Raw genomic sequence first — 230,686 nt, forward strand, 5'->3', positions numbered from 1 at the left:
GTGGCGTGTGCCATACAGATTTACATGCTTGTCATGGAGATTGGCCAGTCAAACCTAAAATGCCATTAGTACCGGGCCATGAAGGGGTAGGTACTATCGAAAAAGTAGGCGCAAACATTAAACACTTATCTGTGGGAGATCGTGTTGGTGTTCCTTGGTTATACAGCGCCTGTGGTCATTGTGAGTTTTGTTTAGAAGGTAAAGAAACCTTATGCCTTGAGCAACACAACACCGGTTATTCAGTCGATGGTGGTTACGCTGAGTACTGTGTAGCCCATGGCGATTACGTGGTTAAAATTCCTGAAGGATTAGGTTTCGCAGAAGCCGCACCACTATTTTGTGCGGGGGTTACAACCTATAAAGCGCTTAAAGTGACCGATGCCAAAGCGGGTGATTGGGTTGCAATTGTTGGTGTTGGCGGCCTAGGCCATTTAGCAGTGCAGTACGCAAAAGCGATGGGTTTTAATGTAATTGCCGTTGATACCGGCGAGAGCAAATTGGCACTGGCCAAAGAGCTTGGCGCAGACATCACCATAGATTTTATGAAGCAAGTGCCTTCAGAAACCATTTTTGAACAAGTGGGCGGGGCACATGGCGTTGTGTGTACTGCCGTATCAAAACCCGGTTTTGAGCAAGCTTATAAAAGCGTGCGCCGTGGCGGTAAATGTGTGCTTGTAGGTTTACCACCTGAAGATATGCCATTGCCAATTTTCGATACTGTATTAAATGGTGTGTCTGTTGTAGGCTCTATCGTTGGTACGCGTAAAGATTTACAAGAATGCCTCGACTTTGCTGCTAAAGGGAAAGTTAAAGCCATTATTGAAGAAAAACGCTTAGAAGATATCAACGATATTTTTGACGATATGCTAAAAGGCGATATCACAGGCCGAATCGTGATGACGCTTTAAGCTAAGTCAGTTAACGCTGTCAGGTTTGGTTGAGTGATTCAATTGAATCTGACAGTTTTCATATCTGTGGGATCAATAAGCTAACTTATTTCCCTACTACATTTTCCTTGGCAAAAATATAATTGCATATCTAGCCAAAGTTAGGTGTAATGATAACCGAACATATGCCGAGCAATGCAGGGAATGCTGAAATAATAGCTAAGCTAAAGACAACTAAATCATATCCCTACAGAATAAACAACACCAACCTTACACATCAAGTAGGTAGCAGCTAAGTCTATCAAGCGATTATGCAATACAAAATGCGTATCGCATTAATACCAAGATGTTATCTTAAAATAGGAAAAAGACATGACATTAAACAACATTACAACATTGGAAGACTTAAGAGAGTACTTGAGCAAACAGTACGAAGAGGAATGGCAGAATCTTCCTGTTGAAAATATATTAAATTTACAAAACGATATTTTGAGTGCGTTTGAATTGAGCTCAGAAGAATATTTTTATGCGGCTCCGTTGACTCCAGCAATGGAAGATCAGTCGGTGGACAAAACCATAATAAACACAAGCAAAGCGAAAGCGATTCTCGTGAAAAGGAAGCAATAAATGACGTTCAATATGGATATGGGTACTTTTGTGGTAGCTGCGATTGGGGCTTGGATTGCATTTAGTCAATTGAGAAAAATCAATGACCAGATTGGAATAGCAGTTAAAAATCAGAAAATGGATTCATTGAAAATTGTTCTCGAGATAGAAACTCAAATGAATTCAAGGAAGCTGGAATTTAACAAGGCTGCAAAATCGGTCAGGGAAGCAGACAATAAGGGCACTTTAGATGAGGGGGCTTTAGAAATCTTTCGGGATTATTTTAATACTACTAAAGAAAGCTACTTGAATTCACTAGATAGACTTTGTTATTGCATCGAGAAAGATTATATAAGTGATAAAGATTGGAGGACTGAATATAGAAATCTAGTGCGTGACATAATATCTGAATTTGAAGAAGATTTTGGTGAGGCATCACCATACAATAATATTAAAAAAATAAATAAAAAATGGCAGCAGTCATAGGTACGTCATTAAAAGATAACAAAGTCATTAAATTCGCTCTCACTGTTGCCGGACGCTCGTTTTTCGTGCCGTTTATGGCGGCGTTAGAACTACATAAACTATATCGGCATGGAATTATGAATGAGTAGTCGAATCGAGAATCAACAAATAATTGAAACGATACCTGTTCATGGATTGATATCCGGGGCTAGTATAGGTACTTGGCAGGCTGACTATCCATTGACTGCTTTGGACTTCGAGCATATCAAAAATGGTAAACCTGTAACATTTAATTGGGCTAATAGTATTTTGTTGGCTACTGTGGGTTTTGGTTTTAATATTTTGGCTAAAGGTGCAACAACTTTAGCAGGAGTAGAACAACAGGTTTACATTGGAGAGTGGATTGCATTAGGTGCAGGTGTCGCTATTTCCATCGTTCTATATTTAGTAGGTTTAGCTCTGCCCAACGACAGAAAACGAGTAATGAAAGATATAAAAGAACACTTTAATTCTGCTCCAAAACAAAGGCAAGTTGTGCCGGGAGAAAACGAATGATTTATACAAGAAATAATCTCCCATCTTCGTATCAGCCATACGACAAGCTAACTATCTGTAGTAATTCATTAATTGGAGGTGGTCATTTGGTTGAATTGGCAGGAGCATTACCTTTAATTATTGGTTATGGAGAGAAACCACAAGTTTGGCTACAAGCGGTCAGTAATCCTGAAAAAATGGAGTTCGTATCAGTCGTTGAGAATTCAGTTTCAAAGTTCCCTGCTGTTGAGGTTAAAGAAATTGATGGCTCAATAATTATTACTATTCAAGGTAAGCAAGTCTTGAAAGTTCGGAATGTATCAAAAAGTGAAGCTGTTGTGGAAAATATGGATCTTAGACCAATTGGTTTAAATCTCTATGGTGATGCTAATAACATGAATATGCCAAACGGTTCCTTTTCAGGAAATTCTATGTCAGGTGGAGGCATTTTATTAGGATTAGGTGGTTAGTAGTTCTAACAAGAAGTCGCTAAAGCAAGAATCGTAACTGTTGGCTCGGTGCCGCTTCGCTTCACATTTTAGCCAACAATTACCCGTCTCGTTGTGAGGCGCTTGCCCATAGAAATTAGTCAAATATAGCGACGACCTAAACGTTTCTGTCCAATAACAAGCCACTACTCAAACTCACTCTCCTTGCTCTCACTAAACAAAAAAGCGCGAGCCAACTAAGCCGCGCTTTTTGCTATCAATTCACAATTAAAGTGTGTAGCTAAAGGTTAATTTAGCATTACGCTCTTCACCTGGCATGCCGCCTAAGAACATTACTTAACTAGAAAAAATATTATTAAGCTCCTCGTCAATAAAGACACCAGTCAAATTGTTAGCTTCTACAGCAGATTTAAACTCATCTGTACAATATAAACGAGAACCACCGGTAAACTTGCTTTTAAAGACAGGCTTATTTTTTACATCGTCATTGATAAAAGCAATTTTAATATAATCTAGCGGGTAACCATCTAAATATTCACGCTCGCATTTAGCTTCATCTTCTTGTCCAAATGTACGCAAGTTAAAAATTACAATTGGTTCGCCATCAGCCTTTGTTTCAATGAACTCCCCTAAAGGAGTTAACAAGTCTTTTAAAACTTCATAGGCATTCATTCGAAGAGCAATAAATCCATCCATGATGCTGATATCATGGTTATCTTCTAAGTACTCAGGTAAAAAAGATAGCTCATACCCTTCAGGCCAATACTCCAATAAAGAGTCATTATTCATATGTATATCAAGTAGGAACATGCAAGCATCTTGATTGGATGGCAACTTAGGTTGTATTTTATCTGCGAATGAAAGTATATCCCACTCAACCATGTCGTAAGAATTAGTTACAGGCTTTAATGAAAACAGCTTCATGATTTGCCATCCCACTTAACATTTTTGGGTAACATAACGTTGGCTGGCATCATATGATTTTTAATTTTTATTTTTACGCTACGTAATGCATTTATAAAATCAAGTTTATTTACTTTGGTTCTTAAACTGGTAGACACCCACACTTCATAATTATGGCGGTGTAACCTTCTGTGCGAAACAGTATCAGGTGTAGCCCAATCATCTGATTTGTTTTTTTCAAAGTTTCTGAGCCATACCCCATTCGTCGGATCATTAATACCAATACCGAATGAGTGCATTCTTAAACGAGCGGCATAGGTAAGGCGCTGCAAATAGCGGCCCTTACCACATACAATATGATGAGCTTCATGATTTGAAGTTGGTTTCGGCTCACCTGCTGCTCGCAGAAACTTTGCAAGTTTTTCAGTTGGGTGATGATCTTCTTCTGCTAACTCCTTAACAGAAGAACTTTCACTTTTAGCTCGGTAAGACTCTAAACTTTGTTGTGCGATAAGCAAATACTCTAAACGTTTGCGTTCTTTTTGTAAGTGTTCGTAATCTCTTTGAAGCTTTTCTTTAGACGTAGCAGATTTTCGGCGTTTATCGTCATAGTGTTTTTTGGCTAGTAATTCATAATTATAAATAGCCATTTCTAAAGGGGTTGGGTTACTTGGTCGATCTGGCATAGGGTATTGCTGTAGTGGGTTCATCCTTAAATCCTTAAATTATCCATTTATGAGCGTGTAAAATAGCAAATAGAATTTTGCGGTGCAATTTTAAACGTGGCATATCTAATTCGCGAAACCAGTTAGTAGAAGAAACGCATTCATTTTTAACTGGGGCGTTGCACTAAAACAAAAAAAGCGCGGCTTAACTAAGCCGCGCTTTTTGCTATTAATTCACAATTAAAGTGTGTAGCTAAAGGTTAATTTAGCATTACGCTCTTCTCCTGGCATACCGCCTAAGAACATTGCTTTTGAGTAATAGGTTTTGTTAAACAAGTTATTTAGGTTTAACTGTAGTTTCCAATCATCTGTTTGGTATTGAATGGCGGCGTCGTAAACCGTGTAGCTAGGTACGTAGCCATCAGGTATACCAAACGAGGTTGAGTTTGTGCTGCGGTCATCAACATATTGTACGCCTGCGCTAATTGTCAGTGGCTCGGCTAAATCAAACCATTTAGCGTCATAGCTTAACCAGCTGCTTGCTGTTACATAAGGCACACCTTTTTGGCGAGTATCGAAAGATGATGAGTTAGGGTTTTTCTTATCGCGAGCGTCTTGATACACCGCGTTTACGTTAAGTTTCCACTGCTCGTTTAAATCGGCATTTAAATCAAGCTCAACACCTTTGGTTTGCTCTTCACCATCGTAAAAGCTTTTTGGTACTGAGGCATCAGATACACCGGCTTCGTACTCTGGGTTGGCATACTCAAGGTTGGTACGGGCACTATCAAATACCACAAGTGATGCCAGTAGTTGATCGTCAAAGGCTTTTACACGCATACCAATGTCGTTACTGACTGACTCGGCGTCATCGCGGTCTGCTTCGTTACCCGATACACTACCAAGTACGCTGTAGGCTGTGCGGCCTTTAGAGTGGTTTACAAAGAACGAAATATCATCGCTAAGTTTATAAGTTGCACCTAGGTTATAGGTCATACCGCTGTCTGATGTGTCTGCTTCTGGCGTTGGCTCGGCGGCACTAGCGCGGTAGCGCGCATCAACACCAAAGTGTTCGTAGCTTTGTTTAATACGGTTAAACGCAACACCTACACGGGTTGTGAAAGTGTCGTGAATATAGGCAACATGTTGAATACCCACACCCCAAGCTTGAACCTTTTTGTTGTAATCGCTGGTTTTTAGCGGGTCGTAGTCGTAAAAGCTGCCTTCGCCCCAGTTCGGGTTACGAATATCAAAAATGTAAGGTAATTGACCTTGGTAAATAACCTCTCCATCTTTGTTTTTAATGACCTTGTCGGCATCGTAAATTGAGTATTGTTTAAAACGAATATCGCGGTCTTCGTAGTTGGCGTTTACAAGTAGTTCGTTATCGATTCCGGCAAAGCTAAAGTCATAACGCAAGTCTGCAAAGTATTGCCATGATTTTTCGTCAGCTTCTACTTGGCGGTACTCTTGGCGACGCGCTGCAAATGGGTAAAGTACGTCATCAACCACTAAAGGAGCGCGCGGGTCGGCATTGATCACGCCATTACGGTTCCAATAAACATAGTTATAAGCACCCGTTTGGCGGGCAAAGCTCGATTCGTAATTACGATATTGTAATTGCTGATTTAAAAATAAATTATCAGTAATAAAGTAGTTATGAGTTAACTTAAAGCGCAGCTCTTCGCCTTCGTTATCATTTGCCATCGGCGAGATAATACCGTTATGACCAAAGGTGTAAGGAGTTAAGCCATCATTTGCTGCCAGTGAGCCAGCTAATTGTTGGCGTTGCTGTTCGGTTAGTTGCAGGCCTTGTGCAGTTGCGTCGTTAATTAAATCGGCGGCGGTTACTTCACCTGCGGTTTTGCCATTCACTGAGTCGCTGTTAAAAATACGAATAGGGTGGCCAATTGAGTCAACGGCAATGGCATCTTTAATATAAGCGGCAGAAATCATGATGTCTTGTTTGTCGCTTAATACGTATTTTAACGCGCCATAAATTTCATCACGGTCGTCTTTTAAGTCGCGGTAGCCATCGCTGCGAGCGGTTTTTGCGTTAACGCGATAAGCAAGGTTGTCGGTTAATGCTGCTGTGCTATCAAAGCCTAATGAGTAGCTATCCCATTGACCAAGCTCAGCATTTACCGTGTGTTTTTCAGTAAATTGCGGTTTCTTCTCGATTAGGTTGATAACACCACCTGCGCTACCCATACCATATAAACCTGTTGCAGGGCCTTTAAGTACTTCTACAGATTCAACATTGGTCATTGAGCGTGTAGGGTTAAAGGTGTTACCTAGGCCTGCACCGCCATACATGCCATCGTAAGTATAGTTAGCGCCTAAACCGCGGATCACTAAGTTATCACCAATACCGTAGTTGTTACCGGCTTGGGTTACACCACTGATGTTACGCACTAAGTCTTGTAAGTTAGTTGCGCCTTGCGAGTTGATAAGCTCTTGATCAACAACTACAACAGGTGCAGGTGTTTCCATTAGGGTCATATTTGACTTTGTGGCAAGGCCAGATTCAAGTACCACACGGTTTTGTTTGTCGTAAACGGTAATACGTTCAACTGAGTCTAAATCGTTGGCGTTTGCATTGAATGCGCTTAAGCAGGCTAGGGCTAAAATTGAATATTTATATGTCATGATTATAGGTAATTGTCGAAATTTTTCGGCAATGATAATGCGAGACATTTTCATTTCAAGTTTTATTTAACCATTATGAGTATTTTTTTAACCTAGATACATTTTTTTAACGGGTGTGTTTTTTGTTGGTAAATTTGTTTTCAAAATGGTTACATGAGGTGTGGTTGGCTTTGCAAGTGCAAAGCCAACATTGTCGCTTATTTAAAAACTTTACCGTCTTTCATTACAAATTGTACATCTTCAAGTACTGCAATGTTTTCAAGCGGGTTGCCTTTAACGGCAATAATATCGGCTAAGAAACCGCTTTTGATTTGCCCAAGTTGATTATCAGCTTTAAGTAGTTTGGCACTATTGATGGTGGCAGACTGCAATGCTTGCAGCGGTGTCATACCAAATTCAACCATACGCGAAAACTGCTTTGCGTTATCGCCATGAGGGTAAATCGCTGCATCGGTACCAAATACCATGTTTACACCTGCTTTTACTGCACGGCTAAAGCTATCGCGTTGCTTTTTAGATACTTGGCGTTCTTTATTGAGGTTTTCTTCTGCAACCCCGTTTTGTTCGCCAAAGGCAAGGGTGTACTCAGTGTTGTAAATATCCATTGAGAACCAAGTGCCGTGTTTTTTCGCAAGTTTAATGGCTTCGTCATCAACAAAGCTAACGTGCTCAACACTGTCTACACCGGCAACAATGGCCGCTTTAATACCACTGGTACCGTGCGCATGGGCTGCAACGGTTAGGCCACGTAAATGAGCTTCGTCAACAATGGCGCTCATTTCATCTTGGCTATATTGTTGAATACCGACTTTTGTGCCTTTTGAAAATACCCCGCCTGTAGCGCAAAACTTAATAGCATTAGCACCGTACTTAATGTTTTCCCGTACTTTAGCGCGCACTGCCCATGGGCCATCAGCAACACCTTCGGCGGTGTATTTCATTTCTGGTGGTAAACGGTTGTTATCACAGTGACCGCCAGTAACACCTAAAGACGGGCCAGCCGCCCAAATACGCGGGCCAATAATATCGCCTGCATTAATGCCATCGCGTACTGCAATCACGCTGTAGCCTTCTGCGCCTAAGTTACGCAGCGTTGTAAAACCTGCATACAGTGTTTTTTCGGCAAAGTGTGCCGCTTTAATTGCTTTACGCGGAATCGATTGACCAATTCGCTCACTACGCGGCACGGTAGGATCGCTCGTTAAATGCACATGCATATCCATTAAACCCGGCAGCAAAGTCAGTTCTGGTAATTGAATGTGCTTATCGCCGTCTTTTAAGTTTGGCTGTTTATTGCTTTGTACAGCTGTAATTTGACCATTATCTATACTGATAAGTGGTGATTTAATCAATTTACCTGAATTTACATCTACCATGGCTTTTGCCGATAAGTAGGTAGTTGCGTAGGTATTTAAAGAGGTTAGGCAAGCTAGGCCTAGGCTAATAGCAAGAGCTGTCTTTTTCATTTTTATTCAAAATTGGTAAGTCGAGCCGCCACTCTAGCAATCAGCTTACAAAGTGTAAATAAACTGCGATAAGTTGCAGCGATACTTGCTAAATAGGGAACTAAACCCTCATAATTTACGCGTACTTAATATAAGGGCAGGGAAAGAATGAAAAACGTAAAACTAGCACTACTTAGTTCGGCAGTGATGTTTGCATTACTTGGTTGTAATGAATCAACGCCAAGCAACGAAAAAACAACGCAGGCAGTAAGCAAACAAGCACCAAGCGCAACGTCAGCCACAGAGCAACTTGATTTATTACTAGCAGATTACTTTGAAGCAGGTTTAAAATTTAGCCCTGTTAGCGGCACTTACATTGGCCGTAGCGAATTTAACGATCAATTTATTGCACCCATTAGTAAAGCCAACCGCGACGAGCGGCTTAATTTTGTTAAAGAATACCAAAATAAATTAGCAAATATCGACAAAGCGCAATTAAAGGGTCAGTCATTATTGAGCTACGAAATTCTAGCGCGCGATTTAGACCTTGCGATTGAAGGTGCTCAATTTCCAAGTTACTTAATGCCAATTAACCAAATGGGCGGGGCACATAATACCTTTGCTGCGTTAGGCTCTGGGCAAAGTGCACAACCTTTTAACACGGTGGAAGATTATCAAGCATTTGAAAAACGTGCTGATGGTTTCATCGCGTGGTTAGACAGTGTTGAGCAATCAATGCGTCAAGGCATGAAAGACAAAGTGGTTCTTCCTAAACCGCTTGCTGAAAAACTATTACCGCAATTTCAAACTCATATTGTAGAAAAACCAGAAGAGTCATTATTCTGGGGGCCAATTGCTCAGTTACCTGAATCTTTCAGCGACGAGCAAAAAGCACAGCTAACAAGCGCGTACACGGCGATGATCAGCGAACGTTTAGTGCCTGCGTATCAAAAAATGGCTGACTTTTTAGCGAATGAATACATTCCAAATGCCCGTGAAAGCATTGGTTACAGCGACCTACCAAATGGTAAAGCATGGTATGAGTATCAAATTAAACAGCATACAACGCTTAGCCTAAACGCCGATGAAATTCATGACATTGGTTTAAACGAAGTATCGCGCATTTTATCTGAGATGAAAAAAGTCAAAGAGACTGTTGGTTTTGAAGGCGATTTAAAAGCGTTTTTTGAACACCTTAGAACCTCAGATGAGTTTTACTACGATACGCCAGAAGAGCTAATTGCTGCGTACGAAGCAGTAAAAGAAAAGATTGATGCTAAGCTGCCGCAAATGTTCGATATTGCGCCAAAAGCGCCATACGTTGTAAAAGCAGTTGAAGATTTCCGCGCTGAATCAGCTGCGGGTGCATCTTACCAGTCGCCAGCGCCAGATGGCTCACGCCCAGGTATTTTTTATATCAATACCTTTAATCTAAAAGCACAGCCTAAGTTTTTACTTGAAACCTTGTCTATTCACGAAGCCGCGCCGGGTCACCACTTTCAAATTGCCTTGCAACAAGAAATTGAAGGACTACCGCTGTTTCGTAAATTCGGTGGCTACACGGTATTTGCAGAAGGTTGGGCATTGTATGCAGAAAGTTTAGGTAAAGAGCTTGGCTTATTTACCGACCCTTACATGTGGTACGGCCGTTTATCAGATGAGCAATTACGTGCAATGCGCTTAGTGCTTGATACTGGTTTTCATGCAAAGGGTTGGACACGTCAACAAGGTATTGATTACATGTTGGCTAACTCATCAATGGCCGAAAGCGACATTATCGCCGAAGTTGAGCGTTACATTGCATGGCCGGGCCAAGCGCTGTCGTACAAGTTAGGTCAGTTCAAAATTCAAGAACTACGTGACTACGCGAGCAAAGAGCTAGGCGATAAGTTCGACATTAAAGCTTTCCATACGCAAGTTCTGATTGATGGCGCATTACCGATGCCAATTCTTGAAGAGAAAATTAAGCGTTGGGTTAACGAGCAAAAATAGCACCTTTGCGCGCATGCTGGCTTTACGCTAGAATGCGCGCTGTTTAGGGGCTTTGAGTAATACCATGTTAGAAGATCAATTTTGGCTTAAGCGCTCGCTTGAGCAAATGTCACAACCCGAATGGGAAGCCATTTGTGACGGCTGTGGTAAATGTTGTTTAAACACATTTATCGACAGCGAAGACGAAGATGAATTTACCGCAACGGATCAACTTCGCGAGGGTGAAGAACTGATCTTCACTAATATCGTTTGCCAATACCTAGACAACGACACTTGTGGGTGTAGCGAATATGCGAACCGCCAAACTTTAGTTCCTTCATGTGTAAAGCTCACTAAAGAAAACCTCAAAGATATCTTTTTTATGCCGCAAAGCTGTAGCTACCGTCGCCTTTACGAAGGCCGTGGCCTTGCGTCTTGGCACCCGCTACTGAACGGTGGCAGTAAAGATTTAATGCATGAGTTAGGTATTTCTGTGCGTGACAAAACAGTGAAAGACTGTGATGTAGACCTAGATGACTTTGACCTTTACGTGGCCGAGTGGCCAACCAGAGACATTGATTAATGAGCGCCCTTAAAGCAAGCATTGGCTTGTTAAACCCAAAAAGCCCAACCAATGTGGGTGGCGTATTACGTGCCGCGGGTTGTTACAACGCCAAGCAGGTGTTTTTTACTGGTAGCCGCTATTTACGCGCTAATAAGTACCATACTGATACCAAAAATGTGCTTGAGCATATCCCACTTACGCAAGTCGAAAGCCTAGAGCAAGCAAAGCCTGAAGGTGCCACAACGGTGGTGATTGAGCTTGTTGAAGGTGCAACGCCACTGCCTGAATTTAAGCACCCTGAAAACGCATTTTATGTGTTTGGCCCTGAAGATGGCTCGGTTAGTAAAGACGTGCTGAAATGGTGTGATGAAGTAGTGTATGTGCCAACCATAGGCTGTATGAACCTAGCTGCAACTTGCAATGTTGTGCTGTACGACCGACTTGCAAAGCTCGGTGGTATTGAGAGTTCAAACGACACCATTTGCAATAGTCGAGACACCAACAACTCACTTAAATGGCAACAAAAAAAGAGCGCTAAATAGCGCTCTTTTTAGATTCAAACTCAAAATTACTTTTTAGTAATTTGTACGTTACTTTCAAGGCCAATGCCGTTGTCGGTAATGTCTGTGGCAAAATAAACACCGACAGGTTGGTCGCGTAGCGAATCAAGCTCAGCCATTTCTTCATCACTTAATTGACCCGTTGCAGCAATCGTATCAAGCAAAGGTAATAAGATTTTTTGTACGTCGAATGCCATGTTCACAAAGCCATTTTTAGTGACACTTTGCGACTCTAAGGTCTCGGCAATTTGTGCAGATTTATCACCCGTAAAAATCACAATATGATTGCCTTTAAGCGCCATTTTTATATCAAAGTTAAGTGGCACAGGCGATGGAATGTATTCATTGATCAGTACTGCATCACCATTGGCTGGTAGTTTTATGTTAGCAAGCGGCGGTACAAAACCTTGCGCAATTGAATACAAACCATGGGCATCAGTCGCCGATAGGGTAACGATGGCATCAAGCTTGTCTATTTGTGGGCCATTGTAGTCATCGATAGTAAATGCAGCATCTTGAACGCTCACACTCATGCCTTGTACGCCGTTCGCAAAGCCCGACATCATAGCAAGGCCAGCGGTGCTCACTTCTTGCATTTCATTTTGTAGTGCGACAATTGGCCCACAGTTAAACTCAGCTGATTTAATTGCACCGGTTAGTGTATTAGCCAGTGGCAGTACTTTTGCTACATCAATACCATAAGCAACACTCATCATTTGCCCGTCAAGTCCGGTGGTATGTTTTGGCACAAAACCACGGACAGCTTGTAGCGTATTTAGTAAGTCTTGATCTGTGCTTTGCAATACTGCTTTTACGTCAAAGTCAGCGTAGTCAGCGGTAATACGGGTTTTTGTTGTGCCAGATACTGTTGCAGGCCATTTAGCGGCAATGGCAGCAATATCATCTTGACACTCAGGTGTTGAAATCATTGCTAACGCATTCGCTTGTTGGGCTTTATCAAGTAATTCTTTGAGCATTTGGTGTAAGCGAGAGTCTTCTTTGCCAGTTACAGCATTTGCTATACGTTGATGATCAACAAAGCCAACCGAATTACCATCAAGTGAGAAAGTTTTAATAAGCTCAGGTAGTTTTTTAGTTTCAGCCAGTGATTGAGCCGGTTTTTCTACGCCAAGGGCTATACGTAAGTCTTGGTCATTAGAAAGAGCAGTGGTCAGCGTTAAGGTAGCCCAATTATTGTGAGTTGATGCAATTAGGTTGAAGTTATCTAAGCCTTCAAGCTCAATCGCAAAGCGCGTGTAACTTACACCTTCAAGGTTTTCTGTAGTATAAGCAATACCGGCTTCATCAGCAGATTGTTTAATGCTTTTGATAATGCTGCTTTGATCAGCGACCTGAAAACGCACAATCGGCATTAAACCTTGCGCGTACATCATGCCTTTGTAGTCATCACCAAAGCCCCATATCGATTTGAAGGCATCGTAAGAGCTCAATGATTGCTGGTATTTTTCCATCAGTGATGCAAGGAATAGGGCATTCTTATCATCAACTGTTTTAAGCTCAGCAATGATGGGCGTTAAATCGCTCGTGCCTTTCATTGCATCTGGCATAAGCGCAAAGTATTTACTGTACGGAAACGGTTTAAGTTGACCATAAAAAACTGCCGTATCGGCAGGAACGTATGCAAGCTCAGGTAAATCTACATCAACACTGGCTTTATTTTGTGAGTACAACAACGCACCTGCAACAATGGCAATCGCGCCCCCAGCAAGAAGCTTATTATTCATAGGATGAATTCCTTTTTCTAAAATTAGGAGAAAACATACCATGAAAGCCGTTTTCTGACCAATGTTGCTGTTTTAAACGGATTGAATTTTTGTAACAAGTTATTCACCGCAAAGCACAGTTTAAACTTTTAACCTATGTCATATTTTAATAATACAAATAACAACATGGAGTAGATGTTTTGCAGGTAACTCAATTATTTAAAAGCGTGTCAGCCGTTGCTATGACCGCCATTCTAGCGAGCTGTAGTGTTAAACCTTTGCCACTTGATCCAAGCGTTGGTGATACTGGTCAGCCATTATCGGCAGTTGCACTAAAAAGCGATGTGCAATTTTACGACTTATCACTTGAAGTGTTTCCTGATGATAAACGCATTAAAGGGGTGTCGAAAACGCAGTTTAAAATGCTATCTGCAAGCCAATTTGTTGAACTAAAACTTGATAGCCGATTTTTAATCACTGCAATTACCTCAGACGATAAAACACTTAACTATACCCGCAATGCAGGTGTGCTAAACATTGATTTAGGTAAGCAATACCCTGCGGGCAGCACAGTAAATGTTGCTGTGGCCTATGAGGGCAACCCCCATATTGCTAAAAACGCGCCTTGGGATGGCGGGTTTGTATTTGCTGAAACAGAAAGCGGCGAGCCGTGGATAGCTACCGCAGTGCAGGGCGAAGGCTGTGATTTATTCTGGCCTTGTAAAGATCATTTTGCTGACAAAGCCGATAGCATGCGCATAAGGCTCATGGTACCAAATGGCTTAAGTGCAGTAACCAACGGGGTATTGCAAAGCGTAAAACCAGTCGGAGCAAACAAACAACAATTTGATTGGCTGCTATCTGTGCCTGCAAGCGACTATAACATTGCCCTGAACATAGGCCCGTATCAACGTATTGAGCGTAGTTATACTAGTATTAATGGCACTGAGGTTCCGATTGAATTTTGGGCACTTGCTAAACACACACAGCAAGCGTCGATGCTAATAGAGCAGGATTTGCGTTCTCAAGTCGCGTTTTTTGAGCGCTTTTTAGGGCCTTACCCATGGGGGAATGACAAACTGGGCTTTGTTGAAACACCGCATTTAGGTATGGAACATCAAACGATCAATGCTTATGGTAAAAAATATAAGCGTGATGCTGGCGGTTATGATTGGTTATTACAGCATGAGTTAGCTCATGAGTGGTTTGGTAATTTAATGACCCATGAAAAACTCAACGATGCATGGCTACACGAAGGCTTTGGCAGTTACATGCAGCCAAGTTATAGCTTGTATAAATTCGGTGAAGCGGCCTATAACCACAGCATGTATAAGTCGTATTTAGGGCTTAAAAACTGTAAAGCCATTGTTCTTGATGGCGATATAACCTCAGATCAAGCATTCAACCCAGATATTTATGGCAAAGGCAGTTGGACTTTACATACCTTACGCTGGTTAATTGGTGATGAGTTATTTTGGCAAGCCACCCGTGAGCTGCTTTATGGGGTGAACGACACCAAGCAATTGGCTTATCCAATTTCACCACGGTATCGGAATACCGATGAGTTTATTGCTATTGTTAACCGCTTAACGGCGAAAGATTATAGCTGGCTGTTTGATGTGTATTTAAAGCAGGCTCAATTACCGGAACTTGATGTTATTCAATCAGCTAACAGCTTGACGCTGAAATGGAACAAAGACTCTTTGCAAGGTAAGCCATTTCCTATGCCAGTTCCGGTGCAAATAAACGGCTCGTTGCAAACTTATTCTGTTGAAAATGGCGAGATTAGCATTGCTTTAAAAGCGGGGGATCATGTGGTGATCGATCCAAACATGAAGGTGTTTAGGTATTTACCAATTATCGATAAATGTAAAACTGAGCAATAGCGAAGAAGCCCGGCATAAACTACTTTATACCGGGCTTATTACTCAACCTAAACAAAGTTCTAGGCTAAATCGGCAGCGCTAGGTAAAGACGCAAATGCACCATAACGGCTTACTGCAAAAGCGCCAGCTTTAGCTGCATAAGCAATGGTTTGTTCGATATTCTCTGGCGTTTGGCAAAACGCTTTAAAGCTTTGTTTGTTTTCACAGTGCTGACCAATCTTTGACAGCATGCCGCCAATAAACGCATCGCCTGCGGCTGTGGTATCAACTACTTTTGTCGCTGGTGGGCTAACTTGACCTTTAAAGTCTGCGTGATAAAAACTGATTGCTTCGCCGCCATTGGTAACTAGCAAACAGGTTACACCGGCCTTTAAAATGGCATCAATAGTGTGCTGAAGTGGCATTTCTTGATGGCTTTTTTGATTTAAAAACTCAAGCTCTTCAAATGAGAGTTTAACGATATCTGCCAGAGATATAACGTGCCACATTCTGTCAAGCGTATGGCGCATACTTGGCCACAGGTTTTCGCGCAGATTCATATCAAAGCTACAAATTGCGCCAGCTTTTTTCGCCTGCGTTAAACCATAAATTGTTGTTTGATAGATATTGTGCTCAGTCAAACTGTTGCTGCATACGTGCATGATGGCGTGATTTGCAAACATTGCATGCTCAAAGTCGTCCACTCGATACAGTAAATCGGCAGCTGGTGGGCGATAAAAACTAAACGAGCGTTCGCCATTTTCATCGAGTGATACAAACGCCAGCGCAGTTTTCGCGGCATCGGTGAATGTACAGTAATCAGTGTTTACCGCATGCTGCTCAAGCTCTTGTTTAATAAAGTGACCGAACATATCATCGCCTAGCATACCGCAAAAGCTGGTGTTTAGGCCTAGTTTTGCTGCTGCAACAGCCACATTGGCAGGTGCGCCACCTGCGTATTTGGTAAATGACTCTGGTTGTTTACCATCTGATAAAAAGTCGATTAATGCTTCGCCAAAACACACTAAACTCATTATGCATTCCTCAAGGTTAAGGTTCTTAATACTTCGTAGCAGGCACCCATAGTATGGTAGTCGGTTTTGCCTGCTGGCGATTTTTCGTCACTGTAGGGTTGGTTTTGTGCTGATAAAATGCGATACCACGCACCATATTGGTGATCTACCATATGTTGCCAACTGTATTGCCAAATTTTTTCGTACCATTGCCAATAGCTTTCGTCATTTGTGGCATCAGCGAGTAGGGCTGCTGCGGCTAATGATTCGGCCTGCACCCAAAAGTATTTATCGCTATCACAAATTTGTTTATCTGGTGCAAAGCCATAGAAAATGCCCCCATGTTGCTGATCCCATGCAATCCTAAGGGTTTCATCAAACAGGCTTTTAGCGCGCGTTACCAGCCAAGGTTCATCAATATGGCGGTTTAAAATAAGTAACAGTTTTGCCCACTCAGTTTGATGACCTGGTTGAAATCCCCAAGGTCTAAATAAATGCTGCGGGTCATCTTTGTTGTAATCTAAATCGAGTTGCCAATTTTTAGAATAGTGTTCCCAGACAAACTGTTGGCTCTGTGCAGCCAGTTTTACTGTGAAAGTTTCGGCAAGTTGTTTAGCACGTTTTAAATAACGGGTCTCGTTGGTTGCTTCAAAACACATCAGTAAGGCTTCGCATAAATGCATATTGGCATTTTGGCCGCGATAGTCATCTGCACAGCTAAAATCGGCATTTTGCTCATCTAAATAGGCATTATGCTGGGGTTCAAAGTAGTGCTGCTCTAATAAATCCCAAACTTGCGAAAGGGTATTTTTGCAGTCGTTTACCCCTGCTTTTAAGGCTACTGCGTTTGCAAGCATAACAAAGGCAAGCCCGTAGCAATGATTGGTGTCGTCTAACACGGTTACTTTGCCGTTATCATCTTGCTCAATAAGCCAAGCATAACCACCAGATGCTTGTTTATGCGCATGTTCAAGGTGAGCTAAACCATGTTTAGTGAGGCTTAAATATTCTGGCTCTTTAAACTCTATGTACGCCATTGCATAGTTAAAAACAAAGCGGGTGCTCGAGACTAAATGGCGAGTGTGTTTATCGTAGATCGCGCCATTATTTTTAAAGAACTGATAAAAGCCAGCTAAGCCATGGGCTGAATGATCAACACAATGGGGGTGATAAAAAGCAAGGGTATCTTGAATATGCTGCTTAAGAAAATCAGGGCTTTTAAAATTAACTTTGGCCATGGGTTACTAATAAATCTGTGTACATCTTGCAACTATAGCAGGAAATAAAAATATTGGAACGTTCCTAGTAAATCTTTGTGCTATTTTTACTTCAATGTGTAGAATCAAAGGTAACTTGTTAACGGAGTGAAAACCACGTGAGTGAAATAAATACAAACCAATCGTTTGTCGCCGATGGTTCGCAGCAAAATAAAAACTACCTGCTACCACTGACAGCAATGACAACCCTGTTCTTTTTATGGGGTTTTATTACAGTTTTAAATGACGTGTTGATCCCGCGCTTAAAAGGGGTATTCGATTTAACCTACACAGAAGCAATGCTGGTTCAGTTTTGTTTCTTTGGTGCTTACTTTATTGTGTCGCTACCAGCGGGTATGTTGGTTAAAAAAATGGGCTACAAAAATGGTGTACTAACTGGCTTAGTCGTAGCATCAATTGGCTGTATGTTATTTTACCCAGCGGTTGTAGTACATGAGTACTGGTTATTTTTAGGTGCGTTATTTGTATTAGCGGCAGGTATTACCGTATTACAGGTATCTGCTAACCCGTATGTTGTGGCGTTAGGTCCTGAAAAAACGGCGTCGTCACGTTTAAATTTAGCTCAAGCACTTAACTCACTCGGTACCACAGTTGGTCCATATGTGGGTGGTATTTTATTCTTTGGTACAGCAGGCACACTAGCTGCAAACGCGGCCACCGCTGAATCTGTCAAAGTGCCTTACCTCATGCTTGCAGCTGCACTACTGACCATTGCTGTGGTTTTTGCCTTCTTTAAATTACCTGTGATTGCAGAGCACACAGAAGAGCAAGACTGCAAAGCGAAAGGTCACAGCCTAGCTGAGGCACCTCATTTAATGATGGGTGTTGTAGGTATCTTCTGTTACGTCGGTGCTGAGGTTTCAATTGGTAGCTTCTTAGTAAACTACTTTGGCGAAGCGCACATTGCTGGCCTTGAAGAGCATGCGGCGGCAAGCCTAATTGCTTATTATTGGGGCGGTGCAATGGTGGGTCGTTTCATTGGCTCTGCAGCATTGCAAAAGATTGCGCCTTCAAAAGCGTTATTCTTTAATGCCATGATGGTTATTGTATTGCTGTTAGTGACTATATTCACTGAAGGTGATGTGGCGCTTTATTCAGTACTTGCGATTGGTTTATTCAATTCAATCATGTTCCCGACTATTTTCTCTGTTGCTATTGAAGGCCTAGGTTCACTCACAAGTAAAGGTTCGGGTTGGTTATGTTTAGCAATCGTTGGTGGCGCCTTAGTACCATTAGTACAAGGTGTGGTAGCTGACACAGTAAACATTCAACAAAGCTTCTTTGTACCTGTGATTTGTTATGCTTTTATCGCTTGGTATGGCTTAAACGTTGTACGTTTAGCAGATAGCTGGAAAAAACGCATCAACTAAAAATAACTATTAATAAAAACCCCGCACAGAGTTGCGGGGTTTTTTTGTGCCATTTTTTTCTTTAGCCAACAAAATTAGATGACAGAATGATTTAATGAATACGTATTCAGGGGTGATTAAAGCGGTAATTTATAGGAACGTTCCAAGGGGTGTTTTGCTGCTTTTTATTAATGTGGCTTTAGAAGTTGAATGTGCTGCCGTTAATAAAGTAATTGATTTATAAAGAAAGCGTACTTTAATTATAAGTAACGATTTCCTAGTTTTAGCTTAATTTTATAAGACAAATGGCTTTAAATTTGTTAAATATAAAAGTGCTAACAACGAAAAAAATAACAAATAGGTTTGTCATGCAAAGCTCCAAAAGCACTTTGAAATTTACCACCAAGGTAACTGCGGCTGCATCACTGGTTTTAGTGATTGTGCTCGGATTATTTACCGTCAATAACTTCGTCTCTATGCGCAGTCAAACGCAGGAGCAGCTTTCGCTTGTTCTGCAAGAGATTTCTCAATCAGTATCGCAAAATATAGCTAACTGGTTAAACGCTAAATTAGCGATTGTTTCGTCTGTCGCAGACACCTATCAGCTAGGTGATAGTAAAGAGTTAACGCTTAAACAACTAAACACAGCCGACAAAGCAGGTGATTTTAAAAATACTTATATTGGTATCACAGATGGCACTTTTGTATTAAACGACCAATCTGTTGTTTTACCACCCGATTACGATGCTACCAAACGTCCATGGTACAAACTTGTTGAAAATAAAAGCAGTACTGCGTTTACAGCCCCTTATATTGATGTAACTACCAATGAACTAACTATTTCTGCTGTAGCGCCAATGCAAGCAAACGGTGTGTTTAGTGGTGTTGCGGGTGCCGACATCGACATGAAAACGATTACCAAAATCGTCAACGAAATTGACTTTTTAGGGTTTGGTTATGGCTTTTTACTTGATAGCGAAGGGCATATTTTAAGCCACCCAGAAACGAAGTTTATCGATAAAAACATGCGTGACTTATTTGGCAAAGACTTATCGCTTCAATCTGAGTTTGTTGAAGTTCAAATTGATGACTCAGACAAATTAGTATCGTTTACCAAGGTTAAAGGTATTCAAAACGTTGATTGGTATTTAGGTGTAGTTATTAACGAGGAAATAGCTTATTCATCGGTTGCCTCATTTAGAAATATGGCAGCTATTTATATGCTGTTAGGTATTGTCGCGATTGTACTGATGATGCAGTTTTTACTTCGCTACTTAATGCGCCCAATGCAGCGCTTGAACGATGCAATTAAGGATATTGCACAAGGCGAGGGGGATTTAACCCGTCGTCTTGAAGTTGAAAATAATGACGAGTTTGGTGAGTTGAGCCATTACTTTAATGCGTTCATCGAGAAGATTCATACATCAATCGAGCAAGTTAAAAATACCACCGTTGAGCTTGAGCGCTTAGTTGAGAGTTTAGTTAATCAAACGCAAGGCACGCTCGACATGTATGCTGACCAAACAAAGCGTACAGATAACGTAGCAACTGCAATCAATGAACTGACATCGAGTGCGGTAGAAATCTCAAATAGTGCAAGTAATGCGTCAACCTTAGCAACCAGTGCTAATAGCCAATCATTACAAAGCCAATCTGCATTAGCTGATAATTTAACGGCAATTAATGCCTTGTCTCGTAATATGGAGCAGGCGCAAAAAACCATTAATAGTTTAGATGCACACACCGTAAGCATCGGCCAAGTGCTTGAAGTGATCAAAGGGGTTAGTGAGCAAACTAATTTACTAGCCCTTAATGCCGCAATTGAAGCTGCCCGTGCGGGTGAAGCGGGTCGAGGCTTTGCGGTTGTCGCCGACGAAGTACGCCAACTTGCGCATCGTACACAGCAATCAACGCAAGAAATCGAAGACACAATTTCTCAGTTACAACAAGGCTCTGCGTCTGCGGTTGAAGTAATGACTGCAAGTATTCGTGATAGCGAAAAGAGTGTTGAACAAGCACATGTAGCAGGCGATAAAATGGCAGAGGTAACTCGTGCCATTGAGTCAATTGATGAGGTGAACCACAGTGTTGCAAATGCCACGACTGAGCAAAACCAAGTCATTCAAAGTTTAGACAGTGACATACACTCAATTAGCGAGCTTTCTAATCAAGGCCAGAGCAATCTGAATAACACCTTAAACGAGTGTACAAAATTAAAAGCACAGTTTTATGAGCTCGAAAAATTAGTGCTCAAATTTAAAGTTTAGTTGTTAAGAGACTGCAATTTTGGATCAAAACTGGCTTAATGCCATTACTTTAAACAGTGTCGACACGGCGGATAAACAGCGCCGTGCCTTCACCTTATTTACCATGGCTTTTTTTGCCATTGTTTTAATCACTTCGTTGGTGTTATCTAACTATCAAATTTACGCTTTACCATTAACTATTATGTTGGTTGTGAGTGACGTAACCATCGTGCTGTGCATGCTGTATTACTTTCGCACAGGTGCTCTGGTGCCTGTTAGCTGCATTATTTTATCTATTATCTTATTGCTTTGTATGGCCTTAGTGTACACCGGCGGTAAAGAGAATACTGCTTTATATTGGCTAATGTTTTACCCCATTGTGGCTTATGTCACCTTAGGGTTAAAAGTGGGCAGTGTATTGGTTGGGATTATGTATGCTAGTGCAGTTGCACTGCTGTTTAGCCCTAATTTTGGTCAAGCACACTATGGGCAAGTTGAAACTTCACGCTTTTTAGCGTCCTTTAGTTTAGTAATTTTGTTCGCTGCGATTAGCGAATACTTTAGACAAAAAAGCCATCAAAAAATTGCTGGTATTACCTTAATAGAAAAACGCGATGCATTAACCGACCCACTTACTGGCCTTGCCAATCGTCGTTATATTTATGAACATATTCAACCCCGCCTTGAAGCTGAAGCGGCAAACTACTTACCTATGTCGGTATTATTGATTGATTTAGATAATTTTAAGTCACTCAACGATAGTTATGGCCATGATTTTGGTGATCAAGTACTTATTGCATTTACTTCTATGTTGCACGATAAACTGCGAGGAACCGATATAAAAGCACGCTATGGCGGCGAAGAGTTTATTATTTTGCTACCTAAAACAGGGCTAACAATTGCACACTCTGTAGCTGAAAAGTTGCGCGCTTTTGTTGCTCAAAAACAGATCCCCTATGATGTTGGGCAATCTATATCTATAACTTGCAGTATTGGTATTGCCAGCCTTGAAAGGGGAAGCCAATTTAGTAAAGCAATTAAGCATGCTGATGAAAACTTGTATAAGGCCAAAGCAAAAGGGCGCAATCTAGTTGTATCAGGTTTAAGTGAGGTTAATTAAATGGCAAAGCTAATTTATGTTTATGACCCAATGTGTAGTTGGTGCTGGGGCTTCAGAGAAACTTGGTTAAAGCTTCAAGCAGCCATTGGCGACAAACTTGCTATTGAATATAAAGTGGGTGGCCTTGCGCCTGATTCAGATGAGCCAATGCGAAAAGAAATGCAGCAGTTTTTACAGCAAACATGGCAGCGCATTGAGCAGCAACTTGGCACACCATTTAATCATGAGTTTTGGCATACCGCGCAACCGCGCCGTTCTACTTACCCAGCATGCCGTGCAGTGCTTGTCGCAAGGCAGCAAAATAAAGAGCAAGAGATGCTTTATGCCATTCAAAAAGCCTACTACCTAGATGCACAAAATCCATCTGACATCAGCACCCTTGCAAGCCTTGCTGAGCAAATAGGGTTAGAAAAAAACGCATTCCTTAAAGAAATAGAAAGTGAAAAAATAAATTCATTACTTATGGACGAAATAAACCAAGCGAGAAGCTTACCAATTCAAGGCTTTCCGTCTTTAGTACTTGAAAATAAAGGGCTATTTACTGCTGTTCCTGTTAATTATCAAGACTGGCAAAGTACTTATCAGCAAATAACATCTCATATTTAGTTCCCGAAACCCTGCAACTTTTGCCTTATCTTTGCGCAATATAAACTAATTGTTACAGCTGTCATATTTTTGTATTTTTTGCGCAACATGCTTGTCATTTTTCATCGTTATCCTTTCGCACAATAAAACAACCCAACTAGCAAATTAAGCTAACTTAACGAGTAAAGGTGTATGCGATGAAAGGCGTTAAACCACTGATTTTAGCAGGTATTGTAGCGGCATCTGCAGCAGTACATGCAAACGATCTAGATAAAGTAATTGATAAAAGCAGCGAGATAAACAAATCTGCGGCGCAATCACAAACTAAAATCGACAAGATTGCAGATTCAATGCAAGGTCGTTTACAACAATTCAAAGCCCTTAATAAAGAAATTGACGGCTTAACTGTTTATAACGCGCAACTTACTAAGCAATTAAATAACCAAATTGCAGAAATGGACGCGTTAAACGAGTCAATGGATCAGGTATCAGTTATTGAGCGTCAAATTACGCCATTAATGATGCGTATGATCACAGGTCTTGAGCAATTCGTTGCACTAGACGTGCCTTTCTTAACTGAAGAACGTAGCAAGCGTATTGCATCATTAAAAGAAATGATGGACCGCGCAGACATTACTTCAAGTGAAAAATTCCGCCGCTTACTTGAAGCTTACCAAGTAGAAGTAGATTACGGTCGCACTATCGAAGCGTACACATCATTACTGAATGTAGATGGCCAAGAGCGCGAAGTGGATTTCTTACGCATCGGTCGTTTAGAACTTATTTATTTAACACGCGACGGCAAAAAAGCAGGTAGCTGGGATAAAGAAACAAAATCGTTTGTTGAATTACCAGATTCTGCAATCAGCCAAATCAACAAAGGTTTACGCATTGCACGTAAGCAACTTGCCCCAGATATGTTAACACTGCCAGTCCACGCTGCTGAATAAGAGGTTTGAGATGAAATTATTAACGAAAATGACAAAAATGGCCGTGTTTGCAGCTGGCCTTGGTTTTGCCGGTAGCAGCATAGCAGCTGAGCCAATGGATTTAGACTCATTACTAAAAACATTAGAGCAAGGTAAAGCACAGCAAAGCGCTGAAAATAAACAACGTGAACAAGAGTTCATGGCGCGTCAAAACGAACAAGTACAAATGCTCAAAGATACACAAGCAAAACGTACTGCAATGCTTAACGAGTCGGAGCGCTTAGAAACTCAGTTTGAAGAAAACGAAGTAAAGCTAGCTAACTTAACAGACACGCTTTCAAACCGCATGGGTTCACTTAAAGAGCTATTCGGTGTGTTACAACAAGTAGCGGGTGATTCAAGTAATAAATTCATGACGTCAGTTGTTTCTGCAGAGCTTCCTGGTCGTAGTAACTTCATGGATGAGCTGGCACAAAAAATGGGTTCAACGTCAAAGCTTGCTTCTATCGATGATATCGAAAAAGTATGGTTTGAATTACAGCGCGAAATGACTGAGCAAGGTAAAGTATCTCGCTTTACAACAGATGTTATCGTCGAAGGTGGCAGCAAAGCACAAAAAGAAGTGGTGCGCGTTGGTGCATTTAACTTAATCGCAGATGGTAAATACCTAGAGTACACACCAGCTACAAATACAATCAGCCAGCTTACGCGTCAGCCTAGCAGCCGTTACACAGCAACGGCTGCTGATTTACAACAAGCAAACTCAGGTGTTGTACCGTTTGCACTTGACCCAACTGGCGGTTCAATCTTAGGTCTTTTAGTACAAGCACCAGATACTGAAGAGCAAGTTCACCAAGGTGGTACGGTTGGTTACATCATCTTAGGTGTTGGCTTAATCGCTTTACTAATCGCACTTGAGCGTTTTGTATCTCTAATGATTATGGGTAGCAAAATCCGTCGTCAACTTAAAGACACAGTGGCACGTGATGACAACCCACTTGGTCGCGTAATGAAAGTGAAAGATCAGTACCCAGATGTAGCGTACGACACGCTTGAGCTTAAATTAAGCGAAGCAATCATTCGTGAAATGCCAAAAATTACTCGTAACCTGACGCTAATTAAGATTATCTCTGTGGTAGCACCACTACTTGGTCTACTAGGTACGGTAACCGGTATGATTAACACCTTCCAAGCAATTACCTTGTTTGGTACAGGTGACCCTAAACTAATGGCGGGTGGTATTTCTCAGGCACTTGTAACAACGGTACTTGGTCTGGTTGTGGCTATCCCTACAGTATTCTTATACACACTTCTTAACACGCGCTCTAAAAACATGCTGTTGATTTTACAAGAGCAAAGCGCAGGTATCATCGCAGAGCGAAGCGAGAAAGGAGCATAAATCATGGTGCTATTGATTGATGCAATCAATGCTCTACGTGATTTCCTCGACACAGGTGGCCAAGTTCTCTTGGTCATCGGGGTCCTCATCTTCGCGATGTGGTTATTGATACTTGAGCGTTTTATGTATTTTTTTGGTGGCTTTAAACGCTACAAGAAAGACGTAAAAAGCACTTGGAGCAATAGAGCAGAGCGTAACAGCTGGAACGCAGAGCAAATTCGCCAAGCGATGATTTCACGCGCTGGCATGCAACTAAATAATAACCTTGCGCTAATCAACGTAATGGTTGCGTTATGTCCACTTTTAGGTCTGTTAGGTACCGTAACCGGCATGATCGAAGTATTTGATGTAATGGCAATCACAGGCACAGGCAGTGCACGTTCTATGGCATCAGGGGTGTCTAAAGCCACTATCCCAACAATGGCAGGTATGGTGGGTGCACTTTCAGGAGTTTTCGCCTCAACGTTCTTACAACGTCGTGCAAAACGCGAAGTGCAATTACTTGAAGACAACATGGTCTTAGACCACTAAACGAATTTTAGGGTGATGTGAGCATCACCCATTAGGAGACTAATAATGAGAGCGCCACTAGGTAACCTATTTCAAGAAGACGACGCTGAAGAAATCAACATGACGCCAATGCTAGACGTTGTTTTCATCATGCTTATCTTCTTTATCGTAACAGCATCATTCGTAAAAGAAGCCGGTATTGATGTAAACCGCCCTGAAGCAGCAACAGCAGTGAAAAAAGAGCGTGCCAACATCTTAGTTGCTATTTCTGACAAAGGTGAAATTTGGATCAACAAACGCCAAGTAGATGTTCGTGCAGTTCAAGCAAATATCGAGCGCTTAAAAGCTGAAAACCCACAAGGTAGCGTGGTTATTCAAGCTGATAAGAAAGCCACAACCGATGTACTTATTAAAGTAATGGATGCATCGCGTGCTGCAGGCGCATTTGATGTGTCGATTGCTGCGCAAGAAGCATCATAAGGAATGTGAGCAATGCGTTATATAGTTGCATTAATCATCGCTGGTATCGTGACTGTTATGCTGTTTTTAGGCATGCAGGCACTGATCACCGGTGGTGAAGGGGCCATGTCTGAGCCCGTAAAAGGAAACGTACTTGATTTTGTTCGTCTGAAAAAAGAAGAGACAGTGCAAAAGAAAGAACGTAAACCGCAAAAGCCACCAACGCCAAAAGAGCCACCTCCACCAATGGAATCACCGCAAATGCAAAACAGTGATCCTAACGCGAGTAATGCCAACTTTGACTTTGGTGCCAGTGTTGAAGCTGACGTTAACTTAGCTGGCGGCTTAGCCCTTGAATCAAGCGATGGTGAATACCTACCGATTGTAAAAGTAGCGCCTGTTTACCCGCGCCGAGCTTTATCGCGTGGTATCGAAGGCTATGTGATTGTTGAGTTTACAGTAACCAAGCAAGGCACAGTTCGTGACCCGAAAGTGATTAAAGCTGAACCAGAATCACTGTTTGACCGCGCTGCGATGGATGCAGCACTTAAATTTAAATATAAACCGCGCGTTGTTAACGGTGAAGCTGTTGAAGTAGCGGGCGTACAGAACAAAATTTCTTTCCAAATTAACGGTTAGAAAAGAGGAATGCGATTATGAAACCTTTAAAAGTTGCCGTGATTTGCGCGGCTGCTTTCACAAGCAGCCTTGTAGTCCCAAGCGTTGTTAGCATGTTACCAGGTGTGACACTTGCAACAGCTTACGCTGAGGAGCAAAAAACCAAACGAGTACCTGCACTGCGTGAAAAAGTGTATAGCCAATTAGCACGAGCACAAAAGCTGGCTGATGATGGTGATGCAAAAGCAGGGCTAGAAGCACTTGATAGTATTCAAGAGCGCTCTTCAAGCATGAACTCGTATGAAATTGCCATGATGCATAATTTCTACGGTTTTATTTACTACAACGAAAACGACTTAGATAAAGCAATTGCCTCGTTTGAAAAAGTAGTAAACGAAGATGCGATTCCAGAAACATTACGTGTAAGCACCACCTTTAGCTTAGCGCAACTTGCCATGGCTAATAGCGATTACGAAAAGGTAATCAAATATTTAGCACAGTGGGATGTGATTAACGACAAGCCGAAAACAGATGCTTATTACGTATTAAAATCTCAAGCGTATTATCAGCTTAAAGATTACCAAAAAGGCATTGAGAACATTAACCTTGCTATCGCAGAAGCCGACAGCAAAGGTGAAATGCCAAAAGAAAACTGGTTAATCTTACAGCGTGCTATGTACTACTCACTTAATCAGTCTGACAAGGTGGTCGAGGTACTTGAGCGTTTAGTTAAGCTTTACAACAAGCCAGAGTACTGGGTTCAGTTAGGTGGCATGTACGGTGAAACGGGCGCAGAGAAAAAACAATTAGCGATTTTAGAAGCGGCATATCAACAAGGTTTCATGAAATCTAAATCAGATTTACGTCAATTATCGCAAGTTTATTTATACAACGGCCTGGCTTTTAAAGCGGCGAACGTGATGAGTAAAGCTATGCAAGACGGTGTCGCTGAAAAATCAGCGAAAAACTATGCCTTTGTTGCAGAAGCAATGGTACAAGCAAAAGAGGGTGAAAAGTCACTTGCTTATTTTGCAAAAGCCGCTGGTTTAGTGTCGCATGGTCAGTACGAACAACGTATTGCAGAGGTAAGCATTAATCTTGAAAAATATGAAGAAGCAGCGGATGCAGCACGTAAAGCCCTAGATAAAGGTGGCTTAGAGTTTGAATCAAATGTGTATGTTGCCTTAGGTATGGCGCAGTACAATTTACAAAACTTTGATGCCTCGATTTTAGCGTTTGAGCAAGCGGAAAAACACAAAAAGTCGCAGCGTTTAGCTGAGCAATGGATCAAGTATGTGAAGCGTGAAAAAGTGCACGCCGAAACATTACGTACCGCTTTACTCTAAATCGTATTCAACAGGTAAGCGTACAAAAGAACTAATTTATAATCGCAACACCAAAGCTGCCTTCGGGCGGCTTTTTTCCGTTCCTAAAATTTACTAACTTACTCTTTTTTAAATAATTAATATTGTCATTTTATGTTTATTAAAGTGTAACTAGTTTGTCATACAGCTCCCGTAAGGTAGTCGCAGTTTAAAACTCAAGTGACCCAAAAGCATTAAGTTTTAGTGCTTTTTCGGTGACTTGAGTTTATGCGCTAACACAATAATTAAATATCTATCTTAACGGAGTGAACAATGAAATTATCTGGCTTATTCAAGGTTAGTCTTGTAGCTACAGCAATCTCTTTAGCAGGTTGTGGCGGTGGTGACATCAACATCAACGTGGACGAAACAGTTGAGCAACCAACTACACCTACTAACCCAACTACACCACCAACAACTGAAGAGTTACCAGGTGTATACAGCCAAAGCCTTTCGAATGAAGTATCTGCTGCATTAGGTCGTGATGTAACAGTTCAAGTTCTTTCAGGCGTAATTACAGAAGATACAACATTATCAACAGACGCATTCTGGGCACTTGATGGTGCAGTATTTGTTGGTAACGATAAAGCAGACAGTGCAACATTAACAATTGAAGCAGGTGCGGTCGTATTCGGTAACAGCGGCTCTGATTACCTAGTTGTTAGCCGTGACTCTAAAATTGAAGCTACAGGTACTAAAAACGACCCTATCATCTTTACTTCTAAGCAAGATGTAGTGGGTGATGAAACATCTGCAGGCCAATGGGGCGGTATGGTGCTTCTTGGTAATGGTATTTCTAATAAGTGTCCTGCTGAAGGCGATTGTGCTCTTCAAGTTGAAGGTGTTGAATCAGGTGCTGTATTTGGCGGTACGGATAACACAGATAATTCAGGTACATTAAAATATGTTGTTGTTAAAAACGCTGGTTATGAAATTGCACCAGACAACGAACTAAATGGTATTACGTTTGGTGCTGTAGGTTCTGGTACTACAGTTGAATACTTACAAGTTCACAATAATTCAGATGATGGTGTTGAATTCTTTGGTGGTGCAGTAAACCTTAAGCACGTTGTATTAACAAGTATCGATGACGATAGCATCGACTGGGACAATGGTTACCAAGGTAAAATGCAATTCGTTTATGTTGAACAAGATCCTGATTCAACAGATGCAAACCGTGGTATTGAAGCAGATAACGACGGTAGCACACCTTCTAAAGAACCAAAATCATTACCAATCATCTCTAACTTAACAATCATCGGTAACAACTTTGATGGTGAAGATGATGCTGAAGGTATCTACCTCCGTGAAGGTACAGGTTTACACCTTTATAACTCAGTGATCACTGGCTCTGATGAAATGGGTGAGTGTTTAGAGATTGAAGGTGCAGAAGACGGTGCTAGCGAAACAGTAAATAACGCTAACGATGGCACTATCTTAATGCAAAACACGTTTATGTCGTGTACTAATGGCGAAAACTTCAAAAATCCAGTTGATGGTAGCGGCAACACGTTACTTGAGCTTGAAACATGGTTTACAGCACAATCTGGTAACGTAATCAATGACAAGCCAATGCTTGGTGCAAACGGTCAACCAATTGCAGGTTCTCCATTACTAGGCGCGGGCCAAGATGTAGCAAATACTGTTGATGCGTTCTTCGATACAGTTGACTTTGTTGGTGCATTAAATGACTCAGATGACTGGCGTGAAGGTTGGGCATTTGGTTACGGTGGCGGTGAAGTAACTGCACCACCAGCAGTAGCAGGTTGTCCATCAGGTACAACGTCAATTTCTCCAGTTGATGGCAGCACAACAACATGTGAAGTGTCTGGTCGTATTACTGCAGATTTAACACTTACTGCGGGTAACTACTACGCATTAAGCGGTGCAGTATTTGTAGGTGATGATAATGCAGATTCAGCTACTTTAACAATCGAGCCAGGCGTAACAGTATATGGCCGTACAGGTGATGATTACTTAGTAATTAGCCGTGGTTCAAAAATTAATGCTAACGGTACTAAAGATGAGCCAATCTCGTTCACTTCAAGCCAAGATGTTATGGGCGGTACTACAGCTGCGGGCCAATGGGGTGGTTTAGTTCTTCTTGGTAATGCGCCATCGAACAAGTGTCCAGCAGAAGGTGATTGTGCACTTCAAGTTGAAGGTGTTGAGTCAGGTGCCGTGTTCGGTGGTACTGATACAACGGACAACTCAGGTACGCTGCGTTATGTTCGTGTGATGAATGGTGGTTACGAAATCGCACCAGATAACGAATTAAACGGTATTACGTTCGGTGGTGTTGGTTCTGGTACTACTGTTGAGTATGTGCAAGTTCACCAAAACGCGGATGACGGTGTTGAATTCTTCGGTGGTAACGTACAAGCGAAGTACTTAGTACTAACAAGCATTCAAGATGACAGCATCGACTGGGACAATGGTTTCCAAGGTAAAATGCAGCATATTCTTGTTAAGCAAGCAGCTGATAACTCAGACGCGAACCGTGGTATTGAAGCAGACAACGATGGTACTACACCGTCTAAAACGCCTAAGTCAAACCCAACAATTGCTAACTTAACAATCATTGGTAATACCTTTGACGGTGAAGATGATTCAGAAGGTATGTACTTCCGTGAAGGTACGGGTGCGCAAATCTATAACACAATAGTAACGGGCCCTGAAGGCATGGGCGAATGTCTTGAGATTGAAGGTGCAGCTTCTGGTGAAAGTGAAACAGTGAACAATGCTCAAGATGGCACCTTAATGATTAAATCATCAGTGATTGCATGTTCTGAAAACTTCAAAGACCCAAGTGGTGTAGATTTCAGCGTTGAGAACTGGTGGACAAACACATTAGGTAACTTAGTTGCTACAGGTCAAACGCAAGTTGTAAATGGTATCTTTACTATCGATACAACAACAGCGACAGACGTGAAAGCAATCGACGGTTTCTTCGATACAACAACGCACATTGGTGCAGTATCTGCTGATAACAACTGGACTGAAGGTTGGACGGTAGGTCTGGAATAACACAGTAAGCGAGGTGCTAAACAACGTGTTTAGCACCTTTAAACAACTTTCTGTAACTTATTTCAGATAGAGGTAAACATGAAACAATATTCAAAACAGTTCAGCTTAACAGCACTAAGCGCAGCTATCTTATGCGGCTTGAGTGTCTCAGCACACGCAGCTGAAGCAGACGAAGAAGCTGTTCTTGAAGAAGTTGTTGTTAGTGCAAGTCGTTTAAAAGGCACTGCAACAGCTGTTCTAGAAGAGCGTAAACAGCAAGCATTCGTTGCTGATATTATGGGTGCAGAGCAAATTTCACGAAGTGGTGATAGTGACGCTGCTGCAGCGCTACGCCGTGTAACAGGCTTAACACTTGTTGATGGTAAATTTATTTATGTACGTGGTCTAGGTGAACGATATTCAAGTACACAGTTAAATAATTCTGCTGTACCAAGCCCAGATCCAACGCGTTCTGTATTACCACTGGATTTATTTCCATCAGGTATTATCGAAAGCTTATCAGTACAAAAATCATATTCACCGTCAATGCCAGCATCTTTTGGTGGTGGTAACGTTGATATTCGCTTGAAATCAATTCCTGATCAGTTTGTATTTGATGTGACGGGTCAGCTTGGTTACAACACTAATAACTTTGATGATGGCCTTGAATACAACGGTGGTTCGGATGATTGGTACGGTGTTGATGATGGCACACGCGAAATTCCGCGTGCTATTCTTGATGTGTACCAAAGTGGTCAATCGCTTGATGATTTAACGCCAGAGCAAAGCCGTGCTTTAGCCCTATCGTTAAATCGTGATTATGATCCAAAATCAGCAAAGGTTGACCCGAATACGAAGTTTACTACCACGCTAGGTAACAGCTTCGAATCAGATAAATGGCGCTACGGTTTCTTATCGTCGCTTAGCTACGATAATAAGCACGTTGTTGCAGATGAGTATCAAGGTCAAGGCTTCTTGATTGGTGAAAATTCAACAACCATGATCCGTGGTTATGACCAAGTACTAAGTACTGAACACACGGTTAAAACATCAGGTATGGTTACGGTTGGTGTTGAGTATGACAAAGCGCATAAAGTTGACTACACAGCATTAATCCTACGTGATACTGAAGATAAAATTTCAGATCGTTTAGGTATTGACCAAAACAACAATACCTCTGATAACAAGCGTGTACGTTCGTATGATGTTCGTTATGAAGAGCGTGAGCTGATCGTTAATCAATTAAAAGGTATGCATACTTTTGATTGGTTGAATTACGCGGGTTTTGACTGGAAGTATTCAATTGGTCGCTCAAACCGTTACGCACCAGGTAACATGGAAACTCGTTTCATTGTTACTGATGCTAACGAAGATGGGTTTTACGATACAGTAAACGAAAGTGCACTAACCAATGCAACAACAGCTGCACGTTACACTTTCCAAGATTTGGATGATGAAGTAGAGAACTACGGTTTTAACTTTACGTTGCCTATTATGCTAGATGGCGTGGATGTTGAGCTTAAATCAGGTGCTGACTTTATCTCTAAAGAGCGTTCAGCAACTAACCGTCGTTTTGATATCAATACACGTGCATTCTCAGATGTTGACTTAAACGGAAATGAGTTAAACACTATTTTGTCTGATGATGTACTCTCGAACGCGACACTAACGCAACCAATCTTAAACGACACAACGGTTTCAGGCGATGACTATAAGTCAGCGCAGAAAGTGGATGCCTATTACTTCGAAGCAGATTTCTTCTTCAATAATACATGGCGTATTACCGGTGGTTTACGTTGGGAAGATTTCCGTCAAGTATCTGTTCCTCTTGACCCATTTACTGGTGGCCTTGCATCTTCAATTGATTATGATGAGTTAGATCAGCTCGCATTCCGTGAAGACGACGTTTATAGTGCACTTGCTTTAACTTATGTGCAAAACGACGAAACGCAATGGCGTTTAAGCTATGGTGAAACAGTTGTTCGTCCAGATTTACGTGAGATTTCTGACGCAACTTACATCGATCCGCTTACTGAATACCCTGTAGGTGGTACGCCTGGTTTACGTACAACCCAAATCAAAAACTATGATTTCCGCTGGGAAAACTATTTTGATACGGGCGAGAACTTCTCTGTTGGTGTGTTCTATAAAGACATGGTTGACCCAATTGAGTCCGTTCAATCACCTGCACAAGATGGTCCACCATTGGTACGTATTGCTAATGCAGAAGATGGTTATGTTGCGGGTGTTGAATTTGAATACCTGAAAGATTTTGCTTTCTTAGGTGGATTCTGGCAAGACGTGTTCATGACAGGTAACGTGACGTTAAGTGACTCAGAAATCAACATGGACCGTCAGGCAATTGTTGAACAAACAGGAGTTTCTGCAGCGGTTACAAATACAACACGTCGCATGACGGGCCATTCAAAATATGTTGTGAATATGCAGTTAGGCTATGACGCACCTAGTGGGCAGCATGCTTCAACGCTAATCTATAACGTATTTGGTGAGCGAATTATTATTCCTGGCATTGAAGGTCAAGAAGATTGGATGGAGCAACCTTTCCACTCTCTAGACTTTAACTACACCTATTTCCCTGATTTCAACTCAAGCTTGAAGTTCAAAGTGGCGAATATCTTGGGCGCAAAATCTGAAATAGAGTCAGCGGGAACTTTAACTCGCTCTAAAGAGAAAGGCACTGAGTTCTCAATTGAGTACAAATACCAGTTCTAATACTCTGACCAAGGAAGGATACAATAATAAATCCTAACGTTGATTTAGCCCTGCACTAGCAGGGCTTTTTTCTATACCCAAACCACCTCAAGATGCAGAATTCAGCGTTTCACAGGTGCTTAATATCAAGGCGTTACTTTGCAAGAATGGCAGTCCCTTTTAAGAAGTAACAACGATGAGAGTAAGTGCCTGTGAAGCGCCCAAAGGGTTGGTTTAAAAGCGATTTATACTGCGTTATTGATTTTAACAATAGAACCACTATTACTTGCAATCAATGCCTTGCCTAAATCGCTTTTAATTCCAACTGAAACTCGCATCTTGAGGTAGTTTGGGTATATTAAACCATTGCGTGTTATGGTAGTTCTAAGTGTTAAAACAGGGATTAAAAATGGACTTACGGTTAATTATAAATGGCAAAAAAGCGGCTGATGAGCAGCTTCGTGACGCCATCGGTCAATTTCGAACTCGTCAGCCACTTGCGGTGCGTGTTACCTATGAAGGCGGTGACATTGAGCGTTTTATTAATGAAGCCGTCGCAGAGGGTGTAAAACGTATTGTCGTAGCTGGTGGTGATGGCACCGTTAATGAAGCCGTTAATGCATTAATGAAACTGGAAAAGTCACAACGTTTAGAGCTTGCAATTTTACCTATGGGCACAGCAAATGACTTTGCTATAGCCGCTAATATTCCTCACGGGTACTTGCCAGCACTGAAGCTTGCCGCACAAGGTCAGTCGCATGCAATTGATACGGTAGAGGTTGATAAGCGTTATTTCGTAAATGTAGCCAGTGCTGGCTTTGGGGCAAAAATTACCGCAACCACACCGCCTGCACTGAAAAACTTACTCGGTGGTGGCGCGTATACCTTGGCTGGTCTTGTACAAGCGCTGAGTTTTGTACCTTACAGTGGCGAGTTAACGCTGCCTGATGGTGAACGTACTTCGGGCGATATTATTGCCGCTGCCGTATGTAATGGCCGCCAAGCGGGCGGTGGCCAATTACTTGCGCCACATGCGTACATAAATGATGGCTTGGTTGATTTAGTGGCGTTTACATCATTTGCAATCTCAGATGTACCAGCGGTTATTGAAGAGCTCAGTAATTACCCTAACTCTTCACAACAGTGGGTAAAACGCTTTCAAGTGCCTTGGCTTGAATGGCAAACACAAACAGAAATGCCAATAAACTTAGATGGCGAGCCAATCAGCTCAAAGCAACAGCATTTTAAAGTGCATGCTGGCGCGCTAAACATGGTACTACCAGACGCTTGTCCGATGCTAAGATGAAAAATTTTGATGTTACTCGGTTTACGCTGGTTTTGCTAAGACCGCAATGCTAGATTACTTCTGTAAAAATTAAATTCTCACGCAATGGACTTTAATTTTTAACAGTTTAGGTAATTTGAATGAATCAAACAGTGGAACAAACAATGAAAAAAGTAGGATTAGTCGGTTGGCGGGGCATGGTTGGCTCTGTGTTATTAGAACGTATGCAGCAAGAAAATGATTTTTCTAATATCGACACGACTTTTTTCACCACCTCACAAACCGGTCAATTAGGCCCTGATCTTGCGGGTCCTGCTAAACCGCTTTTAGATGCCAATGATATCGCTGAGCTTGCGAAGATGGATATTATTGTCACTTGCCAAGGCGGTGACTATACCAAAGCCGTTTACCCGCAATTACGTGAATCAGGTTGGCAAGGTTATTGGATTGATGCGGCATCGGCATTGCGTATGAGTGACGACAGTATTATTGTGCTAGACCCAGTAAACAAAGACGTTATCAGTGCAGGCTTAGAGCAAGGTGTTAAAACCTATGTGGGCGGAAACTGTACCGTATCACTTATGCTATTAGCCCTAGGCGGTTTATTTGAGCAAGACTTGATTGAATGGGTCAGCCCAATGACATATCAAGCCGCTTCTGGCGCAGGCGCACGCAACATGAAAGAGCTAATTGCGCAAATGGGTGCAATTCACGAAACAGTGGCAGACAAACTGGCAGATCCTAATGCTGCGATTCTTGAAATTGATAAGTTAGTCACCGAAAAAATTGCCTCAAGCGATTTACCACAAGATCAGTTTGGAGTACCTCTAGCCGGTAGCCTTATCCCTTGGATTGATGTACCAATGCCAAGCGGTCAAAGTAAAGAAGAGTGGAAAGCGCAAGTTGAAGCGAACAAGATTTTAGGCAGCAGTGAACAACCTATCCCTGTTGATGGCTTATGTGTTCGCATTGGTGCAATGCGTTGTCACTCACAAGCAATGACAATTAAGCTGCGCAAAGACATTAGCGTTGAGCAAATTGAAGAAATTCTTGCTTCTCACAATGAGTGGGTCAAAGTGATCCCGAATGATCGTGACATTACCGCTACAGACTTAACGCCTGTAAAAGTAACTGGCACGCTGTCTATTCCGGTAGGTCGTATTCGTAAATTAGCGATGGGCCCAGAGTATATCAGTGCGTTTACGGTTGGTGACCAACTGTTATGGGGTGCTGCTGAGCCACTGCGTCGCATGTTACGTATTATTGTCGATGGCTAGAACTGGTTTTACTTGGGTATAAAACCTTATTCTACTAACTCAGAGCTTCTGTTGAAAACTCAGCTGATTTTTACTCTGTTTCTAAATTCGCCTCGTATATAGAGGCGAATTTAGTAATTACTCGTGTATGTTATTAAAAACGATATTGAGCAGTGATACTAAAGTTTCTCGGTGCGCCATATTGATACTGGTTATAAAACCCAATTTGGCTGTAATAACGTTTATCAAATGCGTTCTCTAAATTAGCGCGCAATGTAAGTTGTTCGTTTACGTTGTATCTTGCCATTAGTCGAAAAAGCGCATAACTTTGCTGACTAACCTCAACTGAACTTCTATCAGGCTTAGTGACATTTCTATTGATTTCACTTTGCCAATTAAAACCAGCTCCCAGTTGTAGACCACTTAGTATATTATTTAATTCATAAGTACTGAAAAGCTTTACTTGGTGTTTTGGGCTAGTGGTCGTTATCTTTTCTCCATCAGGGTCTTTTGTTTCAAATTGGCTATATCCAAAATAAACATTCCAATGCTCATTAATTGAACCATTTGCTTCAAATTCGAATCCTTGCGTTTTGGTGCCATCAATACCACGGTAAATAGGCACAGTAGTACCAGGTAATGTTTCTCCTGTTGCTTCGCCAACATTATCTTGACGGATCTCAAACACTGAAAATGAGGTGTCTAGCGCTTCTTCAAATAGGCTTGCTTTAACACCTGCTTCGTAGTTTTTTCCCTTAACAGGATCTAGGTACCTGCCATCGGATTGAACTCTACTTTGTGGTGTGAAAATATCGGTGTAGTTAGCATACAAAGATACATTTTGCCCAACAGTATAGGTAGCGCCAATGTAACTGGTAAATTCATTATCAACTTCGTAATTATGAACGGTTCCGAAATTGTCTTGCTCAGTTTCCCAATTATCAATCCGTCCTCCTATAACCATTGAAAGCGCGTCAGTTACTTCAATATCAGAAGCAAGATATATTGCTTGTTGCTTTGTTTCTCCCCATGAGCCATACAAGATTTCATCACTCCATTGAGGGGTGGGATAAGTAAAGTTTTTATCTCTAAAATCACCCAAAGGCGGTGCTTCATTTAAAGAGCCATAATATGGGTTGGCAAACTCTTGTTTCTGCTGATTTACACCAATTAGAACTTGTTGAGAACGATCGAGTAACATAAAACGGCCCGATAATTTTAAGTCGTATGTATGTTGAGTGCGATTGCCATCAATAAATGAAAGTGAGCCAGGTATCATTCCTTCATTGGTTATTGGGTCTGGGTTACCCGTTGGCCATAACACATCATATTCTAAATCGTTATCGCCATAGATGTAGCTGGCTTTAACTTGCCAGTCATCACTAAAGTTATGTTCAATCGTGGCAAAGCTGTTCAACGCTTTGGTTTTAGATGATGCCCAGCGAGGAGCAGTTGATGTGTGGTGACTGTAATTAGTTCTATTACCTTGGTTGTCAAATAGCGGTAATCCACCAGACATTGAGCCTTCAGGCTTGGTATCTTGATAATCAGTTCCTAAGGTTAGTAATGTGTCACGACCTAAATCTGCTTCAATAATACCGTAAAGGGTTTGTCTTTGTTGCTCGTAACGATGCTGATAACTTTCGCGATCTTGATATGCTATGACGACTCGACCTCGAACGCTTGCGTCTTGATTCAAACCTCCCGATAAGTCAACAATACCGCGTAACTGTTGCCATGAACCAATACTTAGGCTTACGTTTGCTTGAAATTGTTCTGTCGGACGCTTACGCACTAAATTGATAGCTGCCGATGGACTGCCCGCACCTAACATCAAACCAGTTGCTCCGCGAACAACTTCTATGCGCTGATAAATTGCGCTATCCATTAAGTTGTCACCATAGTTAAAGCGTGTATCGTAGGTTGTCGCCACACCGTCATACAAAATACTACTTACGCCAATACCGCGGGCACTGATTGAGTATCGGTCGTTGTCAGAAGGGCGGGTATTAATCCCCGCTACGCTGTTCATCACTTCAATAACAGAGTTTAGTTGTTGATCTTTTATCGCTTGCTCATTCACGACTGTGGTTGATTGTGGTGTTTCAAGAAATGATAACTCTAAACCCGTTGCGGTACTCATTTGCTCAACTTTATAGCTTTGAGCATTGTTTTGTTCACCCACGACTGTGAGTACTTCCATATCGTGATGCTTTTTTTGCTCAGCCTGTAAAGATTGACTAAATATCGCTAAACAAGAAAGTGCGACAGGCGTGAGTTTAAAGTAGTTAGTCTTTGTCATTTTTTATCCGTAGTCCTATTACGTCTTTAAATAGTGAGGCCTATGCTTAGGCTATTGTTGTGTCATGTTGAAAGTCATGACGAGTGGAAAATCATGGAGTGGGCTTATGATATCCCCAGCAAAACGGAGATTTTTCTTTTTAGATAGTTGGAATCATTAATCCATAGATATTGCGGTAGTTTAAAAATTTCCATTGTGTATATCCTTTAACATTGATTTAGTAACCAAGAGACAAGAAGAGTTTTTCTTCAGTCTCCAATTAATTAAAATCCGCAACACCCTGTACCGATTAATGGGAATATACCACTTAATAAATGGTAATGTAAATTATTATCATTTATTAAGTGTGCAGTTAAAAGGCCTTTTGATTTGTTAGTTTTTTCGAATTGGTTAAAGGACATAACATTATTTGTGATTTAAGTCGTGGCTAAAGGCTAGTAGAAAACTCTTGATCAATTACAATGTTAGATTCAAGCAATCGGAGCAATTTTTAATAAATTGAGAAAAGCATGCACACACCCAACAAGTGGAAAATGACACCAGAGCGAGTATCGCAGTTTATCAAAACCTACAGCTTTGCATTAATGGTTGATAGTGAGTTTGAGGCAACCCATCTACCATTAGTGTATAAACCCGATGAGGGCGAGTTTGGTACCTTATATGGTCATGTGTCACGGGCTAATAGTCACGGCAAAAGCTTGCAAGGTACCCGCGTATTAGTGGTTTTTAATGGCCCACATAGTTATATTTCACCCACTTGGTATAGTGAGAAGCCAGCTGTATCGACCTGGAACTACGCTGCGGTGCATGCCCAAGGCATAGTAGAATACCTTGATGATGACAACACCTTAGCCTGCCTAAATGAGTTAATTAGCCAATACGAGCCAAGTATTTTAAACGACACCAGTTTGTTACCAGCTGATTATCAAGCCAAATTACTGCGTGGCATAGTGGGTATTAAAATCGAACTTGACTCAATTCAGGCAAAAGAGAAGTTAGGCCAGCATAAGTCGGCGGCGGATCAACAAGGTGTTTTAACAGGGTTAAAAGCAGATAAACACCCTGATGCCCAAGCTTTACTTTGCTATATGCTTAAACATGAAGTAGGAATAGGCAGCTAATTTGCATACAGCAAATGCTGCCAATTGGTTGGAAAGTATCTAGCAATACTTTGTTAAAAGCATGTTAATTACTAAAACTAAAGTTAGTACATTCCACGTGTCTGTCAACTAAATGTCATATTTTTAACAGGTAAGTTTTGAGTAAAAGCAAGCATAAGGGGTATAAATTTCACGTTAACTTTATGTGGTCAAGCTTGCTTTGCCCCATAAAAATAAACACTTAATTATTTGCTGAACTTCCGAGGTCTCACTATATTTTCTTAAGTGCTTAGTTGGAAGTTGGCTATGAACATTTCAAAAAAATTAAAACTCGCCTTTGCGTCAGCAATTGCGCTGCCGTTGATCATTATTGCTGTGCTTGTAATTACACAAACAAGACAACAAGCCCTCGATAGTTTCGCTGAGCTTAGTCAAAGAGAAGCGAAACAAGTTGATAACGGTATCAGTATGTTTTTTGCTGAAATAGAGAAAAACGTCAATTATCTTGCATCCCATTCCGCTATCTTAGACGCCAAGCAAGGTGTTAAAACCCATATGCAATCACCTAGTGCAGAAAAGCTTGATCATCTAAGTGGTAGTGACATCGAAAAAAACGCCTTTCGTTTATTTGATCACTTTGGTGCCACCCACCCGGGACTTGCTTATATCTATATGGGGAATGAGCAAGGTGGTTATATTCAATGGCCAGAGGGTGAAGTTACAGCGAATTATGACCCAAGAGTAAGGCCTTGGTACGAAACTGGCAAAGCAGCAAATGGTAAAACGGTAAGAACCAATGCCTATTATTGGGCAGCAGATGACATGGTAATTGTTTCTACTGTTAAAGCGATTAAGGAAGCGGGGGAGCTTATTGGTGTACAGGGCATGGATGTATCCTTGCAGGGCCTTACCGATATTATTGCGAACATTAAACTTGGTGAAACTGGCTATTTAATGTTGATTGAAGATAGTGGCAATGTACTCGTTGACGTTAAAAATGCTGATTACAGGTTTAAGCAGCTAGCACAAGTCAATAACGGAAAATACAAACAGCTCGCTGAAAATAATCAGGGTCAATTTGAAATTGACATTAATGGCAAAGATTACTTAGCGAATATTTACACCTCGCAAAAACTAGGCTGGAAATTTATAGGCTTAGTAGAAAAATCTGAAGTAATGAGTGGCGCAAATGCAATGACGATTACTATTTTAGTCATCAGTGCAATCTTGATTGCTGTATTCATTCTTGTAGCTAGCTATATTTCTAAATTAATTTCTGCACCTATTGTTGAAGTGAGTGATGGTCTAACTGAAATATCGCAAGGTGGTGGTGACTTAACAAAGCGGTTAGTGATTAAAACACGCGATGAAACGGCCAAACTGGCTAACAGCTTTAATTTATTTTTGAATTTGATTTCTGATTTAGTCACGCAAATTAATGAGTGTGCGCAAAATGTGAGTGATACCTCGGCGCAAACGTCATCACAAGCAGCGCAATTATCTGGCTCAACATCTCAGCAACAACAAGCCCTCGAAATGGCGGCCACAGCGATTAATGAAATGGCAGCGACAGCCAATGAAGTCTCTGCCAGTTGTGCCAATGCAGCCGAACTTGCATCGCAAACACAACAGGCCTCTGAGCTTGGACAAAGTGTTATATCTAAAACGGTTGATAGCGTTGTATCTCTATCTAAGGTGATCACCAAAGCAACTAAAGATATAAACCAACTCGATGCTGAAAGTGAAAATATCATGTCGATTTTAAGCGTGATAAGAGGCATCGCAGAGCAAACCAATTTGTTAGCTTTAAATGCAGCAATTGAAGCGGCGAGGGCGGGTGAGCATGGTCGAGGCTTTGCAGTTGTCGCAGATGAGGTGCGTGCGTTATCACAAAGAACCTCAGAATCGACAGAAGAAATAGCAAGTCAGTTAGATACGTTGCGCAAGATGTCTGATCAAGTGTCAAAAGAGATGACAACCAGCTTAGACCGCACAAACAAAACAGTGGAGTTAGCCCATTCAGCACAGCAACAATTTAGCGAAATAACTGCGTCTATCGTCAATATCAGCGATTTAAATACACAGATTGCCACTGCAGCTGAAGAGCAACAGCATGTAGCAGAAGACATTAACCGCAATGTTGTTGAAATAAAAAATGCGGCTGATGATGTAAGCGAAATTGCCCATAGTGCCAGAGGCAATGGTGACAAACTAAACCTGTTATCGAAAACTCTAAATGATTTAGTGGGTAAGTTTAAAGTGTAAAATACTCTTTGTTTCATATACTTTGCATGCTTTAATGGAATAAATAACTAAAGCGTGTAACGAATCATTTTGTTATTTGATTAGAGAACACAAGGCACAAAACTCCTATAAAATGGCAAATAATGAAAATAGATAGTGTGAACGCTGAAGATTACCCAGAGCTACTTGCTGTATGGGAAAACTCAGTTCGAGCAACCCATGATTTTATAACAGAAGACGACATCGCTTTTTTTAAGCCAATTATTATCGAGCAAGCGTTTCCGAATGTGACTTTAAAGTGCATTAAGGATGAGCATCAGGCAATTTTAGGCTTTATAGGCGTACATGAATGCAAAATAGAAATGTTGTTCATTTTAGATGCCGCAAGAGGTAAGGGCATAGGTAAAGCACTACTCAACTATGCAGTTGAGCAATTAGCTGCCAACAAAGTGGATGTTAATGAGCAAAACCCACTTGCGGTTGGATTTTATCAACATAGGGGCTTTAAAATTGCCTCACGCTCGCCTTTAGATGATATGGGCAAACCATTTCCAATATTGCACATGGAGCTCGTGTAGGAACGGCTTCAGCCGTGAAAGTCGAAATTTATAGCGACAAAACTTTAAACATTTTTCTAATTACGCGCTAAAGCACGACTTACAAACGCGCGAAACAAGTTTCACGCCTACGATGAATCTCGTAGGAACGGCTTCAGCCGTGAATTTAGATGTTCGGCGTTGAAACGCCTCCTACAAACTCTTACTAACTTTACTGTCGTCACTTATCTTTTGCTTAATTTAATGAACACGATATGCTGAAGCAGCGAATAAAACATTACATAGGAGTAGTAAATGAATCTCAATCAGGTGACGTTACCTGTAAAGGATATGAATGAAGCGGTGTCTTTTTACTTAACATTGGGAATGATTCAGATAGTAGATACTCCGCATTACGCACGCTTTCAATGCCCTGATGGTGATGCCACATTTTCGCTGTCATTAGAAACCGGTAATTATAATAATAGTGCGGTAATTTATTTTGAACATGAGCAGCTCGATGAGCTCTATGCAAGCCTTGTTGAAAAAGGCATTCGCTTTGAACAGCCGCCTACTGCACAGCGTTATTTATGGACGGAAGCAATTCTAAAAGACCCATCAGGGAATAAAATCAAATTATATTGGGCCGGAGAAAACCGCTTAGACCCACCATGGAAGGTAGAAAAAGAGGGTAAAAAAAGGCGCTAAGGTCTAGCGCCTAATAGCTAAAAACAATTATTTAAAAACCTTACTGCTTTTCTTTCAGTAGTTGTTTTAGTTCAGCCATTTCAGCTTGCAGCTGAGCTATTTGCCCTTTGGTTGCGGGCATGTCGGCATCAGATGTTTGCTCTTCACGGGCGTTACGATGCTCTTCAGACATAACTTCTAAAATCGCACCAACCATCATGTTTAAAAATACAAAGGCTGTTAAAAAGATGAAGGTTAGATAAAAAATCCAGCTGAGCTCATACACAGCCATCGTTTCATACATAACATCGGTCCAATCCTCAAACGTGGCAATCCTGAATAGGGTGAGCATCGAAATAGACACATCGCCCCACAGTACTGGGTTGATGTCAGCAAACAGCATGCTACCCATGGCGGCATATATATAGAAGATCACGAACATAAGCAGGGCGATATAGCCCATTTGCGGAATAGCTTTTAGAAGCGAGTTAACCAGCAGTCTAAGCTCTGGGATCATAGATACAAGTCGCAATACGCGGAAAATACGCAGTAATCGAGCGATAAAAATTGTTGAGCCTGCTGCAGGGTAAAGGCTACCCACCACGATTATAAAATCGAAAATGTTCCAACCTTTGCTGAAAAAGTCTTTAAAGCCTCGGCTTGCGATAAAGCGGATCACCAGTTCAACTAAAAAGAATACCGTGATACCTAAGTCCATCCAATGTAAGGCAAGCTCAACTGTTGGATGTAACGAATAGGTGTGTGCCCCCACAGTTAGTGCTGAAATAACAATGACAGCAATAACAAATGATTGAAAAATTTTACTTTTATCGATACGCTGAAACAGCTGTTGTAACTGCGACAACATCATATAGAACCCTTTGGTTGTAATATTTAAACCCACGCAATATACAGGAAATTGCAGCACCAATGTATAACTACATGAAGGAAATTTAATGTTTTTTAACGCTTTAAAATTAGCCGTGATTGCAACGCTTGCTGTGGTTGTATCAGCGTGTAGCTCTGATGCCCGTTATCATGAAATTCAATCAGCACGTTTAAGTGAATGCAATTATTTGGCAGATAAAGAATACCATGAGTGTGTTAAACGCCAGCAAGACAGTTACGAAGAATTTAAAAAACAACAAGCAGAACATGACTAAAACAGAAAAGCGTCTAGATAAGGTTATTCGAGTTGCTTTAACGCAAGCGTGCGAACTAGCAAAAGAGCACGTACACGAATTTTCATGGTTAACGCATACTGCTGATCTAAAAAAGCTACCGCAATCACTAAAAGTCAGTTGTTATTGTAAAGAGCTGCCGATAACCGCTGAGCAAACCCAGTTAATTAGCAGTCTAATTATCAAAGAATTGAGTGCAAAAGATTTAGCTATCAATGTAAAAGCAATTTCATTTTTAAAGGAATAATAATGTACTTAAATTTAGACCCTAAACAGATGGTTAGATTAAACCTAGCTCTTGCTGTGTTATTTATTTGTGTAGGTGTGTACAGCTTGCAATCAGACTCATTACCTATTTCAAGTTTTACCGGTTTTATATTTGCAATTGCTTTTATGGTGCAAGCCTATCGCTCAACAGAAAAATTTGCAGCCAAAACAGCCCTTAGTAAAACACTCATGACAACAGACACGAGCTTAACGGTTAAGCAGGTTTATTATGGCGAGCAAGAAAAGACTCTTGAATTAAGCCGTATAACGCAACTGAAAGTTGCTGATAACTATTTAGCCGTCATATTAGATAACAACGGCCAAGGTTATGACTTTCAAATAAAAGGTAAAGCTGAAGCCATCACTGAACGTTTAAATGAGATTTTGCCAAAGGCGCTGCTTAAAAACAGCCCAATCAAACAGGTTTAATTTGGTAAGCCAGCTGCAAATGGCTATAATCGGCAAAAATTATTGAAAGAGATATAGCAATGGCAGTGCCTACGCGTTCACAAATTTCAATTGGCTGCGAAGTCAACATTGTATTAAAACAAGATCAACGAACAGGTCAGTTAACTCAAGGTGTGGTATCACGTATTTTAACTAAATCACCAAATCACCCGCATGGTATTAAAGTACAGCTTGATGATGGTCAAGTAGGGCGCGTGAAAGAGATTTTATCATGAGTGTTTTAAGCGAAAGTGAATTTTGGCAACTCGTGACCGCCGAATATAAAACTGCTGAGCCTGAGTCTGTTTGTAATGCATTAAAAGCAAAGCTGACTGATTTATCTGACCAACAGCTGATGGAGTTCGATAAGCAGTTTAACCTACGTATGCGTAAAGCTTATACCTGGGATTTATTTGGCGCTGCATATGTGATGGCCGGATGTAACGACGATTATGGTTTTTCTGAGTTTTTATGTTGGCTTATTTCACGTGGTGAACAGGCTTTTTTGAAAGCGCTTGAAAACCCAGACTCAATTGCTGAGTGTACGCCTGTTTATCATTTAAACGAACAGCCTTACCCGTATTTAGATGAGTACGATTTAATTGCCGGTATGCTTTACGAAGAGCGTAATGATGACGAATTACCCTTTGTACCATCTGGCCTTGAGCAACCAAAAGGTAAACGCTTTAAAGATAAGGCCAAGTTTTTAAAGCAAACCTATCCAAATTTATACGCCAAATATTGGCAACAACCGAACTAATTAAAAGCACCTAAGGGTGCTTTTTTATGCGCTAATACTTACTTTTCTATAGCTTTCAGAAATTTTTAGTACCTATATTTAATCATTTTGTGGTATCTTATTCACGCTATATTCAGCTAATTTAACAATATAAATCAGCAAGCTAAGTTTAATTAGTTTGCTTAACACATATCAAAGGAAATGACAGTGTCAGAAAACGTATATCAAGCACCAGAAGCAAACCTTGCTACAGCGTCAACAGAAACAACTACCTTAAGCATGAAAGAAATCTTATTTTCTTTTAAAGGACGTATTCCTCGTAAGACTTATTGGTATTCTTTCTTAGGTATTATTGTAGCTTCATTTGTTTTTATGTTCGTAGTTGCATTATTAACAGGTGGTAATGAAACAGCAATCTCTGTAATCACACTCATCTTTTATATCCCGCTTATGTGGGTTTCGCTTGCGGTTCAAGTTAAACGCTGGCACGACCGTAATAAATCAGGTTGGTGGGTACTGATTGGCTTAGTTCCACTGATTGGTGGTATTTGGGCGTTAATCGAAAATGGCTTTTTAGCAGGTGATGAAGCTGAGAACCGTTTCGGTAAACCTACTAGCTTATAAGCTTTACTGTGTGCTCTGAATATCAGAGCACACAAAACAAACGTGTCTAATGAAGCATTTAACAACGATTCAAATAGCTAGATTTATTATCAGCTTTAGTTGGCTTTATCATGGGCTGATGCCAAAACTAATTCATATTGCTCCTCTTGAATTAAAAATGACGGCCAGTTTTGGCTTCAATGCTGAAATCTCAACGCTCATCACCCGAGCAGCTGGCATAGGTGAAATTATATTTGCCGTGCTGTTCTTTATTTTTTATCGTTCAATCTTTATCAATATTCTCAATATCGCCGCTTTAGTTGGGCTAGCGCTGTTTGTTGCCGTTTTACAACCCGCACTTTTAATCGAAGCGTTTAATCCTGTGACCACAAACCTTGCCATGATCGCCTTTAGTCTTGTGCTCATTACAGAGCAAAAAGCTTTAAACAAAAACACTAGACCGAGTAACAACGCTTAATTTCGTCAATCATGGCATTTGCTAAAGGCGAGCTGGCATTTGTTTTTGAGGTGATCAATACCACAGGAATATCGTAGTGATATTTACTCGGTTGAATAGCTCTAAAAATACCTTTATCGACCCAGAACTGTGCGTAGTGATCGGGTAAATAACCAATAAACTCACCCGATAAAATTAAATGTGCAATACCTTCATCATGATAAGCAACAGCACTATTTTGATAGTTTAAACCGTCGTTTCGGCTTTCTTTATCACGCATGTAGTTACTGGTAATCACTTCGGCTTCTTTAATGAGCTCATCTATTTGTTTATCTTCACACTCAAATAATGGGTGACCGACTGCGCAATACAAAAAGTTAGTTTCATTGTGTAGGGCGGTGTAATCTAACCCGCGAATATGATGGCGGCTAACACCAATTCCTACTAATGAACGGCCATTGGCTACTGCGGTTTCTACCTCTCGTGCCTCGCACACATTAATATCGAACTGAATGTTTTTACCTTTGCCCTTTAACTTTGCGATTACGCGGGGAATGGCACAACGTGGGTCGCTGACCATGGTATCTATCATGGCAATACTTAAACGCCCCGATAACTCGTTTTTAGAGCTTGCTACGGTATTAGCAAAGGCTTCGCATTGCTGAAGCAGTTCAATTGATGCCTGATAAGTGATGGCGCCAGCGTCTGTTATTTCAAAACCACTGCGGCCACGTTTACATAATTTAATACCAAGCCTTACTTCTAAATCTGATAAATGCGCACTGATGGTGGAGCGGCCAATATTCAAACGTGACTCTGCGGCTGAAAGCCCGCCACACTCAACAATTGCTACAAAAACGCGCAATAAGCGCAGGTCTACGTCATGAACTTGCATAGCTCTTCTTTAAGTTCGATAAATCTGGAATGAATAACGATAATTATGCATTTGTAAAACAACTAGAGCAAGCTAGACTCCACCTAAATAAAACTTAATCCTGTTCTTTAGGAGTTATAAATGACATTTAAGTATGGTGTTGACCAATTAACGTTAGATAGCGTTAATGCTATTGCAGCCGGTACGTTACAGGCAGAGCTTTGCCAAGAAGCAATTGATAAAATTAATAAAAGCCGCCAAAACGTAGACAAAATGGCTGCCTCAGATAAAGCCATTTATGGTATCAATACGGGCTTTGGCCCATTGTGTGATACACAAATTTCTCCAGAAGAAACTAACCTTTTACAAAAGAACTTATTGATCACACACGCTGTTGGTGTGGGTGAGCCAATCGCTAAACCGATTTCAAAGCTGATGCTAATCACCAAAGTACACGCATTAAGCCAAGGTTTTTCAGGTATTCGTTTAACCGTTGTTGAGCGTATGCTTAAGTTTATTGAACTTGATATTATCCCTGTTGTACCAGAGCAAGGCTCAGTTGGCGCGTCAGGCGATTTAGCACCGTTATCACACTTATTCTTACCTCTTTTAGGTGAAGGTGAGTTTTGGGTAAACGACACAATCAAGCCAGCAGCAGAGGTATTAAAAGAGCATGGTTTAGCGCCTTTAGATTTACATGCTAAAGAAGGCCTAGCATTAATTAACGGTACTCAGTTTATTTTATCGCATGCCATTACTGCGCTTACTAAAATGCGTTACTTATTAGACCTTGCAGATATCGCAGGTGCTATGAGCATTGAAGGTATGCAAGGTAGCGAATCACCGTTCCGTGAAGAGTTACACGCAATTCGTGCTTTTAAAGGTAATGTTGAAGTTGCAGCACGTATGCGTAGCTTTTTTGCAGGCTCTGAAAACATGGCTTCACACACTGATTGTGACCGTGTTCAAGACCCTTACTCATTACGTTGTATTCCACAAGTTCATGGTGCATCGCGTAACGCGTACTACCATTTAAAAGAGCTTGCTGAAACAGAAATGAACTCTGTAACAGATAACCCAATTGTGATCAGCGAAGAAGAAGCCATTTCGGGTGGTGGTTTCCACGGTCAACCACTTGCTATGGTATTAGATTACGCATCAATCGCAGCGGCAGAGCTTGGTAACATTGCTGATCGTCGTTGTTACTTACTGCTTGAGGGCTTACACGGCTTACCACGTTTGTTAACGACATCGGGTGGCTTAAACTCTGGCATGATGATCCCGCAATATGTGACTGCGGCATTGGTAACAGAAAATAAATCATTGTGTTTCCCACCATCAGCAGACAGCGTACCAACATCAATGGGCCAAGAAGATCACGTATCTATGGGTAGTATCTCTGGTCGTAAGTTAAACCAGATTTTAGGTAACCTTGATAAAATCTTTGCTATTGAGCTGATGTATGCAGCGCAAGCAATCGAATTTAGACGTCCTAACAAGTGTTCAGACATCATTGAAGAAAACTTTGCGCTCATTCGCAGCAAAGTTGCCAAATTAGAAGAAGACCGCTTACTTAAGCCAGACATTGATGCCATGGTAGAACTTGTTAAATCGCAAGCGTTTAAAGTTAACTAAGGGAGCAAATAATGACTTTTCAAGAACAAATTAAGCAAGGTATCCCGAGTGTATTGCCAGAGCCAAAACCGTATCCAAGTGATGCAAACCGTGCTCCAAAACGTAAAGACATTTTATCGGCTGACGAAAAGCAATTAGCGATTCGTAACGCATTGCGTTATTTCCCTAAAGAATGGCACAAAGAATTAGCCGCTGAATTTGCCGCTGAGCTTAAGCAATTTGGCCGTATTTACATGTATCGCTTTAAGCCTAACTATGAGCTTAAAGCGCGCTCAATCAGTGATTACCCGGCTAAATGCGAACAAGCTGCCGCTATCATGTTAATGATCGACAATAACCTTGATCCTGCAGTAGCACAGCATCCTGAAGAGCTAATCACTTACGGTGGTAACGGTGCGGTATTCCAAAACTGGGCGCAGTACTTATTAACCATGAAGTACTTAAGCGAAATGGAAGAAGACCAAACGCTACACATGTATTCGGGTCACCCTATGGGATTATTTCCATCATCAGTTGAAGCACCGCGTGTGGTTGTAACGAACGGTATGATGATCCCGAACTATTCGAAGCCGGATGACTGGGAAAAATTCAATGCACTGGGTGTAACTCAATACGGTCAAATGACTGCGGGTTCATTTATGTACATTGGCCCACAAGGTATTGTTCACGGTACAACCATTACGGTAATGAATGCATTCCGTAAAGTACTGGAAAAAGGCGAATCACCAAAAGGTAAGATCTTCTTAACTGCTGGTTTAGGCGGTATGAGTGGTGCGCAGCCTAAAGCGGGTAACATTGCTAACTGTATTACCGTGTGTGCTGAGGTTAACCCTAAAGCAGCTATTAAGCGTCATCAACAAGGTTGGGTTGATGAGCTAATTGATAACATGCCAGAGCTTGTTGAGCGTGTACGTACGGCTCAGCAAAATGAAGAAGTGGTTTCAATTGCCTTTATCGGTAACGTGGTTGATGTATGGGAAAGCTTCTTAGCTGAAGATATTTTCATTCACTTAGGTTCAGACCAAACTTCACTTCATAACCCATGGTCAGGCGGTTACTACCCGGTTGATATCAGCTATGAAGAGTCAAATCGTTTAATTCGTGAAGAGCCAGAAGTATTTAAAGAAAAAGTACAAGCGACGCTTAAACGCCACGCCGATGCTGTTAACAAGCACACGGCAAAAGGAACTTACTTCTTTGATTACGGTAATGCGTTCTTGCTAGAGGCATCACGCGCTGGTGGCGATGTAATGGCTGAAAACGGTATTGATTTTAAATACCCATCATATGTACAAGATATTCTTGGCCCAATGTGTTTTGACTACGGTTTTGGCCCATTCCGCTGGGTATGTACGTCAGGTAAACCTGAAGATCTTGATAAAACAGATGCGATTGCTGCAGACGTTTTAAATAAAATCATGGCAGACTCGCCTGAAGAGATCCAACAGCAAATGCAAGACAACATCACATGGATCAAAGATGCGAAGCAAAACAAACTGGTTGTTGGTTCGCAAGCTCGTATTTTATATGCCGATGCACAAGGCCGCGCTGAAATCGCTAAAGCCTTTAATGATGCTATTAATCGTGGCGAAATTGGTCCGGTTGTTCTTGGGCGTGACCACCATGATGTAAGTGGTACTGATTCACCTTTCCGTGAAACATCAAACATTTATGATGGTAGCCGCTTCACAGCAGATATGGCGATTCACAATGTAATTGGTGACGGTTTCCGCGGTGCTACTTGGGTATCTATCCACAACGGTGGCGGTGTTGGCTGGGGCGAAGTGATCAACGGCGGTTTTGGTATGCTACTCGATGGTAGTGAAGCTGCCGAGCGTCGTTTGAAATCTATGCTCTTATTTGATGTAAACAACGGTATTGCTCGTCGTAGTTGGGCGCGTAACGAAGAAGCTAATTTTGCGATTAAACGTGAAATGGCGCGTACCCCTAAACTTAAAGTGACCTTGTCTAATAACGTTGATGATGATGTTTTATCAAACTTAGATTTCTAAGTTGTGTCAATGCAAAAAGGCCATGTTGTAAGCGCAACATGGCCTTTTTTATTGCCAAAAAATATTAAATAGCGCATCGTTTGGGAGGCATTTTTACGCCGAACATTAAAGGTTCACGGCTGAAGCCGTTCCTACGTGAAAATTTCCACGGTTTTTGTCGCCATAAATGAGGACCTACATGGGCACTCGTAGGCGTGAAACGTGTTTCTCGCGTTTGTATTTAAAAGTAGCAGTATAAAGCTGCTGCTACTTAAGGTGCATGGTCTCAAAGATCATTGACTCGCAACTTTAATCATCTTTCTTAGCTTTTTTCGCGAGAATTTCGACTTCGGCTTTTTCGGTTACACCTGCCATACTCAGGGCTGTGCTGCCTACCGATTCATATTCAAGTTTGATTTTATCGAGTTTGGCGTCGTTTTTGTCAGGTAAACTTAAGCTACGTGATGACATTCCTTTGGTTAAAACACCAAGGTTATCAAACACCTTTTCTTCACCGGTATTCATAATAACTTTAATTTTCTTAAGATTCACTGTGCCATGAGTACATTTAATTTTAATATGGCTGTAACGACTGCTAGTGATTGGGTTAACAGTATCGGTTTCGCTTTTGTAGCTTACCTTTTTCTCGGCAATCGATTTCCATTCGTCATCACTCGCCAGGCTTTGCATGCTTGTTAAAGCAAGAAATGTCGTTAAGGTAATTAGTTTGATTAATTTCATAAGATTCCCTCCAAAGATGTCACTTTAAAATTTATAGCATATAAACAGCTTTGTTTCCTATGAGAAGTTAAATCACAGAACTAATTTCATGTTTTAGTCGTATTAACTAGTAGGTAATTAATTCACCAACCATAATCAGCATGCTATGCTAGTTAAGTGTCTATAAGTTTATGGATTTTCAATGAGATATTACTTTTGTTTAGTGTTTTTTTTGTTTTCAACATCGTCTTATGCAAGTGCTTTGCTTGATGTAAAGCCAAGCAATAAAACGCAGTTTTTGGCTTTGATAAAAGATAAACAAGGCAATTATAAAGTAAAAGAGGGTAGCGATGCGGTTTGCCAAAACGCATCCTTTGCATTGATAAAAGAACCTACGCAAGGCTTTAGGTTAGGAACGTTAATCGACTTTAGTGACTTACATAACGGAACCCAGGTGAAGAAGATCCCTAACTACTGTGTTGTCAGTTCGAAGTTAAAATACTTTGTAAATGGCATTGTTAGAACTAAGCGCTATTTTCGCTGTGATAATGAAGGCGACAACGGTTCAACAACAGAAGATCTGCGTTTTAAAGATAATGCCGATATTACTTACACGCTGAGTAAACCTGACGTGTCTTGTGTGTTTGAAAAGCAATAATAGTTTCCCTCACACAATTTTAAGCCTATGATGGCTTTATTTTTTAACTGATAATTCTATGACTAGCCAATTTATTCAAGCATTTTTAGTGCTTGCTGCTTTTTATATAGCAAGCCTTATTATTGACCGCGCTATTAAACAGTTTCAACGTCGCTTTGATTCAACCGCTCTTGAAACTTTTCGGCTGATTTCTAACTCGCAGCGCGCTATTTTATTATTCATTGGTATTGTGCTGGCGTTATCGAAACTGGGTTTTGACGTAGCCGCGTTAGTTGCTGGCTTAGGCCTAACAGGCTTTGCTTTGGGTTTTGCGTTGAAGGATGCTATTTCAAACCTAGTCGCAGGTGTCATGATTGTGCTTTATAAACCCATTAAGCTTGGTAATTACATTGAAGTGAGTAACTCAAAGGGCACTGTGATTGATCTTAATTTGCGCTATATCACAATTAAAGGCGAGGGAGCGGTGCATTTAATTCCTAATTCTTTAATTTTAAGTAATAAAGTGTCAATCATTGATCGCGAAGACGATTAATCACAAATTTTAGCCATAAAAAAAGCAGCCTAGGCTGCTTTTTTAAGTTTTAGCAAATTACATTTGAGATTGCAGGTAATTCTCAAGCCCTGCGGTTTTGATTAACTGCTGCTGTGTTTCAAGCCAATCAATCTGTTCTTCTTGCTCATTTAAGATGTTATCTAGCGCTTCACGGCTGATGTAATCTTTTTTCTCTTCAGCAAGTTTAATTGCCGCTTTAAGATCAGGTAATGAATCAAGTTCAAAGCTCATATTCGCTTCGATCATTTCTTCAGAGTTTTCACCTATACGTAGGCGGCCTAAATCTTGTAAATTTGGTAAACCTTCTAAAAACAAAATACGCTCAATTAAACGGTCGGCGTTTTTCATTTTTTGAATAGATACTTTGTAATCAGCTTTGTCTAATTTTGAAAAACCAAAATCTTTAAACATACGAGCGTGTAAAAAGTATTGGTTAATACCTACTAATTCATTCGCTAATACTTTATTAAGTGCAGCAATGACGCTTTTATCACCTTTCATACAATTAGCCTCTATTCGCCCATTTGAGATTGATGGTAGTTTTGGCTACCAATTTTGTCGATTAGACCAAGCTGTTGTTCTAACCAGTAAACATGATCTTCTTCTGTATCAAACAATAGCTTCTCAAGCACTTCACGTGATTGATAGTCTTTTTCTTGTTCACAGATGGCAATGGCTTCTTTAACACAGTCAACCACTTCTAGCTCAAGTGTAAGGTCATTTTGCATCATGCTCTTTACGTCTGAGCCAATTAATAGGTCACGACGCTTAGTCATGTTTGGTACGCCTTCTAAAAACAGAATACGTTTGATCAACCAATCAGCGTGATCTTTTTCTTCTTCCATTTCGTGGTTAAGGCGCTCATACAGCTTATTTAGGCCCCAATCGTCATACATACGAGAATGAATAAAGTATTGATCTATAGCAGCTAATTCGTTTGCGAGTAGTTTGTTAAAACTATCTATGACTTTTTGGTTACCTTTCATAATGCTGTCCTCAAATTCCAAGTTGCGGTAATTGTAGTATATAAAAACAAGATTGCAAACTTTTTCCTTTGTAAATCAGTTGTTTACTATTGATTGTGATTCTCGTTTAAGTTTGCGTTAATGGTTGATAAATGAACAGTTTATCGTTTCTATTTTTAAATGAAAAAAGCCCTTACTAAGAAGGGCTTGTTGTTCTAAACAAAGTTTAATTTAGAAACTATAGGTTGCACCAAGTGTCACAGTGGTACCTAAACCTTTAATGTTATAGCCACCGTAGGTGTATGACTGGGCACGGGCAGGGTAGTAATCATTGTTAAATAGATTTTCTACACCCATAAACGCTTGCCAGTTATCGCTAAAGTTATAACGGCCGCTTAGGTTGAACAGGTTGTAACTGCTAATTGGCCCTTGGTCGCCAACATAATCGCCGTCTGTATTTGGTTCAAAGCGTTTGCGTGAACCCACATATAAATAACTCACCGTCAGTGATAATTCATCATTAGGCTGCCAGTTTAAGTTAGCAGTGCCTTTTGGTGGGCTTATTTGGCGCGAACCTAAGTAAATGTCGTCTTCGGTGTTTTTACCTTCAACATAGCTGTAAGTTGCAACCAGTTTTAGAGTTGGATTAATTTTATAATCAACTAATGTTTCGTAACCCCAAATCTCTTGCGGTGCACGTACCGGCTCATACACACCAGTTACTTCATTAAAGCTATTCGTGGTGCCAAATTCTGATGTACTGCGATAGGCTGCAAATTCAAAACGTAAGTCATCAAACTGTGAGGTAAAACCAATTTCATAGTTATCGATGATTGATGCTTCTGTTTGAATTAAGCCAATATCATTTACCGTTGCTGCACGTAATAGGCGGCCAATATCTGAGATATCAGAGCCTTGTGAATAATTGGCAAACGGGCTGAAGGCCTCAAGTAAATTGTATTTCACACCTACATTATAAGTGGTTGCATCATAATCTATGGTGTCACCCTTTACACTAAGCGGCACTGAGCACTGTGTTTCTGAGCGGCAAAGCTTTAAGGTTTCATAGTCATCAACGGTTAAATCAATGCTCTCTTGGCGCACACCCGCTTTAATAACTAAATCATTATTGATAACCCATTTTGTTTGTAAAAAGCCAGCAAGGCTTTCCATATCCATTTCTGGTACCCAAACACGGCCATCTACAAGTGGCTGAGACGTCACATCATTCAGTGCATCTAGGCCATAAATGAAGGTAGCTTCAACATTGTCAAAATCAACAAGGGTATTAAAGGTAGCGCGCGCCCCTTTCTTTTCAGAGCGAATAATTGATTGGCCGCCTTCGTAGCCTTCGTCTGGGTTAGCTAGGTTGGTAGAAAAGAAAAACACGTTCTCGATGTCTTGCATGTAAAGATCGAGCGTCATTTGGGTATTAGTAAACAGGGCATAGTCTGTGTATTTTAAGGTAATGTTTTCGTTACCATCTGGGCCTTGTGGTTTACCTTTCTTTTGCAGCTCTTTAGGTACATGAATGGCATAGGTTTTTTCGCCATCGTTTAGGTTACCAACTACGTCACCTAAATCGGTTTTTTGTTGAGAGCTAAAGTAGTTATAGCTAAATTGCAGTTGCTTCTCATCGTCAAAATCATAACCTAGTTTGGTGAAGTAGTTTTCGGTTACTGCATCAGATAAACCATATTGTAAGCCAAGAATATCGCCTTCTGCGTCACGTTGAACACCATTTTCTTCGTAACTTGCGGTAAATAAGTAGCTAACTTTATCAGCTCTGCCGTTAATCGCTGCAGAGACACGGGCACCAGCGCTTTCTTCAAGTTTTACTGCACTAAAGCGTGAAGATAGGCTAATTTCACCTTCAGGCTGACCATCACTTGTTGCTTGTTTTGTGATGTAGTTAATAATACCGCCCGATGCACCATTACCATAAACAGAGGTAGCCCCTTTGATCACTTCAATACGTGCAATGGCACTTGGGTCGAGTGTTTTGACCCCTAACGAACCGTTTCTGAGTGGTGTAGATTGTGGCACACCATCAATCATCACAAGTGGTGCACGGCCACGTAAACTCTGACCTGTATTACTCGAACTACCTGTATCAGGTGCAAGACCAGGTACCATTTGCGCAAGTAAGCTTTGTAGTTCTGGATTAACTTTTAAATGCTCTTCAATTTGCTTTTGGCTAATAATCGTGACAGAAGCGGGTACTTCATCAATGCTTTCAAATACACGGCTGCCCGATACAACAACGTGTTCCATTTCTTCTGCGGTAAGTTTTTTATTGATGGCATTATCAGCAAATGATTGGCCGCTAATTGCAAGAGCGACCAGAGTAAGTGAGGTTTTTAACATGCTTGTCCTTGTTAAATCGGTATTTATTATGTGATTGTGCGGCAGTCTAAATGTAAAGAAGTGTAAAGGCAAGGCTAATGATAATTGTTTGCAATAATTAACTGTGTTGTTTTGTACCTACTTTTTAAATTAGTTATTAAGCAAATAGCTATTAGGTTTAGCAAGAAGAAAGATGTATTTTTAGTTTAAAAAGCGTTTTAAGTCGTCAGGTATAGGCATTGGTTTGAAAGGGCTAACATTAGTGCCTCCGGTATTACCGAGTGGTACCCAAATACGCGAAAATACAATTGAAGCAGCCATACGAACAAACTGACCAATTATTTCCTTGGTATTATGGGTTTTAAAACCAATTTTACACATCCACCAATGTGAGTAAGTGTGCGGAATAATATAGCTTTGACCGAGAATATGAGCCCGCTCTAAGTGATAAAAAGCGGTTGTGTAATCTGCTTTCTCATAACTCGTTTTAGCCAATATCATTTCGGTGTTAAAGGCATTTTTGAGCTCATTATTCATGGCGAATGGTATGTTTAGTAATGGTTGTTTATTTGTAATGCCGTTTGTACCAAAAGTAAACACCTGAAATCGTGAAAAACAACGGTGATAAAGCAAATAGTAACCACAGTAATTGCACGATAGAGCCTGCAAAATCACCAATATGAAACTTATATTTAAAGTTCCATGTTTGCGTGGTCCATGAGCTTTGGCTGGCATCATAGCTTGCAACAATATCTGCTGAATATGGGTTCGCCCATACCCAACTATAAGCATGGCTTTCACCCGGGTTCTCTATTCTAAAACCTATGTTATCAGTTGGTTTTTTCGGTAAATAAATTCTAAATAACTTACCCTCAGGAAATACAGTTTGTGCGTTATCAAACGCTTTTTGCACTTGAAATGGCGTAGCATCTAAAGGGGGAATAACGGCTGGTGGTTTTGGTCTATCTTCAACTGTACCTTGCATCACAAATTCTAATACGGCTTTGGTTTGTGGCTTCCAGTTAAACGCCATACCTGTGTAAGCAATTAAAATGAGTGGAATTAAAAAATACACACCCAGAACGGTATGTAGCTGATACATCAGCACTCTGAATTTTGCTTTACGCTTAATAGCCAAACGTTTAATACGATTTTTTGGCTTAACCCAAATATAAAAACCGAGCAGAATCTCAAAAATGAGTATTAGAGCACATACCGAAACCCAATTTCTTAGCGGGCGGTTCTTATCGGCATCTTCATAAAGCAACCAGCGGTGCAAAGCCATGGTAAAACCATAAATCGTGCTGTAGTAATCGTACTCATGTAGAACTTGACCATTGTATGGGTTAACACTGACATAGCGGTTATTAGCTAACTGTAATTGCCAGGCAAGATCACTGCGCTGCTCAGGCATTAACAGGGTAACCGGTTGTTTAGTTGAAGCTGAAACATGTTTTATGAGGCTATCAAAATCAAGTGCTGAAGCCGCTGGTGTTACAGTCCATTTATCGCTTTGAGTAAGGTATTGAATGTCTTTTGCGTAAATAAGCAACGCACCGGTCAAACTTAAACAAATCAAAAATAAACCGCTTACTAAGGCAAGCAATAAATGCGTACGACGTAACCACAACTTCAACAAGGTTTGTTCCTTCAGTTTGCTGTTAAAACAAAACTGAATAGTAAATGATAACGCGTAACATTTACACTAAAACTTGTTCAATGGTGCAGCTTTCAATTGCAAAGTTATCATGCAAAAAGTGACGTATTTCATCGTTATTGATGTTGTGCTTGGCACTAAACTTTAGCTCGCAATGAACGTGATGATCGTCTATTTGCCACGTTTTGAGATAATCAATATCAGTAATTGCAAATTGGGTTTTGAGCTCAGTAATAGCTGCTGCTAAAGCAAAATTATCAGGGGCTGCCTGCATCAATATTTTACTGCTCGCTATTAACAGCAAAACACCATGGTAAATGACATACAAAGAAATCAGCATAGTGGCAATTAAATCAACAATATACCATTGATAAAGAATAATTAAGGTACCTGCTATGATCACCACCACTGAAGCTAATGCATCAGACACATTATGTATAAACGCAGCACGAATATTCATGCTGTCTTTAGCACCTGCTTTGTAAGTTAAAAGAGCGGTGACAAGATCAACAACTAGCGCAAAACCCGCAACCCAAATGATGATCCAACCATCAATGGGCTCAGGGTTTAAATAGTTGGAGATAGCTTCAATAATTAGGTAACCACCAATCACAATTAAACTTAAACTATTAAATAAGGTTGCTAAAATTTCAGCGCGTTTATAACCGTATTGATAACGATCATTGGCAGGTTTGGCACCAATTTTTCGGGCGATTAGGGCAATGAATAACGACGAGGCATCACTTAAATTATGCAGTGCATCAGCAATTAACGATAAACTGCCAGAAACAAGGCCGCCAATCACCTGAGCGACAGTTAATAACACATTGATTGCAACTGCCAGCATGAGTTGGCGGGTGCTTTGGTTATTTGTATCGTGATGATGGTGGTGGTGTCCGTGTCCCATAAAAATACCGAGTTATTGATTTGCTTTATTTTTATACCATGCGTGCCGTGGTATTGAAATGTTTGTAATGCATTGTTCGTGTACAGATTATAATTTACTGTTCAAATGCCGGTGGATTTGTTAATTTAGCGCCGTTGTACCAATTTTTAGTTCTAATTTTTAGGCTCAATGTGAAAGCTGCATTTATTATTTTGATTAGCGTATTATTGCTCCAGCCACTGCTGGATAGCTTTGATGTGGCCGATCATAATGCTGCGTTTAATCACACCTCGGTACTGTTATCAGAAGAAATTGACCTTGAAGCCCATTGCGCAGCCAATGGCGATCACCAGTTACATCAATCAGAGCATGCCGAGCTTAGCAAACAGTTGTCTGACTCAGCCGAAAAAGGCCATTGTCATGTTTGTCACAGCCCTGCGTTTGTCGATTCGCTGCAATTGTCTGAACCTACTGATGTTTATTTCGCTAAAATTGAATCACTTGATTTCAACTTCAAATCGGCTGACTTAGCACCGCTACATCGCCCACCTATTTTAGCTCTTACTTAATCAAAAACCCTTTTTTAGATTTTTTGGGCTTAGCCCATTTTAAGTAAGAGACACTCTATGTATTTAAGAAATTTTATGCGTTACGCATTGCTGTGCGTATGCTATATGACTGTGACAAATATTTATGCGACAGAACAAGCGCATAACCACCAAGAAAATGAGCAAGCTGAGCATGCTAATGAAGTCAGTTTAACTGAGCAGCAACAGCAACTCGCTAATATCAAGGTTGAGCGCCTTGTGCTGAAAAAACACAAGCAAACCTTGTATGCACCGGGCGAAATTAAAGCCAATGGCTATGCCAGTTATGTGGTGTCACCGCGTGTTGATTCTATCGTTGTAAAACGCCATGCCTTATTAGGGCAGCATGTAAATAAAGGAGACTCTTTAGTCACTTTATTTAGTGGCGAAGTGGCTAGCCAGCAAACAGAATTTAGATTAGCAGAAGCCGAGTGGCAACGCGTTACTAAAATGACCGCAGGCACAGTCAGCGAAAAACAAATCTTAACTGCCAAAGCCGAGTATGAAGTGGCTTATAGCCGGTTAGTTGCCTTTGGTTTATCAAAACAAGCTATTGCACAAACACTCACCATAAGCCCAGAAAAACTCGGTGAATACACCTTGTTTGCACAAACATCTGGGGCTGTTTTAACCGATAACTTTGCCCAAGGTCAGCGAGTAGATTCGGGGATTGAGCTGATGCTAATAGCCGATGAATCTGCGCTTTGGGTTGCTGCTCAGCTTTCAGCTAATCAAGACCGTACTATCAGTAATGGCTCTACGGCGCTGTTAGAAGTTAACGGCAATCGCTATCAAGCAAGGGTTATTCAAGAAGCACATACCATTGATGAACAAACACGTTCACGAACTGTTAGGCTCGAGGTAAAAAACACCCAGCATAGTTTGCACCCAGGCATGTTTGCGGATGTGTATTTTCATTTTGAAACAGACCAAGAGGTACTTGCCGTACCTGAAAACGCATTAACACGCAGTGCAGATGGTGACTGGCAGTTATTTGTCGTTGATGACGATGGTGGCTTTGCTGCCCATGAAGTAACCCTTGGCAGACGTTTTGGTGATTATCGCGAAGTGTTAGGTATCAAAGCCGGGCTTGAAGTTGTCACCCAAGGTGCTTTTTTTATTGCATCACAGCTAGCTAAAGGCGGATTTGATCCGCATAACCACTAGAGGTGATATATGTTTAATTTATTAATAGAGGCGGTGATAAAGAACCGTTTACTGGTTGTATTGGCCTTGCTTGCAGCGATTGCAGTGAGTGCATTTATGATCCCAAAACTTAATTTAGACGCCTTTCCTGATGTGACGAATGTGCAAGTTGCAGTGAATACCGAAGCGCCAGGGCTTGCGGCTGAAGAAGTTGAGCAGCTGATCACATACCCGATAGAAGCGGTTATGTATGCGCTGCCCGATGTAGAGCAGGTACGCTCTATTTCTAAAACAGGGTTATCGGGCGTCACTGTGGTGTTTAAAGAAGGCGTCGATATTTACTTTGCTAGGCAACTGGTTTTTGAACGTTTGCAGTCTGCTAAAGAGTTGATCCCAGATGGTGTGGGTATGCCAACCATGGGCCCTAATACATCAGGGCTTGGACAAGTCTATCAGTATTTACTTGAAGCAAAGCCAGATGCCAACATAGATAGCATGGCATTGCGTAGTTTGAATGATTGGGTGGTTAAATTACTTATATTACCTATTGATGGTGTGACCGATATTCTGTCATTTGGCGGTGAGGTAAAGCAGTATCAAGTGAACATAAACCCCAATAAGCTCCTTGCTTATGACTTAACACAGCAAGATGTTAGTAACGCACTAGATGCTAACAACAGTAATGTGGGTGGCTGGTATATGAACCGTGGTCAAGAGCAGCTTGTTATTCGTGGTACTGGTTGGTTTACCCCAGGCGAAAAAGGGCTTGCTGAGATTGCACAAACACCTATCAAAACCATTGATGGGACGGTTGTTCAAGTGGCTAATGTTGCGAATGTTGAGCTTGGCAGTGAAATCCGCCAAGGCGCTGTCACCTTATCTAAACGCAATGAACAAGGCGAAATAGTCAATCGTGGTGAAGTGGTGACTGGTATCGTGCTCAAGCGAATGGGCGCTAATACCAAGCAAACGATTGATGGCATTAACGCGCGTATCGAGATGATAAATCAAGCGCTGCCAAAAGGGGTTGAATTTAAAGCCATTTACGACCAAGCAGAGCTTATAAGCCAAGCGGTACAAACGGTTATTGACGCACTGCTTTTAGCTTTTGTATTTATTATCATTGTATTAGCGCTATTTTTGTTGGATTTAAGGGCAACATTTTTGGTGTTGTTGTCGATCCCTATCTCGATAGGCTTAGCACTGAGTGTAATGGCATGGCTTGGCTTGTCGGCAAACTTAATGTCGTTAGGTGGGATTGCTGTTGCAATCGGTATGCTGGTAGATGGCTCTGTTGTGATGGTTGAGAATGTATTTAGGCACTTAGGGCTTAAACATAATCAACATAAGCCTTCTTCGCAGCTGGTGGCTATTGCTGCAAAAGAAGTCGCACGGCCTATCTTTTTTGCCTCTTTGATCATACTAACGGTATTTTTACCGCTGTTTAGCTTTGAAGGCGTTGAGGCGAAGTTATTTCAGCCAATGGCTGTAAGTATTATGCTTGCGATTATTAGTGCTGTGATCGTTGCCTTGGTTGTGGTGCCAGCTCTGTGTGTGTACTTATTTGCTAAGGGCGTGACAGTAAAGCAAAGTATTCTGTTAAAACCTATCGATATGCTTTATCAACGGGCTTTACAAAAAGCATTGCAGGCTAAACGCAGCGTTTTAGCGATAGCAGGGTTATTACTCATTATAGCGGCTGTTATGATACCTAGGCTGGGTACTGAATTTGTGCCAGAGCTTGAAGAAGGCACTATTAACCTACGTGTGACACTTGCTCCATCAGCAAGTCTCGATACGGCAATCTCAGTGGCGCCTAAGCTTGAAGCCATGTTGCTTGAATTTAGTGAGGTGGAATATGCGCTGAGCCGGATCGGTCGGGCAGAAGTAGGGGGCGATCCTGAACCAGTCAATAACATTGAAATCTATTTAGGCTTAAAACCTCATGAGCAATGGGTAAACGCGAAAACGCGGGTCGAATTACAGCAACTAATGGAAGCCAAGCTTGAGCAGTTCCCAGGGCTTTTGTTTAACTTTTCGCAGCCCATAGCAACCCGAGTCGATGAGCTTTTATCCGGTGTTAAAGCGCAATTGGCCATTAAATTATTCGGCAGTGACCTAGGCGTTTTAACTGAAAAAGGCCAACAAATTGAGCAGCTAGTTCAGCAAATACCTGGTGCTAAAGATGTTGCTATGGAGCAAATAGGCGGTGAAGCACAGCTGATAGTTAAACCTAACCGTTTAGCATTATCGCGCTTTGGTTTATCGGTGACTGATTTGATGGATGTGGTTCAGCACGGTATTGGCGGGCAATCTGCAGGGCAAATCATCAATGCCAATGAGCGCTATGATATTTATGTGCGTATAGCAAAAAGCTTTCGGCAAAACCCGAATGTGATTGCTGATCTTCGACTGCAAACCCCCACGGGTGCCATTGTAAGGGTGGGTGATGTAGCCGATGTACAAATAGAGTCTGGCGCTCCACAAGTTCGTCGCGATGATGTTCAAAGGCGGGTGGTTATTCAAACGAATGTGCAGGGGCGAGATATGGGCTCTGTAGTTGCCGATATACGCGCTGCCATAGCCGATAAAATACAGCTACCAAGTGGTTACAGTGTAGCCATTGGTGGGCAGTTCGAAAACCAGCAACGGGCACAGCAGCGGCTGATGATAGTAGTGCCAGTAGCCTTATTACTCATTGCGTTATTGCTGTATTTTGCTTTTAGTAACCTATCGCAAGTGGTGCTTATCCTTGTCAATGTTCCTTTGGCTGTGATTGGGGGAGTGATTGCATTGTATGTCTCTGGGCAATACTTATCTGTACCTAGTTCAGTAGGGTTTATTACACTATTTGGTGTTGCGGTATTGAATGGTGTGGTGATGGTCGAAAGCATTAATCAAAGGATTAGTGCGGGAGATAGCAAAGACAAAGCAGTATTTGAAGGCGCAGTTTCACGGCTAAGACCCGTACTTATGACTGCGCTTACTTCAATGCTTGGGCTAATTCCAATGCTCCTTAGCACAGGCATAGGGGCTGAAATACAAAAGCCCCTTGCCACGGTTATTGTTGGCGGCTTGGTTAGTGCTACCTTTTTAACTTTATTTGTACTTCCGGTACTGTATAAGTCGATGAGTAAATAAAGCATATGGGGCTAACTTTTAGTAGCCCCTTTTTAATGCCGTGTATTTCTGTAAAGGGCGTTTACACCATGCTAAAGCCCTTATAAACTGGGCGTTACAATAATGATGTAAAAAAGGAATACAGAGTGAGTAACGCAATTACAATTCGTCCGGCAGTCGCAAGTGATGCTGCAACAATCCTACATTTTATTACCGAACTTGCTATCTACGAAAAAGAACCTGACGCAGTTAAAACAGACGAGCAAGCTATTTTAAAAACGTTATTCAGTGAAGGTGCTACAGCTCACAGTGTTATTTGTTTAGAGGGCGACACACCAATTGGTTTTGCTGTGTATTTTTATAATTACTCAACCTGGCTTGGTAAAAATGGTTTGTATTTAGAAGATCTTTACGTCAGTGCAGATAGCCGTGGTAAAGGTGCTGGTAAGCAAATTATGCAATATCTAGCTAAGCAAGCACTCGAAAAAGACTGTGGTCGTTTTGAGTGGGTGGTACTTGATTGGAATAAACCAGCCATTGATTTTTACGACAGCATTGGTGCTAAACCGCAAAACGAATGGATTATTTACCGCCTAACAGGCCAAGAGCTTATCGACTTTGCGCATCAATAAGTAATGTTGTTATAGCTTAAAATTAACAAATAACAATATAAATAAAAATCATTTGCATTTGATCTTTTCTGTGTGTAGTTTAAATACACATAGAATGATTGGTATAAGTGCAGGTGATTTTTATGACTCAAACAACACGCCACACACCGTTAACCTCGAACGCCATTGATGACGCGCTTGCCCCTTGGCAAAGTGCAATTTATCAAGGCAACTTAGCATTTGAATCTGGCGAGCTTATTACTGCGCGTGATCATTACACGGTTGCCAGCAGCTGCGCTGAAACACTACTCGCACAGTTTTCTAATTTTCCAATCAACCATTCGGTAACTCGCTCGTTAGAGCATTGTATTGCAGCATTTGTTGTTGCCACTTTGAATCTTGCCGACACATTTAAAGTCATGCAAAAACCAGATAAAGCCTGCACCTGGCTTTGCCATGCTCATCAACGATTAAGCGCGCTGTTAAATCACCCAGAGCAGCAGGTTCGCATCTTGGTGCTGCACCATCATCACAAAACCTATTATGAGCTGGTTAAATTTGCGAGCATGGCATCGGCATTTCCGACACTCATTAACCGAATCAACCAGCTATTAGCTGACCATCCCCATAAAACGCAGTTATTACATTAACGATAAGGAATCAGTATGCCTTTTACATTACCCGATTTAGCTTATGACTATGATGCACTTGAACCGCACATTGATGCGAAAACCATGGAAATACATCACACCTTGCATCATCAAACCTATATCAATAAAGCGAATGCTGCACTCGAGGGCAGCCATTACTCTGAGCAAGATGCTGAAACATTACTACGCACTATTTCATCAATGCCTGAGTCTTTACAAAAAGCAGTACAAGAGCATGTGGGTGGTCACCATAATCATTCATTATTTTGGCAAATAATGACACCAAACGGCGGTGGTCAGCCAAGTGGTGAATTAAATACAGCAATTGTTGATACATTTGGCAGCTTTGACGCATTTAAAGAGCAATTTACGAATGCAGCGGTAAGTCGCTTTGGCAGTGGCTGGGCGTGGTTATGTGTTGATGAAAATAACCAATTGATTGTTGAAAGTAGCCTCAATCAAGATAGTCCACTTATGCAAAATCACATACCTATTTTAGGGCTAGATGTGTGGGAGCATGCATATTACTTGAAGTATCAAAATCGTCGCCCTGAATATATTGCGGCATTTTACGAAGTGATCAATTGGCCGGAAGTTGAGCGCCGATATTTAGCTGCAATTAAATAGCTGTTTAATTAGTTAAGGTCCGAAACTGGCTAGTCAAAAAATAATATTCAGTTAAGCTAACGGTATTAGCGTGTAACGAGAATAATTATGACTAGCCAACAATGGCAAACAGCAAGGCAAAGCCGCGACCCACGCTTTGATGGGGTGTTTTTTGTGGCGGTAAAAAGTACTGGCATTTATTGCAGACCCATTTGCCCCGCACCAACAGCACAAGAAAAGAACGTTGAATATTACCAATACGCGCACTTGGCTGCGCAGGATGGTTTTCGACCCTGCATTCGCTGTCGCCCAGATAGTGCACCGAATAGCCCAGCTTGGCTAGGTACTAAAACCACCGCATTACGCGCAAAACAACTGATTGATAAAGGTGAGGCCTACGATTGTGAGGTTTTAGCAGACAGGCTAGGGGTGTCGAGCCGTTATTTACGCCGTTTGTTTAACCAACACTTTGGACTCTCGATCACCCAATATCGATTATTTAACCAATGCAATTTTGCAAAGCAGTTATTACAAGAAACAGATTTATCGGTGGCAGATATCGCATTTGCTTCTGGCTTTAATAGTATTCGTCGTTTTAATGATGCTTTTTTGAAGCAGTTAAATATCGCTCCTTCAAAGTTACGCAAGTCAGATAAAAAACCAAGCGCCACGCTAACCTTAACACTGGCATTTAGGCCGCCTTATAACTGGCAAGCACTGCATGATTTTTTGCAGCGCCGTTTAATTAGTGGCCTAGAATGGCTGAGTGCAACGAGCTATGGTCGTACTTTTAAAGACAAATATTGCCAAGGGCAATTCACTGCGCATTTTGTTGAGCATAAAAACCATTTTAAAGTGGCGATTGATATCGATAACACCCGTTATTTACAGCAAGTGATCCATAACATTCGTCGTGTGCTTGATTTAGACGCCGACACGCAAACTATTGAACAGCATTTAGATGCAGAGCTTAAAGGCGCAATGCCGCTTTGTGTTGGGTTGCGTTTGCCGGGAATTTGGTCAGACTATGAAGCGGGCATACGTGCGGTTCTTGGTCAGCAAGTGAGTGTTACTGCGGCTCACAATCTCGTAACTCAGCTTGTGAATGAATTTAATCAGCAAAGTACTAACCACTATTTTCCAAGCCCTGATTGGGTTGCCAATTCTGAACTCGATTTTTTTAAAATGCCACAATCACGCAAAGATGCGCTAAGGCGTTTAAGTGCTTATTGTCAGCAAAACCCAGAGAATCAAGAGCTTGATAATTGGCTTGAGCTCAAAGGCATTGGTCCGTGGACAGTTAATTACGCCAAGTTACGCGGTCAAAGCCACCCCGACATTTTACTAGCGGGCGACTTAGGGGTTAAAAAAGCCCTCGCTGGAATAAGCGAATTTAACAGTGAGCACTGTGCACCATTTCGTTCATATTTAACTTTTCAACTATGGCAACAATTATGAGTATGCAACAAGTTATAATGCCAAGCCCCATTGGCGATATTACCATTCAAAGTACAGCAAAAGGTGTCAGTTACGTTGGCTTCTACCCAGTGGTTACGATGCAAACAGAGGCTGTTGATGAGCACACCCTTACACCTATTTTAATATGTATAAGTGAGCTTAATGAGTACTTTAATGGTGAGCGTAGGCGTTTTACTGTTCCACTCGATACCCAAGGTACCCACTTTCAAAGGAAAGTATGGCATGCACTGATGGATGTTGAATTTGGACAAACTAAAAGTTACCAAGAGATAGCACTTGCCATTAATAACCCAAAAGCGGTGCGTGCAGTGGGCGCTGCAAATGGTAAAAACCCGATTAGCATTATTGTACCGTGCCATCGGATTATTGGCGCAAACGGTAAACTCACAGGCTATGCGGGTGGCCTTGAAAGAAAAGAGTGGTTACTGAAACACGAAGGAATTTTGTAAAAAGTTAAATTGCCTTCTACACTATTTAAAGCTTAACTAAATTAGTAACTTATTATGACAGTGATGTTGTTTTTTACTAGAGTATTTTTGTGTACAGGGTTGTTTTTTACTTTTACTTGTTATGCGAAAGAGGCGTCTCCCTTACTAATTAAAATTTGTGTGGCGGATCATAATAAAGCGCCGATGTTTATCGATGCTAAAAACGAAATCCCCATTATTAATAGCCAAGCACAAATTAATACTCTAAATGAATTAGATCTCGCAATAGATGAAGTTCAATTTCAATACCAACAAATGCCTTGGCAAGAATGTATATCATCAATAAAGCACGGCACTGTTGATGCATTTATTTCTGGTTTTAACGCGCTTAAAAGTGACTATGCTGTTTTCCCTGTTAATAAACAGGGCAAACCTCTCGATAAATATTCATTCGCATCTTTGAGCCAATGTTTAATCGGTAAACGACGTTTTCATTCAAAGTGGAATTCACGTGAGGTATTTCAATCAAAAGCATTCTCGTTAGCTGTTGCTAATGGCCATTTTGTTGGTGATGCTGCAAGTGAAGATGCGTTTTTTATTGAGCACACATTTACGCTACAAACTGCGATTGAACGAGTTGCTCAGGGAAATGCTGATGCAGCACTTGTGATTTGTGAGATTTCTAAGAATAAAGTCGATCTTAGTCAGTACTACCAATTTAAACTTGCTCCACTGTTCCCACCGATCAATACCTCAATAGCATATTTGGCTTTTTCAAATGAGTTTTTCTATAAGCATAAACTAGATGCAAACCTAGTTTGGGAGCAGCTCGCCAATAAACAATTGGCAGGGATTTATGCAAGAATGTTGCAAAATACGAGCTCAGTACAAAACACCCATTATGGGACAAAAGAATAAGGTAAAGGATGATGTTGACGTTCGATTAGGGTAGCATATTGCGACTTTAAAATTTGGGCAACATCATGGCACAGCTGTACTTTTATTATTCTGCAATGAATGCAGGCAAATCTACCACACTTTTACAATCTGCATTTAACTACCGCGAACGTGGTATGGAACCGGTTATTTTAACAGCGGCTATTGATGATAGAGCAGGTGTTGGCAAGGTGTCTTCACGTATTGGCTTACAGGCTGATGCGCATATTTTTGATGCAGAGAAAGATGTATTTGAATTGATCAAATCTTTAAATGCAGAGCAAAAGCGCCATTGTATTTTAGTTGATGAGTGTCAGTTTTTATCAAAAGACCAAGTAATGCAATTAACGGATGTGGTTGATGAGCTTGGTATTCCAGTGCTGTGTTATGGCTTACGTAACGATTTTAGAGGTGAGTTATTTAGTGGCTCACAATACTTACTTGCATGGGCTGACAAACTAATTGAGTTGAAAACAGTGTGTCATTGTGGTCGTAAAGCTAATCATGTACTGCGTACCGATGAGCATGGCAATGCGATTGCAGACGGTAATCAGGTAGAAATTGGCGGCAATGACCGGTATGTATCAGTGTGCCGCAAACATTATAAAGAAGCGTTAAATCTCGGCCGCTAATGCTGAGATAAAGTTATCAATATCTTGCTTAGTGACGCCTAAATGGGTCACTAATCGCAGTGGTTTTCCTGGCGAAAATAACATATTTTGTTCTTTTAGCGCATGTGCCACTGCTTTTAAGTCGATATGTTCGGCAACGTTTGCGTAAACAATGTTGGTATCGATTTGAAAAGGTGATGTATCAAAAGCAGCTAACGTGTTTAATTGCTCTGCTAAATACGCCGCGTTATCGTGATCTTCATCAAGTCTTGTTACGTGATGCTCAAGTGCATACTGACCAGCGGCTGCAAGCATACCCGCTTGGCGCATACCACCACCAAGTACTTTACGCCAGCGGCGCGCTTTATCAATCAGTACTTTGCTACCTAGTAATAGGGAGCCAACCGGCGCACCGAGTCCTTTTGATAAGCAAATAGATACAGAATCAAAATACTGGGTGATCTCAGTAATATCAACACCTAACTTAACCGCCGCGTTATACACGCGGGCACCGTCTAAGTGCAGAGCAAGGTTATGTTTATCAACACACTCTCTGGCTTGTTTAAGATAACTTAGCGGGAGAACTTTGCCACCAATGGTGTTTTCTAAGCTAAGTAGTTTGGTTTTAGCAAAGTGAAAGTCATCAGCTTTAATTGCAGCCACAACTTTGTTTAAATCTATGCTGCCATCGGCATTATTTTCAATTGGTTGCGGCTGAATAGAACCTAATACAGCGGCACCGCCACCCTCAAATTTGTAGTTATGCGCTTGTTGACCACAAATGTATTCGTCGCCACGTTCACAATGTGCCATCAATGCTAGTAAGTTTGCTTGCGTGCCTGAGCTACAATAAAGGGCGCTTTCGAAGCCATGACGCTCAACAGCAAATTGTTCAAGCTGATTAACGCTTGGGTCGTCACCATAAACGTCGTCGCCTACTGGTGCGTCATTCATGACCGCGCGCATGGCTGCTGTTGGTTTTGTAACTGTGTCTGAACGAAAGTCGATCATCTTATTATCCTTATACTAGTTCGTTAAGAATGGCTTCGCGGTCGGCTTGGTCAAAATAGCTCCAAGCAATAAAACGACTATTTTTTTGGCCTTGTGCCATTTTTATAACTTTTACTTCTTTCACATCAAGTGTGCTGAGTAACTTTTTTATATGCGGTAAAGTGTCAGACTTTGAAACAAGTGATGTAAACCAAATACATTGCTCTGCAAACTCTTGGCTCTCAATACACATTTTACTGATAAATTCTCGTTCACCGCCTTCACACCAAAGCTCATTTTGGCGGCCACCAAAATTAAGCGCTTTTTGTGGTGTTTTGTTTAAGTTTTTCCATTTACGTTCAGTACCTGCATTTGCCTGTTGCTCGCTGGCATGAAACGGTGGGTTGCATAAAGTTAGGTGAAAGACATCTTTATTCGATATTACGCCCGTAAACATTTTATTGGCGTTACTTTGCTGCTTAACATTTATTTTGAGGCGGTTAAATTGCACAATTTGCTTAGCAATTTTAACAGACAATACATCAATATCTGAGCCTGTGAAGTGCCAGCCATATTCGTGATTACCCGTAAGCGGGTAGATCACATTTGCACCCGTGCCTACATCAAGCACTTTTACTTGCTTACCCGTAGGAATACGACCTTGGTTATCGCTTGCTAATAAATCAGCCAAATGATGAATGTAATCCACTCTGCCAGGAACTGGCGGGCAAAGGTAGTTGTCGGGTAAATCCCAAAAATCGATTTTATAATGGCTTTTTAATAACGCTTGGTTGAGGGTTTTAACCGCTAACGGATTGGTGAAATCAATGCTATCAGTGCCCGCTGGCGTTTGCGTTATATAAGGTGTTAGGGCAGGAGTATCTTTGCATAGCAAAGTAAAGTCGTAGCCATTTAAGTGGCGATTTCGCGGATGCATTAAGGAAAACCTATCTGTTAGCCATATCAAAGGCTGATTGTATCAAATAAATTTTAAATTTTGGCATCATTTGTGCCTTCTCTTATGTACAGTCCATTTCAAAGCGCTCAATTGCAGAGAGAAGTTAGTTTTTTATCAATTAACTTTTTCTACTCATAAGTAGTTTAATGATTGAGGTGGTTTGTTTTTTCACAATGCAGTGAATACAACTAATCTGGGGAATTATTATATGAAGTTATCTATTTTAGCAATGTCTTCGCTTTTTGCTTCGCAAATTGCAATTGCAGACAATTTAATTGTAAACGGCTCATTTGAACTGGATGTCGTAAATTCAACATGGACATTGTTAGATGAAGTTAACGGATGGCAAAGTGAAGGTGCAAGATTTGAAATTCAAACATCGCGTCTAGGTCTTATTACTGCTCAGCAAGGTAATCAATATGTCGAGCTAGACTCTACTTCCAATTACAGCATCTTTCAAACAGTCGCAACTGAGGCTGGAAAAACTTATGAAGTTTCATTTTACTACTCGCCTCGTATTAATGGTAACAATGATACAAATAAAGTTGATGTGAAGTGGAATGGAACAACAGTACTAAACGTAAATGCGACGCAAAGAGGCTGGCAATCATTTACATTATCTGTAGAAGCAGATTCAAACTCTTCAGAAATTCGTTTTAGCGGCGCAGGTGCGAGTGATAGTCTAGGCGGTTTTATTGATAACGTTGTTGTCACTCAAAAGCAGGCTTGTCATTCTGGTATATTTGGTATTAACAATTTTGGTTCTTCTGAAACGGGTTATGTTTATAAATTTGACCTAGAGACAAATACTTACAGTGTGGTCGCAGGAGCGCAAAATACGGCTTCAAACATTGCAAGTTATGATGGCAAACTTTATTTTATGGAACAACTTGAGTCGGGCACGAAAGCGTCAAAACTTTGGTCGTTAGATTTAGAAACGGGCGCTCAAGTTGCTGAGGCTGATGCTACATCTTGGCCAATTTATCGTTCAGCAGTCACGGCAGACGGACAATCTTTACGTGCGACAAGTAAAACTTATATGTATGACTACAACTTGCAAACTGGAGAAAAAACAGTACTAGGCAAGATGCGCTATTCGGGAGATTCTTTCTCACATGGTGATGTAGCATATTCTGCTGATAATAATGTACTTTACGTATTAACAGGTCAATCACTCTATACCATTGATGATGGTTCGATGGAGTTAACCTTAATTGGTGAACACGGCATTAATTGGGCATCAGGATTAGCGATTGCTGATGATGGAACATTGTATGTTTCAGGAAGAAAAGCAGGCGAAAATGCGAAGATTTACAGTGTTAATCCTCAAACGGCTGACTCTAGTTACGTTATGGATGCACCAGAGCACATTAATGATTTAACTTTCGTAGATAACTACTGCGAATAGGCGGTGTTTATAAAAATAGCCAGTGGTTCTGGCTATTTTTATTTAGTCTATTAAACATGGTAAGCAAAATTATTTGATAACTGATAGGTTGCTTTGCTTAAAGTATGGGCTACTTGAGGTTAAGAGCGAAAGATCGGGTATATTGGCCATGATACAAGCTACTAAAATTAGTGTTTAAAAATTTCTACTCAAATTGGGTCACATTGGGTACTACCATAAAACACCTAAAGCTGATAAATTCGTAAGTGATTCAATCAAGGAAAAATAATAAAAATCATGGTCAAAAAGATACTTAAAGGAATTGGTATAACATTTTTAGTGTTAGTTAGCTTATTTGTACTTTTAGCAATTTGGACTGCGAATAAATCCTCTGCTTACAAAGAAACTGCTATTCCTTACCTAAATTCAGCAATTACAGATATCTCTAAATGGGACCCTCAAATTCTCAAAAACTATATGACCCCATCATCAATTGAAAATGCCACAGATGAAGATATTTCTAAAATCATGCGTGCATTCTCAAAGTTGGGCGAATTAAAAGAACTAGGTGAATTTGAATTTATAAATGTTAGCTCTAAAGCTGTTACCGGAGGTGGTTCTGGTACTTATGTTACTTATTTAATTCCAGCTTCATACACGAATGGAGACGCACAAATAACCGTCACGTTAAAAGAAGAAGGTGAGTCATTCTCTATTTATAACTTCAATTTAAATTCGATGGCGCTTATTGATTAAGTTTTATCAAAAATAGCAAGCGCAACTGTTTGTATTTAAATAGTTTATTTTCAAAGGAATGTTTATGTCTAAAATTAAAAAAATAGTGATAGCTGTTGTAATTGTGCTAAGCCTTGGCGCAATTGCTAAACAATACAATGAGCACAATCACACAGAGATGGCAATTAAAGAGTGTGGCAATAAAGACAACATTGCCAAAGTCGACTCTAAAGGTTTTGAGTGTAAAGACTAATCGAGATTAGTAAAACATATACTTCACCTGAAATTATCATACTTGGTTTAAACAGCAACCTAACCACTCAACAGTAAAATAATCATGCAAGGCTTTTTATAACTTAAAGGGAAAGAATTGAAAAAAGAACAAAGCAAGGAAAGTGGAATCTTATATGCTGTATTTACAACCGTTTTATTGTACTTCCTTTTTAAAATTACGTTAATTTTTTCTATGCAGTTAAATTGGCATTCAACCTGTCTTAGCTCACTTTGGGATAATGCCGACTCTGTATTGACACCTTTTTTAGGGTTTTCCATTGTTGCTGTACTAAGTTGTATCTGGTTTTTTTATTGCGCCATAAAATACAAACAAAAAGCAGGTAAAACGGTATATCTTTTATTAGGCGTAGGAGCTGTGTTCTATTATTTTTGGTTTAGAGGCTTTTACGGTTTTTGGCAGTTATTGAACTACGAGCAAAAAGAAATCACAGTACAAGAGTTTTATGAAAAAACAGGTGGTACAGATAGACTCACTTCGTTGTTTGGTAACCGCCTCAGGCATCATGAACTGTGTAAGTCACCACATGACAAGATTAATTAAACTCAGATGAGATGTTTTGTGTGATACCAATATCGGTTGCTGTAAAAATACACAGCATAGTTATTTCGTTCTTATATTCAAGATAATTAGCGACGAGCGCATTTTCTTTTTCTGAATACCTTTAGGACTAATTAAAAATACGAGTTGCCGATGCCTTAAGTTATTTGTTACTAATAGATTTATTAAATACATGAGCGTGACATTGGTGGAAAGGTGCGCGACGCGCGCACTATGAAATTGTTAGTTTTTTAGAGGATTCTATTAGTACGTTTTTCAAATTGAGCATGTTAGGTGTTGTATTTTTTGTATCAGGTTGTGCTAACTTGATTGGATTTACTGGCGCAGATACAGGTAAGCGAGTTGGTGATTGGGTGGAATATAATGTCAATCACCCAGGGCTAACCATCAAAATTATAGAACCCTATAGTGAGGAACTTATGCCTATTTCGACTGAAGGCAAAACGTCACCTTCACCTTTACGGCATACCGTAATATTTGGCACACAATCGAGTCAGCATAAATTGGAAATTGTTGGTCGGTACAGTAAAGAACTTTATTTGGACAATAAATTTTACGGTTCAGTGTGGCTTGGAGATGTCTTAATTCGCGATGGCAGTCTTTCAATTGACGGTAAATTGGTAGCGGCAGTTGAAAACTAACAAGTTAAATCACCGGAAAACCACTCTCTACGCTCGCGTTTTCCGCTGTTTAAAGCGTTATAGCGCAATGGAGAAAAGGAGTGTGCGTTGATTATTGATTTTCCAACAAAAGACGATTTTTTCAATGCAGCTACGGATTATTTAAATTCCTCTTGGGATTCAGTTGTCGAACTCATTAGTGAGTTTGAAAAAATAGTCGACCTAATTGATGATTCAAAACATTCAGTTGAGAGTGAGAGATATTGGGGATCAGCCAAACAAACACTAATTAGTGCTACAGCTCTCGTGCAACAGGCTGTGGAATTCTATATAAAAGGCAGAATTGCTAATGTTTCTCCTTATTTGCTAATTTCTGGTAGCCCTCAATCTTGGCCAAAAGGTTGTAGTAAAAAGGATGTTGAGTTTTCACTGTTTAGAACTCTTGATGCACAAGACTTGCTAAAAGTACATGATACCGTCTGTGGAACAAGATTTACTGATCAATTTGTACAGTGGTATGAAAAACTTCGAGTTATTAGAAATAAGGTCATGCATACGGTAGACAAATCGTTAACTGTAAAGCCTGTGGAAGTTATTGAATTTATATTATTTGCTTATCATTATTTTTCTGATACAGGTAGTTGGTTTGAATCTAGAAAGCAGTATCTCGACAAAACTCCTGTAAATTCAGTCCAAATGTTTGAAGAAGATAATACTGAATCATATACCTTAAACGCATTACTAAACGAATTTAGAACTGTTATGGAAGTATTAACACCAGCAAAAGTTAAGCTTTACTTTAACTACAATAAAACGAAAAGATCACTTCATTGCCCAAGTTGCTACCAAGTCGTTTCGCAAATGGATTTCTGGGATCACGAGTTTATTCATGATTGTGCAAAGACATATCAATTAACCGAATCCGAGGGCTCGTATGAATGCTGCATTTGCAATTACAATGGAACTCTTTTAAGCAAAATGTGTGAAGAAGAGTGTTGTGAAGAAAGGCTGATTGATAGTAAATCAGGTCTTTGCCTATCATGCTTTTGTGAAAACGCGCTATAAGAAGAGACTTCAAAGGACTCAAAACGTTTGGCTTGCGCTACCCCGACCTCATTTGAGCCAGATATTTTATTGCCGCTTAGCAAAGCGTTACTAAATAAATACACCAACACGCTTTTGTCCAGATATTTATCATGCTCAACGTCTGTTCACACTTAATGATAAACTTAAGACCACGAATGGCAAAAGGCTGTCTCCTCCGTATATTTTAATTCCGTTACATAGAAATTATCAAAATTTAGCCAGATGCTTCTGTAACTAGAATTTCTAACATCGATAAATAATGGCTCTGCATTGGTGTTACTATTTAATCAAAATCTCATTGTGCCTGAGATTCTCATTTTGAATGGCAATCGCCAAAATCACTCTTGCTTTGCTGAATAGACTGGCGTAACTTAACACTGGTACGATGAGTCTATAAAAATAAAAAGGTCAAACGTGACGATTAAACAAGAATCGGTGTTTATTAAACTCGCCGAAAGCCAAACCTTACATTTACGCCGTATCAGTAAGACTGATGCGAAAGGCCCAGCGGTGTTTTTTATGCATGGTGCCGTTGAAAATGGCAAAATCTTTTACACCCACAGCAATAAAGGTTTAGCGCCATTTTTAGCTGAGCATGGCTATGTTTGCTATGTGGCTGATTTGCGTGGTCGTGGTGAGAGTAAACCTGCGATTTCAAAGCATGCAAAGTATGGCCAAACCGAGGCTATTTTAGAAGATATCCCCGCATTTTTAGATAAAATTAAACAGCTTGAAGGTGAGCCTGCTCGTTATTGGGTGGCACACTCATGGGGCGGGGTGCTAATGAACAGTGTGTTTGCCCGTTTTCCCGAGTTGATTGATGATGTGAAAGCCTGCGGCTATTTTGGTTCTAAACGGTCTTTGTATAACCATCATCCAAGCAAGTATATTCAAGGTAATTTAATTTGGTATGGTTTGGCGCCATTAGTTGCCCGTAAGCATGGTTTTGTGCCGGCTAAAAAACTGAAATGGGGCAGTGATGATGAAACCCGTAAGTCACATTATCAAAGTATGCAGTGGGCTAAGCGTAAACCTTGGGTCGATACTGACGATGGCTTTGATTACGCCAACGCATTAGCTGATAAGGCACTGCCGCCCATTATGCATGTGGCGGGTGTTAAAGATAAAGCTCTATGCCAGCCGATTGATATTGAAAAATTTATGGAAGAGTCGGGCATCGGCAAGCAAAGGATGACCATTTATGGCCGTAAGTTTGGCCATAAGGTCGATTATGATCACATTAATATGCTCACTCACCCACAGGCGCGTTTTGATCAGTTTGTTGACTTGTTGAACTGGTTTGAGACTCACGCATAAGCGTGTCCATTGCGCTCTCGTAGCGTTTGTATTTTTCTAATGCTTTATCAGTTAACGGCTGTCTTACAGCCGTTTTGCTGAGTGTTGCCACCGGTTTTTTTGACTTATAAAAATCTAAAAACTGTGTGTTGTACTCGATGTTTAAGAACTTACACAGGGCTGTTAGTGTTTGTTCGCTGTCACTGATAAGTGCTTCATAGCTTAAATCAAAAACCGCTTCTGGCATCACGTTTTGCCAATGCTCCATTAACTGCTGATACAAATCAAAGTACTGTTTAAACTCTGGGAGTGAACAAAAATAAGGTTCGTTTTCAGCAAAATAGTTGCTAAACACCGACCACGCAATTGCATCATATTCGCGCTGCATATTAATAAACTTGGCGTTAGGAAAGAGTAAGTAAATCAATCCAAGTGACTGATAGTTAGCAGGTAGCTTGTTGATCATAAAAGGGCGCACAACTGGCGCTTGTTTTATTCGTTCAATATAAATATTGCGGGCATTGTTAATTAGCCCTTGGTTTAGCTCTGCTAGGCAATCTGGGTAGGGGAGTTGCGTTTGTTGTTCAAGGTATGCAACAACCTGATTACTGATACTGGCATCTTCGCCAAGGCTGGCAAAGTCATTGTGGCTTGCCAGCATTTGCTCTACCAGCGTTGAGCCACTTCTTGGCATGCCAATTATAAAAATGGGGGTAATTGTGCCTGTAAATGTTTTGTCTCTGGCATCAATTAGCTCAGCTGTATTTTGCTCTATGATGCGCTGATAAAAAGGCACTAAGTCAAGGGTTTTAAACTGCGTGAGTTTTGTTTGTAGCTTATTAGCTAGGCTGAAGTAGTTAAAAGCTTGTTCTGTATCATTTAACTGATCATAGCTTTTACCAAGGGCATAATAACACACCATTTTTAAACGCAGATTATTGGTTAAAGTTAAAAACTGGTGTAGCTCATTTATGTAATTTTGTTCGTTGTTAAAGCGCCCAAACTGTACTAGTTCAAATAAAATGTACGCCGTCACTGGGTAATTTCCCATACCGAGTGCATGCTTTAAAATACTGTACGCTTTGTCTAACTCACCATAAGTTAAATAATGCTGGGCAAGGTAGTAATGTGGCTCAGGGTTATGGCTGGCAATTGATTTAGCATATTCGAGTACAGTTAAGGCATCTTGCGGTGAATGCACGCCATTAAAAGCATCGGCAAGGGCATGGAGTGGTTCAAGCATGTGCGGTAGTCGTTCACAGGCTCTTTGTAAAAGGTAAACAGCGGCATCATAACGTTCTAAACGCAGTGCAATGCGGCCCAATCCAAATAACGCTTCGCCATTTTCAGGATCTGAATCGAGAAGGGTTTTAAAATGAAATTCGGCCTCTTTAAGCTTGTTTTCATTCAGTAGTTGATTCGCTTTTTCTAACAGCATAGGAATGGCGGGTTATTTGTTATTTTTATTTACTATAAAACGAAAAAGGCGAAATGTCTTTCGCCTTGGTTAACTATAAATATCCAGAAAAAATCCGGGGTATCGACTTTCTAGGTTGATTGCTCAACCTAGAAATTTAGAAAGTATAGGTAGCTTTCACGTAATAGAAGCCGCCGTTGATACCATATGGCGACGTTTCGTAGTATTTACCACCCCAGTTATTGTTAGGGATGCCAGTACTATCGAAGAAATCAAGTTTCTCTGCTTCTTGGTCGAATAAGTTTGTAGCACCAACAGAGAAGCTAAGCTCTTCAGTTAGGAAGTAAGTCACTTCTGCATCAATGGTTACTGCAGCATCAGCTGTTTTCGCTGTTGCATCGTAATCTACGTGAACACCTTGGTATTCGCCATAGTAGTTAACACGTGTAAATGCAGAGAAGCTCTCCCATTGTTGTGCCCAGCTAAGTGTTGCACGGTGGTTTGGTAAGTCATTTTCTAAACGGCTTACTTTAAATTCACCAGTAATGTCTGTTGACTTAGTTACTTCAGTGTCGTTCCAGTTGTACGCTAAGCTGAATGTTGAGCTACCGCCTAACAAATCAGTTGAGTAGTTAGCTACTGCATCAATACCTTGCGTTGTTGTATCAAAGTCATTGGTGAAGAAGCTTACTTGCGCTAAGTTTTGTACGTTTGGCACGCCTGCTGCTTCAAGTGTGTCTTTATCTGCTTGACTTAATTCAATTTTATCTGATTGACTGATACGGTCATCTACTTGGATGTTGTAGTAGTCAACTGTGAAGAATAAGTCGCCAAGTGTCCATACTGCACCAAACGTGTAGCTTTGAGACTCTTCAGGTTGTAGCTCTGTACCACCTAATTGCACTGCAATTGGGTTTGTTGGTGGTAAAAGTGCCGAGTCAACAAGTACACCGCTGCTTAGGTTAGTTTGAACGTTACTTACGTTTGCTTGACCAACAGTTGGTGCACGGAAACCAGTACTGATTGAACCACGAATGTTCAAGTCTTCAGTTACGTGGTATTGACCCGTTATCTTGTAGTTAGTTGTTGAACCAAACGTGTCGTAGTCTTCATAGCGTAGCGCTAAGCCCATTGAGAAGTCTTCTGTGAATGGTGCTTCAACATCAACGTATGCAGCATAGTTACGACGAGTGTATTCGCCAGCATCAGATGGTTTGAAACCAGGGAAACCGTTCGAGCCGATACCAAAACCTTGTTCAGTTAGTGGGCCAGCTGTGAAAGACGCTACATCACCAGAAACAACTGTGAATGTTTCTTCGTGCCATTCAAGGCCACCGGCAACGTTTACATCGTAAGCTAAACCAAAGTCAAAACCTTTTGATAAATCTGCGTTAAAGTTTTTCTCTAACTGTGAGTATTTACCTGGGCTGAAATCGCGCGGGCTTTCTGGGCCTAATGACGCATTGATTGTGTCATAGATGAAGTAACGCGATTCGTTGTAACCAACTGTACCGCTTAAGTCATAGTATGCACCTTCAAGGAAACCAGATGTGATTTCACCTTTAGTACCAATTGTTAATGCAGTATCAGTGATGTTACCACCGAAGTTAGGTGTAAAACCGCCCGGAAGCATTTCGTTAAACGCAAAACAGTCTGGGTTGTTAGCAACTTCATCGATGTATCTTTGGTTATCTAAAACGTTATCATCAATCATGATATCGGTAGGACAGTTACCGCTCATATCGCCAGTTAAATCACCAACAAGCAGTGTTTCACCGCCGTCATTTGAGTAAACACCTGGGCGAGTGTGTGGGTTACGATAGTAGAAACCACCACGTACATCACGCTCAGAGTAGTTACCAAACATGTAGAATTCAGATGAATTACTTAACTCAAGACCGATGTTACCAAAGATAGTAATATCATCATCAACTTCTGGTGCACCCCAAACTTGTGCTAACGAAGATACTTCAGGCACACCTGCGGCATCTAGTGCGGCTGCATCAGGGCGTTGTACTGAGCGGCTAGTCGCATCAGCTGTTTTATATTGGAAGCTTAAGTTAGCAAAACCACTATCGGTAAATGGTAGACCCACGTTACCAGAAATTTGCGTTGTATCTCCATCGCCTTCGTAGTATTCACCTTGACGTATTTCGAATGAGCCGCCTTCAGAGGCATCTTTTAATACAAAGTTCATTACACCCGCGATTGCATCAGAACCATACTGTGCAGCAGCACCATCACGAAGTACTTCTACTTGCTTTAAGGCAATACTTGGAATAACAGAGATATCGGCACCTTGAGCACCATCATTAATACCACCGCCTAAGAAAGCGATAACAGATGCACGGTGACGGCGTTTACCATTAACAAGTACTAAAGTACTGTCAGAAGGAAGGCCACGTAAGTTAGCTGGGCGAACAAGTGACGCAGCATCACTAATTGGGTTTTGGTGAACGTTAAAAGAAGGAACGGAGCCTTTTAAAAGCTCAAGCATATCGGTGTTACCACCTTTATCTAGCTCTTCACCACCAATGATATCAATGGGTACTGGTGAATCACCGATTGAACGTGGTGCTGAACGAGTACCCACCACGGCAATTTTCTCTACATTTTTGTTAACTTTCGTCTCTTCAGCTGCTTGCTCTGCAGCAACAACCGAACCCGACACAAACAGGCCTGCTGTTGTTGTCGCTAAAGCAAATTTAATTGCTTGTTGTAGCGCATTATTTTTGAATTTCATTCCGACTTCCCCAGTTAGAATAGTTATGATTATGTCACCAAATAAAGTATTAGAACTTGGTGTAAATCTCTTATACATCCTGTAAATAATTTTTGCAAATTGTTAATTTTATGTTGTTTTGTGGGTGTTTCTTTGTTTTTTGTCGTTCTTTTGTGGATTATCCTATTGAAAGTAAAGAGGATAATTTATTCTCGATATTGAATTTTAGCGTAAGAAAATATATAAATTATGCAAAAATAATTAGATAGAAGGCTTTTTTGGATGGTTTTTGAACGGTTTTTGATTTGGAACGGTCTTTTAAGCTTGTTGCAAATTATTGCTTAACCGCCATTGTTGCAGTTTTTCTCGGTATTCATCCCATACACATGGGCAACAGCTACCACCTCCACAACACTCATCTGAAGCTGGTTTTTTGGGTTTTGGCTCAGCTTGTTGTTTAGGTTGGTTCATTTTTAATACTGAAAAATAGTTACGAATAGAGTATTAAGGATAAAGTAAAATCTAATATAAGTAAATTATGCTTTGTGAACGTCGCATGCTGTGTGAAAATAACTAAATGCGATTATATAAAGTTATTCATCGAGCCCCATTTCGAGTGGCTAAAATTACCAAAAAGCGTCAAACATTACGTTTTAAGCGCGCTATGGTAGCACTCAAAATCGCACTTGCCCAAGAAAAGCAAGAAACAAAAGAAATGCTTCATATTTATAGGCGATACACCCAAGGCCAAGCTACTAAAGAAGAGTTACATACTGCTAATGAGCAGTTTTTAGATATCTTAAAAGGGCTTGGTTTAGGTGTGTTTGCAGTTTTACCCTTTGCGCCTATTACCATTCCTTTGGTTGTAAAGCTGGGGCAATGGGTTGGTGTCGATGTGCTACCTAGTTCATTCAATATAAATAAGTCAATTAAAGAGCTGGATCAACAAGTAGCAAAAGAAGAAAAAGAGAAACAAAACAAAGACTGATTAGGTTTTTTATCTGATTTTGCCTATACCTTTTGTATCAAGATATTGGTATGCTTAAATACCTTTTCTTTATATCGAGTCGTTTAATGAGTTCATTAATTCGCCATTCTTCTTCGGGAATTCCCCTGTCATTTATTGCTAAAGCTGACCTATCAACGTGGTTAACCGAGCAGCCGCAAGCCTTACAAAATTGGCTAACAAATTGTGATTTTAAAAACAAAGGCATGGCCTTAGTTGCTAATAATGAAACCGGCTCACTTGAGCATGTTTATTGTCTGGTAAATGATTTACAAGACTTTTGGTTAGCAGGTGACTTATCAACAAAATTGCCTGCAGGTTGTTACCAAATACAAGGTGATGAAAAGTTTGTAGAGCAAGTAACACTGGGCTTTGTGTTAGGTGGTTACGAGTTTAGTGAATATAAAGAAAAACCTTCGCCACGCGCTACCCTTGCCATTAAAGACGAATCGTTAGTAAAGCGTTTATCTCAGTATGCAAGTGCAATTAATTTAGTGCGTGATTTAGTGAATACGCCTGCTGCGGATATGATGCCGCAGCATTTATCACAAGTAATGGCTGATTTAGCTGATACCTTTGATGGTGAGTTTAGCGAGTGGGTGGGTGATGAATTATTAGAGCAAAACTACCCAACGATTCATATGGTTGGTCGTGCGTCTGAGAATAAACCTCGCTTACTTGATCTACGTTGGGGCGCAAAAGATGCACCGCAAATTACCTTAGTCGGTAAAGGCGTGTGTTTTGATTCTGGCGGTTTAGATTTGAAACCAAGCTCAGGTATGCGCAACATGAAAAAAGACATGGGCGGTGCGGCGCATGTTATTGGCCTTGCGCAGTTAATTATGGCTGCCAACTTACCAATTCGCTTACGTGTTCTGGTACCTGCGGTTGAAAATGCGGTTTCTCGAAATGCATTTAGACCGGGTGATGTGATCAAAACTCGTAAAGGGATCACAGTAGAAATTGATAACACGGACGCTGAGGGCCGTTTAGTGCTGTGTGATGCACTTGCTGAAGCACAAAATGATAACCCCGATCTTATCGTTGACTTTGCAACCTTAACTGGTGCTTGTCGTGTAGCCCTAGGTACAGAATTACCTGGCTTTTTCGCAAATAACCGTGAAGTGGCTAATAAACTGATGGATGCAGGTGAAAGCTGTCATGATCCTGTATGGCAACTGCCGTTATTTGATCAATACAAAGCATTATTAAAAAGTGACGTAGCAGATATTGCTAATTGTGCTTCCACTCCATTTGGTGGTGCGATCACCGCGGCACTTTACTTAAAAGAGTTTATTGAACCAAGTACGCCATGGGTTCACTTTGATGTGATGGCCTGGAACTTACGTGCATTACCGGGTCGTCCTGCAGGCGGTGAGGCACTGGGTATTCGTGCTGTGTTCAACTACCTACAAGATCGCTTCCAATAAGTTAAAGCTGGTAAAGCTCTAACGGTAAATCATCGGGATCGGCAAAAAACGTAAATTGCTTCCCGGTGATTTCATCCACTCTTATTTCTTCAACCGAAATGCCTTGTTGTTCTAAATAATGCTTAGATTTTGCAATATCGGCGACTTTAAACGCCAAATGGCGTAGCCCTTGTGCTTCTGGATAGCTTGGTCTCGGTGGCGCTCCAGGAAACGAAAAAAGCTCTATTTGGCTGCCATCAGGAAGTGCTAAATCTAATTTATACGAGTCACGTTCAGCGCGGTATTGTTCGTGAATGATTGGTAGCTTTAATATTTCATTATAAAAATGCTTTGATTTTTCATAGTTGCTACAGATGATTGCAGTATGATGTATGCCTAATAGTTCCATTAATTAATCCTTTTATGCCCATAAAAAAACGCGGACTCAGCCGCGCTTCTCTATAAATGATAGGAGTATTACTGTGCCGCTTTACATGCTGCAACAGCCGGTGCAACCAGTTCAAGACCTGTTTTATCACACTCAGGTAGAGCTGCATCAGAAACCGAGATAGGTGTTACACGCTCGCCCCATTTAATGTAACTCGCCGCCCAAGTTAAACCAGCACCAAAGGCTGCTGACATAATGTTTGAGTTAGGTTTGATAAGCCCTTGCTCAACCGCTTCACAAATGGCAATCGCAATTGTTGCAGCAGAGGTATTACCGTAATCGGCAATGTTCACCATTACTTTTTCGTCAGCTACTTTCAAACGTTGCTGAATAGCTTGGATAATACGTAAATTGGCTTGGTGAGGAACTAATACGTCAATGTCATCAAGCTCTAACTGCGCCTGGTTCAGCACGTCGTCACAAGCTTCGCTCATCCCTTTAACAGCACGTTTGAAGATTTCGCGACCTTCGAATAATAAGTTAGAAGGGCCAATTGGCTCGTACTTATTTAAATCGCTACCGAAGTTTTCGATATGCAAAATGTCGCGATCTTCACTGTCGCAACCTGTTTTAGTGGCAAGTAAACCTGATGGTGTGTCTGAGGCTTCTAATACCACGGCACCAGCACCATCACCGAATAATACAGCACTGTCGCGACGAGCCCAGTTGATGTACCACGTCATACGTTCAGCGGCAATAACGACTGCTTTTTTGATCATACCTGCACGAATTTGTGCCGTTGCTGCTTGTAATGCATATAAAAAGCCTGAACATGCAGCGTTTGTGTCCATTGCTGCAGCGCCAATCGCGCCAATGTTTTTTTGCACTAAAGAGGCCGTATTTGCCACCATGGTTGATGGTGTACAAGTCGCAAGAAGTACAAGATCAATGTCTTTACCATCAACACCAGCACAAGCAAGCGCTTGCTTTGCGGCAACGGTCGCTAAATCGGCAGTAGAAACATGGCTGACACGGCGAGATTTGATGCCTGTACGTGTTGTGATCCATTCGTCATTGGTATCAACAATATTGCTAATTTCATCATTGCTGATGCTTGCTGGTGGTATACATTTACCCCAGCCAGTAATTTGGGCATAAGACATAATGTGTTCTCTTTATGTGGTCAGACTTGTTAAATTTTCCCGAAGTTATATCAAAATTCACTTGTTAACACTAGTTCATTGCCGCGCTATGTCGTAAATAATGGCATTTACTCAGTATTTAAGTTAAACCTAGTATAAAAAAGAGGCGATTATGAAAAAAATAAATCTAAAAATAAGCACATTATCGGTACTATCTTTGTTATCTACGTTTGTGGTTAATGCACAAACCACCCTTATTCATGCAGGAAAGGTACTTGTTGGCACTGAACAGAGTGTTAAAGAGCAGCAAACGCTGGTTATTGAAGGTAATAAAATTGCTGCAATAAAAGCAGGCTACTTAACAACACAGCAGTTAGGCCTCAGTGATGCAGATGTTTTTGATTTAAAAAATCAGATGGTCTTGCCGGGTCTAATTGATATGCACGTTCATGTTACCTTTGAGCGAGATTCAACGCGTAACCCACATCAATGGGTCACTGAATACGAAGCAGATTATGCACTACGTTCTTTAAAATACTTAAAACGCACGGTTAATGCGGGTTTTACCTCTGTGCGCGACCTAGGTAGCAGCTATCAAGTTATCTTCCCATTAAAACGAGCGGTTGAGCGTGGCGACATTGTTGGCCCGCGCATTTTTGCAGCAGGTGATATGATCACACCGACCGGCGGCCACGCTGACATGCATGGCTATCGCCGTGATATTACCAAAGCGACAGAGGGTGGGGGCTTAGGTGTGTGTGATGGTGCTGACGATTGTACTCGTGCGGTACGCGATGTAATTAAAAGTGGTGCCGATGTGATCAAAATTACGGCAACAGGGGGTGTTTTAAGTAATACAGCGGCCGGGGTTAATCAGCAATTTACTGATGAAGAGCTCAGTGCCATTGTTAACACTGCTCATCATTTAGGCCGAAAAGTCACCGCTCATGCTCATGGCACAGAAGGTATAAAAGCAGCTCTCAGAGCGGGTGTTGATTCAATCGAACATGGTTCTTTTTTAGATAAAGACACAGTTAAATTATTTAAAAAGCAAGACGCGTATTTAGTTCCAACCTTACTCGCTGGCGCGACAGTAAAAGAAGAAGTGCTAAATAACCCTAATATGCCAAAAGCTATTGCTGAGAAGGTTGAATTTGTGGCGCCAAAAATGGAAGAGTCGTTTAAATTAGCATTAAAAAACAAGGTTAAAATAGCCTTTGGTACAGATTCAGGCGTATCTAAGCATGGTGATAATGCTAAAGAGTTCGAGTTATTAGTTAAATATGGCATGACACCAAAACAAGCAATTAAATCAGCCACCGTTGAAGCTGCTAAACTATTAGGTCAAAGTGATAACCTCGGTGACTTGAGTGTTGGTAAACAAGCAGATATTATCAGCGTTAATATGAATGTGCTTGATAACATTAATGAACTTAGTCAGGTTCAGTTTGTTATGAAGGGCGGTAAAGTGCTCAAACAGTAAGGGTTACTATGGGCGGTAAAATTAAAGAGACGTTATTTAATCATTTAATTGATGCTGAGCGGCAGCTACTTGAGCCAGAAGTTCGGCAATCTGCTGAAGCGCTTGATGCATTACTTGATGATGATTTTATTGAAATAGCTGCTGATGGTACGTCTTTTAATAAGTTCCAAGTGTTAACCCGTCTGCCAACTGAGGTAGTACCGCAGTTTTATAATCAACACTTTAAAGGTCGAATGCTCAGTGATGATATTGCACAGCTGAGCTATCAAGCAGCCTTTAGACGTTCTGCGCGGTCAGAGTTTAATTACTCCATTCGTATGTCACTGTGGCGTTTTAATGGTAAACAATGGCAAATGGTGTTTCATCAAGGAACGCCTTGTGCTGTTTTTACAATTTCAATGGACGATGATTAAGTTTTAAAGAGTCCGTTATGCAAACCGATCCGGCGATTAGTCGCCTACTAATTTTAAGAAGCGCCGCAATCGCCGTACAATTTGTTGCTGTTATTGCGGTGTACTTTCTATTTGAATACCAAATCCCCTTACTGCCTTTACTTGCTGTTATTTGTGTTGAAGCAATCTTTCAGCTGCTAAGTATATTCGCTTATAGAAAAGTAACCAAAGCCAGACCAGCCGCTGTACTGATGCAGCTGACAGCCGATTTACTGTTTTTAACGATTTTGCTGTCATTAAGTGGCGGGGCTACCAATGCATTTGTGTCGTTATTACTGTTACCGATAATGATCGCTGCGGTCTCTGTTAATGCGAAAGGGCTTGCTTATACCGCAGTGCTGGCAATCGCCGCTTATAGCTTTTTACTGATAAATATGCCTGAGCACACCATGCACCAAATGCAGATGACGCATCATTTTATTGGTATGTGGATTAACTTTGTTATTAGCGCCATTGTTATTGCTTTTGTTATTGGTACATTAAACAGTACATTGAGAGCAAGAGAAGCCACCATTGCACGAACTCGTGAGCAACAATTAAGGCATGAGCAATTATTAACGCTTGATGGCGCTGCTGCACAAGTAACGCACCAACTTGCAACGCCTATCGCAAACTTACAGCTGTTATTTGAAGAACTGAAAGAACAACAAGCTGATGACCCCATTGTACAAGAAATGGCTAAGCCATTAGCCCAGTGTAAAGAACAGCTTGCTCATTTTAGGTCGCTTTCAAATGCCTTAAGGACCGGTCAAACACGGCAAGTGATCAGCGCTGAAACACTACAAAGCACCATTCAAGATGCGATGACACTGCATTTTCCAGAGCAAAACTTACAGTGGCTAAATAACGCCCCTGATTGTTCGATTTTAAGTGATGCCATGCTGTTACCGGCTATTTTAAACTTGCTGCAAAACGCCGTATCGGCGAATAACCATAATCAGCAATACTGCGTAGAAGCTAAGTGGCACATAGATCAGCAAACAGTTTCATTGTCGTTACGTGATTTCGGTCAAGGTTTTAGCGAACAACAAATGGCATCATTAGGTGGCCAACTCATGCCAAGTAACAATGGTATGGGGATGGCAGTTATGCTTTCGAATGTGACTTTAGAGCGCTTAAATGGCTCATTAACACTAAGCAATCACCCACAGCAAGGTGCAATTGCGATGGTTAGTTTAAAAATTGTATGAAACTTTTAATTATTGAAGACGATGAAAATCTTGCCAGCACACTGGCAAGGCGTTTTACAAAACAAGGCTTCACATGTTCACTTGCTCATAACGCTGAGCAAGCTTTACAGCATATAACCACTTTTGAGGCGAGCCATTTTCTGGTGGATTTAAAACTCGGGGATGATAACGGCCTTGCGCTAATTAAACCCTTAAGAGAACAATTTCCTTCAGCTCGTATTGTGTTACTCACTGGGTTTGCCAGTATTGCCAGTGCAGTCGAAGCCATACGATTAGGTGCTGACGACTATTTACCAAAACCTGTCGATTTTAATTCACTTTTAAAAACAATCTTGGGAGACGCCGAGGTAAACCTATCACTTGAAGAATCAAAGCCAAACAAAATTATGTCGCCAGAGCGCCTTGAGTGGGAGCATATCCAACATGTTTTGCACAGTAACGATGGTAATATTTCCGAAACTGCGCGCCAACTGAATATGCACAGAAGAACATTACAGCGTAAATTACAGAAAAAACCAGTTAAGCAGTAAAGTGATTATTAACGTAAGTAAAATAATTAGAAGGCGTAAATCAGTACAGGATTGAATTCTAAATAGGTACAAAATTACGTGTTTTAAATTTGCTGCATCGCTGATCCTTAACTAAAGTCATGTTAAACCTAATCGTTGTATGAGTCTGGTGTATGCATTTTTATCAACTTAACTTTTTCGCAATTTTTTTTGCAGGTCTTGCTTCATTCTTATTGGGAATTGTCTGGTATTCACCTTGGTTATTTAAGCGTATTTGGATGGAGAGCTGTGGTCTAACTGAGTTAGATTTGCAACAAATTAATCCATTTAAAGTTTTTGGTAGCAGTTTAATATTATGCTGTTTGATCTCATTTAGCTTTTCATTATTTGTTGGGCCCAATGTTGCTGTTGGGGTGGCTGTTGGTACAGGTTTTATAATTGGTTTATGTTGGGTAAGCCTTGCTATAGGCATAGGCTACATATTCGAGCAGCGGCCGTTAAAACTGTTTTTGGTAAATTCAGGTTATGCTATTTTACAATTTTCATTAATTGGCTTGGTTTTGGGTCTCTGGTCATAGCGTGATAGCATGCACTTTTTGAAATAATAAATGGATTAATGGCAAAACCAAATAAAAAAGGGCCAACTAAAACGGTCGATATTTTTTGTTCACAATGTAAAACGCAGTTATTTAAATACCGTAAAGGTGGAAAAGGCGCGTTGGTTAAATGTTTTGTTGAACGGATTAGCCAAGATTTTACCAATGACACCGGTATTTGCCCTGACTGCCAACGCCCATTTGCCCGCCAGACCATGATCCGTGGTACTCCAGCTTTAAAAATAATCGGTGGTAAGGTGACACATAAATAGAATTAAAATACGGACATTTATCCTCGTTTCTTACTCATGCTCTGATACTATTGACCGGTTTGCTGTTTCAATGAATGAAAACAACCCTCCCCATGGATTGGGCCAGTTGTATGGGTATAAACATATGAACAAAATGGACTCACGCACGTGATAGCACTTTTATTTGATATTATTGGCATGACAGGCACATTCTTAGTGGTTGGTGCTTTCTTTTTACTACAACTGAATAAAGCATCGCCAACCGGCCTTGTGTATAACATGATGAACTTAACGGGCGCAATTCTGTTACTGATCAGTCTTTGTTATAACTTTAACCTTGCTAGTTTTGTTATTGAGATTTTCTGGATAGCGGCGTCACTTATTGGATTATATAAGTACATCAAAGCAAAGCGTACTGGAAATGTTGAAACAGCTTAATTAAGCTCGGCTCATTAAAACAGACGTTTTTAGAAACCCATTTACAGTTGAAAATGGGTTTTTTTGTCGCTATTTAAGAAAACTTTATAAACTAAAATTATAAAAACATTGCAAGCTTACCAATCTTTTGTATTAATAGTGTAAACATGGTGTTGCTTTTGCAACACAGGCTATAAGTACAGGTATCGCTTACCGTGGATCTTTTCAGATGTTCAGCACTTTTTACTATTGCAGTTGCCTCAACCTCGCCAGTGGTTGCAAACGCGGCTGAAGAGCAAGACTTATTCTCTTTAAGTTTTGAAGACTTACTTAATGTTCAAGTCGATATAGCAAGTAAAACCAACGAAACTTTGTCATCAGTCCCTTCTACAATAAGTGTTTTTAGTCGTAAGCAAATTCAAGCATTAGGAGTTGATAACGCCTACGAAGTGATGAATTTTGTGCCTGGTATGCAATCAACTCGAGGTGATTGGGTAGGGGCGGTGCCTAAAGATCATGCTCGGGGCGTTTATCTAGATAGCGGTAATGTTTTAGTGATGATAAATGGTGAGCGAATAAATGAATCATCATTTGGTAAGGCTTCTGTTTATTTGCCTTACATACCTGTGGAAGTTATCGAAAAAATAGAGTTTATTCGCGGCCCTGGGTCAGCACTTTATGGCAGTAATGCATTTTTAGGTGTTATGAACATTGTTACGTCTAAAGAGCGAAATGCACTGCAATTTGTAGTTGGTAACAATGGCCGATACGGCGCAACAGGTCAGATCAACAGGATATTTAGTGACAATACACGTATTTTTGCAAATTTCGCTTATGAACAAAAGGACGGTGAAAGTTATCCGCAGGGGGTCAAAGATCCACTTGAGGCAATTTATCTAGACGCAGGTATTGATTATAAAAAACTGCAATTACGTGCCCGTTACAATGAAACATCCCTTGATGAATTTTTAAACCTCGCTGGATATTCTAAGCAAAACCAACATAACAGTGATAACACCTTTGTGGGAATTAAATACAACTGGATCAATAACGATAAGTTAAAGCTAGATTCTAGTTACTCATTCACAAAGCATAATATTTCAAGTGCAGGGTTAATCGCTACATTTGACGATATTCCAGACTTTCTCGTTGGCCCTGCGTGGCAAACAACTGACAGTAAATTCGAAACTGAGCTAAGTTATCAATTCGATAACCAATGGCAGCTTGCTGCGGGAATTGAATACTCAGAGGCTAAGCAAACTAAAGCAGGAGTTCGCACGTCTTATTATGATTTCGATTCAGAGCAAATAATTATCGACCCTGCCTTTGAACAGCAAGGGATCGTGTCTGTGATGGACTTTCCTGAGTTTTCGTCACTTAAGTTTACATTCGAAACCTTGAGTGCTTATGGGCAGCTAAAAATACCATACTCAGATGCACTTACTTTATTTATTGGCGCACGCTATGACGATGTGAAGGACATCGACAGTAAACTTTCTCCACGTCTTGCGGGTGTCTATAAAATAAATTCAGAGCATACTGTTAAGCTGCAATATGGTGAATCGTTTAGAACACCGGTTACCAATGAGCTGTTTTCAAATGATGATGTGACAATAGGTAACCCATCGCTTCGCTCTGAGTCGATAAAAACAACTGAACTTGTTTGGCATTATAAAACCTCAGAGTTACAAGCTAATGCAGTGCTTTTTTATAATGAACTTAATGATTTTATAAATATTGAGCCAACATTATCAGATGATTCATTGTTTACCTTTACAAACTCATTCAACACTCAAAACAGTGGTATCGAGCTTGATAGCACTTGGCAATCAAGTAAAGACTTTTCGATTACAGGCACTTATACGCAATACTTTGAAGATCCAATCAATGCGAGCTTTAAGCGCTTTGCAAGCATAATCAGTAGTTATAACTTATCTGATTCATGGCAGGTGAGCTTAAACTTATTGTGGCGCGATACAGTTGAAGTAAGCTCAGAGACAGGTGCTCACTTTAAACAATCTGCTTACAGCTTATTGGGTGGCAGTTTAAAATGGCAGTTAAACAACAACAGCCAACTAATGCTAAAAGCAGAAAATTTGTTAGGAAAAAAATACAACGCATTTGATCCTCGCATTGACAATGGCGCAGTCGCTGGTACAACTGAGGAATTATCGTTACACTACCAATTCAATTTCTAGTAGTCCTGTTCGTAAGGTTTGAATGTCGTCATTAAGTAAAAAATTTATTGCAGCAGGTGTATTGCTAATAATGCTGTTAATATTAGTTTTTTATCTCGGTAGAAGCCATGATTACGAACAAGCTCAGCATCAAAGTCAAACACAAGCTACTCAGCTAAGCCATTATATCGCAAGTGAATTAGCACGATTTAAAACCATACCTAGCTTAGTAAGTGCCAATGATTTGGTAAAATCATTTATTGTCGAAAAAGGTGCTGGTGGAGATGCGGTCAATGATTATCTTGAAGATATTCAACGAGCGAGTGGGGCTTCAGATGTTTACGTAATGGATTTGTCAGGCACTGTTTTAGCAAGTAGTAACTGGCAAGTTGACTATACTTTCTTAGGAAGTAATTTTGCTTTTCGGCCGTATTTTTATTTAGCCAAACAAGGTGAAAAAGTTGCTTATTTTGCTTTGGGTATGCGCTCTAGTGAGCGAGGCTTTTATTTTTCTGAGCCGTTATTTTATCAAGGCGAGGTGGTTGCGGTAGTGGCACTAAAAGTTAATGCCAAAAAATTTGAACAAGACCGCCAGCTACTCAATGCATCAGACACTTCACATTTCTACATTGCTCTTGAAGACAACGTTATTGTTATGTCTGATGTAGCTGATTGGCGTTTGAAGTCACTTATGCCTCTTGATAATAAACAAATGGCAGCATTAGTTAAATCGCGCCGATATCTGTCACATAAACCCACTTTACTGCCCTATACCCATAAACCTCTAAATGAACAAACCATACTGCAAAAAGTTTTATTAAACGGTAAGCAATCGCGCTTTATTAGTGCTGTTGAAAGCATTGATATCATTAACGCCAAAGCGAGTGTGTTGGTGGATGTGACGAATGTCGAGCTTGCACAAATCCCTAGGCTTCTTTGGTTTAGTGTGTTTTATGCTATTGCGGTAGTACTTATTCATACGGCAATGGTACGTTTTGCTGGTTATAAAAAGCTATTGTTTTCTAGGCACAGTCTTGAGCAAGAGGTTATAGAACGTACTCAGGCTCTCGAAAAGGCTCAAAAAGCGCTGATCCAAACAGCTAAACTTGCAACTATTGGTCAGTTAAGTGCAGGCATTAACCATGAAATCAATCAGCCATTAAGTGCCATGAATACCTACTTAGTGAGTGCAAAAAGGTTGCTTATCAAAGGAAATATTGAGCAAGCCAGCGAAAATTTAGTCCTGGTGCAGTCGTTAATAGAGCGTGTACACAAAATTGTTGCACAGCTAAAGCATTTTAGTAAACCGGCACAAACTCAACTGAGACAGCAAAGCTTAGCGAGTATGTTAAAAAATGCCTTAATGATTGCAAGCGCACAGTTAAAACAAGATGATATCGAAGTTAAAGCCGCAGATATTGATGCAAACATAACAGTATGGGTCGACAGCGTTAAGTTTGAGCAAGTCTTGGTTAACGTGATCACTAATGCCAGCCAAGCAATGAGTGAATCTGACAAACGCGAACTGAGCTTTGAACTTGAACTGTTTGACGACCGAGTAAAGCTATCAATTCTCGATACTGGCCCGGGTATTGATCAACATGCATTAGGTAATATCTTTGAGCCATTTTATAGCACTAAAACCAGCAATGGTTTAGGCCTTGGCTTGTCTATTTCAAGGCAAATAATCGACTCATTTAATGGCCGCCTAACAGCCCATAACCGCCCTAAGGGCGGAGCACAATTTATTATAACTTTACAAACTAACAAGGAAACATCATGAGTGAAGTTGCAGCGACCTGTGATCAGGTAATCGTTATCGATGACGAAGCGGTGATCCGTGATTCATTGAAGCAGCTCCTTGAGATTGAAGGTTATCAAGTTCAGTGTTTTAGTGAGCCTACAGCGGCACTTTCAAAATTAAGTCGTCGCTTCGAAGGTATTGTACTAAGCGACATAAACATGCCAAAAATGGATGGCTTGGCATTTTTAGAGCAAGTTAAAGCCTTTGATAGCGAGCTACCGGTTATTTTTCTTACCGGCTTTGCTGATGTATCTGTGGCCGTTAAAGCCATGCAGCTTGGTGCTTATGATCTATTTGAAAAGCCGCTAACTGAGCAGTTATTAGATTGTATTGCTCGTGCTTCAGAAAAACGTGCTTTAGTGATGGAAAACCGCGCCTTAAAAATTGCTGTTGAAAAAACCTCTGCGCCCGGTGTGCGTATTTTGGGTGAAACCGAACAAATGCAACAAATGATGCATTTACTTAATGCGGTAATCGATACGCCAGCAGATGTGCTAATAGAAGGTGAAACAGGCACGGGTAAAGAGTTAGTTGCTCGCTATTTACACGATCAAAGTAATCGTTCAGCGGCTAATTTTGTTGCTATAAACTGCGGCGCAATACCTGAGCAACTTATTGAAAGTGAGCTTTTTGGTGCAGCCAGTGGTGCATACACAGGGGCGACACAATCTCGCCAAGGTAAGTTTGAATTTGCCAAAGGCGGCACTGTCTTTTTAGATGAAATAGAGTCTACGCCTGCGAGTTTACAAGTAAAGTTGTTGAGGGTGCTTGAAGAGCGCAAAGTAACCCCTGTAGGTGACAACCACGCCATTGATTTAGATGTACGTATAGTTGCTGCTACCAAAGTAGACTTAATGACACTAGTCGAAGCAGGGGAGTTTAGAGCCGATTTATATTACCGCCTAAATTTAGTAAAAGTGAGTATTCCGGCATTACGTGATAGAAAAGCTGATATTCCACTGCTTTTTAAACACTTCAGCTCGATAGCGGCGACACGTTTTCATAAGCCGCCTGCGCCATTGAGTAGTGAAGCTAAACAACGACTCCTTGCGTATGATTGGCCGGGAAATGTCCGAGAGCTTAGAAATCAGGCTGAACGTGCCGTACTACTGGGCTCTGATCTTGCGTTTGCTTCTTACAGCGACACAAATAATCAAAATGAACTTGCTCAGGATTTAAGTCTTGCCGAAAAGATTAGCTTTTATGAGCAGTCACTCATCGAAGAAGCGCTAGAACGAAACAACGGCAGCATAAAAGACACCATGGTCACATTACAAATTGCCCGTAAAACCCTTTACGACAAGATGACCAAATACGGTATTAATCGCGAAATGTTCAAAGACTAAGCAACTCTCTCACATTAAACTCTTCACAATGGGTGGAACTGGTGACAGCACACTTTTAAAAATGTGTGGATATCCACCCATAAAAAACAGTCTCTTTTACGTCAGCAAAGTTAATTTACTGTTATTTAACAACTTTTTTAAAATTATCTAAGTTGGCAGCCAACTTGCCTTACTAGTTAGGAACAACAATTTGAACCTAATAAGGGGCGCATAATGACAACAATATTCACTCATACAAAAACACGCGTAGTAGCGGCCGTAATTTTAGCGAGCACAGCGGGCTCAGCAATGGCAGCAGACTACGCGGTGTACGGTAAAGCAGAAGTTCAAATAGCAAACACAGATACAGGCGTTATGCGCTATGCAGATGAAGGTACGCAAATCGAAGCACCTTTTTCGCGCATTGGTATTAAAGGTAGCCACAAACTAACTGAGTCGCTTAAAGCGGTATTTAAATACGAAGTGCAAGTAAAAGGCTTTGAACATGATGATACCAGTGAGCCATTTTCAGCTCGTAATACTTACTTAGGACTTGCAGGTGATTTTGGTGAAGTGGTTGTCGGTCGTAACGACACGCGTTTTAAATACTCAGAAGGTAAAGTAGACGGTTTTAACGAAACCCAAGCAGATATTGCACAGCTGATCCCTGGTCAAGACCGTATCGGCGATACCATTACCTACAGCTCAAAAACATACGGTGGCGCATCACTTGCGCTAACTTATGCTCCAAAAGATGACAGCAGCAACGATGAAGATGGTTTTGCGGCAACGGTTATTTATGGCGACCGTGCATTAAAATCTAAAGACTACTATGTCGCTATCAGCCATGTTGATGCGCTGAACAAGTTAACAGCAAGTCGTGTGGTTGCCGCATGGAAACATGAAAACCTACAGTTAGCGGGTTTATTCCAGCGCAGTGAATCTACCGACGGTACGAAAGAAGGCAATGGCTATGCACTTAGCGCAAGCTATGCAATCGATAAATGGGTACCTAAGCTGCAATATGTTAAAGACGACTCAAAGATTCGCCATGCTGAAGAAGGTAAACAATGGACAGCAGGTGTTGACTATGTGTTCGATAAACAAACCACTGCTTACTTATTCTATACTGATTTAGATTTAGAACTTGAATCAGATAACAGCGTTGCACTTGGCCTTAAATACAAGTTCTAAGGAGTCGGTATGTCATTAGTAAATCAAACAAAAGATGGCTCACAGCCACGCCCATTAATGAGCACAGTGATGTTACTGCTAGGCCCATTAGTGATGTTATTAACTTGCTTAATTGATCCACCAGCGGGTATGAGTGTATCTGCATTACGTACTGCAGGCCTTGCATTTTGGATGGCTTCTTGGTGGGTAAGCGAAGTTGTGCCAATTCCTGCTACGTCTTTATTGCCACTGGTTATATCACCTCTTGCTGGCATTGCAGCAATCAAAGGGGTCGCGTCACCTTATGCACACCCTTTGATCTTTTTATTCTTAGGCGGCTTTTTGATCTCAATCGCGATGGAGCGTTGGGGTTTACACAAGCGTATTGCACTTAATACCATGCTTCGTGCTGGTACTAAGCCAAGCCTACAAATTTTAGCCATGATGTTAGTAACGGCATTTTTATCAATGTGGATGTCAAATACAGCGACTGCTGTGATGATGTTACCGATTGCAATGTCGATTACTATGTTAGTTAAACAGTCTAACCCAGATAATGACCAATTTGGTAAAGCATTGTTATTATCAATTGCCTATGGTGCTAGCATCGGTGGTATCGCAACCTTAATCGGTACGCCACCAAACGCATTAATGGCTGCATACCTATCAGATAGCTACAAGATTGATATTGGCTTTGCTGAGTGGATGAAAGTAGGTGTACCACTTGCGACAGTTATGCTTATTTTATGCTGGGTGTGGTTAACTAAGTTTGCTTATAAAGTTGATACACAATGTGCAAAAAGTGCAAGCAAAGACACTAAATCTTTATTCTTGTCACAGTTACAAGAGTTAGGAGCTATGCAGCGCGCTGAAAAAGGCGTAGCTGTTGTATTTGCTTTAGCTGCAGTATGCTGGATTTTTAGACCTATGATTGCTGATTTCTCTGGCCTTAAAATTTCTGATACCGGCATAGCGATTGCTGCAGCATTGATGTTATTTGTGTTACCAGCAAATAAAGGCGATGGTGAGCGAATCCTTGATTGGGAAAGTGCAGCTAAAGTGCCGTGGGGCGTGTTGCTACTATTCGGTGGCGGTTTAACACTAGCTGCACAAATCAAGTCGTCTGGCCTTGCTGAATATATTGCCCATATGATCGAGGGCGCAAGTGCTATTCCGTTAGTTTTAAGTGTTTTAGCGGTAACGGCTCTTATTACATTCTTAACAGAAATAACCAGTAACACAGCCACAGCTGCAGGTTTCTTACCACTATTAGGCCCGGTTGCTGAGTCAGTATTTGGTACACCGCTTGTGTGGGTCATTCCTGCTGCAATTGCATGTAGCTGTGCGTTTATGATGCCAGTCGCGACACCACCAAACGCGATTGTGTTTGGATCAGGGCAAATTCAAATGCGCGATATGATCCGTTCTGGGTTCGCACTTAACTTAATAGCTATTGCCATGATCACCTTAGTTACAATGACTGTAGCAGCGAGTGTATTTGCTTTTTAAATGTAAAAATTAATGAATACAGAACAATAGTTTCAACTCTTACCAACCACTCACAGCGCTCTTTATGGGCGCTGTTTTTATTTGCTCTCGATTTTATTCATCGTTATAGTTGTTTAAACCTTTTTGATGAGTACTCGTTTTGGTCGATCTAGATTCACAATTACAAGAACAATATTATCAGCTGAACGATGCATTTTTAGCTGAACCTTACTTACCAATAGATATTAGAATAAAGCTTCTAAAACGCGTCAAAGCTGCGCTTATTGAGAACGAGCAGGCTTTAGTGAATGCTTCAAGTAAAGACTTTGGATACCGTACAGCTTTCGATACTGTACTAGGCGATATTTTCCCAACAGTTAAAACAATCAGTGATGTGATTAAGCGTTTGCCAAAGTGGGCAAAAAATGAATCTCGTGGTGTTGGACTTAGTTTATGGCCTTCGTCTGCACATATCAGTTATCAGCCGAAAGGGGTTGTAGGCATCATTGCCCCATGGAATTATCCAATTCAACTTGCGTTAGTTCCTGCCATAACCGCATTAGCCGCAGGCAATCGCGTAATGCTAAAGTTAAGCGAATATACACCTCACACTAACGCAGTTATAAAAACGATTTTGGCTGATGAATTGAAAGAGCATTGTATCGTGATTGAAGGCGAAGCAGAACTTGCTGCAAAATTCTGCCAACTTCCCTTTGCTCATATGCTGTTTACTGGTTCAACCGCTGTCGGCCGTAAAGTAATGCAAAGTGCTAGTAAAAACCTTACCCCAGTGACGTTAGAGCTAGGTGGTAAATCGCCAGTAATTGTTCTTGATGATGCAAATATCAAAGAAGCAGCGAAAACAATTTTATTTGGTAAATTGAACAATGCAGGGCAAATTTGTGTTGCTCCTGATTACGTATTTGTTCCAAAGCGGCTTGAACATCAGTTGGTAATGCAGCTTTGTGATATTTACCGAAAACATTTTAAACAAGGTGTTGAAGGTAAAAATCTGACTTCAATTATCTCCGAGAGTCAATACCAGCGATTAGCTGCTTATTTAGTTGACGCAAAAGACAAAGGCGCGCAAGTATTTGAGCCGATAGAAGCTCATCAAGTTGATGAACTAAAACACCGTATGGGCTTGCACATTTTAACGCAAGTGAATGATGATATGCGCGTCATGCAAGACGAGATCTTTGGCCCCTTACTGCCCATTATCGGTTATGAGTCATTGCAGCAGGTGATTGATACGATCAATGGTGACTCATTACCTCTTGCTTTGTATATTTTGGGGCATGATAAAGAGAAAATCAGTAAATTAAGCACATCAATCAGAAGCGGTACATTAGCAATTAATGATGTATTGATGCAGGTAACAGCAGATCAGCTACCGTTTGGTGGTATCGGTGAGTCAGGGATGGGGCACTATCATGGCATTGAAGGTTTTAAAACCTTTAGCCATGCACGAAATACCTTGGTATCCGGTAAGTTTAACCCTCGCACTAGTTTATTGCTAAAACAAAATAAGTTGCTGATCAAACTATTAAAATGGCTGTACTTGCGCCCTTAAGCGCAAGTACGAAGTTTATTTATAGACGCCCGTCAGGTGCGTATAAACCAGCCTGTATTTTTGCATAAATGGCATCTGCTTTTTCTTTAGCAGCTTCAATTTCTGCAGGCATCATACTTCGCTCATCAAGTTTACGGCTATGACTTGCATCCATGTTGCCGTTGTATTCAGCAATGGTATTCCAAATGTATGATTTTTCGAGATTCTTAGGAACTCCTAACCCTTCGTAATACATTAAAGCCATGTTGAATTGCGCAAGAGTAAAGTTATTTGCAGCCGCCTTTTGGTACCAACTAAGCGCGGTACGGTAATCTTGAATTACCCCTTCGCCATTAGCATACATAACCCCTAAATTAAACTGTGCCGCTGGATGGTTTTTTTGTGACGCCATTTCATACAATGAAATGGCTTTTTCTTTATCAAGTTTGACACCTTTACCTTCTTGATAAAGTACACCCAATGCGAACATTGAATCAGCATGCACTTTTTTTACTGCTTTTTCGTATAACTCTGCTGCTTTACGATAGTCTCGTTGCACACCAAAGCCACCTTCGTACATTTTAGCAAGCTCATACATTGCAGGGGCATAACCTCTGTCTGCAAGGTAATTAAATTCATGAAGCGCTTCTTCAAAACGACCTTCATTCGCCGCTAATTGGGCATCTTCAAGACTGGCATTTGCTAAAGGTGACAAGATTAACGTGCTAGCGAGCAATAGTGATTTAAAATTAGGCTTGATCATAGTCTGCCTCCAAATGTGTGTTAGGTATCAATAACAAAGCATTCAGCTATTGATAAAATGCCTTGCCAAACAGCCTCAGAGCAAAACATCACTTTTAGTTTAGCCCCAACAGCTGCAAATGCCCAATTTATAGACAGCGGCAAGCTTTGCAATTAACAAGTAGGCTTAAGATACAGATTTTCCAGAAAAATTAAAGAAATAAAAAAAGCCCTTAGCGGGCTTTTTCGTGTCATATCTACCGTCACCGATATGAGCAATGTAGCAAGTAAAGTGTAACGTTTTATGTCTATGTTTGGGTCGAGGAAACAGATGACAATCAAGAGTTACATCTTGAACTAACTTGGTAAAACAGCATCAAAACCTTTAACAGTATGATGTTGCTGTGAGAATAGTCTAGCGAACCAAGTTGTTGATAACGATTATTACTTAGGTTTAACCGTTCGTCAATACTCAAATGATAATTAATTTCATTTAATTTGGTTGCTGAATTTTTGTTCTTAGTGGTAAGTTTACTTTGTTTTGAAATAGGATTTGAAAAAACTACAATGAAAAAGCTATCAAAGTATCTAATAGTATTTAGTTTATTGTTTACAGCAGCAGGGTGTTCTCCGAGCTTTACTTACAATAATTTAGGTTGGTTATCAGGGTTTTGGATTGATGATTATGTTGACCTTAACAGTGACCAGGCTGATAAATTTGAGCATATTGTCAAAACCAGCCGAGATTGGCATCGAGAAACACAACTCCCCTTATATAAACGCGACCTTGAAAATTTAAAGACCATGTTAGATAAGCAAGTTGACCATAACGAGCTTAAAGCACACTTTGTACAAGCGAAGCAGCACTGGCAAACATTGATTAATAAAATTGAGCCTGAACTTATCGCTTTAGCGAATTCACTTTCTTATAAGCAGCGCGTAGAGTTTGTTGCTGCACTGCAAGAAAACATTAATGATGAGTACAAAGAACACGAAGAAAGATCGCCTGAGCAACATAAAAAAGAACGTTTAGAAGAAAACCTTGAAAACTATAAAGAGTGGTTCGGTAGCAAACTCACTGCGCAGCAAAAAACACTCATAGAGAGTTCATCAAATTCTCGAGTCAGTACATTTTTAATGTGGATGCAGTACAAACAAAGGCGTTTAGATGCATTAAAAACGTTATTTATGCAAAAGCAAAAACCAACAGACTTTGATAGCCAGTTGGCAGTCATCATTAATAATCGCTTAGCTTTTATGAGCGACAAGTTAATTGCAGCCGATGATAAAAATCTCGATAACTACGTTAATTTGTTAGTGGAACTAAAACCTACATTAACCGATAAACAGCGTCGTAACGTTCGCGATGAGTTTGATGAGTTAATCGAAGAGGTAAGTGACTTGATTGATGATTAATGGGCTAGGTGTGTTTGCACGTAATATGAAATTGATGGCAGCTAGCAGCTTATGTTTTTAAAATAAAAGTTAGAAAGTATCAGTTTTTCAAGATTTTATGTTAATAAACGTAGTTTAATGAGGGTTCGCTTAATAATTTGTTCCTAATTTTTTAATTTGGAGTTAAAATCTAGTCACTAGAATAATAACGAGAAACTGAATGGATATTGGTGCGCTAAGAGGCACTCAAGCTTTACGTAATAACGTTCTTAAATGGATGGGCTTTTGTCTAGGTGTTTTAGCGGGCGTGTTCGCGGTTTTTAATCTATTTATAAATGACTTTGTTGTTCTAGGTGCGTTAGAAGTCGTTTTTGCTTCGTTTTGTTTTTATATCTTTTTCTATACCCGAAAACGTAATGCTCAGCTCTGGCAATCACTTACTCTGTGTTTGTTTTTAAGTTTACTCATTACATTAGGTACTTACTTAAGCAGTATTAAGAGTTTACTTTTTATCTGGACATGTTCATTGCCTGTATTGTTCTATCTATTACTTGGTAAGCAATATGGGCAAGTGTTGTCTTTGATGGTTGCACTATTACAAGCACTGATTTTATTTAGTAAATCAAGTCTTGAACCTCTCAATAGTGTTAATTTTTTACTCAATTTTTCATTTACATATATCTGTATTTGGGCAGTATCTCACACCTTTGAAAATAGTCGTGCTGAATATGGACAGCGACTTGAAAACTTAGCCTTGCTCGACCCTTTGACTGGCGCGGGGAACCGCTTGGCAATGACCCATTATTTTGAAGTTGAATTAAAAAACAAAAATGGCTTGTTTATCTTAATGCTCGACCTTGATTATTTTAAGAATATTAATGATCAGTATGGCCATGATGTTGGCGATCGCATTTTGATTGAAGTAACCAGTTTCTTTAGGCAACGCATTAGTAAAGGCTATGTATTTCGTATTGGCGGTGAGGAGTTTGCTATCTTCTTACCCAGTAGTGACCCAAGAAGTGCTTATGAATTCGCAGATATGCTGCGCGAGCACTTATCAACCACTATCCACAATATTGATGAGCAAGTAATTAATCTGACCATTAGTATTGGTGTTGCTTGCTACATGCCAAATCAAACCCTGAAAAACTTTATTAAACGTGCTGACGATGCGCTATACCAAGCAAAGCAGCAAGGACGAAATAAAGTTGTAACAGCTTATGAGTTGAGCCAAGAGTCAATTGAGCATAATAAAGCGAGTTAGCGTTTATAAATTTAGCTTTTGTACATGGTGTCGAAATCAGGGATGTTTGCCTCCCAAATAGGAATATCTTTGCCTATGTATTCACGCATAGCATCAAAGAATAAACGCGTTCTTACTGGTAAGTCTCTGTGTGGGTAAACAGCATACACCGCGCTGTAATCGAGTAATTCCATATCGGTTAAAATGGGTACGAGATCGCCTCGCTTAACTTCATCGTCAAGAATAAATGCCGGCGCCAAAACATACGCATTGCCTGAAATAGCTTTCATTAAAAGTACTTCTGCATCGTTCGCACGAAAGACGCTTTTAATATTTTGCTCAATAATATCGCCATCGGCATTACGATAACGAATTCCGCTGATGCGTTTACTTGGGCTTGAATAGCTAGCAGCGGGTAGCTCTTTTAAATCTTCAACCTGTTTTGGCATACCGTAAGTTTCAATAAATTCCGGTGAAGCCAACAGCAACATACGGTTGCGGGCAATTTTACGGGCAATAAATGACGAGTCTTTTGGTTCGCCAACACGAAAAGCTAAATCATAGCCTTCTGATACTAAATCAATCAGCCTGTCGTCTAAACGAAGTTCCACCTCAACTTGCGGAAAGCGTTTTTGAAAGTCGTTAATGACTGGTTGAATATAGCGTTTACCAATAATACTTGATGAGGTAATTTTTAACGTACCACGGGGTTCTTGGTGGTAATTTTCAGCAAGTCTGACGGTATCTGATAACAAATCTCTCAGTTCAGCTGCTTTTTTTACCATTTCAGCACCAGCGGCAGTCAACGAAAAAGAACGTGTAGTACGATTTAGTAAACGAACACCTAATTCATCTTCGAGGCGGCTAATTTGTTTTGAAATAACTGAGCGATCTATATTTCTAGATTCGGCGGCTTTGGCAAATGAGCCTCGTTCAATTACTTCAAGCAACATTAATAAGCGGCTGGTGGTATCCATAGCAGTTCCTTAAATTCTATTGGTGCAATTCTGGCATTAATGAATTTAAAAATCTATCATTTTTATCCACTAATTAGTTGCGTAACATTGTCTCCTATCTAAATACAGGAGAGTCGTTATGAACAAATCTATTCTTGCAGTGGCAGTGACCATTGCGAGCTTAACGTTGGCAGGATGTGGTAGCGAAGCTAGCCAATCAGCGCAACAGCAACAATTACAACCTATCGATGTAGCGCAAGTACTTGTAAAGCCAGTACAAAATTGGCACACCTACACAACGCGTTTAGAGGCACCGCAAGAGGTTGCACTTATGCCGCGTGTTTCAGGTGTGATCGATAAAATTAACTTTAAAGAAGGTGACAGTGTTAAAGAAGGTGATTTGCTTTTCACCCTTGATGCACGCCCTTTTGCAGCAGTAGTAGATAGCTTAAAAGCGCAGATAGAGAGCGCCAAGGCCGCATTAGAGCAGGCTAAAAGTGAAGCAAAACGTGCAGAGCGCTTAACTGAGCGTAAAGCAATTTCAACGGAGCAAGCGGAGTCTCGTAAATCAACGCTAAGACAACGCGAAGCGCAATTGCTAGCGCTACAGGCTGAACTTACGGCCGCAGAGCTTGATTTAGAATTTACTCAAGTGCGTTCACCCATTGATGGCGTTGTATCGCGTGCGAATATTACCAAAGGTAATAACGTGCTTGCTGGTCAAAGCGTGTTAACAAGCATTGTTTCAAACCAGCAAATGTATGCTTATTTTGATATTGATGAGCGTACATGGAATCAATCTTTTACTGATGTGACAGCGCAAAGTGAACAAGCGGTTGTGATGCAAAAAGTGGGTCAAACCAGCTTTAACTACAATGGCAAAATCAACTTCATTGATAACCAAATTAATGAAACTACCGGCACTCTTCGTGTGCGTGCGGTGTTCGAAAACGATGAACAACAATTACGTGCGGGCTCATTTGCACGTATTAAGCTTGCTGCCAATAAAGTAAGTGAAAAAGTCATTGTGCCTGAGCGTGCAATTGGGACTGATTTAAAGAATCGCTTTGTACTCACTGTGGGTGAAGGCAATGTTCTTGAATACAAATTAGTAACGGTGGGTGAGCGTTACGGCAGTTTACGTGCGATTACATCAGGACTAAACGAAAACGATGTGATTGCTGTGAATGGCCCGGCGCGTGTTGGCCCTGGTATGCCAATTTCACCAAACACAGTCACAATCAATAGTGACGGAATTGCATTTACTCTTTCAAATAATCACTCAGATTTGGTTGCTAAACAGTAGGTCAAAATGAAATTTTCACACTTTTTTATCCAGCGACCCATCTTCGCAGCGATGCTGTCGCTTATATTTCTCATTGCAGGGGCAATTTCGCTATTTCAATTGCCAGTGAGTGAGTACCCTGAGGTTGTACCGCCAACGGTTGTAGTTACAGCAAATTACCCGGGTGCTAACCCAACGGTGATTGCCGAAACAGTGGCAACGCCACTTGAGCAAGAAATCAATGGTACAGAAAACATGTTGTATATGTTTTCACAAGCAACCAGTGATGGCCGCATGACTTTAACAGTTACTTTTGCATTAGGTACTGATTTAGACCGTGCACAAGTTCAAGTGCAAAATCGTGTTAACAGTGCGCTTCCACGCTTACCGCAAGAAGTTCAGCGTTTAGGTGTTGTAGCCGAAAAATCATCACCTGATTTAACCATGGTGGTGCATTTGTATTCGCCTGAAAAAACGCATGATACGACTTACTTAGCGAACTATGCTGATTTGTATATCAAAGACCAAATTGCGCGCTTAGGCGGTGTGGGTGATGTGCAAATGTTTGGTGGTGGTCAATATTCAATGCGTGTTTGGCTTAACCCTGATGCACTCTCTGCTCGCGATTTAACAGCAATGGACGTAGTAAATGCATTACGCGCTCAGAACCAACAGGTTGCTGCGGGTAGTTTAGGTGCGCAACCTACCTCGAAAAGTAATCAATTTCAAATTCTGATGAATGTAAAAGGACGCTTAAGCTCACAAGAAGAATTTGAAAATGTGATCATCAAAGTAGGTGAGCAAGGTCAGCTTACACGCCTAAGTGATGTAGCACGCCTTGAATTAGGCCAAAACACCTATGCATTAAGAGCGATGTTAGATGGTCAACCTGCGCTTGCAATGCCGATTTTCCAGCGCCCAGGTTCAAATGCGATTGAGCTTTCTGATCAAGTGCGTGAAACCATGAAAGTATTATCAAAAGACTTTCCGGCTGGTGTTGAATACGACATTGTTTATGACCCAACTGTATTCGTACGCGGTTCAATTGATGCTGTTATTAAAACGCTACTAGAAGCAATTGCATTAGTTGTAATCGTTGTTGTGGTGTTCTTACAAACTTGGCGTGCATCAGTAATCCCACTGATTGCAGTACCAGTGTCTTTAATTGGTACGTTTGCGGTTATGCAATGGTTGGGTGTATCGATTAATACCTTATCGCTATTCGGTTTGGTACTTGCCATTGGTATTGTTGTTGATGATGCCATCGTTGTGGTTGAAAACGTTGAGCGTAATATCGAGCAGGGTTTATCACCACTTGAAGCAACCCGTGTTGCAATGACAGAAGTAACAGGGCCAATTATCGCCATTGCACTTGTATTGTGTGCGGTATTTATTCCTACGGCATTTATTACGGGTTTATCTGGTCAATTTTATAAACAATTTGCTTTAACCATTACTATTTCGACGGTTATCTCAGCGTTTAACTCGTTAACACTATCGCCTGCGTTATCGGCGTTACTATTAAAAGGTCATGATGCAAAACCAGATCGTTTAACTAAGCTATTAAACCGTGTATTTGGTAACTGGTTATTTAAACCTTTTAACCGCTTATTTGATAAAGGCGCCAATGGCTACGAAAAGCTGGTACAAAAGCTAATTCGTATGAGTGTGATTGTATTAGTTGCTTATGTTGCACTTGTTGGTGGCACAGTAAAATTGTTTGACGCAGTACCAGGTGGTTTTATCCCACAGCAAGATAAGCAATATTTAGTGGCTGTTGCACAGTTGCCTGATGCGGCAAGCTTAGACAGAACTCAAGAAGTCGTGCAAGAAATGGAAAAAATTGCATTACAAGTACCGGGTGTTGCTAACACAGTATCGTTTCCTGGTTTATCGGTGAATGGTTTCACAAATAGCCCTAATAGCGGCATTGTATTTACACCGCTTGCCCCTTTTGGAGAGCGTCAAGATCCGAGTATGTCGGCAATGGCGATTGCGGCTCAGTTAAATCAAAAGTTTGCCAGTATTGATGAAGCATTTGTTGCGGTATTCCCGCCACCGCCAATTCAAGGTTTAGGTACAACGGGTGGCTTTAAACTGCAAATTGAAGACCGTGCAAACAAAGGCTTTGAAGCACTCTTTAACAGCTTACAAGCAACCATTGCGAAAGCGCAGCAAGACCCAGCGTTAATGGGGCTTTATTCAAGCTTTAGAATTCAAGTACCGCAAATGGATATCGACATTGACCGTGAGCAAGCGCTTATCCAAGGTATTCCACTTGATGAAGTATTCAATGCCCTACAAGTGTACTTAGGTTCCGTGTACGTGAATGACTTTAACTTGTTTGGTCGTACTTATCAGGTTAATGCGCAAGCTGATGCTGATTACCGCCAAGATCCTGAGCAAATCTTGAATCTTAAAGTACGTAACCGCATGGGTGAAATGGTGCCATTAGGCTCTGTATTAACTGTCACACCAACAACAGGCCCTGATCGTGTAATGCACTACAATGGTTACCCTACAGCTGAATTAAATGGTAGCCCAGCACCAGGTTATAGCTCTGATCAAGCGCAACATGCGATTGAAGCAATCCTTGCCGATACATTACCAAATGGTATTGAGTTTGAGTGGACAGAAGTAACTTATCAGCAAATATTAGCGGGTAATACCATGGTGTATGTTTTCCCACTTGTTGTATTGCTTGTTTTTATGGTACTTGCAGCGCAATACGAGAGCTTAAGATTACCACTGGCTATTATTCTGATTGTACCTATGACGATTTTCTCGGCACTGTTAGGTGTGTGGTTTGTCGGTGATGACAACAACATCTTTACGCAAATTGCATTAATCGTACTGGTTGCACTGGCAAGTAAAAATGCCATCTTGATGGTAGAGTTTGCACGAGATCAGCATAAAACGGGGTTGTCTCACCTTGAAGCCATTATTAAAGCGTGTCGCTTACGACTTCGCCCAATTTTAATGACATCAATTGCCTTTACGGCAGGCGTTGTACCTCTTGTTTTAGCCACAGGTGCAGGTGCAGAGATGCGTCATGCCATGGGTAACGCAGTGTTCTCAGGCATGATTGGTGTAACTGTGTTTGGCTTATTGTTTACCCCGGTGTTTTATATGTTAGTCACTAAAAAATCGCAGAAGGAGCAACACGATGCATAAGCCTCTTCATGGAATCTTTAAACACGGCAAACTAGTCAGTGCGATACTGTTAGCTGGAGCACTGGCTGGCTGCGCACAAAGCGTAGATATGCAAGAGCAGCAAGTGAGCTTGACACAATTTGTAAGCGATACACAAATTGGTGAACAAAACGAAGGTGCGAGCGAAAATAACTGGTGGCGTCGTTTAGATTCAGCGCAGTTAAACAATTTAGTGACTGATGCATTAGCAATGAATCACGACCTAAAAACCAGTCAACTTCAGCTTGATGCAGCCATTGCCCGTTTAGGTGCAGCCCGCGCGGATTATTATCCGCAGGGCAGCCTAAGTGTGGGCGCAGAACGCAGCAGCTTAGATGGGGCAATTACGCGCCAATCAAACGCTGGTGTTAATGTTAATTGGCAACTTGATTTGTTTGGTCGTATTACCGCACTGGTTGATGCAGCTAATGCGGGTGCATTAAACCAAGCGGAGCAGCTAAGAGCATTACAGGTTGAAGTGGTTTCTGCCGTGGTGCAAGGCTATGTCAGCTATCAAGGTAATGTACAAAAGCAAGCGATTATTGAAATGCAAATCGAGGCGCTCGAGCAAAGTATTGATGTGCTCAAAGCACGAGTAGAAGAGGGGGTTGCGAATGAACTTGATCTTAACCGTACTCTAGCGCAGTTAAAGCAGCAACAAGCGCTTATTCCTGAGCTTAGTTACTTGCAGTATCGCGACCTCGCAACCCTTGCGGTGCTAACAGGGCGACTTGCCAGTGACATAACTTTGATAGAAGAGCCAGAGTTACTCAGTCACGAATTTAGTGTGTCGTTTAATAAAGCCAGTGAAGCAATGGCACTGAGACCAGATATCACCAGTGCTTTATATCAGTTTAGTCAGGCTTATTCGCTAAGTGTTGCCGCCTCAAAAGCACTACTGCCAGATATTAGTTTGGCCGGGTTTGCAGGTGTGGTGAGCTTAACCAGCAATGGCTTAGAAGATACCGTGCAACAATGGCAAGTCACACCAAAAGTTGAATGGTCATTACTCAGCTATCCTGCATTATTAGCGCAGCGTGATGCACAGCAATTTTTAAGTGAAGCCGCTTACAGTGACTATCAAAGTAAAGTACTAAAAGCCATTAGCGATAGTGAACTTACTTTACAAAGGCTAGTCAAACAGCAGCAACAGTTAAGTTATGCTGATCAGCGTTTTAATTATGCCAATAAAGCATTTGGTCAAGCTCAAGCAATGTATCAAGAAGGACAAATTCCTTACTTAGAGTTGTTAGATGCGAGACAGGATGTTTTAATAGCGCAAGAGAACGCTGTTGATTCAACAATTGCTTCATTACAGGCCAAAGTAAGTGCTTATCAAGCATTTAATGGTCGTTGGAGCTTTGAACTAAACAACCTTTAACCCAGAGTATTCAATGTCACATATTCAACAAACTACAGAACTTCCGTCAACAATGCGCGCGCTTGCACTGATTGAGCCGAATGACGCCATCGCGTTATCTGAGCTTTCTGTGCCAGTACCGAGCCCTGAAGGCAATGAGCTTTTGGTTAAAGTTGAATATGTGGGCTTAAATCATGGTGATGCCAACTTTGCAAAACAAGGTTTTTGTAAATGGCATTACCCTCATGTACTAGGTCATGATGCTGTTGGCGTGGTTGTTCTGGCAAATAAAGGTGTATTCCCAGGAGTGGGTGCACGTGTTGTATGGCACGCCAGTCTTGGTGACCAAGGTGTGCTATCTGAATACACAACGGTGCCAAACTATGCGGTTTCGGTTGTGCCAGATAACGTATCACCGGCAGATGCTGCAACCTTACCTTGTTCAGGTATGACGGCATTAATTGCTCTTGATAAGTTGCAGCTAAGCGAAGGGGATTCACTGTTTATTGATGCAGGTGCAGGCGGCGTTGGTCAATTTGCTATTCAATTTGCTAAGCAACGTGGTGCCACCGTGTTTACCACTGCCAGCAAACACAATCATAAGTTACTTAAGCAATTAGGTGCTGATGTGGTGTTTGATTACAAAGACCCTAAACTTGAAGATAAAATTCGCCGTGAATTAGGCCCGCAAGGCTTTGACGCGGTGCTTGATTGTATTGGTGGCGATACCACCATTCGTAACGTTGAGCTAATGCGCTTTTGTGGCCGTATTGCCTGTTTAAATGAATTACCTAAGTTTGAACAAGAACTTATGTTTAGGCGCGCACCAAATATTGGCATTGTATCCTTAGGCGGAGCGTGGCTTGCAAATAGCTTATGTGCGCAGCAAAAGCTGAGCTTTATGGGTAACTTATTACTCGATAATGCAGCCCGTGGCGAGATCAAATTGCCGCAAATTCATGCTGTTGATTTTACCGCCGAGGCTGTTTCAGCTGCTTTAAATAAACAACTTGCTGGTGGCTTTACCGGTAAACAAGTCGTACAAGTAAGCGGTTAATTTTGCAAACTCACTGCCCAGTCATCTTGTTTGATGGTCAGTGCAACCTGTGCGATTTTTGTGTGCGGTTCATACTTCGCTTTGATAAGCAAATAACCTTTAAGTTATGCCCCATGCAAAGCGATAAAGGTGAGCGTTTACTAAAGGCGCATCAAGTTGACGATCCACTCTCTTCAATGTTAGTGATTAATAGTAACCAGCTATATAAACAAAGTGACGCTGTGTTATTTATCGCAACACAATTAGGTTTTCCATTCTCTGTGGCTAAGGTGTTCAAGCTGCTGCCAAAAGGCTTTCGCGATCGTATGTATGATTGGCTTGGCCACCATCGTTATCGTTTTTTTGGCAAACGGACACAGTGCAAGTTACTGACCGAAGAACAAAAGCAGCATTTTTTATAAACATTTAGAGTAAAGCTTGTTATTCTCGTTATTGGGAACAAATAACAATAATAAGAATATGAACATTCTCTTTCTAATCTTTAGTTCGGTCTACATTGCTTTACTGCTCTTTATACCATCATTAACTCAGCCTATTATGGCGCTATTTAAAACACTACCAATCGGCCTGTTGATTGTGATGGTGTTAAAAGCACGTAGGCAGTTACAAAATCGCACTTTTATTACTTTATTATTCGCTCTTAGTTTTTCAGCACTAGGTGATGTGTTGTTAGCCATTGATACAGGGAAACTGTTTATAGGTGGTTTAGCGGCGTTTTTTGTAAGTCATGCTTTTTATATCATTACCATGTTGCCAATTAAAAACTGGCGACTAGACGTTGTGCTTCTTTATCTCTTTTTGGCCATCATCGTTTTTTGCTTATTCTATCCAAACTTAAATGACCTGCTCATTCCGGTACTTTTCTACATGCTGGTGCTTACTATAATGGCAAGCCTTACTTGGATGACAGATAAATCGAACGGTTTTTTAGTGTTAGGTGGGGCCGTGTTTGTTATATCAGACTCTATTCTTGGCCTTAATCGTTTTTATTTAGAAATAGCACATGCAGATATCGCAATAATGATAACGTATTACATTGCGCAATTTTTCTTAATTAATGGTTTTATAAATCATCATTCAAATAAATAACGGCAGGATTTAACTAGCTATATAGCAAGGTGCTTGATGACAAAATGAGCAAAATCCATCTTTTTGTATTATTGCTATTAGAGGTTTTTAGTAAGCTTCGCTTGTTAAATTGTTGTGTTTAAATGAAAAAAGTTGTTTGTGATTGTTGCATTGTGGTTCTTTTGTATTAAACTTTCCCACCTAGAGCGCACTGACAAGATGTTAGCGTGCTTATGTTTTGGATATATAGCCCATTGTTATATTTCCTAGCATTTCTAGTTAATAAACCATGGAAAGGCTTATATCTCCAAAGTGTTCTTTTATTCGTAATAACGATTAAATTATTTAAGGATTAAATAATGAAACACCCTCGCAATATTGCGCTTACCTTAATTGCTACTTCATTGTTAGCAGCATGTGGTAGCGATAATGACAGTAATGATAAAAAACAAAATATTGCACCTGTTATAAGCGCAGAGAGTCAAGTTAGCTTCGATGAACTTACAACTTTAACTCTTGAACCTGAAGTAACGGACTCCGATGGCACTATCAGTAGTTATCAATGGGCACAACTCTCAGGCCCAGAAATAGATTTATCTAATACGACTGACGCTACTTTTTCAATTACCGCCCCCGAGGTTGATGAAGATACGACTGTTGAAATTGAATTAACAGCAGCAGATAACCAAGGTGCTTTGGCTAAACACACAACAACATTGACTATTAAAAATGTATTAATTGCTCCTGTAATTGATGCTAAAGATCCCCAAGAAATTAATGAAAATACATCGGCGACCTTAAACCTTGAGGCATCTGATCCAAATGGTGAAGTTATCTCTTATACATGGTCGCAAGTAAGTGGCGTTGAGGTAGAAATAGCTGATAATTCAAACACTAACCTTGAGTTCACAGCCCCAGATGTAGACTTTGATGAAGAGCTTCAATTTGAGCTTCTTGTTACTGATAACGATGGTCAAACATTTACTCAGACGCTTGATGTAATTGTTGTCAATGTACCTACAGACGCGCTTGGTTCACCTAAAGGCTTAGAAACCATTGAGGTTAACGGAAGAAGCGTTGAAGCAGCTCAAAATGAACTGTTAGTGCATTTAAAAGAAGATATTACCCTTGAAGAGCAGCAGGCAGTACTCGATAAAATTGATTCATTGGGTGGTTCACTAAACAGCTACGACAAAAAATTAAAATTAATGCAAGTAAGGGTTAGAGATACAGCTGAAGAGTCTGTGTTGATTAATGATCTAGCAAACCTTGAAGGGGTACGTCACTCTGGATTAAATGAAATTGTAGCGCCAGATAGCCTACGAGAAAATCCGATCAAATTTAAAAAGCCAAAATCGAATAAATCGATGCAGCTGGCAATGGCTAAGAAGGTTGCAAGTGTTGAAGATGAATCGACTTACACAGGTGATTATTGGCACAGTATCATTTCTGCAGATAAAGCATGGCAAGCTATTGAAGAAGACAGTTTAGAATCAGTAAAAGTGGGAATTGTAGATACAGGTATCTCAGATTCACAAACTAGTTTAGATGAGTCACGACTATCTCGATTACAGATATTAGCAGACGGAGGTTATGTAACCACAGATACTGACGATACTGATTCAGAGCATGGCTTGTGGGTTACTAGCTTTGTTGCAGCGTACAATATGGCAGAAGGTAAAAGTTATTCGGGGGTTAACCCGTATGCAAATGTTATTCATGCCGATGTGTATTTTAGACGTTGTGATGGAATTTTAAGTGCGGCTGATTGCCCATTTGGCATTGGCGAGAAAACATTTGTAACTGACTTAATTGCTGGTGCTAAAGCAACAATAGATAATGGCGCAAGTATTGTTAACTTATCTTGGGGTGATACAAGTAAGTGCTCAGATCCAACTGAAGTAAGGTTACAAAGCCGTCGTAGCTGGCGATTAAATCAAACCAACCTTGTTGAATATGCAAAATCAAAAGATGCGTTACTTGTGTATTCTGCAGGTAACAACTGCGAAAAAGCTGATCACCAGCTATTACTATCTGAAGATGATATTGGCGCTGATGCGTGGAAAACAAACGCGCTAATTGTTGCTGCGACTGATAGTAGCAATATGGATGCTACTTTTTCACGTATGGGAGAAGTGGTAAATATAGCTGCGCCCGGTGTCGATTTAGGTTGGGGTAATGGCGAAGTTGGAAGCGGGACATCATATGCTGCGCCTTTAGTCACAGGTTCTGCTGGTTTGATCAAAGGTATCAACTCATCGTTAAAAGCCGCTGAAGTTCGTGATATTTTACTTTCAACTGCAAGTAATACAGTTGTTTTATCTGATGAGTCTAAAGATGTAGGCACTACATCACCTACAAAATTACTAAACCTTAATTCGGCAGTTAAAACAGCACAATTAACAGTGGACTCTGATCTTGAGGTTATGGCAGCTACTTCATTGAGCAAAGGCACTGAAATTAATAAAACCATCGAGTTTTCTTTACCAGAAACAACAGTAAATGCATTAGATATTATGTTTTTAATTGATGTTAGCGGTAGCTATGACGATGACATTAGTAATTTAAAGACACAAGCTGATGCAATCCTTGATAACTTAACTGGTCGGGGTATTAACGTAGCCTTTGGTGTATCGGCATTTTCTGATTTTCCAATTGATGGGTATGGTAGTGCAGGAAGTGGTGATGAAGCGTTTTATTTACTTCAAGAAGTTACCACTAATGTTGATGATGTGAAGTCAGGTATTACTAGTTTAGAGACCTTTTATGGCGGTGATTATCAAGAGTCACAACTTGAAGGCCTTTATCAAGTAGCAACAGGTGCAGGACGCGATATCAACGACGACGGTCAATACACAGACGCGGGTGAAGTATCGCCTTATAGTATAGGTTGGCGTGAAGGGGCATTAAAGGTTGTGCTACTTGCGACCGATGCCGCTTTCCATGATTCTGATCTCGAAACTGACTATCCAGGTGCAGGTTTCACACAAGTTATTAGTGAGCTGCAAGATAACGGCATCACAGTGTTTGGACTTCAAAGTGGTAGTAATAGTGATACAACGGAAGATATCAACCGTGTTGTAAGCGCAACGGGCGGTGTATCATTTATGCTATCAACAGACAGTAATGAAATCGCAGATAGAATCTCTGAAGCATTAGATGAAGCGCTGAAAGAGATTGATATTTCGATTGAACATATCTCTGGAGAAGAGTGGGTAGCTAATATCACACCAGAAGTCATCCAGGCGGCTAAACCAGGTGACACAGTAACTTTTGATGTAACATTGCAAGGCGTTAAAAGTGCATCAATAGAACCACTAAACTATGAAGTTATTTTATGGGTTAGAGGTGATGAAAGTGCTGTTCTAAGAAGGGTTGTTCTACCAATTACAGTTCCTGTAGCAGAGTAAAATAATAGCGGGTATTTTTAATAAATACCCGCTTTTTAGGGGCAATAATGTTTAAGCGTATTTTTATTTTCAACATCCTTTTGTTTACGAGCTTTATAAGTGCTTGTAAGCAAAATCAAAATGAGTGCGTTTACGAAGGTTTAAAGTATGAATGTGGTGTACTGGTTTTGTCTGTAGCAAAAGAATATGTTGAGTCTACTGAGTTAGCTGATTTTTCAAAAGTGAATAGTGGCTATTTAAGAGCTGTAGACCCAGAGCTCGGGCGTGTAATCATTGAGTTCGATAAAAAGATAGAGCCAAGCTTATTAAAGTCCCACATTCAAACACTTAACAGTCTCAAAGGAGTGAAAAGAGTTCATTACTTACCTGTAAGCCAGCCTGATTAACTAGATAACATATCAGTGATTATGCGTTTTTATGTTATTATACGCGCGTTTTAATTTACGAGATTTTCCATGGCAAATACAGCGCACGCACTGCACATCCTTGTTAAGCATAAAGAACAAGCTGAAGACATCATCAAGCAACTTAAAAAAGGTGCGAAGTTTCAGACGTTAGCTAAAAAATATTCAACCTGTCCGTCGGGTAAAAAAGGCGGCGATTTGGGTGAATTCAGACGCGGTCAAATGGTGCCACAGTTTGACAAAGTAGCTTTCAGCGGCGAAATCTTAGAGCCACATTTAGTGAAAACGCGCTTTGGTTGGCATGTAATTAAAGTGCTATACAGAACGTAAAGCCAAAACCTGCCTAAATAGTGTAAGACATGTTGTTAGTCTTATACTTTTCATCTCAGTGAGTTAAAGCGCTAGGTTTAACTCACTTTGCCCAAAATCAGACCTTTATAGTTTGTAATTCAAAGGGCTATTTTAAGTCTTTAGTTTAATTAACTTGTTATATTTCTTTAAATTCAGGTTTTATTAAACCAAAACACTTTAAATCATGGAATTCGTTTTTCCAGAAACCACTTGAACGCCTAATTCCTTCCTCTTTGAAACCTAGCTTTTTTAACACTGATTCAGAAGCAGTATTGCCAATCATAATGTCACCTTGGATCCGGTAGAGTTCACCTAAAGGTTGGTCATTAGAGAATGCAAATTGGAGAATCGTGTTAACAGCTTCGCAAGCATAGCCAAGCCCCCAATACTTTGAGGATAACTCATAGCCAATACCTGCATTTTTCATCTTCAAGTTTATTGAGTTAAATCCACACGTACCAATTAGTTTTCCCGAACTCTTAACTCGAATAGCCCAACGAACACCTACTTTGTCAGCAAAGCGTTGATTAAAAAAATCAATTAACTCCAATGATTGTTTTTCTGAGTTAAAAACATCGATATCGTAATATCTAACAACGTTTTCATCAGTGAAAATATCAAGTAAAGCCTGTCCGTCACTTTTTGATAACTTATTAAGAATTAAACGAGATGTTTCTAGCTCTGGAAATTGCACTTAGTCTTCCTTGAAATAAAACGCCGTTTTAAGCGGCAAAAATAGTTGGCTATAATTTGTGACGAATGAGCACAAGCCAGTTTTTTTAATCAGCCCTTGATTGCTTCGTTATGCTACTAAAACGCTTTAAACTGTATATCACTAAAAAACTCTTCTGCATTTTGAGCTAATTCTGGAAATTCTTTACCCTTATAGTGACGCAGAGAGTATTCCGTATGCACACCAATAGATTTTTTAAATGGGTGTATGCAATTATATCCAAGATACTCTATCTGCATTACGGTTGTTTTATTGCCACCGACTTTAGCACTGTTATCTTGAGAAATAGTTTTGTGCTTGACGCACGTTGCACCATTAAGTTGTACCAACTCTTCTGAGTTTTCCACAAGATCAAACCTGCCAATATCCGGTGAGTTTGCTCGATGTTTGACTACATGCGACAGAAATTCTTCATCGGAGGCAAACTCGGGAATTTGATAGAGTGACAAATTTATAATGCCACTACTGTCATCATTCAGCTTAGTTCCGAGAGCAAGCTGATACCCCGTAGACGTAATGACAGACCAACTACCATTTTTAGGTGATAACGAAGAAACACCATAAATATTAACAGGAGTACCTGAATTAAGCTGTGGGGAAGTTGATGCGCACGACGTCACAAACAACAACGATATTAAAATAGTGGTAAATTTATACATTTAACTCTCCTTGTAGCACAACCTGTTTATAGCGAGCGAATCAGGCGTTTTTCTAGCATAGCGTCGGCGGAAAAACCAGAGCGAAGCGGTGGTTTTGATGTCCCAGCCCCCGCGTTTCTGGGGGCGACTTGATGCGTTTGTTAGCACTACTTAGTTGAAATGATGCTCAAACTTTATATCTGTGGCCATCAATACAACCCGATCCAAAGCAACACATAGCTCATGGCCAAGTTGAACAGTGACTAACGTGACCTGATTAAGGTAGCGATTTTCATCTACCGCTTTGAGGTAGGACAATGCGCCAGCAATATTAACCCAAATGACCATTGCTTCTCCTCTTGCTGAAAGACCTAGCTTAAGCTCATCAACATTACGTTTATTGATAGAGTATGACTCGTCGCGACAAATGAGGATTACTAATTCAGCCAGAGGGCCTTTTAATATCGGATCTACTTCTGACAATTTAGGTATCAGAATTCTCAAGTTAGTTGATATATAGCTTTCTCTGTTGTTAATTTCTGATTGTAACCTTGAAGCCTGACTCTCTTTCCATTGCATCTCGACTTGAAATGCTAAATACAGCAATGAGGTAAAGGCTAGTATTGGCCCAAGTACTCCTCCAAAAAAACTTCCAAGTTCCGCCCACTTGGAATGCTCATTCCACAACCCAAAGCCAAATTTACTCACATATACAGCGATTACTAAGGATAGGCCTAGGATCGCAATAACAAGAATTACTTTTATATTCTTCAAACGACATTCTCTGTGATGCTAACGCCTCGCTTAACCGGCGAAAAATAGCAGGCTAAAATTAGCGACGAAGGAGCGCAAGCCTGCTGTTTTGCGTCCTTTGTGGTTAAAGCGTTTGTTAGTTTACAATTACACCAGCACTATTGAAAAGGTACTTAGCCACATTAGCTGGATACCATAAGAAATACGTTGATGTATGCTTGGGTTGCTTTGTGTTTTGACGGCTTTAGCCATAGTAAAGAGATAATAAATAGCAGCGACAACAGATATAACTGAAAATACACGAAAATATAGAGGGATAATATCAGTTGTTGGGCTTATAGCTATTAATATTGGTGCCGCAACGAGAGAAAGCAACATGATAAAACCAGCCCAAGAATGTACTTTACAATTAAAAGTAGGATTTTTAGTAAATGGATCGGCGTCCATTGGGAAGTAACCTGCGACCCATGTACCAACACCATGAGCTATAACTAACCAACCCGAAACATTCACTAAAGTTGAAACATTTGATAGTTGAGCCAGGTACCAGCCGAAAAAGCAAAATAGAAAACCAAGAGGATAATTATTAATTAAAGGAGATAGTTTTTCAGTTGGGCTACCAGTCGCACCTAACTCACTACAAAATTGCTTAGAATGGCTGTAACCATCATAAAACCTACTTGCTACATAAACACCAATGAAAATCCAGATTGTTGCAATTAATCCTGAATAAACCGCAATACTCTCAAACACCACCAAACTCCTTTTGTAAACTAACGCCTTAATAAACGGCGGAAGATAGCAGGCTAAACTAAGCGAAGAATGAGCGCAAGCCTGCTGTTTTACGTCCACTGTTTAATTAATTTGTTAGGTTTATTTTTGCATACTAATTTTTTATAACATACCAATTATCAAACAAGTGCTCTAAACATTGTACTTTTGGTAAACACACATCTTTGGGGTTAATATTCTTACCTAAAGCGTAAGCACCTTCACCAATTCCGTACTCACTTTTAAAGGAAAAAGCTTTTCTTAATATCCAAGCCTCACCCTCTTTTTGAAGCCAAAGTGAATTAAAGCCATTTTCTTTATATGGAACTACAATTCTGCTTAAATCTGGGTTGGAGACTTTTTTATATTTGGCACCTGCAGCAACCCAAGCTAGTGAAACTTCGGTTTCTGCAGAGGTTTGTACCCACTGTATTGAAACATAACCTTCTTGCTCGGTTGCCCTTATAGCTTTTACAAAACTTTTTGAATTCAAAAACACATAAACTACATGCTGCAATTTGCTTTCAGGCCAGTATGGGACTGTTTTCAGTATTACAAAGCAAATTATTAAAGAGAAACTTAAATATAAAATCGGCTTCTTCATAAACCTAACGCCCGCCTAACAGGCGTAAAAAGGCTTGGCTATAATTAGCGCAAGCCAAGCTTTTTACGTCCTTTGTTGAGGCGATTGTTATGTGACCATTACTCACATTTACTGCCTTTATCTTTAATAACATAAGCTGCAAATTTATCGTCTTCATTTCCACTAATGCGAACATGTTCAAAACGATTATTTAAAACATCAAACCAAAAGCACCTGATATGTTTGTTTGCATGATTCTGAGATATTTCCTGAATCTTTTTATTAATATCTGGATCATCTAACAAAAGTTCTGCAAACAAGAATGACGCTCGGGCTTTATAAGTATTTGGATTATCAGCGTTGAGTAAATCTAATACCACTGGCTTGTAGCGATGCTTGTTTTGAGTAAACAACTCTGTAGCACCATCATCCATGCCTGAACCAAGAGAATACATTTTGTAAAGTAAAAACACTTGCACTCTGTTGCTAAAAGTAACCAGCAAAACAAAAGTAACGACTAGAATTAAAAATGTTATAAATATTTTCACTGAACCTTCCTAGTCACATAACGCCCGCATAATGGGTGGATTAAGCTTGGCTAAAACTAGCGAGGAACGAGCGCCAGCCAAGCTTTAGACGTCCATTCATTAATGCGCTTGTTATGTAACACTACCACGAGACATGAGCGATTGCTTCTTTGTACGATGCCAATGCTTTGTACAATGCCAATTTTACTCGTAACTTTTTGAAGAACACTTGATAACAAAAAACTGGGAGTAGCCAAAATATTAATAAAGCTGACTGAATGAATAAGAGGACAAATACAAATTCGTTGAATATTCCATCAACTAAGAAAAAGAACAATACGACAACATTTAAGACAGCAAACAGCCAAATAGCTTTGCGAGCATCTTTAACTAATTTCCTTAATTCTGACGATTGACTATCAGTTTGCATTCTTTTCCCTAGTTACATAACGCCCGCATAATGGGCGGATAAGCTTGGCTACAATTAGCGAGGAACGAGCGTCAGCCAAGCTTTAGACGTCCATTCATTCATGCGCTTGTTATATGTACAGTAACTCTAAATCAGCATCATTGGGTTCAAATAACTCGAGCCAAATAGTAACGCCATTTACGTCGCTACACTCAATGTCAAAAGCCCCTTCATAAACATCAACGATTGTTCCTACATCGCCTACCTGAGGAGCTCGTGAGCCAAAGCTTTGCTCTGAATGTCTAAATTCTTTATTTAGAGACTTAATTTTTACAACGGAGAATTGTCTCATTCGGTTCTCAAGTACACATAACATGTTTATAGCGAGCTAATCGCGCGTTTTTCTACCACAGCGTAGCTCGTTTTTCTTATTAGATTATTTCTAACAAACTTGTTAACTAATTACCAGTGTCATTAAAATTTAGGAGTTCTCGCTTTTACCTCAGGATAAAAACGAGCGATTGGGTCGTTTTCTTGACTATACGAGCAACTGAGCTAAAACTGTATATATATACAGCTTCTTTTCAAAGGAATGAAAATGAAAACTCGCTCTCCTTATTTAAACTACATTGCAGACTATATGCTCACTCGTCAGTATTCATTAAGAACAAATAATGCTTATTTAGGTTGGATCGCAAAATTTATTCACTTTCACAACAAACGTCACCCAAGCTCAATGGGAGATGCAGAAGTCAAAGCGTTTTTAGACCATATTGTATTAAAACGTAATATGTCACCGAGAACACAAAGTGCAGCTTTAAATGCGCTCGCTTTTTTATATAAACATATTGTCAAAAATGAGCTTTCTTTAAACTTGAATTTTGCACGAAGTAATCGACAACCCAAGCTGCCTGTAGTGATGACGCCTGATGAAGTAAAGCAATTGATGAGTCATCTTTCCAAGCGATATTACTTAATCACGGGGTTAATGTATGGAAGTGGTTTGCGTGTGATGGAAGCGGTGCAATTGCGAGTAAAGGACATTGATTTTGATTACAAAGGTTATTACGCCTCATACCTTGCGCCATTCATTTGCAACGCACCTATTGCAAAGTAGCGCCGATATTCGCACCGTTCAAGCTCAATTGGGCCATTCTGATGTAAAAACCACACAGATTTACACCCATGTTTTACAACAAGGAGCAAACGGTGTTGTAAGCCCATTAAGCAAAATTTTCTAGCTATTATTAAAGATGCGTTAACTTATCATTCAATGTGTAGGGCTTGGACCGTTTCTTGATTGCTCAAAGCAGCAGTTAGAGCATTTAACCTAACTTACTTTGGGGCAGAAGCGAGTTACGCTTGAAGTTATGATTTTGTACAAAACTGACTTTCACTTAAAACTCATTTTGCCAAATATGTATTGCTAAAAAGAGCTCAAAACACAACAAAAAAGCGCCTTAGGCGCTTTTTAAAATCAACTAACTTAATTAAGTGTGGGCTGTACATCTAAGCCATAGCCAAACATTACAGCTAATACTAATACAACCGATGCTGCGACCATTAGTTTAATTAGTAGTGGTAAACAGAATCTAAACCAATGGCCGTAAGGCACACCAGCCATGCCTAAAATGCCCATAAGTACAGCATTGGTCGGAATGATCATATTTGAAAAGCCATCACCAAATTGATAAGCAAGTACGGCAACTTGTCTTGGTACACCAACTAAATCACCGAGTGGGGCCATCAGTGGCATGGTGACATAAGCTTGCCCTGAACCAGAAGGAATAAAGGTATTAAGCAGGGTTTGAATAACCAGCATGCCAATTGCTGATATTTCAGCAGATACATAAGAAAGCGGTAACGACATGCCATGTACAAGGCTATGCAGGATTTGGCCGTCTTCTAAAATAAGTGCGATACCACGTGCAACACCAATTAACACTGCGGTAGTAACAAGATCAGACACACCTTCTATAAATTTGTTTGCTGCTTCATCAGCAGATAGTTTGCCTAAAATTGCTACAACTACACCCCATGCAATAAAAACACCGCCTAGCTCGTATAAATACCAGCCCTTCGTTGCGATGCCCCACACTGCAATTGCTAGGGTAATAATAAAGCTGCCTAAAACTAGTTTATGGCGCAGGGCAAGTGCTGGGTAACTTGTTGCTGTTTGATTTTCGAGTGGGCAAGGCACGCCAATCATCATCGATTTAGACGGATCGTTCGCTACTTTTTTGGTGTATTGCCAAACATGATGAAAACCAATGAGCACAAATGGAATAAATATAGCTAAACGTAACCACAGACCAGAGTAAACAGGAATACCGGCAATTTGCTGTGCGATTAATACCGTAAATGGGTTAAATGCCGAAACACCATAACCAATACCATAACCTGCGACTATCATCCCTACGGCAGTCATTGCATCAAGGCGCATTGCTTTGCAAAGCGCGACGAGAATAATAACAAAAGGAATATATTCGCCGGCGGTACCAATACTGCTTGATGCTAAGGCAAAGCAAAACACCACCATAAAGATTAATCGTTGCGGTTTTTTACCGTGTCGCTCTAAAAGCCTACCAATGAGCGCATCAACAGTGCCTGTGGCACGTGCAACAGCTAATACACCGCCAACAATTAACACAAAGAAAATAACATCTTGAGCAGCAGCAAAAGCGCGAGGTATGGCTTGTAATAAATCCCATGGAGTTAAGTAATGGCGCTCAGCAACCGTTTGATAGGTGCCCGCAACAACCATTTCTCGGCCTGATTCACTTAATGTAGTAGTGAAAAAACCTTGTGGTACTAACCAGGTAGCAATAAGCGCAACAACCATCATGCCCAGCAGCAGTATCAGGGTATGTGGAACTTTAAAACGTAAACCCATTTATTCTCCGTAATTATGTTAGGTTAAATTCTTGAAATCATAACATGATAAAAGCGGATAGGTTGTCTCTAAAATGTCCACACTGTTAATGATTGTAATAATTCAGATACAAAAAAGGCCAGAAAACTGGCCTTATAAAGTTTATTTGAATTTTATTTAGCTAACCCAAATGGGTCATCGATGCTATGAGCAGGCTCGGTAAACCAACGCGGACCTTCGTCTGTCATATAAAAGTGATCTTCTAAGCGAATACCAAACTCATCAGGTACGACAATCATAGGTTCATTGCTAAAACACATACCTGTTGCGAGTGGAGTAGGGTTACCACCCACAAGGTATGGCCATTCATGAATATCTAAACCAATGCCATGGCCGGTTCTATGTGGGCAGCCTGGTGTTTGATACTCTGGTCCCATGCCATTTTCGGCAAGGTACTGTCTTGCAGCATCGTCTACTTTGCCACATGCCACACCATTTTTTGCGGCAGCAAAAGCAGCAAGTTGGGCATTTTTCTCGTGTTGCCAAAACATACGTTGACGATCAGTTGCTTCACCAAATACATAAGTACGGGTAATATCAGAGAGGTAATCATGTACTTTACAGCCAGTATCAATCAGTACCACGTCACCTTTTTTAAGGGTTTGCGGGTTTTTAACGCCATGCGGGAAAGACGACGCAACACCAAATAACACAATACAAAAATAGTTACCCGGTGCGCCGACTTTTTGGTGCGCTTTTTTAATAAAGGCTTCAACCTCAGTGGTGGTGATGCCTTCATAAAGCATACTTGCCGTTGCTTTGTGTACTTCTAAAGTCATGTCCATTGCACGTTGCATTAAGGTAAGTTCACTGGCTGATTTATGCATGCGGCAGTGCGCTGTTACGCACTGTGCGTTAACAATATTGTAATTGCCGTTCGCTTTATTAATGCCGTCGTAGATAAAAAATTGTGCGCTTTCATCAATACCAAGGGTGCCATTTTTGCTAATGCCCATTTCTGTAAGGACATCTACACACAATTGATAAGGGTTTTCGTGTTCTTGCCAACCACGAATTGGGCCATCAATCACCATAAAATCGTTTAAGCTGCCGATTTCAAAAAAAGGCGCTATGTATTGCACATCACCTTTTGCGGGTAAAATAGCGCCAACTAAACGCTCGCTTGCGTACCAACGCATACCCGTAAAGTAGGCTAGGTTAGTGCCTGCATTTAAGTAAATTGCATCAATATTGTTTGCTTGCATATACGCTTGTGCTTTTGCTATACGCGCATGAAATTCGTCATTTTGAATAGGGGTTAAATCTGTTGTCATATCTGACAAAGAGTCAAGCGCCTGCTCTGGCGTTTGTGTGCCAATACCATATGTTGTCATTGTGTACTCCTTGGTTTTTTCTGCATTGTGGCGTGAGTAAACAGTTGATGCAAACTTACTGCGACTAATCGCATAATATTCGTATTTATGGACATAACTGTTAGCATGCGCAAAAAATAAGGAGCGACAATGCAAGTTAATTACTTAAAAAGACAAGCTGAATTTAAAGCCTTGCTAGAACAACAAGGTTACAGCGCCATGTTAGTACTTGGTCATGAAAATATTCGTTACTTAAGTGGTTTTAGCGGTAATGCTGCTTATGCATTAATTACTCAAAATGCGTGTGTGTTGATCACTGATTACCGATACCACCAACGTGCAATTGCTGAAACAACAGGGTTTGAAGTTGTTTGTCGAGACAGAGACAACGAAACTCTTGGCCATTGTATAAATAGGCACCTTAACCCAAACAGCCATGTCGCATTTGATGCAAGTTATGTCACGGTAGCCATTTGGCAAGGTGTGGCAGATGAGCTAAGCGGCCACACATTAACAGCGGTAAACGGCTTAATTGAAAAACTAAGGCGCGTTAAAGACAACTGGGAAGTTGCACAAATTAAAGCTGCTGCGGCCATCGCTGATGAAGCATTAGCACAAACGCTGCCTTATTTTAAACCAGGTGTGACTGAGCGTGACCTTGCCTTAGAGCTTGAATTTAGAATGCAAAAGCTAGGTTCAGAAGGTATGTCGTTTGCCACCATCATGCTATTTGCAGAGCGCTCAGCCTTGCCGCATGGTAACCCGTCAGATCAGGTTTTAAAGCAAGGTGACTTTGTAACCCTTGATTTTGGTGCGGTTGTAAATGGCTATCGCTCTGATATGACTCGTAGTTACATTATTGGCGAAGCATCAGAAAAACAAACCCGTATTTATAATACTGTACTCGATGCACAAAATGCGGCACTTGAAATGGTTAAACCGGGTGTTAATTGTTTAAATTTAAATGCCATCTCAAACAAGGTGATTGCTGATGCAGGTTTTGGCGAGTACGCAGGTAAAGGCCTTGGCCATGGTTTAGGGCTGTTTTTACATGAAGTGCCATTTATCAACACTCTGACAGACTACAACCTTGAAGTTGGTAATGTGATCACCATTGAGCCCGGCATTTATATACCAGGCTATGGTGGTGTGCGCTTAGAAGATGACATAGTTATCACTGAATCTGGTTTTGAGGTGTTAACCCATGCGCCTAAGCCATTTATAATCTAGTGCTTAAATTAAAGGTTACTTTTTAGCATACGCTAAGCGGGCTAAACGTTCAGTTACATGGTAACTATCAAGCCCGCTCACTGCGACTGTGTCAATGGCTTCAATATCGACAAAGCCATCTTCTTGCAAGCAAGCCTCATCTAAGTAAATATCGGTTATTTCACCTATGATCAGCTCAGTGCCATTGATGGCAAGGTGATGGTGTTCTTTCAGCTCAAGCGCATATTTAAGTTTACTTTCTTTAACAAAAGGCGCTGTAAAGTCATTTAGGTATTCAGTACTGAGCCCTGTTGCATCAAATTCAGACTCGTCTTTGTCGTAGCGTGCCGATGTTTGATGTGCTTTGTTATAAATGTCTTTGTTCACGTGGTTAATCGTGTACTGCTTAGTGGCTAATAAGTTTTCTAGGGTATGGCGAGGCACTGAATGGGGCCTAATGATCATACCCACTAAAGGGGGATGTGCCCCAAGATGAAATACTGAACTGACAATCGCTAAATTAGTTTGGCCGTTGCTATCTTGAGTGCCGATTAAGTTGGCACTTTTAAACCCCGACAAACTATTAATTAAATGAGCGCGGTAGCGGTTTTCTAAATCAGCAATGGCTTGTTTTGTAAAATGCATAAATTTCCTGTTACCAGTCTATGGGTTTTCCTTGCCAGTCAAAGTAGGCAGGGTTGTGTGATTGTTGTAAATAGTCAGCATCACTTATCAATGAATACAGCTGCTCGGCTACAAACTCAGGGGGAAATAACTTTCCTTTGGGTACATTTGCCTGAAAGGGTTTTGATAAAGGCGTATCAGTGGTACCTGGGTGAAATAACACGCAGTGGCACTTTTTATAGCGTCTGCTAAGTTCAATCGCTGCAGATTTAAATAACATATTTAATGCCGCCTTCGATGCCCGATAGCTATACCAACCGCCTAACTTGTTATCACTGATGCTACCAACACGTGCACTAAGGGCACACACCACAGTTGAAACTTGTGGCTTTAAAAGTACTGAGAATAAAGTCACACAGCGAATTGGTAGTAGAGCATTCGTCATCATGCTATTTATAAAGTGCTGCTCAGATATTTGTTCAAGTTTACGTTCAGGCGCATTATTTGGATCATGTAATAGGCCGTTAAATATCATCAACTGGGCTAAATCATAGTGGCCATCGGCAAGTTCTTTAGCAATGCCACTTAAGCTTTGCTCTGAATAATCAGTAATAAAATGCTGGTGACTTATCTCATTGCTTGATGACTCATTGAAACTTGCCTTAAATTCATCTCGACTGATGGTGACGATATGACCCGTGTTGATTTGTTTATGAAGAGTAGTGAAATAGGCATTTGCAATTTCACTGCGTGCACCACACAAAATATAGAGTTGCATTTTTGACCTGTTATAAAAATATTTGAAAAAAATTTCGCTCAAACTATCACCAACTAATAAAATGATAGTAGCTCTGTTTGTCTTGAGCTAACCCTACAAACATATAAAAAAAGGCGGGTAAAGATTTGACCATGCAAACATTAAGGATGCCTTAATTTACGGGGATTTTACCTTTTAAATTGGTAAGTCCATTTTACCAATTGAGTTAGCTTTAACGCTTTGTGGCTGACTAAGCTGCGTATTTATTACACTTTTATGTTTATAGATTGGTTATTCTTTTTTACGAGTATGTTAGAAAATTCGATCTATTAAATTAACGCTGACAATGATATTAATAAAAGGGATCAGTATTTAGCTGCGCTCGTGCTTGGCTAAATACTGTGCAGTAAGTACTTTCAACTTAGTTAAAGAAAGGAGTATGAGAATGAGTGAACAATACGCTGCACTTCGCGGTAATGTTAGTATGCTTGGACAAATGCTGGGTCAAACCATTAAAGATGCACAAGGACAAGCCATTTTAGATAAGGTAGAAGAGATTCGCGCTTTATCTAAATCGTCACGTAGTGGTAACGAAGCCGACAGACAGGCGCTTATCGAAGTACTACACGCTCTCACAGATGAAGAACTATTACCGGTTGCACGCTCATTTAATCATTTTTTGAATCTTGCTAATGTTGCTGAACAATTTCATACCGTATCGCGCTTTAATGATGTTGGCTTTTGCCAACTAAACCCTCTCACTCAAACATTAAAAGCGTTAGCAACAGCTTCAAAGCAAGGTCAAGTTGATCCGAATCACTTGGCACAAACACTCTCAAAACTCCACATCAATTTAGTACTGACGGCTCACCCAACTGAGGTGACACGCCGTACAATGATCAATAAACACGTTGAATTAAGTGATTGCCTTGCCTCTTTAGAGCGTAAAGACAACTTACCAAGTGAACGTGCAGATTTATTAAACCGCATTGCCCAACTTATTAGCCAAGCGTGGCATACCGACGACATTCGTCGCTCACGCCCAACGCCAATTGACGAAGCTAAATGGGGTTTTGCGGTTATTGAAAATAGCTTATGGCACGCTGTTCCGCGTTTCTTACGGGAGTTTGGCGAGGACGTAAAATCAGAGCTTGATCTTGAGCTGCCTATTGATTTCAGCCCAATAGAATTTACTTCTTGGATGGGCGGTGACCGTGATGGTAACCCGTTCGTCACCGCTGAAGTCACACAGCAAGTACTTGATCATGGCCGCTGGATGGCACTCGATTTGTATTCGCGTGATATCGAAACGCTAAGCAATGAGCTATCAATGTCGGATGCAAGCGATGAGCTTATTGAGCTTGCAGGTCAAGACTTTGAACCTTATCGTGCGGTGCTTAAAAAATTAAAGAATCAAATTGCCGAAACTGTGACCCATTTGGGCGCTAAAATTAAGAATAAGCGCACTGATTCTGAAGATTTAATTACCGATATCGCGCAAATTAAACACCCAATCGAAGTGTGCTATCGCTCGCTTATTAAGACCAACATGAAAGTAGTTGCCGATGGCTTGCTGCTTGATGTTCTGCGCCGCATTAATAGCTTTGGTCTACGCCTTGCAAAACTTGATGTCCGTCAGGATTCATCGCGTCATGGTGATGTTTTCTCTGAGTTAACACGTTATTTAGGTTTAGGTGATTACCATCAATGGCAAGAGGAAGACAAACAAGCGTTTTTACTTGCTGAGCTAAACTCTCGACGTCCGCTTATTCCAAAACATTGGCAACCAAGTCCAGAAGTACAAGAGGTGCTAGATACATTTGATGTAATTGCAGCGCAAGATGCTCAAACATTTGGTTTGTATATTATTTCGATGGCACGCACTGCATCTGATGTACTGGCAGTACAGTTACTGCTTAAAGAAAGTGGTTGTAAGTTTAACTTACCTGTTGCGCCATTATTTGAAACGTTAGACGACTTAAATAATGGTAAAGAGGTTATCGAATGTTTACTTGATAACACTTGGTACCGTGGTCATATTCAAAACCAACAAAATGTCATGATCGGCTACTCAGACTCAGCAAAAGATGCAGGTATGATGGCTGCTGGTTGGGCACAATATGAAGCTATGGATAAACTTGTTCAATTAGCCGAAAATCGCGGTATTGAACTTATTTTATTCCACGGCCGTGGTGGTACGGTTGGTCGCGGTGGCGCGCCAGCTGCGCAAGCACTTCGTTCACAGCCTCCTGGTTCATTAAAAGGTGGCTTGCGAGTAACAGAGCAAGGTGAAATGATCCGCTTTAAGTTTGGTTTGCCTGCTGTTGCCCTGCAAAGCTTAAATATTTACGCTGGTGCAGTACTCGAGAGTAACTTGCTACCACCGCCAGAGCCGAAGAGCGAATGGCGAGATGTTATGGAACTGATCAGTGCTGATTCGTGTGAGCATTACCGCCAAGTTGTGCGCCATGATGAAAATTTTGTACCTTACTTTAGAATGGCAACGCCAGAGCAAGAGCTTTCTAAACTACCACTTGGCTCTCGTCCTGCGAAGCGCAACCCGAACGGTGGGGTAGAAAGTCTTCGTGCTATTCCATGGATCTTTGCATGGAGCCAAAACCGTTTAATGCTGCCAGCTTGGTTAGGTGCATTAACAGGTCTTAAAGCTGCTTTAGATAAGTATGGAATCGAGACACTTCACGAAATGAGCTTAAAATGGCCATTCTTCCGTGCTCGTTTAGAGATGCTAGAAATGGTATTTAGTAAAGCCGATTCATGGTTAAGTGCGCATTACGATGATGCATTAGTAACTGAGCAATATAAGCCATTAGGCGTAAAACTTCGTCAGGAGTTGAGTGAGGCTATTGAGCTTGTGCAATCGCTTAGCCCACAAAAGAGCCTGCTTGCAGACCAACCTTGGATCAAAGAGTCAATAGCGCTTCGCAACCCGTACACAGATCCACTTAACTTATTACAAGTTGAGTTACTGCGTCGTTCACGCGAAGCTGACGTGGGCTCTGAAGGCGATATTGATAATGCCTTGATGATCACTATGACAGGTATCGCTGCTGGTATGCGTAATACCGGTTAATAGCTAGTATCATCAACCAATCGAGCATCGATTGGTAGGCTAATAACAAATCGTGCGCCGTGTTCATAAGGCTCGGCGCATATTTCTCCTTTCAAATTAAATTTAACTGCATTAAAAACAACATTTAACCCAAGTCCTAGGTGTTTATCGCCCATATTAGTGGTATAGAAAGGAGTAAAGATATCATGCAAGATAGTTTCCTTAATACCGACCCCGTTGTCTTGATAAATAATTTCGACATGCTTAGGAAAAGCTTTAATCTCGATCTCAATTAAACCGTGTAGCTTTATTGCAAAACCATGTTCGCAGGAATTAATGATTAAGGTTTTTAATATGTCACCAATAATTGCAGGGTAAGAAGTTATTACAACATTATCACCCTGAATATCGAATTTAATACACTTTCCTAAATAACTTGAGAAAGGCAGAACTCTGCGTGATATTTCTTCTTTTAGGTTAAACTGGACTAGCGGTTTATCTAAATCAATAGACACATTGAGTGCCTTAAATTCTTCGACAATGCTGGCAAGTCGAGCGATGCTAGCCTGTATTAAATCTTTTGCATCGTTTGTATCGTTTAAAAAGCTATGAAGGTGCTTGCTAGATAGCTCTTGAGATTTAAACTTTTGGCAAATAAGTGTAAGTTGATCATCAATTAAAGAGCTAGCGGTTACAATGGTGCCAATGGGCGTATTTAATTGATGCGCCATACCAGATACTAATGCGGTTAACGATGCTATTTTTTCGATTTCAATAAGTTGTGCTTGTGTGTTATGAAGTTTTGTTAATGTTTTAGACAGGGCATTCTTTTGTTGCTTCGTCCTCACTGTCATCAACGTTAATACGATTAAAATTGAGCATAAGGCAATAGCAATCGCCATAAAGATCACTTTATTTGCTTTATTTTTTGAAGCCTGAACTTGATTTGATTTAGTTAAAAGTTCTATTTCTGCTTCTTTAGTCGTTATATCTAATTCTGCTAACGCTTTGGCAAGATTAGTACTGGTTTGTCTTCTTAGAATTTTTTCTTGAGTTTCATAGAGCTGTTTGTATGCATCAATTGCTGCATGGTAGTTTTTTTGTTGTAAATGCAAAGAGGCTGATAGCTCTTGTGTAGCTAGCAATAATTGATAGTCAGAGATTTTTTTATTTTTTAAATCAATTGACTGAATTTGTGCTAGAGCCAATGCAGGTTTATTTTGGGCTTTGTATGTTTTAGCAAGTTCTAATACTACAGCAAGCTTATCGCTTTGAAGGTTATTCTCATTTAGTAAATTGAGTGCTTTTTTCAATATTATTTCTGCTTTTTTATATTGTGCTTGAGAGTTATAAATTTTTCCCTGAGTGGTTAGATTAACTATTTGGTGTGAAAGAAAGTCGTTGCTTTTCTGAAAGTTATATATGTTACTAAGTAGTTCTAATGCTTGGTCATATTTTTTTAAACCAAGCAAAGCCTTAGCAAGAAGATTACTCGTAAATGACTCATTAAAGGTATGGTTATTTGTTTTGCTGTACTCTCTAAATTTTTTAAATATTTCTGCTGCATTGTTATATAGGTGTAATTTTAAGTAGATAACAGCGATGTTGTTTTCAGTTTGCATTACAAGGTTATTATTCCTCATCTTTGCAAAAGGGAGCGCTTGTTTGTAATGATTAAGTGCTTCTTGATATAACCCTAAATGGGAATAGATATTTCCCGAAATATTATAGTAGCCATACATCAGGCTCTTATCTTTCGATTTGGCAACCATACTCTCGAACTCTACGAGCGTAATCATCGCTTCATCTAGTTTATTATTACCAGATAAAACCCACGCTTTATAGTTAGTCATAATGATCTTCTGTTCAAGATTTAACTCAGAATTGGCTAGTATTTTATTTACTTCTTCTAAACCTAGCTGTCTTGAGTTTGCGTAAGTGTTTCTGACTTGGTTGCGTAGTTTTTCAAATTCTGTTGCTGTAATTGCGGTTGCTTGCAAAGGAACTGACAAAAACATGCCTGCGATAATTGGAACCATGAATTTCATGATTTATTCCTATCCAAGCAAACATGTATCATCTGACAATACGTGTTTACTCTACTGCTTTAAGATGATGTTCATTGTAAGTTTTCACTCATTTTAAGGGCATCTGAAAAGGCTTAAATTAAAGGCAGAATTCTCGTGCATGTTTAAAAAAAGCATTAAAGGTTAATTTAAGGTAACACCAAAAATGTATTTTTCTAGTTATAAATTCTTATATTTAATGCTGGTCATACCTATTTAATTGCTAGCTATTGACTAGGTTAGGGTTATAAATAAAATATGCTGGCTTTCAACTCTGAGAACTAGAGTTAACCCCTAACCACTCACGCAGTTTAAGAGTATTTTTATGTCAAACGTGTCTACTTGCATTACCTATGATGCATCTACGTCGTTAGTTATGATGACGTTAAGAGGGACGGCAAGCGCACAGGATGTGATTAACTTTTACCAAATCGCCCAACAATACTCAGTATTATATGGGTCAGATAAAATACTCGTTGACGTGTCTGAGTTGACGCACAATTTCGCACCTGCTGATTTATTCACAATTATGCCGGCAGTGGCAAACTCTTTGAAAGAAGCTGTTGTAGCAATTGTCGTAAGTTTTGATGGTTTTATGCACGACTTATTTATGCAAAAAGCAAAGCGCTATAACTTACAAGCTGAAAACTTTGAATGTTTTAACAAAGCAAAAAATTGGCTGGTTCGTCAATAATTGGTCGAGCTAGTCATCGCTATTTTGTTGTGTATATCTGGGCTTACAAATACCGCTAATTTTTAGCTTTTATTGTGCGATTTACCTTGATGTTTAACGCCAAAACCTAGCAATTCATTACGTAACCTTTTAAACTGTTTAGCCAATTAATAATTATAATTTGTTATGACAGCAACTAGGATAGATGCAAGCAAACTAGCTCAAAATTCAGAGCCGTTTAGCTTCAATGATCAACAAAAAAATTCTCTTTTTGCCCAGCTAAAACAGCAACGTGGCATCTTATCTCAAACAGATATTTCTTCTCTTTGTCAGCAGTTTCAAGTTAGCCAACTTGAGTTACTAAAAGCTTGTGTACCCGTCGCAAGTTTATTTTCTGTGGCGCCTATTTCTAAATTCTACGTGGGCGCTATTGCAGTTGGGTTAAATGAGCAAGGCGAAACAAATTTCTATTTTGGCGCTAATGTTGAGTTTTCTCATCAAGCCTTGAGTTTAGTCGTTCATGCTGAGCAATCAGCGATTAATAATGCTTGGCTTAATGGCGCGCAAGCAGTACAAAGAATTGCAATCAGTGACGCTCCTTGTGGCTATTGCCGTCAATTTATGAATGAATTGAGTACTGCAGACTCACTTGAGATTTTATTACCAGAGCGTGACTTTAACCTTCATGAGTTATTACCTTATTCATTTGGCCCGAAAGATTTAGGTAATGATGCGTGTTTATTTTCGCATAAGCAAAGTGATAAACAATTTGCCGACCTTACCATTGATGACGCAAAACTTATTCAATTAGCACTCAATGCATATGTGCCATACACAGGTAATTTTAGTGCTGTTAAATTAAGTACATTTACCGAAGGGGATTTTTACGGAAGCTATGCCGAAAATGCTGCCTATAGTCCAAGCCTTTCGCCATTACAAAGTGCATTGAGTCAGTTTTATCTTGCGGGTTTAAGCTTTGATGATAAAACAGTTAAGTCGATAACCTTGTTAGAAACACAAGGGGCAGAAAATCAATATGAGGTGGCTAAATCTGTGCTGGCAAGCTTTGCAAACCCACCAGCATTTGAGCACTATATTGCGAAATTAAGTAACGCTTAATTAAGCAATAGTTTTGCAGCTTCAATGACGACGGCGACTGATTTTTTCTCAATCTCGCCGTGGTCAACATTCGGAATCTCTTGTTTAGTACGATTTACTAAAACACCTGCAACACATGCTGCGCGTAAGCCAAGGGCAGCACACATAGTAAATAGTGTTGCTGATTCCATCTCGTAGTTCATCACACCTAGTTTTTGCCACTCTTCACAGCTGCCTTGGAATGAGCGCGGAACATAACCTGAATAAGTATCGTAACGCTCTTGACCTGGGTAGAATGTGTCACTTGATGCAGTAATACCAATGTGGAAATTAATTCCTAATTTATCACATGCATTGACCATTGCTTGTGTAGCAAAAAAGTCAGACACAGCAGGGTAGCTTAGTGGTGCAAAATGCTGGCTTGCGCCATCTAATCGAACAGATGCTTGGCTAATTAAAATGTCGCCTTCATTGATGTGCGGCTGAATAGCACCGGTCGTGCCAATTCGCAAAAAGGTATCAATACCAAGTTGGGCAAGCTCTTCAACAGCAATTGAAGTAGATGGGCCGCCAATACCGGTTGAACAAACGACAACACTGTGGCCGTTTAGCTCACCACGGTAAACATGAAATTCACGAGTCTTCGCTAAGCATTCAGGGTTATCAAGAAGCGTAGAAATGCGTGCTGAGCGGTCAGGATCGCCAGGTACGATAGCAAGAGTTGCCCCTTTTAAGTCGTCACGTGTGATCCCTAAGTGAAATACCTTTTCCATTATTAAACCTTATTTTTGTCTAAAGCGTAATACTTTAATCATATGTGTTTAAAGTACAGGACAGATGTCCGATTAACTTAACAATGTTGCAAGAATTGCACAGTTAACCTAAACCTAAAGATGTCACCTTTAATGAGGATACATTATGCCAGCATCATCTTCTATGAACAAAAACCACGAATTTGCTCGTTGTTTAGAGAGCTCTCAAATATCTGCATCTGCACCGTTTCATTGGTTAGCACTTGCATTTAAGGACATCGCTAATGCGCCAATACTGAGTCTTGTCTACGGATTAGTATTTACCTTGATACCAGCGACAATTATGTATTTTGTATATCAGTTTGATACGCACTTAGTTATTTTGCCTGCTGTGGTTGGCTTTGCATTAATAGGCCCTGCCTTTGCTGCTGGCCTTTATGATGTAGCGTGGGAGCTTGAAAAAGGCCATAAACCTACTCTAATGCATAGCCTGAAATCGATGTTTAGAAACCCAGCAGGTGAATGGGGCTTTGCTGTGTTATTAATGGTGATTATGATTGTTTGGATGCGTTTAGCTGCGCTCATCCACGCCCTATATCCGAATGTTGTTAACCCGAGTTTTGAGCAGTTATCTGCGTTTTTAACGCTCGGTAGTATTGTCGGTGGTATCTTACTGGTCACTGTATTTGCTATCTCAGCGTTTACCCCGCAAATTATGATGGAACGCAGAGTTGATATTATGACTGCGGTAATTTCTTCAATGAATGCGGTTAAAACCAATTTTGCTGCCATGGTTGTTTGGGCTGGGATAATACTCTGTTTAGTGTTTGTTGGTTTTATTACAGGCACTGCTGGGTTTATTGTGATTATGCCTTTATTAAGCTACGCCAGTTGGCATGCATACATTGCTGTTATCAAAACCAAGAAACCAAGAGGCTACGAATAATGAGTATTCACTTCGTTTGAATATAAATCTATAGCGGCAATCGCCTAGGTTGCCGCAAAATTTGACTTTCTTTTCGCGCATGTTATACCTGCCAAAATACAGCGCTCTTATTTGACTAGAGCAGTTTAAATTCATCTGCATTAAAAATATAACCTTTCAATATCAGTGAGTTATAGATTCGGTTGAGCAAGTGATTCTTGAGTCTTAAAAATCTTAACTATACACAAAACTGATTGCGTAAGTTTTTTGTTTACGCATGAATATGCAGACAATGATCAGCGGAGTAGAGATGAGTAACACACAAAAAGCATTCCACGAAAAACTAAGTCAGTGTCTTTGTCCTCCTGGCGATGGTGTATTTACAGTAAATACAGCAAAAGAGCGTAAAGATGCGCTGCGTACTAAATTATACGGTCAAACAGACAATGTTGATGTGCTTTGGAAAGAGTCACTTGAAACATTGGCAGAGTCTGAGCACAAAGCCGTTATTTTAGGTATTAGCTCTGACTGCGGCGGTGGTATATTACGTGGTGCTAACTGGGGACCTCTTTTTTTACGTTCTACCTTGATTGATCAACAACCGCAAGCACGCGCTTTTGATTTAGGTGATGTGCGTGTGATCCCACATTTACTGCATGATAAATACCTAAACGATGCGACCATCACAAACTGCCAAAAAGCGTTATATGCTGATGAAAACAGTGAATACCATGTATCACCTTTGTCTATCACAGAAGATGTCTGTGACGGCTTTTATGCGAACTACCCTGATAAGGGTATTTTTGGTATCGGTGGCGACCACTCAATTAGCTACCCGCTAGCTAAAGCTTACTTAAAAGCAAAACGTGATGCTGGCAAACGCACTGCAATCATTCACTTTGATGCTCATACAGATTTATTAGTAGAGCGTCTTGGTATTGATTTATGCTTTGGTTCTTGGTGTACACATATTCTTGAGTACTTACCAGCGCCACGTAACCTAATTCAATTTGGTATCCGCTCTAGTGGTAAGCCTAAGCAACATTGGGAAGACACGTTTGGTGTTAAACAACATTGGGCCCACGAAATTATCGAACGTGGCTCTAAAGCAGTTGCTGATGAAGTGATTGCACAGCTCAAAGCAGATAATGTTGATGAGCTTTATGTGAGCTTTGATATTGATGCGCTTGATGAAAGCTTTGCTTCAGCGACAGGAACACCAGAAGCCGGTGGCTTAACACCTCAGCATGCATTAGACATTCTTGTTGCATTGGCTGACGAGTTCCCAATTACAGGTGCTGATATGATGGAAATCGCGCCATTCACCGACAGCTCACTAATCGGCCAAACAAGTTCTGAAACGACACTCAGAGAAGGTGCTAAAATCTCTGCATTTTTGATTGGTGCAATGAATAAGTAATTCATTTTGCAATATTAGCGGAAACTTAGTTTCCGCTAATTGTTTATTTCTGTTTTACATTTCAAATTTCATCACCTCGCGCTATATTTGTATAAAAAATAATTATAATTTCCGGTATAGCGACTATGCATAAGCTCTTTATCTTACTTTATTTACTAGTGTCTCTACCTGTATTCTCTGCAATTACAGTGGTCACTGAAAATTTACCGCAGTTACAGTATCAAGATGAGAATGGTGAGTTAGTGGGGACTGTAGTTGATAAAGTACTAACATCGCTCAAGCAAAGTAACATCAACTATGAAATTTCTGTGAACCCTTGGTCTGTTTCTTACAATGCGGCTCTTAGAGATGAAAATACATGTATATTCTCAATAGCTAGATTACCTGCTAGGGAGCGTGATTTTATCTGGTTGTCAAAACTTGGACGTTTCTCTGCTTCATTTTATTCGTTTAATTTTCAGCAAATTTCAATTAGTAATTTACAACAAGCTAAGCAATACCGTATTGCGGTGCTAAAAGATAATTACTCTCATATTTTCTTAAAAGAACATGGCTTTGATGAAACAAATCAGCTGATATTACTTGATAGTTTTGACAATATTTATGATGTGTTAAAAAGTCGTCGAACGAGCATAGATTTAGTCGTTTTAAGTGATCAACAATTTGATTTTGAATTACAAAAAGACTCTACACTCAACTCACTAAAACCAGTGTTTAGTATTCCTGTTGTTAATCCTGACTTATATTTTGCTTGTAATAAAAATATGAACACTGCATGGCTTGAGAAGTTAAGTAAAGCCTTTGCTGATTACGATTAAAAATAGCACTTGTTGATTGTAATAAAGCGGCTATAATCAGCTGCTTTTTGTCCATTCTCGCCAAACTCTAGCTAGCAAAACGAGCAAAAAGTTGTTTGCATTCAACACTCTGAATGCGTTTAAATGTTAGGAGTTACAATGAGTGACTTACTCATTATTATTATTTTAATTCTGATCAGTGCGTTGTTTGCTATGAGCGAAATTGCAATAGCAGCATCACGCAAGATTAAATTACGAGTAATGGTGGACGAGGGGAGTTCTAAAGCCCAAGCGGTGCTGGCGTTGCAAGAGCAACCTGGTGCTTTCTTTGCCATGATACAAATTGCCCTGAATGCAATTGCCATTTTGGGTGGTATTGTTGGTGAGCAAGCATTATCGCCTTATATCGAACAAATCTTAGGTATGATTTACCAAGGACCTTTACTAAGCCAAATCAGCTTTTTGATTTCGTTTTTGAGTATTACCTCTTTGTTTATTCTATTTGCTGACTTATTACCTAAACGGTTAGCGATGATTATGCCGGAAGCCGTTGCAGTTAATGTGGTTTCTATAATGCGCTGGGTAACTTTTGCGCTAACACCCTTTGTCGTTTTCTTTAATGGAATTACCAACCTGATTTTGCGCGCGTTTAAAGTACCCGCTGAACGAGAAGACATTGTTACGACAGAAGACATTGTGGCGATGATGGATGCAGGGGCAGAGTACGGTAGCTTACAGCAACAAGAATATGAGTTAATTGGCAATGTATTCGATTTAGAAGCGCGTTTTTTATCGAGTGTAATGACCCCACGTGATCAAATTGTCTATTTTGATGTTAAAGCAGATGCTCAAGAAGTGGCGACCAAAATTATCGAACACCCACATAACCACTTTTTAGTCTGTGATGGTAATTTAGATAAATTAATAGGTTCAGTTGAATCAAAAGATATTTTGCGCAAAGTACTTAAAGGGCAAAGCGCCGAAATTGATAATGAATTGATAAGCCAAGATATTTTTTATCTTCCAGAAACATTGAGTTTGTCTGAAGCTTTAAACACATTCAAAAAAGCGGCTGAACCATTTGCCGTTGTGGTTAACGAGTATGCACTCATGGTAGGTATTGTCACTGTCAAAGATTTAATGAAAGGCTTTATGGGGGATTTAATTAGCCATCAAGGCGAAGAGTTAATTATTCAACGTGATAATTCATCTTGGCTGGTCGATGGTTTAACACCTGTGGTTGAGCTTGCTAAGGTACTTGAAATTGAAGAGTTTCCTGAGCAATCTCATTACGAAACAGTCGCAGGGTTTTTGATCTACACCATGAAACGCCTGCCTAAACGCGCTGAGTTTATCAATTTTGGTGGCTATAAGTTTGAAGTTGTCGATGTTGAAGGAGTGAAAGTCGAGCAACTACTCGTTACTCGCATTTCGGATACTGTTTAGGCCGCCGATGCGGCCTTACTCAAAGGCGCCTTTCACAAGGGCGTTACCTTTGCTTACCATATGAACACCCTTTGACCAGCATTCTGTTGGCGCAAGCGTTGTTTTATTAAGTAGCACAAGATCGGCATCTGCATTTTGTTTAATGACACCTTTATTGATACCCAGTATCTGTGCAGGGTTTGATGTAATCGCCATTAAAGCGTGTTCAATCGAAACATTATATTTTTGCACTGCTTCCACAAACGAACCATGCAATGTAGACTCTTTACCGACTTCAAGGCCAAGCAGATTATAGCTTTTGTCAAAAATAGGGAGACTTGCATGGCCATCAGAGCTCATAGTGAGCTTTGTTGGGTCGACCTTATTTTCTAGGCAATAAGCGAGTGCGTGTGCGGCAGAGTATTCACCATGAGCAAGGTCATACTCGGTTGTACTTGTTGTAAAATCGATAGTGCCACCGGCTTTACAAAACTCTACCCCAGCATTAAGTAAGTCGATATTTCGATTCATGTGAGTTGGGTAAAATTGTGCCAGTGAAATATCGGTTAGCTTATCAACCTCATGTAATAACGATAAATGTGTATCAACAGGGCCAACATGAATGCTGACTGTGCCTTTTTTACCACTTAACATGCCTGCCACTTTTGCCTCAGCGGCAAGCTCTGCCAGCTGTTGTACCGTGGGTTGGCTACTACGATGATCAGATATAGCAACTTCACCCACACCAATAAACTCATCAATGTACATTAAATCGCTGGTGACTGAGCCAGTCAGTGTTTTCGCAGGTAAATGATATGAGCCCGAATGACAAAACACGTTGAGCCCAAGCTCTTTCAGCTCTTTTGCTTTAGCAATCAGGTTACTATGCGTTCGGCTACTTGAGTCAGTGCCAAGGGCTGCAATAACGGTTGTTGTGCCATGCAATGTTGCATCAGTCAGGTTCATTTCTGGTGTTCTGCTTGCAAAGCCAGCTTCGCCGCCTCCGCCAGTTATATGAACGAGTGAATCTACAAACCCTGGGGCTAAAATACAATGAGTGCCATCGACTGTGGTAATCCTCTGATAAGTATCGATGGTGATTTCAGGCTGTATATCAACTATTTTTCCGCCAGCAATAAGTACATCTTGAGTGCCTAAAGGTGAGGGGGCGAAAACGTCTGCGCCTTTTATAAGTGTTAACATAATTAAATCTTTTACTGATAGTTAATAAAGTGTGCGAGAAAAATAAAGCAGCTAGCAAGGCCAAACAAAGCTAAAGTGAAGCGCCAAATAAAACGTGCCCATTCACTCCAATCTAATTTAACAATACCTAAACAGCCAATGAGACTAGCAGAAGTCGGAATAAAAATATTGGTTAAACCATCACCCAACTGAAATGCTAACACCACAATTTGACGTGAGATATTTAACAAATCACCGAGCGGTGACATTAGCGGCATCGTTATGGCTGCTTGTCCAGAGCCTGACGAAACAAAGAAGTTAAATACACTTTGAAATAATAGCATGCCCCAAGCCGCAATATAGTCGGGTACAACTGAAATGCTGGTGGCACTGTAGTACAGCAAGGTATTTAGAGTTGAAGGCGAGGTTAAGTCACTACCGCCAAGTATTAAAATAACGCCTTTTGCCAGAGCAACTAAAAGCGCTGCAGGTAGGAGCTCTTGAGCACCTTCTTTAAATGCGTTTGCGCTTTCATTGGCAGTTTGTTTTTTAAATAGGCTGGCGATTACAGCACAAGCAATCCCTAGGCAAAAGAATTGCGCTGCTAATTCAGGAATATAATACTGCCTAGCCATCACGCCCCAAATAACCCAAACAATGCCAGCAATAAAAGTAAGTAAGATTAGTTTATCTGCGTTATCTAAATTTATTGCACTGTCTTGGTGTTGGTTAGATTGTTGTTTAGTGGCTCTGATAGAGTTGGCATAGCGAATAGTGAATACAAGGCCAAATGAAGTAAAAACAAGCCAAGCAACGATTCTGAACCCTGCGCCAGAAAAAACGGGAATTTCAGCTATAGACTGAGCTATGGCAATGCTAAACGGGTTCATCCATGAGGTGGCAAAGCCAATTTGTGTAGCAACATAGGTTGTTAATACCGTTACTTTTGCGTCATAGCCAAGTTGTTTCATAATCGGGAATAACACAATACAAAAGGCAATGGCTTCCTCACCCATGCCGAAAACCGCACCACCTAAAGAGAAAAGCACGAACAAGAGAGGAATGAATACCCACTCAATATGTTGTGTTTTATTGATCAGTGCCATGATGCCGTTATTTACCGCACCGGTTTTTAAGATAATCCCAAACGCACCGCCAGTGATTAAAATAAACGCCATCACACCAATCGCTGCGCCATACTTATCACCTGACACTAATCCTTCAAATAAGACATTAGCGAGGCCAATTTCACCACCTTCTGCAAATAATGCTGGCGGGGTATGATCTGAGGCTGTTTGATATTGTGATAATTCAACACTATGGCTATCTTTTTCGGCATTAAATACACCGGGGGTTATAAATAGGCTGGCAAAATAGGCGATAACTGCGACGCACAACAAAATGATGCTCGCATCTGGCATCGCAAACTGTTTGTTTTTCATAAAGTCACTTAAATGTCATTCGACGTTTATAAGATAAGCAAGGTATTGTAGCCCTTGCTAAGAAAGATTAATACTGAGAGTCGTCAGTTTAAGATAACGTAAGCTCAAAAGTGTGGGCGACTATTAAGCCGCCCATACCTTGCTAAAAGCGATAGCTCAAACTTAACGTATAGCGACTGCCATAAGCATTATGGTTTATAGAATCAAAACCTCGACTTGAACCATATAGTTTAGGCGGTTCTTTATTAAAGATATTATCGATACGAGCACGGATTGATAATGCATCATTGATAAAATATCCGGCTGATAAATCCCATACTAGCCAGTCATCAACATCACGCTTTAACTCATCATTAAGCTCGCCAAGTTCTTCTAGCTCGTCTATTTCACGGCCACGAAGCCCTTCAATATCATCCTCATAGCTACTGGTATAATTGGCACCTAGATTTATGTAATAACTCTCGGCATCCCAATCGATAGAGAATCTGCCAACATTTTCAGGGTAGCGATAAGTGCCGATTAGCTGTTCGATTGCATCTGAACCGGGTTTATTTCTCTCAAACTCTAAATAGTGTGTACCATCAAGGGCAAACGTTAAATCACCTTCAGCTAAGCGAAAACGATGATCAAATTTAAAGTCGATACCCGCTAAGGTTTGCGTGCCGGTATTTTCAAGAGGAATAACATGATCTCTAAATAGTGGCAGGAATAGCTCATCTTCTCGCGGGTTAAACTCACTTATATAGTTTGCTAGGATCTCTGAAAGATTAGCGCCATCACTTTCGATATTAAGGCCTTCATTATCGGTTATTTCACACAGCTGCTGCTCGTACGAAATACCTTGTTGTCCTTGTGGTACTAAGCCACAGTGACGAAGAGACGCGTCCGTAATTGCTCTATCAAGCACGGCAGTCATATTGGTATCGATGACTTGTTCATGATCAAAATGCCAATAATCGACGGTTAGATTGGTATTTACAGATGGACTCCATGCAAAGCCAATGCTGAGCGCTTCAGACTCCTCGGCTTTGAGTGCTTGATTACCAAGTTCTAGGCTGTTAACACTGACTTCAGTACCATCACCCATACAGTATAAATCTGCAACAGCCTGATTTGCGCCGCAATCAAAGCTTGATTGTGTGGTCCGTAATTTTACGCCAGCTTGAGTTAATGAAGGTGCTCTAAACGACGTTGACCAAGAGCTCCTAATAATTAGAGAATCTGAAGGGCGGTAGCTTAAACCCACTTTAGGGTTAAACGTTCCACCAAAGTCATCGTAATGATCGTAACGACCAGCAACTTGCAGTTCTAGCTGCTCAGTAACTGGCATATTCAACTCTACAAATGCAGCGTACTGCGTACGGTCTGCTTCTGATAAGCTCGAGCCAAAACCAAAAACATCAACTAAATAACCATTTTCAGCACGCGCTTGTGAGTCTAATGACGGAATATCTTTTAACTCTTCTCGGCGAGCTTCAATACCAAATGCAGCATATATGGGTAACTCATTAAATGTAAATAAATCGCCATTAAAGTTTAAATCCCATCCGTAGACTGTACTTTCACCACTTCTACTTGGGTTTGCTTTTGCAAGCTCAAGCACCGCATCGTTATTTTCATCACCTTGTAAAAATGGGTTGTAGAACGGCATTAACTGACCTTGCGCACAATTGAGCTGAGTTCCATCAAATGTAGCTAATGCACCGTCAGAGCATAATTCACCAGTGATTGCAGCATGAAATTGGTAGCGGTTGTAAATACCATCAATCGCTTCTTGCTCTGACTTAGAACGAGAAAATGTTACACCTGACTCCCAACTCCAGTCCCCAATGTAACCGGCTAGGCTACTTACTAAACGAAAGTTTTTAGTTTCAACTTCAACAGTTCGTGGTGAATTAAAGCGTGCATCAAATGCAAAGCCATACACTTCTCGACCCGCTTGAGTGGTAAATGGATCAATATAAAGCTGGTCCATTAAGTCGTTACTGCCATCAGCGTTATCATAAATGAATAGCGCATCTTCTATGATAAACGGACCATCATCGTCGTTTATTTGATTGATTGGTGCAGGTGATGAATAGGCTTTTGATTTAGTTTGGCTATAGAAGAAATCGGTATGCCAATCTAAATCACCTAAGGTGCTGTTGAACATAAAGCCAGTTGATAGGCTTTCAAATGGGGTTTCTAGGTAATCATCTTGGTTTGCATAGTAAGCACAAATTTGCTCACCATACTCAGTCGTGACAAGCTCTGTTTTACAGTTTGGGGCTGGTAGTTCATTGCCATCTCGGCTGCTGAAGTAATAAATGTTTGGTGAGTTCTCAAGTTTCGGTAAATATGAGTAACCATTTACTAGATTAGGCGTTGCGGTATAACTTCTGTCGGTCGCTTTAAAGGCATTGCGGTCGTAAATATCAGCAAATACCGTTAAGTTACTTTCACCGATATTGGTTCCGTAGACTAAGTTAAGTTGCTTCTTAGCTTCGTCATGACTGTCAAAGCTATTGGTGTAAGAAGTGTTTACTTCAGCTCCTTGATAGTCATCTTTGAGAATATAGTTAATAACACCGGCTACCGCATCAGCTCCATAAATTGCTGATGCGCCAGTGGCTAAAATATCAATGCGCTCGATTGCAGCAAGCGGAATTGAATTTACATCAACAAAGTTTTCAGTGCCTGCTGCAAACGAGCTTGGTGCAACACGGCGGCCATTAATGAGTGTTAATGTGGCTGAGGGACCCATACCTCTTAAGCTTGCAGCGGATTGACCCGCTGGCGTTGAGGTTGATGTACCACCACTTTCAGATGTTGAAAAGGTACCGGAACCGCCTTTAAAAACCGATAAATCTTTCAATAATTCATGAATAGTGTTCGCTCCTGAGCGCTTGATTGCATCTTGGTCAAGCACGGTAAGCGGGATGGTTCCTTCTAAATCAACCCCTTTAATTCGTGATCCTGTTACTTCTACTCGTTCAATTTTTTCTGATTGTTGGTCGTTTTGAGCATACACAGCGTGTACTGGGCACAGCACAGCACTGATTGCTACAGCAATTGATAACTGACGAAACATATTGATTTACCTTTGCCTTAAAAAACACACGGCAAAACCGTGACGTTTTGAATAATTGTTATAATTTTTTAGACAGGGCAGTGGGTTATAGACACAACTAGCCCCTCACAGGAAGTGAGGTGTGGCTACTCGTCAAACCACTCCGAAAGGTAGTGTGGAGAGTAGAAATATGTGCAAAGCGATAATGCGTTTTTCAACATAATTCCAATCCGTAAGGTCTTTTGACAAAGCTAGCGATACAGTGCTAGCTTACTCGCGTTTTTAAATGTTCCTTTTTTTTATAGCAAGCAACAAAAAGCTGCGCAAGCAATTTTCTAATATTTTTTTACAAGAGTGTAACAATATGAACATCCTTAAGGAGCAAAAGACTAAATATCAAACTTCAGCTTTTTCTTTGGTATTTAGTTTGTTTTTCGCATCATTTGGCAGCAAAGTCTATGCAAATGATCAACAGCAAACGATGGTTTTAATTGGCGGATCTTTGACCACCTGCTCAAGTATGAGCCCTAAAAATTGTCTTTCGAATAAACAGATTAGTGGTAAACAGACTAATCAATATCGATTAAATAATGATGCTTTATCTGCAATAAAGACAAATTGGCCAACCAAGAACAAAAAAAATCGTCAGCAAACGCTTAAGGTATTAGCACAGATTGCACGTCAAAAGTCAGGTGTGATCACCAAAAGTGATATTTTATGGGCTTGGCGCGATTTAGATAACAAGTTACTAAACGAGCTTACTGATTCAGAATACAACTTTGTCATAGACTCACTTGAAGTGGCTGTATCAAATACAGATTCGACCCGCCAAAAAGAGTTGGTAAGTACAAGCGATAATAACGAACGTGCAGCCAATGATGTTTTAGACTTTGTTGCTGCTTCATTAAAAACAACCACCGAATCACCAACAATTTTAGCGGTTACTGCATCAAGCAGAGATCCATATGAATCAGCTGACTTTTATGAAGGGTTATTAAACTTTACTGGTGTTGAATCAAGCTGGTTACCTCTAACACCCGCCTTAGCAATTGCGATTACTAGTAAGCAATGTGAGAGTTTGGAATCTTTACGTACAGAGTCTATGGGCGTTTTTAATCGTGAGACTATTTACCCTGATCGAATCAAGGCCGAAAAAGCGCTTTGTGATAAAGGGGTCGATCATTTAGTTAAGCTGATTAAAAACGCGACGGGTATTATGTTTAACGGTGGCGATCAGAGTTTAACCAGAAAAGTACTGTTTGATGATAACGGTAAGCAATATCCTTGGACTCAGGCAATTTTACAAAGACCATTACTTGTTGGCACAAGCGCAGGTACAGCGGTGCAAAGTGGTGGTAAAAATGCCTATGGCACAGTGCCGATGATTTCAAATGGTACAAGTTTAGCGGCAATGAGAGAAGGCTCGTTTGCAGTATCACCGCCAAGTGAGCGCTGTGAAAATGAATGCGGTGATAAGCTTTCGGCTGATAGTCTTACCTATGAAAAACAAGGTGGGCTTGGCAGCTTTACTTATGGTGTTCTTGATACACACTTTAGCGAGCGCAACAGAACAATGCGTTTGGCAAGATTACTGGCAGATACCGGGCAACAGCATGGTTTTGGCATTGATGAGACCACCGCCCTTGTATCAATTCGAGCTGGTGAAACCGCACTAATGACGGTGATTGGTAAAAGCGGTGTCGTGCATGTTAAATCTAACGCTAAAAATAACGGAGCAATCAGTTATTGGCCTGCTGGTGCAGTTATTGATGTAACAAAGGATGGTTTTACTCTAGCTAAACGAACTGTTGATAATGCACTCCCTAGTATTAAAATTCCGCCACTGCCGGTGCAGCGTTTTGGCACTATATTTTCAGATGCTAAATTACGTTCGCTTGTACAAGCTATGTGCTTAACACAAGAGCAACAAGCAGTCGCTCAGCATGATGAGTTTTTATTGGATTTAAATGCCACTGACAATACTCATTATTACCGTGTAAACACCAGTAGTACAGGCTGTGCGGTAGAAAACCTAGCCTTTAAAGTTAAGACATTTTAACGATGTAAGGTACTGAAAAAGTAGTGGATTATTTGTTCATTATTAGTTAGCGTAAGGCTAATAATGAACAAACCATGGAATGGGGTTATGAAATATAACGTACTACTTTTATTTATTTTTGGCTGTTTATTTGCCTATTTATCTATACCAGTCATAGGTTATGGTTCAGCTATTGCGATTCCAACCGAAGTACTTTCAGCCCTTTATGACTTGTCACCTAACTTTGCTTTATCAATGGTTGATATCGTTACTTTAGGCCTTCCTTTGTTAGCGTTACTTTTAGTATTTTTACTCATTAGTAAGTCTCTTTACCTTAAAGATAAAGCGTATTCATACTTTATATTGCTGACACCATTTTTAGCGCTGCATTTATATTTTGCTGTTAACAGCTTTTCTGCAAATATTGATAACACCACTTTACTGACTAGTCTGCCTAAGTATCTATTACTAGTGCTTTTTGTTGCGCTTTTTTCTACTCATAAGAAACCGAACTTTAGTTGATGTAAGTCATACGCGAAAGTTCAACATATAAGCTAATCTGTAATTAATCAGTGAACGAAGTTGATAACACAATGAAAAAATTACTGCTATTAACAAGTGGGGGTGATTGCCCTGGGCTTAATGGGGTGATCAGAGCGGTGGTTAAAGCAGCCGAGCATGATGGCAATTGGCAGGTGTATGGTAGCCGAAGAGCTTACTTTGGTGTGCTTGAAAAACCAAATGATATTATACACTTAACTAGTGAAGTGGTGGCGGGTATTCATGTTCGTGGTGGAACAATTCTCGAAACTGTTAATAAAGGGAATCCAACCGCTTTTCCTGCTGAAATAGCAGGCGAACAAGTGTTTATTGACCGCTCTGATGAGTTAATCAGTATTATTAAGCAACTTGGGTTTGATGCCGTTATAAATATTGGTGGTGATGGTTCGCATAGGGTATCTCAGCATTTATTTGAGCATGGCTTAAATATCGTAGGCGTACCAAAAACCATTGATAATGATTTATATGGCACTGATTACACAATTGGTTTTCAGACTGCTGTCGACACCGCCACCGAAGCAATTGATCGATTAATACCAACAGCGCAAAGTCATAACCGAGTGATTGTGACTGAGGTAATGGGACGCGATGCCGGTTGGATTTGTTTGCACTCTGCTATTGCAGCTGGCGCAGAAGTCGCGCTTATTCCAGAAATTCCTTACGATATTGAAGCGATTAAAGCCAAACTAACATCACGTTTTGATAAAGGCCACGGATTTGCCAATATTGTCATTTCAGAAGGAGCTAAACCTGTTGCTGGTGGTGTTGTTAGTAAACAATCAAATGAACTCGGTTACGAAAACCCTGTACTAGGTGGTATTGCTGAGCAGCTTGCTTCACAAATACGTGTAGCGCTTGACCTTGATGTAAGAGTAACCGTATTAGGACATATTCAACGTGGTGGCACACCTAATGCGTTTGATAGGGTGCTTGCAGCAGAGTTTGGGGTGCAAGCATTTGAGCTAGTAAAGAAAGGCCAGTTTGGTTTTATCCCTATCAGTAAAGACGGTGAAATTAAACCAATCAGTTTAAAAGAAGCAACTTCTGAATATCGTGTCATCCCTCTAGAACATTCTTTAATAACAAGTGCCCGCGCAATGGGCATGTGTTTAGGCGAATAATCTGCGAATTGATATAACTTCAATTCGCATAACTAATAGTTTTAAAACAACTTTCTCAGTTACGTTCGTAATAATTCAATTAGCAATTTATTTATTGCACAAAATTCATGCGTTAAAGCAAGCATTTTATTTAATGTAAAGTTCTTTAAAGATGGTTGATCTGTGCCTTTTTTGGTTTAGAATGATCGTTCACTCTAAACTAAGGAACTACACATGCAGCGCTCTCGCATTCCATTTTTTGCACTGTCAGCTTTGGCTGGTGCTGTTTTATTATCAGGCTGCGGCCAATCAGAATCGGCTCAAGGGCAAACGCAGGCAGCTCAAGCTGTTCCTGTTGGCGTTATTGAGATGCAAAGTAAAGCACTTACACTAACTAAAGAATTACCAGGTCGTGTGGCTGCTTCACGTATTGCGCAAATTCGTCCGCAGGTTAACGGTATTATTCAGTCTCGTATGTTTGTTGAAGGTGCTGAGGTTGAAAAAGGCCAAGCTTTATATCAGATTGACCCATCTACATTTGAAGCTGAAGTAGCGACTAGTAAAGCCGCTATTACTAAAGCTCAAGCAAGTATTGCAAATGCCAAGGCAAAAGCAGAACGCTATAAAGAGCTATTGAGCATCAAAGCAGTAAGCCAACAAGATTACGATGAAGCTGATGCAGCATACAAAGGTGCAAAAGCTGACTTACTGACAGCTCAAGCGCAGCTTAAAACCGCTGAAATCAATTTAAACTACAGTAAAGTGTTAGCGCCAATTAGTGGCCAAATTGGTAAATCAGATGTCACTGCCGGTGCCCTTGTGAGTGCAAATCAAGCAACTGCATTAGCAACCATTACTCAATTAGACCCAATCTATGTTGATTTAACCCAGTCAAGCAGTGAACTAACACGTTTGAAAAAAGCCATTGCTGCGGGTGAGCTTGATAAAGATGCTGCTTTGCATTCAAAAGTTGAATTAAAGATGGAAGACGGCAGTACTTATCAACATAAAGGTACATTGCAATTCTCTGAAGTGACTGTTGATCCAAGCACAGGCTCAGTAACCTTACGTGCTGAATTTCCTAACCCAGAAAAATTACTACTACCAGGTATGTATGTTCGTGCAGTGATTGTTGAAGGTGTGAAAAGTGATGCGATTTTAGCACCGCAACGTGGCGTAAGCAGAAACACCAAAGGTGAGCCTACTGCCATGGTAGTAAGCAAAGACAATACCGTAGAAGCACGCGTGCTTAAAACTGATCGTACTGTTGGTTCAAACTGGTTAGTGACAGATGGCCTAAACAGCGGCGATAAGTTAATTGTTGAAGGTTTACAGAAAATCCGCCCAGGTGCACCAGTCAATGCAATGCCTGCAGAATCAGCAGCTAACAGCCAGTAACGGAGAAACTTAATGTCACGATTTTTTATTGATCGGCCCATATTTGCTTGGGTGCTTGCTATCGTTGTGATGCTGGCAGGTATCTTAGCAATTAGAAGTTTGCCGGTTGCACAGTATCCATCAATTGCACCACCTGCAATTAGTATTCAAGCCACATACCCTGGTGCGTCGGCCCGTACTCTAGAAGATACGGTTACACAGGTTATTGAACAAAAAATGAAAGGGCTAGATGGCTTGCTCTACATGTCGTCAACCTCAGAGTCTAACGGCTCTGCGACATTAACCTTAACCTTTAGTGCAGATACAGACCCTGATATCGCACAGGTTCAAGTACAAAACAAATTGTCGCTTGCAACACCGTTATTACCAGAAGAAGTACAACGTCAAGGTGTCTCGGTTGCAAAATCTGCTCGTAACTTCTTAATGGTTGTTGGCTTTGTATCTGAAGACGGCAGCATGAACAACATCGATATTGGTGATTATGTTTCATCAAACGTGCTTGATATTATTTCGCGCGTAAACGGTGTCGGTGAAGTACAGCTGTTTGGTTCTCAATACGCAATGCGTATTTGGTTAGACCCAGCTAAGTTACTTAAATACTCATTAACTCCTGCTGATATTAGTGCTGCAATCAGTGCTCAAAATGCGCAGGTGTCAGCAGGTCAACTAGGTGCATTGCCAGCGGTGAGTGGCCAGCAATTAAATGCAACGGTGACTGCACAAAGCCGCTTACAAACGCCTGAGCAATTTAGAAATATTTTTGTAAAAACCAATGCTGATGGTTCAGTTGTTCGTTTAAGTGACGTTGCTGATGTTGAATTAGGTGGTGAAAACTACGGTGTTGTTGCGCGTTTTAACGGCAAACCGGCATCAGGTTTAGGTGTTAAGCTTGCCAGTGGTGCTAATGCACTTGATACAGCAGATGGCGTTAAAGCGGCGCTTGCTGAACTTGAGCCTTTCTTCCCTGAAGGTTTAACAACGGTTGTTCCTTACGATACGACGCCATTCGTATCACTTTCAATTGAAAAAGTTGTCAGCACTCTTATTGAAGCTGTTGTGCTGGTGTTCTTGGTAATGTACTTATTCTTACAGAACTTCAGAGCAACACTTATTCCGACTATTGCAGTACCTGTTGTATTGCTTGGGACGTTTGCTATCTTGCAAGTGTTTGGCTTCTCAATTAATACCTTAACCATGTTTGCGATGGTACTTGCCATCGGTCTACTGGTAGATGACGCAATCGTCGTCGTTGAAAACGTTGAACGTGTAATGACTGAAGAGAATTTATCTCCTCTTGAGGCAACACGTAAATCAATGGATGAAATCAAAGGTGCCCTTGTTGGTATTGCGATGGTGCTTTCGGCAGTATTCGTGCCTATGGCGTTCTTCCCAGGCTCAACAGGGGTTATTTATCGCCAGTTCTCAATTACCTTGGTAACTGCGATGAGTTTATCAGTGCTTGTCGCATTGATTTTAACGCCCGCTTTGTGTGCGACAATGCTAAAACCAAGTCATGTACATAACGATAAATCTTTATTTGGTCGTTTCTTCCTTGGCTTTAACCGTGGTTTTGACAGAACGAACTCGGGTACACAAGGTTTTGTGTCTCGCATGATCAAGCACAGTAAACGCTACTTACTTATTTATGGTTTAATCGTGGGTGGCATGGTGTTTATTTTCTCACAATTACCATCGGCATTCTTACCAGATGAAGACCAAGGTATTTTGTTTAACCAAGTCAGCTTACCTGCCGGTGCGACAACAGAGCAAACGTTAAAAGTTGTTGAAAAGATGGAACATCACTTCTTAGAAGAACAATCAGAAGCGGTAAAATCTATCTTTACGGTAACAGGCTTTAGCTTTGCAGGTTCTGGTCAAAACGCGGCAATCGGCTTTGTGGGTTTAAAACACTGGGATGAGCGTCAACGCCCTGATCTAACCGTCGGTGCGGTTGCAGGTAAAGCCATGGGGTACTTCTCAACCATTAAAGAAGCATTCGTGTTTGCTTTCCCACCTCCTGCGGTTGTTGAGCTTGGTACTGCAAACGGTTTCACCTTGTTCTTACAAGATAGGGTTGGTCTAGGTCACGAAAAACTACTTGAAGCACGCAACATGTTTTTAGGTATGGCTGCACAAAACCCGGTGTTATCAGGTGTGCGCCCGAATGGTCAAGAAGATAAGCCAGAGCTTGAGCTTGATATTGATTTAGCAAAAGCCGAAGCATTAGGCCTAACGCAAGCAGATATCAATAATACGTTATCAACGGCTTGGGGTAGTAGCTATGTAAATGACTTTATTGACCGTGGTCGTGTGAAAAAAGTGTACTTACAAGGTACGCCAGAATCACGCATGGTGCCAGAAGACCTAGATGAGTGGTATGTACGTAACAATAATGGTGACATGGTGCCATTTACTGCCTTTGCTCATTCTTATTGGACTTATGGCTCACCGCGTCTTGAGCGTTATAACGGCTTCTCAGCGATGGAAATCCAAGGTGCTGCTGCTCCAGGCTACAGTACGGGTCAAGCGATGGCTGAAGTTGAGAAAATAGTTAAGAAGTTACCACCGGGTGTATCGTTCGAATGGACAGGTATTTCATATGAAGAACGTTTAAGTGGTGGTCAAGCGCCATTACTGTATGCACTTTCATTGTTGGTTGTATTCCTATGTTTAGCGGCGTTATATGAGAGCTGGTCAGTTCCTGCAGCGGTAATGCTTATTGTACCGCTTGGGGTCTTTGGTGCGTCGATTGCGTCATTTGTATTTAATTTATCTAACGATATTTATCTCCAAGTGGGTCTATTAACTACCATAGGTCTGGCATCAAAAAATGCCATCTTAATTGTAGAGTTTGCAATTCATAAAATGGATGAAGGTATGAAACTTGTCGATGCCGCGGTAGCAGCTATTCGCCTTCGTTTACGTCCAATCTTTATGACATCAATGGCATTTGTGTGTGGTGTACTACCACTTGCTATTGCATCAAGTGCAGGCTCAGGTGCTCAAAATGCTCTAGGTATTGCTGTTATTGGCGGTACGCTTGCGTCATCGACCATTGTGGTAATCTTTGTGCCGCTGTTCTTTGTACTGGTGCGCCGAGTATTCCCAGGCAAAACAAAATCAACTAATGAGGAGCAGGCATAATGAAAGCTAAACTTATCTCAGTGTCTGTTGCTGCACTTATGTTATCTGCCTGTAATATGGCGCCAGATATGGAGCAACGTGAATTACCCGTTGCTGAAAACTATGATATTCAAGGTACAGCGGGCGATATAAATGCGCTCAACTGGCAGTCATTTTTCAGTAATGCGCAACTTCAACAGTTGATTGCGCTAACGCTTGAAAACAACAAAGATATTAAAACTGCTGCACTGAATGTGCAGCAGGTTAGAGCAATGTATCAGATTGAAGATTCTGCACTTTACCCAAGCATTGATCTCAATACATCGGGTACTCGTCAGCGTCTTCCAGCAGATTTATCTGGTACTGGTCAAGCTACTATCTCTGAAAACTATTCAGCAACTGTTGGCTTAACCGCTTATGAGATTGATCTTTGGGGCAAAGTCCGCAACCAATCAGAGCAAGCTTTGCAAAACCTGTATTCTGCAGAATACAGTTTAACCAGTGTACGCATTAGTTTGATTTCTGAATTAGTGAATGCATGGCTTAACTATGCGACTGACAAAGAGCTATTGGCTTTAGCAAACGAGACTTTAAAGTCTCAGCAGGAGTCTTTAGAGCTAACCCGTGAAACATTTGCTCTAGGTGCTGCCTCTCAGTTAACGCTATCGCAACTTGAAAGCACAGTAGCAACCGCGAAAGTTGATATCGCAAACTATCAGCGTTTATTAAAGCGCGATAAAAATGCCCTCGACTTTTTAGTGGGTAAAACCGTGACTGCGGATTTATTACCATCACAAAATATTGATGATGTACTGAGTTTACCGGATGTGCCAGTAGGGTTACCGTCAGAGCTTCTTACTCAGCGACCTGATATCAAAGCTGCAGAGCATGATTTATTGGCAGCCAATGCAAATATTGGTGTGGCAAAAGCGGCATTCTATCCAAGCATCAGTTTAACCGCGAATGCGGGTACAGCTTCTGCTGACTTGAGTAATCTTTTTGATTCAGGTTCAGGTACTTGGAGTTTTGTACCTTCAGTAAACTTGCCTATTTTTAATATGGGTCGCAATCAAGCTAATCTCGATGTTGCAAAAGCACAGCAAGAAATGGCAATAACCAGTTACGAGCAAACCATTCAACAGGCATTTAAAGAAGTCTCTGATGCCCTTGCTGACCGTGAAGGTTATATGCACCAGCTAGATGCCCTGAATGATTTGTACCAAAGTAATGAGCTATCTTTTACTTTATCGGATGCGCGTTTTCAAAAAGGCGCAGACAGCTACTTGCAAGTATTGGATGCACAACGAAATTGGTACAGTGCAGGACAACAGTTAATTTTGGGTAAGCAAGCGTATTTGGCGAGCCAAATTAATTTGTATAAAGCACTGGGCGGCGGCTGGAATGCACAAAATACTGTGCAATAAATCAGCAAAAGCATAATTTATTTAAGGTTTTGCAGGATCTTAGTTGTTTTGACTCTCCTCTAAGATTAAGATCCTGTAAACCTTATTTAAATTAAAGTTAACCATAGTCAGTAAAGCTTGGAGAAACCATGACGCAAAAAACAAAAAGACACAATGACCCTGCGCTTGCCGAGGCAAGACGTAATCAAGTGCTTTGTGCCGCGGCAGATTGTTTTCGACGTAAAGGCTATCATGGCGCGGGAATGGCGGAAATCTCGAAGACTGCGGGTATGAGTGCTGGCCATATCTATAATTACTTCGCCAGTAAAGAAGCAATTATAGAATCGATTGTTGAACGTGATATGGAAGAAATGTTCTCAATCTTTAAAGAGTTTGCTGATAAACCCGGCGATCGTGTCACTGTTCTGCTAGATGGTCTTGACCGAGGCGTTGAGCGCCATACCGATTTGAGTCAAGGTGCGCTTGATTTAGAAATGCTTGCCGAGGCAGCACGTAATGAAAAAGTCGCTAACTTACTGCGTGAGTCAGATAGCCACGCCCGTGATTCAATGCGCGAATTATTAGTGGGTGAAAGAGGGCCGTTACAAGGAACGGCACTTGAAGAAGTGAATGCTCGTATCGAAGTGATGTTTTCTGTGATGGGGGGGCTTTTACTACGCAAAATGCTGAACCCAGATCTAGATATTAATGAATTACTTAAAGCACTTCGCCCAACAATGAAAACCTTGTTACTACCTTTTGAATAAAGCGCATCTACTAGCGCTTACTAAAGCTTTAGATAGTTACGAACTAAATTTCATGGCAATAAATCGATTTACAAAACGAAATTTTGCCTTAGTAGCATAGGGTTTTCATACCTATAAATCGACGTACTAATTAGGTGAATTGGTGTCAAATGATTGATTATTTTCACTTAACGTGAACACTCTACTAAAGTTTGCAATGTCAGCAATTGCCTTGTGATTAGCATCAACTTCAAACAACGCACTGTAGTTTATGGTGAATGCTTGTGTAGTAGGACAGGTTATTTGAACAGGCACGACAATATATGATTCATTAAAATGTGATTCGATTTTTAAATCCCCCTCATTATGCAGCTTACAGCCTATGTCATTCTGATTCACAACCAAATGTTTAGCTAAGTATTTTAAAATACTCTCTTTTTGGCTCTTGATCTCTTGCCATGTAATTACATCATTTGTGTTAATGTCAAAAGGTATAACATGTTCTAAGTCAATAACAGCAACTTGCCATTGCCCTTTTAACACTAACTGCTCGTTTTCGGTTTTTGTTAAGTTAAGATACGCTGTACTTAATTGATGGGCGTTTATTTTAAAGCTACATGCTATTAAAAATAAAAGAGCCGCTGCTAAGATTTTCATGATAATTCCTTAATTGCTAGTGTTAGTGAGTGCTAAAAGTTTTTTATCACTGTCTAATTTAGCTTGTTGCCAGTTCATTTCTGCCCAGTATTTAGCTTTTACATTATTTTTATCTAATGTTAAGTAATACAAAGCTAAATCACTGGCATGATAGGTGTCTTGACGCCGTTCTCTTAGTATCACTCGCTTTCTCATTTTTTCTTGCCATTTATCTGATTGCTTCTCAATTTTTTCAGCTTGCGCTAGGCGTAATAATATAGCGTCTTCCAAGTTAGTATTTTCAGCAGTTAAACGTGCTAACGTTGATAATACTATCTGGTGGTTTTTCTTTGCCATTTGAGCGTCAGCCCATAGAACAACTAAACTGACAGGGGCTGTTTTTAGGTCAAGGTTACTGAGGTAAGTTATCGTTTGTTCTGGATAGCCTAACCTATAGGCCATCTCGGCGAGCACATGACGCGTGTTTCTAGTCATTGACGATTCTTTTACAATGGTTTGTAAAGCTTGATAACTTTGCTCAAGTTCACCTGTTTGACTCTTAACATCGAGAGAGCAGGTAGAAATAGTTTCCAGTCCAACTAAACCAAATAATGATAAACACTGTGCAAGTGCTTGTTCAAATCGACCTTTAACCATCAGTAAATTTGCTTTTAATAAAATAGCATTCGTATGATCAGGTTTGCGTGAGATAACTTCTGAAAGAATATTAATTGCTGCTTCAAACTCATGTTCTCTTTGTAGTAAGCGAGCATAAAAATAATGTATATCGGGATCTTCGGTTAGAGTAATTTGTTTTTCTAAATAGCTTTTTAACATACCTTGATTTGTTTCTGTTTGACCAACAAATTGGCTTTTATTAAATAAGGCGGTTAGTTGTTCTTTAGTGAATTCAGTTTCTTTCGGTTTGCTTGATAAGGCTATAACATCTTTATCATTTGGTATATAAGGATCCGCATGAGTGTAAGTGCTAAAAACGAAAGCTATGTATAAAAGATATTTCATGATTGCTCCAGAAATAGCCATCCGTGGCCAAGCTAAAAACTAATTCCCGTTTAATAGATCATCAAAATTTGCCTCAGAACCTGTATTAATAAATTCTCGACCATTCAATCGAAGAGGTTCATCATTTACATCTTGAATAAATGCGGCCCGACCAAGCGTTGCAAAGTCAACTTGTAAGGTCTCTATCGTGATACTTACTGTTGCTGTTACCTGACTATTCACACCATCACTGACTGCAAATTGAAAACTATCAGAACCGACAGTCTCTAGGTTTGGCGTATAAATATAGCTACCATCCGTATTTACATTTACAGTACCTAAACTTGGCTCACTCACTAAACTAAACGTTAACGTATCGCCATCAGGGTCTGAGCCTTCGAGCATGTCGTTAATAACGGTTTCAGTCTGAGTGGTTACCATTGCATCTTCTGCGCTAGGTGCTGAATTAACGACTTCAGTATCCATATTTTTCTTACTATCACTATCGTTACAAGCGACTAGTAAGCTAGACAATACAATGAGTGTGATACTTGAGAGTTGTAATTTACACATAATGACTCTCCTGTTTATTTAGAACCAGCAATTGGGGTAGCAAGGTATGGGAAACTGCTATCCATCATGCTTGCATCAAGAGGCGCACCATCTGTGAAAGGTACATTACCAACACTTGCATCATCTGATGTACATAAACCAAGATCAGTGTCTGTGCCATTAACAGGGATCGGATAACATAAACGGCCCATTACAACACGTAATGCGATATCAACTACATCATCACCAGGGCGACGGCCATTCGGAAAGCCAGCTAAATCATCACCTGCGACACCAAATGCTGATTGCTCATTTTGAGGTGTTGCGGCAATTGCTGTGTTTAAGCGAAGCATTTCAGATGGCGTTACTGTAGCAAGTTGATTTACACCAGGGAAACCCGTTAAAAATGCGGTGACTAAATCATTTCGTGGGAAGTTAGTCGGTGCCAATGTTTCAATATCTGTGCCCAACGTCGTATTAACAGCGTCTTTAAAGAGAATATTTAATAATTCAGGTAAAGAAGGGTGGGTAACATAGTCGGCAAATTGACCATCATCGGCAGGTGCTGAAGTAGAAAATGTGTCTTTATCTTTAAGGCCAATTACTAATTCGTTCACTAATGGGTTACCAAGACGCGAAACCTGCGTTAAAGCACCGCCATTTACCGAAGTTTTTGCAAATGCGGCATTAGGATTTAAAATGCGTGCTTGGGGCAAACTTGCCGTTGTCCAGCTACCAATTGTGCCATTCCCTTCACCTACTACACAGGCTTTTGGTACTTCTACAGCAATTGCAGTGACATTCTTCATAGCTAAGTCATCATTATCAGCTGTTTGTGTAATCCCGCCTGGGAATCCACCACCATCGCCTGCACCTGGCGCACTATCACCTTCAACAGGGACGTAATTAACTAAATCAAATGTTTTGCCTAGATTCACAACAAATGGGTCTTTTCTTTGACCTACAAACACTTTGCCCATGCCATCACATCCAGGCAGTGCGACACTATAAACAAATTGATTTGCGTACTCTTGGTATGAAGCCATTGAAGAGAATGTCTTATTACCAATGTAATCGAGAGGTTTATAAAAATCGTTGCTGCTATTGGTGGTGTTTGTCAGCATGCTTTTTGTGCCGGAACGTTGTGAGCCAGAAATTACACTCACAGTATATGACTCACTGAAATTAACGGCAGCATTATTGCCTGCTGAAACGCCACCAACATTTTTTAGAGGAACTGCGACTGTTCTTTGATTACCTTCGGGGCCGACGGTAAGAGCAACTCCCATATTGTTGTTCGGTAACATACTTTTAAAATTAAATGCGAATGTCATATCTTCAACAGCATCACCATCGTTATCAATATGGATGCTATAAGTCGCGTCTGGATCCATCGCAAAGTAGTTTGGTCCGCCATAGGCATCTTGCAAAGGAATATAATTGGCAATAAAGGTTACGTAGTCACCTCGACCTTCTTCGTAACTATTAAAAGCATAAAAGTCAGTCGAATCTAACGTTGGAAAGCGCGTAATATTAGGTGCTTCTCGGTGGCTAGATGCTTCAGAAATAGAAGTGAATAAGGTACTACATACTGCAATAGTGATTAGAGATGGTATTACTTTGTTCATGACTTTTTCCTTAGTTGTAAAATAAGTCATTGCTAGTAACGTACTGGCAATCTTATTGGATGCAAAAAAGTTAAAGTTTTTTAGAAAAAAGTAAAAAGCCGTGTTTAAACACGGCTTTTAATTTACAAAATAATGAGTTCTGTAGTGAAAAGTACCTCAGTTGGAGAGCCATTTGGCGAGCCTCCTAGAGGTTCTAAACTGATAGCGAGTAGTGAAATTTCTGTCGCATCAAACTCTATGTGTTTTGGTAATTCAAGTGTTCCCGATTTTGGAAGTAAACCTAAAGAAACCGGCGCATCTTTACCTTTTAAGATCATCCATAGCTCATAATCTTTATCAGTGCGCGGAACAAGTGCTGTTGCAGCTCGAATCGATAAGTTTTCATCTTTTACATCAATAAACCAAAGGGGTTGTTCAGCCTCATTTTTAAAAAGGGCTATTTGTTCTGATTTAACTTTCGTTATTTCCTGAGGTTGCCAAATAATTAAAGCTAACACTATACATGCAGCCGTAGCGATGAGTGACCAAGCTTGTAATATTGATGATTTAGATTTATTTGGCTTGCTTGTTATAGGTATTACCTGAGGATCGATCCTGCTAACAATTTTCTGCCAAACATGTTCATCTGGAGGCACAGATTCTATTGAACTTGCAAGGTTGTTCAAGTGTTGTTCCCACATCCAAGTTGCTTCACGTGCCCGCGTTGAAGTTAGCATTAACCGAGTGAATCTATCTCTTGCTGAACCACGTAATGTCCCCAGTACATATTCAGCCGCTAACATATCAATGAGTGTTTGATTTTCATAATTCATAGCGTTAAGCACCTTTGTAGTTGCTGTAAACCACGTCGGATCCAGCTTTTGACTGTTCCAAGCGGTGTCGCGATGTGGTCAACTAATTCGTGATGAGTCAAACCTCTATAGTATGCTAAATGAATAGCCTGTCTTTGCTGAGGATCAAGCTGTTCGATACAATCTACCAATTTGCTGTTGTCTTCATAATCAACATCAATAGGTAAATCATCTAAATGATCATTTTCATCAACAAGAGTTTGTTCCTTACGCACTTTGTGATGGCGAATCATATCTAGGCTTCGATATCTAACTATGCTGATCATCCAAGACATAACAGCGCCTTTAGATGATTGATATTCACTTGCGTTATGCCAAACTTTAACAAAAGCATCTTGTAAAGCTTCCTCGGCGTGCGCTCGATTGCCAAGCATCTTAAGACTTATTGCGAAAAGTGTTGCGCTGGTCTTCTGATATAAGTGACCAAAAGCAATTTTATCGCCTTTAGCTGTAGCACTTAATAGGGTTAATAATTCATCGTTTTCCATAGATTTCCTTTGTTATTATTAATAACGATTAGCTGACAGTTTTAGATGCAATTCATTTATGTTTTTACAAAAAGAATGGTTTAATTTTGTAAAAGTAATTCTTTTCCATTAGTTAGCGTAGCAGGGTTGCAAGACAAGGCAAACTTACATGTGAATATTATGTAAACTTGTGTAAGTTATTCATAAAGTAGTGAAAAAATGTCCTAAACTAAATTGGTAAGCTTTTTAATAATTGCTAAGTTGCTGATTTTTCATAGTCTATAAAGCTATTTAAATGGCTTTATATGGAGTGAAATTTGCAAGGTATTGTGCAATTAGAATAACAAGGAGTGATTATGTGGGCAGCATTTAGTTACTTAGCATTAGCGATTGTATTTATAATTGCGGCTATTCGCGTAGAAACTGTGTACTTTGCACTGTTTTTTTATTGGACTGCACTGTCGTTACTATTAGTCAGTGGCGCATATTTTTTTAATATCGCGCGTATTTTTAGAAAACGCGAAAATGGCGTTATTCCTATTTATATTCGTTGGGCTTTTATCCCCTTCTTATTGGGTGCACAGCTTTACAATGCTTGGTCGCGTAAACACGATAAAGTACCGCCATTACAGCAAATTAATGAGCATTTATTTTTAGCCTGTCGTTTATTTCCTTCCGATATAGACACTATGAAAGAAATGGGTATTACGGCTATTTTAGATGTAACTTGCGAGTTTGATGGCCTTGAATGGTCTTCTACCCAAGAGAATATTCGTTATTTAAATATTCCTGTTCTTGATCATAGCGTGCCAACACGCGCGCAACTACATCAAGCAATTAATTGGATTGACCATCAAGTAAAAGCTGATAGACGTGTGGTAGTGCATTGCGCTTTAGGACGAGGCCGTTCTGTATTTGTGATGGCAGCTTACTTACTTAGCCAAAATAAAGATGCCGATGTACACCAAGTACTCGCACAAATTAAAGAGACACGAGAAACTGCAAATTTAAACAAGCGCCAGCTGCGTCATCTAGTGCGTCGCCATCGTAGAGGTGACTTATTAATCAAAAATAAAGCTGTGCTCATTGCTAACCCTGTTTCTGGCACAAAACTGTGGGAAGCTAAACGTAAGCAAATTACATCTCGTTTGTCTGAGTATTACGATTTAACTGTTTACACCACTTCAGAGCAGGTAAATGGTACTGAGTTAGCCAAAGAAGCACTTGAATTGAACCCTGATGTAGTCATCGCCTGTGGTGGTGATGGTACAGTAACAGAGGTGGCAAGTGTACTTGTTAATACAGACTGTAAACTGGGGATTATTCCTTTAGGTACTGCAAATGCCCTCGCTCATGTGTTGATGGGTATACAATCGAAGCTTATTCCGGTAGAGCAGGCGTGTGAGCTTATTATTGAAGGGCAGGCGAGTCGGATAGATACCGCTGTGTGTAATGGCGAGCGTATGTTATTACTTGCAGGAATTGGTTTTGAACAAAAGATGATTGAAAAAGCCCATCGTGATGCTAAAAATGAGTCTGGGCAATTAGCTTATTTACAAGGGTTTTGGCAAGCATTAGGTGAGCATGAAGCGCAAGACTATGTTGTTACTCTTGATAATAACGATGAGCAAACAATCAATACTACCAGTTTAATCATCGCCAACGCCGCGCCATTTACTACTTTACTTGCTCAATCTGCAGGGCAGCCAGATCACCAAGATGGTTTATTGGATGTTAACTGGCTAACACCTAGTGCCGATTCTAAAGCGAGTACTTTAAGTATTGCGGAGTTAGTGTTCTCGAGTATTACACAAACTAGTTTTGCTATTAACAGTCACCACACAAATGCTAAACGAGTAACAGTACGCGCAGCAAAAGGGTTGAGCTATGTTATTGATGGTGAAGTTAAAACTGCAGATAAACTAGAGGTGGAGATATCACCGAAATCGCTTTCGGTGATTGTAGCAGCTGAAGATTAAGTGGTTACTTTTTGATGCTTTTCCATTGGAAAGTGCCATCATCAGCTAGGTCATTATTGATAAAGGTATCAATATATAACTGCTCTACTTTTTCTCGTGCCCAAGGGGTCTTTCGTAAAAATTTAAGACTCGACTTTACACTTGGGTCATTTTGAAAGCAGCGTACATCGACGTGCGCTGCCATACCTTCCCAACCAAGTTTTTCTTCAAGTTTAGTAACGATGTCGGCTAATTTAACGCCATGTAACGGATTATTTGGTTGATTGTCCATGATAAATCTTAGGTTATTTGCAACCGCGCAATAGTACCCTATCTGTGCGTTTTAATCTAATTGACGTGAATCGTTTTCGTTTGTTTAGGGTAAATAATCTCGCCATTAGCATTTAGTCTGAGCCACGCCAAATCACTGTTTGAAAAATTAGGCTGTTTGGCGCTGCAAATTAAGGTCATCTCGCCAACGACAATATAGGCACCTTCGGTATAGCGTTTATTTTCATACCAACACACTTTTTCATTGTTTAACGCCTCTTGACCATCAAGCACGATTAATGGTTTTTCCTTAGCGTGCGCTTGATTTAGAAACCCTAAAGTAAACAAAGTACTTAACAGTAAAATTTTCTTTAACAAAATACGCCTCCCGTTGGGCAGATTTGTATAACTACACTAAGCTTATGACAAGGAATAAATAATAAAAAGGTGAACACATGCAATTTGATAAAAATATGATCGATGAACTAACTCTGCTTGCAAAATTTCCTCGTAACTCTCAAATGCAGGGAATTAAAATACACTCCGATGCAGAAAACTCAATTAAAGATGCAGCAAAACGGCTTTATGATAAAGGTATTACTGATAGTCCTGATGGGGGCTACTTAACGGACTTAGGGCTCGATTTAATCAACCATGTGAGTGTGATTAACTCAGCGCTTAGATAACAAATATAAAAGGCCCGAATTGTTCGGGCCTTTTACATTAATCATACTAACGCTTAAATCGCATCTGGCTGATTTTGTGGTGCAGCATCTATAAAGGCATCAAGCTTATTACATTGCTCATAAACAGCTGCAATTTTAGGGTAATTGGTCATATCAACCTTAAAGCGCAAGGCATTAAATACTTGCGGCACTAAGCACACATCTGCAAGCGTTGGTTTGTTGCCCACACAAAACGTGTTCGCTTCATCAAGTAGCTTTTCGATACTCTCAAAGCCAACTTCTACCCAATGCTTATACCAGGTTGTTTTTGCTTCTTCATCAACACCCAGATCGTTAGCCAAGTATTTTAATACGCGCAAATTATCGATAGGGTGGATATCGCACGCTACGGCATAACATAAATTACGGATCTGAGCTTTTTGCCATGCATCACCCGTTAAAAGAGGCGTTTCTGGATGAGTTTCTTCTAGCCACTCTAAAATAGCCAGCGATTGCGCAAGTACACCTTGCTCAGTTTCAAGTGCAGGCAATAACCCTTGAGGGTTCTTAGCTAGGTACTCGTCGCTTTGCTGTTCGGATTTTAATAAATTAACTGTCACCAACTCGTGATCAATGTTCTTTAAATTAAGCGCAATGCGTACTCGATATGCAGCTGATGAACGAAAATAGCTATAAAGTTTCATTATACGTCCTGTTTACCTGTGAAATGTTTTTTAATAGTGCGCCAACAGTCAGTGTAATTAGGCTGACGCTCTTTACCTTCAAGGGCATATTTAGTTGGTGAAATAACGTAACGCGATTCGAACATAAATGCCAAGGTGTTTTCGTAGCGTTGTGGTTCAAGTTTAGCATTTGATGCTTTTTCGAATACATCGGCTTCTGGACCATGTGGCGACATACAATTATGTAAGCTAGAACCACCTGGTACAAAGCCATGCTCTTTGGCATCGTAGACACCTTCGATTAGGCCCATAAACTCGCTCATGATATTACGGTGGTAATAAGGTGGACGGAATGTGTTTTCAGCCACCATCCAGCGTGGAGGGAAGATAGCAAAATCGATATTAGCGACACCTTCTGTACCCGATGGTGATGTTAATACAGTAAAGATTGATGGGTCTGGGTGATCGTAACTTACTGTATTCATAACATTGAATCTAGCAAGGTCATACTTGTAAGGTGCACTGTTACCCGTCCAAGCAACCACATCTAATGGCGAGTGGCCAATATCACAACGGAACATATTGCCGTTGAATTTAGCAACGAGTTCAAAATCACCTTCAATATCTTCGAAAGCCGCTACAGGGTAGTGGAAGTCACGGTCATTAGCATAGCCGTTGGCACCGACAGGACCGCGCTCTGGTAAAATATAGGTATGGCCATAGTTTTCACAGATATAGCCACGGGCTGTATCAGTAAGCAAATCAACTGCGAACTTAATGCCACGAGGAATTACGGCAATTTCGCCTGCACGAACGGTGAGTATCCCGCACTCGGTTCTAAGTAATAGCTCACCTTGTTGCGGCACGAATAACATTTCACCGTCAGCATTATAAAAGTAACGGTGTTGCATTGATTTATTAGCGACATAAATATGAATACCAATACCTGTTTGTGCATTGGCACTACCGTTGGCAGCCATAGTGACTAAACCATCTATAAAATCGGTTGGCTTCGTAGGAATGTCGATTGGATCCCAACGCAGCATCGTCGGTGGTGTTGGCACTTCTGTAATAGGAGCAGTGCGAATAAGGCCATTATCAATTGGCGTGTAATCACCTTGTATTACAGACGGGCGAATGCGGTAAAACCAAGTGCGACGGTTATCAGCACGGGGCGCTGTAAATGCCGTTGTGCTGAACTGCTCAGCATATAAATCGTATTTAACTTTTTGCGGGCTGAATTGACCGATAGGTAATGCACCGGGTAATGCTTCGGTTTCGAATTCATTACCAAAGCCTGTCATATATTGTAATTCGTTATTCATCACTAGACTCCTGAAAGGTTTTAGGTAAGATACTCTCATGTGAGACTAAATTCAAACTACACTGAATTTACTTGTGTAAATATTCTTTGACAGTAGTGCAGCCATGACGACAGATAATCAAACAACGCTCGATTTACAACAGTTCTTACCTTATTCACTAACTAATATTGCAATGCAAATGAGTGAGCAGTTTAGTGAGCTATATCAACAGCAGTTCGATTTAACCGTGCCACAATGGCGTATAGTTGCGAATTTGGCCCAATATGGCGAGCGCACTGCTAAAGAATTATGTGATATGGCACGAATGGATAAATCAACGGTGTCTCGAGCAGTAAAGTCGCTATTGACCAGAAACCTTATAATAGCCAAAGAAAACCCTAAGGATAAACGCGCAAGTTTGTTATCGCTTTCCGTTGAGGGGAACCGTCTGCATGAACAAATTGTGCCATTAGCAAATGAGTGGCAAGCAGGTTTAGTGAGTGACTTAGATAGCCAAGAACTTAAACAATTTATAAGCACTCTTAGTAAGCTTTCCAATCACTTAAATAAAAATGTTTAAATCTGTAATCAAGGCTTTATAGCAATTGATTTAGACAATCGATACATATATGATAATGGCTATCATTTACAATTAGAAACTTGGATGTCCCCCCTATGAAATTAGCGTTAAACACCGTTAAAACACTAGGTCTTAGCCTAGTATTAGCATCTACTTTTATTGCCCAACCTGTATTGGCAAATGGCCCAATTGGTGAGCACGTTAATCATCTAAAAGAAAATTTAAAAGATTACTCAGAAGACGTTGAGTGGATGGTCGGTAAAGTTGACACCATGGTTACCGATTATGAAACAAAAGGCGCAAAAGCAGTTAAAAGCGATGATTTAATTGAATACTGGGAATCAGTAAAGTTTCACAGTGCGATTGAAACGAATTATGTGCCGGTTTATGCATCAATCTGGCAAGGCATTTATGGTATCAAAATGGCTATTGATGACAAAAAACCAGCAAGCGAAGTACGTAAGCACCAAAAGGCCTTAAATGCTGCCTTGTGGCAGGGTCTTGGAGCTGTTAAACTTGCTGCTGACTTCCAGCAAAAAGGCTTATTAAAAGCTGTAAAAGCAACTGCTTCTGAAACAATGACGCAAAGCGCTACTATCGATGAGATCAAACATAAATTAGACCGTGTTGTTGCAAAATACGCAGAACGTTTAAGCGATGAAGCAACGCAAATTGTACACGATACTTACCTTCACTTATTTGAAGGTGTTGAAGGTACACTTATCGAAAAAGATGCGAAGTTAGTAGAAGTACTCGAAAAAGATTTTAACGTAACCCTGCCTAAAGCTATTTCTGATAAAGGGTCTGTTGACCAAGTCCGTGCAGTGGTTGTTGATATGCAAGAAAAACTAGATCGCGCTAAGGTGTTACTAGAAGAAGCCGAAAAAGCACGTAAGGATGTATTTTAGTGAAGCGTAGGACCTTTATTCAAGGCCTGGCTGCGTTTGGGGTAGTAGGCGCAATGCCGCTACCTCTTTCTCGTGCCTTTGCAGCCTCTGCTGCAAGCCCAATTTCAGTGAAAGACTTACCAGCCCTAGAGGGTGACCTAACTTTATATTTAGGCCGTGGTGAAGGTGGTTTGTACGAAAACGTACTGCAATCAATCCAAAAGAAAAACCCAAAACTTAATTTATCTATTCGCCGTGGCCCAACTGCTGCACTTGCCAACATGATAGTGGCAGAAGCGAAAGCGGGTGTTAAACGTGCTGATCTATTTTGGGCGGTTGACTCTGGTGCGATTGGCTTAGTCACAGATGCAGGTTTAGCTAAACCGCTACCATCTGACTTAGAGGCGCAGTTACAACCGCAGTTTCGTTATCCGGGCTGGGCACCTGTGACAGGTCGTATTCGTACATTGCCTTATAACACTAAGCGCCTAAGTAAAGATCAGATCCCAGATAGCATAATGGCCATTGCTGATAGCGATTTATCTATTGGTTGGGCACCGGCTTATGCTTCTTTCCAATCATTTGTCACGGCAATGCGTATTCTTGAAGGTGAAGATAAAACCGCTAAATGGCTTAAGAAAGTTCAAAAACGTTCGAAAACCTATGCAGGCGAGCTTGGCGTAGTGATGGCTGTTGAGCGTGGTGAAGTGGATATTGGTTTTGCAAACCATTATTACACGTTACGTCTTAAGTCAGGTAAACCTAATGCTAATCTTGATCTAGCATTCACCAATCAAGATGCCGGTTGTTTAGTTAATGCATCAGGTGTGTTATCACTGACAGACAACCCAAATGCAATGAACTTTATGCGCTACTTACTAAGCTCTGAAGTACAAAGCTATTTAGCACGTGAAGCCTACGAAATTCCATTGATCCAAGGTATTGACCAACCAGCTGGGTTACCAGTATTAACGGATGTGTCACCACCGAAAATCGATTTAACTCAATTGGCAGATTTAAGGCCAACACTCGACCTTATGCGCAGTAGCGGTATTTTATAATGCGCATACCTGCTTCTTATCCCATGGCGCTGCTTGCAGCGCTTTTGGCGTTAGTGCCAGTTTATATTCTGATCTCCTTAGCCAGTGATGCGACGGCTGTTTTTGATAGTCACAATTTAAAAATTCTAGGTAACACCTTATCACTTATGGTGTTAACTGTTTTAGGCTCTATTTTAATTGGTGTGCCTCTGGCGTTTATCAGTGCCTATGTTCAACTTCCTTTTAAAAAGCTTTGGCTTGTTTTGTTTGCAGCGCCACTTGCTATTCCAAGTTATATTGGCGCGTTTACTTTATATGCAGCATTTGGCCCCGGTGGTGAGATAAATCAGCTGCTAGGCTTTGAAACCCCGCCTATGTATGGCTTAATGGGTGCTGCCATTGTAATGACGCTATACACATTTCCGTTTGTGATGCTAACTACGCGTTCGTCTTTACTTAGTCTCGATGCCAGCATGGTAAACGCGGCTCGCACTTTAGGCATGTCGATGCCGATGAGTGTGTTTAAAGTCATATTACCGCGCGTAATAAACGGTATAGCGGCGGGCTCATTACTTGTTGCACTTTATACCCTATCAGATTTTGGTACACCGGCGATGATGCGCCTAGATACCTTTACTCGGGTAATCTATGTTGAATATAACGCCTTTGGCTTAAGTCGTGCAGCGATGTTGTCGCTTCAATTAATGGTAATAGTAGGCTTTTTACTGTTCATCGAATCACAAATTAAAACGGCTTCAGAGCGCCACGGTAGACCGCTAATGTTATTTCCATCTAACGGACAAAAGTTAGCCATGCTGGTGACTTTTCTACCTGTTTTATTATTGGCTATTTGTTTGCCGTTAGCCATTTTTACCCTTTGGCTTGCCCGTGATGGTGTTGCTGATTTTGATTTCAGCATTGCGTGGAACTCAGCTTATGCATCTGGCATTGCGGCTATTGTCGCTGTTGTGGTTGCTGTGCCTGTAGCGCATGCTGCCTTAAGCGGTAAAGTAGGGCGCATTATGGAACGGGTTACTTATTTCGGATTTGGTATTCCAGGTATCGTAATGGGTACTGCACTTGTTTATGGTGGCCTGCAATTACCGCTTTTATACCAAACTCTGGCATTATTAGTGATTGCCTATGTGCTGCGCTTTTTACCGTTGGCAGTGGGATCTGTGCGAACCAGCACAGAACACTTAGATTCGAGTTTAATTAAATCAGCTCGCGTATTAGGCGCAAGCCCTCGTGAAGCATTTATGCGTATTACCTTGCCTTTAACACTGCGCGGTATCATTGCTGGTGCAGCATTGGTATTTTTAGAATCAATGCGAGAGCTTGAAGCAACATTGTTACTCGGCCCAACAGGATTTGAAACCCTATCAACCTATTTGTGGCGAGTTTACGAAGCCGGTTATTTCGGTCGCGCTGCCATTCCTGGGCTCTTGTTAGTAGTGATATCAGCATGTGGCTTAGCTATAATGCTCTCAGGTGAAAAGCGCAGTCAATTAGAACATTAAGGATCAGTTTAATGCTATCAGTTAGTAAGCTGTCTATCGATTATGGTAGCAATCGTGTGGTAAGTGAACTTAACTTATCACTTGGGGAAAGTGAGATCCTCATGCTAGTTGGTCCAACTGGCTGTGGTAAAAGTACAATTTTACAAGCGTTAGCAGGGCTTATTCCTATCAGCGAAGGCGAAATTAACTTAGGCTCATGGCGGGCAACACCCAAATTAAAAGTGCCACCAGAAAAGCGTAAAGTAGGGATGGTATTTCAAGACTTTGCGTTATTCCCGCATTTAACAGTACAGCAAAATATTTGCTTTAGATTAACCGATACTTCAAAAGCAGATCACTGGATTAAGTTACTGGGTCTTGAAGCTTTTCGTGATAAAAAGCCCGCTACTTTATCGGGTGGTCAAAAGCAGCGTGTAGCACTTGCCCGTACATTGGCTCACGAACCTGACTTTGTATTGCTTGACGAACCGTTATCAAACCTTGATGCAGCTTTAAAAGATACCCTTCGTTGGGATATTCGTAATGCATTAAAAGATGCGGGTGTACCTGCAATTTGGGTAACCCATGACCAAGAAGAAGCCTTATCTGTCGGTGACCGAGTTGGTGTACTTAAAGAAGGGATTATTCAGCAAATCGATACCCCTGAACGCTGCTTTAGCTTACCAAGCAATCGCTTTGTTGCACGTTTCTTAGGTGAAGCAAGTTTCATTGCCGGTAACTGTGAAGGTGATATTGCCACCACTGATTTAGGTAATGCCCCAGCTATTAAGGTTGATCATGAAACCGCGAAGGTTGATGTATTACTTCGCCCTGATGATATTCACCTTATTCAAAATGCAGCTACTAGCAACGGTAAAGTGACATGGGTACGTTACGAAGGTGGTAGCCGTTTATGCGCTGTTAAACTGGCATGTGATACTGTGGTGACAAGCCGTGTTAGCCATGAAGTGATGGTACGCCCAGGTGATGAAGTACATGTTTCTATTAATACAACACATCCACTTGCGGTTTACGCAGCTTAAATAGACATAACTGTGCAGGTCTCATTGGCCTGCATTTACATATCAGTGTAGGTCGGGCTTTAGCCCGTCATCATTCGGTGTTTAAACATTTGTCGCCATAAATGACGACCTACATAACAATCTTAGATCGAGTTAAACATCAGCCCTCAGACGCGATGTAAAATCTGCTTCATATAAATGCATTAATTTGTTACTTCAAGCTTTAATCTTGGTACTGGCTTATTTTCCTCTCGTATCTCGTATCTCATTTCTACAACCATTCCCGGCTAAAGCCAGTCCTACGAAAAGATTTATCAGGTGTTAGGTTCTAGGTTTTATGTAGAAGGGCGCGATGTAAAATCGCTGCTACCTAGCAACTCGCTAACTTTACTCTTGGAGCTTTACGCTTGCTAACTTTCCCCTAGTAGCTTTACTCTCGTAACTAGCAACTCCCTAACTTTCTCCAAAACGTAAAAAGCCCGCCAGTAGGGGCGGGCTTTTGCTTCATAACAAGTTTAACTCGTTATTAGAATGTGTAACGTACACCTACACGCATTTCCCAAACTGATGCACCGCTTTGAGTTGCAGTTTTACCATTGTTAGGGCTGAAGTCAGAGTATACGTAACGACCTTGGTCATCGATTGATGTTTTGATCATACGGTTACCAACGAAGTTACCTTTCTTAAGTACGCCCCAGTCATCGTTTAACATGTTAGTTAAGTTATCGATAACGAAGAATACTTCACCTTTGTGACCAGGCATGAAACCAGGTAACTCTTGAGTCATCTTGAAGTTAACTTTAGTGAACCAATCAGCATTTTGGCTGTTACGGCTAACGATTTCACCGCGTTCAAGGCCTTGAGCTGAAATCCACTGGTTAAACTCAGTTACTTCTTCAGGTGTCATGTCGTAAACAACGTTAGGGTCATTTACTTCAGGGATATACATTAGCTGACGGCTGCGGTTAGAGTTGCTATCACCCCAAACACCGTCACTACCGTTATATGTATAGCTGTAAGGTAGACCTTTGAACGTTTCGCTGAATAAGTTGAAACGTGTGCTGTAGCCATCAAACAACTCAGTTGTATAACCTAATGTCATTGTGAAGCGATGAGGGATCTCGTAATCAGATGTGTGTGCACCTGGGTTAGTCGGATCGTATGTCGCCATGTTACCGTAGTTTGAACTCGCTACAGAGCTAGTCATTGGGTTTACATCTGTTGAGTCAGTGTAAGCATAAGCAAGTTGTACGCTAATACCGTTATCAAAACGCTTACTCATTGCAGCAGAAATGATGTGAGACTCACCGCTATCACCACTTACGTTAGTCAGCAGTAAGTCACCGCTACGACCTTCGATAGACTCAAGAATTGGACGACCGTCAAATGTAGTTCTGCCTGAATCTTGTAATGCGATGTCTTGTAAAATTGCAGCATCTTTACGCTTAGTGAATAAGTAATCTAGAGAGAAAACGTATTCATCTTCAGTTGTGTATGTTGCACCTACTGAGTATTTCCACTCTGATGGCATTTCAAAGTCTGGGTCAACAGCATTTACTGATGAGTCACCTGCACCTATTTCAGTGTTAGCAACTTTATCATATAAATCTTGAGGTACTTCGTAACCTGGAGTACCACCATTAACATTTGGAGTGTCAAATAGGTTTAGGCGTGCTTGTCTTTGTTCTTCATCTAGATAATAAACACCGTCTACATCTTTAATACCGGTACTAATATTAGTGATACCGTCGTTTGAGTACGAGTTAGATAACCAAACGTTCGGGTTACCACCAGAGAATAGGCCTACACCTGCACGTACTTCTAACGAGTCTGTTGCATACCATTCAAAGCCTACACGTGGTTGAATTAAATCGATGCCATCAAATGTTGCTTGGTTGCTGAAACCGTAGCGGTTTGTAAAGTTCTCGTTGTAATTAGGTGAGTCATCACTTGTGTATTTATCATAGCGAAGACCAAATGTTAACGTCGCATCTAAATCTGTGAAGCTGTACTCATCTTGCACATAGAAAGTATGTTGTGCATAAGAGAAGCTTGCAGCTGCATCGGTCGGGTTGTTTGTACCCGCAGCATTGTTGTAGTACAAGCCATCAGCAATTCCATCTTCAAAATCATCTACAGAGTTAAAACGCCACTCACCTTGCGTATGCTGTACGAATTGGTTAAATACGTCTAGCTTTTCGTACTCATAGCCACCGGTAATCGTGTGTTGATCAAGGTAGTAAGTACCTGCAAGTTTTACAGTCGTTGTCTCATAGTCTAGGTCATTTGATTGACGTGAGTCATCTGGACCAATGTAGATAGTACCACCGTCAGCGGTATCAATTTGCATTTCACCAAAGCTGCTTGCAGCATCTAAAGATTGTACCGTTGCATCTAGCTCTGACTTACCAATACGAACTTCAGTTGAGAAGTTGTCTGACCAATCTGAGTATAGTGAACCGATGATTGATGTAAACTCAGCACCTTGCTTGAAGAAGTGATTATCTAAAGCTACTGTATCGCTGTATGCATCTGATTGAGATAGCGTGAAAGCATCATTGTAGTTATAGATTAAGTTTGCACGATGGTCATCGTTGATGTTCCAGTCTAACTTAATTAAGATTTTTTCATCTTCTACTGGAGCACTAGATGGCATGCCACCTGCGTCATAACCGTATACGTCTTGTGCGATTTGCTGTACACGAGCAACGTCTGCAGCTGAAACACTACCTGTGTTTAAACCGCCATACTCGTATTGTTTTACACCTTCAACTTTTTCGTATGAGGTGAATAAGAAAAGGTTATCTTTGATTAGTGGTAAACCAACGTTGAAGCCGTAACGTTTTTCAGTGTAATCACCGTTGTCGTAGTCTTCACCTTCGATTTTATCGCCTTTCATTGAATCATTTGTGTAATCGAAGAAAACACCACCGTGTACTTCGTTACCACCAGATTTAGTAACTGCGTTGATGTTACATGATGTGAAACCGCCATATTGAACATCAAATGGTGCTAGCTCAACTGCAACTTGCTCGATTGAATCGAAAGAGAAAGGAGCACCGATAGTTGGGTAACCATTTGAGCTTAAACCGAAGTTATCGTTCATACGAACGCCGTCAAGGGTTAAGCTGTTAAAACGTGGGTTACCACCACCACAGTTGATTGAACCGCGGCTATCATCGATAGTTACACGTGGGTCGATACGGATGATATCTTTTAAATCACGGTTGATAGCTGGTTGGTTTTCTAAATCTTCAAGAGTGAACGTTGCAGCAGGACCTGTACCACCAGACATACGGCTGATAGGGCGACCAGTAACTACGATTTGTTCTACATCAGATTGTCTCTCTAACGTAACATTAACTGGGTAGTCAGCACCCACTTGTAGGTTAATGTTGTTGAATGTTTGATCTGCGAATACGTCAGAATCTACAACAACGCGGTAAGGACCACCTACACGTAGGCCTTTTGCTGTGAAGTAACCCGCATCGTTCGTTTCAGTTTCTTTAGTTGAACCTGAAGGTAAGTGAACGATAGTGATCTTAGTGCCAGCAGCAGGGTTGCCGCTAGGACCTTTGATTTGACCCTTGATAGCAGATGTTGTTTCATTTGCTAACGCTGCACCACTCACACCAACACATGCTGCAATAGCAAGTGATAGAGCTGTTTTGCGGAGTTGGATTTTCATTATGTTATTTCCCGTGTTAGAGGTTATGTTTCATTTATAGTTTGCTGTCAGTTGGCATCTTAAGTGCCTTTACTAACGGTTTTGCTGATTTATCAAATAACGTATTTAGTAAACCAGCCAATCTTATACCGCCTTGTTGTAGGCGAGTTTTAACAATGGGTAAGTTTTTGTAGATATAACTATAACTTACGTTTGTTTCATTTTCGTTATACAGTGAATTTGCAATATTATTTGATTCGATTAACCAATCGCTAGGTGAACTGGCAAGATAGTCCGTGATTAACGCTTGATTTGTTGTATTTATAAATTGCGCAAACTCAGTATAGGACAAATTTTCATTTTCAATGAGTTTTGTGTCCCATAGGCTATGTAAATTGGTATCTTGACCGAAGAATGTGACAGAAATATTGTTGCCACCACGATCTTCACCGCGTCCGGCATGAAAAGGTTGGTGGCTGTCACCAACTAGATGAACTAAAAAACGCAGTGCGAACTGTTTTTCAGCTAGTGAGGCTTTCTGGTTTTGTAAAACTGAGATTGAGTATTCCATGCCTTCAAGGATATCTGACACGGTTTCTTTATTATGATGGGCATCTGAATCGTAATGGGGTTTAGCATCGCCTTCTTTAAAGTTAATGTAATGCCAGCGCGAAGATTTCTTTTGCCAGAAATTTTCTGGAGCAGAACGCATTTCATCAGCCCACGTTGCAACTTGTGCTAGTGAGTCACCATCGAGTAGAGGAACTAATGCTAGTTTAGTGGTGTCTGTAATATGCTTAGATGCAATTTCACCAACAATACGATGACCATTTTGACCCCATGCATTTGCAGGGGTGCTTAACACTGCTGAAATAACTGGTGTTGATAACAGCAACATTTTTATTGTTTTTTGTAACATTGACTCAGTGTCCAAAATGAATGTGCAATGAAGCACGATTTCTTGTGGCATATTTTCCTGAATTTAAAATCAAATAGAAAGGACTCAATAAGATTCATAATTTCTTGTTCATATATGTTATTTATCAATGGTTTAAATTATTCAAGTAAAATTACTTGTTGTAATAAGTAAGAATAATTGTTCAAATAGAGACAACGGAGCGTTGTTGGCTATTAAAATTGAATTTAAGAACAATACTAATAAAAAAATCGTCGATTGTTACATTTTTGTTTCTATCAGTTATTTTGTTTTTTTATATCGGAATTTTGCAGGGTAAACCGGCTGTTTCTGATATCGATGCATTTATTGAAACGTCTTTTCAATGTGATACCAAATCAGAGGTTAACCTTAACGAGTTAGTGGTGTATTCATCGGGCAAAGTGTTGGCTGAGGATGTTGCTAAAACCTTATGCAATGATGACATCATAAGTAAACAATATGGCAAGGTAACCTCTTATTGGGGTTATAAAACCTCAGACACGATTGAGTTTTTAGGCAAAGGGATTGCTGATTTAATCCTTGCTAAAGAAAATTTAATTAACGCTTTTATGGCGGAGTCAACTTACAACTATCAAGCTGTTGTTGGATTTCCTGATTACACTGCCTATTTAATTTCGAGTAAAGAAAAACCTAGAATTGATAAGAGCTACTTTTTAGATAAACGCATTGGTTTACTTGATTACCCAACCAGTCGCTCAGGACATATTTTACCAAAGCAGCTATTTAAAAAATTAGATATCAACCTAGAAAACCTAGATATAACTTACGCTAGTTCCCATACTGAGTTAAGAGAGCTGCTTGCCAGCGGAAAGGTTGATTTAATTTCTTCTTATTGGCAAGACAGTGATCAACAACGTTTTTCTAAAAATTATATTACGCCTATACGCGACAATATAAGTGGCAGTCGTTGGTATTTAAAAATGCAGGACGAGAACACCGACCTTTTATGTGCAGTTCAAGCGCAGTTAACCCTATTGGCACACAATCAAAATTCTCATTACTTTAATCATGTTGAGTCTTTTTGGGAATGTGACTCGACTCAGCAAACAATGAAAGTAGGGGATAGCAATGCTGCCAATTAGAATTAAGCTTGTTTATGGCGCAATATTTTTAAGCTGCTGCTTGGTATTATTTGCTACCTTCATTATTGCAAAAGCTTATAAGACAACAACTAATGATGCACTGACTTTAGCAAAAGTTGAAAACCGTATTGCTCTTGATTTAAACCATTTAAATTTACCAGATGGTTTTTTGAAGCACTCCGGTAGTAGAGACATGGTACTCAATTATATCACGCGTCTTAATGCTCAATTAGCAGACTCAGGCGTGATGGTTTACTCTATTGAAGGTATTTCGGAATATCCTGCTCGTGCTGATTTAATTACTAAGCAATTACATGCACCTCAAAAATCATTAACGGTTAGCTTTGTTATCGCATCTTCTTTATTAGATAAAAACGATATAGCTGTGTTCATTCTGGTCTGCTTATTTGCATCTACATTTACCTACTTATTATTTATCAGTGAACGAACCAAGATTCAAATAGCTAAAAACGAACCTGAAGTCGCAGTTCAGATAGAAGAAAAACCTAAATTGATAGTCGATCTTCAAAATAAAACCTTGGCTGCTAGTTGCGATGTCGATAAAACAGTGGCCCTTGCGAATAAACCATTGTGTTTTTATCTCGCTTTAGTTGAGTTTTGTATTGAGCAACCAGACGTAGTGCTTAATCAAAATAAAGATGTACCAGAAGAATTACTGACTTTAGCGAACAAGTATTTTTACCGGTTAGTTGAGCTTGGTCACACAATACGTAAACGACCAAACTTTACCAATAGCTTAGAAAAAACTTTAAGCGAAATTCGGGCAGCCCTTGATGAAGTTTGGCAAGACCAGCTTGAGATAAAAGAAACCTATTATCCGCCTAAAGCCCATGGTGAAGGTTCACGCTCTCGATTACATCATTACGGATTGAAGTCGATTGAGATCACCGATATTGAAGTCATAGGGAAATAATCTAGTTTTAAAGTAAAAAGGGAAGTCACTGACTTCCCTTTATCTATTTAGATATTGATGATTAGGTATCTAAAACTGCTTAGGAGTGTAATCAGCCGCTTTAACAGGGCTATTTTGCTCAAAGAAACGTTTTAATGCCTGTGCATCGGTATCATCTGTACTTACAAAGCCTTTTTTATTGGTAAGCGTAGGGTAGCCATCACCACCAGAGGCGTTGTAGCTATTAATACTCATTCGATATGTTTTAGTCATATCAAGTGGTTTACCAGCAATTTTAACATCAGATAAAGTGTCGTTATCGCGTTTGAAGCTTAGCTTATAGTATTGTAAGTAGGCACCTGAATCAGGTGGGAAAGAAGTAACAACCTGCAAGTAGTCATATAGCTCTTGGCCTGTCATATCAATATAGGTGATACGGTTTTTAAAAGGATGAACTTTTAAAATATCTTTATAACTAACATCGCCAACTTGAATGCTATCACGAATACCGCCACCGCTTATCAAACCAAAATCAGCACCCACTGACTGCATTTGTGCAGCAATAATAACGCGTGCTAAGTTTACTTGCTCATAGCGTACTTTATTGCGGTCACCTTCAAGTTTTGCATCCACGTTACCTATTTTACCAGCAATTTGTGCTGCACCTTTTTTCTGATAAACCGCGAGCATGTCTTGTAAGTTTTTGTTTGGCTCGATGTACTCAGCCGCTAGCTGTTTATTGCCATTTTCATCATCGATATAAAGATTGACAGGAATAAGTGAGTAATTGAGCAGAGTTAATTCATCGTTTTCTAATTTGAATTCAGCTTTTCCCACATATTTACCCCACTCATGGGCTTGCATGATCCAAGTATCGTTTTGTTGATCAGGCTTACACGCTTTACCTGGCATAAAGCTTTCGTCAGCAACATTGGCTTCTTTCATACACACCGGCTCTTGTGAATGACCGCCGACAATAATATCTAGCATTCCTTTTGGTAAGTTACGCGCCATAGTCACATCACCGGGTGCATTAATACCAAAGTTAGCATCAACATAGTGACCCATGTGCGTTACAGCAATAGTGATATCAGGCTTGTACTGCTTTTCAATTTTTGGGGCTAACTTTGCAGTCACTTCTGTAGGGTCTTTAAATTCTAGGCCACCGATATACTGCGGGTTACCTATTTTTGCTGTATCTGTTGTGGTTAAACCAATGACAGCAATTTTGAGTCCGTTTTTTTCAAAGATTTTGTATGCTTGATAACGAGTTTCACCGGTCGTTTTATCTATAATATTGGCTGATAAAAAAGGGAAGTTAGACCATTTTTGCTGTTTATCGAGTACAGCCAGCGGGTTATCAAACTCATGGTTACCAATTGCCATGGCATCGTAACCAATTACAGACATACCTTTAAAATCCGGTTCTGCGTGTTGTAGATCTGATTCAGGAATACCTGTATTGATATCGCCACCAGACAGCAGTAAAACTGCATGTCCTTGTGCTTTAGCATCGGCTCTTAATTGATCAATTAAAGTCTTGCGAGCAGCCATACCATATTCACCATGTTCGTTATGCCAAAAACGACCGTGATTATCATTAGTATGGAGCAGAGTGAAATATTGGGCTGAATCTGTATTGTTAGAAGAGGAGCTACACGCGGTTAGGGTAACCAGTAGCGATGTTAGTAAAAAACGCATAATTGTTTGCCTGTATAGAGCAGTAGGTTAATTATGCGCTTAGTCTAAACGACTTAAGTTTAAATTAAATGTCTTTTATAAACTTTTGTCGCTATTTTCTGTATTTAGTTGTCCTGTTGCGGCAAGTTGTCTTCGTTGTAGTTCTTGTTCTGCATAATGAGACTTAAGATGATTATTGCCGACCATCCAATTTAAAAAACTAGCGGGTAACTTACTATAAGGCTCACCTTGGTGTAGGCCAAAATCGCATATTGCGTTCTCTTCATTCGCCATGGTTCATTCCTGTGTGTTCATTGTTGTCGTGCAGATACTAACAAACTGAGCCTATTTGATAAGACGATTTTGATTTAATCTTTAAACTTTTTATAACCATAATGAATACATGGTGTAAATTAATGTAACTGAGATGTAATTGATTTGACGCGTTTTGTGTAACTGTTTTGTTTGCTATTTAAGCACTTGTCTATTTTGTTTAAGCTTCTTGCAGTTTTATAATAAAAATTATCAGGAAAGATAAACAATGAAAAAACATCTACTTGCAACAGCTTTATTGGCTAGCAGTTTTACAGCGAATGCAACTATTGTCGAAATGCAAACGGACCTGGGCAGCATTACGGTTCATCTTTATGATCAACAGACACCTGTTACAGTTGAGAACTTTTTAAATTATGTTGCAGATGGTAGCTACGATGGCACCGTTATCCATCGTTCTGTTGATAACTTTATTTTACAAGGTGGAGGTTTTAAATTTGGTACTGACTTTGATGCGATAGAAACCGCAGACGCTATTACTAATGAACCAGAGTTGTCTAATGTGAAAGGTACCATTGCAATGGCTAAGCTTGGTGGCAATGCTAACAGTGCAACCAGTCAGTGGTTTTTTAATTTAAAAGATAACAGCGCAAATCTTGACTTACAAAATGGTGGCTTTACCGTTTTTGGCGAGGTAACTGTCCAGAGTATGGCTGTGATAGAGCAAATCACAGAATTAGTACATTGTGGAGAGATCCCAGTAGTAAACTTAAATGAAGAGCAGTGCCCAGATACAACATCAGGTTTTAGTGGTGAAAACTTATTTTACATTAACAGTGTAACTGTGATTGACGATGACCCTAATTCATCTGCTTCTTTATCACCAAAAGAAAACACGCTGATTGATGAAGATGACGCTTCAGACAACGGCGGTAGTAGTTCAGGTGGTAGTCTTGCATGGATGCTATCTTTATTAGCCCTAGCAGGCTTTGCTCGTCGTAAATAGTTCCAACCCAAAAAGTTAATAAGGCGCTAAAAAGCGCCTTATTTCTTTGTATTGATGATTATTAAAAGATTCTAACTAAAATCAGCACCCACATTATAAGCATTATAAAGCTACTGACAACGAAACTATAATAGCGCGCCTTCAAGGTGTTTGAAGTTAAGTGTATTACGCTATGAATAATTCTCAATGCAACATAAACCCAAGCAAGGGCAACAAAAACAGTACCTACAGCATTTACTTGCAGAGCGGTTAAACAGGCAATAAAAAACAGTACCGGCATTTCGAATTGATTGATAAAGTTACGGTCTGCTACGCGAACATTATCCCCAGCCTTTTCAAGTTCCATTGTTAAGAAGTCTTTCATCTCAATGGTTTTTTGTTTTGCCGCACGAAAGCGGCGTTTACCCATAATGTACATCACAATAAATGTCAGTAACACCTGAGTGAACATTGCTACAATTAGCCACTTTTCCATAGCTCATCCTTTGTTATAGTTATTGCTATTAATTTTAACCGTAAGTACTGCATTTTCACAATGTGTTACAAAGTTTTGCTGTAACTTAACTGAAAAGCATTGAATTGCAGCGCTCGAAAACACATGATAAATAAAAATTTATTCAATTTCTAATGGATACAAAATAATGAAAAAAATAATGGGACTCAGTGCAATCGCTTTTGCAGTGTTAGCAGGTTGTTCTTCTACTTCTACCACAACGCCTCCTGCTGCTAATACTAACCTTATTCCAGACTCGTTAGTTATCAGCCCAAACGACACCCGTGAGTACAAAACATTAAAACTTGATAATGAAATTGATGTAATTTTAATTTCAGATCCAAGTGCTGAAAAATCAGCTGCTGCATTGAGTGTTGGTGTTGGTTTATTGCACGACCCTATGTCGCAACAAGGTATGGCGCACTATTTAGAGCATATGCTGTTCCTTGGTACAGACCGTTACCCAGACACCAAAGGTTACAGTGATTTTATGACTAAAAATGGCGGTGCTCATAACGCTTACACTTGGTTAGATATCACAAACTACATGTTCAAAGTGAACAATGATGCCTACGATGAAGCACTTGACCGTTTTGCGGATTTCTTTAAATCACCAAAGCTTTACCCTGAGTACACAGACAAAGAAAAAAATGCCGTAAATGCCGAATGGTCAATGCGTCGTGAAATGGACTTTTTTGGCCAATTTAAACTGGCACGTCAAATGATGGGCTCACATCCTGCTAACCGCTTCTTGATTGGTAACTTAGAAACACTAGGTGATAAAGAAGGCAGCAATCTTCATAAAGAAACCGTTGCTTTTTATAACAAGTACTATTCATCGAACATTATGAAAGTGGCGATGATTTCTAATCGTCCACTTGCTGAGATGGAAGCAAAAGCAAAACAGTACTTTGCTGATATTGAAAATAAAAATATCAAAAAGCCAACGGTGACTGATAAGTTAGATTTCTCTGAAGCTGGCGGTAAACGTGTTTATTACGCACCGAATGAAGACGTAAAACAACTGCAATTAGAATTCACTATTGCTGATAACAGTTCACAATTTGCAGTTAAACCAAACCGTTTTGTTTCTTACCTTTTAAGTAACGAAATGCAAGGCAGCCCAGCACAAATACTACGTGATAAAGGTTGGGTATCAGGTTTATCGTCTTCTGCTTCACCAACGCAATATGGGAACTACGGAAGCTTAACAGTTGATATTGAATTGACTGATGCCGGCATGCAAAACCGCGAAGAAATTGTTGCTATGGTTATGCAATATATTGCACTTATCAAAGAGCAGGGTGTTGATAGCAAATACTTTAATGAAATTCGTACATCGTTAAACAATTCGTTTCAATTCCTAGAAAAAGGGGATGAGTTTGGTTATGTAAGTAACTTAACTGATAGCATGCAAAAGTTCCCTGTGAACAACGCAATTAACGCACCTTATTATTATGCCAAGTTTGATGCAGATGCGGTGCAAAATGTCCTTTCGCAATTAAACGAAGATACTTTACGTATTTGGTATATTTCAAAACAAGAAGAGACAGATTCACAGCTGCATTTTTACGATGGTAAATATCGTATTGAAGATATCAGCGAGTCAGAAGTTGCAAGCTGGAATAAACCAAGTGAATACGCGTTAGCATTACCAACAGTAAACCGCTTATTACCTGAAAGCTTTGCAATTAAAACAGCTGAGTTTAAACAACAAGCGCACCCTGAACTCGTATTTGATCAGCAAGGCGTTAAAGTTTGGCGTCAAGCAAGTCAGCAGTTTGCTCAGCAGCCTAAAGGTCTTGTTGAAGTTTATATTAATACGCCAGATGCCCTTGTGAATGTAAAATCACAGGTTCTTTACTCAATTTGGGCTGATCTTTATAACTTACAACAAAGTAAATTAAGCACAGAAGCCGCTGTTGCAGGTATGAGTTTAGGGTTACAGCCAAGTAATGGCCTTGTGTTATCGCTTAGTGGTTTCACTGATAAACAAGATGTCCTTTTAGCTCAGGCGCTTGAAAATCTTACCTTAGAGGTGTCTGAAGAAGGTTTTGCCCAAGCAATCGATCGTTTTAAGCGTGATTTACTAAATCAGCAAAAACAGTTCCCGTTCTATCAAGCATTCGGTGAGTACTCTAAGCTTACTCGTAGTGGTAAATTTGATACCGAAACCTTGATTGCTGCGGCAGATGCGCTTACCTTAGCTGATTTTACGGCTATTAAGCAATCAACACTTGCTGCCAATGACTTACGCGTATTCACGTTTGGTAACTACAACCAAAATGATGTTGACGCTATTGCGAGTAAACTAACCGCTATTTTACCAAAAGGTCATAAAGCGACCGAGTTTGCTAGAAGTAAAGCCTGGTTGCCTCAGCCTGGTGAGCGTATCGTTTTACAAAAAGATATTGATGTAGCTGATGTAGCAATCATTGACATGGTTGTTCACCCAACCCCTGGCTATAAACAACAAGCACAGGCACAAATTTTACAAAGCCACTTTAGAACCGTAGCGTTTGATAAGTTACGTACTGAAGAGCAACTTGCTTATGCGGTTGGTGCGTTAGCGCGTCCAATCGAAGATTATTCTGCATTAGGTCTTTACATTCAAACACCGGTTAAAGGTCCTAAAGAGATGCAGGCGCGCTTTGATGAGTTTAAAAAGCAATACGCAGTTGAGCTTGATAACATGACAGAAGAAACATTTGCACAACTTAAAAATGCAACGCTTGTGTCTTTAAAAGAGCAACCTAAGAATTTAAGTGATGAAATGTCGCCACTTATTACAGACTGGTATCGTGAGAACTTTAAGTTTGACTCTAAAGAAAAGCTTATCGCTGAAGTTGAAAAAGTAACCTTGGCTGATCTTAAAGATTATTACAAGAAAACCATGCTCAATAGTGAAGCTGCGCGTTTAAACATTCAAATGCGTGGTAGTAAGTTTGCGGATAAGCCATTTGCAGATCTTAAAAACCAAACAAAAGTTGAAAACTTAGAGAGTTTTTACAAAGGCATTAAATTCCAAAACTAATTTAATAGCGGATAAACAAAAGCCCAAGCAATTGCTTGGGCTTTTTTATTTATGCGATAAGCAAAAATCCTATAAATGCAGCGCTTGCTGCAAGTAAGGTATAAGGCAGTTGCGTGATAGCATGGCTGACTAAATCACACCCTGAGCCTTGTGCGGCAAGTACCGTGGAATCAGAATAGAAGCACGCTTGACTGCCAAATGACGACGCCGACAATAAAGCACCAATCACTAAAGGAATATTGGCATCAATTGCGTAAGCCAGAGGCATTACAATAGGAATAGTTACTGCGAAAATCCCCCAGCTTGAACCTGTTGCAAAAGCAAGTACTGCCATTGCCAAAAACACCACGGCAGGTAGGTACTGGGCCGTCATAAAAGGGCTCAAGGTATTAATGACATATTGTGGAAGCATTAATTGGTCACACACATCTTTAAATATAAATGCTGCAACCACAGTCCCAATAGCGGGGATCATACTTTTAAAACCATCAAGCATACGCTCAACGAGTTCTGACAATGTCATCAACTTTTGTAACATATAAAAAGGCAAAACAACGGCAAAGGTTGCAAGCAATCCTTTATATACGTCAATGTCAAAGTAAACAGTAAATGCAACAAGTAAAACTATCGGCACTAAAAAGTTATAGAGTTTGCCGTTTGAAGCGGCTGTTTCAAAGTTTTCTTCTGCTGCTTTTACTGCGTATTCATCCGCTGTTTGAATATCTGTGTATTGGCTATTCGAGATCTCGATTTGATTATTCATGGCACGTAGTTGTGCTTTTTTCATTGGACCAAAAGCAGGGATGACATTTAAGCTAACCAGTAATACAACAATGACTGCAAACCAAGCATATAACATGTAAGGTATTGCTTGGATATATACAGCAATACCTTGACCTTCTGGTGCAACATTATTATCAACTAACAAGCCACCAAAAAAAACGGCCCATGTAGAGAGTGGTACAAGCACACAAATAGGCGCAGCCGTTGAGTCAACAACATAAGCGAGCATTTCGCGGCTAATTTTAAACTTATCGGTGATACGCTTCATAGTTTCACCGACGGTTAATGCATTTAGGTAATCATCGATAAAAATAATTACACCTAGCACAAAGGTCATTACTAACGATGAACGCTGGCCTTTGGCAAATTTTAACGCTAATTCGGCGAATGCACTTGCACCCCCGGTTCTCACTAATAAAGCGATTAATGCACCAAATCCACCACAGACTAGAATTAGCCAGGCAATGGTTTCGTCTTGCATTACTTTTAATGAAATATCAGCAAAATTGGCTAACACAGCGGTCGGACCTAGCATGGCTAAACCAAATAAAGCACCAATCAGTAAAGATAAAATAGGGCGTCGTAAAAATACGGCCAAAACCACCACCAATACTGGCGGCAGTAAACTTAACGCAGAAGGTTCTTGCATTATAATTTTCACACAGTTAAGCAATCGAGATTGCTTAGAGAAATCAAAAGTCTATTGACTCAATTAACTGCTTTACGCGAACACACTTTTATGGACCCTTTAGGGAAAGTGCCTGCGTTGGCTGGCGCCAGACAGTATAGAGGGTATACTGCTTTTGTTTTGCCCAAAACATCGCAAGAAAAATAATCCTGAATATTAATTTAGTCAATAACAATTTTAATTGCGATGATAATTATTTTACACTCATCTATAACGTCACTTTTTATTAATTGAGCAAAGGGATTATGGCATTTTCAGATACTTACAGACTCAGTAGCCATGCGGTTATCACCAACAACCAAGGTCAGGTGTTATTACTAAAAGCTGATTACGGTCAAAAAAGTTGGGGGCTACCTGGCGGCGCTTTAGATAAAGGTGAAACCATTCATCAAGCGTTACTTCGCGAATGCCAAGAAGAACTTAATTGTGATGTAGATATCGCTTATTTAAGTGGCGTTTATTATCACACCGCGTTTAACTCTCATGCGTTTATTTTCCGTGCTCATATGGCTGAGGACGCTGAGATAATGTTGAGCGATGAGCACACAGAGTATGACTATTTCGATATTGATGAGTTATCTAAAGTACAAAAAGAGCGGGTTCTTGATTGCCTTAATTTTACCAATGATGTCGTGAGTAAGGTGTTTTAATAAATGTTAGATATATATTTGCGCGCTGGGCAGCCAGATGATTCGAGCTTTATCGTTGAGCTTTTAAACCAAGCAACATTTTTAGAGCACATAGGTAATAAAAACATTAATACGCCCGCACAAGCTGAGCATTATATTCAACAAACGTTTATAAATAGCCACCAGCAATTTGGCTTTGGCAGTTATATTGTTTGTTTAGCTGATGATACACCGGTTGGAATGGTGGGGCTCTTTCAGCGCGATGCGTTAGCTATCCCCGATTTAGGATTTGCCTTGTTAGCTAACTATGAAGGTAAGGGTATTATTACATCTGCTGCTAGGTTATTGATGGTAAAAAAACACGTATTAGAGCTTGGTGTACTTGCAGCAATAACCTCACCAACAAATATTGGCTCACAAAAGGTGTTACAGAAACTTGGCTTTGAGTTCATAGGCGATGTCATCATTAACGATGACAATCAGCCTCTAAAACTCTTTTTAAAGAGTAAGCTTTGATACTTCGTTTGCAACTTGTTTGTTTACCTTTAACCATGTTGACTCAAGTGTCGCGACAAGCCCTTCGTAATCACTTGCTTGTAATGGTGTAAGCTCATTGAAGTAATTAACCGCTTTTAACTTTCGGCCCGATTTAGGGCTTGTATAGTACAAACGCCAAAGCCCTGCAATGTTGGCATTGCCTTGCTCATCGCCATTAAAGTGATGTAGCTCATATTCTAATTCATAATAGCTTTGTTGATCTAAATCGGTGATCACTGGCAAGCCTTTTATTACCATCCAATTATCTAGTTCGGTGTATAACTGTTGATGGGCACTCGCTGTTAACATTAAATCGGGTGATTCACTCCATAAATGGTAGTTAGCAGCATTGACTCGGTTGTTTTCGAGTACCATAGCAATGCCACGATTATTAAGCGCACCACGTAATTGTACTGTGTTGATCCTTAGCTGAGCTTGCGTATTTTCAGCTAACCGCTGCATATTCACGATTGGCTGTGAGAATTGATAATACTCAATAGTTGAGAATGACGTCTGACTGCAGGCCGAAAGTAACAGCACTGCTGCGATTGAAACACAGCGTTTATAGTTCATTATTGTTTCCTCGGCGTTGGATCTGCGGGTAGTTCTTTATCAAATATCAACATATTAGGTTGCTGGTTCAAGCCACGTGTAAGTGGTTGTAGCTCTTCACTTAAACGTTTAAATTCGGACAAGGTAGTTTGTAACTGCTGATGGAAAGCCGAACCTTGTTCGTAACTTGCCATGGTTTTTTCAAATTGTTTCATGGTTTTATCGAACTGTTGCATGCTTTTAGTCATTTCTGCAAAGTTGCGATTTATATCACCGGGTAAATCTTGGGTATCTTGTTTATTGATCAATTCTCGCATGTCATGAGCAAGTTCTTGGTACTCAGAAAACGTAGTTTGCATTTGTGCTAAGCTGTCTTCTATCTTAAGGTTGTTCACTTTATTTAACACATCGGATACTTGGTCAGCTATGACCGTAATACCACTCGATACACTTGGGAATACGGTATAATCTGCTATAGTCTTTAATTCGGCAGGTTCCGCGTTATCATAAATGTCTAAGTCAACGTATACGGCGCCGGTAAGTAAGTTACCTGGCTTTAAAGAGGCTCTAAGGCCATTTTTAATCCAGCTATCTAAGCTTGAATGCCAAAACTCGCGTGCAGCTGTACTGTCGTGGTAAAGACGACCATATTCAATTTTAATAAGGGCAGGTACTGCGGTATTGTCAGTTCTAAAGTGTGCAGGCTTGCCGTCGATCATGACACTTGCTGGTGCTTCAACCACACTACCAATACGCATACCACGGTATTCAACAGGTGCCCCAGCTCTTAACCCGCGAATTGATTGCTCAAAATCGATTAAGTAATAATCAAAGTCATAAAAGCGCTCTTCTAACGCGGCTTTATAACTATTACTTAATGAAAAACTGTGTCCATTAGTGGCGACTTCACCAGGAGATTGCTGCTCAGGTATACCTACAGAAATTCCACCTTTGAGTAACTTACTTAATGAACCTGTATTTACATTAATTCCATCAGCTGATAGGTCTATTTCGATACCTGAGTTCACCCAAAATATAGAATTTAAGGTAATTAAATTTTGATAAGGCTCATTAATGAAAATGCCATATTTCATGGCCTGATTTTTCCAGTCAAAGGTTGCAGTTTCTATTTGGCCAATTTTGTAATCTTTGAAATAAATACCCGTACTTACATCAAGTACTTCAGCGTTATAGCTAAGCAGTGTGAAACGACCACCTTTAACATCATTGCCAATTAATGCGGGTTCATCCTGAAGTTCAAACTTATCCGCTAGCTTCTTGCTTTCACCCGGTGCAAATTCTAAGTATACGCCTGAGAGCAGAGTGCTCATTCCAGTAATACCTGTATCATCAATTCGTGGTTTAACGACCCAAATTTTTGCATCGTCAGTTAATAGGTCATCATAGTGTTTATCGATTTGAGCTCTTGCAATTACACTATTTTGCTGATCTGACAGACGTACATTATTAATTTGGCCGATTTTTACACTACGTACTTTTATTTCAGTTTTACCAGCAACGATACCTTCTGCATGAGGCATTTTTATAAAGATAGTGGTGCCTTTATTTGCCTGATACTGGTATAACATCCATGCGCCTATTAGTAGGGCTATTAACGGAATTATCCAAATAGCCGAAATATTTGGCGCTGATTTTATTTTAGCGTTTTCGCTCATGCCAGAGTCTCTTGTTTTACTTTCTTTAAATTAGTAGGGCTGTCCCACAGTAAGCGTGGATCAAATGCATGGGCTGCCAACATTTGGCAAATTACCATAGTGGTAAAAAATATTGTGCCGATGCCTGGTGTCACAGACATTAAATTTCCTAGTTGTACTAAGGCTACTAGAATCGCGACAACAAATACATCAATCATTGACCATTTACCTATAAATTCAGTTAATTGGTAGATACGTGTATAGCCTTTTGTTTGTCTATTTGCAGGCTTCATCACCATATAGCATAAAAAACTTAAGATTAGCGCTTTGGCAAGGGGAACAACTACACTGGCCAAAAATATGATCATGGCTATTGGATAAGAACCACTATTCCACAAAATCATCACACCACCAATAATCGTAGAAGGCATTTCATCACCTAGGCTGGTGGTATACATAATTGGGTAGATGTTGGCTGGGATGTAGCAAGCGACAGATGTGATCAACCAAGCAAACGCTTTTTGTACACTATAAGGATTGCGGGTAAAGGTTTTTGTGTCACATCGCGAGCAAATTTCAGTATTACATAATTGGCCACAAACATGACAAGCACGCAGTCCTTGATCGATAGCTCGTGTGTTTGCAATTGTTTGATCTATATATGCGGGCTCTCTTAATTGCTTCCAAAGATAGTGTTTATTTAACTTCGCCATGGTTGCTACATATAGAACCACAAATGCCACATAGGACCAAAAGCTTACACCAAATTCAATGTCTGCCATTGACATTATTTTGACCATGCTGACCATCACCCCGATTAAGAAAATCTCGGACATGATCCAAGGCTCTAAAGCAAAGGTGGTTTTTAACAATCTTTTGCCCCACAAATAAGGTAGTACTTTTAATACACCTAAATGTAGCGGAATAATCAATAGTAATAACAACATAGGTAAGCCTATGATGCTTATGTCAATAAATAGACCCAAAAAATCGTTATCGTAATTGAATAAAATACGCGCAGCATCAGGAAGCGTAATGGTTTGTGTAATACCGCTACTCGTGAAAGATAAAAAAGGATAAAACATACTGCTTAAAAGCATGACTATTGCGCTTAAGCTCAATGCGACCACTGTACTGTCTTGGCAGGCTTGTGATGTTGATAACTTAGTATTGCAATGTGGGCAAAGCGCTACTTGTTTTGCATTTAAATGTGGGATCTCAACGACCAGATCACAACTAGGGCAGGCTGTTTGCAAACTTAGGGTCTCATAAACAAGAACTTAGTTAAGTTTGCACCAAATACTGCATAAATACAAATGCAGCATTGTTTAATATAAGCTAATATTTGTACAAAGCGATTACGCTTTTTAATACATTTAATTCATTATGGTGATTAGTGAAGCAATTATTTACCCTTTTAATGTTGTTTATTAGTGTTAAAGGTGAGTGTTTATCTGAGCCAAATATACAACAACCTATTGTTGTTGCTGCAAGCGCCTCTTTACCTCCTTATGTTATCGAAGATACCAATAGCGGTATTCAACTTGAAATTTTAAAAGCAGCTTTTAAGTCACAAGGCATCTCTAATATTCATATTCATTACATGTCTAATAAACGTGCAGAGCAACAGCTTATGCAGGGAGAGGTTGATATTGCATTAAACTTTCCTCCAGTTCTCACTCCACATGTTTATAAAAGTGATGAACTACTGCGCTATCAAAATGTCGCGGTCAGCCTTGCTAACAGAGATTTAAAAATTAGCACTATCTATGATTTAGCAGGTAAAAGTGTACTTGCCTTTCAGAACGCAACTAATTTTATTGAAGCACCTTTTAAATCGGTTACCAATATTTTACGCTCTTACGAAGAAGTGGTTAACCAAAAAGCGCAAGTTGATCACCTTATGAAGGGCTGGGTTGATGTTATTATTTTAGAGCGCCGGGTGTTTTTATATTATTTAGAAAAATATAAACAAAGCGCTGAGGTAAAACCTTTTATTGTGCATGCAATCTTTAAAGAAGCACCAAGACCTGCGTTTTTTTACAGTAAAACGTTAAAAAACACGTTTAATTTGGGTCTTGGTGAGATCATAGAATCAGGCGAATACCAAGCAATTATTCGCCTTGATGGTACTGAGTACGCGCAGCTTTCAGAGCCAGAGTTACGCGAATAACGCAACAGTTTGGCGGCTCAATGCAATTAGCTTACCGTCTTCACTCCAAATACAGCCATCTTCAAGACCATAGCCATCTTTACTATGATGGGTAACAGCCTCGTAGCCAATCCAAGCATCATGGGCAATTGCAGGTTCTTCTACAAATTCTATGTACCATGACATACTACTTGCTGGTGCAGGTTGCTTGTACATTTGTAATAGAGTCGGTGGCCATGCATCTGTTAAAGCAATGATATGCGCTTCACTCATTTGCTCTGGTACATGTTTGAATTTCATCCAACCACCTAAATGTGAGGTGTCTGCTCCAGAGAAAGGCATATTGCCGTCTTGCAAACACAGTGCAACGTGCTGGAAAAATGCCGGCATCACGCCTTCTTTATAAGGTAGGGTAAAACGTTCATCAACCGGTTTTAGCTGCATGGTTTTAGTGACATCTACTTGTACACTTGATTGACGCTCAGCCCCAAAACAGGCTTGTGTAATAACACAAACATCGCCATTTTGAATCACTTTTGCCAGTACCTGCGCACTGTTTTTTCCTTCACGTAAGACTTCAACGTCGATTGAAAAATCATTGTCAGCGATTAACGGGCCAACAAAGTTAGTACTTAAAGATAATAAACGGCGAGAGTTATCGATATGCTGCCGTATAGCTTGATATAATAAAGCTGCAGATAAACCACCAAATGCAGTGCGGCCTTGGCACCAGTTTTCTGGAAACTGCATTACTTTTGTTTTGTCTTTACCAAGTTCAGCTGCCATGGCGAGTAATTGATCAAAATGCATAATTTTCCTTAACGTTTATTGTTATGGTTTAGGTTATAGCACAGTCAAAGTCATCAGACCAGTTTGTTTATTCCGCAATAGGCGTGCAAATACAGTGCTTTTTGAGGAAAAAACAGGCATTTCAAAAAAAATTTCAAAAAAAAGTAAAATTTTTCATTTTTATAGTTGAATTCAGTTTCCTGCATCCCTATTTACTAGTCATCGAACGTATTAACGAATTTTGAAGTTGGAGAAGATTCATGGGTAGAATTATTGGAATCGATTTAGGTACTACTAACTCTTGTGTAGCAGTACTAGACGGTGATAAAGCACGCGTTATCGAAAACGCGGAAGGCGATCGCACAACACCATCGATCATTGCATACACGCAAGACGGTGAAACATTAGTTGGTCAACCTGCAAAACGCCAAGCAGTAACTAACCCAACTAACACATTATTTGCAATCAAGCGTTTAATTGGTCGTCGTTTTGAAGACGAAGAAGTACAACGTGATATCGGTATCATGCCTTTTAAAATTGTAAAAGCTGATAACGGTGATGCATGGGTTGAAGCGCGTGGCGAGAAACGTGCTGCACCACAAATTTCAGCAGAAGTGCTGAAAAAAATGAAGAAAACAGCAGAAGACTTCCTAGGTGAAGCGGTTACTGAAGCAGTAATTACAGTACCTGCATACTTCAATGACTCACAACGTCAAGCGACTAAAGATGCTGGTCGTATTGCTGGTCTTGAAGTTAAACGTATCATCAATGAGCCAACTGCCGCTGCACTTGCATACGGCATGGACAAAAATAAAGGTGAAAACGTTGTTGCAGTATACGACTTAGGTGGTGGTACTTTCGATATCTCTATCATCGAAATCGACGAAGTTGAAGGCGAGCACACGTTTGAAGTGTTAGCAACTAACGGTGACACTCACTTAGGTGGTGAAGATTTCGATAACCGTGTTATCAACTACTTAGTTGAAGAGTTTAAGAAAGATCAAGGTATCGACCTTAAAAACGACCCGCTTGCAATGCAACGAGTTAAAGAAGCTGCTGAAAAAGCGAAAATTGAACTTTCTTCTGCACAACAAACAGAAGTTAACTTACCGTACGTGACTGCTGACGCAACAGGTCCTAAGCACATGAACGTGAAAGTTACTCGTGCAAAACTTGAGTCACTTGTTGAAGACTTAGTAACTAAGTCAATTGAGCCACTTAAGCGTGCACTAGCTGATGCTGATTTATCAGTAAGCGACGTAAATGACATCATCCTTGTTGGTGGTCAAACACGTATGCCTCTAGTTCAAAAAACAGTTGCAGAGTTCTTTGGTAAAGAGCCACGTAAAGATGTTAACCCTGATGAAGCAGTTGCAGTAGGTGCAGCGATTCAAGGTGGTGTATTAGCTGGTGACGTTAAAGACGTACTTCTACTTGACGTATCTCCGTTATCACTAGGTATCGAGACTATGGGTCAAGTAATGACTGCGCTAATCGAGAAAAATACGACGATTCCTACTAAGAAATCACAAGTTTTCTCAACAGCTGAAGACAACCAATCAGCGGTAACGATTCACGTATTACAAGGTGAGCGTAAGCGTGCAAGCGATAACAAATCACTAGGTCAATTTAACCTAGAAGGTATTCGCCCAGCACAACGTGGTACGCCACAAATCGAAGTAACATTCGACGTAGATGCGGACGGTATCTTACATGTATCTGCTAAAGATAAAGATACAGGTAAAGAGCAGAAGATCACAATCCAAGCTTCTTCAGGTCTAAGCGACGATGAAGTAGAAAAAATGGTTCGCGATGCTGAAGCGCACGCTGAAGAAGATAAGAAATTCGAAGAGCTAGTAGCAACTCGTAACCAAGCTGATGCAATGGTTCACGGTACACGCAAGCAAATCGAAGAAGCGGGTGATGCATTACCTGCAGAAGATAAAGAAGCAATCGAAGCTGCGCTTACTGAGCTAGAAGCGGCGATTAAAGGTGATAACAAAGAAGAGATTGAAGCGAAAACTCAAGCTCTTGCTGAGAAGTCACAAAAGCTAATGGAAATTGCACAAGCTAAAGCACAGCAACAACAAGGTGGTGCGGATGCAGGTGCACAACAATCTTCTGCAAAACAAGACGACGATGTTGTTGATGCAGAGTTCGAAGAAGTGAAAGACGACAAGTAATTGCTTGTTTCGCTTCTGCCTAACGCATTAATGGCTGCTTTGTTTAGCCAATTAAGTTAGGATGAAATGATTGAGGCGCGCCAGCGATTTCGCTTGACGCGCCTTTTGCATGTATATAAACGGTAAAGTCGTTCGACTTACCTTACGCAGTGTAACTGCAGTAAAAAGAGTAGTGTGATAGATATGTCAAAAAGCGATTATTATGAAGTTCTCGGCGTGAGCAAAGATGCCAGCGAACGAGACATAAAAAAAGCGTATAAGCGCTTAGCGATGAAATATCATCCAGACCGTACCGCAGGCGATAAAGAACTTGAGTCTAAATTCAAGGAAGTAAAAGAAGCCTACGAAGTACTAACTGATGACCAAAAACGTCAGATGTATGATCAATATGGTCACGCAGCCTTTGAACAAGGTGGTGGCGGTCATGGCGGTGGCTTCGGCGGCGGTCATGGTGATTTTGGTGATATTTTCGGTGATGTGTTTGGAGATATCTTTGGTGGTGGCGGTGGTCGTCGTCAATCGCGTCAACAACGTGGTTCGGACTTACGTTACAACATGGATTTAAGCCTTGAAGAGGCCGTTCGTGGTAAAGATGTCGAAATTAAAGTACCAACTTGGGTTAGCTGTAAGCCATGTGATGGTAGCGGTGCAAAAGCGGGTTCTAAACCAAAAACATGTACTACCTGTCATGGTGCTGGTCAAGTACAAATGCGCCAAGGTTTCTTCGCGGTTCAGCAAACTTGTCCTACGTGTCAGGGCACAGGTCAAATTATTTCTGATCCATGTGACAGCTGTCATGGTCAAGGTCGCGTAGAAAAAACTAAGACCTTATCAGTGAAGATCCCAGCGGGTGTTGATACAGGTGACCGTATTCGTCTATCAGGCGAAGGTGAAGCGGGCATGCATGGTGCACCAGCAGGTGATTTATACGTTCAGGTTTCTGTTCGTGAACACCCGATTTTCCAACGTGATGGTAATAATCTGTATTGTGAAGTTCCAATTAGCTTTACGACAGCAGCACTGGGTGGCGAAATTGAAGTGCCGACACTGGATGGTCGTGCAAAACTGAAGATCCCATCAGAAAGCCAAACGGGCAAGATGTTCCGTATGCGTGGTAAAGGTGTTAAGTCTGTACGTAGTGGCGCTCAAGGTGACTTGATCTGTAAAGTGGTTATTGAAACGCCAGTGAATCTAAATGACCGTCAACGTGAATTGCTTGAAGAGCTTGAGCAAAGCATGGGTAAAGATGGCTCTAAAAACCGTCCAAAAGAAAAAGGTTTCTTTGATGGTGTGAAGAAATTCTTCGATGACCTAACTAAGTAACTTCTAGTTAAGTAACTTGAGTTCGAGAATAAAAAGGCGCTGATAAGCGCCTTTTTTATGCTTCAACTTCGGCTTAATGATCTAAGAATAGGTAGTTTTGCCAACTTTTCATTCTGATCAATACTTTACGCATCACTGATACGTGTTCGAAGTGCTCTGAATAAACAGCAACTTCTGTGCTTGTTCCTTGTGGCAGGTGGTATTCGCTCATGTCATCGGTGATTTTTAAGGTGACAATTGCGCGCCCTTGACGAGCAAAAAACTCAGTGCCCATCAGTGTGCCTTGTGCTTGCACTTGACCTTCACCAATCGCAGGTAATACATCGATTACTTCGCCTGCAAAGGTTTTGCCCGGAATAGCTTTAAAAATAAAATCTGCTTTGTAGCCTGGTTCGAGTCTTAATAGTGAATTTTGTCTAAATGCAGCGACGTAAGCGGTATCTTCTTTGTGCACAAAGGTCATTACTGGGCGTAATGGCATAGGGACTGCAATCATCCCAGGGCGTAATGTTAGTTGTGTTACATAGCCATCGGTAGGTGCATAAACGCTTGTGCTGTCTAAGTTAAATTGAGCTTGCTCTAAATTAGCGCGAGCTGCGGCAATTTTAGTTTGCTCACCGTTTATTTCAGACTCAAATGCAAGTTTTTGACGTAACTCTTCGGCCTGTGCTGCTTCGTAACTTGCCTTTGCTGCTAAGTATACACCTAATTTATTATCAACTTGGCCTTTTGAGTAAGCACCGCTTTTTGCGCCTTTTTCATAACGTTCGTATTCTTTCTTACTACGATCATATTCAGCTTTAGCCATTAGGGCACTGGCTTGTGCTGATTTATAGCTCGCTTCTAAACCGAGCACTGACTGTTTTGCATCCTGCAAAGCGGCAATCGCTTGATTTAGTTTGGCTCGATATAAGGTATCGTCTATGCGAAACAATAAGTCACCTTTTTTAACCGGCTGATTTGGCGTTACTGCAACCTCTTCAACGGTACCACGTACATTTGGCACAATGGGTGTTGTGACATAGGCACTGCTGGCCATATTTGAATGTGGATGATTATAGTTCATTAATAGGATTAAAGCGCCTATCAGTACCACACCACCGAGTACCGCGGTGGGTACTGTCCATTTATTAAGTGGGATTTTAAACACTTTAAAGATACCAATGCACAATGCGGTATAAGTGAGTATTAATAACAAATCCATAGTCTATTTCTCTTTATTATTCGATTGAGCATTTATTTGTGCTTGTAGTGCTGCAACCGTGGCTGTCAGGCTAGCTACCTTCTCAGCTAAGTCTTCCTGTTCCTTTTGAATTTGGTTAAACCCCCAGCCACGGTCATCACGCCATAATGTCGCCCAAACCCATAAAAATGGCCACAGCACATGTAGGGTAAACAGGCTAACCCAGCCTGCATAATGGATGGCATCTTGGTGAGGGTGATTACGTTTTTTGGCAATTTCGTAGGGAATATCGTGAATGGCAATAACACCATAAAATATTACTACCGTTACAAACACTAGCATGACCAGTGCAAAGTAGTCTAAAAACATCTATCTTCCTTTGTTAAATTAATACCTAATTTATAATACGTTAAATTGACCCTATTCCTAATCGGCATTTTCAGATTTAATCTAATACAACATAATAGGCAGAATCATCAAGACATCTGCACAATGTTACATCATCAGAGAATACCGTTTTTTGAATCTTCCCTTTATTTAGACCAAGTGTTTGACATTTATTTTGGCAATCAATAAAGGAGTTCCACGCTAAGTATTCGTTGCAGATAAAATTAATCGTATACAACAGGGTGAGTATGATAAGTAACTGCTTAACCAGATATAGGCCATTAGCTCTAGACATGTTCATTACCTTGCGTAGTGTCTATCACTTAAGTGTAGTTCATTTTACTTAAATTAGTACGATTGTAGGTTTTGATTAATTGCTTTTAGACTACCGTTCACGTTATGTTTTTTATCGTTCAGCATTCAGTATTTGGAAGAAGTAATGACACCGGCTATTAATTTATTACAAAAGAAAGGTATTAATTTTGATGTGCTCAGCTATCAACATGATCCTTCAAAGCAACAGTTTGGTCTTGAAGCGGTTGAGAAGCTAAAGCTCCCTGCTGAGCAAGTATTTAAAACTTTAGTACTTGAAGATACTGAGCATCAGCTTTTGGTTGCTATTGTGCCAGTGAGCCAGCAAGTTAACTTGAAAATGCTAGCAAAGGCGGCAAAGGTTAAAAAAGTGCAGATGGCTCCACAACAGAAAGTCGAAAACACGACAGGTTATATTTTAGGGGGGGTGAGTCCGCTAGGTCAGAAAAAGCGATTAATGACGTTTGTTCATCAATCAGTATCTAATTATGAAAAAGTATATGTTTCCGCGGGTAAACGTGGATTAGAGGTTTCTATAGATCCTAACGATTTATGTGCTTTGTTAGGTGCTAAGTTGGCTGATTTTTAATCATATAACGGTGTTTTTTCCTAATTTCGAAATTACTTATTGTACTGAGGCTATTTATAGATAAGCTGTTCATGCGTTATTAATTCTAATAACGAATTATCTTAAAGGATTCAGGATATGAAAAAAATTATTGCTATTTCTGCACTTACTCTTCTTCCACTTTCTAATGCGATGGCTGATCAAGATATCGGCTGTGGTCTAGGTTCGCAACTTTTCGCAGGCCAAGAAGGTAAAGTTGTTAAAGTATTAGGTGCGACGACAAACGGTACATCTGGTAACCAAACTTTTGGTATCACATTTGGTACGTTAGGTTGTGACGGTACAGGTACTGTTACGGCGTCAACTAAAGTAGCAACATTTATTGATGGCAACATGGAACAACTTGCGCGCGATATGTCTCGTGGTGAAGGCGAATCACTAGATACACTTGCGGAAGTTTGGGGTGTTCAAGCTCAAGATAAAGCGGCGTTTAATAAATTAGTACAGGCTCAGTTTACTCACGTTTTCACTTCTGAAAATGTTACTTCTCAAACTGTACTAGAAAACCTTAATAACCTTGTAGCGAGTGACTCACAGCTATCTTCTTACACTTTATCTTAAGTTTTAATATTCTTATCTAAAGCCCGTTTAGGGCTTTTTTATTTTATGTTTAAATTTCTTATTGTTGCTTCGTTTGTTTTGAGTAGCTCGGCTTATTCTGCTACAACAATACACAATATCGCCTCCCATCCATACTGGCTTAAATTAGGCCATTATCAGCAATCAATCTCGGGTTCATATGAAAGTGAGGTTGATAGCCATAGCTTTTTTCTTTCGGTTAATGGAAAGTTTGATCCTCATGCTGAACTTTTAGCTACTATCGAAGCGTTTCAGAGTGAGAATAATGATGTTACTTGTCAGTTCCCTGCTCGTTATCAATGGTTAAAGCAAAGCTTTTATTCGGAGTGGCCTGAGTTAGCTTGCCCTGAAATTAAGACATGGCAAAAGCTTATAAACCCAAAGGGGATGACTTTAGTTTTTCCCACCGCTTTTATGAATGATCCAGCTTCTATGTTTGGTCATACCTTGTTACGAATTGATGCTAAAGATCAAACTCGCAGTAGAGAACTGATTGCTTTTGCAGTCAATTTTGCTGCTGAACCTGATGCAACTGATAATGCAGCTTTATATGCTCTTAAGGGGCTTATAGGTCAGTATCCTGGTAAGTTCACATTAATGCCATATTATCGCAAGGTTCGTGAATATAATGATTTGGAATCCCGTGATATGTGGGAATATAAATTAGCTTTGTCTGAATCTGAAATTCAACGTGTTTTACTACATTTATGGGAACTGCAATGGGCTACATTTGACTATTTTTTTATTGATGAAAATTGTTCTTATCAATTATTAGCGCTATTGCAAGTGGCACGTGATGATCTTAACTTAACTAATAATTTTTCTAGTCATGCTATTCCTTCTGATACTGTCAAAGCACTTGCTGAACACAAACTTTTATCTATGCCTCGATATCGTCCTGCATCTGGCACCATGCTAATTAACTACGAAAGCCAGTTGACTGATGAACAAATTGATATTGCACGTAAATTAAAAAATGGCGAACCACTCAGTGGGTTTTCTTTAACAGCGGAACAAGCTGTGCCTGTACTTGAAATGGCATACGAGTGGTTAAATTATCAATACTACGACCAAGGTTTAGAACGTGAAGCAATTGCGCCTAGATTAACGGCCTTACTGCACCAGCGTAGTAAATTACTTTTGCCTTCGCCCTTTGCAAGACCTGTAACACCCAGCATTAGCCCTGAAAAAGGTCATGATTCTAGTCGTTTTGGAATGGTATTTAATAATTTTAAGTATTCAGAAAATCGCTACGGTTTTAGTTATCGAATGGCGTACCATGACTTGTTAGATAACGCTGGTGGATTTATACCTGGCGCGCAAATTAGCTTTTTTGATATAGAGGGAGATCTAGACTCTGAGGGGAATGTCTATTTAGAGCATGTGTATTTTATTGATGCAATGTCGTTAGCTCCAGATAATCGTTTGTTTGACTCTTGGTCTTGGAATATGCGTGTTGGTTTTGACCGTAAACCTACTGACGATAAACGTAAGGGAAGAGCCTTCATACAAGGCGGTTATGGAAAATCATTCGGTGATGCATCAGGCTTTCAAAGTTACTTTCTTGCGTCTTCGTTATTACAAGCTGGAGAGCTTACTGATTCAGTCTCGCTTGGCCTTGGCACAGAATTTGGACTAATTTGGCAAGCAAGTGATGCGCAAAAACTTGCTCTAACAGCACAGGGATTTTGGCTTGCTAATGATTCGAGCACAAATCATCAAATTGAGCTTGCTGCTCATTGGCAAATTGCACTTGCTCAAAACTGGGGATTAAGAAGTTCATATGTTTATCAGAACCAACAAAGTACTGAGCAGCAGTTAAAACTACAGTTATTCCATTACTTTTAACAATGTATTTTCGGTAGGTTATGCCAGCGGGTTGTGTAATGAGGCGATAAGTACGCGCGTTTCATATGCCAACGGCTCGTAGGAGTTTCGCTGGCTATGGCAAGGGTACCCACGCCATAACGGGTGTTAATGCTATCAAGACACTGCATCAGTTTAAGGTTATCGATAGGTGCTTGAAATAAATCAGGTTGCTGAAACATGTGGCTTGATAACTCTAGAGCTCCTACACCACATTTATAAAATCGCACCCCAGGTTTATAGAGATGATCAAATACCTCGCTGATAGCATTGGCAAACACGCAACTATCGGCGGTGGCGACACTAAACTCATAAATATAGGACTTTTTATAATAGCCATCTTGATGAGGAGAGCTGGCCACAAACATTAATAAGCGTTGAGTGTGTGAACCTTGCGCACGTAGTTTTCTTGCTACAATGACACAATGATTGATTAGTGCCGTTTTCAGCGCGGTGGCGTCAGTGATACGCTCCCCAAAACTGCGGGTCGAAAATATTTCTTTTTTGTCTTGGCGTACTTCATCCCAGGCTAAGCAGCTTTTTCCGCGTAACTCGTTCACTGTGCGCTCTAATACAATACTAAACAGGCGTTTCATTTTTCGAGGATCTTGCTCGGCTAAATCAAAAGCCGTATTGATATTCATTGCTTTGAGTTTTTTAGCTAAGCGTCGACCAACGCCCCAAACATCTTGTACGTCCATGGCTTTTAAAATGGCTAACCGTGAAGGTTCTGAATCAATCACTGCAACGCCATCAAAGCCGGGGAGTTTTTTCGCTGCATGATTGGCGGCTTTGGCTAAGGTTGCTGTTGGGCCAAATCCAACCCCAACAGGCAGCTTTGTTTCGCGCCATACGGTACGGCGAATATCATGGCCATAACGATGCCAATCGTGAATAAGCTTATTGAAACCAGTAAAGTTTAAAAATGATTCATCAATAGAGTATATGTGCTGATTATCGCAAAAGCGGCCAATTACGTTCATCATCCGCTCGCTTAAATCTGCATACAGCTCATAGTTAGATGAGCGGATCACCACTTGGTTATCTTCGAGTATTTTCTTTACTTGAAAATAAGGCTGAAATTTTGGAATAGCCAGCTTTCGAGCAATAGGGCACACGGCACAAATACAGCCATCGTTGTTGGTGAGAACCACAACCGGTTTACTACGAATAGCCGGATCAAATACTTTTTCGGCGCTGGCATAAAAGGCCACAGCATCGACTAAGGCGTACATGCTAATAGCTCTTTACTACTGCGATGTAAGCGAATTGAGCGAGTAACCACGCCTTCTAACTGAAATTCATCCGATTGGCGTAGTTGCACTGCAGGGTATTTAGGCGAGGCTGATAATAGCTGGGCATTGTGTTTATCTAATAGTTTACAAACAAATAAACCATTTAGATTCGCGACAATGACATCGCCATTTTTAACATCTTCGGCGCGATCAACCAGTAATAAGTCACCATCAAAAATCCCCACACCTTGCATTGATTCGCCAGAGGCAATACCAATAAATGTTGCATCAGGGTGTTTAATCAATAGTTGATCTAATGATAAGCCTAGCTCTTTGTATTGTGCTGCCGGTGATTCAAAACCACATACGCCAGCTTCGATATAAATAGGAATAACACGCATAACAAAACCACTATACTGTACATTCATACAGTATAGTGGTTTGTGGTTATCTTGCCAATAAGATCACGGGGTGTTGTGATTGATATTTTCGATCATGGTTGTGGCAATAGCGATAAAATCACGTACTTGCTGATCAGTTAAACCGTGGCAAAGTTTGGCATCAACCTCTTGCTCTGCAACTTCTAAACGCGAGAACAGGGCGTTACCTTGATCAGTAAAGGATAAAATTAAACAGCGTTTGTCATTTTCGTCGGCACATTTAGAAACCAGTTCAAGCTTTATAAGCTCTTTTACTAAGCGTGCTATTTGTGCTTTATCACGCCCTGTTTTGGTAACAATATCATTAGCGGTACAGTGCTGTGTTTCGGCAATGATATGTAAACAGCGTACATGCAGCGCATTAAGGCCAAGCTCGTTGGCGTTAATGGCTTCGTGTACAGTGACACGGTAACTTTGTGCCAGTGTAAATAAAGCAGAAGAAAGCGAGGTTTGTGGCATGGTTCACCTAAGTTCAGTTGGTGGATTTAGTTGACAAAGTCAATCAAAAGCGTATAGTTGACTATATCAACTATTGGGGCGTTGTGCAATTTAACCAGCTAGGAGAGAAAGATGGCTAGAAAAGTTCGTCGTGCAAACGTATTAAGTACTACACGTATTTCCCCGCATCTACAAAGAATTGTTGTTGGCTCAGACGAGTTTGCTGACTTCCCGCAAGATGCAAAAGGTGCGTACGTAAAGGTATTGCTCCCGCATGCCGGTGAATCTAAGGTTGAACTTGATTTACACGCTGAGCATCCTGCATTAATGCGCTCTTACACTATTCGTGATATCAACCCCGTTAACGGGGCAATTACCCTCGATTTTGTGGTTAACCAACATCAAGGTGTGGCAACCAACTGGGCACAAAATGCATGTGCAGGCGACGAGGTAGGTATAGCAGGCCCAGGCCCTAAAAAACTCACTGATTTTACGCAAACACATTATTTAATGCTGGCAGATTTAACCTCTGTAAATGCAATCAATGGCTACTTACAAGCCCTGCCACAAGATGCCACTGTCGATGTGATTATTCATGTTGCTGATAAAGCCGACATTATTGAACTTGAGCAAATTGAAGCACACAGCCAACATAGTGTTGAATGGCTAGTTACAGATGAGCCAGAAACCGATCTGCTCGACCAAGTAACACGCTTATGTGCTGGCTATAACACGCAACCTATGGTGTTTATGGCACTAGAAGCAAATTTGGTGAAGGCAATTCGCCGTTTAATTACAAGCAGTTTTGAAATTGATCGTGAACACATTGTTGCATCGGCCTATTGGAAGCGTGGTATTGACGCCGATGGCCTAAAGGTGGAAAAACAGCAACAAAGCCGTGCCTAATTAGCATTTGAAAAATAGCCATTCGCTCTCATTAACTAATTATAAAGAGTTAAATTTTGGAGAGCGAATGTCAGACCTTAGCAATACACCTTTTTCATTGCTTGAATTGAGCCCAATGAAAGAGCACGAAACCGTTTCGCAAACACTAGCTAACAGTGTTACCTATGCACAAACAGCCGACAAACTGGGTTTTAATCGGTTTTGGATGGCAGAGCATCATAATATGCGCGGTATCGTGTGCGCCGCAACTTCAGTACTGATAGGTCACATCGCAGGTAAAACTCAGAATATCCGCGTAGGTGCAGGTGGGGTGATGTTACCTAACCATCCACCGCTGGTGGTTGCTGAGCAATTTGGCACCCTAGAGAGTTTATACCCCGGTCGCATTGATTTAGGTTTAGGCCGCGCCCCAGGTAGTGACCCAATTACCAGCCGTGCTTTGCGCCGTGATGAACAACGCGCTGAGCACTTCAATGATGAAGTAACGGAGCTGCAAGCTTTACTTGGCCCATATAAAGGTGATTCTCCAGTACGCGCAATCCCAGGTGAAGACACTAATGTGCCAATCTGGTTACTGGGCTCTAGTCTTTATAGTGCTGGACTTGCGGCAAAAAAAGGTTTGCCATATGCATTTGCTGGGCATTTTGCGCCACGATTTGTTGAAGATGCCATTGCATTGTATCGCAGAGAATTTCAACCATCTGAGGTATTAGATAAGCCATACGTCATGCTTGGTTTACCCGTTGTTGCCGCTGACACCGACGAACAAGCACAGTTTTTAGCAACCACAGCGAAACAACGTATCTTAGCACTTATGCGCGGCAAGCCACTTTGGCTTAAAGAACCTGTTGCAACAATGGAAGGGTTGTGGACAGCGCAAGAAAAAATGCAAGTAGAAAACTTTTTAGGACTTTCTGTTGTGGGCGGTCAAGCGAGCGTTAAGCATAAGCTGAGTATGATTAAACAAACGCTACAGGTTGATGAGTTTATTTTTACAAATGACCTGTATGAATTGAGTGACAGACAACATGCGCTGGAAATATTAGCAAGCATCATGCGCTAATACGGTTTAGCAAATAGTGAATGCGTGTAATGAGTTTTTATGCGCATTGCTTAAGCCCTGACACTCATTTATCAAACGGTTTTATAGATTAATTCAATTTATATAATCCGTTTTAAGGATTGAATTTAACTTTATACAATACGTTTATTAACCATTACCCTAGGAAGGTGCACCGTGAAATCTCAAACAATTGCCGCAGTAGAACCACAAACAAAAACAGCATTAATCGCTGAGGGTGGTGGGCAACGAGGGATTTTTACCGCAGGTGTACTCGATGCGTGGTTAGAAAATAATTACGATCCATTCGATTTATTCATTGGTACATCAGCAGGCTCACAAAATTTAACAAGTTATTTAGCGCGTCAAAAAGGCTATGCAAAACGTTTGATCAGAGGACTTTCGCGGCATAAACGTTTTTTCCAACTTGGCCGCGGGCTGTTTGGTAAAAGCATTGTTGACCTTGATTGGTATTTTGATAAAACCAAAGAAGTAAACCGTGCCTTAGATTTTAAAACAGCAACGCAAAATTTAGGTAATCGTGAATTGTTGATCACAACCACTAACGCGGCTGATCGTAAACCCTATTACTTGAGCCCAAATGGTGAAGATACACAATGGTTGGCCTTGTTAAAAGCATCAAGCGCATTACCGTTTTTATATAAAGATGGCGTTAACTTAACGCCTTGGCTAACAACCAAGGCCGCAAATGATGCCATTATTCAAAGCTCTAATACTGATTTAGTCCATGATATGTATTTAGATGGGGGCTTAGCTGCACCTTTACCTGTGAAAGAGGCCTATAATCGTGGTGCTCGTGATATTGTGGTTATTCGTACTGTTGATGAAAACTTTCAAGTGCAATCTGAATGGGTAAATAAGTTAAAATCACTCGTTTGCGTATCGGGTTATTGCCCTAAAACCATTGATTACTTGGTTCAACACGAACAAGCTTATCAAGATGAATTAGATTTCATTGCAAACCCGCCAAGTGATGCCCGTATCACACAAATTTTTGCAGGTGATAAATTACGCAGTAAACTGCTGGGTAGTACAGATTCAGATCTCCGCTATGATCACAAATTAGGCTTAGCGGCAGGTCGTGCCTTTTTACAGCAACAACTGCTAAATTAGTTGGGAGCAGGCTCGGGTAATTAATCCCATTGCCTACTTGAGATATTTGTAAATAGAGTTAAAGTGGTTAGCTATTCACTTTTTGTGATTTTTTATCTATAAAAACAATAAAGGCTTGCCATGTTTAACAGTGCTGTATCGACAATCAATGGTCTTCTTTGGGGGGAAGGCCAAATTCTTATCTATATTCTTCTGTTTGCTGGGATCTGGTTTTCGGTAAGGTTAAAAGCGATTCAATTGGTTAAGTTTCGCCATATGTTTAGCCTGTTAAAGTCGAGTAGCAGCACAGATAAAAACTCAATTAGTTCGTTTCAAGCTTTATGTACTGGTCTTTCAGCCCGTGTAGGTACCGGTAACCTTGCAGGGGTTGCCGTTGCTATTTCGTTAGGGGGCAGTGGTGCAATATTTTGGATGTGGGTGATTGCCATTTTGGGCATGGCCACAGGCTTTGCTGAGAGCGTACTTGGGCAAGTTTATAAAGTCAGGGATGCCAATGGCGAGTTTAGGGGCGGGCCTGCTTATTATATTCAACAAGGCTTAGGCAGTAGAGCGCTTGCAGTGTGTTTTGCTTTTTGCTTGTTTCTTGGTTATGGCTTTACGTTTAGTGCCATGCAAACGAATACCATTACCGATGCTCTCAATTACGCATTTGAAATTCCAACACTGTATTCAGGTATTGTGATCACAATATTGGCAGGCTCTATTATTTTAGGTGGCTTTAAAGCTATTGCCCGCTTTGCTGAACGCATTGTGCCAGTTATGGGCATTTTATTTGTACTAGCCGCTATCATAATTACTTTACTAAATATCGGTAAAGTGCCTGCGATGATTGAAGATATTTTACTTTCAGCCTTTGGCTTACAAGAGGCAGGCGCAGGGGCTATGGGCGCCGCAATTAAAAACGGTATTCAGCGAGGGCTTTATTCAAATGAAGCCGGAGCGGGTAGTGTGCCACATGCATCTGGCTGTGCATCGCCAGTACCAAACCACCCAGTCACTCAAGGTTACATTCAAATGCTTGGGGTGTTTTTTGACACTATTGTGCTTTGTAGTTGTACGGCGGTGATTATTTTATTGGCTGATATTGATATTAGCGGCGAAATGGAAGGAATACGCTTAACTCAATCTGCGATGACAGCGCATATGGCCGATGGTGGCATTTACTTTGTAGCGGCTGCAATTTGCTTATTTGCGTTTACTTCTGTGGTTGCAAACTATGCCTACGCAGAAAGTAACCTACATTTATTTAAACTAGATAATAAACTCGGCCGAGGTATTTATACCTGTTTATATTTATCCATGATGATTTGGGGCGCATCTGCCACCATTAAACAAGTGTGGGATCTTGCAGACATTGCTTTAGGTTTAATGACAGTGGTGAACGTTATCGCTATCATACGCTTAACGCCAACCATCTTATCTGTGACAAAAGACTACCATAGTCAACGTGAAGTAGGGCTAGAGCCAAGTTTTGATTCTGAAAAAGTACAGGTTCAAGGTCAAACAGAGCAAGGTATATGGCGCAAATAAGCTAAAACAATAACGAGAAAAGTAACCATGATAGATATTTATGCAGGGCCTAGTGCTGCAAAAGTAATTCAAGAGCAAGGCCTGTCTGCCGATTTGTTTAATACCTTTTTAGGAGCAAGCGGCGGGCCCAAGTGGTTTACATTATTTGGTTTGGATAAATATCTATTTGGTGAATTTTTTAAAGACCGTACCACACCTTTAAACTTATTAGGGTCAAGTGCCGGTGCATTTAGATCTGCTTGTTTTGCACAAAATGACCCTGTTGCTGCAATATCTCGGTTAGCAAAGTCTTACTCTGAAACACGCTATTCATCGAATAAAGCAAAGCCAGAAGAAATAACAACAAAAGCACGAGAGTTATTAACCACTGTATTTGCTGAAAATGGTATTCACGAAATCATTAACAACCCGATTTTTAAAGCCCACTTTATAGTTGCAAAATCGAATGGCTTTACAGCATCAGAAAACAAAGTGATGCAATTAATGGGGTTATCTAAAAGCTACTTAGTCAATCGAATGAATAGACGTTTGTTAAGTAAGCAATATGAGCGTTATGTATTTCAGCCAGCAGATAGTCAGTTATCTTTTTCCGATAATAATACTTTCAATACCCATACTATAGAGTTAAACGAAGATAATTTAGCGGATGCGTTACTTGCTTCAGGCTCTATTCCATTAGTGATGCAAGGCATTAAAAATATAACAGGAACACCACCAGGTATGTATCGTGATGGCGGCATTATCGACTACCACTTTGACTTAAGTATTCATAATGACGGGCTCATATTATATCCGCATTTTAATAATAGCCCAAAGGCAGGTTGGTTTGATAAGAGCCTAAAGCGCGGTATTACCCCGGGTAACTATGATAACGTAGTGATGATCACCCCATCAGCGGAATTTGTCGCTTCATTACCTTATGGAAAAATCCCCGATCGTAAAGATTTTACAGAACTTGATGCTGATACACGAATCAAATATTGGCAACAAGTATTCAAAGAAACCGAACGGCTAGCAGAGGCATTTGATACGGTATGTACTAATAAGCACACACCGAAAATAAACCTTATCAAATAATCGTGGTTTTGCTTTAACTACTTAAACTGGCTAATCAAAGATGTTTGTTCTGTCACTTTACTGAGTAATGCTTCACAAAGTTGCTGCGAAGTTTGGCCAAGCTCTTTACAGTCATGCGCAAAATCTTGAGCTGCTGTTATATTTCTTGCGATCGATTGACTTGCCGTTAGCTGTTCTTTTATCGCTTGGGCTACAACACTATTAAGCTCACTTAGCTTGATTGATTGCGCTTTAATATGGTCTAAACTATCGCCACTTTGATGGGCAAGCTTAACACTTTTGGCCGACAAATTTAGTCCGTCATTCATGGCAATTTGTGCTTGTTTCGAAGCGTGGGTGAGTTGATTTAATACATTGCTAATTTCTTCTGTTGATTGCTGAGTTCTAGACGCTAGAGCTCGTACTTCTCCTGCAACTACCGCAAACCCTCTGCCATGCTCACCTGCTCGGGCTGCTTCAATTGCCGCATTTAAAGCAAGTAAATTAGTTTGATCTGCGATGGCATTAATCTCAGAAAGAATTGCCACAATATCTTGATTTCCTTGGATTAAGTTTTCTACATAATTGCTTGCGGCATTGAGTTTTTCGTCAAGTTCACTAATTGAATTTATAGTTTGTCTAACAGCAAGTGAACCGTCTTCTGTTGCTTGATTCGTTAACTCAGCAGTTTGGCTTGATTTCATCGTGCTAGACGAAAGTTCATCAATAGAAGCGGTCATTTGTTCTGTTGCTACAACAATTTGCGAAACTTCGTCAGTTTGTTTATTTAAAAGCTCCGTAACATTATGGCCAGACTCGGCACAATGTTGGGCATTGTAATTAACACCCACACTAACATCATTCACACGGCCAACAACTGCTTTTAGTTTTGCTTTTTGCATCTCAAGTGCAAGATATGCAAAGCCAGATTGATCATTGGTACCAGAATACAGGTAAGCCATTAAGGGGTTATCGTATACTTGTTTTGCTTTACTAATAAGTGCTAAATATTTTTGGCGCCAAAAATACATAAGCCCATTAGCTGATGCTAAAAGTAGTACAAGTACACAATTAAAAATATTAAATCCAGCACCGAATAGGGCAGCCAGCGAGCCTAAAAAGCTAATTAGCAACAGGGCACTTATGTAAAGAGTGGCATCATACTTTACTGCTGTAGCATGAGACTTTTGGTTGTTGTTTATTTTTGCATATTCAGCAGTTGCTCTTTGTACAACTTCATCACTCTGTTTGGTTCTGACTGATTGGAATTCAATGATATTACCAGTTTTATCTTTAATAGGTGTTACAAAGGCATTCACCCAGTAGTAATCACCATTTTTACATCGATTTTTAACAGGTCCCATCCAAGATTGACCATTTTTAAGATGGTGCCATAAATCAGCAAAAGCAAGCTTTGGCATATCAGAATGACGAACGAGATTGTGTGGTTTATGCACCATTTCGTCGAGGGAATATCCGGCTATTTTACAAAATTCATCATTGGCATAAGTAATATTGCTATTTAAATCTGTAGTTGATAATAGGATAGATGATTCAGGAAATTTAACTTCATTGCTATTTATTAGTTGGCTATTCACAGTGCTGTTCACTTTTTTAGAATAATTATAATAGTAAAGTATTGTTTATTGCCGATATTATTATTGTGAAATAAACAAGGAAAGTCTTATTTAAATAAGTTTTGTCCTATATCAATTTACACCTAAGTAATTGATATGGAATTAAGAAAATTCATATTTTTCGTAAATGCGGAGGAAAACTTTAATTCTAAATAGAATTTAGAATTAAAGTTAAACTATAGAAATTAAAACCTAGGATCACCTTCACATAACTCACCATCATAATCACTATCTAAATCAGTATTTGGACAATGCCTATTGAAAAAATAGGCTTCTTCAATGGATGTCATTTGCTTACAGTATTGTCTGCCATCACATTCGAAATAACTTTCATTAGTAGAGAAGCGTTTTTGTTGTCTCTTATTAAAGCGTGCTTTTAAAGGTGCTATAACACGGCTATTGACTACCTCAGTAATAGATGTACCACCATTATTTGTAACGTAATATTCCCATCCCAAATACAAAAAAATTGTCAGCAAAATAAACTTTCTCATAGGACCTGCTAATAATTATAGTTATAAAGTTTGAAGAAAATGCATAAAATGTTAAAAGAGCAACTCTTCTAGTATTAAAGTATGGATATGCTACTAAGATGAAAATGAAAAGTTAAGTTTAATTAATGGTTTATCCATGAAATCTGAATTTTCCTAGGAGGTGTAAGAAGAGATAACTTAAAAAACCCCGAACTACTTCTGATGTGGAACATCAAATGAAAAGATATAAAGTTATCAAAATTAGTTCGTTTATTTTGAATGGGCATTGTGCAAGCAAAGCAAGAGCAGATATACGAGATAGGTTTAAATGCTAAAAATATAAAAGCTTTAACATCTAAACTGTTAGAGTAATACATTAAAAATAATTACGCATAACAAACTAATCTCTTGAGAACTATAAAAAATAACTAGCTATTTGTTCAAAGAACTTATTAATTGAAAGAGCGATAAATGAGAACTCATAAAAAATTGTAAAATAGATATAAACAAGTAAATTAACTACTAGAAACAAATTATAGATTACTACCCATAAATTACGTTATGTTAAATTACATAAAATAATTAAAAGTGGGAGTTAGGTTACTAACTAGCCCACTTTTAGAAGGGTTTTAAATAGCTTAATTTAACTCAGAATCTACCCAAAACTTTGTGCCTTTAAGTACAGCTTGTAGTGCAAGGCCATTTTCGGTTAAAGAGTAAACAGTTACTTGGTCTGCAATAGCTTCGGCAACTAAAGCGCCACCTTTATCTTCGTATTTTGCTGCTGCATCTGCATTTCCACCGAATGCCCAACCATGTTCAATAAAGCGATTTACTGCTGCTTGATTATGAAAAACCATCACAACATTAAAGTCTTTAACACCTAAACCTAAGCCTAAACCTGCTTCACCCATATTCATGTAAGTTGATTTACCGGTTAGGTTGTTTTTAACAACACCGTAACCACCGCCAAAGCTGGCTAAAACAACATTTACATTGGCATTATCAAAAACCGCGTAACCAGCAGAATTAGCAATTTGTTGTTTAACATCAGGTTTTTGAGCGTAAAGCTCACTTAATGTATTGTTTTTCATGCTTTGTACTAAAGCACGTTTTTCATCGGGAGATGCACTTCCTGTTGTAGCACAACCGGTTAAAATTGTAGTGATTAAAACTAAACTAATAGCGATAAACTTTTTCATACATATTCCTTGAATATTAGTATGGCAATCTAGTTAATGTTGCAAATACTATAGATATATTAAGTCCAATACTAGACAGTATCGGACTTTATGGTAATCTTATAACTAGCTATTTTACAAGATATTACATCATTATGCTCGTTGCTCTCGTCGATACACTAAAACAACTGCGTTACCAAATTGCCCATCTTGAAGATGATACTCTTGCAACAGAATATCCAGAACTTGAACACTTTATACATCAAGTTGGATTGACTGTTGCTGAATCAAAAAATGACTTAGCTTTTGTTTATCAGTTTTTATATGTGTATGGCCGAAAATCAGAAGCCACATTTAATCGTTTTCGAAATGAGCTTGAGCGTTTTTGTTTATGGTCGTGGTTGGTTGCTGAAAAATCGGTATTTGATCTAAAACGTGAAGATATTGAAGCCTATGTTGATTTTATGGTTGAACCAGATTCAGCCTGGTTATCAAGTTCAGTGCAATGGCGTTATAAAGATGAACAAGGCATAAGACGACTAAATACAAATTGGCGCCCTTTCATCAATAAAGAAAATATTGCTAGCCAACAAACACTCGCAGCTATGTTTACAGCTTTAAATGTTTTTTATAAGTTCGCAATTTTAGAAGAAAAAACCTTTGCTAACTTTGTACCGGTTGTTAAAAAGAATAGCCCTTACTTAGTTGTGCAATCGCAAATTAAAATTCCCGATACACTTAGTGATATTCAATGGGAATATGTTTTTGGTGTTACTCGGGATTTATGTGAACAACAACCTGATTTAGAAAGAAATTTATTCACACTTGCTTGTTTAAAAGGATTGTACTTACGAATATCTGAGTTATCCGAGCGCCCTCAGTGGTCACCCGTTATGTCACATTTTTGGCAAGATAATGATGGTTTTTGGTTTCTAAGAATTATGGGTAAAGGTAATAAATTACGTGATGTTACCTTAAGTGAAGATTTTATATCATATCTAAAACGTTATAGGCTTTACCGTGGTTTACCTGCCCTGCCCCGCGTTGATGAAGCTGAGCCGTTAGTTCATAAAATTCGTGGTAAAGGTGGAATGACTGTTCGTCAAATTCGCCGTTTGGTTCAGCAAAGTTTTGATTTAGCAAAACAATCTCTTTTAGATGACGGCTTTAAAGATGATGCGGAACAACTTGAAGCGGCCACTGCTCACTGGTTAAGACATACCGGTGCAACACACGATGCCCAAACAAGACCGCTAAAGCATTTATCTGAAGATTTAGGTCATGCAAAAATTGCTACGACAGATCAAATTTATATTCAAACAAATATAAAAGAACGTGCAAAGTCTGGAATAAAAAGGAAAGTTTAATGGAATATACAATACTGGCGTTAGTCGGTTTAGCTTTATTATTTTACTCACTGACGATTAGGCAATTAGAGCGAACAGAAATTACCGGGCCAATGTTTTTTGTGTTGGTCGGAATTGCAATGTCTTACTTTTTGCCGAGTGAGTTTAAGTTAGGCGAAGCTGGACTCAGTGACATTTTACCTTTGGTTGAATTAACCTTAAGTATTTTTTTATTTACCGATGCCGCTAAATCAAAACTTCCCGTATTAAAACATAGTTATCAGTACCCTAGCCTGTTACTTTTTGGGGCTTTGCCGATGACACTACTGTTAGGTGTTGCCGGTGGGTTGTTTTTCTTTTCGGAGTTATCACTTTTTCAATCTGCCTTGATCGCAATTATTTTAACACCAACGGATGCCGCGCTTAGCAAAGGAATTTTAGAATGCACATCGGTACCAGAGAAAGTTCGCGAAGGAATAAATACTGAAAGTGGTTTGAACGATGGCCTTTGCGTACCCATTTTTTTAGTTTTACTTTTATTAGCTCAAAACCCAGAAAGTGCTGTAACAACAATTGATACTTTACTTGTTTTTGCAAGAGAGTTAGGTGTTGCACTGGTTATTGCAGGCGTGTCGATGGCCGTGTTTATTCCACTTTTAAAAATAGCATTAGCACGTCATTACTTTGCAAATAATAGCAGTCCATTTTTATTGATTGGCTTAGTCATGGCTATTTTCTCTTTAACACAAAATTTTCATGGCAGTGGCTTTATTGCTGTTTTTGTTTCGGGGCTTTTATTTGATTACTTAGCACCTAAAAAAATTCGTTCAACACTAGTTAAAGACTCTGAGCATATCGCTGAATTTGTTGCGCTACTAATTTGGTGTTTATTCGGTTTTGTATGTGGTCACTTAATTGTGAATGATATCACTTGGCCAATTGTTTTTTATGCATTATTAAGTGTGACGATTTTTAGAATTGTGCCGGTACTCCTTTCACTTATGTTTACTAATCTAAATTTCAAAGACAAATTTACTTTTGCGTGGTTTGGTCCTCGAGGTTTGGCGTCTATCGTTTTCACTTTAATGGTGATGGATACAGCAATTGAGAACAAAGAACAAATTGCCACAGTAACATTAACAACCATTTTATTTAGTGTGTTCATTCATGGCATGAGTACCAAGCCCATCGCAAAAAGTTACCAATAAAAAAGGCGCATTGAGCGCCTTTTTTATTTTTACAACTTAAAGTAGCTCTGCAATTAATTGCAGTGGATGCTTTGGTTTAAATTTTTCATAGCGTTTCACTTGGCTACGACAAGAAAAGCCAGTTGCTAAAATAGTTTCAGGCTCATTACTTGAAATAATTGGTTGCCAACTCATTTCATAAAGAGCCCGTGAATTTTCTTGGTTTTGTTTTTCATGGCCGTACGTTCCTGCCATACCACAACAACCCGTACTGGTAGTTTCAAGCTGTAAATTTAGATCAGTAAAAATGGTTTGCCAAACTTTAGATGCATTCGGCATTGCTGTTGTTTCAGTACAATGACTCAACAATTTAAATGGCGAACTCGTTGTAGTGGCAAGAGTAACTTGTTTAAAGTTTTGCGTTTGAAGCCATTCATGCGCAAGCTCAACTTTAAAATCTCCACGGTTCTCTTTTAAAATTGACACATATTCATCTCGGTAACACATAACCAAAGATGCATCGAGCCCAACTAAAGGAGCATTGATTTCACTGAGTGAATTTAAAAACTCAGCTGCATTTTTTGCTGTTGTTTTAAATTCATTTAAAAACCCTTTTACATGCTGTGCTTTACCATTAGGTTTAAATGGTAATAGCATAGGTTTTTTGCCTAACGCTTTAATGACTTTAATAAAGCTTTCGACTAATTCGGCTTCGTAAAAACTCGTGAATGGATCTTGTACTATCAGTACATATTCTGCTTGTTGTTCTTTTGAAAGCGAATTAAGTAATTCAAAATTAAATTGCTGATCTTTTGAAATACGTTTAGAAAGTTGCGGTACGCTTAAACTTGGCGTATCAACATAACCAATGGTATTTTTAATTAATCCTGAAACAAGTTTTGTATTTACTATTGGATTTACCACTTTAGCAAATTTTGCCATAACCGGCGCAGTTTGTTCGATGCCTGCTACTAAATAATCTTTTGCTGGTCGAGCATAATAACTGTGGTAAAAATTTAAAAAGCGTGAGCGAAATGTTGGTACATCAACTTTTATTGGGCATGCAGTAGTACATGCTTTACAAGCTAAACATTCATCCATTGATTCTTTTACTTCATGAGAGAAATCATAAACGCCTTTTTTCTTATCGCGACTATGTTGATAGCGCTCCCACCAAGTGATCACTTCACCATTAACTAATTCTTTTTCGATATTGAGTAAATCAATATTTTCAGACTCTTGAAGGCGCAACCACTCGCGCATTAAACTTGCACGACCTTTAGGTGAATAACGGCGGTCACCTGTTACTTTATAAGATGGACACATTGGTGATTTTTCATCGTAGTTAAAACACAGACCATTACCATTACAGGTCATCGCGTTATTAAATTCTGTTTTAACATCGATAGAAATTTCTTTGTCGAACCAGGCACGCTTTTGATCGTCAACAGAAACAAGTGAGTCTTTACTTTCAATTGGCGTACAGATTTTACCTGGGTTTACTCTGTTATTTGGATCAAATGCCGCTTTGATTTTTCTAAGTTGTGTAAATAAATGCTCGCCGAAAAATTCAGGGCCATATTCACTTCGATACCCTTTGCCATGCTCTCCCCACATCAAGCCGCCATATTTGGCAGTCAGTTTAACGACTTCATCTGAAATATGGCGAAGCAATTTTTCTTGTTCAGGGTCACACATATCGAGTGCAGGTCGTACGTGTAAAACACCAGCATCAACATGGCCAAACATACCATATTGAAGGTTGTGGTTATCGAGAAGTTCACGAAACTCGACTATAAAATCGGCTAAGTTTTCTGGTGGTACTGCAGTATCTTCAGCAAAAGCTAACGGTTTTTGACTGCCTTTTACATTTCCTAAAAGGCCCACTGACTTTTTACGCATTGCATAAATTTTTAATATATCAGCTTTGTCATTCGTTAACTGATAACCGATCACGCCATTAGTTTGTTTTTCAACACATTCATCGAGTAGCTTACAAAGAGTGTCTACTTTATCTTTAATGTCTTCTGGTGAAACCGCATTAAACTCAACCATGTTGAGCCCTTGCATATCTTTGTTTTCAACATCGGTTATTAAGTCCGATACTGAATGCCAAATGATATCTTCTCGAGCAAGGTTAAGTACTTTGCTATCGACTGTTTCTACAGAAGTTGCATTTGCTGCAACTAGAAACGGTGAATGACGAAGTGCAGAATCAAAGCTATCGTATTTAATATTGATTAATGTTTTAAATTCAGCAATGGGCGTAATATTTAGTTTTGCTTCAGTAACTATACCTAATGAACCTTCGGAGCCAGTAATTAATCGGCTCATATCAAAGGTTTGTAAATCATCAGAAAAAATATGTTCTAAATCGTAGCCGGTCAGAAAACGGTTTAAACGTGGGAATTTTTCTAAAATAGCGTCTCGATTCTCAAGGCCAATATCAAGAACTGTTTTATATAACTTACCTACTGTCGTGTTTTGTTCAGCAATTACTTTTGCTTTTTCAATAGGCATAGGGGTTGTTGACATTTCAGTGCCATCAACAAGATAAGTTGTTAGGCCTAAAACGTGATCACTTGTTTTGCCATAAACCAAAGAGCCTTGACCTGATGCATCTGTATTTATCATTCCACCGATTGTTGCACGGTTACTTGTTGATAAATCGGGCGCAAAGAAAAAACCGTAAGGACGCAAAAAGTCGTTTAATTGGTCTTTTATTACACCCGTTTGCACGCGCACCCAGTTTTCTTCGACATTGATTTCTAAAATTTCACGCATGTAGCGAGATAAATCAACAACTATACCTGGGGTTAGCGATTGACCATTAGTACCTGTACCACCTCCGCGTGGACCAAAAGTCAGTGATAAAAACGGATCACGAGAAGCAATTTGCATAGCAAGTTGTATGTCTTTTGCTGACTTTGGAAAGATGACACCTTGAGGTACCTGTTGGTAAACGCTGTTATCGGTTGATAAACTTAAACGTGTAGAAAAGCTTGCATCGGTATCACCACTAAAACCTTGTTTTTGTATTGTATCTAAGTAATTAGAAACGAGTTCTGTGGTGGCTTGTTGTTGGCTTATTGTTGCTATCATGACGGTGATAAATTAAGGCATTTTGCAAATTATATCATGCTAATAGCTAAGATAAATTGAAGATTTTACAGTTTGTAACACTCTTTTTATCGATTTCGGGGGCAATACTTTTATACTGTGTATTAAAGCAGCAAATGAGATAGTCAGATGAAAAAAATTGCATTAATCAGTTTAGGTGCCTTGTGCATGTTATTGGGTTTAGTTTTTGTTATTATTCCCGGACCGTCGCTGATCTTCTTTATTGCAGGACTTTTCTGTTTATCTTTTTACTATCCTAAAGCGCGTGATTATTTAACCTTGTGCCAAAAGGCTCTGACTAAGTCATGTGCTTATATCGATAAAAAACTTGCTCGCTGATTTAAAGGGCGTGTTGTCCTTTGTAGATTAGACTTTGTTCACTCTAGGGGCGATTTAATCGCGGCGCGAGATTTGTAACCTAGTGGGCTAAGTAAAAATCGAGCAAAGCTACCGCGTCCTGCTCACGCCCCTTACCTACATCCATGTAGGTAACAAAGAGTTAATCGCCCCTAGAAAGAACCCGAAGGGCAGCGCGTGTTCGGCATTGATGCTGCGTTATTACCTATTTATGTGGAACAACCACACTACACAGGCTCTGCCTTGCCTAAATACCAAACACAATGCTGCAAAATCAATCATAAAAGGACAACACGCCCTTCGAAGTAACAAAAATGCCAGCTAAGTGCTGGCATTTTTTATATCAGAATCTTTATTTTAATTAAATAAAGTACTTAGTCGGCTAATTTCTTAGCAAGATATAACCAAGTTTCTAATACTGTATCTGGGTTTAGAGAAACAGAATCAATGCCCTGCTCAACTAACCAAGCTGCAAAGTCTTCATGATCTGAAGGACCTTGACCACAAATACCTACGTATTTGCCTTTTGCTTTAGCTGTTTGAATAGCCATTGATAATAGTTTCTTGATTGCAGGGTTACGCTCATCGAATAGATGCGCAATTAAACCTGAGTCACGGTCAAGACCTAATGTTAACTGAGTTAAGTCGTTTGAACCGATAGAGAAACCATCAAAATATTCTAAGAACTCATCTGCAAGTAACGCGTTTGATGGTAATTCACACATCATGATTACTTTCAGACCATTTTCGCCACGTTTAAGACCATGTTCTTCAAGTAATTCAATAACGCGCTTACCTTCTTCAAGCGTACGAACAAATGGGATCATGATTTCAATATTAGTCATACCCATTTCGTTGCGAACACGTTTAATCGCTTCACACTCTAACGCGAAACAGTCACGGAAATCTTCAGAGATATAACGTGCTGCACCACGGAAACCAATCATTGGGTTTTCTTCTTCCGGCTCATATTGCTGGCCGCCAACAAGGTTTGCATATTCGTTTGACTTAAAGTCAGACATACGAACAATGACACGCTCAGGTGCAAACGCACAACCTAGTGTTGCAATACCTTCAACAAGCTTAGAAATATAGAATTCTACAGGTGATTCATAACCTGCCATCATTTCTGAGATTTCAGCTTTTAGCTCGTCAGATTGCGCATCAAAATTAAGAAGTGCTTTAGGGTGAACACCAATCATTCGGTTGATTACGAATTCAACACGCGCAAGGCCAACACCGGCATGAGGTAAGCGAGCAAAGTCGAATGCACGATCAGGGTTACCTACGTTCATCATAACTTTCATTGGTAATTCTGGCATTTCATCAACACGTGATGTAAGCACTTCGTAATCTAAAATACCTTCGTAGATATAACCTGTGTCACCTTCGGCACACGATACAGTTACATCTTGGCCTGCTTTAATTAAATCAGTTGCATTACCACAACCAACAACTGCAGGAATACCTAATTCACGAGCAATGATTGCCGCGTGACAAGTACGTCCACCACGGTTTGTAACAATCGCAGCGGCACGTTTCATAATTGGCTCCCAGTCTGGGTCAGTCATGTCAGTAACTAGAATGTCGCCTTGTTGTACTTTGTCCATTTCATCAATTGAATCTAGTACGCGTACAGTACCTGAACCAATCTTGTGACCAATTGCACGGCCTTCAGCAACAACTGTGCTTGTACCATTTAATTGGAAACGCTCCATAACGTTAGCGTCTTCGTTTGAACGAACTGTTTCTGGACGTGCTTGAACGATGTAAAGTTTACCGTCGTTGCCGTCTTTTGCCCACTCGATGTCCATTGGACGACCGTAGTGCTTTTCAATAATAACAGCTTGCTTTGCAAGTTCTTGAACTTCAGCATCTGTGATTGAGAATTTGTTTGAAAGTGACGAATCTACGTCAACAATTTCAACTTGCTTACCATGTGATTCATCCGCTGAGTAAATCATTTGGATTGCTTTTGAACCAATGTTACGGCGAACTACCGCTGGTTTACCGTTAGCAAGAGTTGGTTTATGAACATAAAACTCATCTGGGTTTACAGCACCCTGCACAACCATTTCACCAAGACCATAGCTTGAAGTTACAAATACAACATCTTCAAAGCCAGATTCAGTATCAATACTGAACATAACACCTGAAGCTGCTTTATCTGAACGAACCATGCGTTGGATACCAGCTGAAAGTGCAACACCACGGTGGTCATAACCTTGGTGAACACGGTAAGAAATAGCGCGGTCATTAAATAGTGAGGCAAACACGTGTTTGATTGCAGTCATTACTGCATCAATACCACGTACGTTTAAAAACGTTTCTTGTTGTCCTGCGAATGAAGCGTCTGGCATGTCTTCTGCTGTAGCAGATGAGCGAACTGCAAATGAAACATCTTGTGATGCGTCGCCATGTAATTGGCTATATGCGTCGCGGATGGCTTGGTCTAGGTTAGGTTGGAATGGTGTATCGATAATCCATTGGCGGATTTCGGCACCGACTTTAGCGAGTGTATTTACATCATCCACATCCAATGTGTCTAAAATATCGTGGATTTTTGAGTTTAATCCAGATTGCTCTAGAAACTCATTGAATGCATCAGCGGTTGTAGCGAAACCACCTGGCACTTGAACACCAGCGTTAGCTAGGTTTGAGATCATTTCACCAAGTGAAGCGTTTTTACCGCCAACACGAGGAACATCTTGCATACCAAGCTCTTGATACCAGAGAACGTATTCTTGCACGGATCTTTCTCCATAAACAAATTGTAGTACTAACTGTGAGAGTTAAGAAAGAAAACCTTCTAAAAAGGTCGTAGTCATTCTACACTGGCAACAGACCTCACGTAAACCGTGAAGCCCCTATTTTGCAGATAAAGGTAATAAAAAGGTTAAATATGAGAACTGCATTTTATATTTCTGATGGAACAGCAATCACCTCTGAAGTCTTTGGTCATGCGACCTTATCTATGTTTCCTGTTGAGTTTAATCACAAAACAATTCCTTTTGTTGAAACAGAAAAAAAAGCAATTGAAGTTAAGAACTTAATTAATTCAACAGCGCAACGTGATGGAGAACAGCCACTCGTGTTCTTCACTTTTGTAAACCACGAGCTAAGTGAAATTATTAAATCGTCTTGCGCGGTGTGTTATGACTTTTTATCACAATACAGTGATAAAATTTCTCAAGAGTTAAAAGTTGCGCCAGTACCAAAGGTTCATAGAACGCATTCGATGCACGAGAAAAGTTATGATTTTCGTATTGATGCGGTTAACTATGCGTTGACCAATGATGATGGCGCTAACATTAAAAACTATGCTGAAGCCGACATTATTTTAGTAGGTGTTAGCAGAAGCGGTAAAACACCAACTAGTTTATACCTGGCATTACAATATGGTATCAAAGCGGCGAATTACCCGCTGACAGAAGATGATTTAGAAAGAGGCACCCTGCCTGAGTGTTTAAAAGCTTACAAACATAAACTTTTTGGTTTAACGATTGACCCTGTTCGCCTTGCCGATATTCGCCAGCGTCGTATGGCTAATTCAAAATATGCGTCTTTAAAACAGTGTCGTATCGAAGTGCGTGAAGTAGAAATGCTTTATAAAAAACAGAAGATTCAATTTTTAAATTCGACTCATCATTCAGTAGAAGAAATTTCTGCAAAGATTATATCTGATACTGGTCTTGAAAGACGTAAGTACTAACTTATTTTAGTATCGGACATTAAAGAAGGCTGCAATATGCAGCCTTTTTTGGATAACTTAGTGTTACTTACGTGCGTCTTTTAATAAATCAGCAACTAAGAAACCTAGTTCTAAAACTTGATCTGCATTTAGGCGTGGGTCGCACTGAGTGCGGTAGCGCTGTGCTAAATCTTCATCAGATAAGCCATATGCACCACCAGTACATTCAGTCACGTGCTGGCCAGTCATTTCAAGGTGAACACCACCTGGGTATGAACCTTCAGCTTTGTGTACTGCGAAGAACTGGCTAATTTCACGAAGAATATTATTAAAGCTACGTGTTTTATAACCTGAGCTCGCTTTCTCAGTATTACCATGCATTGGATCTGAGCTCCAAATAACTTTACGGCCTTCTTGTTGTACTTTACGTACTAGTGCCGGTAGTTTCTCTGGCAGTACATCAGCACCCATTCGCGTAATTAACGTTAAGCGACCTGGAATGTTATCTGGGTTAACTGCATCGATAAGTTTGATTAGCTCATCTGGGTCCATACCTGGCCCAACTTTCACACCAATTGGATTTTTAATACCTTTAAAGAATTCGATGTGTGCATGATCAAGTTGACGTGTACGTTCACCAATCCAAACAAAGTGTGCAGAACAATCGTACCAGTCACCTGATAAGTGGTCGCGGCGTGTTAGTGCTTCTTCGTAGCCTAATAATAATGCTTCGTGTGATGTAAATAAGTCTGTTTCTTTTAAGCTTGGTGCAACAGTTGAGTCGATACCGCACACTTCCATAAATTCAAGCGCATCTTGAATTCTGTCAGCTAGCTGTTGGTATTTCTCTTTAAGCGGATTTGCTGCAACAAAACCCATGTTCCAGCGGTTTACTTGATGTAAATCGGCTAAACCACCTTGCGCGAATGCGCGTAATAAATTTAGCGTTGCTGCACTGTGATGATATGCTGTCATCAAACGCTGTGGGTCGGGTACACGTGCTTTCTCAGTGAACTCGAAGTTATTGATGATATCACCACGGTACGAAGGCAGAGATACACCATCGATCGTTTCGTAATCTGATGAGCGAGGCTTAGCGTACTGACCTGCCATACGCGCAATTTTAACTACAGGGCATTTACCACCATAAGTTAAAACAACGGCCATTTGTAAAAGTGTTTTAAATGTATCGCGGATATTTGCTGCATTAAAGTCACTGAATGACTCTGCGCAATCACCACCCTGTAATAAGAAGGCTCTGCCTTCACATACAGCTTCTAGTTGTTTGTATAAGCTACGCGTCTCTTCGGCAAATACCAGAGGTGGTGCGCTTTTTAATTGCCCTTCAACTGATTTAAGGGCTTCTTGATCTGGGTACTCTGGCTGCTGAAGTATCGGCAGTTTTCTCCAGCTGTCTGGGTTCCACGATTGCATGTTGTTTCCTCATTCCTAACATAGACCATTTACGAAAACTAACTTATTGCACGTACTAAGTTCAAGGACAATATTCAGCTATTTACGATTATTTCGTTATTTGATAAACAGTTTCGATATTAACTAGCAGATACTTAGCATCTTTCCATTTTGAAACAGTGAGTTATAGAGCTTTTTTTGTTTTAACAATTAACCCAAAGGCCAAGAACACATCTTACCTATATTAAGGCCTAGTGTAACCTCTGCTTTACACACTTCTATTGAACAATTTATATCTAACATTGATCAAGTTGAAAACCTGTACTAAGAAGTACAATATAGAACACATCATACTTAAATTGATTTATAAGTAAGGTCAGCATTGAAAATAAATTTATCTATTAATATTAAGAGGATAAGGTTAAAATTGAATAAACGTTAAGTAAGATGTGTTCCTATGAGTACAAAGTTAGAGATACGCAGTCAGTTTGATTTAGTCAGTGAATTGACTCATTTGTTTTGTGAAGAATTAAAAGAAGTGGGTTTTGATAAGGCTTCATATTATCAACTGCCAGATATCGATGTAAACGACGAAAAGAAAGTTCCTTCTTCAATTAGTGTACATAAAATTGAAGGCGATGATGCTCATAAATTAATTCTAAATTCCTTTGGTGATTTTTATAAAAAGTCAGGATTAAGTAGTCGAGTATTAAAAAGGCATCCAGGCTTATTAGTTTTAAAAGATGTCGATAAGCAACATTTCATTGCAAGGATAAATCAATTAAATAAAGCCAAAGCTGATTTTAAAAATAGTGTTATAGCTATCGATAATAATGATGCGAGGTTTGAAGCTGTTCACAATGCTGTTCCAAATCTCATTACCCTTGCAGCATATCGTAAGATCCATTTTGAAACTGAATCGCCCTACTCTGTTCGTTTTACTTGGATGCACAAACACGCAACTAAAACGCTAACAAAAAAAATGGCCTTAGCAATGTTGGATAAATCGGCTAGTTATTCTAACCCAAGAATGATCGACCAACACGCTTGGCAAGCGCTAGTTGCACAAGAGCAAAGTCGTGTTGCAAGTTTAGGTGATAAAGAAAAATTGCGAATTCGTAGACCAACAAGAGTTAGCCCACAAGTTAATGTAAGATATACAGCTAAAAATCGATATCATGTTAGTGCTGCTTTACCTTTTATTTTGATAAACCCAGAACCAGATGTAAAACTTGGTACATTAACTGATTATCAAAAACCTGAAAGCCACCCTCGAAAAAGAGAATATGATTTCTTAGTTGATAGACTTTACTTAGAACAAGTGACAGATTGATTATGTTAAAAAGGCCACATATGTGGCCTTTTGTATATAGTAAGTAAGTAAGTATAAAAGAAATTAGTCTTCGACTATTTCTTCAATTTTATCTTCATCGATTAATACCGCATTCTCAACAATGCGTTTCCCACCTTGAATTTCGATTCGTTTATTATGCTTATTAAGCGTAAGAATCTCATCACAAAATTGATCAGATGGATGCATTTCATATGTGTAATCAATAATATTACCCGTTTTGTCATCTTTGACATTGGTAATGTTATATTCAGAGATTGCACCTTTCTCAATTAAGTCTTTCATTGTCGTAGTCATATCACGACGCAAAGCTTTTAATTTATTCTCGGTAATTTCGTCTGTTGAATAAATAGAGCCATATTTTTCCATAATCGATAATAGTCGGAAATGGTAGGTCTTACCCGGTGCCGCATAACGCCATAAATGATATAAACGAAGCATCATCCAACGAGATAAACCACGTTTTAATTCCTGAGCACTATTAAAGTAGTAACCTTTGTATTCAAGGTTATCGATCATGTTATGAACGAAGGCATTCAAACAAGCCACACATTTTACGTTACCACCTTGACCTTTTTTTCCACTAAAATGAAGTGACGATAAAAAGTTCATGTTCGATTCGTAAAATGAGTCATCAATATCAGAGTTACGCGTATCTGTTGCTGAATATTTGAAAGAAAGTTTAGAACCTTGTAATGCTTCTAATGATTCTTTGATTTGCGGATAAGGCATTGACTGGCCAACCGCTTTCAGTTCTTGCGCTAATTCATTCATTGAAAAAACAACTGCGTATTGAATGCCAGACTTAAAATTGATTTTTACAATTTTACCTTTAGAGGCTAAACGAATTAAGGCACGTTCGACTTTTTCTTCTCGATCAGATGGCCAAACAAGATATTCAACATCTTCACCATCTTTTCTTGTGCTTACTACCGCAGGTGTAATTTTGATTTCGCCATCATAAAGAATGCCGTCTACTTTTTCAGAGATTCTTCTTGTGACGATGGTTTTCTTTGGTGCTTCTTCAACCGGAAGCTTCTTATGACCAGAACGGACAAAACGTCCCCATAAATCATAATGATTAAATGTATTTGAGTAAGCTCTCAAACCATGTGCAGCATTTTCAATTGAAACACGCACATCTTTGTTGTCTGTAAATAGTGCAAGACTTTCATTATCTATTGCACTTTCCACCCCGTGGATCTGCCCGCGTAATGTATCGGGTAAGTTATCTACCGAGATGTTGACCTTTCGGCTCATTGTTCTTATTTCCAATTTTTCTTCGACAGTTAATAACAACACATAAAACTTCAAAAGTTAAATGTTTAAGTTAGTATAAACTTGATCCGATCATAATTTATTTCTTCGGATCAGTTTTATACTAACTGTTTCGTAATTGCTGATTTTCAGATCAGATTTTTACTAAGTTATAGTTGATAGGTCGCAATTTTACTAACTCAGTTCAATTTATGTCCTGTTAATCACCTTTTTAAAGCAAATTAACACGACAAAAATTGCTTTTTTAAAACAGCATGTGGATAAACAGCTCTTTAGTTAGCATAGATCTGATCTGTACCAACTATAGATCAGATCCATACCAACTTATTGCGCATTTTAGTTATCCTCTCAGTGTATAACTTTATAATTTAGTTAGTAAAAGTTTGATCTACACAAGCATTTTTGTGTGTAAAGCAGTGACTAAGCTGTGCATAAGTCGAAAGCTCATTTTTTGCTTAGTAATATGCTGATCTGCGAGTCATTATAGATCTGATCTTTACCAAGTAAAAACACGATCTGGCTTTTTAGTAAATATTCAATAAAATCAGTGATATATTTCACTATTTTAGCATCTTAACCTTATATACCTATATACTTAACCGATATTAAACTTACTTATTTATACTTAGCATCAGTAAAGTTACAAATTTTTATTAAATGTCTTATAAATAAAAGGTATGTCGTCTTAAATACTTGTTTACAGCAATTTGAATGGACATTATACTTAAAGCATAACTTTGAGGAAGAAAGTATGTCTATCAATAATAATGCGCTAGCCACTTACAGGTTACTAAAAGCGACAGCAGAAGTTGCTGAAAAATCGCTAGAAGGACGTATTCAACATTATCGTGCCCATTTAAAGTCTGAAGAAAAAGAACTTCGTACTTACACGCAAAAAGCAGCCGCTGACTTATTAGGCTGTAATAATCGCACCTTGAAACGACGTCATGATAATGGTGACTTTGATGAACTAAATATCAAACGTGGTGCTAATGGTCACTACGCATATACCTTAGTAAATATATTTGCTATGGCTGATATCATGGATATAAAGCCAGATCACCGTACCGTTGATGATAAATTACAAGTTATCGTTATTAACTCATTAAAAGGTGGTTGTGGTAAAACGACCAGCATGGTGAACATAGCCGCTGCACTTGCTACTACCAACATTAAACGATACAGAATTGGTATCATTGACCTTGATCCACAAGGTTCTTCATCAAGCTTTTTCCCACCAAGTGAGCCAGACCCAATTACTGTGGGCGATTTAATGCGTGACTGTATTGAACTCGATGAAAACGAAACCTGGGATGAATTAGTATCAAACTCTTTCTTACCTACCCATATACCTAATATTCGTATTTTGCCTTCTGGTATGGATGACTTTTATTTTGAGCATGAAACAGCAACTTTATTAAAAGATAGCTCTAGTTATGATAAAACTCGTCACTATCATAAATTGCTCGAAAAAGTTATTGAACCGGTAAAAGATCAATTTGATATTATTCTAATTGATACAGCTCCATCACTTAACTTTATGTTTTATAATGCATTAATGGCTTCTACATCGATGCTTATCCCTGTTCATCCTGAAGCTGTAGACTTTGATGCAAACAATAAATACTTAAAGCGATTAGGCGAGATTTACCATACAGTTGCTGCGCTTGGCCACCAAGGTTGGGACTTCATGCAATTCTTAGTAACTAACTATGTTAAAGGGAACCATTCACAGCGCGACATCGTTAAAGATGTTCGTAGTGCATTTGGTCGTCAAGTAATGAGTTATCCAATCAATCATAGCTCGGCAATTACCGCCAGCTCATCTTCTTTTAATACCATTTTTGATCAAAAAACGTCAGATAGCTTAGCTAGTCGTGAGTCACTACTTCGTGCGCAAGAAAATATCAAAGATGTGGTTGATGAACTAGAAATGTTGATCCGATCTAATTGGCAGTCAACTCAATCGTCTCTAAATACAGCTAAGTAAGGTAATTAATAAAAATGGCTAAAAAACGTAAAAACGATACCAGCTTAGACCCTTTTTCAACGTCTATCGAAAGTAGCAGTTTAGATGCTTTGCTAGAGCAAGCTTCAGCTGGTGATGTTATCAGTATGCCTGCTCCAAGTGATCCTACTCGTCAAATTACTTTGGTGTGTAAGGTTATTCCAAGCTCAGAAATTGAAGCTAAAACAAAGGTCTATGGTAAAAACCGCCGTGTACAATCATTGCTAAATGAAAAGTCAGTTGCCGATATCCTTCCTGCAATTGCCGAAGACGGCCGTAACCAGCACCCTGCCCTATGTTGGGATAAAGGTGACGAAATGCTTGTATTAGCAGGTTCTCGTCGTCGTAAAGCATGTATCTTAAGTAACTCTGATTACTTAGTTTTAAGCTCGGAAGACTTTACAGATCAAGATGCTAAAATACTTGCTGTATCATCTGATCAATACATTGCCCCGAGCCTATGGGAGCTTGGTCAAGCATATCAACAGACCCGTGATGAGCTTATTGCTGAGGGTAAAAAAGGCTCTTATCGTGAGATTGCGGCAATTGAAGGTGTATCACACACTGCTATTGCTGATGCTATTAAAGCGTTTGAGAATCTACCTTCTGAGGTTTTAAGTCTTTACCCAACAGCAAATCATGTTGGCCGTGAAGTAGCTAAAAAGCTTATTAGTGCCAAAGAGCGTGATGAGCAGTTGTTTACCAAGCTTGTAAATGACGTTAGTAGTGATAGCGAATTAGCGCAAATCAGCAGCGATGATAAACGTGCTCTTGCAATTACCAAGCTATTAACTGCTGAGCCAGCAGCGCCAAGCCGTCGTGAAGCACTTATCGACAGTGAGTTTGTCAGCGTACAACGTAACATCAAAAGCGGTGATTTATCTGTGAAAATCGATAATAAAGTGATGACAGACAAACGCTTAGAGCAGCTAACTAAATTGTTAAATAGCTTTAATTAGTTAGTAAAATAATGATCTCTCACGCTTTTACAGTTAGTAAAAGCGTGATCTCCCCCCTCCTTTCGTTAGTAAAATAGTGATCTTTGGTTGGCTAATTTGGTCATTATTACACTCTCAGATCAGTTTTTTACCAACTAATCGCCCCTTTACAGTTCTGTTACCCTGTAAATTTGTTTGCTTAGTAAAAAATCGATCTGTAAAGCCCCTTCCTTGTTATTAACCTGTTTATATCTTGTGCGATTGTTGTTTGTTAAATGCTCAGTATGTCACTTTTCAACTTTGATTTTATTTTAAAGCACTTTTTTACTAACTAATCAGCTCCAACCAGTCCAATATTGCTCAATAGTGCTTTAGCTCTGGGCCGATAGATCATATACTGGCAGAATTATTTTTTGTTTTTACTGCCAAAAGCGTTATGTCTGCTAACTTATCCAAAAATGACTTATTAGCTATCTTTGAAGAAATCAAGCAAGAGCAAGAAACTCAGTTTCCTCTGTCTGAGCGCTTCATCAAACAGCTGTTTAAGCCACATGTGTTAAGTAAAGCAAAAGAGTATCATCAGAACGGCCAAATCAATTGGTTGGAACATAACAGTGATTTTAGCGTTATTGATGCATCTATGTTTGGTAACGAAGGAAATACCTTTACTCAGCATATTGAGATCAGTAAATTACCAAGTGGTTTTTCGGTCGATTCGCATTGTACTTGTGGCTCTAAAACTAAATGCCGTCATATTGCAGCTGTGCTCTTAAAGCTCAAAATTGAACATTCAGGTGACTACGGTGAAGACTACATCATTAATGATTGGTTTAGTGAGCTAAAAACGCTTAAGCAAGTTGCTAGTGACAATGCCAAACAGGTTCTATTATTCGTCCTTGATGTAGAGAAGTCTGTAGTAACCCTTACCCCTAAAATTGCTAATTACGATCCTGAGCATAACTATACACTTGGTCGTAACCTAACCGAGCAGCAGTTAAATAGTTTTGTAACTCCCACTGATTTATTAGAATCGGATTTTCGTTTATATAGCTGGATCCGTTCTCAAAATGCCCTTGGTAAATTAGAGCTAAAAGGCCAATGGGGTTTTGCAGCACTGCAGCAATTAATTGCTACTCAGCGTTTGTTTTTAGGTCGCTCTCGCCAAGGAATTAAAGCTGATAGCATGCAAGCACTAGAGTTTGATTGGAAACAAAACAAAGACTTAACGTCATTGAGCATGACGCTTGCTGGTCAAGATAATTGGTTATTGTTAAAAACAACCCCCCCTACTTACCTTGACCCTGAAAAACTAAAAGTGGGCCGAATTCGTACTCCGTTAACGGCTGATGAAATAGCGTTACTAGCCAATATGCCTGCAATTCACACAGAGAACTTTGATCGCGTTTATCAACAGCTCAATGATAATTTTGGTGAAGGTGTGATCCCTCATGCATTTAAGGAAAGCAAAAAAAGCCTAGCTCGAACTGTATTCCCTGTCATCAGTATTAATAATGACGAGGGCACAATCCGCTTAGGATTGCAGTTTAATTATCAAAACTCTTTGTATGATTTAAGCCAGGCGCCAGCTGATATATTAAACCAGTCATTAGAAAACACCGTTGTAAATGAATTAACTAACCTTGGCTTTGAATTATGTAAAGGGGCTTTACAAACTGATTTTATCTTTAATAAACAATCATTTATTCATGAGCACTGGTTAAAGTTTGAAATAATTCCAAACTTATTAAAACGCGGTTGGAAAATTAATGATGAGTTAGACGTAGGCAAAGTTCTAAAACAACTTTCACTGCAAGTTGAGCGAGGTAAAGGTCATCAGATAGTTAGTAAAATCGTGATCTCTGGAGTTAAAACTCAACAGTTGTTTGTCACTGATAACAACACTTATCAATCTCTCAACAGACAAAGTGAACGCTTTTATTACTTTACTGTAGGAAAACGCTTTGCTGTGGTTGAAAAGGCCGCGATGATGCAGCTTAATGATTATCGTGAACGTTTTGAGCATATTAAAACCCGTGACGAAATCTTAATGCCTTTGTCGTTTTTGCCTAAGCTTATCGAGCAAAAAGCAATTAAGGTTAATATTGTTGACGATGCACTCGATGCTTATTTATCTGAACTGAATAGCTCGCAACAGCTTATTAAAAAGTCCGATATTCAAGGCTTAAATTCTGGTGTGCAATTACGAGAGTATCAACAACACGGTGTTGATTGGCTCAACTTTCTAAAACGTCACCAACTTGGTGGTATTTTGGCAGATGACATGGGGCTAGGTAAAACCTTACAAGTTATCGCCTTTTTAGCTAATGCCAAGCAATCACCACAAGCTGGCCCCACGTTAATTGTTTGCCCGACCAGTTTGGTTGGTAACTGGCAAAGTGAAATTAATAAATTTGCGAGCAACTTAAAAATTACGACTGTCTTTGGTGCTGCGCGCAGCGACCAATTACAACAGTTGTCGCAAGCAGATTGTATCTTAACAACTTACCCACTATTAAAGCGGGACATTGCCTTTTATTCGCCGCTGTATTTTGAAAACATCATTCTTGATGAAGCGCAATATATCAAAAACGATGCCGCACAGGTTTCACGCTTGGTTAAGCGTCTTAATGCTGACTTTAAGCTTTGCTTAAGTGGCACGCCTATTGAA

At 40.2% G+C, this 230,686-nt stretch carries 203 protein-coding genes and 1 pseudogene (2 of these 204 only partly in view); 129 read left to right on the plus strand and 75 right to left on the minus strand.

What is annotated here, in order from left to right:
- The 5 genes from adhP to IRQ78_RS00300 form a co-directional block, all read left to right on the plus strand.
- Positions 1-908 carry the 3' portion of an alcohol dehydrogenase AdhP gene (adhP, locus tag IRQ78_RS00280; protein ID WP_054563854.1) on the plus strand. Its footprint begins 103 nt before the window's first position, so 908 of the gene's 1,011 nt are visible here — the last part of the coding sequence; its start codon lies beyond the left edge, outside the window; it ends in the stop codon at positions 906-908.
- Positions 909-1,259: 351 nt separating this feature from the next.
- Complete coding sequence (locus IRQ78_RS00285; protein ID WP_194441045.1) at positions 1,260-1,514, plus strand: hypothetical protein; 255 nt, start codon at positions 1,260-1,262, stop codon at positions 1,512-1,514.
- Positions 1,515-1,979, plus strand: a complete 465-nt coding sequence (locus IRQ78_RS00290; protein WP_194441046.1) for a hypothetical protein — start codon at positions 1,515-1,517, stop codon at positions 1,977-1,979. It abuts the gene before it with no gap.
- Between the two features lie 120 nt (positions 1,980-2,099).
- Positions 2,100-2,513: a hypothetical protein gene (locus tag IRQ78_RS00295; RefSeq protein ID WP_194441047.1), complete on the plus strand. Its 414-nt coding sequence runs from the start codon at positions 2,100-2,102 to the stop codon at positions 2,511-2,513.
- Entirely contained in the window at positions 2,510-2,962 is a 453-nt protein-coding gene (locus IRQ78_RS00300) for a hypothetical protein (RefSeq protein WP_228482464.1), read from the plus strand. The genes IRQ78_RS00295 and IRQ78_RS00300 overlap by 4 nt, the downstream gene beginning before the upstream one ends.
- A gap of 315 nt (positions 2,963-3,277) precedes the next feature.
- On the opposite strand, the gene IRQ78_RS00305 is transcribed toward IRQ78_RS00300, so the two are convergent.
- From IRQ78_RS00305 to IRQ78_RS00320, 4 genes are all read right to left on the minus strand, one after another.
- Entirely contained in the window at positions 3,278-3,865 is a 588-nt protein-coding gene (locus IRQ78_RS00305) for a hypothetical protein (RefSeq protein ID WP_194441048.1), read from the minus strand.
- The gene (locus tag IRQ78_RS00310; RefSeq protein WP_194441049.1) at positions 3,862-4,554 is read right to left on the minus strand and encodes an AHH domain-containing protein; all 693 of its coding nucleotides are present in this window, start codon (positions 4,552-4,554) and stop codon (positions 3,862-3,864) included. The genes IRQ78_RS00305 and IRQ78_RS00310 overlap by 4 nt, the downstream gene beginning before the upstream one ends.
- A gap of 195 nt (positions 4,555-4,749) precedes the next feature.
- Entirely contained in the window at positions 4,750-7,158 is a 2,409-nt protein-coding gene (locus tag IRQ78_RS00315) for a TonB-dependent receptor (protein ID WP_407681610.1), read from the minus strand.
- A 197-nt stretch (positions 7,159-7,355) separates the two neighbouring features.
- Entirely contained in the window at positions 7,356-8,624 is a 1,269-nt protein-coding gene (locus IRQ78_RS00320; RefSeq protein WP_138600812.1) for a Xaa-Pro dipeptidase, read from the minus strand.
- A gap of 147 nt (positions 8,625-8,771) precedes the next feature.
- Between IRQ78_RS00320 and IRQ78_RS00325 the strand changes: the two genes are divergently transcribed.
- The 3 genes from IRQ78_RS00325 (at position 8,772) to IRQ78_RS00335 (ending at position 11,681) form a co-directional block, all read left to right on the plus strand.
- A complete protein-coding gene (locus tag IRQ78_RS00325; RefSeq protein ID WP_138600814.1) occupies positions 8,772-10,595 on the plus strand; it encodes a DUF885 domain-containing protein in 1,824 nt (607 codons plus the stop codon).
- Between the two features lie 64 nt (positions 10,596-10,659).
- A complete protein-coding gene (locus IRQ78_RS00330; RefSeq protein WP_105173481.1) occupies positions 10,660-11,157 on the plus strand; it encodes a YcgN family cysteine cluster protein in 498 nt (165 codons plus the stop codon).
- On the plus strand, positions 11,157-11,681 hold the full coding sequence (locus IRQ78_RS00335) for an RNA methyltransferase (RefSeq protein WP_054552060.1): 525 nt from the start codon (positions 11,157-11,159) through the stop codon (positions 11,679-11,681). The genes IRQ78_RS00330 and IRQ78_RS00335 overlap by 1 nt, the downstream gene beginning before the upstream one ends.
- A gap of 26 nt (positions 11,682-11,707) precedes the next feature.
- Here the strand turns inward: IRQ78_RS00335 and IRQ78_RS00340 are convergent, their stop codons facing one another.
- Positions 11,708-13,444 (minus strand): hypothetical protein, encoded by a 1,737-nt coding sequence (locus IRQ78_RS00340; protein WP_194441050.1) that lies wholly within the window; start codon positions 13,442-13,444, stop codon positions 11,708-11,710.
- 179 nt (positions 13,445-13,623) lie between these two features.
- Here IRQ78_RS00340 and IRQ78_RS00345 point away from each other — a divergent pair, with 179 nt between their 5' ends.
- Entirely contained in the window at positions 13,624-15,309 is a 1,686-nt protein-coding gene (locus tag IRQ78_RS00345) for a M1 family metallopeptidase (protein WP_228482466.1), read from the plus strand.
- Between the two features lie 59 nt (positions 15,310-15,368).
- On the opposite strand, the gene IRQ78_RS00350 is transcribed toward IRQ78_RS00345, so the two are convergent.
- Together IRQ78_RS00350 and IRQ78_RS00355 are read right to left on the minus strand one after the other, a co-directional pair.
- Entirely contained in the window at positions 15,369-16,322 is a 954-nt protein-coding gene (locus IRQ78_RS00350; protein WP_194441051.1) for a carbohydrate kinase family protein, read from the minus strand.
- Complete coding sequence (locus IRQ78_RS00355; protein ID WP_194441052.1) at positions 16,322-17,539, minus strand: AGE family epimerase/isomerase; 1,218 nt, start codon at positions 17,537-17,539, stop codon at positions 16,322-16,324. Before IRQ78_RS00355 ends, IRQ78_RS00350 begins: the two co-directional genes overlap by 1 nt.
- 137 nt (positions 17,540-17,676) lie before the next feature.
- Between IRQ78_RS00355 and IRQ78_RS00360 the strand changes: the two genes are divergently transcribed.
- From IRQ78_RS00360 to asd, 14 genes are all read left to right on the plus strand, one after another.
- Positions 17,677-18,948, plus strand: coding sequence for a glucose/galactose MFS transporter (locus IRQ78_RS00360; protein WP_166340869.1), 1,272 nt, complete (start codon positions 17,677-17,679; stop codon positions 18,946-18,948).
- Between the two features lie 347 nt (positions 18,949-19,295).
- A complete protein-coding gene (locus tag IRQ78_RS00365; protein ID WP_138616700.1) occupies positions 19,296-21,194 on the plus strand; it encodes a methyl-accepting chemotaxis protein in 1,899 nt (632 codons plus the stop codon).
- 19 nt (positions 21,195-21,213) lie between these two features.
- Complete coding sequence (locus IRQ78_RS00370) at positions 21,214-22,293, plus strand: diguanylate cyclase (protein ID WP_228482467.1); 1,080 nt, start codon at positions 21,214-21,216, stop codon at positions 22,291-22,293.
- Positions 22,294-22,899, plus strand: coding sequence for a DsbA family protein (locus IRQ78_RS00375; RefSeq protein ID WP_194441053.1), 606 nt, complete (start codon positions 22,294-22,296; stop codon positions 22,897-22,899). It begins immediately after the preceding gene.
- Positions 22,900-23,075: 176 nt separating this feature from the next.
- On the plus strand, positions 23,076-23,828 hold the full coding sequence (locus IRQ78_RS00380) for a DUF3450 domain-containing protein (protein ID WP_054552068.1): 753 nt from the start codon (positions 23,076-23,078) through the stop codon (positions 23,826-23,828).
- Positions 23,829-23,838: 10 nt separating this feature from the next.
- Entirely contained in the window at positions 23,839-25,206 is a 1,368-nt protein-coding gene (locus IRQ78_RS00385; protein ID WP_194441054.1) for a MotA/TolQ/ExbB proton channel family protein, read from the plus strand.
- 3 nt (positions 25,207-25,209) lie between these two features.
- Positions 25,210-25,737, plus strand: a complete 528-nt coding sequence (locus IRQ78_RS00390) for a MotA/TolQ/ExbB proton channel family protein (RefSeq protein ID WP_054552070.1) — start codon at positions 25,210-25,212, stop codon at positions 25,735-25,737.
- Positions 25,738-25,782: 45 nt separating this feature from the next.
- A complete protein-coding gene (locus tag IRQ78_RS00395) occupies positions 25,783-26,196 on the plus strand; it encodes an ExbD/TolR family protein (protein ID WP_036971869.1) in 414 nt (137 codons plus the stop codon).
- A 12-nt stretch (positions 26,197-26,208) separates the two neighbouring features.
- Positions 26,209-26,814: an energy transducer TonB gene (locus tag IRQ78_RS00400; protein WP_054552071.1), complete on the plus strand. Its 606-nt coding sequence runs from the start codon at positions 26,209-26,211 to the stop codon at positions 26,812-26,814.
- 17 nt (positions 26,815-26,831) lie between these two features.
- Positions 26,832-28,139 (plus strand): tetratricopeptide repeat protein, encoded by a 1,308-nt coding sequence (locus IRQ78_RS00405; protein ID WP_194441055.1) that lies wholly within the window; start codon positions 26,832-26,834, stop codon positions 28,137-28,139.
- Between the two features lie 291 nt (positions 28,140-28,430).
- On the plus strand, positions 28,431-31,184 hold the full coding sequence (locus tag IRQ78_RS00410) for a hypothetical protein (RefSeq protein WP_138600834.1): 2,754 nt from the start codon (positions 28,431-28,433) through the stop codon (positions 31,182-31,184).
- Positions 31,185-31,262: 78 nt separating this feature from the next.
- Positions 31,263-33,896 carry a TonB-dependent receptor domain-containing protein gene (locus IRQ78_RS00415; RefSeq protein ID WP_194441056.1) on the plus strand — a complete coding sequence of 878 codons (2,634 nt, stop codon included), beginning with the start codon at positions 31,263-31,265 and terminating at the stop codon, positions 33,894-33,896.
- Between the two features lie 388 nt (positions 33,897-34,284).
- Positions 34,285-35,181: a lipid kinase YegS gene (gene yegS / locus IRQ78_RS00420; RefSeq protein ID WP_194441057.1), complete on the plus strand. Its 897-nt coding sequence runs from the start codon at positions 34,285-34,287 to the stop codon at positions 35,179-35,181.
- A gap of 119 nt (positions 35,182-35,300) precedes the next feature.
- Entirely contained in the window at positions 35,301-36,437 is a 1,137-nt protein-coding gene (gene asd / locus IRQ78_RS00425) for an aspartate-semialdehyde dehydrogenase (RefSeq protein WP_054552076.1), read from the plus strand.
- Positions 36,438-36,570: 133 nt separating this feature from the next.
- Here asd and IRQ78_RS00430 read toward each other — a convergent pair whose 3' ends face one another.
- Positions 36,571-38,718: a TonB-dependent siderophore receptor gene (locus IRQ78_RS00430; protein ID WP_228482468.1), complete on the minus strand. Its 2,148-nt coding sequence runs from the start codon at positions 38,716-38,718 to the stop codon at positions 36,571-36,573.
- Positions 38,719-39,227: 509 nt separating this feature from the next.
- Between IRQ78_RS00430 and IRQ78_RS00435 the strand changes: the two genes are divergently transcribed.
- The 4 genes from IRQ78_RS00435 to IRQ78_RS00450 all read left to right on the plus strand — a co-directional run bounded on the left by IRQ78_RS00435 (position 39,228) and on the right by IRQ78_RS00450 (position 43,306).
- On the plus strand, positions 39,228-39,839 hold the full coding sequence (locus tag IRQ78_RS00435) for an FMN-binding negative transcriptional regulator (RefSeq protein WP_166340882.1): 612 nt from the start codon (positions 39,228-39,230) through the stop codon (positions 39,837-39,839).
- A 285-nt stretch (positions 39,840-40,124) separates the two neighbouring features.
- The gene (locus IRQ78_RS00440; protein ID WP_194441058.1) at positions 40,125-42,083 is read left to right on the plus strand and encodes a methyl-accepting chemotaxis protein; all 1,959 of its coding nucleotides are present in this window, start codon (positions 40,125-40,127) and stop codon (positions 42,081-42,083) included.
- A gap of 122 nt (positions 42,084-42,205) precedes the next feature.
- Positions 42,206-42,640, plus strand: coding sequence for a GNAT family N-acetyltransferase (locus IRQ78_RS00445; RefSeq protein WP_054552080.1), 435 nt, complete (start codon positions 42,206-42,208; stop codon positions 42,638-42,640).
- Positions 42,641-42,913: 273 nt separating this feature from the next.
- On the plus strand, positions 42,914-43,306 hold the full coding sequence (locus IRQ78_RS00450; protein ID WP_138617461.1) for a VOC family protein: 393 nt from the start codon (positions 42,914-42,916) through the stop codon (positions 43,304-43,306).
- Positions 43,307-43,346: 40 nt separating this feature from the next.
- Here the strand turns inward: IRQ78_RS00450 and IRQ78_RS00455 are convergent, their stop codons facing one another.
- Positions 43,347-44,153, minus strand: coding sequence for an ion transporter (locus IRQ78_RS00455; RefSeq protein WP_171041553.1), 807 nt, complete (start codon positions 44,151-44,153; stop codon positions 43,347-43,349).
- Positions 44,154-44,241: 88 nt separating this feature from the next.
- Here IRQ78_RS00455 and IRQ78_RS00460 point away from each other — a divergent pair, with 88 nt between their 5' ends.
- The 7 genes from IRQ78_RS00460 (at position 44,242) to IRQ78_RS00490 (ending at position 47,000) form a co-directional block, all read left to right on the plus strand.
- On the plus strand, positions 44,242-44,448 hold the full coding sequence (locus IRQ78_RS00460) for a hypothetical protein (protein ID WP_194441059.1): 207 nt from the start codon (positions 44,242-44,244) through the stop codon (positions 44,446-44,448).
- The gene (locus tag IRQ78_RS00465; RefSeq protein WP_194441060.1) at positions 44,441-44,713 is read left to right on the plus strand and encodes a hypothetical protein; all 273 of its coding nucleotides are present in this window, start codon (positions 44,441-44,443) and stop codon (positions 44,711-44,713) included. The genes IRQ78_RS00460 and IRQ78_RS00465 overlap by 8 nt, the downstream gene beginning before the upstream one ends.
- Positions 44,714-44,715: 2 nt before the next feature.
- The gene (locus IRQ78_RS00470; protein ID WP_194441061.1) at positions 44,716-45,162 is read left to right on the plus strand and encodes a hypothetical protein; all 447 of its coding nucleotides are present in this window, start codon (positions 44,716-44,718) and stop codon (positions 45,160-45,162) included.
- A gap of 59 nt (positions 45,163-45,221) precedes the next feature.
- A complete protein-coding gene (locus IRQ78_RS00475) occupies positions 45,222-45,416 on the plus strand; it encodes a YwbE family protein (protein WP_036971837.1) in 195 nt (64 codons plus the stop codon).
- Entirely contained in the window at positions 45,413-45,940 is a 528-nt protein-coding gene (locus IRQ78_RS00480) for a DUF4240 domain-containing protein (protein ID WP_194441062.1), read from the plus strand. The genes IRQ78_RS00475 and IRQ78_RS00480 overlap by 4 nt, the downstream gene beginning before the upstream one ends.
- A 186-nt stretch (positions 45,941-46,126) precedes the next feature.
- Positions 46,127-46,543, plus strand: a complete 417-nt coding sequence (locus IRQ78_RS00485; protein WP_138599969.1) for a DUF805 domain-containing protein — start codon at positions 46,127-46,129, stop codon at positions 46,541-46,543.
- A 49-nt stretch (positions 46,544-46,592) separates the two neighbouring features.
- Positions 46,593-47,000, plus strand: a complete 408-nt coding sequence (locus IRQ78_RS00490; RefSeq protein WP_194441063.1) for a DoxX-like family protein — start codon at positions 46,593-46,595, stop codon at positions 46,998-47,000.
- Here IRQ78_RS00490 and IRQ78_RS00495 read toward each other — a convergent pair.
- Complete coding sequence (locus IRQ78_RS00495; RefSeq protein ID WP_194441064.1) at positions 46,978-47,874, minus strand: LysR family transcriptional regulator; 897 nt, start codon at positions 47,872-47,874, stop codon at positions 46,978-46,980. The genes IRQ78_RS00490 and IRQ78_RS00495 overlap by 23 nt on opposite strands.
- Before the next feature lie 120 nt (positions 47,875-47,994).
- Here IRQ78_RS00495 and hutH point away from each other — a divergent pair, with 120 nt between their 5' ends.
- Positions 47,995-49,488 carry a histidine ammonia-lyase gene (gene hutH, locus IRQ78_RS00500; RefSeq protein ID WP_138599965.1) on the plus strand — a complete coding sequence of 498 codons (1,494 nt, stop codon included), beginning with the start codon at positions 47,995-47,997 and terminating at the stop codon, positions 49,486-49,488.
- Positions 49,489-49,499: 11 nt separating this feature from the next.
- On the plus strand, positions 49,500-51,500 hold the full coding sequence (locus IRQ78_RS00505; protein WP_138599964.1) for a urocanate hydratase: 2,001 nt from the start codon (positions 49,500-49,502) through the stop codon (positions 51,498-51,500).
- Between the two features lie 288 nt (positions 51,501-51,788).
- Here IRQ78_RS00505 and IRQ78_RS00510 read toward each other — a convergent pair whose 3' ends face one another.
- The gene (locus IRQ78_RS00510; protein WP_138599963.1) at positions 51,789-52,220 is read right to left on the minus strand and encodes a hypothetical protein; all 432 of its coding nucleotides are present in this window, start codon (positions 52,218-52,220) and stop codon (positions 51,789-51,791) included.
- Between the two features lie 181 nt (positions 52,221-52,401).
- On the opposite strand from IRQ78_RS00510, the gene IRQ78_RS00515 reads away from it, so the two are divergent.
- Both IRQ78_RS00515 and IRQ78_RS00520 read left to right on the plus strand, forming a co-directional pair.
- Positions 52,402-52,857 (plus strand): hypothetical protein, encoded by a 456-nt coding sequence (locus tag IRQ78_RS00515; RefSeq protein WP_054552093.1) that lies wholly within the window; start codon positions 52,402-52,404, stop codon positions 52,855-52,857.
- Between the two features lie 58 nt (positions 52,858-52,915).
- Entirely contained in the window at positions 52,916-53,389 is a 474-nt protein-coding gene (locus tag IRQ78_RS00520) for a mechanosensitive ion channel family protein (protein WP_054552094.1), read from the plus strand.
- Positions 53,390-53,446: 57 nt separating this feature from the next.
- Here IRQ78_RS00520 and bfr (IRQ78_RS00525) read toward each other — a convergent pair whose 3' ends face one another.
- The 6 genes from bfr (IRQ78_RS00525) to IRQ78_RS00550 all read right to left on the minus strand — a co-directional run bounded on the left by bfr (IRQ78_RS00525) (position 53,447) and on the right by IRQ78_RS00550 (position 59,285).
- A complete protein-coding gene (gene bfr / locus IRQ78_RS00525; protein ID WP_054552095.1) occupies positions 53,447-53,911 on the minus strand; it encodes a bacterioferritin in 465 nt (154 codons plus the stop codon).
- Between the two features lie 11 nt (positions 53,912-53,922).
- The gene (gene bfr / locus IRQ78_RS00530; RefSeq protein ID WP_054552096.1) at positions 53,923-54,396 is read right to left on the minus strand and encodes a bacterioferritin; all 474 of its coding nucleotides are present in this window, start codon (positions 54,394-54,396) and stop codon (positions 53,923-53,925) included.
- A gap of 210 nt (positions 54,397-54,606) precedes the next feature.
- Positions 54,607-56,742, minus strand: a complete 2,136-nt coding sequence (locus IRQ78_RS00535; RefSeq protein WP_138599962.1) for a TonB-dependent receptor — start codon at positions 56,740-56,742, stop codon at positions 54,607-54,609.
- 180 nt (positions 56,743-56,922) lie between these two features.
- Positions 56,923-57,258, minus strand: a complete 336-nt coding sequence (locus tag IRQ78_RS00540) for a DUF3703 domain-containing protein (protein ID WP_138599961.1) — start codon at positions 57,256-57,258, stop codon at positions 56,923-56,925.
- 28 nt (positions 57,259-57,286) lie between these two features.
- A complete protein-coding gene (locus IRQ78_RS00545) occupies positions 57,287-58,357 on the minus strand; it encodes a PepSY-associated TM helix domain-containing protein (RefSeq protein ID WP_054552233.1) in 1,071 nt (356 codons plus the stop codon).
- Between the two features lie 64 nt (positions 58,358-58,421).
- Positions 58,422-59,285 carry a cation diffusion facilitator family transporter gene (locus tag IRQ78_RS00550; RefSeq protein ID WP_138599960.1) on the minus strand — a complete coding sequence of 288 codons (864 nt, stop codon included), beginning with the start codon at positions 59,283-59,285 and terminating at the stop codon, positions 58,422-58,424.
- A gap of 170 nt (positions 59,286-59,455) precedes the next feature.
- On the opposite strand from IRQ78_RS00550, the gene IRQ78_RS00555 reads away from it, so the two are divergent.
- The 10 genes from IRQ78_RS00555 (at position 59,456) to IRQ78_RS00600 (ending at position 69,459) form a co-directional block, all read left to right on the plus strand.
- A complete protein-coding gene (locus IRQ78_RS00555) occupies positions 59,456-59,833 on the plus strand; it encodes a hypothetical protein (protein WP_054552100.1) in 378 nt (125 codons plus the stop codon).
- A 105-nt stretch (positions 59,834-59,938) separates the two neighbouring features.
- Positions 59,939-61,018 carry an efflux RND transporter periplasmic adaptor subunit gene (locus tag IRQ78_RS00560; protein WP_228482469.1) on the plus strand — a complete coding sequence of 360 codons (1,080 nt, stop codon included), beginning with the start codon at positions 59,939-59,941 and terminating at the stop codon, positions 61,016-61,018.
- Positions 61,019-61,027: 9 nt separating this feature from the next.
- A complete protein-coding gene (locus IRQ78_RS00565) occupies positions 61,028-64,138 on the plus strand; it encodes an efflux RND transporter permease subunit (RefSeq protein ID WP_194441065.1) in 3,111 nt (1,036 codons plus the stop codon).
- 125 nt (positions 64,139-64,263) lie between these two features.
- A complete protein-coding gene (locus IRQ78_RS00570) occupies positions 64,264-64,749 on the plus strand; it encodes a GNAT family N-acetyltransferase (RefSeq protein ID WP_054552102.1) in 486 nt (161 codons plus the stop codon).
- 122 nt (positions 64,750-64,871) lie between these two features.
- Complete coding sequence (locus IRQ78_RS00575) at positions 64,872-65,378, plus strand: hypothetical protein (RefSeq protein ID WP_138599957.1); 507 nt, start codon at positions 64,872-64,874, stop codon at positions 65,376-65,378.
- Between the two features lie 15 nt (positions 65,379-65,393).
- Positions 65,394-66,005, plus strand: coding sequence for a superoxide dismutase (locus IRQ78_RS00580; protein ID WP_138599956.1), 612 nt, complete (start codon positions 65,394-65,396; stop codon positions 66,003-66,005).
- Between the two features lie 87 nt (positions 66,006-66,092).
- Positions 66,093-67,442 (plus strand): DNA-3-methyladenine glycosylase 2 family protein, encoded by a 1,350-nt coding sequence (locus tag IRQ78_RS00585; protein WP_194441066.1) that lies wholly within the window; start codon positions 66,093-66,095, stop codon positions 67,440-67,442.
- Positions 67,443-67,444: 2 nt separating this feature from the next.
- The gene (locus tag IRQ78_RS00590; RefSeq protein WP_138599979.1) at positions 67,445-67,912 is read left to right on the plus strand and encodes a methylated-DNA--[protein]-cysteine S-methyltransferase; all 468 of its coding nucleotides are present in this window, start codon (positions 67,445-67,447) and stop codon (positions 67,910-67,912) included.
- 159 nt (positions 67,913-68,071) lie between these two features.
- On the plus strand, positions 68,072-68,809 hold the full coding sequence (locus tag IRQ78_RS00595; RefSeq protein WP_194441067.1) for a hypothetical protein: 738 nt from the start codon (positions 68,072-68,074) through the stop codon (positions 68,807-68,809).
- A gap of 65 nt (positions 68,810-68,874) precedes the next feature.
- Complete coding sequence (locus IRQ78_RS00600; protein WP_054552107.1) at positions 68,875-69,459, plus strand: thymidine kinase; 585 nt, start codon at positions 68,875-68,877, stop codon at positions 69,457-69,459.
- Here the strand turns inward: IRQ78_RS00600 and ltaE are convergent.
- Both ltaE and rlmF read right to left on the minus strand, forming a co-directional pair.
- Positions 69,442-70,449, minus strand: a complete 1,008-nt coding sequence (gene ltaE, locus IRQ78_RS00605) for a low-specificity L-threonine aldolase (RefSeq protein ID WP_194441068.1) — start codon at positions 70,447-70,449, stop codon at positions 69,442-69,444. The genes IRQ78_RS00600 and ltaE overlap by 18 nt on opposite strands.
- A gap of 10 nt (positions 70,450-70,459) precedes the next feature.
- On the minus strand, positions 70,460-71,365 hold the full coding sequence (gene rlmF / locus IRQ78_RS00610; RefSeq protein WP_194441069.1) for a 23S rRNA (adenine(1618)-N(6))-methyltransferase RlmF: 906 nt from the start codon (positions 71,363-71,365) through the stop codon (positions 70,460-70,462).
- 229 nt (positions 71,366-71,594) lie between these two features.
- Between rlmF and IRQ78_RS00615 the strand changes: the two genes are divergently transcribed.
- The 7 genes from IRQ78_RS00615 to IRQ78_RS00645 all read left to right on the plus strand — a co-directional run bounded on the left by IRQ78_RS00615 (position 71,595) and on the right by IRQ78_RS00645 (position 77,384).
- Positions 71,595-72,794, plus strand: a complete 1,200-nt coding sequence (locus IRQ78_RS00615; protein ID WP_194441070.1) for a DUF642 domain-containing protein — start codon at positions 71,595-71,597, stop codon at positions 72,792-72,794.
- Positions 72,795-73,070: 276 nt separating this feature from the next.
- The gene (locus IRQ78_RS00620; protein WP_194441071.1) at positions 73,071-73,529 is read left to right on the plus strand and encodes a hypothetical protein; all 459 of its coding nucleotides are present in this window, start codon (positions 73,071-73,073) and stop codon (positions 73,527-73,529) included.
- A 64-nt stretch (positions 73,530-73,593) separates the two neighbouring features.
- On the plus strand, positions 73,594-73,761 hold the full coding sequence (locus tag IRQ78_RS00625; protein WP_165385119.1) for a hypothetical protein: 168 nt from the start codon (positions 73,594-73,596) through the stop codon (positions 73,759-73,761).
- Positions 73,762-73,878: 117 nt separating this feature from the next.
- Entirely contained in the window at positions 73,879-74,343 is a 465-nt protein-coding gene (locus IRQ78_RS00630) for a hypothetical protein (protein WP_194441072.1), read from the plus strand.
- A gap of 284 nt (positions 74,344-74,627) precedes the next feature.
- Positions 74,628-75,002: a hypothetical protein gene (locus IRQ78_RS00635; RefSeq protein WP_194441073.1), complete on the plus strand. Its 375-nt coding sequence runs from the start codon at positions 74,628-74,630 to the stop codon at positions 75,000-75,002.
- Positions 75,003-75,089: 87 nt separating this feature from the next.
- A complete protein-coding gene (locus tag IRQ78_RS00640) occupies positions 75,090-76,046 on the plus strand; it encodes a hypothetical protein (protein ID WP_194441074.1) in 957 nt (318 codons plus the stop codon).
- Positions 76,047-76,481: 435 nt separating this feature from the next.
- Entirely contained in the window at positions 76,482-77,384 is a 903-nt protein-coding gene (locus IRQ78_RS00645) for an alpha/beta fold hydrolase (protein ID WP_187490871.1), read from the plus strand.
- Here IRQ78_RS00645 and IRQ78_RS00650 read toward each other — a convergent pair.
- From IRQ78_RS00650 to IRQ78_RS00660, 3 genes are all read right to left on the minus strand, one after another.
- Positions 77,317-78,801, minus strand: coding sequence for a tetratricopeptide repeat-containing sulfotransferase family protein (locus IRQ78_RS00650; protein ID WP_194441075.1), 1,485 nt, complete (start codon positions 78,799-78,801; stop codon positions 77,317-77,319). The two genes, IRQ78_RS00645 and IRQ78_RS00650, sit on opposite strands and share 68 nt — an antisense overlap.
- Before the next feature lie 136 nt (positions 78,802-78,937).
- Positions 78,938-81,523, minus strand: coding sequence for a TonB-dependent receptor plug domain-containing protein (locus IRQ78_RS00655; RefSeq protein ID WP_194441076.1), 2,586 nt, complete (start codon positions 81,521-81,523; stop codon positions 78,938-78,940).
- Positions 81,524-81,820: 297 nt separating this feature from the next.
- Positions 81,821-81,973 (minus strand): oxidoreductase-like domain-containing protein, encoded by a 153-nt coding sequence (locus IRQ78_RS00660; protein ID WP_082389209.1) that lies wholly within the window; start codon positions 81,971-81,973, stop codon positions 81,821-81,823.
- Between the two features lie 106 nt (positions 81,974-82,079).
- On the opposite strand from IRQ78_RS00660, the gene IRQ78_RS00665 reads away from it, so the two are divergent.
- A complete protein-coding gene (locus tag IRQ78_RS00665; protein ID WP_054552118.1) occupies positions 82,080-82,490 on the plus strand; it encodes a hypothetical protein in 411 nt (136 codons plus the stop codon).
- 86 nt (positions 82,491-82,576) lie between these two features.
- A complete protein-coding gene (locus tag IRQ78_RS00670) occupies positions 82,577-83,938 on the plus strand; it encodes a leucyl aminopeptidase family protein (protein WP_138599850.1) in 1,362 nt (453 codons plus the stop codon).
- 1 nt (position 83,939) lies between these two features.
- Here the strand turns inward: IRQ78_RS00670 and gloA2 are convergent, their stop codons facing one another.
- The gene (gene gloA2, locus IRQ78_RS00675) at positions 83,940-84,326 is read right to left on the minus strand and encodes an SMU1112c/YaeR family gloxylase I-like metalloprotein (RefSeq protein ID WP_054552119.1); all 387 of its coding nucleotides are present in this window, start codon (positions 84,324-84,326) and stop codon (positions 83,940-83,942) included.
- A gap of 68 nt (positions 84,327-84,394) precedes the next feature.
- Positions 84,395-85,468 carry a ketoacyl-ACP synthase III gene (locus IRQ78_RS00680; protein ID WP_138599849.1) on the minus strand — a complete coding sequence of 358 codons (1,074 nt, stop codon included), beginning with the start codon at positions 85,466-85,468 and terminating at the stop codon, positions 84,395-84,397.
- A 160-nt stretch (positions 85,469-85,628) separates the two neighbouring features.
- Between IRQ78_RS00680 and IRQ78_RS00685 the strand changes: the two genes are divergently transcribed.
- The 13 genes from IRQ78_RS00685 to IRQ78_RS00745 all read left to right on the plus strand — a co-directional run bounded on the left by IRQ78_RS00685 (position 85,629) and on the right by IRQ78_RS00745 (position 99,885).
- Positions 85,629-86,930, plus strand: a complete 1,302-nt coding sequence (locus tag IRQ78_RS00685) for a metal-dependent hydrolase family protein (RefSeq protein ID WP_323741526.1) — start codon at positions 85,629-85,631, stop codon at positions 86,928-86,930.
- An 8-nt stretch (positions 86,931-86,938) separates the two neighbouring features.
- Positions 86,939-87,343 carry a nuclear transport factor 2 family protein gene (locus IRQ78_RS00690; protein WP_054552122.1) on the plus strand — a complete coding sequence of 135 codons (405 nt, stop codon included), beginning with the start codon at positions 86,939-86,941 and terminating at the stop codon, positions 87,341-87,343.
- Positions 87,344-87,360: 17 nt separating this feature from the next.
- Positions 87,361-88,572 carry a sensor histidine kinase gene (locus IRQ78_RS00695; protein ID WP_166340917.1) on the plus strand — a complete coding sequence of 404 codons (1,212 nt, stop codon included), beginning with the start codon at positions 87,361-87,363 and terminating at the stop codon, positions 88,570-88,572.
- Positions 88,569-89,102, plus strand: a complete 534-nt coding sequence (locus IRQ78_RS00700) for a response regulator transcription factor (RefSeq protein WP_054552124.1) — start codon at positions 88,569-88,571, stop codon at positions 89,100-89,102. The genes IRQ78_RS00695 and IRQ78_RS00700 overlap by 4 nt, the downstream gene beginning before the upstream one ends.
- A 152-nt stretch (positions 89,103-89,254) precedes the next feature.
- Entirely contained in the window at positions 89,255-89,659 is a 405-nt protein-coding gene (locus IRQ78_RS00705; protein ID WP_054552125.1) for a DUF1761 domain-containing protein, read from the plus strand.
- A gap of 38 nt (positions 89,660-89,697) precedes the next feature.
- Entirely contained in the window at positions 89,698-89,949 is a 252-nt protein-coding gene (locus IRQ78_RS00710) for a hypothetical protein (protein ID WP_054552126.1), read from the plus strand.
- A gap of 147 nt (positions 89,950-90,096) precedes the next feature.
- On the plus strand, positions 90,097-90,366 hold the full coding sequence (locus IRQ78_RS00715; RefSeq protein WP_054552127.1) for a CBU_0592 family membrane protein: 270 nt from the start codon (positions 90,097-90,099) through the stop codon (positions 90,364-90,366).
- A gap of 194 nt (positions 90,367-90,560) precedes the next feature.
- Positions 90,561-92,543 (plus strand): TonB-dependent receptor plug domain-containing protein, encoded by a 1,983-nt coding sequence (locus IRQ78_RS00720; protein ID WP_194441078.1) that lies wholly within the window; start codon positions 90,561-90,563, stop codon positions 92,541-92,543.
- Positions 92,544-92,565: 22 nt separating this feature from the next.
- Positions 92,566-94,305 (plus strand): sensor histidine kinase, encoded by a 1,740-nt coding sequence (locus IRQ78_RS00725; RefSeq protein ID WP_194441079.1) that lies wholly within the window; start codon positions 92,566-92,568, stop codon positions 94,303-94,305.
- The gene (locus IRQ78_RS00730) at positions 94,302-95,672 is read left to right on the plus strand and encodes a sigma-54-dependent transcriptional regulator (RefSeq protein WP_054552130.1); all 1,371 of its coding nucleotides are present in this window, start codon (positions 94,302-94,304) and stop codon (positions 95,670-95,672) included. The genes IRQ78_RS00725 and IRQ78_RS00730 overlap by 4 nt, the downstream gene beginning before the upstream one ends.
- 213 nt (positions 95,673-95,885) lie before the next feature.
- Positions 95,886-96,845 carry a porin gene (locus IRQ78_RS00735; protein WP_194441080.1) on the plus strand — a complete coding sequence of 320 codons (960 nt, stop codon included), beginning with the start codon at positions 95,886-95,888 and terminating at the stop codon, positions 96,843-96,845.
- Between the two features lie 57 nt (positions 96,846-96,902).
- Positions 96,903-98,333 carry an SLC13 family permease gene (locus IRQ78_RS00740; RefSeq protein WP_054552237.1) on the plus strand — a complete coding sequence of 477 codons (1,431 nt, stop codon included), beginning with the start codon at positions 96,903-96,905 and terminating at the stop codon, positions 98,331-98,333.
- A gap of 139 nt (positions 98,334-98,472) precedes the next feature.
- Positions 98,473-99,885 carry a coniferyl aldehyde dehydrogenase gene (locus IRQ78_RS00745; protein WP_194441081.1) on the plus strand — a complete coding sequence of 471 codons (1,413 nt, stop codon included), beginning with the start codon at positions 98,473-98,475 and terminating at the stop codon, positions 99,883-99,885.
- A gap of 19 nt (positions 99,886-99,904) precedes the next feature.
- Here IRQ78_RS00745 and IRQ78_RS00750 read toward each other — a convergent pair whose 3' ends face one another.
- Positions 99,905-100,627, minus strand: a complete 723-nt coding sequence (locus tag IRQ78_RS00750; protein ID WP_054552133.1) for a tetratricopeptide repeat protein — start codon at positions 100,625-100,627, stop codon at positions 99,905-99,907.
- Between the two features lie 545 nt (positions 100,628-101,172).
- Between IRQ78_RS00750 and IRQ78_RS00755 the strand changes: the two genes are divergently transcribed.
- Positions 101,173-102,021, plus strand: coding sequence for a DUF6279 family lipoprotein (locus IRQ78_RS00755; protein WP_194441082.1), 849 nt, complete (start codon positions 101,173-101,175; stop codon positions 102,019-102,021).
- A 199-nt stretch (positions 102,022-102,220) separates the two neighbouring features.
- Positions 102,221-103,264: a GGDEF domain-containing protein gene (locus IRQ78_RS00760; RefSeq protein ID WP_054552135.1), complete on the plus strand. Its 1,044-nt coding sequence runs from the start codon at positions 102,221-102,223 to the stop codon at positions 103,262-103,264.
- 11 nt (positions 103,265-103,275) lie between these two features.
- Here the strand turns inward: IRQ78_RS00760 and IRQ78_RS00765 are convergent, their stop codons facing one another.
- On the minus strand, positions 103,276-104,220 hold the full coding sequence (locus IRQ78_RS00765; RefSeq protein WP_054552136.1) for a LysR family transcriptional regulator: 945 nt from the start codon (positions 104,218-104,220) through the stop codon (positions 103,276-103,278).
- Between the two features lie 118 nt (positions 104,221-104,338).
- Between IRQ78_RS00765 and IRQ78_RS00770 the strand changes: the two genes are divergently transcribed.
- From IRQ78_RS00770 to ppiC, 9 genes are all read left to right on the plus strand, one after another.
- Positions 104,339-105,505, plus strand: coding sequence for an efflux RND transporter periplasmic adaptor subunit (locus tag IRQ78_RS00770; RefSeq protein ID WP_054552137.1), 1,167 nt, complete (start codon positions 104,339-104,341; stop codon positions 105,503-105,505).
- Positions 105,506-105,511: 6 nt separating this feature from the next.
- Positions 105,512-108,658, plus strand: coding sequence for an efflux RND transporter permease subunit (locus tag IRQ78_RS00775; protein WP_194441083.1), 3,147 nt, complete (start codon positions 105,512-105,514; stop codon positions 108,656-108,658).
- A complete protein-coding gene (locus IRQ78_RS00780; RefSeq protein WP_194441084.1) occupies positions 108,651-110,057 on the plus strand; it encodes a TolC family protein in 1,407 nt (468 codons plus the stop codon). The genes IRQ78_RS00775 and IRQ78_RS00780 overlap by 8 nt, the downstream gene beginning before the upstream one ends.
- A 13-nt stretch (positions 110,058-110,070) precedes the next feature.
- The gene (locus IRQ78_RS00785; RefSeq protein WP_194441085.1) at positions 110,071-111,093 is read left to right on the plus strand and encodes a zinc-binding dehydrogenase; all 1,023 of its coding nucleotides are present in this window, start codon (positions 110,071-110,073) and stop codon (positions 111,091-111,093) included.
- 26 nt (positions 111,094-111,119) lie between these two features.
- The gene (locus IRQ78_RS00790) at positions 111,120-111,494 is read left to right on the plus strand and encodes a thiol-disulfide oxidoreductase DCC family protein (RefSeq protein ID WP_228482498.1); all 375 of its coding nucleotides are present in this window, start codon (positions 111,120-111,122) and stop codon (positions 111,492-111,494) included.
- Between the two features lie 136 nt (positions 111,495-111,630).
- Positions 111,631-112,182 carry a lysoplasmalogenase gene (locus IRQ78_RS00795; RefSeq protein ID WP_194441087.1) on the plus strand — a complete coding sequence of 184 codons (552 nt, stop codon included), beginning with the start codon at positions 111,631-111,633 and terminating at the stop codon, positions 112,180-112,182.
- A gap of 338 nt (positions 112,183-112,520) precedes the next feature.
- A complete protein-coding gene (locus tag IRQ78_RS00800) occupies positions 112,521-115,571 on the plus strand; it encodes a S8 family serine peptidase (protein WP_194441088.1) in 3,051 nt (1,016 codons plus the stop codon).
- Between the two features lie 47 nt (positions 115,572-115,618).
- The gene (locus IRQ78_RS00805; protein ID WP_194441089.1) at positions 115,619-115,957 is read left to right on the plus strand and encodes a hypothetical protein; all 339 of its coding nucleotides are present in this window, start codon (positions 115,619-115,621) and stop codon (positions 115,955-115,957) included.
- 69 nt (positions 115,958-116,026) lie between these two features.
- Positions 116,027-116,305, plus strand: coding sequence for a peptidylprolyl isomerase PpiC (gene ppiC / locus IRQ78_RS00810; RefSeq protein ID WP_054552145.1), 279 nt, complete (start codon positions 116,027-116,029; stop codon positions 116,303-116,305).
- 157 nt (positions 116,306-116,462) lie between these two features.
- On the opposite strand, the gene IRQ78_RS00815 is transcribed toward ppiC, so the two are convergent.
- The 7 genes from IRQ78_RS00815 to IRQ78_RS00845 all read right to left on the minus strand — a co-directional run bounded on the left by IRQ78_RS00815 (position 116,463) and on the right by IRQ78_RS00845 (position 121,092).
- Positions 116,463-117,020, minus strand: coding sequence for a GNAT family N-acetyltransferase (locus tag IRQ78_RS00815; RefSeq protein WP_194441090.1), 558 nt, complete (start codon positions 117,018-117,020; stop codon positions 116,463-116,465).
- Positions 117,021-117,136: 116 nt separating this feature from the next.
- On the minus strand, positions 117,137-117,718 hold the full coding sequence (locus tag IRQ78_RS00820) for a hypothetical protein (RefSeq protein ID WP_194441091.1): 582 nt from the start codon (positions 117,716-117,718) through the stop codon (positions 117,137-117,139).
- A gap of 150 nt (positions 117,719-117,868) precedes the next feature.
- Positions 117,869-118,471: a hypothetical protein gene (locus IRQ78_RS00825; RefSeq protein WP_194441092.1), complete on the minus strand. Its 603-nt coding sequence runs from the start codon at positions 118,469-118,471 to the stop codon at positions 117,869-117,871.
- A gap of 126 nt (positions 118,472-118,597) precedes the next feature.
- On the minus strand, positions 118,598-119,203 hold the full coding sequence (locus IRQ78_RS00830) for a DUF998 domain-containing protein (RefSeq protein ID WP_194441093.1): 606 nt from the start codon (positions 119,201-119,203) through the stop codon (positions 118,598-118,600).
- 133 nt (positions 119,204-119,336) lie between these two features.
- Positions 119,337-119,825, minus strand: a complete 489-nt coding sequence (locus IRQ78_RS00835; RefSeq protein ID WP_194441094.1) for a hypothetical protein — start codon at positions 119,823-119,825, stop codon at positions 119,337-119,339.
- A gap of 98 nt (positions 119,826-119,923) precedes the next feature.
- On the minus strand, positions 119,924-120,352 hold the full coding sequence (locus IRQ78_RS00840) for a hypothetical protein (RefSeq protein ID WP_188728718.1): 429 nt from the start codon (positions 120,350-120,352) through the stop codon (positions 119,924-119,926).
- A gap of 518 nt (positions 120,353-120,870) precedes the next feature.
- On the minus strand, positions 120,871-121,092 hold the full coding sequence (locus IRQ78_RS00845) for a hypothetical protein (RefSeq protein ID WP_194441095.1): 222 nt from the start codon (positions 121,090-121,092) through the stop codon (positions 120,871-120,873).
- A 246-nt stretch (positions 121,093-121,338) separates the two neighbouring features.
- On the opposite strand from IRQ78_RS00845, the pseudogene IRQ78_RS00850 reads away from it, so the two are divergent.
- Positions 121,339-121,981 (plus strand): annotated as a pseudogene (locus IRQ78_RS00850) (tyrosine-type recombinase/integrase).
- Between the two features lie 245 nt (positions 121,982-122,226).
- Here the strand turns inward: IRQ78_RS00850 and IRQ78_RS00855 are convergent.
- Positions 122,227-123,633 carry a YfcC family protein gene (locus IRQ78_RS00855; protein WP_175080086.1) on the minus strand — a complete coding sequence of 469 codons (1,407 nt, stop codon included), beginning with the start codon at positions 123,631-123,633 and terminating at the stop codon, positions 122,227-122,229.
- A 152-nt stretch (positions 123,634-123,785) separates the two neighbouring features.
- Entirely contained in the window at positions 123,786-125,006 is a 1,221-nt protein-coding gene (locus IRQ78_RS00860) for a M24 family metallopeptidase (protein WP_194441096.1), read from the minus strand.
- A 129-nt stretch (positions 125,007-125,135) separates the two neighbouring features.
- Here IRQ78_RS00860 and IRQ78_RS00865 point away from each other — a divergent pair, with 129 nt between their 5' ends.
- Positions 125,136-126,215 carry a M24 family metallopeptidase gene (locus IRQ78_RS00865; protein ID WP_194441097.1) on the plus strand — a complete coding sequence of 360 codons (1,080 nt, stop codon included), beginning with the start codon at positions 125,136-125,138 and terminating at the stop codon, positions 126,213-126,215.
- Between the two features lie 15 nt (positions 126,216-126,230).
- Here IRQ78_RS00865 and IRQ78_RS00870 read toward each other — a convergent pair whose 3' ends face one another.
- Together IRQ78_RS00870 and IRQ78_RS00875 are read right to left on the minus strand one after the other, a co-directional pair.
- Positions 126,231-126,839 carry a flavin reductase family protein gene (locus tag IRQ78_RS00870; protein ID WP_187490411.1) on the minus strand — a complete coding sequence of 203 codons (609 nt, stop codon included), beginning with the start codon at positions 126,837-126,839 and terminating at the stop codon, positions 126,231-126,233.
- A 10-nt stretch (positions 126,840-126,849) separates the two neighbouring features.
- Positions 126,850-127,596 (minus strand): SDR family NAD(P)-dependent oxidoreductase, encoded by a 747-nt coding sequence (locus IRQ78_RS00875; RefSeq protein WP_194441098.1) that lies wholly within the window; start codon positions 127,594-127,596, stop codon positions 126,850-126,852.
- A 424-nt stretch (positions 127,597-128,020) separates the two neighbouring features.
- Between IRQ78_RS00875 and ppc the strand changes: the two genes are divergently transcribed.
- Positions 128,021-130,666: a phosphoenolpyruvate carboxylase gene (gene ppc, locus IRQ78_RS00880; RefSeq protein ID WP_166340936.1), complete on the plus strand. Its 2,646-nt coding sequence runs from the start codon at positions 128,021-128,023 to the stop codon at positions 130,664-130,666.
- Here ppc and IRQ78_RS00885 read toward each other — a convergent pair.
- Positions 130,663-132,693 (minus strand): ATP-binding protein, encoded by a 2,031-nt coding sequence (locus tag IRQ78_RS00885; RefSeq protein ID WP_194441099.1) that lies wholly within the window; start codon positions 132,691-132,693, stop codon positions 130,663-130,665. The two genes, ppc and IRQ78_RS00885, sit on opposite strands and share 4 nt — an antisense overlap.
- Positions 132,694-133,036: 343 nt before the next feature.
- Here IRQ78_RS00885 and IRQ78_RS00890 point away from each other — a divergent pair, with 343 nt between their 5' ends.
- Positions 133,037-133,405: a hypothetical protein gene (locus IRQ78_RS00890; protein WP_054552162.1), complete on the plus strand. Its 369-nt coding sequence runs from the start codon at positions 133,037-133,039 to the stop codon at positions 133,403-133,405.
- Positions 133,406-133,570: 165 nt separating this feature from the next.
- Positions 133,571-134,503 (plus strand): cytidine deaminase, encoded by a 933-nt coding sequence (gene cdd / locus IRQ78_RS00895; protein WP_194441100.1) that lies wholly within the window; start codon positions 133,571-133,573, stop codon positions 134,501-134,503.
- Here cdd and udp read toward each other — a convergent pair.
- Complete coding sequence (udp, locus tag IRQ78_RS00900; RefSeq protein ID WP_054552164.1) at positions 134,500-135,255, minus strand: uridine phosphorylase; 756 nt, start codon at positions 135,253-135,255, stop codon at positions 134,500-134,502. The genes cdd and udp overlap by 4 nt on opposite strands.
- A 145-nt stretch (positions 135,256-135,400) precedes the next feature.
- Here udp and IRQ78_RS00905 point away from each other — a divergent pair, with 145 nt between their 5' ends.
- The 4 genes from IRQ78_RS00905 (at position 135,401) to IRQ78_RS00920 (ending at position 139,822) form a co-directional block, all read left to right on the plus strand.
- On the plus strand, positions 135,401-136,180 hold the full coding sequence (locus IRQ78_RS00905) for a DUF2189 domain-containing protein (RefSeq protein ID WP_054552165.1): 780 nt from the start codon (positions 135,401-135,403) through the stop codon (positions 136,178-136,180).
- A 289-nt stretch (positions 136,181-136,469) separates the two neighbouring features.
- Complete coding sequence (locus IRQ78_RS00910; RefSeq protein WP_194441101.1) at positions 136,470-137,579, plus strand: arginase family protein; 1,110 nt, start codon at positions 136,470-136,472, stop codon at positions 137,577-137,579.
- Between the two features lie 125 nt (positions 137,580-137,704).
- A complete protein-coding gene (locus IRQ78_RS00915) occupies positions 137,705-138,397 on the plus strand; it encodes a substrate-binding periplasmic protein (protein WP_138617338.1) in 693 nt (230 codons plus the stop codon).
- 138 nt (positions 138,398-138,535) lie between these two features.
- Complete coding sequence (locus IRQ78_RS00920) at positions 138,536-139,822, plus strand: hemolysin family protein (protein ID WP_054552168.1); 1,287 nt, start codon at positions 138,536-138,538, stop codon at positions 139,820-139,822.
- Positions 139,823-139,837: 15 nt separating this feature from the next.
- Here the strand turns inward: IRQ78_RS00920 and iadA are convergent, their stop codons facing one another.
- From iadA to IRQ78_RS00935, 3 genes are all read right to left on the minus strand, one after another.
- Positions 139,838-141,004 (minus strand): beta-aspartyl-peptidase, encoded by a 1,167-nt coding sequence (iadA, locus tag IRQ78_RS00925; RefSeq protein WP_187490404.1) that lies wholly within the window; start codon positions 141,002-141,004, stop codon positions 139,838-139,840.
- Between the two features lie 11 nt (positions 141,005-141,015).
- Positions 141,016-142,425, minus strand: a complete 1,410-nt coding sequence (yfcC, locus tag IRQ78_RS00930) for a putative basic amino acid antiporter YfcC (RefSeq protein WP_194441102.1) — start codon at positions 142,423-142,425, stop codon at positions 141,016-141,018.
- Positions 142,426-142,567: 142 nt separating this feature from the next.
- Positions 142,568-145,495 (minus strand): TonB-dependent receptor domain-containing protein, encoded by a 2,928-nt coding sequence (locus IRQ78_RS00935; protein ID WP_194441103.1) that lies wholly within the window; start codon positions 145,493-145,495, stop codon positions 142,568-142,570.
- A gap of 343 nt (positions 145,496-145,838) precedes the next feature.
- Between IRQ78_RS00935 and IRQ78_RS00940 the strand changes: the two genes are divergently transcribed.
- From IRQ78_RS00940 to IRQ78_RS00970, 7 genes are all read left to right on the plus strand, one after another.
- Positions 145,839-147,533: a cyanophycinase gene (locus IRQ78_RS00940; protein ID WP_194441104.1), complete on the plus strand. Its 1,695-nt coding sequence runs from the start codon at positions 145,839-145,841 to the stop codon at positions 147,531-147,533.
- Positions 147,534-147,620: 87 nt separating this feature from the next.
- Complete coding sequence (locus IRQ78_RS00945) at positions 147,621-148,034, plus strand: hypothetical protein (protein ID WP_187490400.1); 414 nt, start codon at positions 147,621-147,623, stop codon at positions 148,032-148,034.
- 71 nt (positions 148,035-148,105) lie between these two features.
- Complete coding sequence (locus IRQ78_RS00950) at positions 148,106-149,194, plus strand: 6-phosphofructokinase (RefSeq protein WP_194441105.1); 1,089 nt, start codon at positions 148,106-148,108, stop codon at positions 149,192-149,194.
- A 213-nt stretch (positions 149,195-149,407) separates the two neighbouring features.
- Positions 149,408-150,571 (plus strand): efflux RND transporter periplasmic adaptor subunit, encoded by a 1,164-nt coding sequence (locus IRQ78_RS00955; RefSeq protein WP_194441106.1) that lies wholly within the window; start codon positions 149,408-149,410, stop codon positions 150,569-150,571.
- Positions 150,572-150,583: 12 nt separating this feature from the next.
- Positions 150,584-153,715, plus strand: coding sequence for an efflux RND transporter permease subunit (locus IRQ78_RS00960; RefSeq protein ID WP_054552175.1), 3,132 nt, complete (start codon positions 150,584-150,586; stop codon positions 153,713-153,715).
- Complete coding sequence (locus tag IRQ78_RS00965; protein ID WP_194441107.1) at positions 153,715-155,118, plus strand: efflux transporter outer membrane subunit; 1,404 nt, start codon at positions 153,715-153,717, stop codon at positions 155,116-155,118. The genes IRQ78_RS00960 and IRQ78_RS00965 overlap by 1 nt, the downstream gene beginning before the upstream one ends.
- Before the next feature lie 128 nt (positions 155,119-155,246).
- Complete coding sequence (locus IRQ78_RS00970) at positions 155,247-155,864, plus strand: TetR/AcrR family transcriptional regulator (RefSeq protein ID WP_054552177.1); 618 nt, start codon at positions 155,247-155,249, stop codon at positions 155,862-155,864.
- A gap of 126 nt (positions 155,865-155,990) precedes the next feature.
- Here the strand turns inward: IRQ78_RS00970 and IRQ78_RS00975 are convergent, their stop codons facing one another.
- The 6 genes from IRQ78_RS00975 to IRQ78_RS01000 form a co-directional block, all read right to left on the minus strand.
- Complete coding sequence (locus IRQ78_RS00975) at positions 155,991-156,500, minus strand: hypothetical protein (protein WP_194441108.1); 510 nt, start codon at positions 156,498-156,500, stop codon at positions 155,991-155,993.
- 9 nt (positions 156,501-156,509) lie between these two features.
- On the minus strand, positions 156,510-157,502 hold the full coding sequence (locus tag IRQ78_RS00980; protein WP_194441109.1) for a tetratricopeptide repeat protein: 993 nt from the start codon (positions 157,500-157,502) through the stop codon (positions 156,510-156,512).
- A 39-nt stretch (positions 157,503-157,541) separates the two neighbouring features.
- Positions 157,542-158,054 carry an Ig-like domain-containing protein gene (locus IRQ78_RS00985; protein ID WP_138617319.1) on the minus strand — a complete coding sequence of 171 codons (513 nt, stop codon included), beginning with the start codon at positions 158,052-158,054 and terminating at the stop codon, positions 157,542-157,544.
- Positions 158,055-158,068: 14 nt separating this feature from the next.
- Entirely contained in the window at positions 158,069-159,661 is a 1,593-nt protein-coding gene (locus IRQ78_RS00990) for a DUF4331 domain-containing protein (RefSeq protein ID WP_194441110.1), read from the minus strand.
- A 122-nt stretch (positions 159,662-159,783) separates the two neighbouring features.
- Positions 159,784-160,473 (minus strand): anti-sigma factor, encoded by a 690-nt coding sequence (locus IRQ78_RS00995; protein WP_054552182.1) that lies wholly within the window; start codon positions 160,471-160,473, stop codon positions 159,784-159,786.
- A complete protein-coding gene (locus IRQ78_RS01000) occupies positions 160,470-161,000 on the minus strand; it encodes a sigma-70 family RNA polymerase sigma factor (RefSeq protein ID WP_194441111.1) in 531 nt (176 codons plus the stop codon). The genes IRQ78_RS00995 and IRQ78_RS01000 overlap by 4 nt, the downstream gene beginning before the upstream one ends.
- 335 nt (positions 161,001-161,335) lie before the next feature.
- On the opposite strand from IRQ78_RS01000, the gene IRQ78_RS01005 reads away from it, so the two are divergent.
- Positions 161,336-162,958: a diacylglycerol kinase family protein gene (locus IRQ78_RS01005; RefSeq protein WP_166340965.1), complete on the plus strand. Its 1,623-nt coding sequence runs from the start codon at positions 161,336-161,338 to the stop codon at positions 162,956-162,958.
- Between the two features lie 4 nt (positions 162,959-162,962).
- On the opposite strand, the gene IRQ78_RS01010 is transcribed toward IRQ78_RS01005, so the two are convergent.
- Positions 162,963-163,229 carry a VF530 family protein gene (locus IRQ78_RS01010; protein WP_054552185.1) on the minus strand — a complete coding sequence of 89 codons (267 nt, stop codon included), beginning with the start codon at positions 163,227-163,229 and terminating at the stop codon, positions 162,963-162,965.
- Positions 163,230-163,285: 56 nt separating this feature from the next.
- Complete coding sequence (locus IRQ78_RS01015) at positions 163,286-163,585, minus strand: DUF1496 domain-containing protein (RefSeq protein ID WP_054552186.1); 300 nt, start codon at positions 163,583-163,585, stop codon at positions 163,286-163,288.
- Between the two features lie 77 nt (positions 163,586-163,662).
- Here IRQ78_RS01015 and IRQ78_RS01020 point away from each other — a divergent pair, with 77 nt between their 5' ends.
- Positions 163,663-163,893 (plus strand): TIGR02647 family protein, encoded by a 231-nt coding sequence (locus tag IRQ78_RS01020; protein WP_054552187.1) that lies wholly within the window; start codon positions 163,663-163,665, stop codon positions 163,891-163,893.
- A gap of 53 nt (positions 163,894-163,946) precedes the next feature.
- On the opposite strand, the gene maiA is transcribed toward IRQ78_RS01020, so the two are convergent.
- Both maiA and hmgA read right to left on the minus strand, forming a co-directional pair.
- The gene (maiA, locus tag IRQ78_RS01025) at positions 163,947-164,576 is read right to left on the minus strand and encodes a maleylacetoacetate isomerase (RefSeq protein ID WP_138617312.1); all 630 of its coding nucleotides are present in this window, start codon (positions 164,574-164,576) and stop codon (positions 163,947-163,949) included.
- Positions 164,576-165,880, minus strand: a complete 1,305-nt coding sequence (gene hmgA / locus IRQ78_RS01030; protein ID WP_194441112.1) for a homogentisate 1,2-dioxygenase — start codon at positions 165,878-165,880, stop codon at positions 164,576-164,578. The genes maiA and hmgA overlap by 1 nt, the downstream gene beginning before the upstream one ends.
- A 103-nt stretch (positions 165,881-165,983) precedes the next feature.
- Here hmgA and IRQ78_RS01035 point away from each other — a divergent pair, with 103 nt between their 5' ends.
- The 5 genes from IRQ78_RS01035 to IRQ78_RS01055 all read left to right on the plus strand — a co-directional run bounded on the left by IRQ78_RS01035 (position 165,984) and on the right by IRQ78_RS01055 (position 170,908).
- Positions 165,984-166,439 (plus strand): MarR family winged helix-turn-helix transcriptional regulator, encoded by a 456-nt coding sequence (locus IRQ78_RS01035; protein WP_194441113.1) that lies wholly within the window; start codon positions 165,984-165,986, stop codon positions 166,437-166,439.
- A 95-nt stretch (positions 166,440-166,534) separates the two neighbouring features.
- The gene (locus tag IRQ78_RS01040) at positions 166,535-167,347 is read left to right on the plus strand and encodes a hypothetical protein (protein ID WP_054552191.1); all 813 of its coding nucleotides are present in this window, start codon (positions 166,535-166,537) and stop codon (positions 167,345-167,347) included.
- A complete protein-coding gene (locus tag IRQ78_RS01045; RefSeq protein WP_194441114.1) occupies positions 167,347-168,387 on the plus strand; it encodes an extracellular solute-binding protein in 1,041 nt (346 codons plus the stop codon). Before IRQ78_RS01040 ends, IRQ78_RS01045 begins: the two co-directional genes overlap by 1 nt.
- Entirely contained in the window at positions 168,387-169,886 is a 1,500-nt protein-coding gene (locus IRQ78_RS01050) for an ABC transporter permease (RefSeq protein WP_194441115.1), read from the plus strand. Before IRQ78_RS01045 ends, IRQ78_RS01050 begins: the two co-directional genes overlap by 1 nt.
- An 11-nt stretch (positions 169,887-169,897) precedes the next feature.
- Positions 169,898-170,908, plus strand: coding sequence for an ABC transporter ATP-binding protein (locus IRQ78_RS01055; RefSeq protein ID WP_194441116.1), 1,011 nt, complete (start codon positions 169,898-169,900; stop codon positions 170,906-170,908).
- A gap of 505 nt (positions 170,909-171,413) precedes the next feature.
- Here IRQ78_RS01055 and IRQ78_RS01060 read toward each other — a convergent pair.
- Positions 171,414-174,575 (minus strand): TonB-dependent receptor, encoded by a 3,162-nt coding sequence (locus tag IRQ78_RS01060; RefSeq protein WP_194441117.1) that lies wholly within the window; start codon positions 174,573-174,575, stop codon positions 171,414-171,416.
- Positions 174,576-174,609: 34 nt separating this feature from the next.
- Positions 174,610-175,473, minus strand: coding sequence for a S1/P1 nuclease (locus tag IRQ78_RS01065; RefSeq protein ID WP_194441397.1), 864 nt, complete (start codon positions 175,471-175,473; stop codon positions 174,610-174,612).
- Between the two features lie 218 nt (positions 175,474-175,691).
- Here IRQ78_RS01065 and IRQ78_RS01070 point away from each other — a divergent pair, with 218 nt between their 5' ends.
- Both IRQ78_RS01070 and IRQ78_RS01075 read left to right on the plus strand, forming a co-directional pair.
- A complete protein-coding gene (locus IRQ78_RS01070) occupies positions 175,692-176,594 on the plus strand; it encodes a type 2 periplasmic-binding domain-containing protein (protein WP_054552196.1) in 903 nt (300 codons plus the stop codon).
- Complete coding sequence (locus IRQ78_RS01075; protein WP_054552197.1) at positions 176,581-177,528, plus strand: hypothetical protein; 948 nt, start codon at positions 176,581-176,583, stop codon at positions 177,526-177,528. The genes IRQ78_RS01070 and IRQ78_RS01075 overlap by 14 nt, the downstream gene beginning before the upstream one ends.
- 69 nt (positions 177,529-177,597) lie before the next feature.
- Here IRQ78_RS01075 and ushA read toward each other — a convergent pair whose 3' ends face one another.
- The 3 genes from ushA to IRQ78_RS20870 all read right to left on the minus strand — a co-directional run bounded on the left by ushA (position 177,598) and on the right by IRQ78_RS20870 (position 179,820).
- Positions 177,598-179,208, minus strand: coding sequence for a bifunctional UDP-sugar hydrolase/5'-nucleotidase UshA (gene ushA / locus IRQ78_RS01080; RefSeq protein WP_194441118.1), 1,611 nt, complete (start codon positions 179,206-179,208; stop codon positions 177,598-177,600).
- Positions 179,209-179,283: 75 nt separating this feature from the next.
- Positions 179,284-179,481, minus strand: coding sequence for a hypothetical protein (locus IRQ78_RS01085; protein ID WP_054552199.1), 198 nt, complete (start codon positions 179,479-179,481; stop codon positions 179,284-179,286).
- Between the two features lie 231 nt (positions 179,482-179,712).
- A complete protein-coding gene (locus tag IRQ78_RS20870) occupies positions 179,713-179,820 on the minus strand; it encodes an AgrD family cyclic lactone autoinducer peptide (RefSeq protein ID WP_365995968.1) in 108 nt (35 codons plus the stop codon).
- Here IRQ78_RS20870 and IRQ78_RS01090 point away from each other — a divergent pair.
- Positions 179,789-180,466, plus strand: a complete 678-nt coding sequence (locus IRQ78_RS01090) for a peptidylprolyl isomerase (protein WP_407681611.1) — start codon at positions 179,789-179,791, stop codon at positions 180,464-180,466. The genes IRQ78_RS20870 and IRQ78_RS01090 overlap by 32 nt on opposite strands.
- A 61-nt stretch (positions 180,467-180,527) precedes the next feature.
- Here IRQ78_RS01090 and IRQ78_RS01095 read toward each other — a convergent pair whose 3' ends face one another.
- Complete coding sequence (locus tag IRQ78_RS01095; protein WP_138617288.1) at positions 180,528-180,941, minus strand: MAPEG family protein; 414 nt, start codon at positions 180,939-180,941, stop codon at positions 180,528-180,530.
- Between the two features lie 166 nt (positions 180,942-181,107).
- On the opposite strand from IRQ78_RS01095, the gene IRQ78_RS01100 reads away from it, so the two are divergent.
- Positions 181,108-183,993, plus strand: a complete 2,886-nt coding sequence (locus IRQ78_RS01100) for an insulinase family protein (RefSeq protein ID WP_194441120.1) — start codon at positions 181,108-181,110, stop codon at positions 183,991-183,993.
- 49 nt (positions 183,994-184,042) lie between these two features.
- Here the strand turns inward: IRQ78_RS01100 and IRQ78_RS01105 are convergent, their stop codons facing one another.
- Positions 184,043-185,425, minus strand: a complete 1,383-nt coding sequence (locus tag IRQ78_RS01105) for a Na+/H+ antiporter NhaC family protein (protein WP_194441121.1) — start codon at positions 185,423-185,425, stop codon at positions 184,043-184,045.
- A 284-nt stretch (positions 185,426-185,709) separates the two neighbouring features.
- Here IRQ78_RS01105 and IRQ78_RS01110 point away from each other — a divergent pair, with 284 nt between their 5' ends.
- Entirely contained in the window at positions 185,710-186,114 is a 405-nt protein-coding gene (locus IRQ78_RS01110) for an NUDIX hydrolase (protein WP_187490388.1), read from the plus strand.
- Between the two features lie 3 nt (positions 186,115-186,117).
- On the plus strand, positions 186,118-186,609 hold the full coding sequence (locus tag IRQ78_RS01115) for a GNAT family N-acetyltransferase (protein WP_187490387.1): 492 nt from the start codon (positions 186,118-186,120) through the stop codon (positions 186,607-186,609).
- On the opposite strand, the gene IRQ78_RS01120 is transcribed toward IRQ78_RS01115, so the two are convergent.
- The 3 genes from IRQ78_RS01120 to IRQ78_RS01130 are packed head-to-tail and all read right to left on the minus strand — an operon-like array spanning position 186,592 to position 190,093.
- Complete coding sequence (locus IRQ78_RS01120; RefSeq protein ID WP_187490386.1) at positions 186,592-187,203, minus strand: PqiC family protein; 612 nt, start codon at positions 187,201-187,203, stop codon at positions 186,592-186,594. The genes IRQ78_RS01115 and IRQ78_RS01120 overlap by 18 nt on opposite strands.
- Positions 187,203-188,858 carry an intermembrane transport protein PqiB gene (gene pqiB, locus IRQ78_RS01125; RefSeq protein ID WP_194441122.1) on the minus strand — a complete coding sequence of 552 codons (1,656 nt, stop codon included), beginning with the start codon at positions 188,856-188,858 and terminating at the stop codon, positions 187,203-187,205. Before pqiB ends, IRQ78_RS01120 begins: the two co-directional genes overlap by 1 nt.
- Positions 188,855-190,093: a PqiA/YebS family transporter subunit gene (locus tag IRQ78_RS01130; RefSeq protein WP_138617278.1), complete on the minus strand. Its 1,239-nt coding sequence runs from the start codon at positions 190,091-190,093 to the stop codon at positions 188,855-188,857. Before IRQ78_RS01130 ends, pqiB begins: the two co-directional genes overlap by 4 nt.
- 140 nt (positions 190,094-190,233) lie before the next feature.
- Between IRQ78_RS01130 and IRQ78_RS01135 the strand changes: the two genes are divergently transcribed.
- Complete coding sequence (locus IRQ78_RS01135; protein WP_249364082.1) at positions 190,234-191,010, plus strand: substrate-binding periplasmic protein; 777 nt, start codon at positions 190,234-190,236, stop codon at positions 191,008-191,010.
- On the opposite strand, the gene IRQ78_RS01140 is transcribed toward IRQ78_RS01135, so the two are convergent.
- On the minus strand, positions 190,999-191,799 hold the full coding sequence (locus tag IRQ78_RS01140) for a thioesterase family protein (protein ID WP_187490383.1): 801 nt from the start codon (positions 191,797-191,799) through the stop codon (positions 190,999-191,001). The genes IRQ78_RS01135 and IRQ78_RS01140 overlap by 12 nt on opposite strands.
- A gap of 239 nt (positions 191,800-192,038) precedes the next feature.
- On the opposite strand from IRQ78_RS01140, the gene dnaK reads away from it, so the two are divergent.
- Positions 192,039-193,961 carry a molecular chaperone DnaK gene (gene dnaK, locus IRQ78_RS01145; protein WP_138599790.1) on the plus strand — a complete coding sequence of 641 codons (1,923 nt, stop codon included), beginning with the start codon at positions 192,039-192,041 and terminating at the stop codon, positions 193,959-193,961.
- Positions 193,962-194,144: 183 nt separating this feature from the next.
- Positions 194,145-195,284 (plus strand): molecular chaperone DnaJ, encoded by a 1,140-nt coding sequence (gene dnaJ, locus IRQ78_RS01150; RefSeq protein WP_138599789.1) that lies wholly within the window; start codon positions 194,145-194,147, stop codon positions 195,282-195,284.
- Positions 195,285-195,357: 73 nt separating this feature from the next.
- Here the strand turns inward: dnaJ and IRQ78_RS01155 are convergent, their stop codons facing one another.
- Positions 195,358-196,488, minus strand: coding sequence for an HlyD family secretion protein (locus IRQ78_RS01155; RefSeq protein ID WP_194441123.1), 1,131 nt, complete (start codon positions 196,486-196,488; stop codon positions 195,358-195,360).
- Positions 196,489-196,491: 3 nt separating this feature from the next.
- Positions 196,492-196,836: a DUF3302 domain-containing protein gene (locus IRQ78_RS01160; RefSeq protein WP_054552213.1), complete on the minus strand. Its 345-nt coding sequence runs from the start codon at positions 196,834-196,836 to the stop codon at positions 196,492-196,494.
- A 457-nt stretch (positions 196,837-197,293) separates the two neighbouring features.
- On the opposite strand from IRQ78_RS01160, the gene ybaK reads away from it, so the two are divergent.
- From ybaK to IRQ78_RS01175, 3 genes are all read left to right on the plus strand, one after another.
- Entirely contained in the window at positions 197,294-197,755 is a 462-nt protein-coding gene (gene ybaK / locus IRQ78_RS01165; protein WP_194441124.1) for a Cys-tRNA(Pro) deacylase, read from the plus strand.
- Between the two features lie 117 nt (positions 197,756-197,872).
- Complete coding sequence (locus IRQ78_RS01170) at positions 197,873-198,355, plus strand: DUF3015 domain-containing protein (RefSeq protein WP_054552216.1); 483 nt, start codon at positions 197,873-197,875, stop codon at positions 198,353-198,355.
- Positions 198,356-198,400: 45 nt separating this feature from the next.
- A complete protein-coding gene (locus tag IRQ78_RS01175; RefSeq protein WP_194441125.1) occupies positions 198,401-200,221 on the plus strand; it encodes an Lnb N-terminal periplasmic domain-containing protein in 1,821 nt (606 codons plus the stop codon).
- On the opposite strand, the gene IRQ78_RS01180 is transcribed toward IRQ78_RS01175, so the two are convergent.
- The 3 genes from IRQ78_RS01180 to IRQ78_RS01190 form a co-directional block, all read right to left on the minus strand.
- On the minus strand, positions 200,218-201,474 hold the full coding sequence (locus tag IRQ78_RS01180; protein ID WP_194441126.1) for a Y-family DNA polymerase: 1,257 nt from the start codon (positions 201,472-201,474) through the stop codon (positions 200,218-200,220). The genes IRQ78_RS01175 and IRQ78_RS01180 overlap by 4 nt on opposite strands.
- Entirely contained in the window at positions 201,462-201,875 is a 414-nt protein-coding gene (locus IRQ78_RS01185; RefSeq protein ID WP_054552219.1) for a LexA family protein, read from the minus strand. Before IRQ78_RS01185 ends, IRQ78_RS01180 begins: the two co-directional genes overlap by 13 nt.
- Positions 201,876-201,938: 63 nt before the next feature.
- Positions 201,939-202,373, minus strand: a complete 435-nt coding sequence (locus IRQ78_RS01190) for a MarR family winged helix-turn-helix transcriptional regulator (protein WP_194441127.1) — start codon at positions 202,371-202,373, stop codon at positions 201,939-201,941.
- A gap of 111 nt (positions 202,374-202,484) precedes the next feature.
- Between IRQ78_RS01190 and IRQ78_RS01195 the strand changes: the two genes are divergently transcribed.
- The 5 genes from IRQ78_RS01195 (at position 202,485) to IRQ78_RS01215 (ending at position 208,059) form a co-directional block, all read left to right on the plus strand.
- Entirely contained in the window at positions 202,485-203,258 is a 774-nt protein-coding gene (locus IRQ78_RS01195) for a siderophore-interacting protein (RefSeq protein WP_194441128.1), read from the plus strand.
- A 67-nt stretch (positions 203,259-203,325) separates the two neighbouring features.
- Positions 203,326-204,321, plus strand: a complete 996-nt coding sequence (locus tag IRQ78_RS01200; RefSeq protein WP_138599782.1) for an LLM class flavin-dependent oxidoreductase — start codon at positions 203,326-203,328, stop codon at positions 204,319-204,321.
- 174 nt (positions 204,322-204,495) lie between these two features.
- Positions 204,496-205,452, plus strand: coding sequence for a patatin-like phospholipase family protein (locus IRQ78_RS01205; protein ID WP_054552223.1), 957 nt, complete (start codon positions 204,496-204,498; stop codon positions 205,450-205,452).
- Positions 205,453-205,572: 120 nt separating this feature from the next.
- A complete protein-coding gene (locus IRQ78_RS01210; protein ID WP_194441129.1) occupies positions 205,573-206,982 on the plus strand; it encodes an alanine/glycine:cation symporter family protein in 1,410 nt (469 codons plus the stop codon).
- Between the two features lie 27 nt (positions 206,983-207,009).
- On the plus strand, positions 207,010-208,059 hold the full coding sequence (locus tag IRQ78_RS01215; protein ID WP_194441130.1) for a patatin-like phospholipase family protein: 1,050 nt from the start codon (positions 207,010-207,012) through the stop codon (positions 208,057-208,059).
- Between the two features lie 17 nt (positions 208,060-208,076).
- On the opposite strand, the gene IRQ78_RS20775 is transcribed toward IRQ78_RS01215, so the two are convergent.
- The 3 genes from IRQ78_RS20775 to IRQ78_RS01230 form a co-directional block, all read right to left on the minus strand.
- On the minus strand, positions 208,077-209,636 hold the full coding sequence (locus tag IRQ78_RS20775) for a methyl-accepting chemotaxis protein (RefSeq protein WP_194441131.1): 1,560 nt from the start codon (positions 209,634-209,636) through the stop codon (positions 208,077-208,079).
- A 224-nt stretch (positions 209,637-209,860) separates the two neighbouring features.
- A complete protein-coding gene (locus IRQ78_RS20780) occupies positions 209,861-210,169 on the minus strand; it encodes an excalibur calcium-binding domain-containing protein (protein WP_054552227.1) in 309 nt (102 codons plus the stop codon).
- Positions 210,170-210,786: 617 nt separating this feature from the next.
- Positions 210,787-211,350 (minus strand): lipid-binding SYLF domain-containing protein, encoded by a 564-nt coding sequence (locus IRQ78_RS01230; RefSeq protein WP_054553327.1) that lies wholly within the window; start codon positions 211,348-211,350, stop codon positions 210,787-210,789.
- Between the two features lie 134 nt (positions 211,351-211,484).
- Between IRQ78_RS01230 and IRQ78_RS01235 the strand changes: the two genes are divergently transcribed.
- Positions 211,485-212,696, plus strand: coding sequence for a tyrosine-type recombinase/integrase (locus IRQ78_RS01235; protein WP_194441132.1), 1,212 nt, complete (start codon positions 211,485-211,487; stop codon positions 212,694-212,696).
- Positions 212,696-213,883 carry a cation:proton antiporter gene (locus IRQ78_RS01240; protein WP_194441133.1) on the plus strand — a complete coding sequence of 396 codons (1,188 nt, stop codon included), beginning with the start codon at positions 212,696-212,698 and terminating at the stop codon, positions 213,881-213,883. Before IRQ78_RS01235 ends, IRQ78_RS01240 begins: the two co-directional genes overlap by 1 nt.
- A gap of 36 nt (positions 213,884-213,919) precedes the next feature.
- Here IRQ78_RS01240 and ydiJ read toward each other — a convergent pair whose 3' ends face one another.
- The gene (ydiJ, locus tag IRQ78_RS01245; protein WP_194441134.1) at positions 213,920-216,964 is read right to left on the minus strand and encodes a D-2-hydroxyglutarate dehydrogenase YdiJ; all 3,045 of its coding nucleotides are present in this window, start codon (positions 216,962-216,964) and stop codon (positions 213,920-213,922) included.
- A gap of 147 nt (positions 216,965-217,111) precedes the next feature.
- Between ydiJ and IRQ78_RS01250 the strand changes: the two genes are divergently transcribed.
- On the plus strand, positions 217,112-217,321 hold the full coding sequence (locus IRQ78_RS01250) for a PGPGW domain-containing protein (protein WP_054553331.1): 210 nt from the start codon (positions 217,112-217,114) through the stop codon (positions 217,319-217,321).
- 392 nt (positions 217,322-217,713) lie between these two features.
- On the opposite strand, the gene ppsA is transcribed toward IRQ78_RS01250, so the two are convergent.
- Positions 217,714-220,089, minus strand: a complete 2,376-nt coding sequence (gene ppsA / locus IRQ78_RS01255; RefSeq protein WP_138617233.1) for a phosphoenolpyruvate synthase — start codon at positions 220,087-220,089, stop codon at positions 217,714-217,716.
- 152 nt (positions 220,090-220,241) lie between these two features.
- Between ppsA and ppsR the strand changes: the two genes are divergently transcribed.
- Entirely contained in the window at positions 220,242-221,051 is an 810-nt protein-coding gene (gene ppsR / locus IRQ78_RS01260) for a posphoenolpyruvate synthetase regulatory kinase/phosphorylase PpsR (RefSeq protein ID WP_054553333.1), read from the plus strand.
- Positions 221,052-221,114: 63 nt separating this feature from the next.
- Here the strand turns inward: ppsR and IRQ78_RS01265 are convergent, their stop codons facing one another.
- Entirely contained in the window at positions 221,115-222,464 is a 1,350-nt protein-coding gene (locus IRQ78_RS01265; protein WP_194441135.1) for a class II 3-deoxy-7-phosphoheptulonate synthase, read from the minus strand.
- 436 nt (positions 222,465-222,900) lie between these two features.
- Between IRQ78_RS01265 and IRQ78_RS01270 the strand changes: the two genes are divergently transcribed.
- Positions 222,901-223,776, plus strand: coding sequence for a DNA replication terminus site-binding protein (locus tag IRQ78_RS01270; protein ID WP_054553335.1), 876 nt, complete (start codon positions 222,901-222,903; stop codon positions 223,774-223,776).
- A gap of 63 nt (positions 223,777-223,839) precedes the next feature.
- Here IRQ78_RS01270 and IRQ78_RS01275 read toward each other — a convergent pair whose 3' ends face one another.
- Positions 223,840-225,054, minus strand: coding sequence for a hypothetical protein (locus tag IRQ78_RS01275; RefSeq protein ID WP_054553336.1), 1,215 nt, complete (start codon positions 225,052-225,054; stop codon positions 223,840-223,842).
- A gap of 769 nt (positions 225,055-225,823) precedes the next feature.
- Between IRQ78_RS01275 and IRQ78_RS01280 the strand changes: the two genes are divergently transcribed.
- The 3 genes from IRQ78_RS01280 to IRQ78_RS01290 form a co-directional block, all read left to right on the plus strand.
- Complete coding sequence (locus tag IRQ78_RS01280) at positions 225,824-227,062, plus strand: AAA family ATPase (RefSeq protein ID WP_166341018.1); 1,239 nt, start codon at positions 225,824-225,826, stop codon at positions 227,060-227,062.
- A 14-nt stretch (positions 227,063-227,076) separates the two neighbouring features.
- Positions 227,077-228,039 carry a transcriptional regulator gene (locus tag IRQ78_RS01285; RefSeq protein ID WP_194441136.1) on the plus strand — a complete coding sequence of 321 codons (963 nt, stop codon included), beginning with the start codon at positions 227,077-227,079 and terminating at the stop codon, positions 228,037-228,039.
- 415 nt (positions 228,040-228,454) lie between these two features.
- Positions 228,455-230,686: the 5' portion of a DEAD/DEAH box helicase gene (locus IRQ78_RS01290; protein WP_194441137.1), read on the plus strand. 912 nt of this gene lie beyond the right edge of the window; the window shows 2,232 of its 3,144 coding nt (coding positions 1-2,232); its start codon is at positions 228,455-228,457; its stop codon lies off the right edge, out of view.

This window comes from Pseudoalteromonas simplex (genome assembly GCF_015278155.1).
Taxonomy (GTDB): Bacteria; Pseudomonadota; Gammaproteobacteria; order Enterobacterales; family Alteromonadaceae; genus Pseudoalteromonas; species Pseudoalteromonas simplex.

Bases quoted from the DNA above. Each gene is read 5' to 3' on its own strand.
- IRQ78_RS00585 (WP_194441066.1), top strand. From the start codon at position 66,093: ATGACTAGCCAACAATGGCAAACAGCAAGGCAAAGCCGCGACCCACGC.
- IRQ78_RS00750 (WP_054552133.1), bottom strand. From the start codon at position 100,627: ATGATCAAGCCTAATTTTAAATCACTATTGCTCGCTAGCACGTTAATC.
- IRQ78_RS00395 (WP_036971869.1), top strand. From the start codon at position 25,783: ATGAGAGCGCCACTAGGTAACCTATTTCAAGAAGACGACGCTGAAGAA.
- udp (WP_054552164.1), bottom strand. From the start codon at position 135,255: ATGGAAAAGGTATTTCACTTAGGGATCACACGTGACGACTTAAAAGGG.
- IRQ78_RS00325 (WP_138600814.1), top strand. From the start codon at position 8,772: ATGAAAAACGTAAAACTAGCACTACTTAGTTCGGCAGTGATGTTTGCA.
- IRQ78_RS00415 (WP_194441056.1), top strand. From the start codon at position 31,263: ATGAAACAATATTCAAAACAGTTCAGCTTAACAGCACTAAGCGCAGCT.
- IRQ78_RS00890 (WP_054552162.1), top strand. From the start codon at position 133,037: ATGTCAAACGTGTCTACTTGCATTACCTATGATGCATCTACGTCGTTA.
- IRQ78_RS00700 (WP_054552124.1), top strand. From the start codon at position 88,569: ATGAAACTTTTAATTATTGAAGACGATGAAAATCTTGCCAGCACACTG.
- IRQ78_RS01235 (WP_194441132.1), top strand. From the start codon at position 211,485: ATGCTCGTTGCTCTCGTCGATACACTAAAACAACTGCGTTACCAAATT.
- IRQ78_RS01040 (WP_054552191.1), top strand. From the start codon at position 166,535: ATGAAATTAGCGTTAAACACCGTTAAAACACTAGGTCTTAGCCTAGTA.
- IRQ78_RS00690 (WP_054552122.1), top strand. From the start codon at position 86,939: ATGGGCGGTAAAATTAAAGAGACGTTATTTAATCATTTAATTGATGCT.
- IRQ78_RS00375 (WP_194441053.1), top strand. From the start codon at position 22,294: ATGGCAAAGCTAATTTATGTTTATGACCCAATGTGTAGTTGGTGCTGG.
- hmgA (WP_194441112.1), bottom strand. From the start codon at position 165,880: ATGAATAACGAATTACAATATATGACAGGCTTTGGTAATGAATTCGAA.
- IRQ78_RS00820 (WP_194441091.1), bottom strand. From the start codon at position 117,718: ATGTATAAATTTACCACTATTTTAATATCGTTGTTGTTTGTGACGTCG.
- IRQ78_RS01050 (WP_194441115.1), top strand. From the start codon at position 168,387: ATGCGCATACCTGCTTCTTATCCCATGGCGCTGCTTGCAGCGCTTTTG.
- IRQ78_RS00725 (WP_194441079.1), top strand. From the start codon at position 92,566: ATGTCGTCATTAAGTAAAAAATTTATTGCAGCAGGTGTATTGCTAATA.
- IRQ78_RS00835 (WP_194441094.1), bottom strand. From the start codon at position 119,825: ATGAAGAAGCCGATTTTATATTTAAGTTTCTCTTTAATAATTTGCTTT.
- IRQ78_RS00760 (WP_054552135.1), top strand. From the start codon at position 102,221: ATGGATATTGGTGCGCTAAGAGGCACTCAAGCTTTACGTAATAACGTT.
- IRQ78_RS01155 (WP_194441123.1), bottom strand. From the start codon at position 196,488: ATGGATTTGTTATTAATACTCACTTATACCGCATTGTGCATTGGTATC.
- IRQ78_RS00990 (WP_194441110.1), bottom strand. From the start codon at position 159,661: ATGAACAAAGTAATACCATCTCTAATCACTATTGCAGTATGTAGTACC.
- IRQ78_RS00650 (WP_194441075.1), bottom strand. From the start codon at position 78,801: ATGCTGTTAGAAAAAGCGAATCAACTACTGAATGAAAACAAGCTTAAA.
- IRQ78_RS01120 (WP_187490386.1), bottom strand. From the start codon at position 187,203: ATGAACTATAAACGCTGTGTTTCAATCGCAGCAGTGCTGTTACTTTCG.
- IRQ78_RS00400 (WP_054552071.1), top strand. From the start codon at position 26,209: ATGCGTTATATAGTTGCATTAATCATCGCTGGTATCGTGACTGTTATG.
- IRQ78_RS00765 (WP_054552136.1), bottom strand. From the start codon at position 104,220: ATGGATACCACCAGCCGCTTATTAATGTTGCTTGAAGTAATTGAACGA.
- IRQ78_RS00320 (WP_138600812.1), bottom strand. From the start codon at position 8,624: ATGAAAAAGACAGCTCTTGCTATTAGCCTAGGCCTAGCTTGCCTAACC.
- gloA2 (WP_054552119.1), bottom strand. From the start codon at position 84,326: ATGGAACTATTAGGCATACATCATACTGCAATCATCTGTAGCAACTAT.
- IRQ78_RS00475 (WP_036971837.1), top strand. From the start codon at position 45,222: ATGGCAGTGCCTACGCGTTCACAAATTTCAATTGGCTGCGAAGTCAAC.
- IRQ78_RS00980 (WP_194441109.1), bottom strand. From the start codon at position 157,502: ATGAAATATCTTTTATACATAGCTTTCGTTTTTAGCACTTACACTCAT.
- IRQ78_RS00870 (WP_187490411.1), bottom strand. From the start codon at position 126,839: ATGCATTTTACAAAACAAGCCATTGCTGATTTAGAAAACCGCTACCGC.
- IRQ78_RS01170 (WP_054552216.1), top strand. From the start codon at position 197,873: ATGAAAAAAATTATTGCTATTTCTGCACTTACTCTTCTTCCACTTTCT.
- IRQ78_RS00430 (WP_228482468.1), bottom strand. From the start codon at position 38,718: ATGACAAAGACTAACTACTTTAAACTCACGCCTGTCGCACTTTCTTGT.
- IRQ78_RS01185 (WP_054552219.1), bottom strand. From the start codon at position 201,875: ATGCGTGTTATTCCTATTTATATCGAAGCTGGCGTATGTGGTTTTGAA.
- IRQ78_RS00445 (WP_054552080.1), top strand. From the start codon at position 42,206: ATGAAAATAGATAGTGTGAACGCTGAAGATTACCCAGAGCTACTTGCT.
- IRQ78_RS00380 (WP_054552068.1), top strand. From the start codon at position 23,076: ATGAAAGGCGTTAAACCACTGATTTTAGCAGGTATTGTAGCGGCATCT.
- IRQ78_RS01100 (WP_194441120.1), top strand. From the start codon at position 181,108: ATGAAAAAAATAATGGGACTCAGTGCAATCGCTTTTGCAGTGTTAGCA.
- IRQ78_RS01060 (WP_194441117.1), bottom strand. From the start codon at position 174,575: ATGAAAATCCAACTCCGCAAAACAGCTCTATCACTTGCTATTGCAGCA.
- IRQ78_RS01020 (WP_054552187.1), top strand. From the start codon at position 163,663: ATGCAATTTGATAAAAATATGATCGATGAACTAACTCTGCTTGCAAAA.
- IRQ78_RS00350 (WP_194441051.1), bottom strand. From the start codon at position 16,322: ATGAGTTTAGTGTGTTTTGGCGAAGCATTAATCGACTTTTTATCAGAT.
- IRQ78_RS00705 (WP_054552125.1), top strand. From the start codon at position 89,255: ATGCATTTTTATCAACTTAACTTTTTCGCAATTTTTTTTGCAGGTCTT.
- IRQ78_RS00625 (WP_165385119.1), top strand. From the start codon at position 73,594: ATGTCTAAAATTAAAAAAATAGTGATAGCTGTTGTAATTGTGCTAAGC.
- IRQ78_RS00665 (WP_054552118.1), top strand. From the start codon at position 82,080: ATGCGATTATATAAAGTTATTCATCGAGCCCCATTTCGAGTGGCTAAA.
- IRQ78_RS00660 (WP_082389209.1), bottom strand. From the start codon at position 81,973: ATGAACCAACCTAAACAACAAGCTGAGCCAAAACCCAAAAAACCAGCT.
- IRQ78_RS00365 (WP_138616700.1), top strand. From the start codon at position 19,296: ATGCAAAGCTCCAAAAGCACTTTGAAATTTACCACCAAGGTAACTGCG.
- IRQ78_RS00510 (WP_138599963.1), bottom strand. From the start codon at position 52,220: ATGAAATTAATCAAACTAATTACCTTAACGACATTTCTTGCTTTAACA.
- IRQ78_RS01005 (WP_166340965.1), top strand. From the start codon at position 161,336: ATGTGGGCAGCATTTAGTTACTTAGCATTAGCGATTGTATTTATAATT.
- IRQ78_RS00860 (WP_194441096.1), bottom strand. From the start codon at position 125,006: ATGACAACATATGGTATTGGCACACAAACGCCAGAGCAGGCGCTTGAC.
- IRQ78_RS01285 (WP_194441136.1), top strand. From the start codon at position 227,077: ATGGCTAAAAAACGTAAAAACGATACCAGCTTAGACCCTTTTTCAACG.
- IRQ78_RS00515 (WP_054552093.1), top strand. From the start codon at position 52,402: ATGAGATATTACTTTTGTTTAGTGTTTTTTTTGTTTTCAACATCGTCT.
- IRQ78_RS00340 (WP_194441050.1), bottom strand. From the start codon at position 13,444: ATGAATAATAAGCTTCTTGCTGGGGGCGCGATTGCCATTGTTGCAGGT.
- IRQ78_RS00495 (WP_194441064.1), bottom strand. From the start codon at position 47,874: ATGCAAGTTCATGACGTAGACCTGCGCTTATTGCGCGTTTTTGTAGCA.
- IRQ78_RS00405 (WP_194441055.1), top strand. From the start codon at position 26,832: ATGAAACCTTTAAAAGTTGCCGTGATTTGCGCGGCTGCTTTCACAAGC.
- IRQ78_RS00740 (WP_054552237.1), top strand. From the start codon at position 96,903: ATGAGCACAGTGATGTTACTGCTAGGCCCATTAGTGATGTTATTAACT.
- IRQ78_RS00290 (WP_194441046.1), top strand. From the start codon at position 1,515: ATGACGTTCAATATGGATATGGGTACTTTTGTGGTAGCTGCGATTGGG.
- IRQ78_RS01115 (WP_187490387.1), top strand. From the start codon at position 186,118: ATGTTAGATATATATTTGCGCGCTGGGCAGCCAGATGATTCGAGCTTT.
- IRQ78_RS00905 (WP_054552165.1), top strand. From the start codon at position 135,401: ATGCCAGCATCATCTTCTATGAACAAAAACCACGAATTTGCTCGTTGT.
- IRQ78_RS00540 (WP_138599961.1), bottom strand. From the start codon at position 57,258: ATGAATAATGAGCTCAAAAATGCCTTTAACACCGAAATGATATTGGCT.
- IRQ78_RS00910 (WP_194441101.1), top strand. From the start codon at position 136,470: ATGAGTAACACACAAAAAGCATTCCACGAAAAACTAAGTCAGTGTCTT.
- IRQ78_RS01110 (WP_187490388.1), top strand. From the start codon at position 185,710: ATGGCATTTTCAGATACTTACAGACTCAGTAGCCATGCGGTTATCACC.
- IRQ78_RS00710 (WP_054552126.1), top strand. From the start codon at position 89,698: ATGGCAAAACCAAATAAAAAAGGGCCAACTAAAACGGTCGATATTTTT.
- IRQ78_RS01200 (WP_138599782.1), top strand. From the start codon at position 203,326: ATGTCAGACCTTAGCAATACACCTTTTTCATTGCTTGAATTGAGCCCA.
- IRQ78_RS01215 (WP_194441130.1), top strand. From the start codon at position 207,010: ATGATAGATATTTATGCAGGGCCTAGTGCTGCAAAAGTAATTCAAGAG.
- IRQ78_RS01195 (WP_194441128.1), top strand. From the start codon at position 202,485: ATGGCTAGAAAAGTTCGTCGTGCAAACGTATTAAGTACTACACGTATT.
- IRQ78_RS00730 (WP_054552130.1), top strand. From the start codon at position 94,302: ATGAGTGAAGTTGCAGCGACCTGTGATCAGGTAATCGTTATCGATGAC.
- IRQ78_RS20780 (WP_054552227.1), bottom strand. From the start codon at position 210,169: ATGAGAAAGTTTATTTTGCTGACAATTTTTTTGTATTTGGGATGGGAA.
- IRQ78_RS01055 (WP_194441116.1), top strand. From the start codon at position 169,898: ATGCTATCAGTTAGTAAGCTGTCTATCGATTATGGTAGCAATCGTGTG.
- IRQ78_RS00795 (WP_194441087.1), top strand. From the start codon at position 111,631: ATGGCGCTATTTAAAACACTACCAATCGGCCTGTTGATTGTGATGGTG.
- ushA (WP_194441118.1), bottom strand. From the start codon at position 179,208: ATGCGTTTTTTACTAACATCGCTACTGGTTACCCTAACCGCGTGTAGC.
- IRQ78_RS00295 (WP_194441047.1), top strand. From the start codon at position 2,100: ATGAGTAGTCGAATCGAGAATCAACAAATAATTGAAACGATACCTGTT.
- IRQ78_RS00580 (WP_138599956.1), top strand. From the start codon at position 65,394: ATGCCTTTTACATTACCCGATTTAGCTTATGACTATGATGCACTTGAA.
- IRQ78_RS00490 (WP_194441063.1), top strand. From the start codon at position 46,593: ATGAAGCATTTAACAACGATTCAAATAGCTAGATTTATTATCAGCTTT.
- IRQ78_RS00635 (WP_194441073.1), top strand. From the start codon at position 74,628: ATGTTAGGTGTTGTATTTTTTGTATCAGGTTGTGCTAACTTGATTGGA.
- IRQ78_RS00975 (WP_194441108.1), bottom strand. From the start codon at position 156,500: ATGAAAATCTTAGCAGCGGCTCTTTTATTTTTAATAGCATGTAGCTTT.
- IRQ78_RS00940 (WP_194441104.1), top strand. From the start codon at position 145,839: ATGAACATCCTTAAGGAGCAAAAGACTAAATATCAAACTTCAGCTTTT.
- IRQ78_RS00950 (WP_194441105.1), top strand. From the start codon at position 148,106: ATGAAAAAATTACTGCTATTAACAAGTGGGGGTGATTGCCCTGGGCTT.
- IRQ78_RS00955 (WP_194441106.1), top strand. From the start codon at position 149,408: ATGCAGCGCTCTCGCATTCCATTTTTTGCACTGTCAGCTTTGGCTGGT.
- IRQ78_RS01250 (WP_054553331.1), top strand. From the start codon at position 217,112: ATGAAAAAAATTGCATTAATCAGTTTAGGTGCCTTGTGCATGTTATTG.
- IRQ78_RS00965 (WP_194441107.1), top strand. From the start codon at position 153,715: ATGAAAGCTAAACTTATCTCAGTGTCTGTTGCTGCACTTATGTTATCT.
- dnaJ (WP_138599789.1), top strand. From the start codon at position 194,145: ATGTCAAAAAGCGATTATTATGAAGTTCTCGGCGTGAGCAAAGATGCC.
- rlmF (WP_194441069.1), bottom strand. From the start codon at position 71,365: ATGCATCCGCGAAATCGCCACTTAAATGGCTACGACTTTACTTTGCTA.
- IRQ78_RS01265 (WP_194441135.1), bottom strand. From the start codon at position 222,464: ATGCAATCGTGGAACCCAGACAGCTGGAGAAAACTGCCGATACTTCAG.
- cdd (WP_194441100.1), top strand. From the start codon at position 133,571: ATGACAGCAACTAGGATAGATGCAAGCAAACTAGCTCAAAATTCAGAG.
- pqiB (WP_194441122.1), bottom strand. From the start codon at position 188,858: ATGAGCGAAAACGCTAAAATAAAATCAGCGCCAAATATTTCGGCTATT.
- IRQ78_RS01140 (WP_187490383.1), bottom strand. From the start codon at position 191,799: ATGCATTTTGATCAATTACTCGCCATGGCAGCTGAACTTGGTAAAGAC.
- IRQ78_RS01275 (WP_054553336.1), bottom strand. From the start codon at position 225,054: ATGAGCCGAAAGGTCAACATCTCGGTAGATAACTTACCCGATACATTA.
- IRQ78_RS00315 (WP_407681610.1), bottom strand. From the start codon at position 7,158: ATGACATATAAATATTCAATTTTAGCCCTAGCCTGCTTAAGCGCATTC.
- IRQ78_RS00450 (WP_138617461.1), top strand. From the start codon at position 42,914: ATGAATCTCAATCAGGTGACGTTACCTGTAAAGGATATGAATGAAGCG.
- IRQ78_RS00520 (WP_054552094.1), top strand. From the start codon at position 52,916: ATGACTAGCCAATTTATTCAAGCATTTTTAGTGCTTGCTGCTTTTTAT.
- IRQ78_RS01105 (WP_194441121.1), bottom strand. From the start codon at position 185,425: ATGCAAGAACCTTCTGCGTTAAGTTTACTGCCGCCAGTATTGGTGGTG.
- IRQ78_RS00800 (WP_194441088.1), top strand. From the start codon at position 112,521: ATGAAACACCCTCGCAATATTGCGCTTACCTTAATTGCTACTTCATTG.
- IRQ78_RS00385 (WP_194441054.1), top strand. From the start codon at position 23,839: ATGAAATTATTAACGAAAATGACAAAAATGGCCGTGTTTGCAGCTGGC.
- IRQ78_RS00285 (WP_194441045.1), top strand. From the start codon at position 1,260: ATGACATTAAACAACATTACAACATTGGAAGACTTAAGAGAGTACTTG.
- IRQ78_RS00680 (WP_138599849.1), bottom strand. From the start codon at position 85,468: ATGTCTTATGCCCAAATTACTGGCTGGGGTAAATGTATACCACCAGCA.
- IRQ78_RS00335 (WP_054552060.1), top strand. From the start codon at position 11,157: ATGAGCGCCCTTAAAGCAAGCATTGGCTTGTTAAACCCAAAAAGCCCA.
- ppsR (WP_054553333.1), top strand. From the start codon at position 220,242: ATGAGAACTGCATTTTATATTTCTGATGGAACAGCAATCACCTCTGAA.
- IRQ78_RS00600 (WP_054552107.1), top strand. From the start codon at position 68,875: ATGGCACAGCTGTACTTTTATTATTCTGCAATGAATGCAGGCAAATCT.
- ltaE (WP_194441068.1), bottom strand. From the start codon at position 70,449: ATGATCGACTTTCGTTCAGACACAGTTACAAAACCAACAGCAGCCATG.
- IRQ78_RS00505 (WP_138599964.1), top strand. From the start codon at position 49,500: ATGACTTTTCAAGAACAAATTAAGCAAGGTATCCCGAGTGTATTGCCA.
- IRQ78_RS00305 (WP_194441048.1), bottom strand. From the start codon at position 3,865: ATGAAGCTGTTTTCATTAAAGCCTGTAACTAATTCTTACGACATGGTT.
- IRQ78_RS00775 (WP_194441083.1), top strand. From the start codon at position 105,512: ATGAAATTTTCACACTTTTTTATCCAGCGACCCATCTTCGCAGCGATG.
- IRQ78_RS00565 (WP_194441065.1), top strand. From the start codon at position 61,028: ATGTTTAATTTATTAATAGAGGCGGTGATAAAGAACCGTTTACTGGTT.
- yfcC (WP_194441102.1), bottom strand. From the start codon at position 142,425: ATGAAAAACAAACAGTTTGCGATGCCAGATGCGAGCATCATTTTGTTG.
- IRQ78_RS00670 (WP_138599850.1), top strand. From the start codon at position 82,577: ATGAGTTCATTAATTCGCCATTCTTCTTCGGGAATTCCCCTGTCATTT.
- IRQ78_RS00355 (WP_194441052.1), bottom strand. From the start codon at position 17,539: ATGGCCAAAGTTAATTTTAAAAGCCCTGATTTTCTTAAGCAGCATATT.
- ppiC (WP_054552145.1), top strand. From the start codon at position 116,027: ATGGCAAATACAGCGCACGCACTGCACATCCTTGTTAAGCATAAAGAA.
- IRQ78_RS01075 (WP_054552197.1), top strand. From the start codon at position 176,581: ATGCTGCCAATTAGAATTAAGCTTGTTTATGGCGCAATATTTTTAAGC.
- IRQ78_RS01085 (WP_054552199.1), bottom strand. From the start codon at position 179,481: ATGGCGAATGAAGAGAACGCAATATGCGATTTTGGCCTACACCAAGGT.
- IRQ78_RS00575 (WP_138599957.1), top strand. From the start codon at position 64,872: ATGACTCAAACAACACGCCACACACCGTTAACCTCGAACGCCATTGAT.
- IRQ78_RS01095 (WP_138617288.1), bottom strand. From the start codon at position 180,941: ATGGAAAAGTGGCTAATTGTAGCAATGTTCACTCAGGTGTTACTGACA.
- IRQ78_RS00620 (WP_194441071.1), top strand. From the start codon at position 73,071: ATGGTCAAAAAGATACTTAAAGGAATTGGTATAACATTTTTAGTGTTA.
- IRQ78_RS00435 (WP_166340882.1), top strand. From the start codon at position 39,228: ATGCACACACCCAACAAGTGGAAAATGACACCAGAGCGAGTATCGCAG.
- ppc (WP_166340936.1), top strand. From the start codon at position 128,021: ATGAGTGAACAATACGCTGCACTTCGCGGTAATGTTAGTATGCTTGGA.
- IRQ78_RS00300 (WP_228482464.1), top strand. From the start codon at position 2,510: ATGATTTATACAAGAAATAATCTCCCATCTTCGTATCAGCCATACGAC.
- IRQ78_RS00915 (WP_138617338.1), top strand. From the start codon at position 137,705: ATGCATAAGCTCTTTATCTTACTTTATTTACTAGTGTCTCTACCTGTA.
- IRQ78_RS01160 (WP_054552213.1), bottom strand. From the start codon at position 196,836: ATGTTTTTAGACTACTTTGCACTGGTCATGCTAGTGTTTGTAACGGTA.
- IRQ78_RS00755 (WP_194441082.1), top strand. From the start codon at position 101,173: ATGAAAAAGCTATCAAAGTATCTAATAGTATTTAGTTTATTGTTTACA.
- IRQ78_RS20870 (WP_365995968.1), bottom strand. From the start codon at position 179,820: ATGCTGCCCAGGTCCGTTTGCATTTCGACAATAGTTGCATTCGCTGTA.
- iadA (WP_187490404.1), bottom strand. From the start codon at position 141,004: ATGTTAACACTTATAAAAGGCGCAGACGTTTTCGCCCCCTCACCTTTA.
- asd (WP_054552076.1), top strand. From the start codon at position 35,301: ATGAATCAAACAGTGGAACAAACAATGAAAAAAGTAGGATTAGTCGGT.
- IRQ78_RS00560 (WP_228482469.1), top strand. From the start codon at position 59,939: ATGACTGTGACAAATATTTATGCGACAGAACAAGCGCATAACCACCAA.
- IRQ78_RS01010 (WP_054552185.1), bottom strand. From the start codon at position 163,229: ATGGACAATCAACCAAATAATCCGTTACATGGCGTTAAATTAGCCGAC.
- IRQ78_RS00480 (WP_194441062.1), top strand. From the start codon at position 45,413: ATGAGTGTTTTAAGCGAAAGTGAATTTTGGCAACTCGTGACCGCCGAA.
- IRQ78_RS00460 (WP_194441059.1), top strand. From the start codon at position 44,242: ATGTTTTTTAACGCTTTAAAATTAGCCGTGATTGCAACGCTTGCTGTG.
- IRQ78_RS00655 (WP_194441076.1), bottom strand. From the start codon at position 81,523: ATGAAATTCAAAAATAATGCGCTACAACAAGCAATTAAATTTGCTTTA.
- IRQ78_RS00695 (WP_166340917.1), top strand. From the start codon at position 87,361: ATGCAAACCGATCCGGCGATTAGTCGCCTACTAATTTTAAGAAGCGCC.
- IRQ78_RS01280 (WP_166341018.1), top strand. From the start codon at position 225,824: ATGTCTATCAATAATAATGCGCTAGCCACTTACAGGTTACTAAAAGCG.
- IRQ78_RS00330 (WP_105173481.1), top strand. From the start codon at position 10,660: ATGTTAGAAGATCAATTTTGGCTTAAGCGCTCGCTTGAGCAAATGTCA.
- IRQ78_RS01065 (WP_194441397.1), bottom strand. From the start codon at position 175,473: ATGTTACAAAAAACAATAAAAATGTTGCTGTTATCAACACCAGTTATT.
- IRQ78_RS00390 (WP_054552070.1), top strand. From the start codon at position 25,210: ATGGTGCTATTGATTGATGCAATCAATGCTCTACGTGATTTCCTCGAC.
- IRQ78_RS01180 (WP_194441126.1), bottom strand. From the start codon at position 201,474: ATGTACGCCTTAGTCGATGCTGTGGCCTTTTATGCCAGCGCCGAAAAA.
- IRQ78_RS01230 (WP_054553327.1), bottom strand. From the start codon at position 211,350: ATGAAAAAGTTTATCGCTATTAGTTTAGTTTTAATCACTACAATTTTA.
- IRQ78_RS00550 (WP_138599960.1), bottom strand. From the start codon at position 59,285: ATGGGACACGGACACCACCACCATCATCACGATACAAATAACCAAAGC.
- IRQ78_RS00310 (WP_194441049.1), bottom strand. From the start codon at position 4,554: ATGAACCCACTACAGCAATACCCTATGCCAGATCGACCAAGTAACCCA.
- IRQ78_RS00920 (WP_054552168.1), top strand. From the start codon at position 138,536: ATGAGTGACTTACTCATTATTATTATTTTAATTCTGATCAGTGCGTTG.
- hutH (WP_138599965.1), top strand. From the start codon at position 47,995: ATGACATTTAAGTATGGTGTTGACCAATTAACGTTAGATAGCGTTAAT.
- IRQ78_RS00865 (WP_194441097.1), top strand. From the start codon at position 125,136: ATGCAAGTTAATTACTTAAAAAGACAAGCTGAATTTAAAGCCTTGCTA.
- IRQ78_RS01035 (WP_194441113.1), top strand. From the start codon at position 165,984: ATGACGACAGATAATCAAACAACGCTCGATTTACAACAGTTCTTACCT.
- IRQ78_RS00845 (WP_194441095.1), bottom strand. From the start codon at position 121,092: ATGAGACAATTCTCCGTTGTAAAAATTAAGTCTCTAAATAAAGAATTT.
- IRQ78_RS00440 (WP_194441058.1), top strand. From the start codon at position 40,125: ATGAACATTTCAAAAAAATTAAAACTCGCCTTTGCGTCAGCAATTGCG.
- IRQ78_RS00410 (WP_138600834.1), top strand. From the start codon at position 28,431: ATGAAATTATCTGGCTTATTCAAGGTTAGTCTTGTAGCTACAGCAATC.
- IRQ78_RS00590 (WP_138599979.1), top strand. From the start codon at position 67,445: ATGCAACAAGTTATAATGCCAAGCCCCATTGGCGATATTACCATTCAA.
- IRQ78_RS00455 (WP_171041553.1), bottom strand. From the start codon at position 44,153: ATGTTGTCGCAGTTACAACAGCTGTTTCAGCGTATCGATAAAAGTAAA.
- IRQ78_RS00770 (WP_054552137.1), top strand. From the start codon at position 104,339: ATGAACAAATCTATTCTTGCAGTGGCAGTGACCATTGCGAGCTTAACG.
- dnaK (WP_138599790.1), top strand. From the start codon at position 192,039: ATGGGTAGAATTATTGGAATCGATTTAGGTACTACTAACTCTTGTGTA.
- IRQ78_RS01175 (WP_194441125.1), top strand. From the start codon at position 198,401: ATGTTTAAATTTCTTATTGTTGCTTCGTTTGTTTTGAGTAGCTCGGCT.
- ybaK (WP_194441124.1), top strand. From the start codon at position 197,294: ATGACACCGGCTATTAATTTATTACAAAAGAAAGGTATTAATTTTGAT.
- IRQ78_RS01240 (WP_194441133.1), top strand. From the start codon at position 212,696: ATGGAATATACAATACTGGCGTTAGTCGGTTTAGCTTTATTATTTTAC.
- IRQ78_RS01190 (WP_194441127.1), bottom strand. From the start codon at position 202,373: ATGCCACAAACCTCGCTTTCTTCTGCTTTATTTACACTGGCACAAAGT.
- IRQ78_RS01270 (WP_054553335.1), top strand. From the start codon at position 222,901: ATGAGTACAAAGTTAGAGATACGCAGTCAGTTTGATTTAGTCAGTGAA.
- bfr (WP_054552096.1), bottom strand. From the start codon at position 54,396: ATGAAAGGTAACCAAAAAGTCATAGATAGTTTTAACAAACTACTCGCA.
- IRQ78_RS00960 (WP_054552175.1), top strand. From the start codon at position 150,584: ATGTCACGATTTTTTATTGATCGGCCCATATTTGCTTGGGTGCTTGCT.
- IRQ78_RS00935 (WP_194441103.1), bottom strand. From the start codon at position 145,495: ATGTTTCGTCAGTTATCAATTGCTGTAGCAATCAGTGCTGTGCTGTGC.
- IRQ78_RS00785 (WP_194441085.1), top strand. From the start codon at position 110,071: ATGTCACATATTCAACAAACTACAGAACTTCCGTCAACAATGCGCGCG.
- IRQ78_RS00875 (WP_194441098.1), bottom strand. From the start codon at position 127,596: ATGCAACTCTATATTTTGTGTGGTGCACGCAGTGAAATTGCAAATGCC.
- IRQ78_RS00535 (WP_138599962.1), bottom strand. From the start codon at position 56,742: ATGTTAAAAACCTCACTTACTCTGGTCGCTCTTGCAATTAGCGGCCAA.
- bfr (WP_054552095.1), bottom strand. From the start codon at position 53,911: ATGAAAGGTGATAAAAGCGTCATTGCTGCACTTAATAAAGTATTAGCG.
- IRQ78_RS01210 (WP_194441129.1), top strand. From the start codon at position 205,573: ATGTTTAACAGTGCTGTATCGACAATCAATGGTCTTCTTTGGGGGGAA.
- IRQ78_RS00735 (WP_194441080.1), top strand. From the start codon at position 95,886: ATGACAACAATATTCACTCATACAAAAACACGCGTAGTAGCGGCCGTA.
- IRQ78_RS00805 (WP_194441089.1), top strand. From the start codon at position 115,619: ATGTTTAAGCGTATTTTTATTTTCAACATCCTTTTGTTTACGAGCTTT.
- IRQ78_RS00780 (WP_194441084.1), top strand. From the start codon at position 108,651: ATGCATAAGCCTCTTCATGGAATCTTTAAACACGGCAAACTAGTCAGT.
- IRQ78_RS00885 (WP_194441099.1), bottom strand. From the start codon at position 132,693: ATGAAATTCATGGTTCCAATTATCGCAGGCATGTTTTTGTCAGTTCCT.
- IRQ78_RS00855 (WP_175080086.1), bottom strand. From the start codon at position 123,633: ATGGGTTTACGTTTTAAAGTTCCACATACCCTGATACTGCTGCTGGGC.
- IRQ78_RS00985 (WP_138617319.1), bottom strand. From the start codon at position 158,054: ATGTGTAAATTACAACTCTCAAGTATCACACTCATTGTATTGTCTAGC.
- IRQ78_RS00615 (WP_194441070.1), top strand. From the start codon at position 71,595: ATGAAGTTATCTATTTTAGCAATGTCTTCGCTTTTTGCTTCGCAAATT.
- IRQ78_RS00970 (WP_054552177.1), top strand. From the start codon at position 155,247: ATGACGCAAAAAACAAAAAGACACAATGACCCTGCGCTTGCCGAGGCA.
- IRQ78_RS00995 (WP_054552182.1), bottom strand. From the start codon at position 160,473: ATGAATTATGAAAATCAAACACTCATTGATATGTTAGCGGCTGAATAT.
- maiA (WP_138617312.1), bottom strand. From the start codon at position 164,576: ATGAAACTTTATAGCTATTTTCGTTCATCAGCTGCATATCGAGTACGC.
- IRQ78_RS00470 (WP_194441061.1), top strand. From the start codon at position 44,716: ATGTACTTAAATTTAGACCCTAAACAGATGGTTAGATTAAACCTAGCT.
- IRQ78_RS00465 (WP_194441060.1), top strand. From the start codon at position 44,441: ATGACTAAAACAGAAAAGCGTCTAGATAAGGTTATTCGAGTTGCTTTA.
- yegS (WP_194441057.1), top strand. From the start codon at position 34,285: ATGGACTTACGGTTAATTATAAATGGCAAAAAAGCGGCTGATGAGCAG.
- ydiJ (WP_194441134.1), bottom strand. From the start codon at position 216,964: ATGATAGCAACAATAAGCCAACAACAAGCCACCACAGAACTCGTTTCT.
- IRQ78_RS01000 (WP_194441111.1), bottom strand. From the start codon at position 161,000: ATGGAAAACGATGAATTATTAACCCTATTAAGTGCTACAGCTAAAGGC.
- IRQ78_RS00945 (WP_187490400.1), top strand. From the start codon at position 147,621: ATGAAATATAACGTACTACTTTTATTTATTTTTGGCTGTTTATTTGCC.